Source organism: Polaromonas sp. UC242_47, from assembly GCF_044452385.1.
Lineage (GTDB): Bacteria > Pseudomonadota > Gammaproteobacteria > Burkholderiales > Burkholderiaceae_C > Polaromonas.
In genome coordinates this window covers 166,453-393,226 of sequence record NZ_JBIOAO010000001.1, presented here as the reverse complement: position 1 = coordinate 393,226, position 226,774 = coordinate 166,453, and the positions used below count along the sequence as shown (strand labels likewise).

Annotated in this window: 216 protein-coding genes, 1 pseudogene and 1 riboswitch (2 of these 218 running past the window's edge); of the genes and pseudogenes, 77 read left to right on the top strand and 140 right to left on the bottom strand. The window is 62.3% G+C overall.

The window, feature by feature from the left end:
* A protein-coding gene (locus ACHMXK_RS01925) for an ATP synthase subunit I (RefSeq protein ID WP_397437226.1) crosses the window boundary here: on the bottom strand, positions 1-471 show its 5' portion. It extends 39 nt beyond the left edge of the window; only the first 471 of its 510 coding nucleotides appear in the window; its start codon is at positions 469-471; its stop codon lies off the left edge, out of view.
* Between the two features lie 205 nt (positions 472-676).
* On the opposite strand from ACHMXK_RS01925, the gene ACHMXK_RS01920 reads away from it, so the two are divergent.
* The 7 genes from ACHMXK_RS01920 (at position 677) to ACHMXK_RS01890 (ending at position 6,536) form a co-directional block, all read left to right on the top strand.
* Complete coding sequence (locus ACHMXK_RS01920) at positions 677-1,123, top strand: DUF4149 domain-containing protein (RefSeq protein WP_397437224.1); 447 nt, start codon at positions 677-679, stop codon at positions 1,121-1,123.
* 19 nt (positions 1,124-1,142) lie between these two features.
* Positions 1,143-1,733, top strand: a complete 591-nt coding sequence (locus tag ACHMXK_RS01915; protein ID WP_397437222.1) for a DUF2062 domain-containing protein — start codon at positions 1,143-1,145, stop codon at positions 1,731-1,733.
* A gap of 51 nt (positions 1,734-1,784) precedes the next feature.
* Positions 1,785-2,690 carry a D-amino acid aminotransferase gene (locus ACHMXK_RS01910; RefSeq protein ID WP_397437220.1) on the top strand — a complete coding sequence of 302 codons (906 nt, stop codon included), beginning with the start codon at positions 1,785-1,787 and terminating at the stop codon, positions 2,688-2,690.
* Positions 2,687-2,980 carry a YbeD family protein gene (locus ACHMXK_RS01905; RefSeq protein ID WP_397437218.1) on the top strand — a complete coding sequence of 98 codons (294 nt, stop codon included), beginning with the start codon at positions 2,687-2,689 and terminating at the stop codon, positions 2,978-2,980. Before ACHMXK_RS01910 ends, ACHMXK_RS01905 begins: the two co-directional genes overlap by 4 nt.
* A gap of 22 nt (positions 2,981-3,002) precedes the next feature.
* Positions 3,003-3,731 (top strand): lipoyl(octanoyl) transferase LipB, encoded by a 729-nt coding sequence (gene lipB, locus ACHMXK_RS01900; RefSeq protein ID WP_397437216.1) that lies wholly within the window; start codon positions 3,003-3,005, stop codon positions 3,729-3,731.
* A 25-nt stretch (positions 3,732-3,756) separates the two neighbouring features.
* Complete coding sequence (gene lipA, locus ACHMXK_RS01895) at positions 3,757-4,752, top strand: lipoyl synthase (protein ID WP_397437214.1); 996 nt, start codon at positions 3,757-3,759, stop codon at positions 4,750-4,752.
* Positions 4,753-4,820: 68 nt separating this feature from the next.
* Complete coding sequence (locus ACHMXK_RS01890) at positions 4,821-6,536, top strand: hypothetical protein (protein ID WP_397437212.1); 1,716 nt, start codon at positions 4,821-4,823, stop codon at positions 6,534-6,536.
* 263 nt (positions 6,537-6,799) lie between these two features.
* Here ACHMXK_RS01890 and ACHMXK_RS01885 read toward each other — a convergent pair whose 3' ends face one another.
* The 6 genes from ACHMXK_RS01885 to ACHMXK_RS01860 all read right to left on the bottom strand — a co-directional run bounded on the left by ACHMXK_RS01885 (position 6,800) and on the right by ACHMXK_RS01860 (position 14,714).
* Positions 6,800-8,593: a hypothetical protein gene (locus tag ACHMXK_RS01885; RefSeq protein ID WP_397437210.1), complete on the bottom strand. Its 1,794-nt coding sequence runs from the start codon at positions 8,591-8,593 to the stop codon at positions 6,800-6,802.
* Positions 8,594-10,024: a sensor histidine kinase gene (locus ACHMXK_RS01880; RefSeq protein WP_397437208.1), complete on the bottom strand. Its 1,431-nt coding sequence runs from the start codon at positions 10,022-10,024 to the stop codon at positions 8,594-8,596.
* A complete protein-coding gene (locus ACHMXK_RS01875) occupies positions 10,006-11,142 on the bottom strand; it encodes an ATP-binding protein (RefSeq protein ID WP_397437206.1) in 1,137 nt (378 codons plus the stop codon). Before ACHMXK_RS01875 ends, ACHMXK_RS01880 begins: the two co-directional genes overlap by 19 nt.
* Positions 11,139-12,581 carry a DNA methyltransferase gene (locus ACHMXK_RS01870; protein ID WP_397437204.1) on the bottom strand — a complete coding sequence of 481 codons (1,443 nt, stop codon included), beginning with the start codon at positions 12,579-12,581 and terminating at the stop codon, positions 11,139-11,141. Before ACHMXK_RS01870 ends, ACHMXK_RS01875 begins: the two co-directional genes overlap by 4 nt.
* 208 nt (positions 12,582-12,789) lie before the next feature.
* Complete coding sequence (locus tag ACHMXK_RS01865; protein ID WP_397437202.1) at positions 12,790-13,854, bottom strand: TniQ family protein; 1,065 nt, start codon at positions 13,852-13,854, stop codon at positions 12,790-12,792.
* A complete protein-coding gene (locus ACHMXK_RS01860; RefSeq protein ID WP_397437200.1) occupies positions 13,812-14,714 on the bottom strand; it encodes a TniB family NTP-binding protein in 903 nt (300 codons plus the stop codon). Before ACHMXK_RS01860 ends, ACHMXK_RS01865 begins: the two co-directional genes overlap by 43 nt.
* Positions 14,715-14,843: 129 nt before the next feature.
* On the opposite strand from ACHMXK_RS01860, the gene ACHMXK_RS01855 reads away from it, so the two are divergent.
* Positions 14,844-15,143: a hypothetical protein gene (locus tag ACHMXK_RS01855; RefSeq protein WP_397437198.1), complete on the top strand. Its 300-nt coding sequence runs from the start codon at positions 14,844-14,846 to the stop codon at positions 15,141-15,143.
* Positions 15,144-15,648: 505 nt separating this feature from the next.
* Here the strand turns inward: ACHMXK_RS01855 and ACHMXK_RS01850 are convergent.
* The 3 genes from ACHMXK_RS01850 to ACHMXK_RS01840 all read right to left on the bottom strand — a co-directional run bounded on the left by ACHMXK_RS01850 (position 15,649) and on the right by ACHMXK_RS01840 (position 23,862).
* Positions 15,649-20,946: a sacsin N-terminal ATP-binding-like domain-containing protein gene (locus ACHMXK_RS01850; protein WP_397437196.1), complete on the bottom strand. Its 5,298-nt coding sequence runs from the start codon at positions 20,944-20,946 to the stop codon at positions 15,649-15,651.
* Positions 20,947-21,295: 349 nt separating this feature from the next.
* The gene (locus ACHMXK_RS01845; protein ID WP_397437194.1) at positions 21,296-23,203 is read right to left on the bottom strand and encodes a Mu transposase C-terminal domain-containing protein; all 1,908 of its coding nucleotides are present in this window, start codon (positions 23,201-23,203) and stop codon (positions 21,296-21,298) included.
* The gene (locus ACHMXK_RS01840) at positions 23,200-23,862 is read right to left on the bottom strand and encodes a TnsA endonuclease N-terminal domain-containing protein (protein ID WP_397437192.1); all 663 of its coding nucleotides are present in this window, start codon (positions 23,860-23,862) and stop codon (positions 23,200-23,202) included. The genes ACHMXK_RS01845 and ACHMXK_RS01840 overlap by 4 nt, the downstream gene beginning before the upstream one ends.
* 175 nt (positions 23,863-24,037) lie before the next feature.
* Here ACHMXK_RS01840 and ACHMXK_RS01835 point away from each other — a divergent pair, with 175 nt between their 5' ends.
* Both ACHMXK_RS01835 and ACHMXK_RS01830 read left to right on the top strand, forming a co-directional pair.
* The gene (locus tag ACHMXK_RS01835; protein WP_397437190.1) at positions 24,038-26,938 is read left to right on the top strand and encodes a DEAD/DEAH box helicase; all 2,901 of its coding nucleotides are present in this window, start codon (positions 24,038-24,040) and stop codon (positions 26,936-26,938) included.
* Between the two features lie 117 nt (positions 26,939-27,055).
* Positions 27,056-27,766 (top strand): helix-turn-helix domain-containing protein, encoded by a 711-nt coding sequence (locus ACHMXK_RS01830; protein ID WP_397437188.1) that lies wholly within the window; start codon positions 27,056-27,058, stop codon positions 27,764-27,766.
* A 6-nt stretch (positions 27,767-27,772) separates the two neighbouring features.
* Here ACHMXK_RS01830 and ACHMXK_RS01825 read toward each other — a convergent pair whose 3' ends face one another.
* Positions 27,773-29,104 carry a hypothetical protein gene (locus ACHMXK_RS01825; RefSeq protein ID WP_397437186.1) on the bottom strand — a complete coding sequence of 444 codons (1,332 nt, stop codon included), beginning with the start codon at positions 29,102-29,104 and terminating at the stop codon, positions 27,773-27,775.
* Positions 29,105-29,132: 28 nt separating this feature from the next.
* Positions 29,133-30,122 (bottom strand): Bug family tripartite tricarboxylate transporter substrate binding protein, encoded by a 990-nt coding sequence (locus ACHMXK_RS01820; protein WP_397442417.1) that lies wholly within the window; start codon positions 30,120-30,122, stop codon positions 29,133-29,135.
* Between the two features lie 153 nt (positions 30,123-30,275).
* On the opposite strand from ACHMXK_RS01820, the gene ACHMXK_RS01815 reads away from it, so the two are divergent.
* Together ACHMXK_RS01815 and ACHMXK_RS01810 are read left to right on the top strand one after the other, a co-directional pair.
* A complete protein-coding gene (locus tag ACHMXK_RS01815) occupies positions 30,276-31,199 on the top strand; it encodes a LysR substrate-binding domain-containing protein (protein ID WP_397437184.1) in 924 nt (307 codons plus the stop codon).
* Positions 31,200-31,290: 91 nt separating this feature from the next.
* Positions 31,291-32,160 carry a DMT family transporter gene (locus ACHMXK_RS01810; RefSeq protein WP_397437182.1) on the top strand — a complete coding sequence of 290 codons (870 nt, stop codon included), beginning with the start codon at positions 31,291-31,293 and terminating at the stop codon, positions 32,158-32,160.
* Between the two features lie 143 nt (positions 32,161-32,303).
* Here the strand turns inward: ACHMXK_RS01810 and ACHMXK_RS01805 are convergent, their stop codons facing one another.
* Positions 32,304-33,602, bottom strand: coding sequence for a hypothetical protein (locus ACHMXK_RS01805; protein ID WP_397437180.1), 1,299 nt, complete (start codon positions 33,600-33,602; stop codon positions 32,304-32,306).
* Here ACHMXK_RS01805 and ACHMXK_RS01800 point away from each other — a divergent pair.
* Positions 33,591-34,355 (top strand): hypothetical protein, encoded by a 765-nt coding sequence (locus ACHMXK_RS01800; RefSeq protein ID WP_397437178.1) that lies wholly within the window; start codon positions 33,591-33,593, stop codon positions 34,353-34,355. The two genes, ACHMXK_RS01805 and ACHMXK_RS01800, sit on opposite strands and share 12 nt — an antisense overlap.
* 191 nt (positions 34,356-34,546) lie before the next feature.
* On the opposite strand, the gene ACHMXK_RS01795 is transcribed toward ACHMXK_RS01800, so the two are convergent.
* Together ACHMXK_RS01795 and ACHMXK_RS01790 are read right to left on the bottom strand one after the other, a co-directional pair.
* Positions 34,547-35,920: a hypothetical protein gene (locus ACHMXK_RS01795; RefSeq protein WP_397437176.1), complete on the bottom strand. Its 1,374-nt coding sequence runs from the start codon at positions 35,918-35,920 to the stop codon at positions 34,547-34,549.
* A 1-nt stretch (position 35,921) separates the two neighbouring features.
* A complete protein-coding gene (locus tag ACHMXK_RS01790) occupies positions 35,922-36,047 on the bottom strand; it encodes a hypothetical protein (RefSeq protein ID WP_397437174.1) in 126 nt (41 codons plus the stop codon).
* 780 nt (positions 36,048-36,827) lie between these two features.
* Between ACHMXK_RS01790 and ACHMXK_RS01785 the strand changes: the two genes are divergently transcribed.
* Positions 36,828-37,871: an amidohydrolase family protein gene (locus tag ACHMXK_RS01785; protein WP_397437172.1), complete on the top strand. Its 1,044-nt coding sequence runs from the start codon at positions 36,828-36,830 to the stop codon at positions 37,869-37,871.
* A gap of 130 nt (positions 37,872-38,001) precedes the next feature.
* On the opposite strand, the gene ACHMXK_RS01780 is transcribed toward ACHMXK_RS01785, so the two are convergent.
* The 10 genes from ACHMXK_RS01780 to ACHMXK_RS01735 form a co-directional block, all read right to left on the bottom strand.
* Complete coding sequence (locus ACHMXK_RS01780) at positions 38,002-39,201, bottom strand: EAL and HDOD domain-containing protein (RefSeq protein ID WP_397437170.1); 1,200 nt, start codon at positions 39,199-39,201, stop codon at positions 38,002-38,004.
* 142 nt (positions 39,202-39,343) lie between these two features.
* Positions 39,344-40,669, bottom strand: coding sequence for a sensor histidine kinase (locus tag ACHMXK_RS01775; RefSeq protein ID WP_397437168.1), 1,326 nt, complete (start codon positions 40,667-40,669; stop codon positions 39,344-39,346).
* Positions 40,666-41,355, bottom strand: a complete 690-nt coding sequence (locus ACHMXK_RS01770) for a response regulator transcription factor (RefSeq protein WP_397437166.1) — start codon at positions 41,353-41,355, stop codon at positions 40,666-40,668. The genes ACHMXK_RS01775 and ACHMXK_RS01770 overlap by 4 nt, the downstream gene beginning before the upstream one ends.
* Positions 41,356-41,377: 22 nt before the next feature.
* A complete protein-coding gene (locus tag ACHMXK_RS01765; RefSeq protein ID WP_397437164.1) occupies positions 41,378-41,857 on the bottom strand; it encodes a DUF4260 domain-containing protein in 480 nt (159 codons plus the stop codon).
* A complete protein-coding gene (locus ACHMXK_RS01760; protein ID WP_397437162.1) occupies positions 41,850-42,311 on the bottom strand; it encodes a Spy/CpxP family protein refolding chaperone in 462 nt (153 codons plus the stop codon). Before ACHMXK_RS01760 ends, ACHMXK_RS01765 begins: the two co-directional genes overlap by 8 nt.
* A gap of 665 nt (positions 42,312-42,976) precedes the next feature.
* Positions 42,977-44,740 carry a phosphoenolpyruvate--protein phosphotransferase gene (ptsP, locus tag ACHMXK_RS01755; RefSeq protein ID WP_397437160.1) on the bottom strand — a complete coding sequence of 588 codons (1,764 nt, stop codon included), beginning with the start codon at positions 44,738-44,740 and terminating at the stop codon, positions 42,977-42,979.
* 227 nt (positions 44,741-44,967) lie between these two features.
* Positions 44,968-45,237, bottom strand: a complete 270-nt coding sequence (locus ACHMXK_RS01750) for an HPr family phosphocarrier protein (RefSeq protein WP_397437158.1) — start codon at positions 45,235-45,237, stop codon at positions 44,968-44,970.
* Positions 45,206-45,649 carry a PTS fructose transporter subunit IIA gene (locus ACHMXK_RS01745; RefSeq protein WP_318409794.1) on the bottom strand — a complete coding sequence of 148 codons (444 nt, stop codon included), beginning with the start codon at positions 45,647-45,649 and terminating at the stop codon, positions 45,206-45,208. Before ACHMXK_RS01745 ends, ACHMXK_RS01750 begins: the two co-directional genes overlap by 32 nt.
* The gene (locus ACHMXK_RS01740; RefSeq protein ID WP_397437156.1) at positions 45,646-46,992 is read right to left on the bottom strand and encodes an MFS transporter; all 1,347 of its coding nucleotides are present in this window, start codon (positions 46,990-46,992) and stop codon (positions 45,646-45,648) included. Before ACHMXK_RS01740 ends, ACHMXK_RS01745 begins: the two co-directional genes overlap by 4 nt.
* The gene (locus ACHMXK_RS01735; RefSeq protein WP_397437154.1) at positions 46,931-47,548 is read right to left on the bottom strand and encodes a hypothetical protein; all 618 of its coding nucleotides are present in this window, start codon (positions 47,546-47,548) and stop codon (positions 46,931-46,933) included. Before ACHMXK_RS01735 ends, ACHMXK_RS01740 begins: the two co-directional genes overlap by 62 nt.
* Positions 47,549-47,754: 206 nt before the next feature.
* Between ACHMXK_RS01735 and cynS the strand changes: the two genes are divergently transcribed.
* From cynS to ACHMXK_RS01715, 4 genes are all read left to right on the top strand, one after another.
* Positions 47,755-48,198 (top strand): cyanase, encoded by a 444-nt coding sequence (cynS, locus tag ACHMXK_RS01730; protein ID WP_397437152.1) that lies wholly within the window; start codon positions 47,755-47,757, stop codon positions 48,196-48,198.
* Between the two features lie 204 nt (positions 48,199-48,402).
* Positions 48,403-49,458, top strand: coding sequence for an amidohydrolase (locus ACHMXK_RS01725; RefSeq protein ID WP_397437150.1), 1,056 nt, complete (start codon positions 48,403-48,405; stop codon positions 49,456-49,458).
* A 43-nt stretch (positions 49,459-49,501) separates the two neighbouring features.
* Positions 49,502-50,239 (top strand): alpha/beta fold hydrolase, encoded by a 738-nt coding sequence (locus tag ACHMXK_RS01720; RefSeq protein ID WP_397437148.1) that lies wholly within the window; start codon positions 49,502-49,504, stop codon positions 50,237-50,239.
* Positions 50,236-50,736, top strand: coding sequence for a hypothetical protein (locus tag ACHMXK_RS01715; RefSeq protein WP_397437146.1), 501 nt, complete (start codon positions 50,236-50,238; stop codon positions 50,734-50,736). Before ACHMXK_RS01720 ends, ACHMXK_RS01715 begins: the two co-directional genes overlap by 4 nt.
* 97 nt (positions 50,737-50,833) lie before the next feature.
* Here ACHMXK_RS01715 and ACHMXK_RS01710 read toward each other — a convergent pair whose 3' ends face one another.
* From ACHMXK_RS01710 to ACHMXK_RS01695, 4 genes are all read right to left on the bottom strand, one after another.
* Entirely contained in the window at positions 50,834-52,081 is a 1,248-nt protein-coding gene (locus ACHMXK_RS01710; protein WP_397437144.1) for a dihydrolipoamide acetyltransferase family protein, read from the bottom strand.
* A gap of 80 nt (positions 52,082-52,161) precedes the next feature.
* Positions 52,162-53,172: an alpha-ketoacid dehydrogenase subunit beta gene (locus tag ACHMXK_RS01705; protein WP_397437142.1), complete on the bottom strand. Its 1,011-nt coding sequence runs from the start codon at positions 53,170-53,172 to the stop codon at positions 52,162-52,164.
* Entirely contained in the window at positions 53,163-54,413 is a 1,251-nt protein-coding gene (locus tag ACHMXK_RS01700) for a 3-methyl-2-oxobutanoate dehydrogenase (2-methylpropanoyl-transferring) subunit alpha (RefSeq protein WP_397437140.1), read from the bottom strand. The genes ACHMXK_RS01705 and ACHMXK_RS01700 overlap by 10 nt, the downstream gene beginning before the upstream one ends.
* A gap of 155 nt (positions 54,414-54,568) precedes the next feature.
* Positions 54,569-55,273: a DUF4197 domain-containing protein gene (locus ACHMXK_RS01695; protein ID WP_397437138.1), complete on the bottom strand. Its 705-nt coding sequence runs from the start codon at positions 55,271-55,273 to the stop codon at positions 54,569-54,571.
* Positions 55,274-55,289: 16 nt separating this feature from the next.
* On the opposite strand from ACHMXK_RS01695, the gene ACHMXK_RS01690 reads away from it, so the two are divergent.
* Positions 55,290-55,805 (top strand): TlpA disulfide reductase family protein, encoded by a 516-nt coding sequence (locus ACHMXK_RS01690; RefSeq protein WP_397437136.1) that lies wholly within the window; start codon positions 55,290-55,292, stop codon positions 55,803-55,805.
* Positions 55,806-56,066: 261 nt separating this feature from the next.
* Here ACHMXK_RS01690 and ACHMXK_RS01685 read toward each other — a convergent pair whose 3' ends face one another.
* Positions 56,067-56,519 (bottom strand): c-type cytochrome, encoded by a 453-nt coding sequence (locus tag ACHMXK_RS01685; protein WP_397437134.1) that lies wholly within the window; start codon positions 56,517-56,519, stop codon positions 56,067-56,069.
* Positions 56,520-56,713: 194 nt separating this feature from the next.
* Here ACHMXK_RS01685 and ACHMXK_RS01680 point away from each other — a divergent pair, with 194 nt between their 5' ends.
* Together ACHMXK_RS01680 and ACHMXK_RS01675 are read left to right on the top strand one after the other, a co-directional pair.
* On the top strand, positions 56,714-57,403 hold the full coding sequence (locus ACHMXK_RS01680) for a cytochrome b/b6 domain-containing protein (RefSeq protein WP_397437132.1): 690 nt from the start codon (positions 56,714-56,716) through the stop codon (positions 57,401-57,403).
* 68 nt (positions 57,404-57,471) lie between these two features.
* Complete coding sequence (locus tag ACHMXK_RS01675) at positions 57,472-57,978, top strand: GNAT family N-acetyltransferase (protein ID WP_397437130.1); 507 nt, start codon at positions 57,472-57,474, stop codon at positions 57,976-57,978.
* A gap of 153 nt (positions 57,979-58,131) precedes the next feature.
* Here ACHMXK_RS01675 and ACHMXK_RS01670 read toward each other — a convergent pair whose 3' ends face one another.
* The 21 genes from ACHMXK_RS01670 to ACHMXK_RS01570 all read right to left on the bottom strand — a co-directional run bounded on the left by ACHMXK_RS01670 (position 58,132) and on the right by ACHMXK_RS01570 (position 73,211).
* Positions 58,132-58,638 carry a peroxiredoxin gene (locus tag ACHMXK_RS01670; protein WP_397437128.1) on the bottom strand — a complete coding sequence of 169 codons (507 nt, stop codon included), beginning with the start codon at positions 58,636-58,638 and terminating at the stop codon, positions 58,132-58,134.
* A gap of 156 nt (positions 58,639-58,794) precedes the next feature.
* Entirely contained in the window at positions 58,795-59,064 is a 270-nt protein-coding gene (gene rpsQ, locus ACHMXK_RS01665) for a 30S ribosomal protein S17 (RefSeq protein WP_397437126.1), read from the bottom strand.
* A complete protein-coding gene (gene rpmC / locus ACHMXK_RS01660) occupies positions 59,064-59,267 on the bottom strand; it encodes a 50S ribosomal protein L29 (protein WP_397437124.1) in 204 nt (67 codons plus the stop codon). Before rpmC ends, rpsQ begins: the two co-directional genes overlap by 1 nt.
* A 16-nt stretch (positions 59,268-59,283) precedes the next feature.
* Positions 59,284-59,700, bottom strand: coding sequence for a 50S ribosomal protein L16 (gene rplP / locus ACHMXK_RS01655; protein WP_077593716.1), 417 nt, complete (start codon positions 59,698-59,700; stop codon positions 59,284-59,286).
* A gap of 24 nt (positions 59,701-59,724) precedes the next feature.
* Positions 59,725-60,642 (bottom strand): 30S ribosomal protein S3, encoded by a 918-nt coding sequence (rpsC, locus tag ACHMXK_RS01650; RefSeq protein WP_397437122.1) that lies wholly within the window; start codon positions 60,640-60,642, stop codon positions 59,725-59,727.
* 15 nt (positions 60,643-60,657) lie between these two features.
* Entirely contained in the window at positions 60,658-60,987 is a 330-nt protein-coding gene (rplV, locus tag ACHMXK_RS01645) for a 50S ribosomal protein L22 (protein WP_077593714.1), read from the bottom strand.
* 9 nt (positions 60,988-60,996) lie between these two features.
* Positions 60,997-61,275: a 30S ribosomal protein S19 gene (rpsS, locus tag ACHMXK_RS01640; RefSeq protein WP_007866503.1), complete on the bottom strand. Its 279-nt coding sequence runs from the start codon at positions 61,273-61,275 to the stop codon at positions 60,997-60,999.
* 9 nt (positions 61,276-61,284) lie between these two features.
* A complete protein-coding gene (rplB, locus tag ACHMXK_RS01635; protein WP_318409767.1) occupies positions 61,285-62,109 on the bottom strand; it encodes a 50S ribosomal protein L2 in 825 nt (274 codons plus the stop codon).
* 2 nt (positions 62,110-62,111) lie between these two features.
* On the bottom strand, positions 62,112-62,438 hold the full coding sequence (gene rplW, locus ACHMXK_RS01630; protein WP_318409766.1) for a 50S ribosomal protein L23: 327 nt from the start codon (positions 62,436-62,438) through the stop codon (positions 62,112-62,114).
* Positions 62,435-63,055, bottom strand: a complete 621-nt coding sequence (rplD, locus tag ACHMXK_RS01625; RefSeq protein ID WP_397437119.1) for a 50S ribosomal protein L4 — start codon at positions 63,053-63,055, stop codon at positions 62,435-62,437. The genes rplW and rplD overlap by 4 nt, the downstream gene beginning before the upstream one ends.
* Positions 63,055-63,738: a 50S ribosomal protein L3 gene (gene rplC / locus ACHMXK_RS01620; RefSeq protein WP_397437117.1), complete on the bottom strand. Its 684-nt coding sequence runs from the start codon at positions 63,736-63,738 to the stop codon at positions 63,055-63,057. Before rplC ends, rplD begins: the two co-directional genes overlap by 1 nt.
* A 202-nt stretch (positions 63,739-63,940) precedes the next feature.
* Positions 63,941-64,255: a 30S ribosomal protein S10 gene (rpsJ, locus tag ACHMXK_RS01615; RefSeq protein ID WP_007838118.1), complete on the bottom strand. Its 315-nt coding sequence runs from the start codon at positions 64,253-64,255 to the stop codon at positions 63,941-63,943.
* 25 nt (positions 64,256-64,280) lie between these two features.
* Positions 64,281-65,471, bottom strand: coding sequence for an elongation factor Tu (gene tuf, locus ACHMXK_RS01610; RefSeq protein ID WP_397437112.1), 1,191 nt, complete (start codon positions 65,469-65,471; stop codon positions 64,281-64,283).
* A 146-nt stretch (positions 65,472-65,617) separates the two neighbouring features.
* Positions 65,618-67,720, bottom strand: coding sequence for an elongation factor G (fusA, locus tag ACHMXK_RS01605; RefSeq protein ID WP_397437110.1), 2,103 nt, complete (start codon positions 67,718-67,720; stop codon positions 65,618-65,620).
* Between the two features lie 200 nt (positions 67,721-67,920).
* Positions 67,921-68,394, bottom strand: coding sequence for a 30S ribosomal protein S7 (rpsG, locus tag ACHMXK_RS01600; RefSeq protein ID WP_188710046.1), 474 nt, complete (start codon positions 68,392-68,394; stop codon positions 67,921-67,923).
* Between the two features lie 203 nt (positions 68,395-68,597).
* Entirely contained in the window at positions 68,598-68,975 is a 378-nt protein-coding gene (rpsL, locus tag ACHMXK_RS01595; RefSeq protein WP_293595927.1) for a 30S ribosomal protein S12, read from the bottom strand.
* 191 nt (positions 68,976-69,166) lie between these two features.
* Positions 69,167-70,366, bottom strand: coding sequence for a D-alanyl-D-alanine carboxypeptidase family protein (locus ACHMXK_RS01590; protein ID WP_397437108.1), 1,200 nt, complete (start codon positions 70,364-70,366; stop codon positions 69,167-69,169).
* Positions 70,367-70,425: 59 nt separating this feature from the next.
* Positions 70,426-71,046 (bottom strand): alpha/beta hydrolase, encoded by a 621-nt coding sequence (locus tag ACHMXK_RS01585; protein ID WP_397437106.1) that lies wholly within the window; start codon positions 71,044-71,046, stop codon positions 70,426-70,428.
* 118 nt (positions 71,047-71,164) lie between these two features.
* On the bottom strand, positions 71,165-71,530 hold the full coding sequence (locus ACHMXK_RS01580; protein ID WP_397437104.1) for a (2Fe-2S) ferredoxin domain-containing protein: 366 nt from the start codon (positions 71,528-71,530) through the stop codon (positions 71,165-71,167).
* Positions 71,531-71,539: 9 nt separating this feature from the next.
* Positions 71,540-72,607 (bottom strand): VanZ family protein, encoded by a 1,068-nt coding sequence (locus ACHMXK_RS01575; RefSeq protein ID WP_397442416.1) that lies wholly within the window; start codon positions 72,605-72,607, stop codon positions 71,540-71,542.
* A gap of 175 nt (positions 72,608-72,782) precedes the next feature.
* Positions 72,783-73,211 (bottom strand): CopD family protein, encoded by a 429-nt coding sequence (locus tag ACHMXK_RS01570; protein ID WP_397437102.1) that lies wholly within the window; start codon positions 73,209-73,211, stop codon positions 72,783-72,785.
* A gap of 280 nt (positions 73,212-73,491) precedes the next feature.
* Between ACHMXK_RS01570 and hemB the strand changes: the two genes are divergently transcribed.
* From hemB to ACHMXK_RS01555, 3 genes are all read left to right on the top strand, one after another.
* Positions 73,492-74,499 carry a porphobilinogen synthase gene (gene hemB / locus ACHMXK_RS01565; RefSeq protein WP_397437100.1) on the top strand — a complete coding sequence of 336 codons (1,008 nt, stop codon included), beginning with the start codon at positions 73,492-73,494 and terminating at the stop codon, positions 74,497-74,499.
* 107 nt (positions 74,500-74,606) lie between these two features.
* Complete coding sequence (locus tag ACHMXK_RS01560; RefSeq protein WP_397437098.1) at positions 74,607-75,722, top strand: magnesium transporter CorA family protein; 1,116 nt, start codon at positions 74,607-74,609, stop codon at positions 75,720-75,722.
* Between the two features lie 26 nt (positions 75,723-75,748).
* Positions 75,749-76,318, top strand: coding sequence for a DUF2799 domain-containing protein (locus tag ACHMXK_RS01555; protein ID WP_397437096.1), 570 nt, complete (start codon positions 75,749-75,751; stop codon positions 76,316-76,318).
* Positions 76,319-76,340: 22 nt separating this feature from the next.
* Here the strand turns inward: ACHMXK_RS01555 and ACHMXK_RS01550 are convergent, their stop codons facing one another.
* The 5 genes from ACHMXK_RS01550 to ACHMXK_RS01530 form a co-directional block, all read right to left on the bottom strand.
* Positions 76,341-76,994: a glutathione S-transferase family protein gene (locus ACHMXK_RS01550; protein ID WP_397437094.1), complete on the bottom strand. Its 654-nt coding sequence runs from the start codon at positions 76,992-76,994 to the stop codon at positions 76,341-76,343.
* Positions 76,995-77,029: 35 nt separating this feature from the next.
* The gene (locus ACHMXK_RS01545; RefSeq protein WP_397437092.1) at positions 77,030-77,878 is read right to left on the bottom strand and encodes an amidohydrolase family protein; all 849 of its coding nucleotides are present in this window, start codon (positions 77,876-77,878) and stop codon (positions 77,030-77,032) included.
* An 84-nt stretch (positions 77,879-77,962) separates the two neighbouring features.
* On the bottom strand, positions 77,963-79,048 hold the full coding sequence (locus ACHMXK_RS01540) for a hypothetical protein (RefSeq protein WP_397437090.1): 1,086 nt from the start codon (positions 79,046-79,048) through the stop codon (positions 77,963-77,965).
* 81 nt (positions 79,049-79,129) lie between these two features.
* The gene (locus ACHMXK_RS01535) at positions 79,130-79,819 is read right to left on the bottom strand and encodes a dienelactone hydrolase family protein (RefSeq protein WP_397437087.1); all 690 of its coding nucleotides are present in this window, start codon (positions 79,817-79,819) and stop codon (positions 79,130-79,132) included.
* 45 nt (positions 79,820-79,864) lie between these two features.
* The gene (locus ACHMXK_RS01530; RefSeq protein WP_397437085.1) at positions 79,865-80,470 is read right to left on the bottom strand and encodes a 2-hydroxychromene-2-carboxylate isomerase; all 606 of its coding nucleotides are present in this window, start codon (positions 80,468-80,470) and stop codon (positions 79,865-79,867) included.
* Between the two features lie 143 nt (positions 80,471-80,613).
* Here ACHMXK_RS01530 and ACHMXK_RS01525 point away from each other — a divergent pair, with 143 nt between their 5' ends.
* The 3 genes from ACHMXK_RS01525 to ACHMXK_RS01515 all read left to right on the top strand — a co-directional run bounded on the left by ACHMXK_RS01525 (position 80,614) and on the right by ACHMXK_RS01515 (position 82,930).
* Positions 80,614-81,360: an SDR family oxidoreductase gene (locus ACHMXK_RS01525; protein ID WP_397437083.1), complete on the top strand. Its 747-nt coding sequence runs from the start codon at positions 80,614-80,616 to the stop codon at positions 81,358-81,360.
* Entirely contained in the window at positions 81,360-81,992 is a 633-nt protein-coding gene (locus tag ACHMXK_RS01520; RefSeq protein ID WP_397437081.1) for a MarC family protein, read from the top strand. The genes ACHMXK_RS01525 and ACHMXK_RS01520 overlap by 1 nt, the downstream gene beginning before the upstream one ends.
* Before the next feature lie 161 nt (positions 81,993-82,153).
* Positions 82,154-82,930 carry a fumarylacetoacetate hydrolase family protein gene (locus tag ACHMXK_RS01515; RefSeq protein ID WP_397437079.1) on the top strand — a complete coding sequence of 259 codons (777 nt, stop codon included), beginning with the start codon at positions 82,154-82,156 and terminating at the stop codon, positions 82,928-82,930.
* Between the two features lie 34 nt (positions 82,931-82,964).
* Here ACHMXK_RS01515 and ACHMXK_RS01510 read toward each other — a convergent pair whose 3' ends face one another.
* The 7 genes from ACHMXK_RS01510 to hydA all read right to left on the bottom strand — a co-directional run bounded on the left by ACHMXK_RS01510 (position 82,965) and on the right by hydA (position 90,656).
* A complete protein-coding gene (locus ACHMXK_RS01510) occupies positions 82,965-83,942 on the bottom strand; it encodes a Bug family tripartite tricarboxylate transporter substrate binding protein (protein WP_397437077.1) in 978 nt (325 codons plus the stop codon).
* A gap of 26 nt (positions 83,943-83,968) precedes the next feature.
* Complete coding sequence (locus tag ACHMXK_RS01505; RefSeq protein ID WP_397437075.1) at positions 83,969-85,390, bottom strand: amidase; 1,422 nt, start codon at positions 85,388-85,390, stop codon at positions 83,969-83,971.
* 10 nt (positions 85,391-85,400) lie between these two features.
* Positions 85,401-86,693: a TRAP transporter large permease gene (locus ACHMXK_RS01500; RefSeq protein ID WP_397437073.1), complete on the bottom strand. Its 1,293-nt coding sequence runs from the start codon at positions 86,691-86,693 to the stop codon at positions 85,401-85,403.
* On the bottom strand, positions 86,690-87,343 hold the full coding sequence (locus ACHMXK_RS01495; RefSeq protein ID WP_397437071.1) for a TRAP transporter small permease subunit: 654 nt from the start codon (positions 87,341-87,343) through the stop codon (positions 86,690-86,692). The genes ACHMXK_RS01500 and ACHMXK_RS01495 overlap by 4 nt, the downstream gene beginning before the upstream one ends.
* Complete coding sequence (locus ACHMXK_RS01490; RefSeq protein WP_397437069.1) at positions 87,340-88,395, bottom strand: TRAP transporter substrate-binding protein; 1,056 nt, start codon at positions 88,393-88,395, stop codon at positions 87,340-87,342. The genes ACHMXK_RS01495 and ACHMXK_RS01490 overlap by 4 nt, the downstream gene beginning before the upstream one ends.
* 84 nt (positions 88,396-88,479) lie before the next feature.
* Positions 88,480-89,226 carry an aspartate/glutamate racemase family protein gene (locus tag ACHMXK_RS01485; RefSeq protein ID WP_397437066.1) on the bottom strand — a complete coding sequence of 249 codons (747 nt, stop codon included), beginning with the start codon at positions 89,224-89,226 and terminating at the stop codon, positions 88,480-88,482.
* Positions 89,223-90,656 (bottom strand): dihydropyrimidinase, encoded by a 1,434-nt coding sequence (gene hydA / locus ACHMXK_RS01480; RefSeq protein WP_397437064.1) that lies wholly within the window; start codon positions 90,654-90,656, stop codon positions 89,223-89,225. The genes ACHMXK_RS01485 and hydA overlap by 4 nt, the downstream gene beginning before the upstream one ends.
* Positions 90,657-90,955: 299 nt before the next feature.
* Between hydA and ACHMXK_RS01475 the strand changes: the two genes are divergently transcribed.
* Both ACHMXK_RS01475 and ACHMXK_RS01470 read left to right on the top strand, forming a co-directional pair.
* On the top strand, positions 90,956-91,681 hold the full coding sequence (locus ACHMXK_RS01475) for an aspartate/glutamate racemase family protein (RefSeq protein WP_397437062.1): 726 nt from the start codon (positions 90,956-90,958) through the stop codon (positions 91,679-91,681).
* A gap of 128 nt (positions 91,682-91,809) precedes the next feature.
* Positions 91,810-92,520: a GntR family transcriptional regulator gene (locus tag ACHMXK_RS01470; RefSeq protein WP_397437060.1), complete on the top strand. Its 711-nt coding sequence runs from the start codon at positions 91,810-91,812 to the stop codon at positions 92,518-92,520.
* A gap of 39 nt (positions 92,521-92,559) precedes the next feature.
* Here ACHMXK_RS01470 and ACHMXK_RS01465 read toward each other — a convergent pair whose 3' ends face one another.
* Genes ACHMXK_RS01465 through ACHMXK_RS01445 form a run of 5 tightly spaced genes read right to left on the bottom strand, consistent with a single transcriptional unit; the run spans position 92,560 to position 96,810 of the window.
* Positions 92,560-93,204 carry a Crp/Fnr family transcriptional regulator gene (locus tag ACHMXK_RS01465; protein WP_397437059.1) on the bottom strand — a complete coding sequence of 215 codons (645 nt, stop codon included), beginning with the start codon at positions 93,202-93,204 and terminating at the stop codon, positions 92,560-92,562.
* A complete protein-coding gene (locus tag ACHMXK_RS01460; RefSeq protein ID WP_397437057.1) occupies positions 93,183-93,878 on the bottom strand; it encodes an ABC-type transport auxiliary lipoprotein family protein in 696 nt (231 codons plus the stop codon). The genes ACHMXK_RS01465 and ACHMXK_RS01460 overlap by 22 nt, the downstream gene beginning before the upstream one ends.
* Positions 93,875-94,831: an MlaD family protein gene (locus ACHMXK_RS01455; RefSeq protein ID WP_397437055.1), complete on the bottom strand. Its 957-nt coding sequence runs from the start codon at positions 94,829-94,831 to the stop codon at positions 93,875-93,877. The genes ACHMXK_RS01460 and ACHMXK_RS01455 overlap by 4 nt, the downstream gene beginning before the upstream one ends.
* 18 nt (positions 94,832-94,849) lie before the next feature.
* Entirely contained in the window at positions 94,850-95,653 is an 804-nt protein-coding gene (locus ACHMXK_RS01450; protein WP_397437053.1) for an ABC transporter ATP-binding protein, read from the bottom strand.
* Entirely contained in the window at positions 95,650-96,810 is a 1,161-nt protein-coding gene (locus ACHMXK_RS01445; protein ID WP_397437051.1) for an MlaE family ABC transporter permease, read from the bottom strand. Before ACHMXK_RS01445 ends, ACHMXK_RS01450 begins: the two co-directional genes overlap by 4 nt.
* A gap of 452 nt (positions 96,811-97,262) precedes the next feature.
* Here ACHMXK_RS01445 and ACHMXK_RS01440 point away from each other — a divergent pair, with 452 nt between their 5' ends.
* Positions 97,263-98,795: a CoA-acylating methylmalonate-semialdehyde dehydrogenase gene (locus ACHMXK_RS01440; RefSeq protein WP_397442415.1), complete on the top strand. Its 1,533-nt coding sequence runs from the start codon at positions 97,263-97,265 to the stop codon at positions 98,793-98,795.
* Between the two features lie 212 nt (positions 98,796-99,007).
* On the top strand, positions 99,008-100,747 hold the full coding sequence (locus ACHMXK_RS01435; RefSeq protein WP_397437049.1) for a GMC family oxidoreductase: 1,740 nt from the start codon (positions 99,008-99,010) through the stop codon (positions 100,745-100,747).
* Between the two features lie 15 nt (positions 100,748-100,762).
* Here the strand turns inward: ACHMXK_RS01435 and ACHMXK_RS01430 are convergent, their stop codons facing one another.
* The 3 genes from ACHMXK_RS01430 to ACHMXK_RS01420 form a co-directional block, all read right to left on the bottom strand.
* Positions 100,763-101,584, bottom strand: a complete 822-nt coding sequence (locus ACHMXK_RS01430; protein WP_397437047.1) for a phosphate/phosphite/phosphonate ABC transporter substrate-binding protein — start codon at positions 101,582-101,584, stop codon at positions 100,763-100,765.
* Positions 101,585-101,790: 206 nt separating this feature from the next.
* Positions 101,791-102,249, bottom strand: coding sequence for a hypothetical protein (locus tag ACHMXK_RS01425; RefSeq protein WP_397442578.1), 459 nt, complete (start codon positions 102,247-102,249; stop codon positions 101,791-101,793).
* A 14-nt stretch (positions 102,250-102,263) separates the two neighbouring features.
* The gene (locus tag ACHMXK_RS01420) at positions 102,264-103,463 is read right to left on the bottom strand and encodes an ammonium transporter (protein ID WP_397442414.1); all 1,200 of its coding nucleotides are present in this window, start codon (positions 103,461-103,463) and stop codon (positions 102,264-102,266) included.
* Positions 103,464-104,041: 578 nt separating this feature from the next.
* On the opposite strand from ACHMXK_RS01420, the gene ACHMXK_RS01415 reads away from it, so the two are divergent.
* Positions 104,042-104,800 (top strand): sulfite exporter TauE/SafE family protein, encoded by a 759-nt coding sequence (locus tag ACHMXK_RS01415; RefSeq protein ID WP_397437045.1) that lies wholly within the window; start codon positions 104,042-104,044, stop codon positions 104,798-104,800.
* Between the two features lie 42 nt (positions 104,801-104,842).
* On the opposite strand, the gene mrdA is transcribed toward ACHMXK_RS01415, so the two are convergent.
* From mrdA to ACHMXK_RS01395, 4 genes are all read right to left on the bottom strand, one after another.
* Positions 104,843-106,951, bottom strand: a complete 2,109-nt coding sequence (gene mrdA / locus ACHMXK_RS01410; RefSeq protein WP_397437043.1) for a penicillin-binding protein 2 — start codon at positions 106,949-106,951, stop codon at positions 104,843-104,845.
* A gap of 181 nt (positions 106,952-107,132) precedes the next feature.
* Positions 107,133-107,651, bottom strand: coding sequence for a rod shape-determining protein MreD (mreD, locus tag ACHMXK_RS01405; protein WP_397437041.1), 519 nt, complete (start codon positions 107,649-107,651; stop codon positions 107,133-107,135).
* Complete coding sequence (gene mreC, locus ACHMXK_RS01400; protein WP_397437040.1) at positions 107,648-108,568, bottom strand: rod shape-determining protein MreC; 921 nt, start codon at positions 108,566-108,568, stop codon at positions 107,648-107,650. The genes mreD and mreC overlap by 4 nt, the downstream gene beginning before the upstream one ends.
* Positions 108,569-108,646: 78 nt before the next feature.
* Positions 108,647-109,690, bottom strand: coding sequence for a rod shape-determining protein (locus ACHMXK_RS01395; protein WP_397437038.1), 1,044 nt, complete (start codon positions 109,688-109,690; stop codon positions 108,647-108,649).
* 263 nt (positions 109,691-109,953) lie between these two features.
* Here ACHMXK_RS01395 and gatC point away from each other — a divergent pair, with 263 nt between their 5' ends.
* The 3 genes from gatC to gatB are packed head-to-tail and all read left to right on the top strand — an operon-like array spanning position 109,954 to position 113,274.
* Complete coding sequence (gene gatC, locus ACHMXK_RS01390; RefSeq protein WP_397437036.1) at positions 109,954-110,253, top strand: Asp-tRNA(Asn)/Glu-tRNA(Gln) amidotransferase subunit GatC; 300 nt, start codon at positions 109,954-109,956, stop codon at positions 110,251-110,253.
* Complete coding sequence (gatA, locus tag ACHMXK_RS01385) at positions 110,253-111,764, top strand: Asp-tRNA(Asn)/Glu-tRNA(Gln) amidotransferase subunit GatA (RefSeq protein ID WP_397437034.1); 1,512 nt, start codon at positions 110,253-110,255, stop codon at positions 111,762-111,764. The genes gatC and gatA overlap by 1 nt, the downstream gene beginning before the upstream one ends.
* Positions 111,765-111,774: 10 nt before the next feature.
* The gene (gatB, locus tag ACHMXK_RS01380; RefSeq protein WP_397437032.1) at positions 111,775-113,274 is read left to right on the top strand and encodes an Asp-tRNA(Asn)/Glu-tRNA(Gln) amidotransferase subunit GatB; all 1,500 of its coding nucleotides are present in this window, start codon (positions 111,775-111,777) and stop codon (positions 113,272-113,274) included.
* An 86-nt stretch (positions 113,275-113,360) separates the two neighbouring features.
* On the opposite strand, the gene ACHMXK_RS01375 is transcribed toward gatB, so the two are convergent.
* Together ACHMXK_RS01375 and pyrE are read right to left on the bottom strand one after the other, a co-directional pair.
* Positions 113,361-113,993, bottom strand: coding sequence for a DUF4124 domain-containing protein (locus ACHMXK_RS01375; protein WP_397437030.1), 633 nt, complete (start codon positions 113,991-113,993; stop codon positions 113,361-113,363).
* Positions 113,994-114,024: 31 nt separating this feature from the next.
* Positions 114,025-114,819, bottom strand: a complete 795-nt coding sequence (gene pyrE / locus ACHMXK_RS01370) for an orotate phosphoribosyltransferase (RefSeq protein ID WP_397437028.1) — start codon at positions 114,817-114,819, stop codon at positions 114,025-114,027.
* Between the two features lie 348 nt (positions 114,820-115,167).
* Between pyrE and ACHMXK_RS01365 the strand changes: the two genes are divergently transcribed.
* The 6 genes and pseudogenes from ACHMXK_RS01365 (at position 115,168) to ACHMXK_RS01340 (ending at position 120,802) form a co-directional block, all read left to right on the top strand.
* Positions 115,168-116,178 (top strand): Bug family tripartite tricarboxylate transporter substrate binding protein, encoded by a 1,011-nt coding sequence (locus ACHMXK_RS01365; protein ID WP_397437026.1) that lies wholly within the window; start codon positions 115,168-115,170, stop codon positions 116,176-116,178.
* 34 nt (positions 116,179-116,212) lie between these two features.
* Positions 116,213-116,803 (top strand): amino acid synthesis family protein, encoded by a 591-nt coding sequence (locus ACHMXK_RS01360; RefSeq protein ID WP_397437024.1) that lies wholly within the window; start codon positions 116,213-116,215, stop codon positions 116,801-116,803.
* Positions 116,804-116,822: 19 nt separating this feature from the next.
* Complete coding sequence (locus ACHMXK_RS01355) at positions 116,823-117,629, top strand: alpha/beta fold hydrolase (protein WP_397437022.1); 807 nt, start codon at positions 116,823-116,825, stop codon at positions 117,627-117,629.
* Positions 117,630-117,723: 94 nt separating this feature from the next.
* A pseudogene (locus ACHMXK_RS01350) lies at positions 117,724-119,189 on the top strand (NAD-dependent succinate-semialdehyde dehydrogenase).
* A 3-nt stretch (positions 119,190-119,192) separates the two neighbouring features.
* Positions 119,193-119,888 (top strand): GntR family transcriptional regulator, encoded by a 696-nt coding sequence (locus ACHMXK_RS01345; protein ID WP_397437020.1) that lies wholly within the window; start codon positions 119,193-119,195, stop codon positions 119,886-119,888.
* Between the two features lie 47 nt (positions 119,889-119,935).
* Complete coding sequence (locus ACHMXK_RS01340) at positions 119,936-120,802, top strand: exodeoxyribonuclease III (protein WP_397437017.1); 867 nt, start codon at positions 119,936-119,938, stop codon at positions 120,800-120,802.
* A 102-nt stretch (positions 120,803-120,904) separates the two neighbouring features.
* Here ACHMXK_RS01340 and dmeF read toward each other — a convergent pair whose 3' ends face one another.
* Positions 120,905-121,864, bottom strand: coding sequence for a CDF family Co(II)/Ni(II) efflux transporter DmeF (gene dmeF, locus ACHMXK_RS01335; RefSeq protein WP_397437015.1), 960 nt, complete (start codon positions 121,862-121,864; stop codon positions 120,905-120,907).
* A gap of 68 nt (positions 121,865-121,932) precedes the next feature.
* Between dmeF and ACHMXK_RS01330 the strand changes: the two genes are divergently transcribed.
* Positions 121,933-122,208 (top strand): metal/formaldehyde-sensitive transcriptional repressor, encoded by a 276-nt coding sequence (locus tag ACHMXK_RS01330; RefSeq protein ID WP_397437013.1) that lies wholly within the window; start codon positions 121,933-121,935, stop codon positions 122,206-122,208.
* Positions 122,209-122,353: 145 nt separating this feature from the next.
* Complete coding sequence (locus ACHMXK_RS01325; protein WP_397437011.1) at positions 122,354-122,794, top strand: CBS domain-containing protein; 441 nt, start codon at positions 122,354-122,356, stop codon at positions 122,792-122,794.
* Between the two features lie 17 nt (positions 122,795-122,811).
* Here the strand turns inward: ACHMXK_RS01325 and ACHMXK_RS01320 are convergent, their stop codons facing one another.
* From ACHMXK_RS01320 to ACHMXK_RS01285, 8 genes are all read right to left on the bottom strand, one after another.
* Positions 122,812-123,126, bottom strand: a complete 315-nt coding sequence (locus tag ACHMXK_RS01320; protein WP_397437009.1) for a hypothetical protein — start codon at positions 123,124-123,126, stop codon at positions 122,812-122,814.
* A 144-nt stretch (positions 123,127-123,270) separates the two neighbouring features.
* Positions 123,271-124,995: a methyl-accepting chemotaxis protein gene (locus ACHMXK_RS01315; RefSeq protein WP_397437007.1), complete on the bottom strand. Its 1,725-nt coding sequence runs from the start codon at positions 124,993-124,995 to the stop codon at positions 123,271-123,273.
* Between the two features lie 590 nt (positions 124,996-125,585).
* Positions 125,586-127,202 (bottom strand): MFS transporter, encoded by a 1,617-nt coding sequence (locus ACHMXK_RS01310; RefSeq protein ID WP_397437005.1) that lies wholly within the window; start codon positions 127,200-127,202, stop codon positions 125,586-125,588.
* A 73-nt stretch (positions 127,203-127,275) separates the two neighbouring features.
* Entirely contained in the window at positions 127,276-127,536 is a 261-nt protein-coding gene (locus ACHMXK_RS01305) for a GlsB/YeaQ/YmgE family stress response membrane protein (protein ID WP_397437003.1), read from the bottom strand.
* Between the two features lie 88 nt (positions 127,537-127,624).
* Positions 127,625-128,014 carry a response regulator gene (locus ACHMXK_RS01300; RefSeq protein WP_397437001.1) on the bottom strand — a complete coding sequence of 130 codons (390 nt, stop codon included), beginning with the start codon at positions 128,012-128,014 and terminating at the stop codon, positions 127,625-127,627.
* 19 nt (positions 128,015-128,033) lie between these two features.
* Positions 128,034-128,363 (bottom strand): Hpt domain-containing protein, encoded by a 330-nt coding sequence (locus ACHMXK_RS01295; protein ID WP_397436999.1) that lies wholly within the window; start codon positions 128,361-128,363, stop codon positions 128,034-128,036.
* Positions 128,360-129,553 (bottom strand): HPP family protein, encoded by a 1,194-nt coding sequence (locus tag ACHMXK_RS01290; RefSeq protein WP_397436997.1) that lies wholly within the window; start codon positions 129,551-129,553, stop codon positions 128,360-128,362. Before ACHMXK_RS01290 ends, ACHMXK_RS01295 begins: the two co-directional genes overlap by 4 nt.
* Positions 129,554-129,599: 46 nt before the next feature.
* The gene (locus ACHMXK_RS01285; RefSeq protein WP_397436995.1) at positions 129,600-130,418 is read right to left on the bottom strand and encodes a M48 family metallopeptidase; all 819 of its coding nucleotides are present in this window, start codon (positions 130,416-130,418) and stop codon (positions 129,600-129,602) included.
* A 58-nt stretch (positions 130,419-130,476) separates the two neighbouring features.
* Here ACHMXK_RS01285 and ACHMXK_RS01280 point away from each other — a divergent pair, with 58 nt between their 5' ends.
* From ACHMXK_RS01280 to ACHMXK_RS01265, 4 genes are all read left to right on the top strand, one after another.
* Positions 130,477-131,874 carry an AmpG family muropeptide MFS transporter gene (locus ACHMXK_RS01280; protein WP_397436993.1) on the top strand — a complete coding sequence of 466 codons (1,398 nt, stop codon included), beginning with the start codon at positions 130,477-130,479 and terminating at the stop codon, positions 131,872-131,874.
* Between the two features lie 244 nt (positions 131,875-132,118).
* Positions 132,119-132,829: a response regulator gene (locus ACHMXK_RS01275; protein ID WP_397442413.1), complete on the top strand. Its 711-nt coding sequence runs from the start codon at positions 132,119-132,121 to the stop codon at positions 132,827-132,829.
* 49 nt (positions 132,830-132,878) lie between these two features.
* Positions 132,879-134,084, top strand: a complete 1,206-nt coding sequence (locus ACHMXK_RS01270; protein WP_397436991.1) for an ATP-binding protein — start codon at positions 132,879-132,881, stop codon at positions 134,082-134,084.
* Between the two features lie 185 nt (positions 134,085-134,269).
* The gene (locus ACHMXK_RS01265; protein WP_397436989.1) at positions 134,270-134,881 is read left to right on the top strand and encodes a hypothetical protein; all 612 of its coding nucleotides are present in this window, start codon (positions 134,270-134,272) and stop codon (positions 134,879-134,881) included.
* On the opposite strand, the gene ACHMXK_RS01260 is transcribed toward ACHMXK_RS01265, so the two are convergent.
* Positions 134,878-135,057, bottom strand: coding sequence for a hypothetical protein (locus tag ACHMXK_RS01260; protein WP_397436987.1), 180 nt, complete (start codon positions 135,055-135,057; stop codon positions 134,878-134,880). The genes ACHMXK_RS01265 and ACHMXK_RS01260 overlap by 4 nt on opposite strands.
* 56 nt (positions 135,058-135,113) lie before the next feature.
* Here ACHMXK_RS01260 and ACHMXK_RS01255 point away from each other — a divergent pair, with 56 nt between their 5' ends.
* Both ACHMXK_RS01255 and ACHMXK_RS01250 read left to right on the top strand, forming a co-directional pair.
* Positions 135,114-138,509 carry a hypothetical protein gene (locus ACHMXK_RS01255; protein WP_397436985.1) on the top strand — a complete coding sequence of 1,132 codons (3,396 nt, stop codon included), beginning with the start codon at positions 135,114-135,116 and terminating at the stop codon, positions 138,507-138,509.
* A gap of 356 nt (positions 138,510-138,865) precedes the next feature.
* Positions 138,866-139,483 (top strand): carboxymuconolactone decarboxylase family protein, encoded by a 618-nt coding sequence (locus ACHMXK_RS01250; RefSeq protein ID WP_397436984.1) that lies wholly within the window; start codon positions 138,866-138,868, stop codon positions 139,481-139,483.
* A gap of 12 nt (positions 139,484-139,495) precedes the next feature.
* Here ACHMXK_RS01250 and waaF read toward each other — a convergent pair whose 3' ends face one another.
* The 7 genes from waaF to radA all read right to left on the bottom strand — a co-directional run bounded on the left by waaF (position 139,496) and on the right by radA (position 144,890).
* Entirely contained in the window at positions 139,496-140,515 is a 1,020-nt protein-coding gene (gene waaF / locus ACHMXK_RS01245; protein ID WP_397436982.1) for a lipopolysaccharide heptosyltransferase II, read from the bottom strand.
* Between the two features lie 39 nt (positions 140,516-140,554).
* A complete protein-coding gene (locus ACHMXK_RS01240; RefSeq protein WP_397436981.1) occupies positions 140,555-140,764 on the bottom strand; it encodes a zinc-finger domain-containing protein in 210 nt (69 codons plus the stop codon).
* Positions 140,765-140,766: 2 nt separating this feature from the next.
* A complete protein-coding gene (locus tag ACHMXK_RS01235) occupies positions 140,767-141,705 on the bottom strand; it encodes a branched-chain amino acid transaminase (RefSeq protein ID WP_397436979.1) in 939 nt (312 codons plus the stop codon).
* Positions 141,706-141,805: 100 nt separating this feature from the next.
* Positions 141,806-142,264 (bottom strand): glycerate kinase, encoded by a 459-nt coding sequence (locus ACHMXK_RS01230; RefSeq protein WP_397436977.1) that lies wholly within the window; start codon positions 142,262-142,264, stop codon positions 141,806-141,808.
* Positions 142,265-142,412: 148 nt separating this feature from the next.
* Positions 142,413-143,198 (bottom strand): metallophosphoesterase family protein, encoded by a 786-nt coding sequence (locus ACHMXK_RS01225; protein WP_397436975.1) that lies wholly within the window; start codon positions 143,196-143,198, stop codon positions 142,413-142,415.
* Between the two features lie 20 nt (positions 143,199-143,218).
* Positions 143,219-143,476, bottom strand: a complete 258-nt coding sequence (locus tag ACHMXK_RS01220) for a BCCT family transporter (RefSeq protein ID WP_397436973.1) — start codon at positions 143,474-143,476, stop codon at positions 143,219-143,221.
* Positions 143,477-143,513: 37 nt separating this feature from the next.
* Complete coding sequence (gene radA / locus ACHMXK_RS01215; protein ID WP_397436971.1) at positions 143,514-144,890, bottom strand: DNA repair protein RadA; 1,377 nt, start codon at positions 144,888-144,890, stop codon at positions 143,514-143,516.
* A gap of 115 nt (positions 144,891-145,005) precedes the next feature.
* On the opposite strand from radA, the gene hpaR reads away from it, so the two are divergent.
* The 15 genes from hpaR to ACHMXK_RS01140 all read left to right on the top strand — a co-directional run bounded on the left by hpaR (position 145,006) and on the right by ACHMXK_RS01140 (position 158,608).
* On the top strand, positions 145,006-145,443 hold the full coding sequence (hpaR, locus tag ACHMXK_RS01210; protein WP_397436969.1) for a homoprotocatechuate degradation operon regulator HpaR: 438 nt from the start codon (positions 145,006-145,008) through the stop codon (positions 145,441-145,443).
* Entirely contained in the window at positions 145,434-146,063 is a 630-nt protein-coding gene (locus tag ACHMXK_RS01205; RefSeq protein ID WP_397436967.1) for a fumarylacetoacetate hydrolase family protein, read from the top strand. The genes hpaR and ACHMXK_RS01205 overlap by 10 nt, the downstream gene beginning before the upstream one ends.
* On the top strand, positions 146,060-146,806 hold the full coding sequence (locus tag ACHMXK_RS01200) for a fumarylacetoacetate hydrolase family protein (protein ID WP_397436965.1): 747 nt from the start codon (positions 146,060-146,062) through the stop codon (positions 146,804-146,806). Before ACHMXK_RS01205 ends, ACHMXK_RS01200 begins: the two co-directional genes overlap by 4 nt.
* A gap of 2 nt (positions 146,807-146,808) precedes the next feature.
* Positions 146,809-148,266: a 5-carboxymethyl-2-hydroxymuconate semialdehyde dehydrogenase gene (hpaE, locus tag ACHMXK_RS01195; protein ID WP_397436963.1), complete on the top strand. Its 1,458-nt coding sequence runs from the start codon at positions 146,809-146,811 to the stop codon at positions 148,264-148,266.
* Between the two features lie 2 nt (positions 148,267-148,268).
* Positions 148,269-149,249, top strand: a complete 981-nt coding sequence (locus ACHMXK_RS01190) for a tripartite tricarboxylate transporter substrate binding protein (protein ID WP_397436961.1) — start codon at positions 148,269-148,271, stop codon at positions 149,247-149,249.
* Positions 149,250-149,286: 37 nt separating this feature from the next.
* The gene (hpaD, locus tag ACHMXK_RS01185; protein WP_397436958.1) at positions 149,287-150,168 is read left to right on the top strand and encodes a 3,4-dihydroxyphenylacetate 2,3-dioxygenase; all 882 of its coding nucleotides are present in this window, start codon (positions 149,287-149,289) and stop codon (positions 150,166-150,168) included.
* 1 nt (position 150,169) lies between these two features.
* On the top strand, positions 150,170-150,571 hold the full coding sequence (locus ACHMXK_RS01180) for a 5-carboxymethyl-2-hydroxymuconate Delta-isomerase (RefSeq protein WP_397436956.1): 402 nt from the start codon (positions 150,170-150,172) through the stop codon (positions 150,569-150,571).
* Between the two features lie 6 nt (positions 150,572-150,577).
* Complete coding sequence (hpaH, locus tag ACHMXK_RS01175; RefSeq protein ID WP_397436954.1) at positions 150,578-151,378, top strand: 2-oxo-hept-4-ene-1,7-dioate hydratase; 801 nt, start codon at positions 150,578-150,580, stop codon at positions 151,376-151,378.
* 9 nt (positions 151,379-151,387) lie between these two features.
* Positions 151,388-152,218, top strand: a complete 831-nt coding sequence (locus ACHMXK_RS01170; RefSeq protein ID WP_397436952.1) for an aldolase/citrate lyase family protein — start codon at positions 151,388-151,390, stop codon at positions 152,216-152,218.
* 4 nt (positions 152,219-152,222) lie between these two features.
* Positions 152,223-152,999 (top strand): SDR family NAD(P)-dependent oxidoreductase, encoded by a 777-nt coding sequence (locus ACHMXK_RS01165; RefSeq protein ID WP_397436950.1) that lies wholly within the window; start codon positions 152,223-152,225, stop codon positions 152,997-152,999.
* A gap of 10 nt (positions 153,000-153,009) precedes the next feature.
* Complete coding sequence (gene ilvD / locus ACHMXK_RS01160) at positions 153,010-154,758, top strand: dihydroxy-acid dehydratase (RefSeq protein ID WP_397436947.1); 1,749 nt, start codon at positions 153,010-153,012, stop codon at positions 154,756-154,758.
* Positions 154,759-154,798: 40 nt separating this feature from the next.
* A complete protein-coding gene (locus ACHMXK_RS01155) occupies positions 154,799-155,785 on the top strand; it encodes a Bug family tripartite tricarboxylate transporter substrate binding protein (RefSeq protein ID WP_397436945.1) in 987 nt (328 codons plus the stop codon).
* A gap of 116 nt (positions 155,786-155,901) precedes the next feature.
* Positions 155,902-156,678, top strand: a complete 777-nt coding sequence (locus ACHMXK_RS01150) for a class II aldolase/adducin family protein (protein WP_397436944.1) — start codon at positions 155,902-155,904, stop codon at positions 156,676-156,678.
* A 38-nt stretch (positions 156,679-156,716) separates the two neighbouring features.
* Positions 156,717-157,700: a 2-dehydropantoate 2-reductase gene (locus ACHMXK_RS01145; protein ID WP_397436941.1), complete on the top strand. Its 984-nt coding sequence runs from the start codon at positions 156,717-156,719 to the stop codon at positions 157,698-157,700.
* Positions 157,700-158,608, top strand: coding sequence for a DMT family transporter (locus tag ACHMXK_RS01140; protein WP_397436939.1), 909 nt, complete (start codon positions 157,700-157,702; stop codon positions 158,606-158,608). The genes ACHMXK_RS01145 and ACHMXK_RS01140 overlap by 1 nt, the downstream gene beginning before the upstream one ends.
* A gap of 13 nt (positions 158,609-158,621) precedes the next feature.
* Here ACHMXK_RS01140 and ACHMXK_RS01135 read toward each other — a convergent pair whose 3' ends face one another.
* The gene (locus ACHMXK_RS01135) at positions 158,622-158,951 is read right to left on the bottom strand and encodes a DMT family transporter (RefSeq protein ID WP_397436937.1); all 330 of its coding nucleotides are present in this window, start codon (positions 158,949-158,951) and stop codon (positions 158,622-158,624) included.
* 29 nt (positions 158,952-158,980) lie between these two features.
* Positions 158,981-160,075, bottom strand: a complete 1,095-nt coding sequence (gene alr / locus ACHMXK_RS01130; protein ID WP_397436935.1) for an alanine racemase — start codon at positions 160,073-160,075, stop codon at positions 158,981-158,983.
* 189 nt (positions 160,076-160,264) lie between these two features.
* Between alr and lplT the strand changes: the two genes are divergently transcribed.
* The 3 genes from lplT (at position 160,265) to ACHMXK_RS01115 (ending at position 163,160) form a co-directional block, all read left to right on the top strand.
* Positions 160,265-161,545: a lysophospholipid transporter LplT gene (gene lplT / locus ACHMXK_RS01125; RefSeq protein WP_397436933.1), complete on the top strand. Its 1,281-nt coding sequence runs from the start codon at positions 160,265-160,267 to the stop codon at positions 161,543-161,545.
* A 102-nt stretch (positions 161,546-161,647) separates the two neighbouring features.
* Positions 161,648-162,547 (top strand): DMT family transporter, encoded by a 900-nt coding sequence (locus ACHMXK_RS01120; RefSeq protein WP_397436930.1) that lies wholly within the window; start codon positions 161,648-161,650, stop codon positions 162,545-162,547.
* 127 nt (positions 162,548-162,674) lie between these two features.
* A complete protein-coding gene (locus ACHMXK_RS01115; protein WP_397436928.1) occupies positions 162,675-163,160 on the top strand; it encodes a glutathione peroxidase in 486 nt (161 codons plus the stop codon).
* A 79-nt stretch (positions 163,161-163,239) separates the two neighbouring features.
* Here the strand turns inward: ACHMXK_RS01115 and ACHMXK_RS01110 are convergent, their stop codons facing one another.
* The 10 genes from ACHMXK_RS01110 to ACHMXK_RS01065 form a co-directional block, all read right to left on the bottom strand.
* The gene (locus tag ACHMXK_RS01110; RefSeq protein ID WP_397436926.1) at positions 163,240-163,923 is read right to left on the bottom strand and encodes a helix-turn-helix transcriptional regulator; all 684 of its coding nucleotides are present in this window, start codon (positions 163,921-163,923) and stop codon (positions 163,240-163,242) included.
* A gap of 83 nt (positions 163,924-164,006) precedes the next feature.
* Positions 164,007-164,477, bottom strand: coding sequence for a GyrI-like domain-containing protein (locus ACHMXK_RS01105; protein ID WP_397436925.1), 471 nt, complete (start codon positions 164,475-164,477; stop codon positions 164,007-164,009).
* Between the two features lie 75 nt (positions 164,478-164,552).
* A complete protein-coding gene (gene glcF, locus ACHMXK_RS01100) occupies positions 164,553-165,773 on the bottom strand; it encodes a glycolate oxidase subunit GlcF (RefSeq protein WP_397436923.1) in 1,221 nt (406 codons plus the stop codon).
* A complete protein-coding gene (glcE, locus tag ACHMXK_RS01095; protein WP_397436921.1) occupies positions 165,773-166,873 on the bottom strand; it encodes a glycolate oxidase subunit GlcE in 1,101 nt (366 codons plus the stop codon). The genes glcF and glcE overlap by 1 nt, the downstream gene beginning before the upstream one ends.
* 75 nt (positions 166,874-166,948) lie before the next feature.
* Positions 166,949-167,860, bottom strand: a complete 912-nt coding sequence (locus tag ACHMXK_RS01090; RefSeq protein ID WP_397436919.1) for an SMP-30/gluconolactonase/LRE family protein — start codon at positions 167,858-167,860, stop codon at positions 166,949-166,951.
* 63 nt (positions 167,861-167,923) lie between these two features.
* Positions 167,924-170,908: a transglycosylase domain-containing protein gene (locus ACHMXK_RS01085; RefSeq protein WP_397436917.1), complete on the bottom strand. Its 2,985-nt coding sequence runs from the start codon at positions 170,906-170,908 to the stop codon at positions 167,924-167,926.
* 173 nt (positions 170,909-171,081) lie between these two features.
* Entirely contained in the window at positions 171,082-171,948 is an 867-nt protein-coding gene (locus ACHMXK_RS01080) for an aldose 1-epimerase (protein WP_397436915.1), read from the bottom strand.
* Between the two features lie 148 nt (positions 171,949-172,096).
* Positions 172,097-173,503 carry an ammonium transporter gene (gene amt / locus ACHMXK_RS01075; protein WP_397436913.1) on the bottom strand — a complete coding sequence of 469 codons (1,407 nt, stop codon included), beginning with the start codon at positions 173,501-173,503 and terminating at the stop codon, positions 172,097-172,099.
* Positions 173,504-173,531: 28 nt separating this feature from the next.
* Positions 173,532-173,870: a P-II family nitrogen regulator gene (gene glnK / locus ACHMXK_RS01070; RefSeq protein WP_318403651.1), complete on the bottom strand. Its 339-nt coding sequence runs from the start codon at positions 173,868-173,870 to the stop codon at positions 173,532-173,534.
* Positions 173,871-173,907: 37 nt separating this feature from the next.
* Positions 173,908-174,684 (bottom strand): TorF family putative porin, encoded by a 777-nt coding sequence (locus tag ACHMXK_RS01065; protein ID WP_397436911.1) that lies wholly within the window; start codon positions 174,682-174,684, stop codon positions 173,908-173,910.
* A 207-nt stretch (positions 174,685-174,891) separates the two neighbouring features.
* Here ACHMXK_RS01065 and ACHMXK_RS01060 point away from each other — a divergent pair, with 207 nt between their 5' ends.
* Positions 174,892-176,430 (top strand): YifB family Mg chelatase-like AAA ATPase, encoded by a 1,539-nt coding sequence (locus tag ACHMXK_RS01060; protein ID WP_397436909.1) that lies wholly within the window; start codon positions 174,892-174,894, stop codon positions 176,428-176,430.
* Positions 176,431-176,503: 73 nt separating this feature from the next.
* Here ACHMXK_RS01060 and ACHMXK_RS01055 read toward each other — a convergent pair whose 3' ends face one another.
* From ACHMXK_RS01055 to pyk, 5 genes are all read right to left on the bottom strand, one after another.
* The gene (locus ACHMXK_RS01055; RefSeq protein ID WP_397436907.1) at positions 176,504-177,319 is read right to left on the bottom strand and encodes a glycine zipper 2TM domain-containing protein; all 816 of its coding nucleotides are present in this window, start codon (positions 177,317-177,319) and stop codon (positions 176,504-176,506) included.
* A gap of 182 nt (positions 177,320-177,501) precedes the next feature.
* Complete coding sequence (gene metH / locus ACHMXK_RS01050; protein WP_397436905.1) at positions 177,502-180,285, bottom strand: methionine synthase; 2,784 nt, start codon at positions 180,283-180,285, stop codon at positions 177,502-177,504.
* Positions 180,286-180,325: 40 nt separating this feature from the next.
* Positions 180,326-180,418: riboswitch (S-adenosyl-L-homocysteine riboswitch) on the bottom strand.
* A gap of 68 nt (positions 180,419-180,486) precedes the next feature.
* Complete coding sequence (locus ACHMXK_RS01045; protein ID WP_397436903.1) at positions 180,487-181,395, bottom strand: phosphoribosylaminoimidazolesuccinocarboxamide synthase; 909 nt, start codon at positions 181,393-181,395, stop codon at positions 180,487-180,489.
* 93 nt (positions 181,396-181,488) lie between these two features.
* Complete coding sequence (gene fba, locus ACHMXK_RS01040) at positions 181,489-182,553, bottom strand: class II fructose-bisphosphate aldolase (RefSeq protein ID WP_397436901.1); 1,065 nt, start codon at positions 182,551-182,553, stop codon at positions 181,489-181,491.
* A gap of 204 nt (positions 182,554-182,757) precedes the next feature.
* A complete protein-coding gene (gene pyk / locus ACHMXK_RS01035) occupies positions 182,758-184,191 on the bottom strand; it encodes a pyruvate kinase (protein WP_397436899.1) in 1,434 nt (477 codons plus the stop codon).
* A gap of 270 nt (positions 184,192-184,461) precedes the next feature.
* Here pyk and ACHMXK_RS01030 point away from each other — a divergent pair, with 270 nt between their 5' ends.
* The gene (locus ACHMXK_RS01030; protein WP_397436897.1) at positions 184,462-185,556 is read left to right on the top strand and encodes a fatty acid desaturase; all 1,095 of its coding nucleotides are present in this window, start codon (positions 184,462-184,464) and stop codon (positions 185,554-185,556) included.
* A gap of 60 nt (positions 185,557-185,616) precedes the next feature.
* Here ACHMXK_RS01030 and ACHMXK_RS01025 read toward each other — a convergent pair whose 3' ends face one another.
* From ACHMXK_RS01025 to def, 5 genes are all read right to left on the bottom strand, one after another.
* Complete coding sequence (locus ACHMXK_RS01025; protein WP_397436895.1) at positions 185,617-186,810, bottom strand: phosphoglycerate kinase; 1,194 nt, start codon at positions 186,808-186,810, stop codon at positions 185,617-185,619.
* A gap of 180 nt (positions 186,811-186,990) precedes the next feature.
* Positions 186,991-187,326, bottom strand: coding sequence for an AzlD domain-containing protein (locus ACHMXK_RS01020; RefSeq protein ID WP_397436893.1), 336 nt, complete (start codon positions 187,324-187,326; stop codon positions 186,991-186,993).
* Positions 187,323-188,012 (bottom strand): AzlC family ABC transporter permease, encoded by a 690-nt coding sequence (locus ACHMXK_RS01015; protein ID WP_397442412.1) that lies wholly within the window; start codon positions 188,010-188,012, stop codon positions 187,323-187,325. The genes ACHMXK_RS01020 and ACHMXK_RS01015 overlap by 4 nt, the downstream gene beginning before the upstream one ends.
* A gap of 71 nt (positions 188,013-188,083) precedes the next feature.
* A complete protein-coding gene (gene fmt / locus ACHMXK_RS01010) occupies positions 188,084-189,049 on the bottom strand; it encodes a methionyl-tRNA formyltransferase (RefSeq protein ID WP_397436891.1) in 966 nt (321 codons plus the stop codon).
* A 171-nt stretch (positions 189,050-189,220) separates the two neighbouring features.
* The gene (gene def, locus ACHMXK_RS01005) at positions 189,221-189,733 is read right to left on the bottom strand and encodes a peptide deformylase (protein WP_397436889.1); all 513 of its coding nucleotides are present in this window, start codon (positions 189,731-189,733) and stop codon (positions 189,221-189,223) included.
* Positions 189,734-189,911: 178 nt separating this feature from the next.
* Here def and ACHMXK_RS01000 point away from each other — a divergent pair, with 178 nt between their 5' ends.
* From ACHMXK_RS01000 to ACHMXK_RS00990, 3 genes are read left to right on the top strand one after another with little or no spacing between them, the layout of a single operon-like run.
* Positions 189,912-191,132, top strand: a complete 1,221-nt coding sequence (locus ACHMXK_RS01000) for a LysM peptidoglycan-binding domain-containing protein (RefSeq protein WP_397442411.1) — start codon at positions 189,912-189,914, stop codon at positions 191,130-191,132.
* A 31-nt stretch (positions 191,133-191,163) separates the two neighbouring features.
* Positions 191,164-192,288 (top strand): DNA-processing protein DprA, encoded by a 1,125-nt coding sequence (gene dprA, locus ACHMXK_RS00995; RefSeq protein WP_397436887.1) that lies wholly within the window; start codon positions 191,164-191,166, stop codon positions 192,286-192,288.
* 45 nt (positions 192,289-192,333) lie between these two features.
* Positions 192,334-192,855, top strand: a complete 522-nt coding sequence (locus ACHMXK_RS00990) for a DUF494 domain-containing protein (protein ID WP_397436885.1) — start codon at positions 192,334-192,336, stop codon at positions 192,853-192,855.
* A 122-nt stretch (positions 192,856-192,977) separates the two neighbouring features.
* Here the strand turns inward: ACHMXK_RS00990 and ACHMXK_RS00985 are convergent, their stop codons facing one another.
* The 6 genes from ACHMXK_RS00985 to ACHMXK_RS00960 form a co-directional block, all read right to left on the bottom strand.
* Entirely contained in the window at positions 192,978-195,503 is a 2,526-nt protein-coding gene (locus ACHMXK_RS00985; protein WP_397436884.1) for a DUF1631 family protein, read from the bottom strand.
* Positions 195,504-195,530: 27 nt separating this feature from the next.
* Positions 195,531-196,487, bottom strand: a complete 957-nt coding sequence (secF, locus tag ACHMXK_RS00980; RefSeq protein ID WP_397436882.1) for a protein translocase subunit SecF — start codon at positions 196,485-196,487, stop codon at positions 195,531-195,533.
* A gap of 27 nt (positions 196,488-196,514) precedes the next feature.
* Complete coding sequence (gene secD, locus ACHMXK_RS00975; RefSeq protein ID WP_397436880.1) at positions 196,515-198,419, bottom strand: protein translocase subunit SecD; 1,905 nt, start codon at positions 198,417-198,419, stop codon at positions 196,515-196,517.
* A gap of 69 nt (positions 198,420-198,488) precedes the next feature.
* On the bottom strand, positions 198,489-198,821 hold the full coding sequence (gene yajC, locus ACHMXK_RS00970; protein WP_397436878.1) for a preprotein translocase subunit YajC: 333 nt from the start codon (positions 198,819-198,821) through the stop codon (positions 198,489-198,491).
* Between the two features lie 177 nt (positions 198,822-198,998).
* Positions 198,999-202,127, bottom strand: coding sequence for an indolepyruvate ferredoxin oxidoreductase family protein (locus ACHMXK_RS00965; RefSeq protein WP_397436876.1), 3,129 nt, complete (start codon positions 202,125-202,127; stop codon positions 198,999-199,001).
* Positions 202,105-202,581: a hypothetical protein gene (locus ACHMXK_RS00960; RefSeq protein WP_397436874.1), complete on the bottom strand. Its 477-nt coding sequence runs from the start codon at positions 202,579-202,581 to the stop codon at positions 202,105-202,107. The genes ACHMXK_RS00965 and ACHMXK_RS00960 overlap by 23 nt, the downstream gene beginning before the upstream one ends.
* A gap of 184 nt (positions 202,582-202,765) precedes the next feature.
* Here ACHMXK_RS00960 and ACHMXK_RS00955 point away from each other — a divergent pair, with 184 nt between their 5' ends.
* Positions 202,766-203,251, top strand: a complete 486-nt coding sequence (locus ACHMXK_RS00955) for an Lrp/AsnC family transcriptional regulator (RefSeq protein WP_318403674.1) — start codon at positions 202,766-202,768, stop codon at positions 203,249-203,251.
* Positions 203,252-203,390: 139 nt separating this feature from the next.
* Here the strand turns inward: ACHMXK_RS00955 and ACHMXK_RS00950 are convergent, their stop codons facing one another.
* The 10 genes from ACHMXK_RS00950 to ACHMXK_RS00905 form a co-directional block, all read right to left on the bottom strand.
* The gene (locus ACHMXK_RS00950; RefSeq protein ID WP_397436872.1) at positions 203,391-204,425 is read right to left on the bottom strand and encodes a CaiB/BaiF CoA transferase family protein; all 1,035 of its coding nucleotides are present in this window, start codon (positions 204,423-204,425) and stop codon (positions 203,391-203,393) included.
* Positions 204,422-205,963 (bottom strand): class I adenylate-forming enzyme family protein, encoded by a 1,542-nt coding sequence (locus ACHMXK_RS00945; protein ID WP_397436870.1) that lies wholly within the window; start codon positions 205,961-205,963, stop codon positions 204,422-204,424. Before ACHMXK_RS00945 ends, ACHMXK_RS00950 begins: the two co-directional genes overlap by 4 nt.
* 72 nt (positions 205,964-206,035) lie before the next feature.
* Positions 206,036-207,187 carry an acyl-CoA dehydrogenase family protein gene (locus ACHMXK_RS00940; protein WP_397436868.1) on the bottom strand — a complete coding sequence of 384 codons (1,152 nt, stop codon included), beginning with the start codon at positions 207,185-207,187 and terminating at the stop codon, positions 206,036-206,038.
* Between the two features lie 35 nt (positions 207,188-207,222).
* Positions 207,223-207,576 (bottom strand): enoyl-CoA hydratase-related protein, encoded by a 354-nt coding sequence (locus tag ACHMXK_RS00935; protein ID WP_397436866.1) that lies wholly within the window; start codon positions 207,574-207,576, stop codon positions 207,223-207,225.
* Entirely contained in the window at positions 207,527-208,015 is a 489-nt protein-coding gene (locus tag ACHMXK_RS00930; protein ID WP_397436864.1) for an enoyl-CoA hydratase/isomerase family protein, read from the bottom strand. The genes ACHMXK_RS00935 and ACHMXK_RS00930 overlap by 50 nt, the downstream gene beginning before the upstream one ends.
* Before the next feature lie 3 nt (positions 208,016-208,018).
* Positions 208,019-208,849, bottom strand: coding sequence for an SDR family NAD(P)-dependent oxidoreductase (locus ACHMXK_RS00925; protein WP_397436862.1), 831 nt, complete (start codon positions 208,847-208,849; stop codon positions 208,019-208,021).
* A gap of 34 nt (positions 208,850-208,883) precedes the next feature.
* Positions 208,884-209,303, bottom strand: a complete 420-nt coding sequence (locus ACHMXK_RS00920; protein WP_397436860.1) for a MaoC family dehydratase — start codon at positions 209,301-209,303, stop codon at positions 208,884-208,886.
* Positions 209,304-209,315: 12 nt separating this feature from the next.
* On the bottom strand, positions 209,316-209,756 hold the full coding sequence (locus ACHMXK_RS00915) for a MaoC family dehydratase N-terminal domain-containing protein (RefSeq protein WP_397436858.1): 441 nt from the start codon (positions 209,754-209,756) through the stop codon (positions 209,316-209,318).
* Positions 209,757-209,781: 25 nt separating this feature from the next.
* Positions 209,782-210,966 (bottom strand): lipid-transfer protein, encoded by a 1,185-nt coding sequence (locus ACHMXK_RS00910; RefSeq protein WP_397436856.1) that lies wholly within the window; start codon positions 210,964-210,966, stop codon positions 209,782-209,784.
* A 55-nt stretch (positions 210,967-211,021) separates the two neighbouring features.
* A complete protein-coding gene (locus ACHMXK_RS00905) occupies positions 211,022-212,581 on the bottom strand; it encodes a long-chain-fatty-acid--CoA ligase (protein ID WP_397436854.1) in 1,560 nt (519 codons plus the stop codon).
* Positions 212,582-212,721: 140 nt separating this feature from the next.
* Between ACHMXK_RS00905 and ACHMXK_RS00900 the strand changes: the two genes are divergently transcribed.
* A complete protein-coding gene (locus tag ACHMXK_RS00900; RefSeq protein WP_397442410.1) occupies positions 212,722-213,729 on the top strand; it encodes an AraC family transcriptional regulator in 1,008 nt (335 codons plus the stop codon).
* A 155-nt stretch (positions 213,730-213,884) separates the two neighbouring features.
* Here ACHMXK_RS00900 and ACHMXK_RS00895 read toward each other — a convergent pair whose 3' ends face one another.
* The 3 genes from ACHMXK_RS00895 to ACHMXK_RS00885 are packed head-to-tail and all read right to left on the bottom strand — an operon-like array spanning position 213,885 to position 219,838.
* Entirely contained in the window at positions 213,885-215,285 is a 1,401-nt protein-coding gene (locus ACHMXK_RS00895) for an efflux transporter outer membrane subunit (RefSeq protein WP_397436852.1), read from the bottom strand.
* Positions 215,286-215,316: 31 nt separating this feature from the next.
* Positions 215,317-218,562: an efflux RND transporter permease subunit gene (locus ACHMXK_RS00890; protein ID WP_397436850.1), complete on the bottom strand. Its 3,246-nt coding sequence runs from the start codon at positions 218,560-218,562 to the stop codon at positions 215,317-215,319.
* A gap of 55 nt (positions 218,563-218,617) precedes the next feature.
* A complete protein-coding gene (locus ACHMXK_RS00885; protein ID WP_397436848.1) occupies positions 218,618-219,838 on the bottom strand; it encodes an efflux RND transporter periplasmic adaptor subunit in 1,221 nt (406 codons plus the stop codon).
* 79 nt (positions 219,839-219,917) lie between these two features.
* On the opposite strand from ACHMXK_RS00885, the gene soxR reads away from it, so the two are divergent.
* Entirely contained in the window at positions 219,918-220,379 is a 462-nt protein-coding gene (soxR, locus tag ACHMXK_RS00880; RefSeq protein ID WP_397436846.1) for a redox-sensitive transcriptional activator SoxR, read from the top strand.
* A gap of 29 nt (positions 220,380-220,408) precedes the next feature.
* Here the strand turns inward: soxR and ACHMXK_RS00875 are convergent, their stop codons facing one another.
* Positions 220,409-221,275, bottom strand: coding sequence for an alpha/beta hydrolase (locus ACHMXK_RS00875; protein WP_397436844.1), 867 nt, complete (start codon positions 221,273-221,275; stop codon positions 220,409-220,411).
* Positions 221,276-221,447: 172 nt separating this feature from the next.
* On the opposite strand from ACHMXK_RS00875, the gene ACHMXK_RS00870 reads away from it, so the two are divergent.
* A complete protein-coding gene (locus ACHMXK_RS00870; RefSeq protein ID WP_397436843.1) occupies positions 221,448-222,485 on the top strand; it encodes a LysR substrate-binding domain-containing protein in 1,038 nt (345 codons plus the stop codon).
* A 26-nt stretch (positions 222,486-222,511) separates the two neighbouring features.
* Here ACHMXK_RS00870 and ACHMXK_RS00865 read toward each other — a convergent pair whose 3' ends face one another.
* A complete protein-coding gene (locus ACHMXK_RS00865) occupies positions 222,512-222,829 on the bottom strand; it encodes a hypothetical protein (RefSeq protein ID WP_397436841.1) in 318 nt (105 codons plus the stop codon).
* Positions 222,829-223,980 carry a murein transglycosylase A gene (locus ACHMXK_RS00860; RefSeq protein WP_397436839.1) on the bottom strand — a complete coding sequence of 384 codons (1,152 nt, stop codon included), beginning with the start codon at positions 223,978-223,980 and terminating at the stop codon, positions 222,829-222,831. Before ACHMXK_RS00860 ends, ACHMXK_RS00865 begins: the two co-directional genes overlap by 1 nt.
* Here ACHMXK_RS00860 and ACHMXK_RS00855 point away from each other — a divergent pair.
* Positions 223,979-224,137, top strand: a complete 159-nt coding sequence (locus tag ACHMXK_RS00855) for a hypothetical protein (RefSeq protein ID WP_397436837.1) — start codon at positions 223,979-223,981, stop codon at positions 224,135-224,137. The genes ACHMXK_RS00860 and ACHMXK_RS00855 overlap by 2 nt on opposite strands.
* Here ACHMXK_RS00855 and ACHMXK_RS00850 read toward each other — a convergent pair.
* Positions 224,132-224,758: a response regulator transcription factor gene (locus ACHMXK_RS00850; RefSeq protein ID WP_397436835.1), complete on the bottom strand. Its 627-nt coding sequence runs from the start codon at positions 224,756-224,758 to the stop codon at positions 224,132-224,134. The genes ACHMXK_RS00855 and ACHMXK_RS00850 overlap by 6 nt on opposite strands.
* 8 nt (positions 224,759-224,766) lie before the next feature.
* Positions 224,767-226,774, bottom strand: the 3' portion of a protein-coding gene (locus ACHMXK_RS00845; RefSeq protein WP_397436833.1) for a nitrogen regulation protein NR(II). The gene runs 62 nt beyond the window's last position; the window shows 2,008 of its 2,070 coding nt (coding positions 63-2,070); the start codon falls outside the window, past its right edge; its stop codon occupies positions 224,767-224,769.

The following is a 226,774-nucleotide window of genomic DNA, read 5'->3' as shown; positions in this document are numbered from 1 at the left end:
GAACAACACCCAAACCACCTTCATCGTCACCACGAAGCCGGCCACCAGGGCCAGCCAGCTTAGCGAAGCAATCAGCCTTGGCGCGGCGAACAACATCGCCACCGTCAAAACAATCTTGACTGCTTCCCAGAAAAAGAAACCTGCCATCGCGGCCCCGGCACTCCCTGCCGCCAAACCGCGCTTCATGCCGCGCGCCATCAGCGCCGCCGGAATCACCACAGCCAGCGCACCATAGAACGCCGACCAACCAGCACTTTGTTTTCCCGTCAGGGCAAAGGCGGCACACGCCACCAACACCCCAGCCACCAACTGCCACGCCAACACCTTCCAGGGAGACATCGCGGGACTTGCCTTGAGAAGCTTTTGAGCCTCTTCATGCGTGAGGGGCTTGAAATCCTCCCCCTCGGTCTCCAGCTGCTGTTTGGTATCCCAGTCATCTGACCGATCCACCGAATTTGCTATTTTTGGCATTACAAATTCCAGCCACGTTAAAAGGCAGTAGTTGGCAAAGCCCCTGATTATACGTAGAAACCCCCTGTCGTCCGATAAAAGCCCCGCAACTTGCTGCGGTGATATGTGGCTGCGGCGCAGCAAACACCAGTGACAATCGGCGCTACGCCTGCGGCGTGCCCCTCCCGTCCGACGCCTCACTGTCTATGTTTTTGAAAGAAACGCCATGTCTGCCTTGATGAAATTTCTGCACATTGCCTCCGCCATCGTGTGGCTGGGCGGCATCAGTTTCATGCTGTTTGCCCTGCGTCCGGCGGCCGCGGCCCAGTTGCCCCCGCCCCAGCGCCTGCCGCTGATCGCGCTGGTGCTGGAGAAATTTTTCAAACTGGTCTGGCCTGCCATCGGGCTGTTGCTGCTCACCGGCCTGGCCATGCTGCTGGCGGTGGGCATGAAGAATGCCCCCACAGGCTGGCACCTGATGCTGGGCATTGGCCTGCTGATGTTCGCCTTGTTCGGCCATCTTTATTTCGGGCCTTACCGCCGCCTGAAGCTGGCCGTGGCTGCCGCGGACTGGCCCGAAGGCGGGCGCCGTGTCGGGCAGATTGCCTCCCTGGCTATGCTCAACCTGGTGCTGGGGGCACTGGCCATCGCCGCCGTTTTGTTTCTCACCTGAGAGGCAAGCCGGCGCCCCCATGAATCAGCGCAAACAAGCACCCAAACGCCCGCCCAACAAGTCGCCCAAAGCCCACTGGTCGGACCGTTTCACCAACGGGATTAACCGCGAAACACTGGCCGCCCATCCCTGGCTCAAGCCGGTGGCGCATCACCTGCGGGAGCCCGGGCTCTGGCGCCTGCAACATGAGGCCGTGGCGCGCGGCGCGGCCATCGGCCTGTTCTGGGCCTTTGCACTACCGGTTGCCCAGACCCTGGTGGCCGCCGCGCACTGCGTCTGGTGGCGCGGCAACATCCCGGTCGCCGCAGCCGCCACACTGATCACCAACCCCTTCACCATCGGCTTCTGGCTCTGGCTGGCTTACAAGCTGGGCAGCCTGATCCTGGGCCTGTCATCCCACGATATGGCAGCGGGAGATGCAGCTTTCCAAGCCGCGACGGCCAGTGCCGGCTTCGACGCCATGGCCTGGCTGCAGCGATTTGGCTGGCCCGCGGTGTTGGGCATGGCGATTTTTGCGGTCGGCGGTGCGGCCATCGGTTATGTATCGGTCAAGCTGATCTGGCGCGCACGTATCTGGTTCAAGCGGCGTATCCAGCGCCACGGCAGGTAAATCAAGCCTGCGCGACAATAAGCATCCGCCCCCTAGACACCTCTCCCCCTCATGCCCTCCATCACGTCCAGCACAGCACTTCCTGCCACGCCCTGCTACCTGAACGGCGAATTCACCGCACTCAAGGACGCCAAGATCAGCGTCATGGACCGCGGCTTCATTTTTGGCGACGGTGTTTACGAAGTGGTGCCGGTGTACGCCGGACAAGCGTTTAGGTTTGCGCAACACATGGCGCGGCTGGACCGCAGCCTGGCCGAGTTGCGTATCCCCAACCCGCTGTCGCTCGATCAGTGGCGCGAGGTGACGCACAAGCTGGTGAATGACTACGCCTTGTCGCAACATACGTCGCCCGAAAAAATCGACCAGTTGATCTACATCCAGATCACGCGCGGCGTAGCCCTGCGCGACCACGTGATGCCGCCCGATCTGACACCCACGGTGTTTGCCATGACCAACACCATGAAACCACCCACACCAGCGCAGCGCATGCACGGTGTGGCCTGCGTCACCGCCGACGACTTTCGCTGGGAAAAAGCCCATATCAAAAGCACCAGCCTGCTGGGCGCGGTGTTTGCGCGCCAGATCAGCGCCGACGTGGATGCGGTGGAAACCGTGATGTTCCGGGACGGGATGTTGAGCGAAGCCGCCGCCTGCAACGTCTGGGTGGTGAAAAACGGCAAGGTGCTGGGCCCGCCCAAGGACCATCTGGTGCTGGAAGGCATACGTTACGGCCTGATCGAAGACATCTGCCGCGAAGCCGGCATCGGTTTCGAGTTGCGCCGCATCAGCCGCGCCGAAGTCTTCGGCGCCGACGAACTGCTGCTGTCCTCCGCCACCAAAGAGGTGCTGGCCATCACCTCGCTGGACGGCCAGCCCATAGGCAGCGGTCAACCCGGCCCCATCTGCGCCCGGCTGCACGCGGCCTACCAACGCGCCAAACAAGGACTCACCTCATGACGACCCCACCCACCACACCCGAAACACCGCGCCAGGAATCCCTGATCGAATACCCGTCGCAATTCCCCATCAAGGTCATGGGCCACAAGGTCGACGGCCTGGTCGCCGCCATCACGGCGGTGGCGCACCAGTTCGACCCGGCGTTTGACGCCGCCACCATCGAGCTGCGCGAAAGCAAGGGCGGCAACTACCTGGGCGTCACCATCACCGTGACGGCCACCAGCCGCGAGCAGCTCGACGAGTTGTACCGCACGCTGTCGACCCATCCCATGGTCAAAGTGGTTCTCTGAGGCCCTGAGCCCGACACCTTTCATGCAGATCGATGTGCGCCACCTGGGCCGGGTGGATTACCGGCCCACTTACGAAGCCATGCAGGCTTTCACGGCCACACGCGCGGCACTGGCCGCATCCAACCCCGAGACTACGAGCCAAATCGGCCTCCAGCCCAAGCAGGACGAACGCGATCAGCTATGGATTTGTGAGCACCATCCGGTTTACACGCAAGGATTGGCGGGTAAAAGCGACCATGTGCTGAACCCCGGCGACATCCCGGTGGTGCAAACCGACCGAGGCGGCCAGGTGACGTACCACGGGCCCGGACAGGTGGTGGCTTACCCGCTGATCGACCTCAAACGCGCGGGTTACTACGTCAAGGAATACGTTTACCGGATTGAAGAATCCGTCATCAAGACGCTGGCGCATTTTGGCGTGACCGGCCACCGCGTCACGGGCTCGCCCGGCATTTATGTGCGTATGGACGATCCGGCCTCACACGCCGCCCTCAGCGGCCCGCTGAACCCGCCAGACCCGTTTCGCGGCCTGGGCAAAATCGCCGCCCTGGGCATCAAGGTCAGCCGGCATTGCACCTACCACGGCGTGGCGTTCAATGTGGCCATGGACCTGGAACCCTTCTCGCGCATCAACCCTTGTGGTTACGCCGGGCTGACAACCACAGACCTTTCTACAATCGGCGTATCGGCAAGTTGGCAAGAGGCTGCGGATGTGCTGGGCCAAAAGCTCGTCACCTATCTGGCGCCTTGAAGCCGCACACATAAGAAAACACACCATGAGCACCACAGAAGTCGTTCGCGATATCCAGAGCACTGAAGACTACAACCCCCTGGCCAAACAAAAGGCGGCGGCCAAGCTGTCGCGCATTCCGGTCAAGGTGGTGCAGGGCGAAGTGCTGAAAAAACCCGACTGGATTCGCGTCAAGGCCGGCAGCCCCACCACCCGCTTTTACGAAATCAAGCAGATCCTGCGCGAGAACAAACTCAACACCGTGTGTGAAGAAGCCAGCTGCCCCAACATCGGTGAATGTTTCGGCAAGGGCACGGCGACCTTCATGATCATGGGCGACAAGTGCACACGCCGCTGCCCATTTTGCGACGTGGGCCACGGCCGGCCCGATCCGCTGGACGTGAACGAGCCGCTGAACCTGGCCAAAACCATTGCGGCCCTCAAGCTCAAATACGTGGTGATCACCAGCGTGGACCGCGACGATTTGCGCGACGGCGGCAGCGGCCATTTTGTGGAATGTATCCAGAAGATTCGCGAACTGTCGCCAGCTACCACGATTGAAATCCTGGTGCCCGACTTCCGCGGCCGTGACGACCGTGCGCTGGAAATCCTGAAGGCCGCGCCGCCCGACGTGATGAACCACAACCTGGAAACCACGGCACGCCTGTACAAGGAAGCGCGTCCCGGCAGCGATTACCAGTTCTCACTGAACCTGCTGAAAAAGTTCAAGGCCCTGCACCCCGATGTGCCGACCAAAAGCGGCATCATGGTCGGCCTGGGTGAGACCGACGAAGAAATTTTGCAGGTCATGCGCGACATGCGCGCGCACAACATCAACATGCTGACCATCGGCCAATACCTGGCGCCATCGACCAGCCACCTGCCGGTGCGCCGTTACGTACACCCCGACACCTTCAAGATGTTTGAGGCCGAAGCCTACAAAATGGGCTTCACCCACGCCGCTGTCGGCGCCATGGTGCGCAGCAGCTACCATGCTGACGAACAGGCCCATGCGGCCGGTGTGTCTGTCAACAATCAGTAGTTAATGAGACAAATTAGAAGTTAGTGAGACAAATCAACAAGCATGAAATGCAGTAGCGTTTCATTAACTTGAATAAAAACAACGATCTCTTAAGCATTTCGGCCCTACCAAAGGGCCAAACTGCGTGGCGAGTTGATTGGTTTGGCGACATTGCTTATCCGGATCGTTCTGTTCGGCGCAAGCAGCCTTCTGTATTTCTGCACCTGTCGCGAGTAACGACTGACCGCTTCCACGAAGATCCGGCAGTCCTACTCTCGCCGGACTCCACATCTCCAGCCAAATTCCAACGCCGCGTCTGGGTATCCGTCGGGACCTTGCCGATGTTGCGTGTTGGGGACATCTGGCGCAATGGCGAGCTTGAAGCTCGCCCAGACTACCAACTGGAGAGCTTCCCCGACCTCGAAATCAATAACGCCACCGTCACCTTGATCAAGGCTGGACTGAATCTTGATGACCAGGGTTTCCTGCTTCCCCTAGCGGAGCATCCATGGCACATCCAATGCACTCAGTCTTACTGTGTGACGGTCGACTTACCAGAAAACCGCCGCGTCATCATTCCATGTATGGAGTTGATTCGGTTCTACTTTGGATCTTCGAGCAACCTGATTTCCAAGCTCTTCCTGCCGCCGCTTGAACGAGACTCGCTGTATGAAAGTGCCACCTTTGACCGCCAAACAGCTCGCCTCAAACTTGAGCTTGCCGAAAAAGTGTCTGGCGCTTCGGCGGCCGACATCGGACGACTGCACATGGATCCGATTGCATGGCGAGCTGCAGCCCAGATCGGCGCCTCGGCACTCAAGGCATCAGTAGCCGGTCAATCGATCTATCCTCAGGCGTTCTTTCCCTTCGAGGGCAAGACCACCTTGCTTGCCGCAGGAAAATGGCTGTCATTTGCCGGCCAGGAAAAAACAACTTTCTTGGTTTACAACCTGCGGTCATGCTCACACCCTTTCCCGTTCAAGTCCATACGCTACGAAGTAAAGAACAGTCGCGCTCGATCGGTGATGCCAGGCGGTACGACGAGTGAGCTTCCATCCAGCCGCAAGCCGGTGGGCGCAAAGGATGCAGCGCATCAATCGCTGACCGACAAGGATGCATCCAACAGCCTCGCACCGAAGGTCCGCGCCATCCGCTTTGAACCACGATTTCCCGACCTGACGGATAAACCCATCTGGAAGAGCGTCGAACTTACAGGTTCGTCCAAGGCAGGGACGGGGATCAACGGTGCGCCAGTAGACCAGGTCGCGGTGGGAAACCCTGGCTCGGAGAGAAGAGTCAGACCGGTTGATCTGGCAGTGCTGATGTCGTCGGCCTCATGGGAGCCCAACTCCGTACCGGCCTTTCTTCGATCAACTGTGGAGGAAATACTTACGCTCAAAGGTTTCGATGTTGCCCTTCTCACAAAAAGTACAGACGATGGATGGACGGTACCCGTAACTGTGCTGGCTGACTCAGATGGTGAGATTGATCCCCGACTTTTCATCTCAGACGAGACTGGCCACTCTCGCCTGCGTAGGGCGAGTGTGTTTGCATTCAGTAATGGTGAGGAATACATTTGTGCTGCAGTAATTGAATCATCACCAATTCATATCAAGCTGTATCCGACCATTGGTCAAGACCCTGAGGAGGTCTGGCAAACATTGAAATGTGCTGCAGTGGATTTCGTGAGTCCACTTAGAGAAGAACCCGATGGGCTTGGTCTTGCACAGTTAATGCAATGGATTTTTGGGCTAGTAGCGCCTGAGATACCCACACTACCGCTGAAGCAGCCCAAACGACGCTAGTTTAGTTATTGCATTCCAGTGCCGTTGACCACTTGTACCGGTAATAGCTGACCATGCTTGCTCCTATTCATTGACCAGGCCTAAACGCTCATGGTTCCGTCAGAAATGACCACCTATCGCGGTTAGTTCTCTGCTGGGCATGTCCGAAGCTGAAGCAGAATGCGACCAGAAGCGGACGCTCGCCTAACGATCTTCAGGCCTGCCCAAAAGCAGTAGCAACTTAAACATGCTTATTAACGACGACTCACTAAAGACAATGTTGATTATTTAGGACGAGCAGAGAAATCGTGACCTCGTGAAGGCCTTGCAAGAACTTGCGCAAATCGCTGAATGAGGTCAGCGGCCACCGTCGAAGATAAACGCCCAATTCGTCGAAAGGGAAATTCAATTCTGACTAAATTTGCGGGGTTGCCAACAAATTCATGTTGGAAGTCACTTCCGGACGCAAATTTTTTAATACCCTCAAGATCATGAATATCTTCAAGATCCTTGTGTATTTTTTTATATCGCAGCAACTGCGAAGGTAAAAGTGCAAGTCCAGGAGGCATGTATTGCCCCCAACTCCAACGGCATACACCTTCAGGATTTGTCCAACTCAGATCCAAAACCTCCAAAGGTATAGGCGATATCCGCTGAAGATTTACAGCAAGCGATTGATTGGCTAGCGGAGAATCTTTAGGGAAATGGGAGATCGAAAAAAAAGTCTGCTCTAACTTTTCCTTTGAGCCTGTATGAACTTCCAGCGGAAGTAAAAGTCCAAGCTGGAGTTTACGCGTCCCTGTTGACCCTCTGAGCATAAGATCACAAGCGTTGGAAACCAGTACGTGATATGCAGTAACTGCATTATGTTGAACCTCAAAAATATCACCCGCGGCTAGCGGAGATAGTAAGGTGTTCACCACTCCTGCTGGCTCATGAAGTTCACTGCAGCGGAGATTTTCGATACCTTCGATGGATTCAAGCTCCTCATAAGTCACCAATCCAATTTGCTCATTGAGCCCCCTAAGTTCAAGGAGCTCCGCTGGAATTTTCATGCTGCCCATCACTCCAGCAAGTAGCGCCTCCCTTTGAGCGATTGAAATCATCCTAATCAGAGTCTCGATTTCAGATGCCCCCTCCCTGAAAGAAGTGGAAGAAACAGCATAAACCAACTCTTCAATACTAAGTTGTTGGAGCTTGCTAAACGCAGACTTTGTAGAGGTTGCGAGGGTGGCTTGCAGTTCGTCAGCAAGCGAACCATGTAAGGTGTAAGCACGAAGACGACTGAGAGCGTTAACAAAAGCCGCCTCAACAAGCGATCCTGGTAGCTCGTTTGTCCCGGATTTGGAAAGCCGATCTTTTGAAAGAACAAGCACTGGAAGTGCTGGTGCATCCTTTTCTTCAAATAGTTCTTTTGTGAACTTTCTACCTTCAAGGAGTTCTTTATCCTTCGTAAACTGAGAAGTAAAGGCCACCGCAAAAATCGGTACCGACTTCTCCTGCAACGAAATCTGCTGCGCCCACTGATTTAATACATCCTTGCCGGACAAAAGCGATGATTCACGTGAATTCTGCAGGTCTACTATCAAAAGCGCGTTGCCGCCACCGTTAGTGTGCGTGGACAAAATTTTTGAATGTTCAGCATTCCACCGAGCAAAGGACATCTCCTCCCAATTCCACCCCGTATGGTTCTTAAACGTTTCAATAAGCCCCGCACGTTCTTCTGGTTTTAGCGGCTGAGGCAGAACTGACAACATCTCGGTCAAAATTTTGACTGGATCATCCACTGCCGAATTCAGCTTGCTAGCAAATAAGTTGCAGATGGCTTCGATCACATCATCCACATTACGTTTCGTTAAAACTCCCTCGATTTCAGCGGCAAGTTTTCGAGCAGATTCGATAGCATTCAGTTTCCCAAGCGCTTTCTTTCGTTGCAGTGCTTCACTTTTTTCTAGCTCCTCAGCGACTACCAGAGCAAGCCTATCGACAGACATCTCCTCCGCCGTTGCGTTTTCATCATCAACCCAATACACGGATTTAATTGCAAGGCGCTCCATTAATGAAGGGAATGAACTCATTTAGCTGACCAGTTTTGGTTGTTGATGATCAGGGTGAGCGCCAGACAAGTCGATTTCGAACTCATACCTTCTACCGATTGAGTTTCTCTTTTCATTAAGCCAGATTGAGCATCGCTCCAATTCGAGAAAAGTCGCAATCAAATGCAAACCTAAACCAGACCCTTCTGATTTTGGCTTATCGGATACATAGGGATCAAATATGGAGGACTCAAAAGAGGGTTTGATACCCGGACCGGAATCGGACCACCTTAATCCTTGGCTAGTCAATGTGACATCAATTCTCCGAACCCCGGGATCAGGCAATGGCCCCTGGCGTAACCAATAGAGGCTGTTCTGAAAAAGATTCTCCATTATCTGGAGTAGTCTCGTGTGGCTGAACTTCACCACCAAGTCAGTAGTTTCCTGGGCCGCATGAAACCCAATATTGATGCCAGCTCGTTGAGCGGTCACTTCGCGTGCAGCTACAAACTCCGCCAAAAATTTATGTAAATCGATTTTTTCTTTGATTTGCCGCGATCCAGGCAACATAGGATCAATAGTGGCAATCATTTTTCCCAATTCACGTATGGCACCATTCAGACTACGCAGAGCTGAAGTCAGCTCTGGGGCTTTGATTTTCTTATTCACGGCAGTAACGATGCCAACACCATCGCGCAGCTGCCTCAAAAGTTCATGCAACTCATGAGTCAACGAACGAGCGGCCAACCCAACAGCGGCGGCATCAAGAAGGCGTGATGCATAGTCCACGTCGTCTTCACTAAGTTCGGCAAGCTGGAGCGATGCATGTGTTTGATTCTTAACAATTGAATCTATCTCGCGGATTACCCTGCTTACATTTGTTATGTGTGCTTCAACGACCTTCACCGACTTCCCAAAATCCTCCACAGGGCCAGGAGTCGAAGCACTTGCAGCGTGCGCGGCAGCCACCCTCGAAGCATCAAGTGCTTTGCTCGTCTGGGTTAATTCAGCCTGGAGTTGTGCAAAACTCTTTCCTGATTTCTCACTGGACAGTGAAACTGATTCAATCAATTGTTGGCGGCTGACTGGTTGATTGCCTTGGTCGCGCGATTTTATGTATTCATTGGCTGACTTTCGCACAGCTTCCAACAAACCATTCGCGTAGTCTCTTGCCTTCAAACCAAGAATCATCAAGCCTCGGAATTCGGAGTTTTCAACGAACCCTTCTCGATCTGACTTTTCTATGAGGCCTGGATTGTTTTCGTTATCAATTTCAAAATAACCAAGTACGTTCGCCGGCCGTAGCCCATAAAAAGAAGAACCCGAGGTAGTCCCTTCGGCTATGCGTAACCAATCGCGGTGCGCCCGTACTCGAAAACCATCCCGATAGATTGCAACTTGCGACATAGCCTGCAACGTTTCAGAAGAAATCTGAGCAGCCGTAAGCTTCTGTTTTACCGCCTCGTGGAACATAAAATAGTAGATGGTGGCCTTGAACGGCCCCGGATTGAGCCCCCCGGGAACCTACGATCAAAAGGAAAGGGTTGACCAGTCAGCTCGTCGTGAAACTTCAAGAACCAGGGGTTTTCAACAACGGAGGAAATACCCTTATCTTTAAGCTTTTTATCCTGCTGAAACCATTCAACTAGCGCAGGCCGCTCCTGATCACTGAGCATTTTTTCGAAGCGCTTAGCGTTTTCTTCCCCTCGTGCGCCGCGAAGTAGTGATGAAGCAATCGAGGCTTCTTGGGTCATCTTGTTGCCATCCCATGAGAAGGTGAATTTGGCAGATGCAAGATTAAGGACGCCATCATCCAGACTATGTAGTTCGTATTCGTGGCGGCCTGTATTCAATAAAATTTCGAAGCTATCAAAGGCTTTAAAAGGATTTACAAGCGATGAAAGATGCGGAATGAGGTGTTTTTCCACATACCCAAGATCAGACCATCGGCTCCTCTCGTGTAACCCTAGAACCTCGATGATGGTGCCTTTACTGTCTACAGGTTCTTCCGTGTCGATGTCGACTACAACCCGCACTTGATCAAGCGTCCGATCCTGAGTGAAGTCGCTCCATGAAAACATCACTCTTCGCCAGGAAGTCTCGCCCTCTACTGCGGTCTTCATTCGCAATACTTGCCCCAGCTTCATCGTTGCAAGACGGCCCAAACCTTTATCGCCTACTGGCGTACGCCCCTTCGTCGTCTTCTTTTTAGGCTTGGTCCCGTCAACTCGTTTGAGAGAAGAGCTAATTCGTAGCCACCCTTGCTGTACGGCTTCTTTTGAAAGCCCAGTTCCATAATCGCGAATCCGTACTCGCCCGATAACATGGGGAGAGCCCGTCTTGACACCATAAAGCAACTCATAGGCGGGATCACTATCAGTCAAAGCCCAATCAGGCTCAACAATGATCTCGCAGCGTTCCGAATCCGCGTCATACGCGTTTTTTGCTAACTCTAGCAACGCCTGCTCGACGTCAGTTACCAGTTCCTCCCCTAGTTGGACGACAACATGGGCAGAAATACTGAGATGAGGTAGTTGATCAGCGGCGACGAGAGGTACTTCGTCATCCGCCTTCTGGGATTCTTCGTTCATTGTGTAGCGCTATCCTTGCGAGCAAGCAAAATGGTTTCACTAGTCATTGTTGCCGCGAGGGCGTTACGTGCAGCCATCTTTTTAAAATGGATACCCCGCGAAATATCTCCGATAGTGTGCACTCCATGTGCTTCGAGCATCTCGATCATCATTGGCACCATTGGTGCCTCAAGACCACAAATTCGCCTATTTGCAATGGTCCAGGCATGTATGCCATTAGCCTTAGTTGCTTTGGCAATCCCATCAATAGATTTATCTAAATCGTAGAAAAATGAAGCGAATCGCTTTCGCCCATTTGTCTGGTTTTTTAGCAATCCAAGAAAATGGGATGCACTACGGTACCGGTCGCCTAGAGAATCTGCCTTTTCAGACGCACCCTTTAATTTCCCCCCAAGACTAGCGGAGTCTGTTGAGTGCGTGTTAGCTATAAGTGCGAGATCCACGCGCTCGTCTATGTCTTGAACATCTATCCATTGCAGGGGTAAGTACGAGAATTGCCCATAAGGAATTGTGGTGACGTTATCCCCGTACGGGGGCGAGGTCATTACTAAATCATATACAGCAGTGGCAGCGTCTGAATCGTTTAGGAGCGACTGGTTGTCACCCACCCTCATATCCAAAGTGCCGATATAGCGCCCTCTGTTTAGAAGATTTTTTGCAGTAAGACTTTGATGCTCATGCGCTATATGATCCTGAAAAATCTCGATCACCTTAATAAATTCAGCATAGACATCTGGTGTTTTAGCGTTTTCCTTTACCTCTTCGATATGCAACTTGTAAGTTGATTTCCTTGATTTACAAGTCGTACGAATCACACGGCACAGCGCCAACCAAAATAATCGCCGAGCCCACTTTGCAGGCTCGTTAGAAATATGATGACTTATTTTTTCCAACGCTGGGATAGCTTCGGGGTCGTGCCATTTGTCTCGACCTGAAAACTGACGAGCCGTATGCTTTTTCTTATCGCTTGAGATCGCAACAAGAAGATCCATTGATTTATCTTCAAAAGCATCAATGTAATAAGGCCCGGATTTCGCAAGACATGCGAGTCCAGCGAGTGGGTTAATGTCCACGCCGTGAAAATCCAAACCATGCCCCATGGCTTCGACAAGCACGGTTCCCGACCCAACAAAGGGATCCAACACGGTTCCGACATCAGGCTGGCTCTCTTGCACGCACTTCATGATCAGCCCTTGCAAGCTCGGAACCATCATGGCCGGATAGTGTAGAAGCGCGTGCGCTCCTTTACGCTGAGTGGCACGCTTAAATGACCAGAAGCTTGGATCGTTCTTGTCTTCCTTGGCATGAAGCGCGGCAATAAGAGAGTCTGTTTTACAGCCTTTGAGCATTTTTGGCTGGTCGCGCTGGGGGAGGTTAGCTTTGCGGACCTGGTTGAATATAGCCTTTTTCGACGCAAAACACCAGGTCTCAACGTACACATATGAGCTAGGCTGAGACGCTTTCGATGTTCAGCGTCATCGCACGCGGCATCGGCGACGCTGGCAAAAACGGCTAAACACCATCCCTTCGTTGAGCAACGTGAAAAATGCGATCACCCCGTCCTCTGAGGAGTGAATTCCATATGCCTATCGCAGAAAACTGCATGGCGGTTGTCCGGCCAACGCCATATGAGTTGTACTGGGCTCTTTAACCTCTCCGCCAGTCCGAAAATCCCGCCACAATCTGCGCGTAGAACTGTGGCTCCTCATCAAAATCCTTGAGAAGGTGGTTGTACCGCACGGCCTTACTGCGCCAAGCCCGAAAGAGCCGTGGCTCCAAGTCCACCATTAACCACGCCACCAACTGGACCAGGTGGTGCCGCTCCGCCAGCGGCCTGGCTTCAATCGAAACCCGTCCATGCGTCATCGGGATGTCCTCGATGCCCAACTGGGCACATAAATGTTCACGCAGCGTGACTGTCTGATACCTTGATGTCAGAAGGCCGGCCAGATGGTGCATTACGCGCAATACGTCGAGACCAATTGCCGCGACCTTACTTTCATCCGTATCCATCAACGGACTACACAGTTGTTCGAGCCAAGCCGTCGCCTGTGCGTCATACGAGACGACAGGCTCGCATAAGGCATCACAGAGATTGAATTGGCAGACATGGCACGCCGCCAGCGACTCGAATTCAAAGAGACCACCTCGTCCCATGTCCATACGATGGAATGCCACACTGGCACCGCACTGCGGACACCGGTCATGGCGCATGCATTGATGTTTGACGCAGATCGTATTGAACGCCAGACGCCAAGCCTTGCGAAAGTAAGGCTGCGGTCCATCTGCTAAGCATGCGCAACAGTACTGCAAGCCAAATCCTTCACGCTTGCGGTGGTACATCTTGAGCGTTTGGATCCAGGATAAAGCGCCGGATGCACTGAACCTCTGGTACAGCAGGCCCTCATAAACCCGAAGTGTGGTGCCATAGGCTGTTGCAATCGGTGTTCCTGTGCGCAGGCTCAATTCATCCACCAGCCACTGCGGCGCCAGCCGATCCACATCACGGTTCCAAACCTGTAAGCGATTACCAAAAATGAGGTTGCAGAAAGTTTGAACCTTCAAGCCATGACCATGTGCCAGACGCACCAGCCAGGATGAGAGCAGTTCATCGGGCAGGGGTTTGTACCGAATGGGCCACAGCGGTGACGTGAACCCTTTCATTGCCGTCAAAGCCGCTTGTGTTGCTTCCGTTTGGACGGCGGTACCCATCGCAAGGATCGGATCCGTTCCAAGGTAATTTCTTCCGCACTGCTTCGAATGGCATCCACGGCTAGTTCCTTGAACAGGTCGCACATATCACCCAGCGTGCCCTCGCTACGCGAGTGGATTTCTTGCATCTTGGCGGACTCTTTTAGATTCGATGGCGTCCTGAGCGGCGTACGCAGTTCCAGAGTAGCCAGCAATGCCCCGAACTGATTGTCAGACCGCCAGAGAGGTAGCTCCTCCGGCGTGAAACGGCTGGACATCTGCGGATCAGTATTGAAGGCGTTGTAAGCGTCCTCGATGCCCGCAGCCACAATCACGACCTTCGTCTCGTTGCCCAGACTCTTGAGTGCATTTCGGAATTCCTTCTGCCGATTCAGGCTACCTGCAATCAGGTGGTGGATCTCATCGACGATCAACATCTTCACGCCCAGCTGCTTAAACAACAGCTTGATTTGGGAGTTTTTCTCTTGCGCCGCCGCAGTAGGCTTGTACGGAGCCATCAAAGCATCAAGGATGCGCGAGTAAAACGCGGACACATCAGGCGTTGCCGGGGACTCAACCATGACCACCGGGCAGATCGTTGTCTCTCCCTCGGGATCGAGATCGGGTGGATGCAGCTCCAAAAAACGCTCCAAAATGGAGGTCTTGCCGTTAAACGACGGGGCGACCAGCAGCATGCTGGGCATCCGCGTGATGCGCGGATAGGTTAGCAAATCCCCCATTCGCGCCAGGATTTCTTTGGCGCGGGCGTAGCCTAGCCATGTTCCAGCGCGTATGGCTTGGATGCGTAGCTCATCCGGCTCGTTGATGAGCGCCTTGGCTGCCTCATTCAAGTGTGGGTAGTCTTTTGGATCGGCCATCATGCTGATTTTGGCGTAAATTGCTGTATCGAGGTCCAGACTTCCATATTTCGGGATTGGCGCGAAAATTGGCCACCAGAACCCTTGCTCTAAAAATTCATCTACGCGTAAAACTGCGATTCAGGAGGGACGATGACAGCAAGATGCTTTCAGACCGTCGAGGAGATGGCGGACTACCAGGCAGATCGCGAACTGCAAGAGGCGCTGCGCGTGCAGTCAATGTCGCCAGAGGAGCGCTTCCAGTGGCTTACAGAAAATTGGGGGCGGCTGCAAGATAGCGCCTCGGCGCTCTTCCCAGATTTACCTCAACGACCAAAAACGGCAAGGTGTTATGCATCCATGGAAGAGAAGAACAAATTTGATGAGGCGCGCGAACTCGAATTGGCTCTTCAAAGAAGCGCCATGATGAACAAACACCGTGAAAAGCGTTAGCGGCTAACGTAGGTGCGCATTCCGGTCGACTTGACCATCTGTGCCGGGAATTGGTGACCGAGCAATACGCAAGATTCTGGTGATGACCACTGAAACATCGAACCGACCCTGTAGGATGACGTCAATTGCAAGCCTGAGCCGAATTGGTACTATCGGCCAAATCCGGTCATCCGAGCGTGTGCATTAAGGGTTTGATCAAGACAGATCTGAGTCACTCGCGGTTTGCCGCTGGATGACGGCTCTCGTCCGGACCGGTCATCGCCGAGCGGCTGGATCGCTCACAGAGCCCGCACGCTCTTTCGCGAAGTCATCTTGGCTCATCACTCGGAGAAGGAGTTCCAACTGCTTCCTGCAGTTCAAGCCAGCGCCGCTGCCTTGCCGAGGCAATTCTCGGCCGAGATGACAACCACCTGGCCGCACTGGGACTGTCCCTGCGCGTACGCCAGTTCTTAGGTCAGCACTTGCTTAGCTCTCACGCCGCAAGGCGTCGACGGCCGCGCCGGGTCTAGCGCTGCTCAAAGCGGTACCGAACGGAGCCGCTTCGCACGACGCGAAACTGATCGCGCGTCTTGGTGCCGGCCGGGTTGGGCAGGGTCATCACCATCCAGCGGGTCGGATCGAACACGAACGGCACGTACAGGATGCGGTACCTGCGCTTTTGGTCCTCTCTTGCACTCCCGGCGACCTCGAGCTCTCGTGCCGTCAGCTCGAACTCGCCGCCGGCGTCGAGCGCCGACTTGACCTCGTAGAGGTATTCATGGCGCGCGGTCATTACCCGGAAGTCGTAGCCCAAGGAGTCGTCGCCCGCTGGGCCGCTGCAGAACTTTTCGCGGTTCGACGAGACCCAGCACTCGTCCGACATTTCCTTCGGATGGCGCCGGAAAAGCAGCTTCCACACCAACCACTCGCTCGCCATGCCCATGACCGTGCGGGTTGCGTCGGACGGCTGGTTGCGCCAGGTTCCGCCCCCGCCGCCTCCGCTTGATCCAGGCCGCGGTTTGCCTACTTCCTCCTGCTGAAGCAGGCGAGCGACGCGGCTACGGGTGAACCACTCGTCGCTTTGTGCGATGGCCGCGTCCGCGAGGTTCTCGAACTCCAGGATGAATCCGGGGCTTCCGGTGTCCAGCAAGCGTCCGGCGAAGGGGACGTTGCGGCGAGCCACCTCGGACTTCAGGCGGAGTTCGCGAGCCTCCTGCTCCTCGTGTTTCAAGTCCTCCGCCGTCAGGCCAAGGTCACTCAGGGACTCGGTGGTCGGCATGTTTTCCGGCCACCAGCCGGCGCGGCGCAGCAGCGCCGGCAAGGCGCCTGGCGCGATCACCTCAAAGTCCAGCAGGCCCGCCTGGTCCAGCTCGCGCACGAGCTGCTGGGCATCGGCCGCGCCAGCGCCGGTCGGTTGCTGAGTGCCGTTCTTCCTGCACCAGGCGCGCATTAGGTTCGTCAGTTCCGCGTGCCGCGCTGTCACCTGCTTCCGGTTGGCTGCTGCAACGACCTCCAGGACCTCAAGCTCAACGGCGGGGTCGTCGGCCCCGAGCATTGCCTCAACCGCCAGATCCGCGTGGGCGACGACGCGGGCTCGATCGAGCTCCTCCAGCTGCAGCGGCCACTGCGAGTCGAACTGGATGAATTCAAGCGTTCGCAGGATCACGTACTTGTCGAGCGGCGCAGCGGCCCGCCAGGCAGGCAGAAAGACTCGCCTCAGCCGTTCGCGTATCGAGGAGGCCAACTCGGCGAGGTATGCGCTGAACAGGCGGCGAAAGTCCGCCTCATCGTTCATCGGTGGGTAGCCGAGTTCGGCGAGCGTGCTGCCGAAGGCGGCGAAGTCCAGGTTGAGCCGCACGCGGATCGCCTTCTGGTCGTCGGTCTCGGCGACGACTTCGAGCAACTGGTCCACCACCTCCGCCGGGAGCTCGCCCGCAAGCCAGGCGCGGAGCTGCAGGGCGGGGCCGAACTGAGCGTGCCTCTCCCGAAGCCGCTCCACGGCCTCCCAGCCCTTGAGGAAGGCTACCGCCGGCAGGACCGCGTCGACCCGGCGCTGAACGCCGTCCTTGGTCGCAGCGAAGTGTTCACGCACGACGCCGGCGTCTCTGCCGATGGCGTTGGCCAGCATGTCTTCCGCCGGGCCCTCTGGGCCGCCGTCATAACCGTCGCGCTGAAGCCGCCCCAGCGCCCACTCTATGGTGTTGCGGCGGGATCCGAGCAGCTTGGTGATCGCCTGTGACGCCTCGAGCAGCAGGCGAAGGTCGATGGGGCCGGCGGTCTGCACGAGCAGCGTCGGTACGCGGACGTGAGGCACGGCGTGCGCGCGCTCCCTGGCCCGGACCGGTATCTCCTGGCCTGAGATCGTGAGGGCGAAGCTGCCGCACCTCCTAACGCGGATCGCTCGCAGCCGGCGGTCGAGCTCGTCCGCCGGAAGCGTTCGAGTCTCCAGGGGGTCGCCCAGGTGTTCGTGCGCAAGCACCGCCACGTCGCTCAGCCATGACAGATCGCCGGCCACCAGCAGGGGATCGGCGGGCGAGGCCGCGAACGGCAGCCCGTCCACGACGAGCTGCACGTCGCCGGAATCGGCGAGCCTCGGAGAGAAGCAGCCGGTCGCCTTGAGCAGCTCGCAGATAAGCGGGGCGTCGGTTTCGCCGACGTCCAACACCGCTTCCCCGGCGTCAGTCAGGGAACGAGCTGCGAAAGCCTGCGGTTCGGTGGTGACGTAGACGGCCGGCGAGTCCTCTTCGCACCCCGAAAGCAGCTCAAGGACGCCCACCCTGTCCACGACCAGTCGAAGCGACGCGGGAAGCGACGCGCGTTGTGCCGCGACGTCGGACCATGCGCGTCGGAGCTGGTCGCGCAGGTCGCGCCTTTCGGCGGCCGACAACTCCGGCAGCGCCCCGGCCAGGGACGCCAGCCGGCCCGGTGCACTGGCAGCGTCAGACCAGTTGCGAAGGCCAATCTTGGGGTCGAAAAGAATCGGAGGCAGCTCCTCGCGGGCGCCAGGCTCGGACTTGAATCGCGCGACGAACCGCGGAGGATGCTGCTTGGCCACGGTCGTGGACCAGCTGCCGCAGGGCCGGGCGAAGACGATATCGTCAGCGCGCGTGCTCGCGGGCCAGCGGCCGTGTCGCAGGAATATCTGCAGCGGAGTGGGAAGGGTAACGAATGGGTGCCCGCGCCAGTGGTGAACGCTGAACTGGAAGTGCGCGTCGCCGCGGGCCTTCAGGTAGGCGACCAGAAGGTTTGAAAGAAGCCCCCTCGCCGACTCCGGAAGCTGCTCGTGCTCAAGCTGCCCCGGCACCCTCCAAGCCTCGCCGTGCATTTTGTACTGGGTCTGCGGGAAGTACAGAGCGTGCTGGGAGGCGATCCCGGTCCAGTTCGCGTCGAACCCGTGCTTGGAATCTCCATACTGCAGAAGCGCGTTCCAGTATCCGCTTGGTGTGCCGGCGCGCCGCATCGTCGCGGGGATGGGTTCAAGTCCGTCTCCTACTCCCAGGATCCTCAGGAACTGCGTCCAGTCTTCGCGGCGGTCGTCGGCGCGCGCTCTGGGCCAACTGGAGAAGGCGACGAGGAGACGATCGCGCTGGGCCCTGCAGTCCGCGGACGCGGCGGCCGCCTCGTCGAAGTACTGCTCAAGCGTGCGACCGAGAGCGCTCCACGACGAGGACATCAGTGCCTCTCTGGCGGGCATCCAACCGCCCGAGCACGGCACCATCAGGTCGGCTGCGCGCACCGCGGCTTCGACGGCCTGATCCCCGTCGGCGAGCCACACGCGGAAGGCCCACGTCAAGGCCTCGTACCGCTGATTCTCCGTCGCGGACCCCAGCACGCCCTTCAAGGCCTCCAGCGCTTCGACGGGGTCGTAGTGCCGCAAGAGGCCGGCCTTCTCGAACTTCTGGACGACCTCTTCGGGGATTCCAACGCCTTGGTTCAGGAATCGAAACTTGCGCGCGATGGCTGAGGGCGGGTTGGGCGCGCCCTCGCCGCGCCTGCCGTGTGCGCTTGCCCTTCGTGCGAACACCGGAGGGGCGTCGCCCCGCGTGTCCGCGGTCGCGACGAGAAGCTTCTTCTCGTCGCTGAGGAGCACCTTCCTGCCCACCAATTCCGCGAGGCTGATACTGGAAGCGGCGAAGAGCGCGAGCGCGTCCGCGTAGAAGTCTCGCCACGCGGTCGCGCCGGGCTTGGTCTTCTTTGCGAGGTGTTCGGCCGTCGCCTCGACCCACCAGCCCAGCTGCGCTGCGCTCAGGTCGAGCGGCAGGCCGACGGCGGCGGCGAGCGCCCTGACCCGCGCGAGCTGCCCCTCCGAGACGCCGGAGAGGATGTCGGCCTCAGCGATCGATCGCAGACGCGTCGGCGATATCTGCTTGGTCCGGACGTCCGGCCAAGCGTAGAGCATCCGGAACGACGCCCAGTAGGCGCCTTCGCTGGACGCGGCGGGCCAGACGGCAGCGTCGGAGAGCGGTCGCCCGATCGACTGAAACGCGGCGACGATCGTTGCAATGCTCGCCCCCGACCAGGCGGCCATGTCAACGACAGCGCTCGGCGGTACGGCCAAGCCCTCATCGACGATCGCCAAACAAGCCTTAGCCGCGGTGTCGGCCGCGGCCTCGATCAGGAGTTGGTTCAGCGGCAGGTCGGCCTTGATGGTGCGCCGGTCGATGTCCGCGAAGAACGGCGCATCGATGTGGCCGGCCATCGGCGAGACCGCGTGGTCGTCCATCGGAAGAAAGTTGTACAGGCGCGGTGCGACTACCTTGTCCAGGCACACGGCGATCGAAACGACGGCGTCGCCCTTCCAGGCAAGCCAGCGCTTGAGCGGCGGCGCCGCCGGTATGCTCTTTTCGACCGCCGCAAGCACAGCGCCCTTCTGCAGCGTCTGCCTGACGACGAGGAACGCGCTTCCGTCGCTCAGCTTCACGCGTTGCATTCGAATGCTCGAAGACGGATCCCTCAAGAGCGGTTCCACCGCGCGGGAGAGCGTCGCCCTTTCAACCTCGACTCCGGCTCGAACGATCGAGATATCCAGCGACGCGAGACGATCAAGAAAGAGCTGAACTGGCGCCGCTGCGTTGGTCAGCGCGGCCACCTGCCTCTCCGCCAGTTCGACCTCGCGCGAGGAAGCCAATGGCAGGCAAACGACCGTCGCATACCCCAGCGCGGCAAGGCGGCGCACCTCGTCCGACTGTTCGCTAACGGCGACGGGGACGAGGTAGCGCGGAATGTCGGCGGCGACCTTGGCGGCTACCTCAGAAGAAGCGTCAAGCTCGCCCAAGAGCTCTGCGATCTCTTCCGTTGACGCGAACCGGAAGCAGTAGCCGTCGAACGCGGGCGCCGGCATTTGAGCGCCAGCGGAAAAAATGTGAACGTCGTTGGTGAGCGCCTCGACGCTTCTAAAGCCGAGGCCTTTATTTCCGATCCCTTCGCCGATTTCCTTATCGCTCGTTCCGATGTTGCGGATCGCCTCGAAGTTCGAGTGGGAGAAGGGGCGCCCCTTGTTGGCGACGAGCAGTACGCCTGTGTGGTCGCTGGCGACCACCAGGTGGATGGCGACTTCGCCCTTCTGGCCGACGGCGTGCGCGTCGTGGGCGTTTTGAAGGAGCTCGAAAAGGACGCGGTCGCCGTACTGCGTACCGATGATCTCGTTCAGGCTCTTCAGGCTCTCGTACACCTTCAGGCCGCGCCGCTGCCCGTCCAAGGCGTGCTCAAGCTGCGAGCGAGTGACGCTGCCGATGAGCTCCGCGGCCGAGGCGAGCTGCGTCGCAGCCGCAACCATCAACTTCTCGGCGCAGCCGTCGTCCATTTGCGTCACCGTTTCATCCATGCCTGGCCCCCTTGGTTTGAGCTGATTAGACAACACTCTGCGAGACGGAAAGCCAGATTTCGATGCTGCCGATGGGAATTGCAGCACGAGGAGAGCAGGCCGATTGCTTGCCCCTCGCCGGGCGAAACGACCGCTTGCTGCCGCACAACGAAAGTACCCCATTCGAAGGCCACTGGCCGCAATCGCTGCATGGCAGGCGCTCAAACGGGATCCGTTGGCCGGCTGGTTTGGTCCTAAGGGGAAGTTTTTTCTTCTCCGACGCTGACATACGGTGGTCATCGCCAGCATCACTGGTCAGTGACAGCCGGAATGATGGACAGCGATTTCCAGCGCCCTCACGTAGGCAGCATCATTCGTCATCCAATGGTTGTACCTTCTCTGGATCGTAGCCACGCACAGCCGATGGCGGTGCGCTAGAAGTAGGACGAGCGACGTTTGGCATGGCTTGCGCCTTGTCCCCTCGCTGCTTTTCGTGTTCGGTACGGCGTTGCTGTTCACGCCGTGCCGTTTTGGTTTTGGCTGCAGCGTCCGCCTCCAGAACGCGCTGCTCATTGATGATGGCAAAAACGGCCTTTTCGTTTTCTGCGGGGATGCCACGCTCACCTGCTTTTCGATGCCCTTCACGCAGCTCCCAGACGCTCACTGGCGGCAGGCTTGTATCCCGGTAAGGAATGGCGAAATAACGGCCCGCAATCTCGTCAAAGAAATACAGCTGACTGATGTCTCGCGGATCCCGGTGAAACCTGAATTTCCGCTTGTGCTTGGGAAATTCAGGGTGCGGTGTGTTGATCCAGGGCCGCAAGACATCATGGTAATAGTGGACGTCATCGATCACTACGCCGTATCCCTGGACAGTGCGCTCAACGTATGGCGTGAAGTTGATGCGTAGATTTTCCTCGTCCAACCGCCTTGCCGGCAAACCCCGACCGGGCTTGCCCTTGGTTCCGAGCAGTCCTTCCTTCCACTTTTGGATGGGCGGCATACCAATACCGTCATGCTTCTTGATGTGATACCTGGCAAAGAAGAGGATCAACCACTTCTCGATCTCCTCGAAGGTCATACATGCATTGCCTTCGGCGTCGTACTCGCCTTTTTCCTCAGGTCCGGAGAAGGTGGATCCCTTGACGGTCTTGAGACCTTGAGTAACGGTGCCCATCAGGCGTTCGATGTGCGCACCATACCGCGGGGTTTTGACGGGACGCAGATGCACGTCAATGTCGTACTCGCGGCAAGCCGCCTTGAGCATGTCGCCACGAAATTCACGGGCATTGTCCATATGCAGCGCCCCCATGACGCCCCAGAACGGCCACTCCACACTGGTCACGCCATGCCGTCGCACCCAAACTTCCTTGGGAAGGATGGCGTGCGCCATGCACATGCCGGCCGACATGGCAGAAGGCGCTTCCAAGGTCAGGTACATGCCCAAACACACCCGACTATTCACATCGATAGCCAGGGTAATCCAGGCGCGGTTAATCGGCTTGCGGTACTTGTCATCGACGATGATGACGGGTAGCAGGGTGTGATCCATCTGCACGATGGCCAGCGGCCAATCCGCATCGGGAATCACACCTTTGATCGGATCATGTCGGTCGTGCGCAACTGCAACGCCTTCGCGACGACTGATCCGCTCGCGACCTTCTGTTTGGGCCAGCCGCGACCGAATGGTATTGATGGCTGGCAGCGTCAAGCCGGCGTTGGAGCAGCGCCTCCGAATTTCCGACACGGTCTCGGCGATCGACGGCTTTTGAAGCGTGTCGTGAAAACTCTCCAAGGCATCCTTGATGATCGCTTCAACGTCAGGTGAAATCCTACTACCCGCCTTGCCACCTCGCAAGCTGGTTTGAGGTAGTAGGGAGGAAAGCATGCCGGTATTTCTGAAGGCGGCCACCCAGCGATAGATAGTGGCCCGACTCACGCCGGCTGTGGCTGCGATCTGGTCGGCCAGCGCTTGCGCATGCTGGTAGTAGATGCCAAGCAACGGGTCAATCAATCGGCGCCGGGTTTCTGCAATTTCCCACAGTTCGTCCGACACATCCAGCAACTCGGACTCCGCTTTTGGTGCACCTTGAGCCTCACCAATTACTTTGGGTGGGCCGAGATCACCGATCTTGAGCAGAACACGTTCACCAGACTCGACGTCCTTGGCCAAAACAAGATTGATGTCGGCAAGAGCCAGAATGACGTAGTCTCGTCCTTCATTTGAAACCGTGGCCCCTTTGGTGATCCACAGCTGCGTTTTTGCCTGAGCTTTCATTTGTGAACTCCAGCCATCCAGAGGGGGACGTCGTTCGTAAAGGGCTGATCAAGGTCAACGGCGACATGCTTGGTGAGGACCATGGACCAGATGACCGGTAGCCAATACAGTTTTTCATCGTCAGTCGGGGCCAGGATGTCCAGCAACGCGTGCGACGAGGTCTCGCCGGCCGAACGCTCCATGCAACCCAACACCTGCTGGATATCAGCAGCTGACGGGCTAACGTTGCGGTATTCGCGCAGAAACTTTAGATTGGCAAGACGTGGTATTCGGATTTGCGTCTGATCGACGACGGCGAACTCCCACCCCTTGTCTTCGGCAAACTGATGCGCGGCCGCGAATTTTGGCGCATATTTTTCTGCGTGACGCTCTAGATGGTCGGTATGCTTGACCTCCACCAGCAAAGGCTTGCGAACCGCATCAGAGTGGTGACCTGACCGATACCGGACCAGTACGTCGGGGACATACCCCTTGGGCACCCCGGCTACAGGTATCCGGACGGGCTGGACTTCGAATGCCTCGACGGTGTCGTCAAAGTCGAGAAGCAGTAGATAATCTTTTTCAAGCAACGACTCGAAGGCATCCATTTCTTCGTTCTTGCGGCTTGAGTAGCCGCCAGTGACGAACAGGTAATTCTTCGGAATTTTACGAACCGCCATGCAGGAGTCCTTGCCGCAGAGAAATCAAGACGAAGTAGTCTCACTAACTTCTGCATTTTGTCTCAATAACTTCTGAATTAAAAACTCAAAGAATGGCTAATTGTCTCAATCAGAGCGAAATCTTCACAGTGTCGGATCGCCCAGCCGGTGTGCTGGACCAGTTCCCACCCAGCCTTTGAGCGGAGACGGGCTGCGGCTGAACCTGGCCTCGCTGTCCGCGCAGTTCACCAAAGCCAGCTTCGAAACCGGCCTGGCGCTGTACCGCAGCCAGCAGGTGGAAGACTGCAGCATCAGCCGCGTCAACACCCGCGAATGGAGCCTGGCAGGCACGGTGCGTACCGGCGGCAAAACCGCGGCACGCCATGAGGTCACAGCCGAACTCGAAGCCTCGGCCGACGGCGACATCACGTTTTTCAGCGGCCGTTGCAACTGCGGTGTGAGCCGCAACTGCCGGCACAGCGCCGCGCTGGCCGTCAAGGCGGCCTACCAGTCGGCCAACACCGCTGTCCAAGACGACGCCCCCGCCCAGCCATCGCCTCGCCCCATCACCACCAGCGTCGGTGATCTTTTCAGCGTGCTGAGCAACGAACCCTTGGCGTACGTCCAGCCAGTCGCAGTACAAGATACGGCCACGGACATCACATCCAGCCAACGGTTTCCAAGCGGCCCTTCGCTAGACCTTTTTGGTGACCCGGCCCCGGTCATGCCACCACCCGAGCCGGCAGACATACCGACCGGCCCCGCGCCCGTTCCGCACCTGCATATCGAAGCCGTTCCGCCGGAAGGGGTCGAACAGCGCGGCCTGCTTTGCGCCACCCTGCGTTTCAACTACGGCGGCCTGTTTCACTACGCACTCAACGACCACAACCCGGTACGCATCGAAACCACTGTTGCCGGTGAGCAGACCTTGCTCTACCGCGACCTGCCCGCCGAACATGCCGCAGACCGCGCGTTACACAAACTCGGCCTGGCCGGCGATGCACGCGGCCAGTTCTTGCGGACCTTTATCTCCATGGCCCAGCAGCAGCCCTGGCTGCAGTGGCTGGACGACGATTTCGCGCTGTTTCGCGCCGCTGGGTTTGAGGTCAGCGTAGCGCCCGGACTGGCAAGCTGGATCGCGCGGGCCGACACGCTGGACGCACGCATGGAGGACGACGCGGGTGATCTCGCCGATCTCGGTGCTGCGGGCACCGGTGAGGCCCAGTGGTTTCGCCTTTCGCTGGGCATGAACATCAACGGCGAGCGCCGCAACATCCTGCCGCTGCTGCCCGAGTTGCTGGCGCAACTGGGCTTGGCCGCCAGCGGCGCGCCCGACAGCACGGGCCGGCCGCTGGTCACCCTGCAGTTGCCGGCTTACATCTACCTGCGCCAGCACGATGGCAGCTACTGGCGCCTGCCCTGCGAGCCGCTGCGGCCCTGGCTGCAGGCGCTGCTAGATATCCTGGCCGAACGTGGGCAGCACAAGGACGCCAGTAACGCCCTTCACGAAGGCAGCTTGCGCCTGTCGCGGCTGGAGGCCTTTCGCCTGGGCATCGCGCTGCATGAAACCGGCAGCGACAGCCCGGTCTGGCGAGGCGCACAAGACTTGCTCGACGCACTCGGGCCACTGGCCGGCAATGTGCCTCTGCCGGACATCCCCGCGCCCGCCGGACTGAAAGCAGAACTTCGCCCCTACCAATTGCAAGGCCTGCGCTGGCTGCAGTTCCTGCGTGCCCACGGTCTGGGGGGCATCCTGGCCGACGACATGGGCCTGGGCAAAACGCTGCAGACCCTGGCCCATATCCAGTGTGAAAAAGAAGCCGGCCGCCTGGACCGGCCGGCACTGATCCTGGCGCCGCTCAGCCTGATGGGCAACTGGCAGCGCGAGGCGACACGTTTCACGCCGGGCCTGCGCGTGATTGTGGTGCACGGGCAAAAACGCCACCGCGCCGCGGCACGCATGGGCGGCTGCGACATCGTGATTGCGCCCTACTCGCTGCTGCAGCGCGACCGGGCACACTGGCTGCAACAGGCTTGGCACCTCGTGGTGCTGGACGAGGCGCAACACATCAAGAATGCCAGCAGTCAGGCTGCACGTGTTGCGGCCGAACTGAACACGCGGCACCGGCTTTGCCTGTCGGGCACACCGATGGAAAACCACCTGGGCGAGTTGTGGAGCCTGTTCAGCTTTTTGATGCCGGGCTTTCTGGGCAGCGCCGCGCGCTTTCGGGCCTTGTACCGCACGCCGATTGAAAAACAGGCGGACAACGATCGCCTGGCCCAGCTGCGCCGCCGCATCACACCTTTTATGCTGCGGCGTACCAAACACGAGGTCGCGACCGACCTGCCGGACAAGCAGGAAGTGGTGGCCAGTATCGAGCTGGACGACGCCCAGGCTGATCTTTACGAGAGCATTCGCCTGTCGACCGAAAAAACCGTGCGTGATGCGCTGGCCAACAAGGGGCTGGGCTCCTCGCAGTTCGAAATCCTGGAGGCCCTGGTGCGGTTGCGCCAGGTTTGTTGCGACCCGCGCCTCCTGCCAACCTCGTCCACTTCATCGCCTGGCGATGCGCCGGGCTCGGCCAAACTCGACTGGTTGATGGAAACCTTGCCCCGCATGCTGGACGAAGGCCGGCGTGTGCTGCTGTTCTCGCAGTTCACCGGCATGCTGGCCTTGATTGAAGAGGCGCTGGCCGAACGCGGCATGCGCTGGGTCAAACTCACCGGGCAGTCGCAAAACCGCGACGCCATCATTGATCGTTTCACCTCGGGTGAGGTGCCGCTGTTCCTGATCAGCCTCAAGGCCGGCGGCACCGGCCTGAACCTGCCGCAAGCCGACACCGTGATCCACTATGACCCGTGGTGGAATCCGGCTGTGCAGGAACAGGCCACGGCGCGTGCCCACCGCATAGGCCAGACCCAGCCGGTGCTGGTTTACCGGCTGGTGGCACAGGGCACGATTGAGGAACGTATCCTCGCGCTGCAGGAACGCAAAGCCGCGCTCGCCGACGGCCTGTACAGCGATGCGACGGCGCGCGGCGACACCCTGCTCAGCGAAGACGACCTGGCCGCGTTGCTGGAACCGCTGGGCGCCTGAGAAGCAATAAGCCGGCGATGCAAAGCGTTGCGGACGTGATGCCCTTGCCGTGTGCGGCCCAAAGACCGGATAATTTCAAACTGCAAGGTTCCGTCAACCCGATTCACCGGACACCCCATGACACAGTCACCAGCCACCCTGTCGCTGCGCCACTACGGCGCGTCACACGGCAACCACACGCATGAACACTTTCAGGTCTTGCTGGGTCTGGGCGGTGTGCTGGAGCTTGAAGTGCAGGGTCGCGGTCAGCGCCTTGCGGCCGGCCAGGGCTGCGTGATCGCGCCGGGTGAGCGGCACGACTTTGCCTCCCGCCAAGGCAGCCGCTGCCTGGTGCTGGACACCACACAAGCCGACTGGGCGCATTGCGCGCCCGGCCCGGCAAGCAGCGCCACCGTTCTGACACTGGCGCGGTATCTTGAACAAGCCCTGCAGCAGCCAGGCAGCCTGGCGCAACACTGCGGGCCGGCCTTGCTGCTGGAGGCATGGCAGCCGACCTCCCAAGCCAAGGCGGCACCCGTTTCACCGTATGCCCGCACCCCACGTCCCATTGACTGGGCACAACTCGCCACCTGGACACAGCAGCGTCTGCATGAGCCGCTCAGCGTGGCGCAACTGGCGGCGCAGGTGTTCTTGAGCCCGACGCAGTTTGCCATGCGTTGCCGGCGCGAAACCGGCCTCAGCGTGATGCAATGGTTGCGCCAACAACGCCTGACACGCGCGCAGACACTGCGGGCCCAAGGCATGAAGCTGGCGGTGGTAGCCTTGCAATGCGGCTACCAGTCGCCCTCGGCGCTGACAGCCGCCATGCGACGGCAGTGGCTGGCCTGAAACCGGTCAGGTCGCCTGGACGCTTTCAACGGAAAGCGCGCCGTGCGGCTCGGAGTGTGTGATCGCAGAAACATCCAGCATATACATCTGCCGCGCTGACGCGTGCACAGAATCAATACACACCTGACGCCCGTCGCGGCTCCAGCGTGGATGCAGGTCGCAGCGATTTTCCTTGCTCAAACCCGGGTCGGCATAAAAGCTGCCCAGGTCATGGCGTGTGCCATGTTTCATGTCGAACAGAAACAGGATACGTTCGTGGGTCTGTACATCCGGGTAGGTATCGCTGAGCAGCCAGCGTTTGTTGATGGGTGAAAACGTCATGTGCCCGTTTTCAAGCAACACGTTTTTGCCCACCACCTGGACCTGGCCCTCAGCGCTGTCGTGGTACAGGTGGTAGTGAATGCTGCCCGCATGCGGCCCCCAGACAATGATGTGTTCATCGTCCTGCCACAAAGGATGGGAGATCTGGTACTCCGACTTTTCGTAGTCAAACGTGCCGACGGCCTTCGGATCAAAATTGTCAGCCAGCTGCGGCAGGGGATGGTCTGAACACTCCAGCAGACGCAAATCGCTACCATCAGGATTGACGGTGATGAGGCGGTGCAAAAAGCAGGTTTCATCCTTGACACGTTCGGTCCAGCGATGCAGCAACAACACCCGTGACGACGAGGGATTGATCTCGATGTGGCTGACCCAATGGATGGCCTTGTCCATGGACGGGCGCGGATGGAACTCACGCAAGTCCTGGTAACTCAGGATCAGGCGCGCTTCGCCGGTGGCCAGGTCCATGTGATGAATGCCGTCCTCGGCGGGCGCCAGTGGCAAACTGAACGGCCCACCGTGTTCGCTGTAGCCAATGGTCTGGTGCGTGATGTACAGGCGGCGGTAGTCCACACACAAGGCATAACGGCTGTCAGGCGCCACCACATAAACCGGCAGCGGCAGCCTGGTTTTTTCGCCGCTTGCCAGATCGCAGATGCTGGAGCCAAAGCCCGGGTAAAACGCATCCGCGTTGTCACTCCGGGTGTTGTAAATCACCTGTGGCGTCTGCCGGCCGTCCAGCCATTGCAACTGACTGCCCATTTGCCAGTTCCAGGCAGTTGTCGTGTCCAGGCTGTGGAATGTGTCGCCATCCTGCAAATCAAAATAACCCACCTCGGCCGCCAGCTCGGGCGTCAACACGGCGTCCATCACGGGGACTTGTTGCGCCAGCACATAACGACCACTGCGATCCCAGGTGCTCTTGTTGTAATAACCAAAAAAATGATGCTGCTTGCCCGAGCCCAAAAGGCGGCAAGGGCTGAAAACACTGGGCGAAGGGGTGGCGAAATGTGTCATGAGATGAAGAGGCGATGGCTGTACGGGTTTATTCGGCGCTGAGCTTGCCTTGCTGAATGACTTTTTCCCAGCGCGCTTTTTCGGCGGCAATGAACTTGTTCGCCGCCGGACGCGTGTTCGCCACGGGTGTCATGCCCAGGTCCAGCAGGCCTTTCTGAAACTCGGGTGTGGCCACCACCTTGCGGATGTCGGCATTGAGTTTGTCCGCCAGCGCGTCCGGCACATTCGCCCCCACCGCAACCGTGGTCCAGGACGTGGCCTGAAACGCCGGAATACCGGCTTCGATCGCGGTCGGCACCTCGGGCAGCGCCGCCGAGCGGGTCTTGCCGGTGACGGCCAGCGCCTTGAGTTTGCCGGCACGAATTTGCGACAGCGTGGTCGGTGGATTTTCAAACATCAGCTGGATCTGGCCACCCATCAGGTCGTTCAGCGCGGCCGAGCTGCCTTTGTAAGGCACATGGGTGATCGGTGCATCGGCGGTGAGTTTGAACAACTCGCCAATCATGTGTACCGAGGAGCCCACACCGGCGGAACCGAAATTGATGGTGTTCGGGTTTTTGCGCGCTTCTGCCACCAGTTGTTTCAGGTCGGCCGCAGCCAGCTTGGGTGTGGCCACCACCACATGCGGCATTTCGGCCAGCACGGTCACCACCTTCAGGTCGGTGCCGGGGTTGTAAGCCAGCTTGGGATAAATGCTGTAGGTGGCATGCAGGCCGATGGAGCCCAGCATCAGGGTGTAACCATCGGCCGGTGCGTCGACGACGGCCTTGCCGCCAATGTGGCCGCCGGCGCCAGGACGGTTTTCAACCACCACGGTTTGTTTGTAAAACTTGCCCAGTTGGTCCGCCAGCATACGCGCTTGCACGTCCGAGCTGCCGCCGGCCGTGAAAGGAACAATGATGCGAATCATCTTCTGCGGGTAGTCCTGCTGCGCCAGGGCTGGCGACAGGCTGGCCACGCCCAGGAGCGCTGCAAGCGCGGCAAATTGAATGCTGTTCAAGGGCAGGTAGCGCTTCATCATGGTGACCTCTGGGGAAGAAACAAGCGGGTGACAGGGAAATGAAAGTGCAGTTTAGGGGGATGACGTCATTCTGAAAAATTCTTTTATAGTGCACAGCTATACCAAAAAGATATACATGGCCATTCTTCCCATCTCCCCGCCAAATCCACCATGTCCCGCCTGCTGAACTTCCGCCAGATTGAAGCCTTTCGCGCCGTCATGCTGAGCGGCACCACCACGGCCGCGGCCGCCATGCTGCACACCACGCAGCCGTCCATCAGCCGCCTGCTGGCCCAGGTGCAAAGCGCCACACAACTCAAGCTGTTTGACATTCAAAAAGGTCGGCTGCGGCCCACGCAGGAAGCGCGGCAACTGTTTGACACCGTGCAACGCCACTTCCTGGGGCTGGAACGTATCGAGCAGGACGTGGCCGTGATGCGCAAGTCGGGCACCGGCACCTTGCGCATAGGTTGCACCCCGGCGCTGGGCTTGAGCGTGATGCCGAAAATTGTGCCGGCGTTTTCCGCGCTTTACCCCGACGTCCACATCAATCTGCAAACCATCAGCGCCCACCACCTGCGCGAGGGGCTGGTCCATGGGCTTTACGACCTGGTGCTCACCACCACACCGATCCACCACCCGGAGTTTTCCGGCAGCACGCTGCACCGCGCCAGCGCCGTGTGTGTCATGCATCCCGGCCACGCCCTGGCCGGACGCGCAGCCATCCATGTGCGCGACTTGCAGGACCAGACCTTGCTGACCCTGAACGCCGATGATGAAATCCACCTGCAGTTCCAGCGCTCCATGGAGCAACATGGCGTAGAGGCCAGCGCCACCGTGGAGACCAGTTACTCCGTGACGATCTGCACCCTGGCCGCCGAGGGCGCGGGCATAGGCATCGTCAACCCTTACGTCGCCTCGGTGTTTACCCACGCCTTGCGTATCCTGCCGCTCAAACCCCGCCTGCCGGTGGAAGTCTGCATGGCGTTTTCCAGCCAGTCCGCGCCGTCGGCCATGACCGAGCAGTTCGCGGCGCTGCTGAAAACTTATTTCCAGACCCTGGCACGCCAGCCGGTGAAAAAATCACCGCCTTGACGCGGGCGCAACACCACCAGACCGTTGTTGCGCGACAGCACACCATGGTCACGCGACGATGCGGCACACCCAAAGCTCTATGCTTGGCGTCATGCAAGCCAATTTATATGCGCTGGGCGCCATCGCCTTGTGGGCCTCCCTCGCTTCACTCGGGGTGTCGCTCCAACATGTCCCGCCGTTTCTGCTGACGGGCATCGCCCTGGTGCTCGGCAGCCTGCTGGCCTGGCCGCATGTACTCCAAGACCCCCGGCAATGGCGAATGGCGGGCAGCACTCTGTGCCTGGGCGTTTTCACCCTGTTTGGCTTTCACTTTCTGCTGTTTATCGGCCTGCGTATCGCGCCCGCGGTCGAGGTCAACCTGGTCAACTACCTCTGGCCCTTGTTCATCGTGGTGCTGGCGCCGCTGTACCTGCCCGGCGTCAAGCTGCGCACGGTGCATGTGCTCGCCGCCTTGCTGGGTTTTACCGGTGCGGCAATGGCCATTCTGGGTGGCCGCGACAGCCTTGCGCAAACCGGCACCGGCCCGGCCTGGGGTGCAGGCTGGGGTTACCTGCTGGCCCTGGGTTCTGCGGCGATCTGGGCCAATTATTCGCTGCAGACCAAACGCATGGCGCTGGCCGGCCGCAGTTTTCCCGGCGCGGCGATTGGCTTGTTCGGCCTGGTGTCCGGCCTCTTGTCATTGTTGTGCCACTGGGCGCTGGAGCCGGCGGTCAGCCTGAGCGGGCGCGACTGGCTGCTGCTGGCGCTGATGGGGCTGGGGCCGCTGGGCGCGGCGTTTTTTCTCTGGGACAAGGCACTCAAACTGGGGGATGCACGGCAGATCGGCATCCTGAGCTACCTCACACCGCTGGGCTCTACCGTGCTGCTGATGCTGGTCAGCGGCCGCGCCTGGACCTGGAGCATCGCTGTCGCAGCCTTCATGATCGTGAGCGCTGCGGTATTGGGAACGCGCGCGGACTAAATCAGCGCCAGGCGTTGCTTGCCCACCGGTATCCGGGCGTTCTCAAGCGAAAGCCCCCGGTTGACCCTTGACGAATCTGGTGATGCCGCTGGTCATGTCAAAACGCAAATCACCGGACAACAATTGAATTTCTGTCTGATGCCTCATCGCTCCAGACATGTATACCCGCCTTGTGGCGTATCGACATATTCCCCATCGTTCCCAAAAGATATGCCTCCGAAACAGGCTGCCCATCTGTATTGCCCGCCGCTTTTTTGACGGATGGTCTCCGTCGCACCCGAATCAAGATTATTTGAATGGGTAAAAAACTGTCCCTTGGAGCCGCTGCCACATGTCCTCTTTGAATACATGAGATCGCCACAATAAAGAATGAAAATCTTCGCGCCGCAGTTGTTGGTCAATACGCCGTTATGGTCAGACACACAGCCTGCGGCGTCTTTCCCGGGATTCCTCTTGGTGGAACCTGCTTGGGTGCCGGTCGTACCACCACCCGCAGAACCAGCCCTGCCGCCTGACCCGCCAGCGACGTTCGTCGAAGCATTGGCATCATGATTCGCAACGGGCGGCGCGACGCAACGATTGCCGTCAAGCATGTTCGGTGACGGGCAAACGATGGTTGGCGCTACACATTGGCCTTTGCTTTTGACCTGGCCCGGCGGACATTTCGGCTCTATGCATGCAATGCTCCCGTTGCGCAACTGGGCGGGCTGGTTGCAATAGAGATCCGGGTCCGCAAACGCCGGGTTTGCGCCGCTAGCCGCAGCCCCTTGGCCCACACGTTGTGCAGCAGCAGGATTGGCCTCGCCATTGCGGTTGCGAAGATCGTCCAGCCCTGGCGTATGCTGCTCGTTCTTGATGCAAATGGAAGTAGGCGGGATGGCGACGTAAGTGCCGTTGGCATGCCGTGCGGGTGACGAGCCCGGCGGGCATGTCGGCTGCGATGGTGACATGGTGACAACCGGCGTTTGATAACCTGCAAAGGCCTTCCCGGCCTGCTTGTTGGCATCGGTCGAAGCCTGTCCGGATGGCAAGGCCTGCGGCATCAGGCGGTTCGTCGCCAACGGCGTGCTGTCATTGGCGGTATCGCGCGGGGGCGTCCCGGACGGACGATAGGCATTGTCACCATACCCGACCTGGGGCCGGCCGGTCGTCGGTGGCGGTGTGTAGAGCTGGGGCCGTGCCGCCAGTCCGCCACCGGCCTGAATGCCGGCGCGGTTCGGATCCGCTATGGAGCCAGCCACGCCTGGAGGCAAGCCAGCGCGGGCAAGTGAATTCTGCTGCTGCTGCTGTTGCTGCTGTTGCTGCTGCTGTTGCTGCTGTTGTTGTTGTTGCTGTTGTTGTTGCTGTGCTTGCTGCACCTGCTGTGGTTGTTGTGCTTGCTGAGGTTGTTGTTGTGGTTGTGATCTCCCCAGACTCTGCTGCTGCAACTGTTGACGCTGCATGGCCAATTGCCGTTCTTTTTCAGCATCACGCTCTTGGGCAGCTCGGAGCTTTTCAGCCTGGCGTTCTTTTTCTGCTTCACGTGCTTGTGTCACACGCTGCTGTTGTTGACGTTCTTTTTCGGCCTCACGTTCCTGTACCGCGCGCTGTTTTTCTGCCAGCCGTTCTTTTTCGGCTTCCCGCGCTTGTATCACGCGCTGCTGTTGACGATCTTTCTCTGCTTCACGCTCCTGCACCACACGCTGCTGCTGTTGCAGACGCTGCCTTTCTGCTTCGTGCTGTTGTTCAGCGCGCTGACGCTGCGCTTCTGCCAGCTTGTCAACACGCTCGCGCGCCTGCTCGGCCTGGCGCGCTCTCTCCGCATCACGCTGTTGCTCGGCACGATGTTGTTGGCTCTGCTTTTCTGCTTCACGCTGCTGCTCGGCACGCTGGCGCTGCGCATCCGCCTGCTTGTCGGCGCGTTCACGCAATTGCTCGGCTTGACGCGCCCTCTCTGCATCACGCTGCTGCTCGGCACGCTGACGTTGCATCTCGGCCTGGCGTTCCTTCTCGGCCTCACGCTGCCTCTCGGCGCGCTCGCGTTGCAGCTCGGCCTGGCGCTCCCTCTCGGCCTCACGCTGCTGTTCCGCTCGCTGCTGCATCTGCTGCATCTGTTGCTGCTGCATCTGTTGTTGCCGCGCATTGCTGGAGTTTCCATACTGGGCAAAAACCAGTGTGGAAAACAGGCAGCCGGCCACAACGGAAGCAAGGCGTGAAACGGACATTTTCTGATCCTGCATGGTGTTGACTAGGGTTAACCGTGAATTCCAGGCCTGGATAGCTGCATCGTCCAGGCATTTTTTCCCCGGGAACCTGCAGTCACTCACAGTTGAAAAGCACGCGGCTGGTTTTTAGTGTGTCTTGTGTCCCGGACCTGTTTTAACGATCGTGTGCCGTGCTCGCGATCCTATTTTTTGCAATACGTTGTATCCAGGGCTTTCACGACATAGGCACTGTCGGTTGCGGCCAAATCGCCTTTGGCCCTGATCAGTCTCAGTTGATTGCAGTAGGCATTCATGCGTCCGTCAATCGCTCCGAAGACCATTTTCAAAGGATTCGATGTCGTCAAATTGTGGTACGCGATGCGAAGCTTCGCCGAATCTTCCTCAGCTTTTTCAAGTTCGCCGATCAGGCTTGTCTGCCGTTGCAGCCAGGCAAATGCAATCGGCGATGGCATCTTCGCCGCATCAAAAACATCGAATTCGACAGTCATGGCATCGACGCTGCCAGTTGCGATGGCTTTATCGAGCACATCCAGCGCCAGTCGCTGCCTGGAGTCGGTATCCGTCACCTCAGGCAAGGCCTCATTGGCAAGAATTTTTCTGGCGGCTGCGACGCAACTTCTCGCCTCTTTCTTGTCGCATGAAGCAAGCAAGGCGGAAAACTGAGGCGCAGCATCGGCGGCCGGACCTGTTGCGGCGGCCGCAGTGCCGGGACGCGTGTTATCTGTCGGCATCAGGGCTGGCGCCGCGATCAACGCGGTAACCCTTTGCCCTTCGTTCATGGTGCAGTCCTCCAGACCCCCGGCGGGCAATGCGCATTTGCCGGCCCCATGCATGGCCAGGCCACGCATCGGCCCGGAATATTCCACCACCCACGCGATGGATTTGCCGTCTGCCGCCAGCACCGGACGCTTGATCGCGGCAGAGACAAAATCAAAGGGTTCGCGCAGCGGGCCTTCGATGACAATCCCCTGGCGGAACAGGGTCAGCACGCCCCGCTTGTCGCTGATTTGAAGGCGATCGAAAGTTTCGCGGTGACTCAGTTCGGGGATGGCGCCATTTTTGTCCTTGACCAGACCTTGCTTCGTACATACGCCTGCCAGCAATATCCAGCCGTCAAACTTGCCGTTGCATCCATTGGGACGATTTGACAGGGGCCTCAGGTCGCCGGACGCCAACGCCTTGACGCCATTGACGAAATATTCCGCATTGACCTCGCCATCACGCCCTGTACGAAAGTCAAAACCATTTCTTTCGTCCTCGAGCCACTCTCCTTCGGACATGACACCGTTGGCCCAGCGATAGGTACCCGACCCCTGACGTTTGCCATTGACCCACTCACCTTCGTAACTGTCCCCGTTGGGGAATTTCTGCAGCCCCTTGCCATTCGGCTGGCCATTTCTGGACTCACCGTCGTAACCCGCTACGCCGCCCTTGCTGGGAAGCGGGCTCTCGCCGCGTCCCTGCATTTTTTCATTGGGTTGTGCGGCGGCGAACGCACAGGCAAATACAAGGCCACTGATAAAAATCCACCTTGCCTGCTTGATCATTTTTTTCATTTCATTTCATTTCTTCAACAGAAACCAGAACCGCCCCAATGCGTCGGAACACGGCCGGTCTTTTTAGGGTGTATCGATAATCCATGCCCGACTCAGCCGACATAAAACCGGGTTTACCGGCAAGCATGATGGTGTGGGCTTTGGTTGGCGCCGCTCATGTCCATCAGCGGAGCCATGGATGGCTTGGGCCGAGACCAAAACCAGTTTGCCGCGCAACCCTGCCCGAGGGAAACCAGTGGCCAGGCAGGCGTCGATGGCTTTTTTTGCGGCGCCATCGCCAGTGGGTTTGTGCTGTTTTCTGCCGCGATGAGTTTGTCCACAAGGCATCCGACGAGTTGTATCAATTTGTGATTCTTACCCAGAAAACATGCAAGGGCAAGCGCCGAATGGAGGGTGTCAGATCAACACCTGTTTTGCCGGAAACAGGATGTCGACTAAAAAAACAGTCTCAAAAATAGCCGTTTTTCATGCATGAAAGCGTCTGCAGGCCAATGGATACGGGCGCAACCAGCTATTAACGTTGTAGCAACCAAGACCCCGGCAGAAATGTCAAGGCAGCGCCGCCGGATCTTCCCTGATCAGCGCGGCTGCGGTGACCACCGGAGCGGCCAGCGATGCCTATCGCCAGCAAACCCAATGAACCGGCGTAGGAGTGCATGGCGCGGTAGGCTGCGCTGTGTTTCGCCAGTCCCGGGGATGATTGGCCGAATTTTTAAACCTTTTATGCCCATGCCCCTTGATCGACAGGCGCAGACAGCTATGTTTTTCATAGCAAAACACCTTGTCATTGGGGCTGGCTTTAGCACCAGTTGGCCATGCCATGAAACACGGCCACGACCCACAGGCAAAAAATAATTACCATCAGGGCACATTGATCAACGAGCCGGCCAGCCCCGGAGGACATCACATGGATCGCCGCAAATTCCTACACTACAGTGCCGGCGCTGCGTCTGCGCTGGCAAGCCTGATTTCTCCATCCACCACCCTGGCACAGCCGGCCGGTCTCCCGTCGCGCACCGCCGCCATGGAAGGCTGGCGGCGGCGTTTGCAGACTATCCTCGACAAAGGCCGACTGCCCATCATCGACATGGAGGCAACCTATGTGGACGGCACCACCAACATCGGGCAGATGGTGGCCTGGATGGACGAACTGGACGTGGCACAGATCGCCTTTGCCCCCGCCTTTTCACCGGACTCGGAGCCTTCGCTGGAGCTGCACCGCAAATACCCCGGCTACTTCATCCCTACCACCAGCAGCGGTGAGTTTCCCCGGTGGTGGAACAACCCGGACGCATTCGTGAGCCGCGTCGCAGCAGACCTGAAAACGGGCAACTATTTCACCATGGGTGAGCACGAGTTTCGCCATTACCCGTCTCCCGAGCAGGTTGCGGCCAGAAACAATGCACGCGACATCACGATTGCACTGGACAGCCCTGCCGGCCAGGCCCTGTTCCAGCTGAGCGAGGACACCGGCATGGCCTTCCAGATTCACTACGAAATTGAAGACAGCTTGCTGCCCGTGCTGGAGGCCATGCTGGCGCGCCACCCCAAGGCGCTCGTCATCTGGTGTCACCTGGGCATGATCCGCTACCCGGATCGCAGCAAAGCCTACGGCCCCGACTACGTCGCGTCGCTCATCACACGCTTTCCAGGACTGCACTTTGACCTGGCGGTGCCGCGCCCGGAGAACATCTACCGCCCCTCGGGCGCGCAGGATTCCACGCTTTACCGCTACGGCCGGCTGGCTGAGGGCTGGCAAGCCCTGCTGGAAAAATTTCCCGACCGCTTTGTGGCAGCCAGCGACTACCGCCCACCGGTGGAGAAAAACTACCCTGCGGCCATGGCTCGCCAACGAAAGCTGATCCTGGAATCCCTGGGCGAAACTGCCCGCCACAAGATTGCCTATGCCAACGCCTGGCGGCTGGTGACGGGACAGGCCTGGGAGGCCTAAAGCAGCGCCGCTGGATCTTCGCTGGCCAGCACCTGCGCGGCCCAGCTTTTATCATTGGCACGGCAGTGCTCGGTGCACGCGCGCGCCAAGTTGACAACATCAACCCTTCAGGCTTGATGAGTCAGCAACGCTAAAGCTTGATGTTTTGCGCCCACACCAGCGCCGACAAGTGCGCCTGGTTCACGTGGCTGACCGTCATCGACAAGGCCTTCGCCAGATCGGCCGTGCGCCCGTCTTCCCACTCGCAGGCTTCGGCCAGCGCCAGCACCGGGCCGTACACACCGTCACGAGAACGCAGCGCTTGCTCGACCGACTCCGGCAACATCAGCTGACTCAGCACCTTTTGTATCGGGATGCCCAGCAGGCGGTCCAGAAACGAAAACATGCCAACAACAAACAGGTTTTCCGCTTCGCGCCGGGAAAGGAAACCCTGACCCAGCAGTTCGGCAAAGCGTCCGCGGATCATGGCCGCCTGCATCAGTGCGGGAGAAAAACCGGTGGTGTGGGTTCTGGCCAGCAACAGCAGCAGCCAGCGAAACAGGGGTGCATAACCCAGCATGGACACCGCATGGCGCGGCGATTCGATGCGAACCTCCAGACCAAAACCTGCGGAGTTGATGTAACGCAGCAATTTGTAGGACAGCGTGACGTCACTTTTCAGGACTTTTTCCACGTGGCGTATGTCGGCATCGCCCTGCACCATTTGCATCAGTTGCAAAATCTGTTGCGCTTGCGGACCCAGTTGCTCCTGCGGTTTGATCGCACGTGGCGCCACACAGAGCTTCTCGAAAAATCCGGAAGCCCCCAGCGCAGCGCAAGACTCGAACACCTGCCAGTCGGGGATTTTTTCCACGACCGCCGACAAGGACGGCGACCGCAGGCGGGCATAACCCAGCAGGGCCACCAGGTCGGGATGGTCAAAATCGATCAACACATGGGTCAGCGAGGAAAGCCGTCCCTCGTTGGCCTTCAAAAAGACCAGGTTCGCACCACGCAGCGCCAAACCAAAACCCCGCTCGCGCAAGGAGGCGGCCAACTTCAGGTCGTCCGCATTGGCCAGATCACCCGGCGTCAGGATCCATACCGTGGTTTCGGGCAACAGGCCTGCCAGCGTTTCCGCGGACAGCGCTGCCGGGCTCGCATCCACAAACAGCAGGCCTGAGGTGATGTCGCGAACCCCCGCTGCCACCAGGGCCTGCAGATGGATTTCCGCCTCAACAGGAGTACCGCTGTCCTCTCCGTCCGGCTGCCAGGCCAGCTTGTAGCCGATGGCATGTTGTTTGGGGTCGAGCAGAGGGACTCGGAAAAGATGGCTGGTTTCGGGAATCAATCTTTAGCGCCTAAAGCCAGGTTGTGAGAACAAGGGATACCCGTCTTTAATCAACAGCACAAAAGCAGGCTTGCCAATGGCGACTATAGATAGAGCGGAAAAAGCTGATCCCTCAAGAACGAGCGCAATTATCCTTCTCTTTTCAGGATTCAAAATGAAACAAAATCCGCACGCCCAAACCGGGTTCGGCATTGCGCACCTCCAGCGGCGAGCCATGCGCCTGGGCCACCAGCCGGCATAAATACATGCCCAGGCCGACGCCGCCCGTGGCGCGCTGGCGTGCGTTGTCGGTGCGGTAAAAAGGCTCGGTCAACCGCGTGAGTTGTGCGGCGTCCACACCCGGACCAAAATCCCGCACCTCCAGCAGCACCCCGCCGGCCTCCTGCTGCAGGGTGATGCGCGGCGGCTGCTCCGCCCCGGCGCTGTAACGCAAGGCGTTGTCGAGCAGGTTGCGCACCAGCAGGCGCAGGCGTGTGCGGTCCAGCGCCAGCAGCGGCAGCTCGGGCGCCAGTGCCAGCACCACGGCGCTGGCCGCCGGCATCTCGGCCACCGTCTCACGCACCAGCGCTGCCAGGTCCACCGGCTCGCGTTGCAGGGCGGCGTGCGGACTGGCCAGGCGCTCACTCTCCAGCAGATCACTGATCAGGTCGCGCATCTCGCCCAGGTCGCGCAGCAAGGCGGCTCGTTCACGTGCGCCGTCAACGGTGGCCGGCAGCAGTTCGGCATTGAGTCGCGCGCGCGTAAGGGGTGAGCGCAACTCGTGGCTCAGGGCCAACAACAAGGCGCGTTTGGCGTCCAGCATGCCTTCGATGTCGTGTGCCATGGTGTTGATGCGTTGGGCCAACTCGCCCAATTCGTCGCGTCGGCGCAGCGGAATCGGCGCATCAAACACGCCCCGGCCAAAACGTTCGGCGCCAGCGCGTATGTCGTCCAGCGGCCTGAGCAGCCGGCGCACATAGGTGTAAGCGGCTGCGATCAGGGCCAGCAACAGCGCCAGCGTGAGCCAACCGATGCCGCCGGGCGCGCGCTGCCAGGGCAAGGTGCCCAGGCCGAAGGTCACACTGTGGCCGTCGGCCGTGCGGCGCGTGCGCCAGTCCACCCCGCGCGATTCATGCCCGTCGCTCTTGTCGTCGAGCCAGCCGCGCCGCGTCCGTTCGGCGTGGGAATCCCAGTTCACGGTCGGCCCACTGATACGCACCGAAATCGGCAGCCGCGCCACCAGCGCCTGCGCACGGGCAATGTCCGGCGGACTCCCAATTTCGGCGGCGAGGCGGTCCATATAGTCGCTGACGATGGGCCGCGCCGCGTCACGCCAGCCTGTGGAAAAAGCCCGCTGCATGCCGCCCAGAAACACCGCTGCCATGGCCAGCGCCAGCAGCACAAACACGGCGATCAACCGCAGCCGCAAGGAATGCCGCCAGCGGTGGCGCCAGCGAGGTGCAGGGACGGGATGGGGTGCGGCGTTCATCGCGCTTCGGCTTGGCCCACGGCCAGCGTATAACCCGCGTTGCGCAGCGTCTTGATACAGTCCAGCGGCTCCAGCTTCTTGCGCAAGCGGCTGACCACGATGTCCACCGCACGCGTGTACAGATCGGCCTCGTGGCCACGCAGATGGTTCAGGATGTCGTCGCGGCTGAAGACCTTGCCGGGCTCTGCCGCAAGCAAGGCCAGCAGCTCGAACTCGGTGCCGGTCAACTCGACACGCTGGCCCTGGCACAACACTTCACGCGTCTGCAAATCAATGGCCAGGCCCTGAAATACCCGCTGCGCGCCTGGCGTCGCGGCAGGCCGGGCGCGCTGGCGCCGCAAAATCGTCTGCAGACGTGCCACCAGCTCGCGTGGCTCAAAAGGTTTGGGCAGGTAGTCGTCGGCGCCCAGTTCCAGGCCGACCACGCGGTCCATCACATCGCCACGCGCGGTCAGCATCACGATAGGGATGTCGCTGCTTTTGCGGATCTCGCGGCACAAGGCAAAACCGTCCATCTCCGGCAACATGACGTCCAGGATGGCCGCGTCGTAGGACGTGGCACGCAGCAGGGCCAGGCCCTGGCCGGGACGCACAGCACTGTCGAGCACCAGGCCAAAACGCGCCAGGTAAGTCGCCAGCGGTGCGGCCAGGTGTTCGTCGTCGTCGATCAGCAAAATGCGGGGCATGGGGACATCATAAGAGCGGCGCTCACCAGGGATCGGCACGCCCCAGGCGGCCCAGATGTGTGGCGCCAAATCCGCTGGCGTACTTGAGCCCATAACCCAGCGCGCGGTCAACACCGATGTGTACACACCAGACCAGCCCCAGGGCCAGCAACACCGGCATCGCGCCCAACACGCCCCATGCCAGCAGTGCCAGCGCACCGACATAGGAATGCGCCGCGTTGTAGCTGATGGCCCCCACGCGCGGCCCGGCCAGGTAAGCCAGAAAGGACAAGTCCGGCAGCAGGACCAACCAGGCAAAGAAACCCCAACCCGCACCAAACTGCGCATAAGCCGCCAGCGCCAACGCAACAACAGCCAGGCCTTCCAGCCGCAACACGCCGCGGACCGTGCCGCCCGCGCTGCCCGGCAGCAGCGGGCTCTGGACCTGGCCGCGCGTGCCCTCGCTCTCGGCCAGGCGAACGACCCGCCCGCCGGCCACACCAAAAGCCAGCGCCTTAACCACGGTGACCCCAGCGCCGGCCACGCTCCATGAAGTCGCGCACTTTTTGCTGCTGCTCGGGCCGCAGGTTGTCAAAGAAATCCGCGGCGGCGGCAATCACCTCCGGGCTGCCGGACTGCAAGGCCGCGGTTTTTTCAGTGATGAGTTTGTTGGCGCCGGCCTGGTCCAGCTTGTTGCCTGCGAACAAGCCACGAAGCGCGGTGCGCGGATCGTCCGCACCCCGCAAGGCCGCACGCTGGGCCTGCAACTTGTCGGCCAACACAGCCAGTTTTTGTTTCTGCGCCGCGTCCAGGTCCAGCCGGGAACCGATTTTTTCAACGATACGGGCGCGGGCTTCCGGCGAAGCATCCGCCGCATGCCAGCCCCCCGGGCCGCGCTGCGAACACGCGCCCAGACTGCCAACAATCAGCGCCCCGCCAAACAGGCCGAGCAGGGTTCTTTTGATGAAGCGTTTCATGGTCAAGCCTTGCGAAAGAGTGGATGAGGCTTGCATGGTGCTCGCGTAGTCGCGACACATGTTTTCAGGGCGGTTGCGGCGTGTTTCGCTTTGTTTCGATGGTCAAGGCGTTAAGCATCACGCTGCTTTGCGGCTTGCCTTGGGCAGTAGGTTGGACTCCCCACTCCCACCCCTAACCCCTCCCTCGCCCCGCTGGGCGATGGAGGGGGACTTCATTTGGCCAAGTGTGCTGCGCCCGCGTGCATGAATGACGGTCTCATAGGGTTCGGCAGGACGAGCTTCGCTCGTCCTGCCTCCCCGCATTGATTTCTCTCCCCACCCCCTTCTGTATGCGCCGAGGAGCGCAGGACCAGTCGGATCAGGGCGAGCGATTGTTTGAGCCGAAGGCGAGTTCGAGCTCGACCCCGACTGGACCGAGCACCGCAGGTTGCCCGTAGCGAAGCGAAGGGACGCAGACAGCGGGGTCGCCTTTTCTTTGCTTACTTATCTTTTGGCGAAGCAAAAGAAAGTAAGTCGGCCGCCGGGCCGAGACCCGGCCAGCAGGCAGACCACAAAAACAGGAATCAAAGGCGGCGGGAACGACCCTGGCCCGAGATGATGAATAAAACTAGGCTCCAGCCCTTACGCCACGGACGCAAGCAGCTACTACTTCTATAGCAAGTAGACTACAGAAGAGCCGCCGGTTCTTCACTGGCCAGCACATCCTGCGCCCAGCTCTGCAGCTTGCCCGCATCGGCGCGCAACACCTGTTGTTTGACCGCCAGGATTTGCGAAGGGTGCATGGAAAAACTGCGCAGGCCCAGGCCCAGCAACAAGCGCGTCATACCGATGTCACCGGCCATTTCGCCGCACACGCTGACACCTTTGCCCTGGGCATTGCACTCGGCAATGGTGTCGGCAATCAGGCGCAAGACAGCGGGGTGGCAGGGGTCGTACAGGTGCGCGACCGATTCATCGGCGCGGTCTATGGCCAGCGTGTACTGGATCAAGTCGTTGGTGCCTATCGACAGGAAGTCGAAGTATTTGAGAAACAGCTTGAGGGTCAACGCCGCCGCCGGAATTTCTATCATCGCGCCCAGTTGCACCGGCCCGTAAGCCACACCCTTGTTGTCCAGTTCGGCGCGCGCATGGTCGAGCAGCGACAAAGTCTGGCGGATCTCGCTGCCGTGGGCCAGCATGGGCACCAGCAGGTTGACGGGGCCGTGCACCGCCGCGCGCAAGATCGCACGCAGCTGCGTCAAGAACATGGGCGGGTCGGCCAGGCTCCAGCGGATGGCGCGCAGCCCCAGCGCCGGGTTCAGTTGCCCGTCCTGGGTCCGGCCGGCCAGTTTGTCCAGCGGTTTGTCCGAGCCGATGTCCACGGTGCGAATCGTCACCGGCAGGCCGTGCATGCCCTCCACTGCCTTGCGGTAGGCCAGGTATTGCTCCTGCTCGTCGGGCAAACGGCCGACCCGGCCCATGAACAAAAATTCGCTGCGGAACAGGCCGACACCGGCCGCGCCCACGTTGACGGCGCCCGCGGTGTCGTCAGGCATTTCAATGTTGGCCAGCAGTTCCACCTTCTGGCCGTCCAGCGTCAGCGCCGGCGTGTGTTTGAGCCGGTTCAGGCGCTGGCGCTCCAGCTCGCCCTGGCGCTGCTTGAAGCCGTATTCGGCCAGGATGATGGGTGAGGGATCGACAATCAGCACACCGGCGTCACCGTCGATGATGACCCAGTCGTCCTGCTCGATCAGCTGGCTGGCGCTGCGCGCACCGACCACGGCCGGAATGTCCAGGCTGCGTGCCACGATGGCGGTGTGCGAAGTTTTGCCGCCCACGTCGGTTGCAAAACCAACAAACAGGCTTTGCTTGAACTGCAACATGTCGGCCGGCGAAATATCGTGGGCCACCAGCACCAGCGGCACGTCCATGGTGTCGTCCAGCAGCAGGTCTTGCTGGCGCGGCTTGCGGCCGACACCCACATGGGCGGCGTGCGACACCGGCGAAGCCACGCCTTTCATAAAACCCAGCAGACGTTCGACCACCTGCTCCAGATCGGCCTTGCGCTCGCGCAGGTACTCGTCTTCCATGTCGTCAAACTGGCGCGCGATGATTTCGTACTGCGTGGTCAGCGCCCATTCGGCGTTGTAAAGCCGCTCGGTGATCCAGTGTTTGACGCCATCGCTGAGCTGGTCGTCCGCCAGCAGCATCAGGTGTACATCGAGCAACGCGGACAGTTCATGCGGCGCGTCTTTGGGCAAATCCCGCTGCACCCGGGCGATCTCTTCGGCCACGGCGTCGCGGGCCACCCGCACACGCTGGATTTCTTCAGCGATTTTGGACGGGTCGATGAAATAATGCGCCACATCGGCCCGGCTGGACGCCACCAGCACGGCACGCCCGATAGCGATGCCGCGCGAGACGGCCAGACCATGTACGGAAAAAGTCACGACGCATCCTCCACGCTGAGCCGCGATGTGCAGCGCGTCCGGCCATGCCAGTCCGAGCCGCGGAGCCGGCTTCGCCGGGCCGCAGGCGGGGCGGCCCCCTCGGGGCTGGTGCCTGCGGCTCCGAACCTGCTTGAGCAGGTTTGGACAGGCATCAGAAGCGAAGCCTCTGGCGAGCGGCGGCCTGCAAGGTGCAGGAAGCTACGCGAAGCGAGCGACCGTGGGGGCATTTACTCCCCCTCTCCAAACTTGTCGTGAATCAGCGCCAATAACCCGTCCATGGCTTTTTGCTCGTCGGGGCCGTCGGCTTCGATCTCGACCAGGCTGCCCAGGCCGGCGGCCAGCATCATCACACCCATGATGCTTTTGGCGTTGACGCGGCGCTCGCCCTTGGACATCCAGATTTCGCAGGGAAAGCTGCCGGCCAGCTTGGTGAGCTTGGCCGAGGCGCGGGCATGCAGGCCCAGTTTATTGTTGATGGTCGTGCTGGTCTTTATCATGGTGTCGAGGTGCCTGATTCTGTGGAGCGGTGATCGCCACCTGCATCACGCCCTGTGTTCCGCCCGTTACCGCGCGGGCCACCAGCGCATCCAGTGGCTCGTGCCGGTAGGATACCGTGCGCAGCAGCATGGGCAGGTTGACGCCGGTGATCAGCTTGGAGCGCACACCGTCCACCAGCTTTTGCGCGACGTTGCAGGGCGTGGCGCCAAACACGTCGGCCAGCACCAGCGCATGCGAGGTGCCAAGCTGGCGCAAGACGATACGCGCCTGCGCCAGGGTTTCTTCCGGCGGCATGTTGGGCTGAACGTCCAGCGCGACCACGCCCGCCGGGTTGTCGGGAAACACATGCAGCACACATTGCCGCAGGGCCGAAGCCAGCGGCGCATGGGCGATGATGAGAATGCCGTTCATTGCCGGGAATTATCGGCTCTCATGCAAAGGAAATAGGTGTATGAGGCTATACAACAACACAAAAACACCCCCATGGCGGCCTGGAAGCTGGCGACTTCCGTCAGGCCCGCGGCACTGAACACATCAATCAGCAGGCCAATACTCCACTGCATCACAAACACGCCGGCAAAAATAACCAGGTTGTAGGCCGACATGGCGCGCCCGGCCAGCGCGGCCGGAAACGCCATGCTGACCGCCGGCTGGGCCAGGCCCATGGTGCTGCAACTCACACAAAACAGCGCCCAGCCGACCCAGCCCGTGGAGGAACCGCCCAGGATGTTGAAGGCCAGCACCAGCAGGCTGAGCGGCACGCCCCGGGTGATCATCCGGTTCGCGCTCCAGCCATGTCTGACCAGCCAGGGGTTGACCATGCCCCAGGTCCAGAAGGTCACCAGCATGGTGGCGTTGATGCAGAACAGGCCGGTGGCCGACTCCAGTGGCGTGTAACCCGCCACCTTGACCATCCAGGGGCCGGCCCACAAGGTCTGCACGGCGACCAGCCCGCCCTGGTTGAAAAAAGCCAGCGGCGACATTCTTCGGAAATACGGGTTGCGCCAGACGTCCGCATAACCGGCGGCCACTGGCGCATCGGTGAGCGTAGAAGCGAAATTTTCCGACGGGCCGCCCCTAGGAAAATTAGCCCCCTCGGGGGGCAGCGCAGTACGCGTAGCGACAAGCGTGGGGGCCACCTTCCAGGGGGGCACCAGCCAGGCGATGGCCGCCATGGCCAGCACAATCATCCCCGCGAGAATCCAGAACAAGGGGCGCCAGCCGGTCAGCGGCATCAGCCACTGCACAGGCAGGGTCGAGGCCAGCATGCCCAGCGAAGCCGTCATCAGCATCCAGGAGTTGGCACGCAGCAAGGTGGCGGCGTCAAACCAGCGGCGGTAACCCGTCAGCGGCGCCATCAGGCAGGCGCTCACCCCCATGCCCAACAACACACGCGAGGCCAGCAGCCAGGCGAAACTGCTCGCCATCGAAAAGGCCGCACAACCGACCAGCGCCAGCGTCAGAAAACTCAGGATCACGCGTTTCGGCCCATACCGGTCCAGCCAGGCGCCCAGCGGCAATTGGGTGGCCGCAAAACCCAGGAAATATCCGCCCGCCAGCAGGCCCAGGTCGCGCGCATGCAGGGAAAACTCCTGCGTCAGCACCGGCGACAAGGTGGCCGTGATGGCGCGCACCAGGGCTGAGCAGAAATAGGCGGCCGCAAAGGCCAGGAACACAATGGCGCCGGCTTTTTTACTCAGATATTCTGTTGGCGCCAGCGTAGCGGCAGGCAAAGTCTGGGAGACCTGCGTCATGGCGCGGCCTGCAACTGGAGGCTGGAGAAAAGGTCTCCGCCACTTCGGGCGACACCTGGCTGGCATACAGCACCACCTGAAACACTTGCGCCCCCTGGACAAAATAAACCGCCTGCCCGCTCACGGCGCTGCCGTCGGCACGGCGCCCCTGCGCCTTGACCAGCACGGCCTGCAGTCCGGGCGCCAGACCTGGCGCCTTGAACGGCAAGACCTGCGTGGCGCCGGCACCGCTGCCCACCGGCCCGGCCTTCATGTTGGCCAGCGTCAGGCTTTGCCACTGGGCCAACGCGGCGCCGGTGTGGGCGGCATCACCCATGTCGGCCACCGCCACGGCAAAGGTCGCGCCGCCGGCATCGCAGCCCAGCATGGACAACTGGGCCGTCTGGCCGCCCAGCGGCACGGTTTTTTGCGCCTTGTCGGGCTTGCAGGGCAGCAACAGGCTGAGCCGGGTGTTCTCGGGCCGCACCTCGCGCCAGTTGAAAGTGGGGCTGCAGGCGGCCAGGGCCAACAAGGCGGCGAGCAAGGTCGAAAAAAGGGTCAAAGTCAGTCGAGGCATCCGGGGGCTACAAGGCGAGGCAATTGATAAGTATGCACGGCACTTTACAGGGATTTCTGCACCGACCGGAGGCTTGAACCGCTGCCAGCCCGTGATTCGCACCGGGATGGCGCAGCCCACACCCGACCGGCCGCACCAGCCTGGGCATGCCGCTTGCTAAAGGTTAGCCGCAGCACATCGCTGGTTTCTTAACCCCAGGAGCACCCATGAACCGCAACGACATCACCGAAAAAATCATCACCGCCAAAGTCAGCAAAGGCATCACCTGGGAGTCGGTCGCCAAAAAAGTCGGCCTCAGCAAGGAATGGGTCACCGCCGGCTGCCTGGGCCAGATGACGTTTGACGAGAAGCAGGCCAAGGTCATTGGCAGAATTTTCGGCCTGAACGCCGAAGAACAGAAATGGCTGCAGGTCGTGCCCTACAAGGGCTCGCTGCCGACCCCGGTGCCGACCGACCCGCTGATCTACCGCTGGTACGAAATCGTCAGCATCTACGGCACCACCATCAAGGAATTGATCCACGAAGAGTTTGGCGACGGCATCATGAGCGCGATTGATTTTTCGATGGATATCGTGCGCCAGCCGGATCCCAAGGGCGATCGGGTGAATGTGGTGTTGTCGGGTAAGTTTTTGCCGTACAAGCAGTACTGAGCTCCCGGCAAATGGTCATTGCAGGCCTGACCCGCCATCCACGTCGGTCTCGGATGTACGAATGCAGGCGCATCCCAAACAGCCAAACTCTACGACGTGGCCAGAACCCAGAGTCCGCCACATCCTCTGAAATGGCGAATTTGACAAGCCGGGCAGATGGGGGCATACACAAGGCATAAACACACCGCCAGAAAGCCCCCGCCCATGATGAACCGACGCCGCTTGATCCAGGCCATGTCTGCATTGCCCTTTGGCGCCAGCCTTCCCGGGCTGGGCCACGCCCAGGCCATCGCCGGCTTACCGGCCCTGAAAGCCGGCTACGCGCAACGCCTGAAGAAAATCCTGGCCGCGGGTGAACTTCCGTATATCGACATGGAAAGCTCCTGCAATTCCACCAAGGTCGACATCGATTTTGTGGCCAAAAACATGGACAGACTCAACATCGGGCTGATGGCGCTGTCCGCGGATATCGGCCACGGCGAGTTCAAGAAGGGCGTGCGTTATGACAACCTGTCCGAAAAACTGCTCGCCAGCTACCCGGACCGTTTTATCCCCATCGGCAATGGCGGCCAGCCCCCGGCCCTGACGGAGGCGCCGGACGAGTTTCTTGACGCACAGGAGGCTGCCATCGCCAAGCAGCAAATCATGTGCCTGGGCGAGTTTGAATTTCGCCATTACCCCTCGCCCCGGCAGGCCAAACGCGGTGCGGGGAACGACCGGGATGTCCGCGTCCCGATCGACGGCCCGGCCGGGCACCGCGTCTTCGGCCTCAGCGAAAAAACCGGTGCCGCCTTCCAGCTCCACTATGAAATTGAAGACGAATTGCTGGTGCCGCTTGAGAAAATGCTGGCGCAATACCCCAAGGCCAAAGTGATCTGGTGCCACCTGGCCCAGATTCGTTATATCGAACGGACCTCACGCTACACGCCCGCGTATGTTGATGGCCTGATCAAGCGCTTTCCGAACCTGTATTTCGACACGGCGTTTGGCGACTCGGCGTCGGTTTATCCTCTCAGCAACCAGCGGCACGCACGTATCTGGGCCAGCGATGGCGGGTTGGTCAGCGAATGGCGCGATCTGCTGGCAGCACACCCCAGGCGCTTCCTGTCGGCCCTGGACCTGGGCGGCGACCGCATGGACCGCATGGTCTCCTATGATCAGAAGCATCGGTATTTTCTCAAATGCCTGCCGGCGGACATCCAGCACCAGGTGGCCTACCGGAACGCGTGGTCGCTGTTGTTTAATGAAGAATTTGCCTGAGCCGCACCATCAGCGGTCTGGCCTGACGCAAGGAGGTGATGTGATGAAACACAATTTTGTTCTGGTGCATGGTGCATGGCATGGCGGCTGGTGCTGGCGGCGTGTGGCGCAGGCGCTGCAACTGGATCACCACAAGGTTTACGCCGTCACGCTGACCGGCCTGGGCGAGCGTGCCCACCTGTTGTCGCCCGCCATCACACTGGACACCCACATCGACGACGTGATCAGCACCATCGAGGTGGAAGAGCTGAACGAGGTGATTCTGGTCGTGCATTCCTACGCCGGCATGATAGGCACCGCCGTGGCCGACCGCCTGGGCAAACACCTGAAACACCTGGTGTACGTTGACGCCGTGGTGCCCAAACCCGGCGAAAGCTGGAGCAGCACCCAGTCCGCGGCGACGCAGCAGCAACGCCTGTCGGCGGCCCAGGCTTCGACCCGTTTCAGCTTTCCGCCGCCCGACCCGGTGGTGTTCGGCCTGCATGAGGCGGACCACGCCTGGGTCAAGCGCCGCCAGACGCCGCACCCCGGCAACACCTACCAGGCGCCGCTGAATTTTGATGTGCAACGTGTTGCCGCCATTCCGCGCACCTTTGTGAGTTGCACGCAACCCGCGCTGGCCACCATAGACCCCAGCCGCCTGCGCGCGAAAGACCCGAAATTCTGGAACGGCGCCTGGTTGCCGAAGTCCCACTTTGTCGAACTCCCCACCGGCCACGATCCCATGATCAGCGAAGCCCACGCGCTGACAACCATCCTGCTGGACTGCGCCAACGCATGAAACCCCTGCACAACCGACGCCAGTTTTCCCGCGCCCTCGCCGGCGGGCTGCTGCTGCCCGCGCTGAGCTTGCCCGCCACCGTACACGCCAAAGACACGGCCCTGCCGGTGCCAACCTCGCTGCCCGCGGCTGCTCAGGCCGCCGCCGCCAAGGGCGAAGTGATGGTGCTGCTGGTCAGCCTGCCCGGCTGCCCGTATTGCGAACTGGTCAGGCGCAACTACCTGCTGCCCGGCCGCCAACAAACCGGCCTGCAAGCCTGGCAACTCAACATCGCCGATCGCACGACACCGCTGCTGGGCTTCGACGGCAAAACCACCAGCGCCGCTGCGCAGATCAGCGCCTGGAAAGCCGGCTTCACGCCCACGGTGTTGTTTCTCGGCCCGCAAGGCCAGGAGGTCGCCGAACGCCTGGTCGGTGTGGCGTCGCCGGATTTTTACGGCGCCTACCTGGACGACAGGCTGGCGCAGGCGCGCAAGGCCGTGGTTGCGCTCAAGTAAGGCGCCGTCCAGGCAATCGCTACGTTTTTAATAGCTACTTTCGTCCGTCCTGTTTGGGCTAGAGGCCTATTTTATCGAGAACTAACAGCCAAATAACTTATTCCACAAACAGCGTGGCCGGGCATTCCAGGTAAGCACGCACCGCCTGCACGAAGCGGGCGGCATCGATGCCATCGACCACGCGGTGATCGAACGAGGACGACAGGTTCATCATCTGCCGCGCCACCACCGCGCCGCCGCGCAACACCGGCCGCTCCACGATGCGGTTGATACCGACGATGGCCACTTCGGGCGCATTGATCACCGGCGTGGAGACGATGCCGCCCAACGCACCCAGGCTGGTCATCGTGAGGGTTGATCCTGTGAGTTCGCCCCGCGTGACCTGGCCGGTACGTGCGGCCTGGGCCAGGCGCTCTACTTCCGCCGCGCTGGACCACAGGTCGTGCGCCTCGGCATGGCGCAGTACCGGCACCATCAGGCCAGCCTCGGTCTGGGTGGCGATGCCCAGATGTACCGCGCCGTAGCGCGTCACCACGCCGGCCTCGTCGTCGAAACGCGCGTTGATCTGCGGAAACTCGCGCACGGCCAGCACCAGGGCGCGCAGCAGCAGCGGCAACAAGCTCAGGTGGCCGCGCTGCGCGCCCCACTTCGCATTGAGCCGCGCCCGCAGTGCCTCCAGTTCGGTGACATCGACTTCTTCCACATAGGTGAAATGCGGGATGCGGCGTTTGGACTCCTGCATCTTCTGCGCGATGCGGCGGCGCAGGCCTATCACCGGGATGCGTTCTTCATCGTCACGCGGCGCAAGACCGGAGGCGGCCGAGGCGCCCCATCCATGTACCGAGCCATGCGCCGCCACATGGGCATCCAAGTCGGCCTGCAGGATGCGGCCACCCGCACCGCTGGCGACGACCTGCTGCAAATCGACACCCAGTTCCCAGGCGCGCCGGCGCAAGGCGGGCGAGGCAATGGGCTTGTCGCTGGACGGCGGCGTTGGGGCGGCCACGCGTGATGCTGTCGGTACGGGTGCTGTCGCCATGACCGGGGCAGTCGCCTGTGACACTGTCGAAGCGCTTGCGGGCAACTCGCTGGTGGCGTCCGCTCCCGCCACCTCAAGGCGAATCAGCTCCGCCCCCACCGCCAGCACCTGCCCCACCTCACCACCCAGGACCAGCACGGTGCCGACCACGGGTGAGGGAATCTCGACCGTCGCCTTGTCGGTCATCACGTCGGCCAAGACCTGGTCCTCGGCCACGATGTCGCCGGGCTTCACGCGCCAGGCCACCAACTCCACCTCGGCAATACCTTCACCGAGGTCCGGCACCTTGATCACGTGGATGCTCATGCCATGCCTCCCGCCGGGCCGCCCCAAGGGAGGCGCGCCCCCTCGGGGGGCAGCGAACGAATGTGAGCGTGGGGGCTCATTCATGCCTCCAGCACACGTTTGAAGGCGGCCGCCACACGCGCCGGTCCCGGAAAATACGCCCACTCCTGCGCATGCGGATAAGGCGTGTCCCAACCGGTCACACGCTCGATTGGCGCTTCGAGGTGGTAAAAACAATGCTCCTGCACCAGCGCCACCAGTTCGGCGCCAAAGCCGCTGCTGCGTGTGGCCTCGTGCACCACCACGCAGCGGCCGGTCTTTTTCACCGAGGCGACGACGGCCTGCAGGTCCAGCGGCCAGAGGCTGCGCAGATCGATGATCTCGGCGTCTATGCCGCTCTCGTTGGCCGCCGCCTGCGACACAAAAACCATGGTGCCATAGGTGAGTACCGTCAACGCGGCGCCGGGGCGAAACACGGCCGCCGACGCCAGCGGCACGCTGTAATAACCTTCGGGCACTTCGCCCAGCGCATGGCCGCTCCAGGGCACGGCCGGCTTGTCATGGTGGCCGTCGAAGGGGCCGTTGTACAGACGCTTGGGCTCCAGAAAAATCACCGGGTCGTCGTTCTCTATACAACTGATCAACAGTCCCTTGGCGTCATAGGGGTTGGACGGCATCACCGTGCGAATCCCGCAGACATGGGTGAACAAAACCTCCGGACTCTGGCTGTGTGTCTGCCCGCCAAAGATGCCGCCGCCGCAAGGCATACGTATGGTCATGGGGGCCGTGAAGTCGCCGGCCGAGCGGTAACGCAGCCGCGCCGCCTCGGAGACGATCTGGTCGTAGGCCGGGTAGAAATAGTCGGCGAACTGGACCTCCACCACCGGGCGCAAACCATAGGCCGCCATGCCTATGGCCGCACCGACGATGCCGCCTTCGGAGATGGGTGCATCAAACACACGCGAAGAACCGTACTTCGCCTGCAGGCCCTCGGTACAGCGGAACACACCGCCGAAATAACCCACGTCCTGGCCGAAGATGACCACGTTGTCGTCGCGCGCCAGCATCACGTCCATGGCTGAACGCAGGGCCTGGATCATGGTCATTTGCATGGTGACAGCTTCAGGAGTTGCTCGCGCTGCTGCTGCAAATGCGCCGGCATGTCCTGGTAGACATCCTCGAACATGGCCGCGGCGCTGGCCATGTGGCCGGCGGCCAGCGAGCCATAACGTTCGGCCTCCTTGAACGCGGCGCTGACCTGGGCCTCCAGCTCTTTCTGCGTGGCGTCGTGCTCATCCTCTGACCAGGCGCCTATGCGTATCAAATGGGTTTTCAGGCGATCTATCGGGTCGCCCAGCGGAAAACGTGCCCAGTCGTCGGCCGGCCGGTAACGCGAAGGGTCGTCCGAGGTCGAATGTGCGCCTGCGCGGTAAGTCACCCATTCGATCAGGGTCGGCCCCAGGTTGCTGCGCGCGCGTTCTGCCGCCCACAAGGAGGCAGCATGGACCGCGAGAAAGTCGTTGCCGTCCACCCGCAGCGAGGCGATGCCGCAACCGACACCACGCGCCGCGAAGGTGGTGGCCTCACCGCCGGCAATCGCCTGGAAGGTCGAGATCGCCCACTGGTTGTTGACCACATTGAGAATCACCGGCGCGCGGTAGACATGGGCAAAGGTCAGCGCGGTATGAAAGTCCGATTCGGCGGTGGCGCCGTCGCCTATCCAGGCCGAGGCGATTTTTGTGTCGCCCTTGATTGCCGAAGCCATGGCCCAGCCCACGGCCTGGATGAACTGCGTGGCGAGGTTGCCCGAAATCGTGAAAAAACCGGCGCGTTTGTAGGAGTACATCACCGGCAGCTGCCGCCCCTTCATCGGATCGCGCTCATTGGACATCAGCTGGCAGATCATCTCCACCATGTCGATGTCGTCACGCGCCAGCAGCAGGCCTTGCTGGCGGTAGGTGGGGAAACACATGTCGCCGGGCTGCAAGGCCAGCGCCTGCGCCGAGGCAATCGCCTCCTCGCCCAGGCATTGCATGTAGAAGGAAATCTTTTTTTGGCGCTGGGCAATCAGCATGCGGGCGTCGTAGACACGCGTTTTCATCATGGCGCGCAAACCGCGTCGCAGCAGTTGCGCATCAACCTGCGGCGCCCAGGGCCCGATGGCGCCGCCTTCTTCGTCGAGCACCCGCACCAGGCTGTAGGCCAGGTCGGCGGTAGCGGCGGGCGTGGCTTCCACCGGCGGGCGCCGCACCGCGCCGGCCGGCGACAGATGCAGGTAGGAAAAATCGGTCTCATGGCCGGGCCGGGCCGAGGGCTCGGGCACATGCAGATGGAGAGCTGGGGGTTGGTTCATCCACGTCACCTGAAGCACATCCTAGCCCTGTGCCGCTCAGGGCGCAAACCAGGCGCCTCAACCTCAGCGCGCCATCAGCTCACTTTTTGATAGCTGCTAGCGTCCGACCCGCCTGGGCAGAGCGCCGATTTAGCTCACAACCTGGCCAAACCAGGCTACTTCATGGCCCCAAACACCTTCTGGAGAATCGCGCTGCCGGTGCCGACCGGATCTTGCCGAATCTTCTTTTCTTCGTCGCCGATGATCACGTAAAGCCCGTCCAGCGTTTTGCCGGTGACATATTGCTGGATGTTGGCATCTTCCTTTTTCACCAGGCCGAAACCCGCGGCCTTGCCGGCGAACTCGTTGTACTTGTTGGCCAGGCCCACTTTTTCCGTGGCTTGGGTAACCACGGGCAGGAATTTCACGCCCAGCGGGGCACGGGTTTTTTCGGCGAAAAAGTTGGTGACCGAGTTCTCGCCGCCCTGCAGGATGTTTTTGGCGTCGGTGACGTTCATGGCTTTCACGGCGCCCACCAGCAAGTCCTTGCCCATGGGCACGGCGGCTTCGGCGGCGCGGTTGATGGAGGTGACCAGCTCGTCAATGCGTTTGCCCTGGCCGAAGTTTTTCAGCAGCTTGGCCGCATCTTCCAGGTAACCGGGCAAAGGAATGCGAACTTTTGGGTTGCCGAGGAATCCATCAGTCTTGCCCAGCAGGGACACAGCCGCCAAAGCGCCTTTTTCGAGGGCGGTTTTCAGGCCGCTGCTGGCATCGGCGTTGCTCAGGTCGCTCAGCGACAGCGCATATGCCTGCTGGTAAGTGGCCAATACCAGGGCGCCCAACGCACTGAGACCGGCCTGGTTAAAATTTCGACGTTGCATGATGAGGTCCTTTCTGATGAAACCAATTTCCGCCTGGTCAGTATGCCGCATGGCGCTGGCCAGTGCCATGGTCGTGGCGGGGCTGCTGAGCCTGTCCGGCTGCAGTGACAGCCAGGCGGCGCCCGAGTCGACCTTTGTGCTGCTCAACGGCAGCAAGCAGACCACCGCCGACATGAAAGGCAAAGTCACGCTGGTCAACTTCTGGGCCACCAGTTGTGTCACCTGCGTGGCCGAAATGCCCAGGATCATTTCCACCTACGACAAATACAAGGAACGCGGTTACGACACCCTGGCCGTGGCCATGAGTTACGACCCGCCCAGTTATGTCGTCAATTACGCCGAAACGCGCAAGTTGCCCTTCAAGGTGGCGATAGACAACACCGGCGCCGTGGCCAAGGCCTGGGGCGATGTGCAACTCACACCCACGACCTACCTGGTCAACAAACGCGGCGAGATCGTCAAACGTTATGTGGGCGAGCCGGATTTTGCGGCCCTGCACCAGTTGATCGAAAAGCTGTTGGCCGAGACGTAGGCCCCCACGCTTGTCGCTTCGCGTACTGCGCTGCCCCCCGAGGGGGCCGCCCGCCTGCGGCCCGGCAAAGCCGGTTCCGCGGCCCCTGCTTGATTGAATACGACGTGCCTCGTAAGTGATGAAAAAAGGCCGGCCCCGCAAGGGGCCGGCCTTTTCTTTTGCCTGGTTCAGCTCAAGCCGCAGGGCCGGCTCTGCCGGACTGCAGGCGGGCGGCCCCCTCGGGGGGCAGGGAGCTACACGCAGTGAGCGACCGTGGGGGCTCTACTTGTTCCGGAACGCGTCGTGGCAGGACTTGCAGGTGTCGGCGGTGGCGGCAAATGCGGTCTTCAGTGCGTCGAGGTTGCCGGTTTTAGTGGCGGTCGCCAGCTTGGTGGTTTCGGCCACCAGCTTTTCGTGGCCGTCCTTGAACTTGGCCTGTTCGGTCCAGATTTCAGGCTTGGCCTTGGTCGTGCCCTTGTCGGTGCCGGCACCAAAACCTACCCATGGCAGTTTGGCCATGTCGGCGACCACTTCGGCATTCTCTGCGGCCATTTTGGCGTCGAAAGGGATGCGGCCGTTGGCCATGGCACCCAGGCGGCCAAAATGCTGGCCCATGACAAACAGCGCACTCTGGCGGTATTTGACGGCGTCCTCGGCCTTGGCAAACTGGGCGGAAGCCGGGGCGGCGAAGGCGACCAGGGTGGCTGCCGCAGCGATACAGGCAAAAGCTTTCATGTAATTTCCTCGTGGTTTATTGAGTTATGGTGCAAGGCAACGCGGCAGGCCGATGCCACACAGCTGGAGTTCAGCCAAGGGCCGGAAGTTCCGCCGGAACTTATGCGCTACGGGAAAGCACCAAGAGGCCACGCGAGGTCGGCGACACGCGCCGCCCTGCTATAAAACACCCCATCATCAACGAGAAAGCGCGCATGCAAAATAACAATCAAAGCTTGAACAAGGTTCGGGTCTGGGACCTGCCCACGCGGATGTTCCACTGGGCCCTGGCCGCCGCCGTGATCGGCCTGGCCATCAGCGGCACCGTGGGCGGCAGCGCCATGGTCTGGCATTTCCGTTTTGGTTATTCGGTGCTGGCCTTGTTGTTGTTTCGCCTCGTCTGGGGCGTGGTCGGTGGCCGCTGGTCGCGGTTCTCGGCCTTTATCTATTCGCCGCGCAGCATGCTGAATTACCTGAAGGGCCGCGGCCAGGCCGAACACTCGGCCGGCCACAGCCCGATTGGCGCGGGCTCGGTGTTTGCGATGCTGGGGATTCTGCTGGCCCAGGTCGGCACCGGTTTGCTCAGCGACGACGAGATTGCGTTTGCCGGCCCGCTCACCAGTTTTGTCTCCAACACCGCGGTCAGCGTGGCGACCGATTACCACAAGAACATCGGCAAGTGGCTGCTGCTGGCACTGGTGCTGCTGCACCTCGCCGCCATCGTTTTTTACCTCTGGCGCAAACACAATCTGGTTCACGCCATGTTGCACGGCGACAAGGAACTGGTGACCGCCGTGCCCGCCTCGCGTGACGACGCGGCCTCGCGCCTGGCCGCGCTGGGGGTCTTCGGCTTGTGCGCCGCCGCGACTTATTGGGTCAGCAGCCTGGCGGCGCCGGCCTTCTAAGGCCTGCCCGACGCCCCCCGGCCAGGGCGGCTGAAAAGTCGATACACTTGATTCGACCTCACCGCCTCATGCCAGACCCCTCTTCCCCCACGCCCCGGACCCAGTTCATCACGCCCGCCACGCCGGAGCAGCTGGCCGCGACGCGCCTGATCTTCCAGGAATACGCCGGGCAGCTGGGTTTCGATCTGGACTTCCAGAACTTCGACGCGGAGCTGGCCGACCTGCCCGGTGTTTACGACGCGCCCCAGGGCTGCCTGCTGCTGGCCCTGGTGGACGGCGAGATCGCCGGCTGCTGCGCCATGCGGCCGCTGGAGACCGTGGACTATCCCAACGCCTGCGAGATGAAACGCCTGTATGTGCGCCAGGGCTTTCGCCGCTCCGGCCTGGGACGGCAACTGGCCGAAGCCGTGCTGGACGCGGCGCGTATCGCCGGTTACCACAGCGTGTTGCTGGACACCCTCAGCGACATGGAGGCCGCGCGAGTGTTGTACGAAGACCTGGGCTTCAAGGAAATCCCGCCCTACTACCATAACCCGATAGCGGGCGCTCACTACCTGAAGGTGGATTTGGATTAAAACCAGGCACTAGCCCACATCCTGCGGGCGTAGACAGCTATATTATTCATAGCGATTTCGGCATCAAACCGCTCTTCACCGAGGGGATAAAAAAAGCCGCTGCTCTTGCGAACAGCGGCTTTTTGCTGGGCGGCCCGCGCTGCGGGCCGGCCCTCAGGCCTTGGCCTGGGCCAGCAAGGTGGCAGCGTCGCTGACTTCAAATTTGCCCGGGCCTTCGATGTTCAGGGCGGCAACCTTGCCATCCTTGATCAGCATCGAATAACGGTTGCTGCGCAAGCCCATGCCCTTGGCGGTCAGGTCCAGCGTCAGGCCGGTGGCCTTGGCGAAGTCGGCGCTGCCGTCGGCCAGCATACGCACTTTGCCGTTGGTCTTCTGGTCACGCGCCCAGGCGCCCATGACAAACGCGTCATTGACACTGACGCACCAGATTTCATCCACGCCGGCGGCTTTGAGTTCGGCGGCTTTCTCGACATAACCGGGCACATGTTTGGCCGAGCAGGTCGGCGTGAACGCGCCTGGCAGCGCAAACAGCGCAATGGTTTTGCCGGCCGTGGCCTTGGCCACATCCACCGGGTTGGGGCCAATGCTGCAGCCATTGCCTTCGACTTCCGAAAATTCCATCAGCGTGGTTGCGGGAAGGGTGTCGCCTACTTTGATCATGGGGTGCTCCTTAAGAATATAAAACGGGAATGTGACGCGGGGTCCGCCCGCCATTTTCAACGATTCGGCCCGGCCCTTCAAAAACCCGGGACAAAAAACAAAAACGGCCCACACTGTGGGCCGTTTTTGATGACTGAGGTCAAAGTCCGGGAAGACTTAAACGATGACAGCCTTTTCCAGCAACTTGGTCACAACCCAGTTCTTGGTCTTGGAAATCGGGCGGCTCTCGGTGATCTCGATCAGATCGCCGGTCTTGTACTCGCCCTTTTCGTCATGAGCGTGGTACTTGCTCGACAAGGACACAATTTTGCCGTACAGCTCGTGTTTCACACGACGCTCAACCAGCACCGTCACCGTTTTGGCGCGTTTGTCGCTGACCACACGGCCAACCAAAGTGCGCTTGAGGGATTTTTTAGCTTCCGTCATTATTTCGCTCCTTGCTTGACGATGGTCTCGGCCAAAATGGTTTTGGCACGAGCGATGTCACGGCGCGCAGAACGCAGCGTGGCGGTGTTGGTGAGTTGTTGCGTGGCTTTTTGCATACGCAGGCCAAAGTGGGCTTTTTGCAGCTCTTTGACTTCGGTTTGCAGGCCGGCAACGTCTTTTTTGCGCAGTTCAGTAGTTTTCATTGCTTCATTCTCCTGATTACTGGCCAATCATGCGGCTGACAAACGTGGTGCGCAGCGGCAGCTTGGCAGATGCCAGGCGGAACGCTTCGCGGGCCAGTTCTTCAGGCACACCGACGATTTCAAAGACGATTTTGCCGGGCTGGATTTCAGCCACGTAGTACTCTGGATTACCTTTACCGTTACCCATACGCACTTCAGCAGGCTTTTGGGAAATTGGCTTGTCCGGGAAGACACGGATCCAGATACGGCCGCCACGTTTGACGTGACGGGAAATCGCACGACGTGCGGCTTCAATTTGACGAGCCGTCAGACGGCCACGGTCAGTGCATTTGAGACCGAAGTCACCGAACGCCACGGAGTTACCCCGTGTGGCGATACCGGTGTTACGGCCTTTTTGCTCTTTGCGATATTTTCTGCGAGCGGGTTGCAGCATTTGTATTCTCCGTTATTAGACCGATTACTCGGTCTTGGCACCGTCAGCTGCTGCAGCTGGCGCGGCTTTGCGGACGCGCTTAACGGTGGTTTTCGGGGCGTCGCTACCAGGGGTAGCTTCGGCCGGCTTGTCGCTGCCATCGGCAGGGGCCGTGTTCACACCACCGACCGGGCCGCGCGCAGGGCGAGCAGCACCGCGAGGGGCGGAAGGACGGTCCGTGCGGTCACCAGGGCGGGCATCGCGGCGTGGGCCACGTGGCTTGCGCTCTTCGTCGGACGGAGCGGCATCCAGGCGTGCGCCAGGAGAGTCGCCACGACCCAGGTTGTCGCCTTTGTAGACCCAGACCTTGACGCCGATCACACCGTAGGTGGTCTTGGCTTCGGAGGTACCGTAGTCGATGTCGGCGCGCAGGGTGTGGAGGGGCACGCGACCTTCGCGGTACCACTCGCAACGAGCGATTTCAATGCCATTCAGACGGCCGGACGACATGATCTTGATGCCCAGGGCACCCAGACGCATGGCGTTTTGCATGGCGCGCTTCATCGCACGGCGGAACATGATGCGTTTCTCAAGCTGTTGGGTGATGCTGTCTGCGATCAGCTTGGCATCAATTTCAGGCTTGCGAACTTCTTCGATGTTCACGGCGACAGGCACGCCCAGCTGGCGGCTCAGTTCTTTTTTCAGCGCTTCGATGTCTTCGCCTTTTTTGCCGATCACAACACCCGGACGTGCCGAGAAAATCGTGATACGGGCATTCTTGGCAGGACGCTCGATCAGAACGCGCGAAACCGCGGCGTTCTTCAGCTTGGCTTTCAGGTACTCGCGAACCTTGATGTCTTCGGCCAACATGCCGGCGAAATCACGGTTGCTTGCGTACCAGCGGCTCGCCCAGTTGCGGCTAACAGCAAGGCGGAACCCGGTTGGGTTGATTTTTTGTCCCATATCCTGTCTGCCTTCTTAATTGCCGACCACAACGTACACATGGCACGTGGGCTTGCTGATACGGTTGCCGCGGCCTTTGGCGCGCGCGGAGAAACGCTTGAGCGTTGTACCTTGCTCGACGTAAATGGTTTTCACCTTCAACTCGTCGATATCGGCACCATCGTTGTGTTCAGCGTTGGCGATAGCGGACTCAACCACCTTCTTGATGATTCCAGCAGCTTTTTTCTGCGTGAAATTCAGGATGTTGAGCGCTTGATCCACTTTTTTACCGCGGATCAGGTCAGCGACCAGACGGCCTTTGTCGACCGACAGACGAACGCCCCGGAGGGTTGCACGTGTTTCCATGGTCTTTCCTTACTTTCTCACAACTTTTTTGTCAGCCGGGTGACCTTTGAAAGTCCGGGTGAGTGCGAACTCGCCCAACTTGTGGCCAACCATTTGATCGGTGATGTAGACCGGCACGTGCTGCTTGCCGTTATGCACGGCGATGGTCAAGCCGATGAACTCGGGCAGGATCATGGAGCGACGCGACCAGGTTTTGATCGGCTTTTTGTCTTTGTTGGTAACAGCTTTATCAGCCTTGGCTACCAGGTGGTGGTCGACAAAGGGACCTTTTTTGAGTGAACGTGTCATTTCCTGGCCTTACTTCTTGCGACGCGAAACAATCATCACTTGCGTGCGCTTGTTGTTGCGGGTGCGGTAGCCTTTGGTCAGGTTACCCCATGGATCGACAGGATGGCGACCTTCGCCGGTCTTGCCTTCGCCGCCACCGTGTGGGTGATCGACCGGGTTCATGACCACACCGCGAACGGTTGGACGAATACCCATCCAGCGCTTCACACCGGCCTTGCCGAGACGGCGCAGGCTGTGTTCTTCGTTGGCAACTTCACCAATGGTGGCGCGGCATTCGATGTGGATCTTGCGAACCTCACCGGAGCGCATACGCACCTGGGCGTAGATGCCTTCACGAGCCAGCAGCGTCGCAGAGGTACCAGCCGAACGTGCAATTTGCGCGCCCTTGCCGATTTGCATCTCGATGCAGTGGATTGTGGAACCCACAGGGATGTTGCGGATAGGCAGGGTGTTACCGACACGGATCGGGGCTTCAGCACCGCTCACCAGCGTGGCGCCAACTTCAAGGCCGCGGGGGGCGATGATGTAAGCACGCTCGCCGTCGGCATAGCAGATCAGCGCAATGTGGGCCGTGCGGTTGGGGTCGTACTCGATAGTTTCGACCTTGGCCGGAATGGCGTCTTTGTTGCGCTTGAAGTCAACCACGCGGTAGTGGTGCTTGTGACCACCGCCCTTGTGGCGAACCGTGATGTGACCGTTGTTGTTACGGCCGGATTTCTGGAATTGTGGCTCCAGCAACGGCGCGTAAGGCTCACCCTTGTGCAGGTGGTCACGCGAAATCTTCACCATCCCGCGCATGCCGGGTGATGTGGGTTTCATTTTAATGACAGCCATGATTACGCAGCCTCCCCACCGATGTTCAACTCTTGACCAGGTTTCAGCGTCACATAGGCTTTACGGATGTTGTCCCGACGGCCAGTGGATTTGCCAAAACGCTTGGTTTTGCCTTTTTGGTTGAGTACAGCAACGGCCTTGACGTCCACCTTGAACATCAATTCCACTGCGGCCTTGATTTCAGGCTTGGTCGCGTCCTGCAGCACCTTGAACAGCACGGTGTTGGTCTTTTCAGCAACCATGGTGGCCTTTTCAGACACGATGGGAGCGACCAGCACCTGCATCAGGCGGCCTTCGTCAAATTTTGGTTTGGTGTTCACGGCGCTCATGCGAACATCTCCTTGAGTTTGTCCATGGCAGCCTTGGTCACCAGAACCTTCTTGTAGTGAACCAGCGACACCGGATCGGCGTAACGGGGCTCAACCACCAGAATGTTGATCAGGTTGCGGGAAGCCAGGTACAGGTTTTCGTCGACTTCGTCAGCGATCACCAGCACCGATTTGAGATTCATGGCCTTGAACTTGTCGGCCAGGACTTTCGTCTTGGGCGAGTCCACGGTCAGCGAATCAACCACAGCCAGGCGGCCTTCACGGGCCAGCTGGGAGAAGATCGAAGCCATACCGGCGCGATACATCTTCTTGTTGATTTTCTGCGTGAAGTTCTCGTCAGGCATGTTCGGGAAAATACGACCGCCGCCACGCCACAGCGGGGAGGATGTCATACCGGCACGAGCGCGGCCAGTGCCTTTTTGCTTGAACGGCTTTTTCGTCGAGTGATTGACCTGTTCACGGTCTTTCTGGGCACGGGTGCCTTGACGGGCGTTGGCCTGGAAGGCCACGACCACCTGATGAATCAGGCTTTCGTTGTATTCGCGACCAAACACGGTATCCGGCACATCCACTTTGGACGAAGCCAGGCCTTGGTCATTCAGGAGTTCGACCTGCATCAGTTCGCTCCTTTTTCAGCGGCGATTGGTTTGGCCTTGATGGCGGCGCGAACCGTCACAAAACCACCTTTGGAACCAGGCACAGCGCCACGGATCATCAGCAGTTGACGGGCTTCGTCAATGCGAACGATGTCGAGGTTTTGCGTGGTCTTGGTGACGTCACCGAGGTGGCCCGTCATGCGTTTACCAGGAAACACACGACCGGGATCCTGCGCCATACCGATGGAGCCGGGAACGTTGTGCGAACGGCTGTTACCGTGCGACGCGCGCTGCGAGCTCATCTTGTGACGCTTGATGGTACCGGCGTAGCCTTTACCGATGGAAGTGCCCTGCACGTCCACCTTTTGGCCAACCACAAACACAGCAGCGGCAGGCACAACCGTGCCCGCAGCGTATTGGCCTGCGACGTCTGCCGTCACGCGGAATTCTTTCAGGATTTCGCCAGCTTCAACGCCTGCTTTCGCAAGGTGGCCAGCCGCCGGCTTGGTGATGCGCGACGCTTTGCGCGCACCAAATGCCACTTGAAGGGCATCGTAGCCGTCGTTTGCTTGGGTTTTCACCTGGGTCACGCGGTTGTTAGACACATCGACCACTGTGACAGGAACTGTGTCCCCATCATCAGTGAACAGACGCATCATGCCCACCTTGCGACCCAGCAACCCGAGGGAGTTGCTCAGACTCATAGTTTTCTCCGTAACTTCCACCGCTACGACTTCAATTGGTCGCAGACGTTTTGATGTGAAAGACTGTTAATAAAACCGCCCCAGCCATGCGTAGCACGATCAGGACAGCCCAAGAGTATAGCCCAGGCTGCCAAAAATGGCAAACCTGGGCCAGAACCCATGTTTTGAAGGGTTTCGGCTCGCGCCAAAACCCCGGTTTTGCTTACTGCAGCTTGATTTCCACGTCGACGCCGGCGGGCAGATCGAGCTTCATCAACGCATCCACGGTTTTGTCCGTAGGGTCAACGATGTCCATCAGACGCTGGTGCGTGCGGATTTCCAGCTGGTCGCGGCTCGTCTTGTTGACGTGGGGCGAACGCAGGATGTCAAAACGCTTCATGCGGGTTGGCAGGGGCACGGGGCCCTTGACAATCGCGCCGGTGCGCTTGGCGGTGTCGACAATTTCAGCGGCCGACTGGTCGATCAACTTGTAGTCGAAAGCTTTCAGGCGGATGCGGATTTTTTGCTTGGTGGCCATGGTAATTCCTTAGTTGACTGCGGAATTACGCAATGATCTTGGCAACAACACCAGCGCCGACGGTCTTGCCGCCTTCACGGATGGCGAAACGCAGACCTTCTTCCATGGCGATCGGGTTGATCAGCTTGACGGTGATCGACACGTTGTCGCCTGGCATGACCATCTCTTTGCCTTCTGGCAACTCGATCGCACCGGTCACGTCCGTGGTACGGAAGTAGAACTGGGGACGGTAGTTGTTGAAGAAAGGCGTGTGACGGCCGCCCTCATCCTTGGACAAGACATAGATCTCGCCAGTGAAGTGGGTGTGTGGCTTGATCGAACCTGGCTTGCACAACACTTGGCCGCGCTGCACGTCTTCACGCTTGGTGCCGCGCAGCAAGATACCGACGTTGTCGCCGGCCTGACCCTGGTCCAGCAGCTTGCGGAACATTTCCACGCCGGTGCAGATGGTTTTTTGCGTATCGGCAATACCGACGATCTCGAGTTCTTCGCCGACCTTGATGATGCCGCGCTCGACACGACCGGTCACCACGGTGCCGCGGCCGGAGATGGAGAACACGTCTTCCACAGGCATCAGGAAAGCACCGTCCACGGCGCGTTCTGGCAGGGGAATGTAGCTGTCCAGTGCGTCGGCCAGCTTCATGATGGCTTCTTCGCCCAGGGGACCCTTGTCGCCTTCCATGGCGAGCTTGGCGCTGCCGTGGATGATGGGGGTGGCGTCGCCAGGGAAATCGTATTTGTCGAGCAGCTCGCGCACTTCCATTTCAACGAGTTCGAGCAGTTCGGCGTCGTCCACCATGTCGCACTTGTTCAGGAACACGATGATGTAAGGAACACCCACCTGACGGGCCAGCAGGATGTGCTCGCGGGTCTGGGGCATGGGGCCGTCAGCGGCCGAGCAAACCAGGATCGCGCCGTCCATCTGGGCAGCGCCGGTGATCATGTTTTTCACATAATCGGCGTGGCCTGGGCAGTCAACGTGAGCGTAGTGGCGGTTCGCCGTTTCGTATTCGACGTGGGCGGTATTGATGGTGATACCGCGGGCTTTTTCTTCCGGTGCCGCATCGATCTGGTCGTAGCCTTTGGCTTCCCCGCCGAACTTCAGTGCCAGCACGGTCGTGATCGCTGCCGTCAGGGTTGTCTTGCCGTGGTCAACGTGACCAATCGTGCCGACGTTGACGTGCGGCTTGGTCCGCTCAAATTTGCCTTTTGCCATTTTTAACTCCAGAGAAAGAACATACCCGTGTACGGTTTAACGTCTGCACTGTGTTGCTGATTCGCTTCGCACGGGTACAAAGCGGCACACAATCGCAGACAAGGAATGGTGAAGCCGGTCTCTTGCGAAACCGGCTTCTTTTTTACTTACTTGGCGCGCGCAGCCATGATGGCTTCCGACACGTTACGTGGGGCTTCCGAGTAGTGCTTGAACTCCATCGAGTAGGTGGCACGACCTTGCGTTGCGGAACGCAGCGTGGTCGAGTAACCGAACATTTCGGACAAGGGCACTTCGGCCTTGATGGCTTTGCCGCCACCAATCATGTCTTCCATGCCCTGCACCATGCCGCGGCGTGAGGACAAATCGCCCATCACGTTGCCGGCGTAGTCTTCAGGCGTTTCCACCTCGACGGACATCATGGGCTCCAGAATCACCGGGCCGGCCTTGCGGCAGCCTTCTTTGAAACCAAAGATCGCAGCCATCTTGAAGGCCATTTCGTTCGAGTCCACATCGTGGTACGAACCGAAATGCAGCGTGACCTTGACGTCCACCACCGGGTAACCGGCCAGCACGCCCGAAGTCACAGCCTCGTGGATGCCCTTTTCCACCGCAGGGATGTATTCGCGAGGAACCACACCGCCCTTGATGGCGTCGATGAACTCAATGCCCTTGCCCGGCTCATTCGGCTCAATCTTGAGCACCACGTGACCGTACTGACCCTTACCGCCGGACTGACGCACAAACTTGCCTTCGGCATCTTCGATGGTCTTGCGGATGGTTTCGCGGTAAGCCACTTGCGGCTTGCCAACGTTGGCTTCCACACCGAACTCGCGCTTCATGCGGTCGACAATAATTTCCAGGTGCAACTCGCCCATACCGGCAATGATGGTCTGGCCCGACTCTTCGTCGGTCTTGACGCGGAACGATGGATCTTCGGCGGCCAGACGCTGCAGTGCGATACCCATTTTTTCCTGGTCAGCCTTGGTCTTGGGTTCCACAGCCTGTGCAATCACGGGCTCGGGGAACACCATGCGCTCCAGCATGATGATGGAATCAGGATCGCACAAGGTCTCACCCGTGGTCACATCCTTCAAACCGACGCAGGCAGCGATGTCACCGGCAACGATTTCGCTGACTTCCAGGCGCTCGTTGGCGTGCATCTGCACGATACGGCCGATACGCTCTTTCTTGCCCTTGATCGGGTTATAAACGGTGTCGCCTTTTTTCAGCACGCCGGAATAAACACGCACGAAGGTGAGCTGGCCCACAAACGGGTCGGTCATCAGCTTGAATGCCAGTGCCGAGAATTTTTCCGTGTCGTCGGCATTGCGGGTCACAGGCGCTTCGTCTTCATCCGTACCTTTGACAGGCGGAATATCGATAGGCGCTGGCATGAAGTCAATCACGGCATCCAGCATACGCTGCACGCCCTTGTTCTTGAACGCCGAGCCGCAATACATCGGCTGGATTTCGCTGGCGATGGTACGGGTACGAATGCCGAACTTGATCTCTTCTTCGCTCAGATCACCCTCTTCGAGGTATTTGTTCATGAGCTCTTCGTTGGCTTCGGCAGCAGCCTCGACCATCTTTTCGCGCCATTCCTTGGCCAACTCCAGCAGTTCTGCTGGAATCTCGTGGTACTCAAACTTCATGCCTTGCGAAGCTTCATCCCAGATGATGGCTTTCATCATGATCAGATCGACCACGCCAGTGAAGTGCTCTTCAGCACCGATAGGGATCACCATAGGCACAGGATTGGCCTTCAGGCGCAGTTTCATGCCCTCGACCACTTTGAAGAAGTTGGCGCCGGTGCGGTCCATCTTGTTGACAAAGGCCAGACGTGGCACTTTGTACTTGTTGGCCTGACGCCAGACGGTCTCGGACTGGGGCTGAACGCCACCCACTGCGCAGTAAACCATGCAGGCGCCATCCAGCACGCGCATGGAACGCTCGACTTCAATCGTGAAGTCAACGTGGCCAGGGGTGTCAATGATGTTGATGCGGTGCTCGGGATAGGACTTGTCCATGCCCTTCCAGAAACAGGTGGTCGCAGCGGAAGTGATCGTGATGCCACGCTCCTGCTCCTGCTCCATCCAGTCCATGGTGGCAGCGCCGTCATGCACTTCACCAATCTTGTGGCTGACGCCGGTGTAAAAAAGGATCCGCTCGGTGGTGGTGGTTTTGCCAGCGTCAATGTGCGCGGAAATACCAATGTTGCGGTAGTTTTTAATGGGGGTAGCGCGGGACATAAATTACTTTCAGTTCGGTGTTACGAACAAAGACTCGTTGCCAAGATATCTCTCTGGTTTTTCTACGCGTCTGCCGGCTGGGCGCTTTTGGCACCGAGCCGGCAGAAGTTGGGGTTGAACCGCCAGGAATCAAGGTTTGAACACCTTGCAGACCGGCCGGCAACCCGTCAAATCAACGCAGTCAACACTGCAATCGATGATTAGAAGCGGAAGTGGCTGAACGCCTTGTTGGCTTCGGCCATGCGGTGAACTTCGTCACGCTTTTTCATGGCGCCGCCACGACCTTCGGTCGCTTCCATCAGCTCATTGGCCAAACGCAGGGACATGGACTTCTCGCCACGCTTTTTGGCGGCTTCTTTCAACCAGCGCATGGCCAAAGCCATACGACGGACGGGACGCACCTCAACCGGCACCTGGTAGTTGGCACCACCGACGCGACGGGATTTCACTTCAACCATGGGCTTGATGTTGCCGATGGCCATGTGGAAAGCTTCTAGCGGGTCTTTGCCTGGGTTCTTTTTCTCGATAAAGTCGAGCGCGCCATAAATGATGCGCTCTGCGACGGCTTTTTTGCCGCCTTGCATGATCACGTTCATAAATTTGGCAAGGTCAACATTGCCGTATTTAGGATCAGGAAGAATTTCACGTTTAGGGACTTCGCGACGACGTGGCATTTTTTCACCTCTTTGCTTCAGTTGGCACTGCTTCTGGCAGCACCGCGAGAGTTAGCAAACCCTCACTTACTCGACCGGCACAACTATTTGCACTTGGGTCACTTCGCTCAACACATCTGCCCGATGGGTCAAGCACCTGTTTTTTTTGAAGATGTCATGACGACTACTTCTGGCGCGGGCCATACAACCCGAGCCGGCACGGCTTATTTGGCCTTTGGCTTCTTCGCACCGTACTTGGAACGCGACTGCTTGCGGTCTTTCACGCCTTGCAAATCGAGCGATCCACGAACGATGTGGTAACGCACACCGGGCAAATCCTTGACACGACCGCCGCGAACCAGCACAACGCTGTGTTCCTGCAGGTTGTGGCCTTCGCCGCCGATGTAGGAAATGATTTCAAATCCGTTGGTCAGGCGCACTTTGGCGACTTTACGCAGAGCGGAGTTTGGCTTCTTGGGGGTGGTGGTGTACACACGGGTGCACACACCGCGCCGCTGGGGCGAGTTCTGCATGGCAGGACTCTTGGACTTGATCTTTTCGACCTCGCGCCCCTGACGCACTAGCTGATTAATGGTTGGCATGTAAAAACGTCCCTAAACGTCTGATATCTGACTTGACTAAATACGTGAATATTTACGTGAAAACGTGAATCTCCCCGGAAATTCCGGAAAAGCTCTCGAGTGTAGCAGTTCGGGGGCCGACCTGCAAATCTGACCGATAGGTGGCAGCCCCCAAACCAGCCCGCCCGGCCCGCAGGCCGTACACGACGGGCTTATTTGATCCAGAGCCGGACCGCGTCCCAGGCGCGACCCAGGATGCCGGCCTCTTCGACCGCTTCCAGCGCCACCAGCGGCACATCGACCACGGACTGGCCGCCGCCCAGGGTGACTTTCAGCGTGCCCAGGGCCTGGCCCTTGGCAAAAGGTGCAACCAGCGGGTCCGGCCGGGCGACCTGGGTCTGGACCTTGGCGGAGCTGCCGGCCGCAACGGCGATCACGATGGCCTGTGGACGACCCAGCTTGACGGTGCTGGACTTGCCTTTCCAGACACTGGGCGAAGCCACGGCCTGCCCGGCGTCAAACAGCTTGACGGCCTCGAAGGCGGTGTAACCCCAATTCAGCAATTTTTGCGATTCGTTGGCGCGGGCGCTGTCGCTGGCAGTGCCCAGCACAATCACCAGCAGGCGCCGGCCACCCGGGGCATTCGCGGCACCGAGGTTGGGGAATTCGCGCTGGGCGGTGGCGATCATGCAATAACCGGCGGCGGCCGTGTGACCGGTTTTCAGGCCGTCCACCGTGGGATCACGAAACAGCAAAGTGTTGCGATTGGTATCGTTGGCCGCAGGTGTGCCCGGGTAACGGTACTTCTTGATCGCGGAAAACCCCATGTAATCGGGGAAATCCTGCATCAGGCGGGTGGACAGAATGCTCAGGTCGCGTGCCGTGGTGGTGTGGCCGGGTTCGGTCAGACCTTCGGGGTTTTTGTAACTTGTGGACTTCATGCCCAGCGCCTTGGCCTGCTCGTTCATGAGCCTGACAAAGTTTTCGGCGGTGCCGCCCACACCTTCGGCCAGCGCCATGGTGGCGTCGTTGCCCGACTGAACAATCATGCCCTTGATCAGGTCTTCCACGGGCACCTGCATCTTGGGGTCGATGAACATGCGCGAACCCGGCATCTTCCAGGCGCGCTCACTGACGCCAAAAGTCTGCTTGAGGGTGATTTTCTTGGATTTGAGGGCGTCAAACACCAGGTATTCGGTCATCAGCTTGGTCAGCGAGGCCGGCTCGACCGGGGTGTCAATGTCCTTGGCGGCCAGGATCTGGTTGGCCGTGATGTCCAGCAACAGATAAGAGCGGGCAGCCACTTCGGGCGGCTGCGGCACCTGGGCATGCGCCGCGGGCGAAACGGCAACAAAGGACACAAGGGCCAGCGAAGCGGCCAGGCCGCGGAAAGCTGTCAAAAAACGATGCATGGGAGAGTAGAACCTGGAAGTGGAAAAGCGAAAAAACAGGGAGAAAAGAGCAAAAAAAGTCATCTCAGGTGGCGCACCACCAGTGTTTTCAGCAAGGGCAATTGTCCATGAAAGAAATGACTGCCCCCCGGGACAACCGTAACAGGCAGTGCCACCGGGCGCGCCCAGTCCAGCACCGCCTGCAAGGGCACGGTGTCGTCCTGCTCGCCGTGGATCACCAGCGTCTGCTCGTGCGCGGCCTCGGGGATGGTCGCCACCGTGAAACGGCTGGCGGCGGTGCCGACCAGCACCAGCCGCTCAATCGGGCGCGTGGCCGACAAACGCGTGAACACGTGCGAGGTCACAAAGGCGCCAAAGGAAAAACCGGCCAGCGCCAGCGCGCCTTCGGGCGCCACCTGCTGCACCACGGCCAACATGTCGTCGATTTCGCCGCGGCCCTCGTCATGCACACCGCCGCTGGCGCCGACACCGCGGAAGTTGAAACGCACGGCGGTCCAGCCGCTTTGGGTAAACGCACGTGCCAGGGTCTGCACCACCTTGTTGTCCAGGGTGCCGCCGAACAGCGGATGCGGGTGGGCGATCACGGCGACGCCGCGCGAGGGGCCGGCGGGGGCATCCAGCGCCATCTCGATGGCACCGGCCGGGCCGGGAAAACTGCTTCTTTCAGTCTGGGCGTTCAAGGGGCAACCTTTGCTGGGTGAGAAACGCTACAAAAACAATAGCTGCTTGCGCCCGGCCACAGAGGGCCAGAGGCATAAAACATGCTGATCTTTCGACCTGGGCCGGACAGACGCGGAATCAGCGTCCCAGGTGCGGGGGCACCAGCAGGCGCTCGACCACCTGGCCGTTTTTTAGGTGCGATTCGACAATTTCATCAATATCGTGGCTGTCCACATAGGTGTACCAGACCGCCTCGGGATAGACCACGGCCACCGGCCCGGCCGCACAGCGGTCCAGACAACCGGCCTTGTTGACCCGCACCTGACCAGGACCGGCCAGGCCGGCGGCCTTGACCTGTGCCTTGCAGCGGTCAAACCCTTCCTGGGCGCGGTGGTTGGCGCAACTGTCTTCCGCGCTGTCGCGCTGGTTCAGGCAAAAAAAGATGTGCCGCTTGTAATAGGAGGCGTCCGGTGGGCTCACGTCTGCAATATGGCTTGGGGTCATGGCCGGATTTTACTTTTCAGGGGATAAGGGCGTCGGGCGAGAGGACAAGTACACCAGCCCATAAACCAGCACGGCATACGGCCACAACCAGCCCAGCCACTGCACCAGACCGTTGAAACGGACAAAACGCCCCTGCTCCCAGATTTGCAGGGTCTCGGCAAAATACGGGCCGGCCGGCGCCTGGTTCAGCAAGGCCAGGTGCACACACAAGGCCACCAGCAGCAGCGCGGCGCTGACCCGTCGCGGCAAGGGCAGCAGCAGCAAGGCCAGCGCAGCACCCAGCCCCACGCCCACCTGCACCGGCAAGTCCAGCCAGGCCCAGGCATGTTCGGGCCCATAACTGAGGGCGGCGGACAAGGCCGTCAGCCCCAGGCCGACCGCCAGCGTCAAAACCAGAAACACCGCGCGCTGCGCCCAGGTGCGCAACACGCAATAACCCAGCAAGCAGGGAATCAGCGCGCCCAGCGCCACACACAAGACCTCGGCGCCGGGCACCAGCGGCTGCAGCTCGATATCGCGCACCGGCAGCCATTCCAGAAACGGGGTGTCGGCCAATGCCTCGGCCAGCGCAAACTCCAGCCGTTCAATCACCTGGCCCAGCCCCAGCGGCACGGCAGCCGGAAACAGCAGCGCCACCGGCCACAAGGCCAGCAGCACCAGCGCACCCCGGGATTCCCCGACAAACCAGCGCGAACGCATACGGCGCCAGCGATCAAGCGCGCCGGCTTTCTCCATCAGCCAGGCGCTGCAGGCGCCCAGCCAGGCACCGGCTGTATTCAGCGCGAAGTCCACATTGGAGGGCACCCGCGACGGCAGGTAACTTTGCAGGGTTTCCATGGTCAGCGACAAGGCCCCGGCGCTCAGCACCGCCACGCTGATGGCCCAGCGGATGCGGCCGCTGCGTGCCGACAGGGCCAGCAAAAAACCCAGGGGCGCGTAACCGGCGAGGTTGATGCCCACGTCAAAACCGGTCCAGTAACGCGGCAAAGGCGCGGTCAGAAAGGTCAGCGGCGAGATGCCCTGGTTGCGCCAGTCGGCAAAAGGATACAGGCTGGCATAAACAATCAGGCAGACCATGGCCAGCGCCAGCGGCCAGCTGGCAGTTCGCTCACCCCTGACATCCTCACGATGCTGCGCATCGTGTCCTTCTGCCTCCCCTTGCAGGGGACGACGCAAGTCATCCGGCGAAGCCGGCCTGACCGCGTCTGCTGGTGAATTCGGGTTTGGCACTTCGCGTTTTGTGCTTGCCGGCTCAGAACGGCTTGACCACCACCAGGATGACCGCGGCCAGCAAAAGGACCACCGGCACTTCATTGAACCAGCGCAGCCAGACATGGCTGCGGGTATTGCGCTTGGCGACAAATTTGGCCAGCAGGCGGCCGCAGGCATGGTGGTAACCCAGGGCCAGCACCACCACGGCGAGTTTGGCATGCATCCAGCCGTTGCCGGGACCACGCCCTATGCCGTAACCCAGAAACAGCCAGAGGCCAAACACCAGCGCCGGCACCGCCAGCAGGGTGGTGAAGCGCAGGAGCTTGCGCGCCATCAGGATCAGGCGCGCCTCTTCGGCGACACTTTCCGGCGGCACCATGGCCAGGTTCACAAAAATACGCGGCAGATACAACAAGCCAGCAAACCAGCTGGCGACAAAAACAATGTGAAGTGATTTGACCCAAAGCATGGGGCGAGTGTAGCCCGCGGGCTCGCCGGGACCGGCCAGCACCGCAAACCCCTGCAGACCGCTTGCCGGCGGCGGCTTGTCACACCCGACGGGCTTGGCTAGAATTACGAGGTGTTGTTACCTTTTGGTGGCAGCATCCCGCTTTTCCTCCCTGAGCGGGTGCCTTTAGGTGTCACAGCAAAAAGGCTTCCAGGCCCGGCTGACCTTGCGTCATCCGGGCATTTTTTTGTCCGCGCGGCGTCGCACCCCCGCAAATCAGGGGCCATGGCAAAATTTGCCCATGACGACTGCTTATGCCCCTTACCCCGCCGGCCGGCCCCGCCGCCTGCGTCGCGACAGCTTCACACGCAACCTGGTGCGTGAAAATGCCCTGAGCCCGCACGACCTGATTTACCCGGTGTTTGTCACCGAAGGCCAGCAGCGCCGCGAGGCCGTGTCCTCCATGCCCGGCGTGGAGCGCCTGAGCCTGGACTTGTTGCTGCCGGTGGCCGAAGAGTGTGTGCAGCTGGGCATCCCCGTCATGGCGCTGTTCCCGGTGATTGATGCCTCGCTCAAGACCTACGACGGCAAGGAAGCGCTGAACCCCGACGGCCTGGTGCCGCGTGTGGTGCGCGAGCTGAAAAAACGTTTCCCCGAACTCGGCGTGATGACCGACGTGGCGCTGGACCCGTTCACCAGCCACGGCCAGGACGGCCTGCCGGACGACAACGGTTACATCCTGAATGAGGAAACGATTGAGATGCTGGTCGGCCAGGCGCTGACTCAGGCCGAAGCCGGCGTCGACATCGTGGCACCCAGCGACATGATGGACGGCCGCATAGGCGCGATCCGCCAGGCCCTGGAGTCGCGCAAGCTGATCCACACCCGCATCATGGCCTACAGCGCCAAATACGCCAGCGCGTTTTACGGCCCCTTCCGCGATGCCGTGGGTTCCGCCGCCAACCTCGGCAAGGCGGACAAAAAAACCTACCAGATGGACCCGGGCAACAGCGACGAAGCCTTGCATGAAGTCGCCCTGGACATCGCCGAAGGCGCGGACATGGTGATGGTCAAACCCGGCATGCCTTATCTGGACGTGGTGCGCCGCGTGAAAGACGAGTTCGGCGTGCCGACCTTTGCCTACCAGGTCAGCGGCGAATACGCCATGCTCAAGGCGGCGGCGCAAAACGGCTGGCTGGACCACGACGCGGTGATGCTGGAAAGCCTGCTGGCCTTCAAACGCGCCGGCGCCGATGGGGTCTTGACCTACTTTGCGATTGACGCCGCCAAAAAGCTGCGCCAGGCCTGAGCCGGCTTCACGGCGGCCACCTATCGCTATTAAAATAGTAGCTGCTTGCGCCCGCACTGTCTGGGCGGGGGCCCGATTTGACACTTAACCCAGGGGCAAAAACCGCCATGCGTGTTTTCAACATCAGTGCCGCCAGCCAGGGCGTGAGCGAATCCGCGGAGCTGCCGGCCGAGCTGCCGGCTCAGGGTTTTGTCTGGATCGCCTGCGCGCGCCGCGAGTTCGAGGTGGCGCAGGCGCAAATCCAGGCCAGCCTGCAAACCCTGTGTGGCACACAACTGGTGGACCTGCATGTCGCCGACCTGCTGAACAACCAGTTGCCCTCGCATTACGACTACACCTCGCAATACGACATCCTGGTGTTTCGCCGGCTGGCCGCCGGCCAGACCGAAACCGACCTCAACCAGCCCGGCGAGCCGCTGCACCAGCGCATGAAACGCAGCGGGCCGCCCGTGCTCAAACGCATAGACACCAGCCCCGTGGGTTTTGCGGTGTTTGACCGGGTCTTGCTGACAGTGCACCCGACCGACTGCGCCGTGCGCGACGCCTATGCCCAGAAGCTGCTCAACGCCACCAGCACCGAAGCGCGCGGCAGCGGCGTCAAGCTGCCGGCCAGCCCGGCCGACCTGATGTTGCGCATCGTCAACCACATGGTGGACGGCTACCTGGAATTACGACGCGAACTCACACGCCAGCTGGACCACTGGCAGTCCGAGCTGCTCAAACCCGGCACCCGGTTTACCAACTGGAACTCGGTGCTGGACGCGCGGCTGGCCATGCACCACCTGGATGAAATCTGCGAGGACCAGCGCTCGGCCGTGCAGGACTGGATCGATTCGATCGAGACCTGGCCCGAAGGCGAAACACCCGCCCTCAAACGTGAACGCGAGCTGCTCAAAGTCCGCTCGCGCGACGTGCTGGAACACATAGAACGTGTGGTCCACCATGTGCGGCGCATGGAGCAAAACGCCGAAACCGCGGTGCAAATGCATTTCAACGCGCAAAGCAACCGCACCAACGACATCATGCGCACGCTGACCGCGCTGACGGCGGTGTTTTTGCCGTTGAATCTGATCACCGGTTTTTTCGGCATGAATTTCGAATTCATGCCCATGATCCACACCTCGCATGGCTTCTGGTGGACGGTCGGTTTCATGCTGCTGCTGGCGGCCGTGGTGGTCGCCGTGTTCTGGCGCAAACGTTATCTGGCCCGCACCGGCCGCTAGTCTTAACTCCTGCTGAAAGCCTGTTGATGAGCTGGTCCTCACGTTACCTGTTGTTGCTGCTGCTCCCGGCCCTGCTGGCCGCTTGCGAAAGTTTGAGCCCCGCCGAATGCGCCACCGCGGACTGGGGCCGCCTGGGTCTGCAGGACGGCAGCCGGGGCCGATCGGATCGCAGCGCCGACTATTACGAATCCTGCAGCAAAGCCGGCCTGCGGGTCGACGTGGCCACCTACCGCGCCGGCCGCGACCAGGGCCTGCAAGCTTATTGCCGCTTGGACAACGCCATCACCGAAGGCCTGGCCGGCCGCAACTACGGAAACGTGTGCCCGGCGCCTATCGACGCCAACTTCCGGCTGTTTCATGACGCCGCCTACCGTCAGCAGGACACCCGCAAAACCCTGGTGCGCCTGCAACGCGAGCAGGAAAACATGCAGTCCGAGTTGCGCGACCCCAAAACCTCCGACGATCGCCGGAGATTTCTGCGTGAACAACTCTCGCGTTCGGACCGGCGCATGGACGAGGCCCGCGACGACATGCGTGCCGCCGAAAACCGGCTGGACCGCATGGCCCGCGATTTACGTCGGCAAGCCCCTTACTGAGAACGCACTCGCGGCGCAGCGCCTAGACAAACGGCGGCGCCGAGGCCTCGACCGCAAACACACGCTGCACAGCGGGCCGCGCCAAGACGCGCTGCAAATAGGGCCCGAGCTGTGGCCGTGTGCGTGCCGCGGGTGACTGGAAGTTGCGTGTCCAGCGGCACAACATGAACACATAAGGATCAAGCGCGCTGTAGGCCTGGCCCATGAACCAGGGGCCGCCATGCCGCGCCAGTTCGGCATCCAGTTGATCGAGCAAGCTACCCACCCTGGCTTCGGCCTGCGCCTTGACTTCGGCCGCAGCGGCGGCGTTGCCAGGCGCCACGCAACGTTCGGGATAAAAGTAGGTGATCAGCGCGGCCTGCAAGGTGTTGGTCAGCCACATCAGCCACTTGTAGAAATGTGCACGTTCCGCCGTGCCCAGCGGTGGCACCAGGGCCGCGTCGGCATGGGTATCGCACAGATGCAGACAGATCGCGGCGGTTTCGTACAAGACCAGCTCACCATCGGTCAGCACCGGGATGAGGCCGTTGGGATTCAGCCGCAAATAAGCCGGCGTTTTGTGCGCGTCCTGTGTGCGGTCCACCAGCACACGCTGGTAGGGGATGCCCAGTTCTTCGAGCAGGATGTGCGGTGCCATCGAGGCGGTGCTGGGGTAGTAATGCAGCTGGATCGTCACAACAGTTTGTCCTTGAAAATAAAAAACCACGCGGCTTATTTCACACCGAACAACGAGGCCGCGTTGTCCCAGGCAATCTTGCGCGCCACCGCGGGCGGCAAGTCGCCCAGCCAGGCGCGGTAACCCTGCATCAGTTCGTCGTAATACAGCCAGCGCTGGTTGACCCAGGTGTCGGAGCCAATCATGAAACGATCGGGGTACTTGAGCAGCAGCGTGCGCCACTCAGTACATAACTTGCCCGTGTCACAGGTGAGCCCAGGCCGGTAAGACAACTCCCCCATCAGCGTCGGGTAACGGGCCAACAGCTGATCAACACGCGCCACCGGCACACCGCTGATGCCGGTGTGGGCCCAGATCAGCCGCGCCTGGGGCGCATGCGCCATCAGCAGATCGATGGCCACGTCATCCACATGCGCGAGGATGGCCAGCTTGTTTTTCTCGGCGAACTGCATCAGCTTTTTGGCAACCGGGCCATTCGCATTGGCGCTGTCGTAAAGATGAAACTCCCCGATACCCTTGTACGGCCCGGCCTGGGCGCCGCTCACACCGCGCGCAAACTCGGCCTGCACCATCTCGTAAATCGTGTCGTCGCGAAACCAGTTGTCGTAGTCGGCGCGGTTGCGATAGAGCCGGATAAACGGCACCACCGTCACCCCCGCCTGACGCGTCAGCGGACTGGCCGCCAGCGCCTGGGTGCCGTCGTTGGGCCGCGAGTTGGCGACGATGGCCTGGACGCCGTTGCGCTGCATACGCGCCAGCACGTCGGCCGGCGTGTGTGGTCCGGTGCGGCCGTCCCAGGCCTCCTGGTTGTAATGCAGGTGGGCATCAAACAGCGGGCCGGTGTAATCGGCGGCGCTTGCCGGCAGCGATGCATTCGCTACCAAAACAATAGCTACCTGCGCCCACCGACAAAGGGCCAGAGGCCAAAAAAGCTTGAAAAATCGACTGGCCATCATGCTTGGATCGCCTCAGTAAATTTGGACCGGCAAGCCCACCAGCGCGTGATTGATCGTCGTCTGCGAATAAATCTCGTAGCTGGTGCCCCCCGGGAAGCCGAGGACCGTCATGTAGGTGGGGTTGCCCCCGCCGCCCCCGATGTTGTAGCCACCCCCATTGGGTGGGCTACCAATGTTGCGCCCGAAGACCCGGGGCGCAACACCTCCGGCGTTTTGCATCTGGCCCGTGGCCATGATTCTTGCCGCCAGTATGTTGCCGGTGGTGTTGGGCGCCATATTCGGCACGCCTGCTGGCGAAACGTGGGCGCAGTACATGCTGCCTGCGTGCTCGGCCATGCTGAAGGCACACCCGGTGAACTGCGTGGTGACCATGATGTGCGCGCCACTGAGTTCGATGCCGGTCAGGTTGTTGAAGTTGGTGGTGGCAATGTCGTGCGGAGCCACGGGAATCAAGGGTGGCACATAACGCGGGTCCGTCCAGTGAAAAGCCGTCACGCTTTCCACCTGGATCGGCCGGGCATGCGCGGGAAAGATGCCACCAGCGACGGCAAAAACAAAACGATCGTATTGCGGGTCGTAAAAAAACTGGCAGGCCTGTATGTTTTGAGCAGCGAGTAGGTTGTACGCACCCGAGCCCCTGACCAAGACTTTGTTCATCCTCAGAAATGCCAGCGGATTGTTGCTCAGCGCAGCCAAGGCCAAGTCAGTGCCCGCATGGCCGCCATTCACCTGGTCCAGCACACAGCATGCCTTGTGGATATAGCTGGCGAGCCGCAGGCCCACCGTCGCAAGGCTGATCTGGCCAATCTGGGATTGGGGAAAGTTGAAGTTCGCATCAAAATACTTGATCGCAGACCACAGCAGGAACAGTGCGCGCGCCATGTCCCGGCGCGGATCCTCGAAGACATGTTTGCCCAGCGACAAGCTGGTCGACAACGCCGGATAGCCGGCCGACAGGGCGCCGAGCGGATAGGCGGCCGTCAGAAAGGCCTGGACCAACTGGTCGGCCGCGGCCCTTTCGGGGGCCGAGACCACGAGCGTATTCTGAAGACAGGCTTGCGCGTCACCGATGCGCTTCACCGACGTTTTTTTGACCATGTCTTGTTCATCCCCCCATGAATTTGGTCATGTGCCGTCCTCGGCCAGCGCGCCGCTGCGCAAGGCAACGGGAGCAAGGCGTCAGCCCAGATGCAGAGCGAAAAAATCCAGCGTGCGCTGTTTCGCGAGCTTGGCGGCGGCTTCGTTGTAGGCGCCGCGCTGGTCGCAGTTGAAGCCGTGGTTCGCCGCGTAGACAAACACCTGCACGCCTGGCTGGGCTTTCTTGAAGGCTTCTATGGTGTCCAGCGGAATCCAGTGGTCCTGGTCGCCGAAGTGCACCATCACCGGGCAGGCGGGTTTGCGCGCAGGTTCGTCCCCCACGGTCATGCCACCACCGTAATACGGCGCGGCCGCGGAGAGACCGGACAAGGTGCAGGCGGCACGCCAGCTCAGCAGGCCACCCCAGCAATAACCGACGATGCCGACCTTGCCGCCGCTGCTTTGCGCCGCGTGGTTGATGGCGGCCTGGATATCCTGCAACACGCCCGGCGGCGGCAGGGCTTCGACCTTGGTTTTCAGTGCGAAGCCGGCGTTCATGTCGGCCTCGGTGTAACCCATGTCCACCCCGGCTTGCACGCGATGAAACGTGGCCGGCGCCACCGCGAGGTAACCGGCGGCCGCATAACCGTCGGCCACCGCGCGTATGTGTGAATTGACGCCGAAAATTTCCTGCACCACCACCACGGCGCCTCGGGGCTTGCCGGCCGGTTCGGCCACGTAGGCCGGGAAAACAACGCCGTCTGCGGCTGTGAGGTCTATGAATTTACCCATGATGTTTGATCTCCTGGTTCCGTTTGAAATAAGGGCGTGTTGAATTTACGCCGCCCCGAGTTTTCGCGCCACAAAATCCAGCCTGTCCTGGCCCCAGAAAATCTCGCCGTCGATCACATAACTGGGGGCGCCAAACACGCCCGCGTCTATCGCCTCCTGAGTGTTGGCCTCGTAACGCTGCTGCACCGCGGGGCTGTGCGACTGCGCCAGCCGCGCGGCGTCCAGGCCGCCTTCCTCCAGCAGCGCCGCCAGCACCTTGTCGTCGGCGATGTTGCGCTGCTGCGCCCAGACCGCCGCAAACACCGCGCCGGCAAGACGCATGGCCGCGGCAGGGCCGTCATGCAGGTCCACCGCAATGATCAGGCGTGAGGCATCGTCGCCAGCCACCGGGAAATACGTGGGCTGGATGTTCATCGGGGTCTTCAGATGTTCGCTGTAACGCCGCAATTCCAGCAGGCGGTAGGCCTGGCGCTGCGGCGCCCGTTTGGCCAGCGGCAAGCCGCCGGAGATCGGGAACACCTGGCCACCCAGATCGACCGGCAAGATACGCACGGCCGCGCCGGCGGCCTGGGCTATCTCGACCAAACGCTGGTGGCCCAGGTAGGCCCATGGGCTTTGCGGGGCGAAGTAATAACTGATGGTCGCGCTCAAGGGTGTCTCCTGTTCGGCGCAGGCGCCGATTGATGTACATTGATTTGTTACTTTAATCCGGAAGCCCGTTGCGGCATTCGGCTGCTTTGCTTGTAGCCCACCCGGTTGTAACCGGGATGGCCTTTTTTTGCTGGAGACTGGTTTTGTCCAAGCTTGTTTTGATCACCGGGGGTTCGCGCGGCATAGGCGCGGCCACGGCCTTGCTGGCGGCGCGCCAGGGTTATGCGGTTGCTGTCAATTACAGCGCCAACTCCCTGGCCGCCGACGAAGTTGTGCGCCAGATTCGCCAGAGCGGCGGTAACGCCATCACCGTGCAGGCCGACGTGGCCGTCGAAGCCCAGGTGCTGGCGATGTTTGAAAAAATCGATGCCAAATTCGGTCGCCTGAGCGCGCTGGTCAACAACGCCGGCGTGGTGGACCGGACCGAACGCGTCGATGGCATGAGTGTGGCGCGCCTCAAACGCATGTTCGACATCAACGTGATCGGCACCATGGTCTGCGCACGCGAAGCCGTCAAACGCATGAGCACACGTTACGGCGGCACGGGCGGCGCGATTGTCAATGTCTCCAGCGTGGCCGCCAGGCTGGGCTCACCCGCGCAGTATGTGGATTACGCGGCGGCCAAAGGTGCGGTGGACGTGTTCACCGTGGGACTGGCCAAGGAAGTGGCGGGCGAAGGCATACGCGTCAACGCCGTGCGCCCCGGCATCATAGACACCGAGATTCACGCCTCGGGCGGCCTGCCCGACCGCGCACATGACCTGGCACCCCAGATCCCGATGTTGCGGCCCGGCACGGCCGAAGAAGTGGCGCAAAGCATTGTCTGGCTGCTGGGGCCGGAATCGAGCTACACGACCGGCGCTCTGCTGGACATCACGGGCGGCCGCTGATGGATTTCAAACCTCTGGTCACCCTGCTGGCCATCGTCAACCCGCTGGCCATCGTGCCGTTTTTCATCCATTACACGCGCGGCTTTTCCCTGGAGCAGCGGCGGCGCACCATCATCACCGCCTCCTTCAGCGCCTTTGTGGTGATTGCCACCAGCGCCCTGCTCGGCCTGCGTATTCTGGAATTTTTCAATATTTCGCTGGCCAGCTTCCAGGTGGGCGGCGGCATGTTGCTGCTGATCAGTTCCATGAACATGCTCAACGCCCAGCCCGCCGAAGCCAAAATCCAGACCAATGAACTGGAGGACGGTGCGGAAAAAGCCGCCATGGGCGCCAGCATCGCCGTGGTGCCGCTGACCATTCCCCTGCTCACTGGGCCAGCCACCATGTCTACCGTGGTGATTTACGCCGAAAAGGCTCAGAACATTTTCCAGCTCGGCCTGCTGGTCGGTTACGGCGTGGTGATAGGCCTGGCCACGGCGCTGTGCTTTGCACTGGCCGACCCGATTGCACGCGTGCTGGGCAAAACCGGCATCAATGTCATGACCCGGCTGATGGGTCTGATCCTGGCGGCGCTGGCGATCGAGGTGATGACAGGCGGGCTGCTCAAACTTTTTCCCGTGCTAGGCCGCTGACCGGCATCGGCGTGGTGATGCGCCAGGCCCGCAACGGTGGCGCATCAATCCCATTGTGTGGGCCAGGGTCATGACAACCCTGACGCAAAAAAGGCTTGTTCGCGCCCAGGCCGGCATCGAAAATCGAAGCCCACCCAACGGCTCAAAAAGGATTTCCCGCCATGACAGCAAGCGCTCTCCAGTCGACCATCGAGGCACTGGTTCAGGCCCGTCTTCAGCAGCGCCCCGTCGATCACGCCCCCGCCCTCCAGCACGTGACCAGCGAGGCACTGGCTTATGCGGTGCAGCGCGGTGTGGCTGATCGTCTGCAGTGGTTCAAGCAACACACAGCGCGTCACTGGAAATCCGGCGGCCCTTCACGCGAAGCCGTGCCTACCCATGCGCCGCTGCCGCCCGACGGCATCTGGCGCAGTCCGGCGAGCAGCACCTGGCCGTTTGCCATGCGCGGCATCGAGGCCGAGATCGCCTTGCGCCTGGCGGTGGACGTGGATGCGGAACGTGCCGCAAGACTGGACCGTGACAGCGCCTGCCGCCTGGTGGACGCCATGACGGTGTCCATCGAGGTTGTGGATTCGCGCTGGGTGCAGGGCCTGGAAGCACCGGCGCTGCTCAAGCTGGCCGACCTGCAGTCGCATGGCGCGCTGGTGCTGGGCGACTGGCTGCCGTTTGATGCGGCGCATGACTGGTCGACGCAGGTCTGCCGGGTAAACATCGGCGATGCGCCGGCCCAGGTCTTTCGCGGCGCACATTCCATGGGTGACCCGGCCTATGTGTTGTCCGCCTGGCTGCGCCACGCCACGCGTGATGGCCAGGTGCTGCCGGCCGGCAGCGTGGTGACCACCGGCACCTGGTGCGGCATCCTGCATGCACAAGCGGGTGACACGGTGGTGGCCAGCTTCGACGACATCGGCGAAGCGCGCGTGGCCTTCGCCGCCTGAGGCACGCGCGCCGCACCGGCGTCGCGATCAGCCTTTAACCGTTCACCGTGACGTTGGCTTCCTTGGCCACCTTGGCCCATTTGCTCAGCTCGGACTGCACCAGCTGCGCATATTTCTCCATCGAGCCGCCGCCATCTTCAACGCCCAAGGTATCGAACTTCTCCTGCACATCGGCCATGGCCAGCACGGTGTTGACGTCCTGGTTCATTTTGCGGGCGATGGCCGGCGGCAGTTGGCCCGGGCCGGAAATGCCGTACCAGTTCATGGTTTCGAACTTGTCGAACCCTTGCTCCTGCATGGTGGGCACGTTGGGGTAGGCCTTGACCCGTTTGCCACGTGTTTGGGCAATCGCGATCACACGGCCGCTGCTCACATGCGGCGTGGCAGCAGCCATGGTCTCGAAGCTGTAATGGATTTGCCCGCCAATCAGGTCGGTCAGCAAGGGGGCACTGCCTTTGTAGGGCACGTGCAAGGCATCGACCTTGGCGCGCAGCTTGAACAACTCCAGTGCGAAATGCTGGGCCGTGCCCGGGCCGGCAGAACCGAAGGTGATCTTGCCCGGCTGTGCCTTGCACAAGGCCACGATGTCTTTCACGGTTTTGGCGTTCTGCGTGGGCGCGGCGATCAGCAGATTGGGCGTCAGGCCCAGCAAGGCCACGGGCACGAAGTCGCGCACGGGGTTGTAACGCAGCTTGGGCATCACGGCCGGCGCCAGCGCGTGGCTGTTGATGGTGCTCAGCAGCAGCGTGCTGCCATCGCTGGGCTGTTGCGCCACATATTCGGCGGCCAGCGTGCTGGAGGCGCCGGCCTTGTTTTCGATGAGCACCGGCTGGTTCCACAACACACTGAGTTTTTGCGCAACCACGCGGGCCAACGCGTCGGCGCCGCCGCCAGGCGGGAAGCCGACCACGAGGCGGATCGGGCCGCTGGGCCAGCTCTGAGCGAACAGCCTGGGGGCGCCCAACACGGCCGCGCTGGCGCCCGCGGTCTGGATGAAATGACGTCTTTGCATGATGATTTTTCGGAATTAAATTTGGTTTAGTTGTTGACAGTTAGCACGGGCCAACGCCCGGCCCAGGGGGCAACCGCTTCGTAGGCGGCGCCGAGGTCCAGCAACAACGCGTCCGCCCCGTAGGCGCCTATGAGTTGCATGCCGATCGGCAATCCTTCACGCGAGGGCTGGCAAGGCAGCGCCAGGCCGGGCAAGCCGGCGGCGTTGACCCAGCCGGTGTAGATGGCGTGGCCGCGCGGCCCCACCTCCTGGCCGTCGATGTGGGTGGGGTAAGCCTGTTCCGCCGCCCAGGGCAAAGCGGCAACGGCCGGCATCACAATGACATCCACCCCGGTGAACAAGGCCGCAACATCGCGCCGCAACTGCGCGACATGTGTCAGGATTTGCCAGAGCCTGGCAGCGGGCAGGCGCCGACCGCTCTCGGCCATGTCGCGGTATTTCTGCGAGGCCTGCGCTTCCCATGCCGGGTTGGCTTCAAATATCCGGGCCAGGCCGATCTGGCCGACCTGGGGCCAGGCCTCGCTGAAAAAGTCCAGGTCCAGGGGCAGCGCGCCGACGTCGACGTGGTGGCCCAAGGCGGCGATCTGGCCCACCGCTCGGCCCACACTGGCCGCCACTTGCGGGTCCAGCGGGGCCTTGCCCAGGCGCTCCACGTAAAGAATACGCAGCGGACCCGTCCGTTGTGGCTGCGCCGCGGCATGTGCCGCCGCCAGGGAAGAACGGTCCACGGCCGCAGGGCCGCGCATGAACTCAAACAACAGCCGGGCATCAGCCACGCTGCGTGCGAGCGGGCCTATCACTTCAAAGTCCAGCAACAGGCTGGGCAACACGTGTTCACGCGGCACGGCGCTCAGTGTCGGTTTGAGACCCACCAGGCCGGTATGTGCGGCCGGCCGGCGTATCGAGCCACCACCGTCCTGACCAATCGCCAGCGGCGCGATGCCGCTGGCCACCGCAGCCACGGCACCACCGCTGGAGCCGCCCGGCGTGAGCCGCACATCCCAGGGATTGCGGGTGACCCCAAACAGCGGATTGGCTGTGTATCCCTCCAGCGCAAACTCGGGCACATTGGTCTTGCCGATGATGAGGGCGCCGGCCGCACACGCGCGCGCCACCGCCAACTCGTCGTGCTGGCTCTGGTAGGACCGCAGCCCCGGCGTGCCCCAGGTTGTGGGCAGGTCGGCGGTGAACAGGCTGTCCTTGACCGTCAGCGGGATGCCGTCGAGCGCGGACAAAGCCTGACCGCTGGCATACCGCGCCGTGGCGGCTTGGGCCTCCGCCAGGAAATAGGCGTCGCGCCGCGCCACCACCGCATTCAGTTGCGGGTTCACGGCTTCCAGCCGCGCCAGGCAGGCCTGCGCCACCGCCAAGGGGGTCAGCGAGCGCTCCCGGTAGCGGCGCTGCAGGTCCACGGCCGACAGGCGCCAGAGTTCAGTAGATTCCGTCATGGCATGGACCTCACATATGTCCCGGCAGCCAGGTCACGATTTGCGGCACCAGCATGATCAGCAAGGTGAACAAAATCATGATGGCCGCATACGGCAGCGCGCCCCAGATCGCGTCTTCAATACCCCCCTTGTCGGGCCGGATGCCATGCACCACGAACAGGTTCATGCCCACAGGCGGCGTGATCAGCCCCAGTTCACACATCAGCACGATGAAGATGCCGAACCAGATCGGGTCCACGCCCAATGCCGTGGCGATGGGGAAGGTGATCGGGATGGTCGCCACCTGCATCGACAACACGTCCATGAACATGCCCAGGATCAGGTAGAAAACAATCAGCGCCAGGATCAGGCCGGTGGCCGACAAGCCGAGGCCCGCCACCCATTTGGTCATCATCTCGGCCACACCGGTCAGGCTGATGGTCAGGTTGAGGATGAAGGCCGCCACCATGATCAGCAAAATCATGCCGCTGACCCGCGCCGAGGAGATGAAGCAGGTGCGCAGCAACTCCTTGTTCAGCTTGCCCGACTGCCAGACGAAGAACAGCGCGGTCAGCACGCCCAGCGCAGCGCTTTCGGTGGTGGTAGCGATGCCGAAGTACAAGCTGCCCATGACGATGCCGAAGACCACGGCCGGCGGCACCAGGTAGCGCAACACGCGGATGCGCTCGGCCAGCGGCACTTTTTCCTCGCGCATCACCTTGCCGCTGAACACCGACGACAGGGCGATCCACGCCATGAAACACAGCGTCAGCAGAATGCCGGGAATGATGCCGGCGATGAACAACTTGCCGATGGAGGTGTTGGTCAAGGAGCCGTAGACGATCATGTTGACGCTGGGCGGGATCAAAATGCCCAGGGTGCCGCCGGCTGCCAGCGAACCGAGCGAGGCGCGCATCGGGTAGCCGCGTTTTTGCAGCGACGGCAGGGCCACCGTGCCCACGGTGGCGGCGGTGGCCACCGAGGAGCCCGAGGTCGCGGCAAACAGCGCGCAGCTGCCGATGTTGGTGTGCAGTAGCCCGCCCGGCAACCGGCCCAGCCAGGCCGACAGCGCGATGTACATGCGGTCGGCAATGCCCGAACGCAGCAGCAGCTCGCCCAGCAGGATGAACAGCGGAATGCAGGTCAGCAGGTTCTCGTTCTGCACGCCCCAGACCACCGGCGCGATGGTGTCCATGAAAGGGATGCCGTAGGCGGCGATGCCGCCCACGATGCCCACCAGCGCCATGGACACGGCGATGGGCAGGCCGAGCAGCATCATGGCCAGCATGACCACAAAAGCAAGGGAAATGATGCCGACGTTCATGAGGGGACTCCCGTTGTGGCCTGGCGCTGCGTCAAGTCGTCCAGTTCTTCTTTCAACTCCTCCTTGGCACTCTTGGGGCTGAAGTCCTTCAGCAAGGTGTTGATCTGCCCGCCCAGCAGCAGGCGGCTGGCGCGAATCGCGTAGCCGCTGGCAACCAGCGCGAAGGTGACCAGGCCCACATACCAGATGGTTTGCGGCCAGATCAGCGGCGTCGCCCAGGGCGTCTGCGCCGTGCTGCCGTACTCCAGCGTGTCGGCCAGCACCTTGAAGGCCACGTAGACGATGAACAGGCCGAACAAGGCCAGCGAGGCAATGGACAGCCAGTTCAGCAACGCCTGCCCGCGCCGCGAAAAACGCTCGTGGAAGACGTCAACGCGGATGTGGCAGCGGCCCATCAGCGCCAGGCTGAAGGCGATGGTCGACCCCACCGCCAGCGCATAGCCGCCCAGCTCGTCCGCCCCTTGCAGCGAGAAATTGAACAGCTTGCGGCAGATGGTCTCGGTGGAGACGACAACGGCAAACGCGATGAAGATGCCGCCGAACACCATGGCCAGCACGGTTTCGATGCGATCTTTCAGCGAGGTCGCTGCGCTCGCGGGCGCCGCCGGAGTCAGCGGCACGGACGGGTCAAAGGGGGCCGCCGGGCTCATTTGACCCCCACAATCGGGCCGACGGTGGCCTTCCATTTCTGCGAGCAGGTCGGGTTGGTCTTGTCGCAGACCTCAGCCCAGAGCGGCAGCGACACCTTGCTGACGGCACCGCGGATCAGGTCACGATCGCCCTGCGAGACCGCCACGTTTTTCAGCTTGAACTTCTTGCCGGTGGTACAGGGGTCCTTGCCGGCATTGCAGTTCAGCGCATCCTGGAACAGTTCTTCCGAATAGGTCCAGATATCGTCGCCCAGGGTGTCAAAGGCGGCCTGCAGCTTGACCTGCTGGTCCGGCTTGAGCTGCTTCCAGGCCTTGAGCGTGATGGCGTAACCATTCAGCGCCATCTGGAAGCCGATGGCCAGCTGGTGCGTCGTCACTTCGGGCCAGCCGGCCGAGTTGGCCGAGCTCGGGCCGGTGATGGCGCAGTCGACCACACCCAGCGACAAGGACTGGTGGGTTTCCGGGAAGGACAGCGGCACGGGCGTGCCGCCCAGCATTTCAATGAACTTGGCCAGGTTCTGGTCATAGACCCGGACCTTCAGCCCCTTCACATCGGCCAGTTTTTCGATAGGCTTGGAGCACATGAGAATTTGCGGGCCGAAGGGCCAGACGCCCAGCAGCTTGACGTTGAACTGCTTTTGCAGCCGTTCGTCGACGGCCTGGAAGTAGGCCTTGCCCACCTTGCGACTGGTGACGTAATCGGGGCTGGCGCCCACCAGGTCGAGACCCAGCAGCGTCGGCTCGTCGCGCGAGTTCTGCGAGACACGCAATGACACAAAGTCGAACAACCCGGTCTTCATCACGCGCAACTGCTCGGTGTCCTTGATGCCCAGCGTGTCGATCGGTTTGTAGTCCACGTCGATCGGCAGCCCGGTGCGCGCCGCGAAGTTCTCGAAGAAGGGCTGCTCCTTGTTCTTCTGGATCAGGCCGGTGGCCAGCGGCTGGCCGATGGCCTTGAACTTGAGTCTGTCCTGGGCATAAGCGGGCAAGGCCAGGGTCGCGGCAAGGCCGGCCACGACGGCAAAAGTCTTGAAGCAGGAAGGGTATGACATGACAAACTCCAGTCGGTTGAAAAGTGCAGGTGGATGGAAAGGGTGGCGGGAATAAGTTCGTGGCGTTGACGGGACGAATCAGGTTTAAGCGCTGCGGTCCAGCAGCCGCGCGATGGCGGGCGGCAAACCGCGATTCGGCTTGATCGGAGGCGGTGCAAAACTGCCGCGCAGCGCCGTACCGGGCTGCAGCGCGACCAGGGTCTCGGCGTGGCGCACGGCGCTGGAGACGCCGTCCACCACGGGCACCGGCAACTGGCCCCGAAGCGAACGTGCCAGTCCGGCCAGCGGTGCGCCGGCCAGCACAATGACGTCGGCACCGTCTTCGTCGACCGCACGTTCGGCCAGCGCCTTCAAGGCCTGGGCATGCTCGTCCTGCACCTGGCCAATGCTGGCCAGCGGCCGGTCCAGCGCGCGTATGCTGGCCAGGCGCGAACCCAGACCATAAGACTCGACCACCTCGCGGTACCAGGCCTGGATACGTTGCGAAATCGCGATGATGGAAATGCGGTTTCCCAACAGGCAGGCACTGGCCAGCGCCGCCTCGGTCAGCCCGGTCACCGGCAGCGGCAAGGCTTCGCGCAGGCCGGTGAGCCCGGGGTCGCCAAAGGCCGCCACCACCACCGCGTCAAACCGCTGATGGTGTTCCGCGGCCAACTGGGCTGCGGCGTAAGCGCCTATCAAGGCCTCGAAACGTGTTTCGATATAGGCCACGCCAAAGGGTGCGGTCAACACCTCGATCTCCGTGCCGGCCGACGCGCTGCGTTGCGCTTCGCTGCGGATCAACTCGGACACGCTGTCCGAGATATTCGGGTTGATGAGCAAAAGTTTCATGCGGACCTTTCGGATCGACGCGGCAGCAGCGAGGGCGCGCCACAGGCCAGGAACAGGCCACGACCCGCGCGGCCGTGGAATTCACGACCGTCCCACACCACCTCGCCGCGCGACAAGGTGAGGCCGGGCCAGGCCTTCAAGCGCATGCCTTCGTAAGGTGTGTGGTCCACCGCGTGGTGCAGCTGTGTGTTGTGCAGGACAAACTCGCGTTCGTCCCAGATCACCAGGTCGGCATCGGCCCCGATGGAAATGCTGCCCTTGCGCGGATGCAGGCCGTAGGCCTTGGCCGGGTTGGTCGCGGTCAGCTCCACAAATTTTTCGAGCGTGATACGCCCGCCCAGCACCCCTTCCGAATACAGCAGCGCCATACGTGTCTCGATACCAGCCAGGCCGTTCGGAATGTGGCGAAAAGAAGCTTCTTCGCCACCGGGCTTCTTGCCTTCGCTGCCGTCGTAGTTGAACGGTGCGTGGTCGGAAGAAAACAAGGTGAACAAGCCGTCACTCAGGCCGTTCCAGATCACCTCCTGGTTGGCCTTGTCGCGCGGCGGCGGGCTGCAGACACAACGCGCGCCGTGGTAGCTGTCATCCAGCCCCAAATCCTCGGCCGTCAGGAACAGGTATTGCGGACAGGTTTCGGCAAACACCTGCAGCCCCAGACCGCGCGCCTGGCGTATCTGCTCCACCGCTTCACGGCCGGAGACATGCACGATCAGGATGGGCACATCCACCAGTTGCGACAAGGCGATGACGCGATGGGTCGCTTCCCGCTCCACCAGCATGGGCCGGGCATGGGCATGAAAACGCGGCGCGGTGCGGCCGGCGGCTTCCAGCCGTTTGGTCAACCACTCGATGCAATCGGCATTTTCCGCATGCACCATGGCCATGGCGCCGTGCTGGCGCGCCACGTCCAGCACGTCGAGAATCTGGCCGTCATCCAGCTTCAAGTCGTCGTAGGTCATGTAAATCTTGAACGAGGTGTAACCCTCGGCGATCAGCGCCGGCAGTTCCACGTTCAGGACTTCCGGCGTCGGGTCACTGACGATCAGGTGAAAGGCGTAGTCGACATGTGCGCGGCCCTGGGCTCGCTGGTGGTAGTCGGCCAGCGCGGCGCGCAGCGACTGGCCTTTTTCTTGTGCGGCGAAGGGGATCACGGTGGTCGTGCCGCCACAAGCCGCCGCACGGGTGCCGGTGTCAAAGTCATCGGCCATACGCAGGGGCGGCGGCATGGGCTGGTCCAGGTGGCAATGCGCGTCCACGCCGCCGGGCGTGACCACGCGGCCGGCCGCGTCGATTTCCTTTGCACCGCGGCCCAGCGCCGTCCCCAGTTGAACAATGCGCCCGTCGCTCACACCGATGTCGGCGTTGTAGCTGTCGCTGGCGGTGGCCACGCGCGCATTCCGGATGACAAGATCAAACGCTGCCGGGCTCATACAGCGACCTCTTGCGCACCATCTTGGCGAATCAGTGTCATCTTTAGTGCAAACATTGTTGTCAACAATTCATTTGCGTTTTGTTTTTGGTGCGTCGTCATAGTCATATCAAGAATAGGATGCTCTTTGCAAATTCCGGGCCCGCTTGTTTCGCCAGCCTCCGGTGTGATGCTTAATATCAGCCGACAACAAAATGTCAACAATAGTGTTTACACTTATGCAGACAAAATTTCAGAAGTCCGCGCCCCCTGGGGCGTCCATGCCTTATTCTTGTGAGCCACGTTCATCAGGAGCCCGCCATGATCCAGCCCGTCCGCCTGGGTGTGTTGACACCTTCTTCCAATACCGCCCTGGAGCCGCTGACCAGTGCCATCGTTGCCGGCTTGCCTGGCGTGAGTGCGCACTTCTCGCGCTTCAAGGTGACGGAGATTTCCCTGCAGGCCCAGGCCCTGGGGCAGTTTGACGACAGCAAAATCCTGGCGGCCGCCGAATTGCTGGCCGATGCCAAGGTCGACGTGATTGGCTGGAGCGGGACCTCCTCCGGCTGGCTGGGCTTCGAGGCCGACCAGCGCCTGTGTGAACGTATTCGTGAGCGCACCGGCATCCCGGCCACCACCGCCGTGCTGGCGCTCAACGAGTTGCTGGCGCTGCGCGGCATCACCCGGCTGGCCCTGGTCACGCCCTACACGGCGGACGTGCAACAACGCATCGTCGACAACTACCGCACCCTGGGCATAGACATCGTGGCCGAACGCCACCTGGGCATTTGCGTCAACCATGACTTTGCGCTGGTCACGCCGGACACCTTGCGCACCCTGATGGGCGAGGTCGCCATCGCGCGTCCGCAGGCCATCACCACGTTTTGCACCAACCTGCACGCGGCGGGGCTGAGCGACGCCGTGGAAGCCGACCTGGGCATCCCGCTGCTGGACACCGTAAGCACCACGGTCTGGGGCATGTTGCGCGCCGCCGGGGTGGACCCGGCGGGCGTGCGCGGCTGGGGCCAGTTGTACGGCTGGCGCTGAATCACACCATGCTGAGCAAGCCCCTTGGTAAGATGACGCTGCCCCGCGTGGCCAGGGACACGCGTGCCGAACCGCTGGCAGTTGTGCCGGCTTGTGTCGACCCATCGCCCCACCTTCACCCGTCCACCATGACCCGCACTGCGCGAAAAACGCCCCCCGAGGTTCGCCTTGAGCGTGAAACGGCGAACGACGACATCTACGAACGCATTTACGGCGCCATCGTCGAACACCGGCTGCACCCGGGCACCAAGCTGGGCGAGGACCGCCTGGCCACTATCTTCGGCGTGAGCCGGGCACGGGTGCGCGAAGTGCTGGCACGCCTGGCGCATGAACAAATCGTCGACCTGTACCCGCAGCGTGGCGCCTTTGTCGCCAAACCTTCGCCCGAACAAGCCATCGATGTGTTCGAGGCGCGCCGCCTGATCGAGCCCGCGCTGCTGCGCCGCCTGATCCACACCTTGACCTCCGAAAAAGTGGCGCGCCTGCGCCAGCACCAGGAGCTTGAACTGGACGCCAGGCGGCGCGACGACAAACGTGCGGTGGTGCGCCTGTCCGGCGAGTTTCACCAGTTGCTGGGGGTGCTGGCCGGCAACGCGGCCCTGGCGCGCAGCATCCGCGAGTTGTCGACACTGACCTGCCTGATCATCATCCTGTACGACGCGCCCACCGCCGCCAGCTGCCGCGCGGACGAACACGGCAACATCATCGATGCGATTGCGAAACGCGACAGCGCACGCGCCGAACAACTGATCCTGGAACACCTGAACCACATCGAAAGCAGCCTCAAACTCGACAGCTCGACCGAAGAGGTGGATCTGGAAGCCGTGTTCGCGTCCTGAGGCCGGGCGTGCCGCGCGACAAAAACAGCGCGCTGCGCTTCAGGGCTGTTGCAGCAACCTCACCAGCTGGTTGCTGGTGTTGCGCAGGCGCTGGGCCAGCAGCTGCGTGATCTTGACCACCAGCTTGGCGCCCACACCGGGGTGGCGGCGTATCAGTTGCCCGATCGCGGCGCGGCCCAACACCGCGGCCTCCACGGTATCAATCGCCGTGCAACTGGCGTAACGCACATCACTGTCGAACATGGACATCTCGCCCAGGGAGGTGCCTTCGATGACCACCCCCAGCCGCGAACTGTGGTCCTGCGTCACGGGATCATGCGCACGCGGCGGTGTGGCCTTGCTCACATCGACGGTGCCACTGAGCAGCAGCAGCATCCAGTCGCTTTTGTCGCCCTCGCGGATCAAGACCTGGCCGGGCTGGGCCCGGATCAACAACATGGCTTCACCCAGGGTGTCGAGTTCTTCCGGCGTGAAGTCTTCCAGCAGGGGCGCATGCTGCAACACGCCCGGACCGCGCCCGGACATGTGCTGGCAGCAGCCCAGCAGTTCCAGCCCGGCCTGGCGCAGCTCTTCTTCCAGCTGCGTGGCCGCGGCGCGCGCGGCCTGGTCACGAGCGTCCTCCCGCGGCGTATTCCCACCCTGGGACGGCGTGGCGCCAGGGTTCAGGGAACCTGCTGCAGCCATGTGGCTATCTCCTCAATCGCGGCGTCGCTCGCGGCGGTCAACGCCCGCACGCCACCGGCCGCGTCGCTGCTGGGCGCCGGGCGCTGCACCGTGATGTTGCGCTGGGCCAGCAGTTTTTCCCCACCGGCGCTGTACTCCACCAACGTGGCGCGCAGCCGGACCAGGCCGACGCTGCTGCCAGGCGTGTCGAACAGCTGGCTGAATTCTTCCAGCTCCAGTTGCAGCATCCGGGGCAACACGTCCTGGCTGGTACGGCGATTCAGGGCCGGCCCCTCGCCGGCGGTGAGCACGGCGCGGTTGCGGCTGAGTGCCTCGCGCAGGCGCTGGCGCAGCAGTTGCGCCGGCGGCATGCTCCAGCGTGCCTGCGAATAAGGCCGCAGTTGCTGCGCATCGGTATAGGCCAGCCGGTACAAGACCGCCTGGTTGTCCAGTGCCCCGCCTGGCGTTCCCACGTCGGCCAGCGCCAGCGGCGGCAGTGGGGCCTGCCGCGTCGTGGGCGGCGTGATCAAGGGGCCGGGGCCAAAGTCGTACATGGCGGCGCGCACCGGCTTGTCGGGCAAGGCCGAACAGGCGCCCAGCAGCAGCGCAGCCAACAACATCAAGCCAAATCGACCTCCAGCCCTTATGGGACGAGCGCAAGCAGCTACGCTATTCATAGCAGATGTGAGACTCATGGTTTTCCTCCGGGAGCGGTGAAGCCGGCCTCGCCCGGGCCGGGCGTGGGCGGGCCATTGCCAAAAATCAGCGACTGCGGGTTGTCGTCCACCGCGTTGACGGTGCGCCTGAGCTGGCGCATGGCGCGGGCGGTTTCCTCCGCCACCTCGCCCAGGCGCGGCAAGGTCGCCGCGCTAAAGGTTTCCACCGTGGCGGCCAGCGCCGCACCGCCTTCGCTGACCTTGTCGAGGGGGCCACCCTTGGCGTTGAGGCGATCCGCCGTGGCGGTCACCGCGGTGGCGGTTTGGGACACATCGTTGGCGGCGGTTTTCAGCGACTTCATGGTGCTGCTGGCTTCCTGGCTGAGCTGGGGCAAGGACGCCACCACCGGCTCCAGCTTCAGGGCCAGCTTGTTGAGGCTGTCGGCGGCCTGGCCAAACTGCTGGACCGTGGCCATCAAGGCCTGCTGGTTGTTGTCGGCCAACAGCTTGTTGAGCTGGGTGCCGGCCGCTTGGACCTGACCCAGGATCACCTCGGCCTTGTCCAGCATCTGGTCCAGCTGGCCGGGACTCAGGGGGATCCGCGGCGGGTCGTCGTCGTTGGGTACCAGCGGCGCCGCGGTCGCAGGGCCATCGTCTTCGAGCTGGATAAAACCCAGCCCGGTAACCCCTTGCGAGCTGACGCTGGCCACCGTGGTTTTGGTCAGCGGCGTGCCTTCATCGACCGAGATACGCACCAGCACATTGCCCTTGATCTTGTGGTCAAAACCAATGAACTCGACCTTGCCGACCGGCACGCCGCGAAAACGCACCTGTGCCTGCGGCTGCAGGCCGGAAAGGGTTTCGCGGGTGGACATTTCAAACAGGTGGCGCGTGCCGCTGTCGCGGGTCAGCCAGACGGCCAGCACCGCCAGCAGGGCAGCCACCGCCAGCACAAAAGCGCCGGCGGCCATGGCATGGGCTTTGTTTTCCATTTCGGGACTCCTGAAAATCTAGACCGTAAAAGGATATTCACGCAGCAGCTCCATCGCCCGCTGGCCGCGTTCACCCAGGAAAAAATGGCGAATAAAAGGATGCGGAAAAGCAATCACGTCTTTGGGTGGGCCGCTGACAATGACTTTCTGCTCGGCCAACACGGCAATGCGTGTGCTCAACTCAAACAAGGTGTCCAGGTCGTGGGTGACCATCACCACCGTGAGCGCCATGTCGCGGTGCAGCGAGCGCAGCAAGGCGCAAAAACTGTCGGAGCTGTCCGGGTCCAGCCCGGCGGTCGGCTCGTCCAGCAGCAGCAGCGGCGGGTCCATGATCAGGGCGCGCGCCAGCGACACCCGTTTGACCATGCCGCCGGATAAATCGCTGGGCATCTTGCCGGCATGTTCGGGCGCCAGCCCAACCATCTGCAGCTTGACCATGGCGGCTTCATAAATCAGCGCGCTGGGCAAGGTCTTGAGTTCACGCAAGGGAAAGGCAATGTTCTCCAGCACCGTGAAGGCCGAGAACAAGGCCCCCTGCTGGAACAACATGCCGACCCGGCTGGCCGCACCCTTTTTGCCGAGTTCGGCCGCCGGTTTGCCCAGCACCATGATCTCGCCCTGCGCCGGATGTTCCAGCCCCAGGATTTGGCGCAGCAACACGGTTTTGCCGGTGCCCGAACCGCCGACCAGCGACAAAAATTCGCCGGCCTGGATGCGCAAGTCCAGGTCCTTGTGAATGACGGCTTGTTTGTCGCCATTGGTGAACACCGTGGAGAGCCCGCGGATGTCGACGATGGCCTCATCAAGAGGCTGGTGGCTCATATACCGATACCTTTGAACAATACAGCGAACAAGGCATCGACCAGAATCACCACCGTGATCGAGGTGACCACCGAGGCCGTGGTGCCCTGGCCCAGGCTTTCGGTGTTGGGTTTGACACGCAGGCCGAAATGGCAGCCTATCAACGCAATCAGCACGCCAAAAACCACCGACTTGGCGGTGGCCAGCGTGAGGTTGGTGGCATCCACCGCGGCGGGCAGGCTGTTGATGAAAAAAGAGGGCGTGACGCCCATCGCCAGGTCGGCGGCCAGCATGCCGCCCAACAGGGCGGCCAGCGTGGTCCAGACGCTGATCAGCGGCATCACCATCGCCAGCGCCAGCGCCCGTGGCATGACCAGCCGGTAGCTGTGGGCAATGCCCATGACACGCATGGCGTCGAGTTCCTCGGTCACCCGCATCACGCCAATCTGCGCGGTGATGGCCGAGCCGGAACGCCCGGCAATCAGGATGGCGGCCAGCACCGGCCCGAGTTCGCGAATCAGCGAAATACCCAGGATGTTGACGATGAAGGCGTCGGCGCCAAACTGCTTGAGCTGCTGCGAGATCAGGTAGGCCAACACCACACCGATCAAAAAGCCGACCAGGGCGGTGATAGGCAAGGCGGTGGCACCTATGTGGTACAGATGGCCCGACAGGTCGCGCCACGGCCCTTCGCGTGGATTTTTGGCGAGCTTGACCAGGTTCAGCATCAGGCGGCCTATCAGCGCGAGCAGGTCCACCCCATGGTCAACCAGCTGCAGCAAGTCTTCGCCCAGCTTTAAAAAAGCCTGCTTGAAACCCACGGCCGGGAGCGCAGGCCGCTCCACGCTGAACTGCGCCACACGGTCCAGCACGGCGCGTTGCGCCGGTGAAACTTCAAGCTGTTTGGGCCACTGCTGGCCCCAGTGGTTCCACAACACCTGGGCGCCCAGGTGGTCCAGCAGGATGATGCCGCGCAAATCCCACGCTCCAGCAACGCCGCCCGAGCCGGCGCTGCGCAGCGCCTGCAAACGCGTGGTCAAGGCCGCCCACACCGGCCGGGCCGTCAGCTCGGCCGCGGTCCATCGGCCCAGAGCCACGTAACACGCGCCTTGCGGCGTGTCGTGCTGGTCGATATGCGGCGCCGATTCGCTTGCGGTGGCGGCCTCCGGTGATGGCATGTGTTTAATCGTGCAACTACTTGGGATGATTCGGCACAAGGGGCAGCGGCCCACATGCAGATGCGCATGGGTCGCCGGTCTGAATGCATGGTAATGCAGCCAGCGTCGTCACGGCTACCGGCATTTGGCTGTAAAGCGCCCTCGCCCTGTCCTACAGCGGGGTGATGCCAGCAGGCGAATACGACAGAAAACCAAAACGCTATCAAACCCATAGCTGCTTGCACCCATCGCATATGGGCTAGAGACCAATTTAATGCAACAAAACATGTGCCAGCGCCGCCATGCGACCACTTGTCAGCCCCGTGGCAGCTTGTACGTCTTTAATTAGCAGGCTGCGCACATACGGCGGCGTGTCCGGGGAGACCCGTCGCCCTGTGGGGAAACCCGCCGGGTACACCCTGCCGCAATCCGGTAATCTTGGCACTCACCCTTGGAGTCTGACAATGAATGATATGAGCCGCCCTCCCCTGAGCCCCGCCGTGCAGGCGATTGGCCATGCGATCAACGGGCGCGTCGTGGCCGGCAGTTCCGGCCGCGCGCAAGACGTCTTCAACCCCGCGACCGGCGCCATCACCGGCCGTGTGGCACTGGCCAACGCCACCGAGGTGGCTACCGCCGTGGCCGCCGCCCAAGCTGCCTTCCCGGCCTGGGCCGACACCCCGCCGCTGCGCCGCGCCCGCGTGATGTTCAAGTTCCTGGAACTGCTCAATCTGCACAAGGACAAGCTCGCCCAGCTGATCACCGCCGAACACGGCAAGGTGTTCACCGACGCCCAGGGCGAGGTGTCGCGCGGCATAGATATCGTGGAATTTGCCTGCGGCATTCCGCAACTGCTCAAGGGCGACTTCACCGACCAGGTCAGCACTGGCATCGACAACTGGACCTTGCGCCAGCCTTTGGGCGTGGTCGCTGGCATCACCCCCTTCAACTTCCCGGTGATGGTGCCGATGTGGATGTTCCCGGTCGCAATTGCCGCCGGCAACTGTTTCATCCTTAAGCCCAGCCCGATCGACCCCAGCCCCAGCCTGCTGATCGCCGAACTGCTCCAGCAAGCCGGCCTGCCCGACGGCGTCTTCAACGTGGTGCAGGGCGACAAGGAAGCCGTCGACGCCTTGCTGGTGCATCCCGACGTCAAGGCGATTTCCTTTGTCGGCTCGACACCGATTGCCAACTACATCTACGAAACCGGCGCACGCCACGGCAAACGCGTGCAAGCCCTGGGCGGCGCGAAGAACCACATGGTGGTCATGCCCGATGCCGACCTGGAGCAGGCGGTCGATGCGCTGATAGGCGCGGGTTACGGCTCGGCCGGCGAACGCTGCATGGCGATTTCGGTCGCGGTGCTGGTCGGCAATGTGGCGGACAAATTGATTCCCATGCTGCAGGCCCGCGCCCAAACCCTGGTCATCAAAAATGGCGTGAACCTGGACGCCGAGATGGGCCCCATCGTCACCGCGGCGGCGCACCAGCGCATCACCGGCTACATAGCCCAAGGCGTGGCAGAAGGCGCCAAGCTGCTGGTCGATGGCCGCAACTTCAAGGGCAGCCAGGCCGGCGCCGGCTGTGAACAAGGTTTCTGGATGGGCGGCACCTTGTTCGACCACGTGACGCCCGAGATGCGTATCTACAAGGAAGAAATTTTCGGCCCGGTGTTGGGCTGTGTGCGGGTCAAGGATTTTGCCGAAGCGGTAGACCTGATCAACGCCCACGAGTTCGGCAACGGCGTGAGCTGCTTCACGCGTGACGGCCATGTGGCGCGCGAATTTTCACGCCGCATCCAGGTCGGCATGGTCGGCATCAACGTGCCGATTCCTGTGCCCATGGCCTGGCATGGTTTTGGCGGCTGGAAGAAAAGCCTGTTCGGCGACATGCATGCCTACGGCGAGGAAGGTGTGCGGTTTTACACCAAGCAAAAATCCATCATGCAGCGCTGGCCGGAAAGTATTGGCAAAGGCGCCGAGTTTGTGATGCCGACGGCGAAGTGAATGGCCCCCACGCTCCCCACTTCGTGTGGTTCGCTGCCCCCCGAGGGGGCTGTGCTTGCTCGGGGCGGCCCTTCTCGGCGCACGATTCCCCCGAAGCGGCCTTCGGCCGCCTCCCCCCAGGGCGCCACCTGCGGCCCGGCATAACCGGTTCCGCGCTGGCACTGGCACGCCCTCTTTAAAAACAGCACAAGAAAAATACGAGACAACAAAGCATGAATGACAACGTCTTTGACTACATCATTGTCGGCGGCGGCACCGCTGGCTGCCTGCTGGCCAACCGCCTGAGTGCCGACGCTTCCAAACGTATCTTGCTGATTGAAGCCGGCCGCAAGGACGACTACCACTGGATCCACATCCCGGTCGGTTACCTGTATTGCATAGGCAACCCGCGCACCGACTGGCTTTACAGCACCGAACCCGATGCCGGCCTGAACGGCCGCAGCCTGCTCTATCCGCGCGGCAAAACGCTGGGCGGCTGCTCCAGCATCAACGGCATGATTTACATGCGCGGCCAGGCCCGCGACTACGACCAGTGGGCGCAACTCACCGGCGACGACGACTGGCGCTGGGACGAGGTCTTGCCGGCGTTTCGCCAACACGAAGATCATTACAAACTCGACATCCCCAAAGGCCAGACGGAGGCGAATGTCAACGAGAACTTCCGGCGCCTGCACGGCCACAAAAGCCAGCATGCGGGCGCCCAGGGCATGGCACGCAAAATGGGCGGCGAATGGCGTATTGAAAAGCAGCGCCTGCGCTGGGACATCCTCGACGCGTTTGCCGCGGCGGCGCAACAGGCCGGCATTCCGGCCACCGAGGACTTCAACGGCGGCGACAACGAAGGGGTCGGTTATTTCGAAGTGAACCAGAAGGCCGGCTGGCGCTGGAACACGGCCAAGGCCTTTTTACGGCCCACCTGTTTCGGCCGTCCCAACTTCGAGATGTGGACCAGCGCCCAGGTCAGCAAACTCATCATCGAACGCCAGGACGATGGCAGCCAGCGCTGCACCGGTGTCGAGGTCTGGACCGGCGACGAAAAAGTCAACGCCACGGTGACCCACGAGGCCGGCTTCATCGGCGAAGTGATCCTCAGCGCCGGCAGCATAGGTTCGCCGCAAATCCTGCAGCTCTCGGGCATAGGTCCGGCGGCGCTGCTGCAGCAACACGGCATTGCGGTGATTCAGGACCTGCCCGGCGTGGGCGCCAACCTGCAGGACCACCTGCAGATTCGTTCGGTCTACAAGGTCAGCCAAGCCTCGGCGAAAAACTTCACGCTGAACACCCTGGCCGCATCGCTGTGGGGCAAGGCGAAGATAGGCCTGGAATATGCGTTCAAACAAACCGGCCCCATGAGCATGGCGCCATCGCAACTGGGGGCGTTCACGCGCAGCTCACCCGATCAGCCCTACCCCAACATCGAGTACCACGTGCAGCCGCTGTCGCTGGATGCGTTTGGCCAGCCACTGCACAGCTTCAACGCCTTCACGGCCAGCGTCTGCAACCTCAATCCGACCAGCCGGGGTTCGGTGCAGATCAAGTCCGGCCGCTTTGAAGACGCGCCGGCGATCGCCCCCAACTACCTGAGCACGCCGCAAGACCGGCAGGTCGCCGCCGACTCCCTGCGTGTCACGCGCCGCATCGTCAGCCAGAGCGCGCTGGCCGGCTACCAGCCCGAAGAGTTTCGGCCCGGAGTTCAGTTTCAAACTGACGAGGAACTGGCGCGGCTGGCCGGCGACATTGCCACCACCATCTTCCACCCCGTGGGCACCACCAAAATGGGCCCGGCGCATGACCCGATGGCGGTGGTGGATTCGCACCTGCGGGTGCGGGGGATTGCGGGACTGCGTGTGGTGGATGCCGGCGTGATGCCGCTGATCACCAGCGGCAACACCAACTCACCGACCCTGATGATTGCGGAAAAAGCCGCCGAGTGGATACGCGGCGGGGTTTAGCCTGGCCGCTTCAAACTACACCTTGAGCCACTTCAACAAATCGCGCATGCGTGACTCGGAACTGGTGTCGAATTGCTCGACACCGATGCGTTGCAACACCTCCTTGCCGACCTCGTTGTTGGGCATGGCCAGCAGTTCGGCCTGGATGGCCTTGATCTGCTCGGGCTTGATCCGTTGGTGCGCGACCAGCGGAAAGTAGGGCTGGGCCACACTTTTGTGCAAGATGCGGTTGCCTTCTTTTTCCCATTTTTTGGCGACGCCTGAATACGAGGCTACGCCGCCCACATCCGCAAACTTGTTGCTGAGATAAAAGCCGACGGCGGCCTGCTCACGCACAAACTGCACGTTTTCCTTCTCAATGAGAATGCCCTTGTCCCGGAGCTCGGCTGCACAAAAACGCGACATGTAGGCGATTTTTTCAGGTAGCGCGATGCGTTTGCCCTTGATGTCGTCGAGCGACTTCAAGGTAGAACCCTTGGGCACAATGATCAGGCATTGGCCGTCGGGCTGGGTGCTCGCGATATAGCTGTAGCCATAGTCGCGCATCCCGCGTGCGGGGTAGTCGCTGGGCCTGGCCATCACGAAGTCAAAACGGCCGGTCTGCATGCCGTCTTCCAGTTGCTTGAATTCGCGCGCGAAAACCACACTGACCTTGGCCTTCGCGGCCCGGCCAATAATTTCAGCCAGCCCCTGGTATTTGGTCATCACCTGGGCGTGGTCCAGGCCACCCGACGTGCCTTCGCTGATGCCCAGCACCAGTTGCCGCGCCTGGGCGTGTAGCGGGCCGGCCCAAATACCTGCCAGGGCCAGCGCCAATGTGATCAACGTCCGTTTCATAAGTCCTCTTCCATGATGCAAGGGCGCTATGCTAGCGCCCGCACAGCCCCCGGCCACAAACAATTTGTTACCTATTGCTACAACAGCGAACAACTTATCAGTGACGGCGACAAGGAAGGACTGGGGAATGTTGGGCTTCAGCGCGGGCGTGCGCCTGGAGTACGCAGGTTACGGAATGTACGAACCATGGGAAGGCGCACCCACGGTCAGCGCAGGCCTTTCACATAACGTGGCGCATTGGGATCGCGGCGCTCACGCTTACGCTGGGCTTCGCTGTCGCCAAAAAGGGCACCAAAGCTTGATTCGATAAACCCCGACGCGGGATAAATCTCTTCCTCGGTATTCACAGAACGCGCACTCTGCGCGTCCGCCAGCGGCGGCGCCGATGCGGCGGAGGTACGCGCCTTGACGGCATCCGCCATCACTTGCGCCAGCGGTACCCGGTATTTCGCGTCCGGGACGGCCATGATGTCTTCCAGCCTGTCGGCCCAGACACCCAGATCGACATGTCCGTCCTCGGCCGCTTTCTCACGCGCGAAGCGAACAATTTCGGCGGCGTATGCCGCGTTGCTGGCCAGCCATTCGGTGTCGGTCACACGCCCGGTCTTGCGGCGCAGCAACACGTGCAGATGAGCAGCAATGGCAATTTTTTCGGTGGAGGACATGGCATGCCCTTCCATCAGGTGCCCATGCGCTCGGCATGCTGGGCGATGTCCAGGCCGTCGGACTCCGAGGCTTCGCTGACACGCAGGCTGACAAACAGCGAAGTGAGCCACAACACCAGCGCGGTCATAAGCAGGCTATACAACAGCACGGCCCCAACACCAATGGCCTGAGTCCACACACTGCCCTCCACGCCTGAAATGGTTTTGCTGGCAAACACGCCGGTCAGCAAGGAGCCCACAATGCCGCCCACGCCATGCACGCCAAACACATCCAGGGAGTCATCGGCCTGCAGCAAGCGCTTGAGTCCGGTGGCGCCCCAATAACAGGCCATACCGGCCACCAGACCGATCACCAGCGCCGCGCGGGGCGACACAAAACCCGCTGCCGGCGTGATGGCCACCAGCCCGGCGACCAGGCCGGAACACAGGCCGAGCAAGGTAGGACGGCCACGCACCAGCCACTCGGCGACCATCCACGACAAGGCGCCGGCCGCGGCAGCGATATGTGTGACCACCATCGCCAGGCCGGCACGCCCATCCGCAGCCACCGCAGAACCCGCATTAAACCCAAACCAGCCCACCCACAACAGGCCGGCGCCGGCCATGGTCAAACCGAGGTTGAATGGCGTAAACGCCTCACGGCCATAACCGGTGCGTGGCCCAAGCGCATAAGCACAGACCAACCCGGCCACACCGGCATTGATATGCACCACAGAACCGCCCGCAAAATCCAGCGCACCCAACTGGGCCAGCCAGCCATTGGGCTCCCAGACCCAATGGGCGATCGGGGCATACACCAACAGCGTCCACAGACTGATGAAACACAACATCGCGGAAAAACGCATACGTTCGACAAAAGCGCCGACCACCAGGGCCGCCGTGATGATGGCAAACGTGAGCTGGAACATCGCATACACAGCCTCGGGAATGTTGGGCGCAATATGGCTGACCGCCACCTTCTGCGTGTCCTTGATGTAGTCCAGTCCGGCAAACCAGAGCCGCTCGGTGCCGCCCAGGTAATGGCCCCAAGCGCCGCTGCCGGGCGTGAAGGCCAGGGAATAACCGACAGCAAACCAAAGCAGGCTGACCACTGCACAAATCGCCACCACGCAAGCCATGCTGTTCAGCACATTTTTCTTGCGCACCATGCCGCCATAAAACAGGGCAATGCCCGGCAAGGTCATCAAAAGCACCAAGGCGGTCGAGGTCATCATCCAGGCCGTATCCGCCGCGTTGAGGGTGTCGGCCCCGACCAGGCCGGGCCGGGTCAGGGGAGCAGCCGGCGTTGCAGGCCCGGCCGGTAGCGCGACCGCCGGCGCGGGCACCGTGACAGCGGCCTCATCGGCCACCCCTGGCCCAGCTTGTGGCTGCGCGCCGGCCTGACAGGCGGCAAAACACAGCCAAAGACCCACACCCCATGTGACAACGCGCCTGGTATGCATAGTGATTCCCGTTTTTGTGCGGCAGAACTCAACAAGAACCACAACAGGCATAAGTCATGCCAGCCCGTTCCGACGATGTATTTACCAGAACGAGGGAAAATCCCGATGCACAAACCGGGTGCACAGCCTACATTGGTGGACCTGCAGACGAGCCCCCGGGCTCGCAGAGGGCCGAGGAGACAAACACAAGCAACTAGAACAATATCGGCATCCAACGAGATGTTTTTTTATAAAGCGCCGGCAAGCCCGGCGCTTTTTTTTTTGCCCCTGTATCCCCGGACAGCACCAAGCGCTGCGCGCCCAGCCGGTGCCCATCGGCCCCGAGCCGGGCCGATGCGACAATCGTCCCCATGGAATTGATGATCGTGACGGTTGCCTCGCTGCTGGCGGGTTTTGTGGACGCCATTGTGGGGGGCGGCGGGTTGATTCTGGTGCCGGCCCTGTTCGCGGTTTTCCCCACCACCCATCCAGCCACCCTGTTCGGCGTCAACAAGGGTGCATCAATCTGGGGCACAGCGGTCGCCACCGCCCAGTACGCCCGCCGTGTGGACATGCGCTGGGCTGCCCTGCTGCCGGCAGCGCTAGCGGGCTTTGCCGGCTCGCTGGGCGGGGCCTGGCTGGTGACCGTCATCGATCCGGGCTTTTTGCGCAAGGCCCTGCCATTTATCCTGCTCGCGGTCTTGCTCTACACCCTGGTGAAAAAGGAGCTGGGACGCCACCACACCCCACGTTTCAGCGGCCACGCCGAAACCGCCGCGGCCTGCTGTATCGGCCTGGTGCTGGGCTTTTACGACGGTTTTTTCGGGCCCGGCACCGGTAGTTTTTTTGTCTTCCTGTTTGTGCGCTGGCTGGGTTACGACTTTTTGAATGCCTCGGCTTCGGCCAAACTGCTCAACACGGCCACCAACCTGGCCGCGTTGGCACTGTTCGCCTACAAGGGCCATGTCTGGTGGCATTTTGCGCTGACCATGGCTGTTGCCAATGTCGTGGGTAGCCTGCTGGGCACACGGCTGGCGCTCAAACACGGCGCGGGTTTTGTGCGCATCGTGTTTATCGGTGTGGTCAGCCTGCTGATCCTGAAAACCGGCTTTGATGCGTTTCTGAAATAGCGGGAAACGGAAAAGGCCGCCAGGGACCGTCCGGAACGCGCCTTAGTTGGCGTCCGTGTTGAGCGGCGCTGCCTGCGGCTTGCTGACGGCTGGGTCGCGGACCTGGGCCTTGGCCGGGTTGACGGGTTTCAGCGGGTTTTCCGCCTTGGCCGGCTGAACTGCGCTCGCCGCATCGGCCTTGGTCTGTGCCGTTGCGCCGCCGCTGCCCGCCACCAGTTGCGCCATCATGTCGGCCACCTGGCGCGGCTTGCCTATGGGGGCTGCGCCCAAGCCTTGTTGCACCGCCGCCAGGTCATCCTCGCTGGGGTACTGGCCCATCAGCACGTAATCAAACACCCGCCGAGCCATCGGTGCGGCCGCGCCGACACCCCAGCCGGCGTTTTCCACGATCACCGCCAGCGCGACCCTGGGCTTGTCCGCAGGCGCGAACGCCATATAGACCGCGTGGTCACGCTGGTGCTCTTCCATTCTGGCCTTGTTATATTTTTCTTTCTGGCCCATGCTCACCGCCTGCGCCGTGCCGGTTTTACCGCCGCTGACATAGCCGGCGCCGGCAAACACCCGGGCGGCGGTGCCCCCCTGCGCCACGCCGACCAGCGCCTTGCGCACAATGGCCACGTTCTCGGGCTTGTAGCCCAGATCAACGGGCTGATCGGCGGGCAGCGGATGCAGCTGGCCGGTCACGGTGTCCTGCGTCGCCATCACCAGCCTGGGCTTGTGTTTGATGCCGTTGTTGGCCAGCGCGGCGGTCGCCTGCGCCAGCTGCAGCATGGTGAAGCTGTTGTAGCCCTGACCAATGCCCAGCGAGATGGTTTCCCCGGCGAACCATTTCTGCTGCTCGGGGCGTTTGAAATAGCTGCGTTTCCAGGCCTGGTTGGGCAGCACACCGCGTACCTCGCCATTGATGTCGATGCCGGTGATCTGTCCAAAACCCAGTGGCGCCATGAAGTCGTGTATGGTTTCCACGCCCAGTTCGTTGGCCAGCGAATAGAAGTACACATTGCTGGACTCGACGATGGCGCGGTTCATGTCCATGACGCCGCCGCGCTCGCCCGCGGGACTGCCAAAGCGGCGACCGCCGAACATATAAAAGAGGGGGTCGTTGATCAGCGTGGTGGCCGAACGGGTGCCGGTCTGCAGGGCGGCCATGGCCATGAAGGGCTTGTAGGTCGAGCCCGGCGGATAAGTACCGCGCAGCGCCCGGTTCAGCAGCGGCTTGTCGATGGATTCATTCAGGGCCTGCCAGCTCTCCTGATCGATGCCGTCCACGAACAGGTTGGGGTCAAAGGTCGGCTTGCTGACAAAGGCCAGCACCTCGCCGGTTTGCGGGTCCATCGCCACCAGCGCGCCGCGCCGCGTGCCAAACAGGTCTTCCACCAGCTTTTGCAGGCCTATGTCCAGCGACAGCCTGACGGTATTGCCGGGTGTGGCCGGGTTGCTGGCCAGCCTGCGCACGGCACGCCCGCCCGCCGAGGTTTCCATCTGCTCGACGCCGGTGGTGCCGTGTAGCTGCTGCTCGAAGGCCTGCTCCACCCCAAGTTTGCCGATGTAGTCGGTGCCGCGGTAGTTGCCCTCTTCGCTGTTGTCTTCGATGCGCTCTTTTTCGGCCTGGTTGATACGCCCGATGTAACCCACCACATGGCTTGCCAACTCGCCGTACGGGTAGTTGCGAAACAGCCGTGCCTTGATGTCGACACCGGGAAAGCGAAAACGTTGCGCGGCGAAACGCGCCACCTCTTCGTCGCTCAGGCGTGTGCGTATAGGCAGCGACTCAAAACTTTTGGACTCTTCACGCAGCTTTTTGAAACGGCGTTTGTCACGCGGCTGGATCTCCACCAGCTGTCCCAGCGCTTCGATGGTTTCCTCCAGGTCGCGCACCTTGGACGGTGTGATTTCCAGCGTGTAGGCGGAATAATTGGTCGCCAGCACTACCCCGTTGCGGTCCAGGATCAGGCCGCGATTGGGAACAATCGGAACCACCGCGGTGCGGTTGCTTTCAGCCTGCCCATTGAGATCATCATGGCGGATCACCTGCAGGTAAATCAGCCGGGAGGCCACCAGGATGAAGGCGAACAGCACCACCAGGCTGGCGGCCAGCACACGCATGCGAAAGCGCGAAAGATCGGCTTCGACATTGCGCAGTTCAGTCATGGCCGTCCGACTCTACCAAGCGCCGAAAAGTGCCCACAATGACTTCTGCTCCCAAACAAAAGGCGATGCGACACGAACCGCTTCAAGCCAGCCTGAGCCGCGGAACCGGCTTTGCCGGGCCGCAGGCGGGCGGCCCCCTCGGGGGGCAGGGAGTTACACGAAGTGAACGACCGTGGGGGCGTCATAACGGCCGGTTTTGATCCGGATTCGGCGCCCGGCGCTGAGGCGCCAGCAGCATCACGCTGACCACCGGCCACAACAGGGCTTCGCCCATGGGCGCCAGCAACAGCGTCCAGCCCGGGAAAATACCGCCGCCTATCATCCGGATGAGAATTTCCACACCGTGCGCCGCTGCGAACAACGGCAGCACCTGCAGCGCCTGCGACGGCACGGTAAACCACAACAGACGGCGGTGAATCATGGTGGCGCAAAAACTCAAGGCGGTATAAGCCAGCGCGTGTTGCCCCAACAAGGCCGACTGGTGCACATCCATGCCCAGGCCGAACATGAAGGCCAGGCCTATGCCCACACGTTGCGGCTGGTGCACATTCCAGAACACCAGCACCAGCGCCAGAAAGTCCGGCATCCAGGGCACGCGTCCCAGGGGCAACATGTCCAGCAACAAGGCCACGATCAGGCTGGTCCAGATAAACACCGGGTTGGCCGGCAACAGCAGCTGCTGGCCTGAACGCATGATCACTTGTTGCCTCCTTTTTTCAGCGGGGCGGGGGCGGGGCTGTCGACCGGCCGCGGCGGAATTTGTGCCGCGCCCGGTTTGATCACCATGACGTGGAGCGCACTCGCGACCAGCGCTTGCGGCGTGCAATAAATTCGGGCAAACGCCGATTCGGCGCGACGCTCGATGCGGTCAATTTTAGCGACTGGCAGGCCAGGCGGATACACGCCGTCCACGCCGCTGGTGGTCAACAGGTCGCCCTGCTGCACGTCCGAATTGCTGCCCATGAAACGCAGCTCCAGGCCGCCGCCGGACACCGTCGGTTCGCCGTACGCCACGCTGCGCGCGCCGGTGCGGGTATTGAGCACCGGGATGGCCAGTTCGCGATCTATCACCAGCGTCACCTCGCTGACCAGCGGGTGCACACGGGTGACCTGACCCAACACACCGGCCTCGTCCACCACCGGCGAGGCCAGTTCAACGCCATGCGCCTGGCCTTTGTCGATGATGATTTTGCGGGTGTAGGGATCGGGCGCGTCGTACAAGACCTCGGCCGCCAGGCCGTCAATGGCCTTTTGTTCACGCAGGTCCAGCAGCTTGCGCAGGCGTGTGTTTTCCAGCGCCAGATGTTCGACCTGGCCGGCCCGCAGCGATTGCAGGGCGAGCTTTTTCCGGGCCTCTTCTTCGCTGATTTTGGCCTGGCTGAGCGCGGTGAAATAGCCACTGCTGTTTTGCACCGCGCGCACCGGCTGCAAGGCCAGCCACTGCACCGGGTAAAGCACCACCGCCATGGCGGCGCGTATCGGCTGGGCGACACGAAAACGCATGTCGGCCACCATCAAAAACAGCGCCAGCGCGCTGAAAACCATCAGTTTGGACAAGGCCGACGGCCCCTGCCTGAAAAAGGGGGGCGGCGTTCTGTCTAGGGTTCCTAAGGGCATGGTGTGCTGTCAAACTTGCCGCCGGCGCCGGCACTGTGGAGGAGAACAGTGCCTGCCGTCATGCGCGCCCGGCGTGTCTTATTCCGAGGTGAAAATCGAACCCAGGCGGTCCATGCGTTCCAGCGCGATGCCGCAACCGCGCACCACACAGGTCAGCGGGTCTTCCGCCACCAACACCGGCAGGCCGGTTTCTTCAGCCAGCAGGCGGTCCAGGTCGCGCAGCAAGGCGCCGCCACCGGTCAGCATCATGCCGCGGTCGGCAATGTCGGCGCCCAGTTCGGGCGGCGTGTGTTCCAGCGCGGTTTTCACGGCGCTGACGATGTTGTTCAGCGGGTCGGTCAGGGCTTCCAGGATTTCGTTGCTGGAAATCGTGAAGCTGCGCGGCACACCTTCGGACAGGTTGCGGCCCTTGACTTCCATCTCCTTGACCTCGGAGCCGGGAAAGGCCGAACCGATGTTTTTCTTGATGGCTTCGGCCGTCGGCTCACCAATCAACATGCCGTAGTTGCGGCGGATGTAGCTGATGATGGCTTCGTCAAAACGGTCGCCGCCGACACGCACGCTGCCTTTGTAAACCATGCCGCCCAGCGAGATCACGCCGACCTCGGTGGTGCCGCCGCCTATGTCGACGACCATGGAGCCGCTGGCCTCGGACACCGGCAAACCGGCGCCAATCGCGGCAGCCATGGGTTCTTCGATCAGGTAGACGTCGCTGGCGCCGGCGCCCAGGGCGCTTTCACGGATGGCGCGGCGCTCGACCTGGGTCGAGCCGCAGGGCACACAGATGATGATGCGCGGGCTGGGCTTGAAGAAGCTGCGCGGGTGCACCATTTTGATGAACTGCTTGAGCATTTGCTCGGTCACAGTGAAGTCGGCGATCACGCCGTCTTTCATGGGCCGGATGGCTTCTATGTTGCCGGGCACCTTGCCCAACATGGCCTTGGCTTCATGGCCCACGGCCTGTATGCTTTTTTTGCCTTGTGGCCCGCCTTCGTGGCGGATGGCGACAACCGAGGGTTCGTCCAGCACAATGCCGCGGTCGCGGACAAAAATCAGGGTGTTGGCCGTACCGAGGTCGATGGCCAGGTCGGTGGAAAAGTACCGACGAAATGTTTCAAACATGGTTGGAATCCGGTTCTGGTTTTGGGCATGGAACAAACTTCGTTGCTCCATCGCCTTTTATGATTGATCAGCGAAAGGTCACAAATGGGATGAGAAAATGGGCTAACACCTTGATTCCAGAGCGTAAATAACGCCTAAAGCGTGCATCCAACCCTGATTTCACACCAAAGGCGGGATAATAACGCATCCCCTGTGAATCACAGGCTGGCATCTGGCTCATTATTTCACCTTTACACCTGGTTTCAGCTGCAGTTTTACCCTCTATGGCATTGACATCTCAAGACATCACACGCGTCGCCAACCTGGCGAGGCTTGAGCTGCGTCCCGACGAAACCGAGCACACACTCGGACAGCTCAACGGATTTTTCGCCCTGGTGGCACAAATGGACGCGGTCAACACCGACGGCGTGGAGCCCCTGGCCCACCCTGCGGCCGTGCTCGGCCAGGTCGCCTTGCGCCTGCGCGAGGACATCGTCAGCGAACCGAATCAGCGCGACATCAGCCAGATCAGCGCACCCGCCGTCGAACGCGGCCTGTTTCTCGTGCCCAAGGTGATCGAATAATGAGCAACAACACCGATCTGCACGAGCTCGGCGTCGCGCAACTGGCCGCCAAACTGGCCGCCCGCGAGGTCTCCAGCGTCGAAGTGACGCAACATTTCCTCACACGTATCGCGCAGCAGGACAGCCTGGGCGCTTTCCTGGCGACCAACACTGAGGTCTCGCTGGCGCAGGCCCAAGCCGCCGATGTGCGTCTGGCCGCCGGCGAACACACGCCTTTGCTGGGTGTGCCGTTGGCGCACAAGGACGTGTTTGTCACGCGCGATTTCGTGACCACCGCCGGCTCGAAAATGCTGGAGAACTACCGCAGCCCGTTTGATGCCACCGTGGTCAGCAAACTCGGCGTGGCGGCTGGCGGCGCCGGCATGGTGACCCTGGGCAAACTCAATTGCGACGAGTTCGCCATGGGTTCCGGCAACGACAACAGCGCCTACAAGCCGGTGCAAAACCCCTGGGACTTGAGCCGCATTCCCGGCGGCTCCTCGGGTGGTTCGGCCGCTGCCGTGGCCGCGCGCCTGGTGCCTGCCGCGACCGGCACCGACACCGGCGGTTCGATCCGCCAGCCCGCGTCGCTGACCGGCATCACCGGCATCAAGCCGACTTATGGCCGCTGCTCGCGTTACGGCATGGTGGCGTTTGCCTCCAGCCTGGACCAGGCCGGCCCGATGGCGCGCAGCGCCCTGGACTGCGCGCTGCTGCTGTCCAGCATGGCCGGCCCGGACCTGGACCGCGACTCGACCTCGCTGGACCTGCCAGCCGTCGATTACGCTAGCGATTTGATAGCTGCCAGTGCCCAACGGACGGGGGCTACACCCCTGAAAGGCTTGAGAATTGGGCTGCCAGCGCAGTTTTTTGGCGCCGGCTGCTCGGCCGACGTGCTTAAAGCCGTGCGTGGCGCACTCGCCGAATTTGAAAAACTAGGCGCCACCCTGGTCGATGTGAACCTGCCGCTGACCGAGTTGTCGATCCCGGTGTATTACGTGATTGCGCCGGCCGAGGCCAGCAGCAACCTGAGCCGTTTTGACGGCGTGCGTTACGGGCACCGGGCGGCGAATTACACCGACCTCAACGACATGTACAAAAAGTCGCGTTCCGAAGGTTTTGGCGACGAGGTCACACGCCGCATCATGATTGGCACCTATGTCTTGTCGCACGGTTATTACGACGCGTATTACCTGAAGGCGCAGAAAATCCGCCGCCTGATCGCCGAGGATTTCCAGAAAGCCTTTGCGCAGTGCGACATCATTGCCGGCCCGGTGTCGCCCACCGTGGCCTGGAAAATCGGCGAAAAATCCGATGACCCGGTGGCCAACTACCTGGCCGACATCTACACCTTGTCCAGCAGCCTGGCAGGCCTGCCCGGCATGAGTGTGCCGGCCGGTTTTGGCGAACACAACATGCCGGTTGGCCTGCAGCTGATAGGCAACTATTTCAAGGAAGCGCAGTTGCTGGGCGCGGCGCACCAGTTCCAGTTGGCCACCGACTGGCATCAGCGCAAGCCCCAAGACATTTGAGTGATTTGAAATGAGCCAGACCCAAACTACCGCGAACCCCTTTGCCGACCTGCAGGTCGGCCGGCCCACCGGGCCCCTCGTGCAGGGCTACGAAGTCATCATCGGCTTCGAAACCCACACCCAGCTGACCACGCACTCGAAAATTTTCAGCCGCGCCTCCACGGCTTTTGGCGCCGAGCCCAACACCCAGGCCTCGGCGGTGGACTTCGCCCTGCCCGGCGCCTTGCCGGTGATGAACAAAGGTGCGGTGCAACGCGCCATCGAGTTCGGCCTGGCCGTCAATGCCCACATTGCCGAAAGCAGCGTGTTTGCGCGCAAGAATTATTTCTACCCCGATCTGCCCAAGGGTTACCAGATCAGCCAGTTCGAGATTCCCGTGGTGCAAGGTGGCTCGGTGGAGTTTTTCCTGGGTGACGAGAAAAAATCGGTGCGCCTGGTGCGTGCCCATTTGGAAGAAGACGCCGGCAAATCGCTGCATGAAGATTTCATCGGCATGAGCGGCATCGATTTGAACCGCGCCGGCACGCCGCTGCTGGAAATCGTCACCGAGCCCGACATGCGCTCCTCGGCCGAGGCCGTGGCCTACGCCAAAGAGCTGCACAAGATCGTGACCTGGATTGGCATTTGCGACGGCAACATGCAGGAAGGCAGTTTCCGCTGCGACGCCAACGTCTCGGTGCGCAAACCCGGCGCCGAACTCGGCACACGCCGCGAGATCAAGAATTTGAACAGCTTCAAGTTCATGCAGCAGGCCATGGACTATGAAATTCGCTGGCAGATCGAACAGCTCGAAGACGGCCACACGGTCCAGCAGGCCACCGTGCTGTTTGACCCGGACACCGGCGAAACCCGTTCCATGCGCACCAAGGAAGACGCGGCCGACTACCGTTATTTCCCGGACCCGGATCTGCCGCCGCTGGTGATTGGGCGCGACTGGGTGGAGCGCACACGCTCCGAGATGGCCGAGCTGCCACGCGTGATGGCCGAGCGTTTTGTGAGCAGCTTCGGCTTGAGCGATTACGACGCCGGCCAGTTGACCCAGAGCAAGGCGGTGGCCGCGTATTTTGAAGCCGTCAACCAGGCTTGCAGCCAGGCCAAACTGGCCAGCAACTGGGTGATGGGTGAGTTGTCGCGCCGCCTGAATGCCGAAGACAAAACCATTGAACAGTCCAGAGTCAGTGCGCTACAGCTGGGGCAATTGATCACTCGCATTTCCGACGGCACCGTGTCCAACAACGCTGCGCGCCAGGTGTTTGACGCGCTCTGGAACGGTGAAGGCAGCGATGTGGATGCCCTCATCGAAGCCAAGGGTTTGAAACAGATGAGCGATAGCGGCGAGCTGGAAAAAATCATCGACGAGGTCTTGGCTGCCAATGCCAAAAACGTCGAAGAGTTCCGTGCCGGCAAGGAAAAAGCCTTCAACGCCCTGGTCGGCCAGGCCATGAAAGCCACCAAAGGCAAGGCCAACCCGGCGCAGGTCAATGAGCTGCTGAAGAAAAAGCTGGGTTAAACAGGAAGGGCTGCAAGCTCGCTACTGAAAACATAGCTGCTTGCGTCCGTGCATCAAGGGCTACGGCCCTTTTTCTATTAAGAAAATCAGTTCTTGGTGCTCACCGGCAGCGGCGGGGCCTTGGCCGGCACCGCCACACCCATGGCCCAGAGCTGCTTGAGCTTGACCAGCTCTTCTTCAAACCGCATGTTCACGCGTTTTTTCTCGGCGTCCTGGTCGGCGATAAAACGTTTTTGCACCGCCACGCTGCTCTCGTTTTCTTCGACCCGGCGTTTCAGCGAGCCCGGCGCCTTGGCCGGGTCGGACTTGTAAAACTCCAGGTCGATGTCTATGGCCTTGCGCTGCTCGGCCAGCTCGGACGTGCGTTTGCTGGCGGCCTTGATGACCTCGTCGATCTGACCTAAGGCTTCGGCGCGTTCCTTGTCGTGCACCGGCCGGCTTGGGTAACGCAGCAACAAGGCGCGGTCGCGGCGTTTTTCCTCGGCCTCGCGGGCGCGCACTTCGGCCGCCAGTTTGTCCTTTTCATCCTGCACGGCGCGCTCCTGCGCGGTCAGCGACGGGCCGACCTCACGCTTGAGCAGGCCGGAGCGTGACAACTCGCGCTGCGTGCGGTCCATACATTCGGCAATCGGCCGGTCTGCCGTGACCTTGCGGCCCGCCCCATCGACGCAGCTGTAAATGCCCTGCGCACTGGCGGCCTGGCTCAGGACGGCGGCCAACAGCGCAGCGCCTGCGCCCGTTCTGGTTTGCCTAGGTGCTTGTATCGCCAAGAGAAATTCCTTCATCGACGCCGTAACGCTGCCGGTACGCCAGCACACGCTGGTAATGGGCCTGAAGCGACTGGCCGGGGTTTGACTCGGACCCGCCTGGCGGGGTTTTGTCGGCTTGAGCCAGATACTGCAGCAAGTCGGTCAAACGGGCAATCGCGAAAACCTGCAATCCCAAGGCCTTTGTGACAAACTGCACAGCGCTGTGATCGACGTCCACGCCGTTCTCCGTGGCTTTTTCCTGACGGTCCAGCGCAATCGCCACGGCGTGGGGTATGGCCCCCGCCGCGCGGATGATGGCAATCGACTCGCGCGCCGCCGTGCCGGCCGACATCACGTCGTCGATGATCAACACCCGCCCCTGCACCGGTGCACCCACCAGTGTCCCGCCTTCGCCGTGGTCCTTGGCTTCCTTGCGGTTGTAGGCAAAAGGCACATTGCGGCCCAACCGCGCCAGTTCCACCGCGACCGCTGCCGCCAGCGGAATGCCCTTGTAGGCCGGGCCAAAAATCATGTCGAACTGCAGGCCGCTGGTTTTTTCTTGCTGCAACAGACCGCGCGCATAAAACTGCGCCAGCCGGCCCAGCTTGGCACCATCGTCGAACAAACCGGCGTTGAAAAAATAGGGGCTCAGCCGCCCGGCCTTGGTTTTGAATTCGCCAAAACGCAAGACCCCCGATTCGACGGCAAACTGCACAAATTCCAGCGCCAGCGCGCTGTCATGTGTGTTTGCCGCGTTGTGGTTTTCCTGCCCTGGCGTTGCCGTTGGGGTGCTCATTGAAGATGTCCTTGTTTAAATTAGCCAGCCCGGCCTTCAGCGGCATCCACTTTGCCACCCGCAAGGGCCTTGTAGACCGGCTTGTGCCGTCCATGCTGGATTGTATTGGCCGGTCCCGGCCAGCGCAGCCCCGGCGCCGTGGCGCGGGCCGGTCAGCGCCACCTTGAACAAGCTGTTTTCGCACATGTCGGGCCTGCGAGTGGTGAGGGTCCCGATCCGCCCTGACGACCGCCGGACAAGTTAAAAAAGGGTTTTCCCTAGGTTTGAGTCGTCTTTTATTCCAGATAATTGGTATACCAACATACAAGAATACAATTTAACCCTCTGCTCCCTACAGACAAACCACCCATGCCTACCTCCTCCTTGCCCAATCTCCTCCCCCAAGGTCTCCTGTCGCGCGCAGGCCGTCTGGCCGCCATTTGTGGCCTGCTGCTGGGCGCGGGCGGCGTATTTGCCGCCTACCCGGACAAACCCATCACGCTGGTGGTCCCGTTTGCACCGGGTGGCAGCTCCGACATCGTGGCGCGTAACCTGGCGCCCATGCTTGGTGAACGTCTGGGCCAACCCGTCATCATCGACAACGTGTCCGGTGCCGGCGGCCTGCTCGGCACGCAGCGCGCGGTGCGCGCCGCGCCGGACGGCTACACCATTCTTTTGGGTTCGGGCTCTGAAATCCTGATCAACAAGCTCATCAACCCGGCGCTCGCCTACGACGGCATCAAGGACCTCGCGCCCACGGTTTTTGTCGGCACCGGCCCCATGGTGCTGGTTGGCAAACCCGGCCTGCCTGCGGCCAATGTCGCCGAGTTGCTGGCGCTGGCACGCGCCAAACCCGGCACGCTGAGTTATGCCTCGGCGGGCAACGGCACACCCATGCATGTCGCCGGCGAGTTGCTGAAGATGCGCGCCAACATCTTCATGACACACATCCCCTACCGCGGCGCCGCACCCGCGCTGGTGGACCTGATAGGCGGCCAGATCGACCTGGGCGTCTCGACACTCAGCGCCGCCCAGGCCTACATCAAGTCCGGAAAAATCAAGGCCTATGCCGTGACCAGCGCCAAACCCTCGGAACTCGCACCGGACATCCCGGCGCTGGGCATGGCGCGCGGGCTGGAAGGGTTTGACCTGGGCGTCTGGTTCGGCCTGTTCATGCCGGCCAAAACCCCGCCCGAGATCCTGCAAAAAGTCCAAGCCGCCGCACAACAGGTGCTGGCCGATCCGGCCATACGCAAAAAACTGGCCGAACAAGGCATCAGCGCTTCCGGCGCATCGGCCGACGAGTTGCGCAAGTTCATGGCGACCGAGGTTGAAAAATATCGCGCCGTTGTCAAGGCCGCGAAGATCACCGCCCAATAAAACGCCTCCATTTTCATTCCCGAAAGAATTAGCCATGCACAACAGCGGCATCCGCAAAATCGTCACCTATTGCGAAGAAACCCTGATCGAGGGCCAGAAACAGGCCGCCACCCCGCTGAGGATGTTTGGCGCCGCCGCCGTGCTCAGGAACCCCTGGGCCGGCCACGGTTTTGTGGAAGACCTCAAGCCGGAAATCATGGCCATCGCCCCCGTCCTCGGCAAGCTGCTGACGGACACCATCCTCGGCATGACCGGCTCCGGCGCCGTCATCGAGGCCTATGGCAAGGCGGCGATTGTCGGCACCAGCGGCGAGGTGGAACACGCCTCGGCCCTGATCCACACCCTGCATTTCGGCAACTTCTACCGCAAGGCCGTGGGCGCCAAAAGTTATCTGAGTTTTACCAACGTGCGTGGCGGCCCCAACTGCTCCATCGCCATCCCCATGATGCACAAGGATGACGAGGGCATGCGCTCGCATTACCTGACCTTGCAGTTCGCCATCAACGATGCGCCGGCCCCCGATGAAATCGTGGTGGCGCTCGGTGCCTCCATAGGCGGCCGGCCGCACCACCGTATCGGTGACCGCTACAAGGACCTGGAGGCGCTGGGCAGCAATGAGGCCTGAGCAGATACCTGTCAAAGGCGTGGCAAACGGGACGGCCTACAGCGTGTATGGCGCCGGTGAGCCGCTGGTGTTGATCCATGGGGTCGGCATGGCGCAGGACGCCTGGACACCGCAGATCAGCGCGCTGGCCCGGGAGCACCAGGTCATCGTCTACGACATGCTGGGTCACGGCGGCAGCCGCATCCCGGACGAAGGCGTGACGCTCGCCGACTATGCCGCGCAACTGGCCGGACTGCTGGACCACCTCGGCCTGCCGGCCGCCAATGTGGTGGGCCACTCCATGGGCGCGCTGGTGGCGCTGGAGTTTGCGCTGACTTACCCGGCACGCACGTTACGTGTCGCCGCGCTGAATGCGGTGTTCATGCGTACGCCCGAGCAACAGGCCGCCGTGCTGGCGCGTGCCGCGGCCCTGCAGGACATCGGTGTGCAGGCCACGGTGGACTCGACCATCGCACGCTGGTTCGGCGATCCGGTGCCGCCGGCCCTGCAGGCCTCTGCCAGCCTGGTGTCCGGCATCCTCGCACGCGTGCATCCACTGGGTTACGCACGCACCTACCTGCTGTTTGCCAGCTGCGACCGGGTCCATGCCGATCGCCTGGCGACCCTGGCCATGCCGGCCCTGTTCATGACCGGCGAGTTCGACCCGAATTCGAGCCCGGCGATGTCGCAAGCCATGGCAGAACGGACGCCCGTGTCCACGCTGGACATCGTGCCGGGGGCAAGGCACATGATGAACCTGACCGATCCGCAACGCATCAACCAGGGCCTGCAGCAATTCCTGGCGCAGCCCCTGACCATGCCCGCCGCCAGCCACCTCGCGGCCTGAACCACCGCCAGCGCACACGGAAGCCGGGCCAGGACCATCCCGGTCCGGCTCCGCCGTGCCTGAACGCCACCGAAACACCTTCACGAAAGACCGCATGCGCACGACCCTCCTGACCCACGAAGAACTGCTGGCGACCCGCTGTTATATCGACGGCCAATGGCTGGCCGGCGCACAACATTTCGACGTTATCAACCCCGCGACCGGAGCCGTGGTCTCCCGCGTTCCCCTGCTGGGCGCGGCCGAAACCCGGCTGGCGATTGAGGCGGCCCACCAGGCCGGTGTCTCCTGGAAGGCCTTGCCGGCCAAGGAGCGCTCGCGGCTGTTGCGGCGCTGGTTTGACCTGGTGCTTGCCCATACCGAGGTGCTGGCGCACATCCTGACCGCAGAAATGGGCAAACCGCTGGCCGAGGCCAGGGGCGAAATCGCTTACGGCGCGTCGTATATCGAATGGTTTGCCGAAGAAGCCAAGCGTGTTTACGGCGACGTGATTCCCTCGCCGCAGGCCGACAAGCGTTTTGTCGTGCTCAAACAGCCGGTCGGTGTGGTGGCGGCCATCACCCCCTGGAATTTCCCCAATGCCATGCTGGCACGCAAGCTGGCGCCGGCGCTCGCGGCCGGCTGCACCGTGGTGGCCAAACCGGCCGAGCAGACCCCGCTGTCGGCGCTGGCACTCGCCAGACTCGCCGAACTGGCGGGCATTCCGCGCGGCGTGATCAACATCGTGACGGGTGACCCCAAAACCATAGGCGGCGAAATGACCCGCAACCCGCTGGTGCGCAAGCTGACCTTCACCGGCTCCACCGGCATCGGCAAGTTGCTGATCAAACAATGCGCCGACACCGTCAAACGCGTCAGCATGGAACTGGGCGGCAACGCGCCCTTTATCGTGTTTGACGACGCCGACATCGACGCGGCCGTGCGCGGCGCCATGGATTCGAAATTTCGCAATGCCGGCCAGACCTGTGTCTGCGCGAACCGGATTTACGTGCAGGAGGGTGTGTACGAGGCCTTCGCCGACAAACTCGCCGCAGCGGTCGCCCGCCTGCAGGTCGGCAACGGCATGGACCCCGGGGTGACCCAGGGCCCCTTGATAGACGCGAGAGCCGTGACCAAGGTCCAGGCGCATATCGCCGATGCGCTGGCGCAAGGCGCGACGCTGGCGGCCGGTGGTGCGCCGCATGCGCTGGGCGGTTTCTTTTTCCAACCCACGGTGCTGCGCGACGTCACGCCGGCCATGCTGATCGCGCGCGAAGAAACCTTTGGCCCGGTGGCCCCGCTGCTGCGTTTCAGGGATGAGGCCGATGTGATTGCCCAGGCCAACGCCTCCGAAGCCGGCTTGGCCGCCTACTTTTCACGGCCAACATTGCGCGGGTCTGGCGCGTGGCCGAAGCCCTGGAAACTGGTATGGTGGGCATCAACACCGGCCTGATGTCATCCGAAGCCGTGCCTTTTGGTGGCATCAAACAATCCGGTTATGGCCGCGAAGGCTCCGACTACGGCATGGATGACTACCTGGATGTGAAATACTTCTGCCTCGGTGATCTCGATCAGGACCAATAAACAGTGCCCGCCCCCCAAACCAGTTCCATCAGCTCCATCAAAGTCGACCGCAGCATCAAGACCCTGAGGGAACTCACGCTTGAAAACATGCGGGCTGCGATTTTCAGCGGCCATTTCAAGCCGGGGGAGCGCCTGGTCGAGCGCAAGCTCTGCGAGCAGCTGGACGTCAGCCGCTCCGTCGTGCGCGAAGTGCTCAGGCACCTGGAAACCGAGGGACTGGTCGAGTCGATTCCGCACCAGGGTCCGGTGGTTGCCAGCCTGGATGCCGACCGGGCCGCGCAAATCTACGAATTACGTGCGCTGCTGGAAGGCCATGCCGCGCGCCTGTGCGCGGAAAAGGCCAGCGATGCAACGATTCAGCGCCTGGGCGAACTGAACGAGCAGATCCAAGCCGCCTTTAGTGACGACGATTTTCACGAGGTCATGGTGCGGACCTCGGCCTTCTACGAAGCCATGTTTGTCGGCAGCGGCCTGACCATGGCCTGGGATATCGTGCAGTCCCTCAATGCGCGTATCAACCGCCTGCGCGCCATGACCATCAGCTCCAGCGGACGCAAGGCCGAAGCGGCGGCGGAGATGGCGCGCATCGTGCAGGCCCTGCACCAACGCGACCCGCAGGCCGCCCAGGAAGCGTCCGAGGCGCATGTGCGGCGCGTGGCTGAAATCGCGGCGCAACGCCTGGCCGACGCCGCCCGATAAACAGCGGCTGCGTCCTATACTTGGCGGCCCAAGCCATGGAGAACCCCTTGTTTAAATTGACCAGCCTGAACCTCAACGGCATACGCTCCGCCACCAGCAAAGGCCTGGAAGACTGGCTCGCGCAGACCCAGCCGGATTGTCTGTGTGTGCAGGAACTGAAGGCGCAAGCCGCCGACGTCAGCGGCAAGTTTGAGGAGATGGCCGGCCTCAAGGGCCACTTCCACTTTGCCGAGAAAAAGGGTTACTCGGGTGTGGGCGTCTACACCAAACACGAACCCAGCGATGTCATCGTCGGATACGGCTCTTCCGAGTTTGATGCCGAAGGCCGTTTTGTGGAGCTGCGTTTTGACCGGCCCGGCCGGAAAAAACTGCCCAAACTCTCCATCATCAGCGCCTACTTCCCGAGCGGCTCCTCGGGCGAGGAGCGCCAGGCCGCCAAGTTCCGTTTCCTGGCCGAGTTTTATCCCCACCTGCTGGCGTTGAAGAAGGAGCGCGACTTCGTGCTCTGCGGCGACATCAACATCGCGCACCAGGAAATCGACCTGAAAAACTTCAAGGGCAACAAAAAGAACAGCGGCTTTTTACCCGAGGAGCGTGCCTGGATGACCGAGTTGCTGCGTGATGCCGAGCTGGCCAATGAAGCGGCCGACGCGTTGACGCAAGGCAACAGCCCGTTGCTGCGCGGCGGCGGCATGGTTGACGTGTATCGCAAGCTGCAGCCCACCACCACCGACGACGCCTACACCTGGTGGAGCAACCGCGGCCAGGCCTATGCCAAAAACGTGGGCTGGCGGCTGGACTACCACCTGGCCACGCCGGCCTTGGCGGCGCTGGCCAAAACCGAAACCATTTACAAGACCCAGCGTTTCTCCGACCACGCGCCCATCACCGTGGACTACGACCTGGCGCTGTAGGCGCTGGCCGCCTCCGGCGTCGCTACCAAAAACGTAGCTATCTGCGCCCGTATCTCAAGGGCTACAGCCACTTTTTTCTTAAATTTGGAGCTGTAGCCAGGCTCAGGCCAGGGCGGCGCCGCAAGCGGTGGGCAGCCGGTTCACCTCCACTGAAATATGCACCAGCTCTTCATGGACGCGCAGCTGTTGCTTGAAATAGTCGGGCGCCACGTCTTGCGTCGTGGCCAGGGACACGATGCAGGCGTATTTGCCTTTGCCGACGCGCCAGACATGCAAATCACACACCGTGGCCGGGATAGGGCTGGCATCGATCACGGCCTGAATTTCGGCGACGACGGGCGCGTCCATGTCGGCATCCAGCAGCACACGCCCTGAATCACGCATCAGGCCGTAAGCCCACACCGCCACCAGCCCGGCGCCGACCATGCCCATCACCGGGTCCAGCCAGCTCGCGCCCCACCACTTGCCCCCGATCAGCGCAAAAATCGCCAACACCGAGGTTGCGGCGTCGGCCACCACGTGGATGTAGGCTGAGCGCAAATTCAGGTCCTCGTGATGTCCATGTCCCTCGTGGCCATGACCGTGATGCTGATGGCCATGGTCATGCCCGCCCCGCAGCAGCCAGGCGCAAACGAGGTTGACCATTAGCCCGACCCCACCGATGGCCATGGCCTGGTCGTAGTGAATGGCGCTTGGCGAAATCAGGCGTTCGACGGACTGATACAACATCAGCCCGGCGACCAGCACCAGCAAAATGGCACTGGTGTAACCGCCCAGGACCTCGATTTTCCAGGTCCCGAACGCAAAGCGCGTGTCCCGCGCCAGCCGGCGAGCGGCGACATAAGCGGCCACGGACAGGCCCAAGGCCAAGGCGTGTGAACTCATGTGCCAGCCATCGGCCAGCAGGGCCATGGAGTTGAAGGTCCAGCCGCCCACGATTTCCACGACCATCATGACGCTTGTCAGGATCACCACCCACAAGGTGTTCCGCTCGGCCAGCGGATTGCCTTCGTCAAAAACATGGGTGTGTTGCCAGCCTTTGGCCGCGTATGAAGAGCTCATGAGGTGTCCCTTGCATGGGTAAAAATATACTGTACCCCAGTATATTAACAAGCACGTAAAATCACCCCATGGCTCACACAATCCAGGGGAAAAAACAGTTGCTGACGCGGGTTCGCCGCATCAAGGGGCAGGCCGAAGGGCTGGAGCGCGCGCTCAACGCCGAAACCGAGTGTCTGGCCATCCTGCAACAGATTGCCGCGATCCGCGGCGCGGTCAACGGGCTGATGGCGGAAGTCCTGGAGGGGCACATCCGGACCCACCTGGGCGCGCATGACATTTCGGAAACACAGCGGGACAACGATATGGAAGCGGTGGTGGCCGCGCTGCGTTCCTACCTGAAGTAAGGCTGGCCAGCCCAAGCTTTCAGAGCGCTTTTGCCGTACGATGTCTCATGGCGGTTTGCGCGTCAAGGGTGTGGGTCGGCCCGTCCGCCGAGGCCTAAGACATCACCAACCGCGCTTTGTTGTTCCAGCAACGGAGGGAAGCATCATGACAAGCGTGGTAGACATCCTCAAGACAAAAGCCGACCTGGCCGTTCACACCATCGCGCCTGGCGCCTCGGTGTTCGCGGCGGTCCAGTTGATGACCGAGAAAAACATCGGTGCGCTGGTGGTCGTGGAACATGGGCAGGTCATAGGCATCGTGTCTGAACGCGACGTGGCGCGCAAGGTGGTCCTGATGGCCCGTTCGCCCAAGGACACACCGGTGCACGACGTCATGACAACCCTGGTCATGGGGGTGCCGCCACAGCGCACCAGCGAGGAATGTATGGCGCTGATGACCGAACACCGCCTGCGTCATCTGCCGGTGATGGACGCCGGCCGGCTGACCGGCCTGGTGTCTATCGGGGATCTGGTCAAGGACATACTCTCCGAACAGAAGTTCATCATCGAGCAACTCGAACATTACATCGCCGGACAACGCGGCTGATCTGAGTCGGCGCCCGTTCAAGGCCCCTTCATACGTTCGGCCTCCATGGCCGCCTGACGCTCCTCGCTGGCTTCGATGGGGTCCATGGCTTCGTCGACGGAAGCCGCCGCACGTTCTGCCGCCGCTCTGGTTTCTTCAGCGGTCAGGTCGAGTTCGTCGTCCTCTTCCTCACCCGGCGGCTCCAGCATGTCGTGCAGCATGGCCGCCAGCTCGGGCGTGTCCCAGGGCTCGCCGTGCTGCTTTTTTTTCTTGATGTAGTGCCGGACTTCCGAGTCCTGCTCCGCGGTCAGGGGAAGTCCACGAAAAGTGTTTTGAGGGTCGATGTCGGGCATGATGTCCTCCCGGTTTCGTCTTGCGCTAAACGTCGCCAGGGCTGGGTTTAAAGACGTGAAATAACATGTCCTTATCCTAGTCCTATTTGCACGCCAGCGGGAGGCCTAGGCGTTCACCGCGCCTAGGTCGACCTTCCATTTTTCTTAAAACTCTTCCCAGCCTGGGGCGCCTGAAGCAGACGCCACGGCCAGCCGCCTGGCAGGCAAGGCGGCGCTGCTGACGCTGCGCTTGGGCGCAGCAATCGCGGGCTTGGCGGCAGGTGGCTGGGCCAGCACCGCACCCGACAGGCTCGCGCCGTCCCGCTGTTGATCGTCGTCCAGTTTGAAGACGCTGACGGCTTGCGACAAACCGCTGGCTTGTTCCTGCAAGGAAGCCGCCGCAGCAGCCGCTTCTTCAACCAGCGCGGCATTCTGCTGGGTCACCTGGTCCATCTGGGCAATGGCCTGGTTGATCTGTTCGATGCCCGAAGTCTGCTCCTGGCTGGCCGTCGTGATCTCGCCCATGATGTCGGTCACCCGTTTGACGCTGTCGACAATCTCGTCCATGGTTTTGCCGGCTTCGCTGACCTGTTTGCCGCCTTCTTCCACCTTGTTGACCGAGTCGTCGATCAGGACCTTGATTTCTTTGGCGGCGGCCGCGCTGCGCTGCGCCAGGTTGCGCACTTCGGCGGCGACCACGGCAAAACCTCGCCCTTGTTCACCGGCGCGGGCAGCCTCTACCGCCGCGTTCAAGGCCAGGATGTTGGTCTGGAAGGCAATCCCGTCGATCACCCCGATGATGTCGACAATCTTGCGCGACGAGGCATTGATCGCCCCCATGGTGTCCACCACCTGGGAGACCACGTGGCCGCCGCGTACGGCGACGCTGGAGGCAGACACCGCCAGCTGATTCGCTTGGCGCGCGTTGTCGGCGTTTTGTTTGACCGTGGAGGTCAACTCTTCCATCGACGCAGCAGTCTCCTCCAGGGAACTGGCTTGTTCTTCGGTGCGCGAGGACAAATCCTGGTTGCCGGAGGCTATCTGGCTGGAGGCGGTGGCGATGGTGTCCACCCCGGTCCTGACCTGGCTCACGCTTTGGACCAGGGAGGCATTCATCTCTTTCAGCGCGCTCAGCAACTGGCCGATTTCATCCTCCGAGTTCACCCGGATTTGGTGCCTCAGGTCGCCGGAAGCCACGGTACGCGCCGCCTCCACTGCGTGACTCAAAGGCCGGGTGATGCTGCGCGACAGCAGCCAGGCCAGCAGGCCACCGGCGACCAGCGCAATCACACCCAGCACCGACACCAGAATTTCGGCGTTAGTCACCACGGCTTCGGACTCCGTGGTGGTGGCTGCCAGGCGCGCTTTCTGACGTGTGACCACAGACAGCACCGCCTGGACATAAGCGTCCGTCGCCGGTGTCAATTGCTTGTTGATGATGTCTTCCAGATCGGTACGCGACATGCCATGGTCGGGATCGGAGCGGCGTTTGACGAGGTCCCGGCGGACCGTGTTGTAGGCATCGCGCTTGGCGGCAACCACGGCCAGCGCAGCCTTGTTCTCCTCGTTGTTGCCGGCCAGGCTGTCCAGTTCCGCGTTCAGCTTGCTGTTGATGGCACTTTGTTTGTCGAGTTCGGCCAGGAAATACGTTTCATCGTCGACCGTGGTGCTTTTGACCAGGGCGATGGTTCGCACCGCGTTGCTGGAGATGCCGCCCAACCACTGTTGCGACAAACTCTCGGCGTACGCCATTCTTTGCATCAACTGCACCGCGCGCCCCACGTCCTGCAAGCGCATCAGACCCACGGCGGAAATCACCGCCATCAAAGCCAGGATCAGGGCAAAGGACATGCCCAGACGGGTGCCAATCTTCAAATTTTTAATCTTCATCAGGGGTACTCGTAAGGTTTCAGGAAGTGGTATTGCGGAGTCAGGAAGGCGCCCTGCCGGATCGGCAGCGCACCATGGAAAGCGGCACACGCCGAGGCGCCCGGCGTGTCGTTAAACATCAGAAGGTGTTGGTCCAGGCGTCCTGCGCAGGCAGGTCCCGGGTGTCCGGCGCCGCACCAGTGCGAGACGCCATGACCAGCCGGCTCACTCGCGGGAACGAGGCGCGGTCACGGTGACGGGTGGAGGGAGTGTTGTCGCGTACATGGCTACTTCTTTAACAAGGGAAGACCTGTGCACGACCGGGTGCGAATACACCCGAGTGAATCACCGACTTGCCGAAGCATAGGCCTTGGCTTATATATCGGCACTTCATGGATTTAAATGAATAGGAAATTGATTAATTTGATGTAACAGTCAAATTTATCAATTGATCTAGATCAGTTGCTCGCGCGCTTGCCCAGGACACTGATCGCGCCCCAATAGCTATCAAAACAATAGCTTCTTACGCCCATCCGTATTTGGCTACGACCACTTTTTCCATAAATCTCCTGGCATGGAGGCGAAGCTGCCTACCAGAAAAAAAAAAGCCGCTAGACCTCCAGCACGCAACGTGTCACCAGTGGCGGCGTCTCGTCCAGATGAAACGCCAGCTTGCGATCGCGCAGTGCCACGTCGCCCGCCGTCACGCGGTCAAAACGACGCAGGTGTTCGGTCCACGACTCGTCGGTGATCTGCTCGATATAACGTCCGGGGTTGGAGATGTCGCGCAGCAGCTCCCAGGCCAAGGCGCCCTGGCGCAGGCGGCTGCGCCGGCTTTCCAGCATCAGGGCGCGAAAGTCCGCCGCCTTGGCCGGGTCGATCTGGTAGGTCACCGTCACCCGGACCTGACCCGTCGAGGGCGGTGCGGCGGCGCTGGGCACCTTGAACTCGCGGGAGGGCGTCAGGTCTTCTTCGATGCTGCGGTCCCGCAGCAACCAGTGCGCGGTAAAAATGGCCAAGGTGCCGGTCAAGGCCGCCGCCAGCATGCTGGTGGGCACACTGGTCATCGTGGCCAGTTGCCCCCAGACCGCTGCACCGCTGGCGCTGGCCCCCATGATGGCCATCTGGAAAATCGACATGCCGCGCGCGCGCACCCAGTCGGGCAGCGCCACCTGGGCCGACACGCTCAGGGTGTTGGCCGTGGTCAGCCAGGCCGCACCGGCCAGTGCCATGGCCGGCGCGGCGATGTAGACATGGGGTGCCAGCGCCACCACGGCCGTGGCCGCCGACTGCAGCACCACGCCGCCCAGCACCAGGGCATCCCGCGACAAACCCCGGCGCAAACGCGGCAACACAAAGGCCACGGCAATCGCGCCCGCCCCCATGGAGGCCAGCAGCAAGGTGAAGGTGCCGGCGTCGCCTTGCAGACCGTGCGCCACCAGCGGCAACAAAGCCAGCAAAGCGGTGGAGTGAAAGAAAAACAGCGCCACCCGCAGCAATACCGCACGCAGGCGCGCGGACTGGCGCACAAACTGCACACCCACACGCATGGCGCTGACCAGGCGCTCGCGCCCCAGCGGATTCGGCACATGTTCACGGCGCCAGCGCATGATCACAAAGCCGGAGATCAGCGACAAGACCGCGTTCAGCACAAACACATAAGCACTGCCGGCGCTGGCAATCAGCGCGCCGGCCACCAGCGGGCCGATGATGCGCGAGGCATTCATGGCCACGCCGTTGAGCGCCAGCGCGGCGGGCAGTTGCGGCCGCGGCACCAGCTCCGGCACGATGGCGGCAAACACCGGCCAGCGCATCGCCAGCCCCACGCCATTGGCAAAAGTCAGCGCCAGCAGCAGCGGCGCGGTCATGGTGCCCCAGAGAATGGTGGCGCACAGCAACAGCGCCACGGCGGCGACCCAGAACTGGGTGATGATGAAATAACGCCGCCGGTCCAGGATGTCGGCCAGCGCGCCGCTGGGCAGGCCCAGCAAAAACACCGGCAGGGTGGAGGCGGACTGGACCAGCGCGACCCAGATCGGCGAGGTGGTGAGCGAAGTCATCAGCCAGGCGGCCGCCACATCGTTCATCCACATGCAGATGTTGGCCACCATCCAGGTCCCCCACAACATGCGGAAAACCGGCGCGCGCAGCGGCGCCCAGGCAGACAGCAAAACGGGTTCGGGAGCAGGGGAAGAGGGAGCGGCGCCGGGCAGGCTGTGATCTGGCATGCCCCTATTGTCCCTAAAGATGCCCGTCGCCGTCAGGCCGGCCCACGTACAAGCTGCGGGCCGCGTCAAAAAATCAGTCCGCGCCGCCCTTGCGCTTGACCAGGCTGTACACAAACAGCAACACGATGGCGCCGACCACCGAGGCGATCCAGCCCGCGGCTTGCCCCTCGTGGTACCAGCCCATCGCCAGGCCGAGGTAACGCGCGGCGAAAGCGCCGGCCACGCCCAGCACCGTGGTCATGACCAGGCCGAGTTTGTCGTCGCCGGGCTTGAGGGCGCGGGCGATCAGGCCCACGATGAAACCAACAATCAGGGTTGTGAGCAGGGACAACATGGACACCTCTTGAGGATGGGGTTGAAGAGCCGGGCCAAGCGGAATCGGCCCGGACCACCGCATGATAGCCCCGCGCCTTCAATCTCCCTTATGCGCCCTGTTGCGCCCAGATCCGGGTGATCTGCTCCGACAAGGTCATCGGGTCAAACGGTTTGTGGATCACGTCCAGCGCACCCAGCGCCAGATACTGCGCAATTTCCGCCGCCTGCACTTTCGCGGTCATGAAAATCACGGGCGTCTGGGCCGTGGCCGGCAGGTTGCGCAAGGCCTGCAAGGTGCTGGGGCCGTCCATGCCCGGCATCATGACGTCCAGCAGCAGCAGGTCGATATCGGCGACGGACGCGGCGGCCAGCGCCTCGCGGCCGGAGGCACAGGCGATCACGGTAAAACCGCCCACCGCTTCCAGTGCCATCTGGGCCACGGTACGGATATCCGGTTCGTCTTCCACATACAGGATGCGGGTGAGGGGCTGGGGCATGCAAACGTCCTTTGATGATTCAGGGGATAGGCAGGCTGGCCTGCAACGCGGCGACGGCCCGCACGATGTCGGGGCGCTGCGCCGGTATCAGGGCCGCGCCGGCCTGTTCCAACAACAGCTCCAGCGCTCTGGCGGCCAGGCTCAGCTCGCGGAACCCCAGGGTGCCGGCGGTGCCGGCCAGCGTGTGTGCCTGGCGCTCCAGATCGGCCAGCGGTGGCGCACTGGGGCCGCCCGCGTCCACGGCTTGCCACAGCGCCTCAAGTTGCGCCAGTTTGTCCGGCAAGGCGCGCCGGTAATCCGCGCGCTGCTGATCCAGAAATTGCTGAAACGCTTCTTGTGGCGTGCTCATGACGCCGGCTCCGCTGGCGGTGTGGGCGGCTCGAACAAGGCCGCCACCATGTCGGACTGGGTGATGATGCCGACCAGCCGGCCGTCCGTCCCGATGATGGGCAGGTGGTGGTGGCCGGTCCCGCCAAACAGCGGCACCAGGTCCACCAGGTAACGCTGCATACCGGCCACCCGCACCTGGCGCGTCATGATCTGTCCCACCACCGCGGGTTGGCCGGAAGGACCGACCTCGCTCAGCAATTTGCGTAGTTTGGTGTCCATGCCGGGGTAAGCGTCGAGGTCGGCCGCACGCATGAAGTCGGCCAGGGTGACGATACCGACAATGCGGAAGTCGGCGTCCACCACCGGCAAGGCCTTGATGCGACGCTCCCGCAACAAGGCCCAGGCCTGCGCCAGCGGTGTGCTGTGGCTCACTGTCACCAGTTCCCGCGACATGATGTCCGCGCAACGCACGCCGGCCAGCTTGCGCTGGTAAGCCTGCCACTTCATCTGCTCCAGCAAGGCCTTCAGGTCGTCGCGGCTGACGTCCAGCACCTGGTTGTAGCGGGCCAGCACCGCGTCCAGATCGGCATCGGCGGCATTGGCCTGAGGGGCGGCGTCTTTTTCCGCCGGCACCGGCAGTTGCCGGTGCGGATAAGGCCGGCGCGTGGCGTTGTTGTAGGCCATGCCGGCGGAGGCCAGCAGCACGGAATTGAGCAACACCGGGAACAAGGCAAACGAGGGATCGGTGATGCCGCCCAGCACCATCATCAGGGCCGAGGCGCCGCCCGGCGGGTGCAGGCAGCGCAAGGCCAGCATCAAGGCAATCGCCGAACCCACGGCCACCGCGGCCGCCAGCTCGGGCGGTCCCAGCCAGCGGGCGCAGGCAATCCCCACCAGCGCCGACAAGGTGTTGCCGGCGACCACGGACCAGGGCTGGGCCAGCGGGCTGGCCGGCACGCCAAACACCAGCACCGCGCTGGCGCCCATGGGCGCCACCAGCCAGGGCAGGCTGGCGATCGCCGTGCCGCCGGCGAAATGGCACAACAGGCCGGTCAGCAAAATACCGAGAAAAGCCCCCACCACAATGCGCCAGCGCTCGCGGGCGTTGATGCGGGTGCGGGCCGGGCGCAGCGACTGCAGCCACACGGCGGCAGCCGCAAGCGGCTTGCCGCCGCTGTCGGGCTCGGCGTTGTTGGAGGGGGAAGACATGGTCAGCTGCGCAGCTTAACCGACGTGGAGCGGCGACCGGCGCCCATCAGTTTTTACGTGCGCGTTCGTACAGCGGCAACACCTTGGGCATATTGCGCTCCATGTCGGCAATCCGCGTCGCCCCGGCCGGGTGGGTGCTCAGCCACTGCGGCGGCGCGCCTTTGTTGGCGGCGGCCATTTTTTGCCACAAGGTGATGCCGGCGCGGGGGTCAAAGCCGGCGCGTGCGCCCAGCTCCAGCCCGACCAGATCGGCCTCGGACTCGTCTTCGCGGCCAAAACTCAGGTTCAGCAGTTGCACGCCGTAACTCGCCACCGTCTGGCCCAGGTCGCCCAGGCCCAGCAGTTGCGACAACAGGCTGGCACCGATGTTGGTGGCGGCCGATTTGCCCATGCGTTCACGCGCATGTTCACGCAGGGCGTGGGCCATTTCGTGGCCCATGATCATCGCCACCTCGTCGTCGTTGAGCTGCAACTGCTCCAGGATGCCGGTGTAAAAAGCGATTTTTCCGCCTGGCATGCAAAACGCATTGATTTGTTTGCTGTCGATGAGGTTGACCTCCCACTGCCAGTCCTTGGCACGCGGGTTCCAGGCGGTGGCCTGCGGAATGATGCGTTGCGCAATACGGCGCAGCCGCTGCAGTTGCGCACTGCTGGCCGGCGCCAGGGCTTTCTGGCTGGCCGCTTCTTGCAGCATCTTGGCATATTGCTGTTTCGCGGCTTGCTCGATCTGATCGGCCGGCACCAGCTTGGTGAAGCCGGAGTTGCCGCCCACCTCCACACCTTCACGTTGGGCCATCGCCGGGGCGCTGCCCAGCAGCAAAGCCGCGGCCAGTGCCGCCAGGGTCAGGTTCGAAGCAAATTTCATGACATCTCCAAAGTACAAGGGCATCTTTTAAGCTGGGGGCACAGCGTATTATTCCCGCATGCGCGACACCCTATCCGAAGAACCTCAGGCCGGACACCGGCCCTTGCCACCCACCGGGGTGCCGGCTTCCGCCCATCCCACCGCTGCCCCCGACCGTCCCAGCTGGAGCGCAACCTTGCAGGTCTACCTGGAAGCACCGACCTTGCGCATGTTGCTGCTGGGTTTTTCCGCAGGCCTGCCCTTGTTGCTGGTCTTCGGCACCTTGAGTTTCTGGCTGCGCGAAGCCGGCATAGACCGCACCACCATTGGTTACCTGAGTTGGGTCGGGCTGGCTTATGGTTTCAAGTGGGTCTGGGCACCGCTGGTGGACCGCATGCCCCTCCCCATCCTCACGCGCCTGCTCGGGCGCAGGCGCAGCTGGCTGTTGTTGTCGCAGACGGTCATCATGGCGGCCCTGATCGGCATGGCGCTGACCGACCCGCGGCTGGCCTTGCTGCCGGTGGTCTGGTGCGCGCTGGCCGTGGCTTTTGCCTCGGCCACGCAGGACATTGCGCTGGACGCCTTCCGCATCGAATCGGCCGACGTGCGGCGCCAGGCAGCACTGGCAGCGGCCTACCAGACCGGCTACCGGATTGCGATGATCTGGTCCGGCGCCGGCGTGTTGTGGATTGCCGCACGTGCCGAAGTGGCCAGCGGCGGCGCCTACCAGCATGGCGCCTGGCAAATCGCCTACTTCGCCATGGCGGCCTCGATGTTGTTGGGCATGGTGACGGTTTTGTGTTCGCCCGAGCCGGCCCCGCGCGAGATGCCACGGGCACGCAACGCCGCCGAATGGCTCAAGGGCGCGCTGGTCGATCCCTTTGCCGATTTTTTGCGCCGTTACGGCAAACAGGCGCTGCTGATCCTGGCGCTGATCGCGGTGTACCGCATCAGCGACGTGGTGATGGGCATCATGGCCAACCCCTTTTACGTCGACATGGGTTACACCAAGGACGAGGTCGCCGCCGTCACCAAAATCTACGGCGTGATCATGACCCTGGTCGGCGCCTTTGTCGGCGGCGCGCTGGCCATGCGTTTCGGCGTGATGAAGGTGTTGATGTTGGGCGCCGTGCTCAGCGCCGGCAGCAACCTGCTGTTTGCCTGGCTGGGCTCGCGCGGCCACGATGTGCAGGCGCTGATTTTTGTGATTTCCGCCGACAACCTGTCCAGCGGCATCGCGTCGGCGGCCTTCATCGCCTACCTGTCCAGCCTGACCAACGTCAATTATTCGGCGACGCAATACGCCTTGTTCAGCTCCATGATGCTGCTGCTGCCGAAATTTCTGGCCGGTTATTCAGGCAGTTATGTGGACAGCTTCGGCTACAGCCACTTTTTTACCGTCACCGCCTTGCTGGGCCTGCCGGTGTTGTTGCTGGTCTGGCTGGCTTCTCGCATGAAATCGCCTTCCAGCCCTTGATACACGGACGCAAGCAGCTACTAAAAACATAGCAGCCAACAACCGCGCCGGCACATCTCGCAGGAATCGTTTACCTAACTTTACAGGCGCTTCAACGCGACTTGTCGCGGCAGGCGCAGCATGGGCGCTTGACGAAGGAGTTCCCATGAGCGATGTTCACGGCGGCGCAAGCACCACCAGCCCATTCACAGCAGCCAGTGGCTACACTGGCCAGCAGCCCTCCAACCGTCCTGCGAGCCAGACCATGACACAGCAACTTTTGATGATCGAGGACGACACCCGACTGGCGACCATGGTGGGGGAGTACCTGCGCCAGTCCGGTTATGGCTTCACCCACGCGGTCGACGGCGGCAAGGGCCTGGAGGCGCTGGAGGCCTGCAAACCCGATCTGGTGATTCTCGACCTGATGTTGCCCGACATGGACGGCCTGGAAGTCTGCCGGCGCATCAAGGGCCTGGGCGGCGAAGCCGGCCGCACGGCGGTATTGATGTTGACAGCCAAAGGTGACCCGATGGACCGCATCGTCGGCCTGGAAATCGGCGCCGACGACTACCTGCCCAAACCGTTTGAGCCGCGCGAGCTGCTGGCCCGGATTCGCGCCGTGTTGCGCCGCGGCGGCGACACCGTCAGCACCGCCGGCAGCCAGAAAACCATGCGTTTCGGCTCACTCGAGATTGACCGCGATGCCCGCACCGTGTCGGTGTCCGGCAAGGTCTGCGAACTGACCTCTTACCAGTTCGACCTGCTGGTGGCCCTGGCCGAGCGCGCCGGCCGCGTGCTCTCCAGAGACCAGATCATGGAAGCCGTGCGCGGCCGCGAGCTGGAAGCCTTTGACCGCTCCATCGACGTTCACATGGGCCGCATCCGCAGCGCCATCGAGCTCGATGCCAAGGACCCCAAACGGATTCTGACGGTGCGTGGTGTGGGCTACGTTTTCGCCAAGCAGCAGGACTGAGCGCATCCAACGCCCTGCCTTTCTTCTTTTCCTTTTTTAGATTTTTCTTATGTGGCCCCGATTTACTTCGCACCTCTATGTGCGCATCTGGCTGGCCGTGGTCGCCACCGTGGTGGTGCTGGCTTTTCTGGTCGGTGCCGCATGGCAGTTCAGCGCTGACCCACCGCAGTTGCCGATACGTGAAGTCCTGGTTCACAACAGCGCCGGGGAGGTCATCGGCCGGGCCCAGACCCCGCCCAACCGCAAGCCGGGCGAGGGCCTGGAGTTTGATGTGGTGACCAGCGACGGCCAGACCCTGAACCTGGTGCTGCCACGCCCCAAACGCCCGCCCGGCAATTCCTGGACGCGCGCGCCCTTCGGTTTTGGCTGGATGCTCGGGGTGGTCGCCCTGGCCGTGGCCCTGGGAACCTACCCCATCGTGCGCCGCCTGACCCAGCGGCTGGAGGGCCTGCAGCGCGGCGTGGAGCGCTGGGGCGACGGCGATTTGTCGGCCCGCGTGGCGGTGCAGGGCAGCGACGAGGTGGCTTTCCTGGCCGAACGTTTCAACCATGCCGCCGAACGTATTGAAACCCTGATGGAGTCGCAAAAGTCCTTGCTGGTGGCGCACAAGTCGCTACTGGCCAATGCTTCGCACGAGTTGCGTTCACCGCTGGCGCGTATCCGCATGGGCCTGGAGTTGATGGGCGACGGGGCCGGCTCCTCACAGCGCGCTGAAATCTCGCGCAGCATCAGCGAGCTGGACCAGTTGATCGACGAAATTTTGCTGGCCAGCCGGCTGGACACCCGGCAAGCCGATGCCGAACCTTTTGAAGCGCTGGACCTGACCGGCCTGGCCGCGGAAGAATGCGCGCGCGTACAAGCCGAGCTGGACACCACGCCCCAGACCCACAGCCTGACGGTGCAGGGTTCGGCGCGCCTGTTGCGCCGGCTGATTCGCAACCTGCTGGAAAACGCCAGGCGTTACGGCACCGGCGAGATCAACCTGGAACTGGCACTGGCCGACAAAGGCGCTGGGCAACACGCGGTGATCCGGGTCAACGACCGCGGGCCTGGCGTTCCGCCGGACCAGCGCGAGCGTATTTTTGAGCCCTTTTACCGGCTACCGGGCGCCAGCGAACGCGAAGGCGGTGTGGGCCTGGGCCTGGCGCTGGTCAAATCCATCACCGCACGCCACGGCGGCACGGTGCGCTGCGAAGCCCGACCAGGCGGTGGCGCCTCGTTCGTCGTGGAACTGCCGGTGACGACCGCCGCCTGAACCTGCTGGCCTGCGGCACAAACGCTGCCGTGCCGCGTTTGCCAGCTTGGCTTGAGCTTCTTTTGCACGCAAAATATACGATTTCTTTCATCCCATCCTGGGAGAAGGTCTTGTATGTCGCCTACCGCCGCAAGCACGCGCTTCCTGTCGCCGCCACCTGCGCCTGATCTGCGGATGCTGCCGCTATGAGCCTGCCTCTGGCCACCCTCAGGCGCCAGTCGAAAACCGTCTGGCTGCAAGACCGTTTCAGCACCCTGCCCAGTAGCCGTGGGCCCGCGCTGGTATTTGGCCGGGCCGACGAGGCTGATGCCTATTTGGGGTTTTGGAAAACCGAGGCCGCCGCCCTGGCGACCCTGCGTTATGCCTTGTACCGCTGCGACCATTCACCGGCGGTGTTTGCGTTCTCGGACCAACAGGTGATTCAAGCCCTGTCGGCCAAACTGGCACATGGCGCGCTGCTGTTGACCGAGAGCCATGCGCCCCCGACCGGCGGCGGCTGGCCGCAGGTGCCCACCGTTGTGGCGGCCACGCCGGATTCCACCACGCTGATCAATCTGAACACCCTGCCCGACAAACCGCCGGTCCCGCCTTTGTTGCCCTTGCTGGAAGAGTTGCAAATCGAAAGCGCGGAAGTGTTGCCAGAAATTGAACAGACGCTGGAACAAATCGACCTGACCATGGGCAACATTGACCTGGCGGCCGTCTCGCTGGCGCCCACACCCTCGAAAGTGCCGCTGATCGAAACCGCCATGACCGATGCCAGCCATTCGGTGACCCAAACGCTGGACGAGCTCTAGACACCCACCATGCAGTTTGTCAGCAAAGCCGCCACGGCCATCAGCACCGGCGCGGCGCAGGTGGTGGAATCCGTGGCCACCGCCTCCAACACCTTGCAGACGGAACTGGGTGCGGGCATCTCCGAAGCCCACAACGCGATCAGCACCGTGGGGCAGCAGCTCAGCACGGTGGCCACACAAGTCACACAACTGAGTCCCCCCACTCAACCCGTCAGCGCTGGTCGCGCCGCTGGTGGCCGCGCTGACCAGCCTGCAAACCGACCTGGGCGGCGTGGTGAACGCGCTGGCCGCCATGGGTCCGCGGCTGGCCACAGCCGGCCAAAACCTGACCGGTGTGGCCAGCGACATCCAGAACGCCGTGTCGGTCGCCACCGGGCTGCCGGGCCGACTGGCCGCGATCCGGCCCGATGTCTCTGCCATCCCCTCGCGGCTGGCGGCCATCGCCCAGAGTGCGCAAGACCTGAACGGCCGCGCGCTGAGCCTGCAACCGCGCCTGACGCAGTTCGCCGCCACGCTGGGTCCTTTGCAGCAACATCTGGCCACTCGGCCCGCCGACCTCGTCGGCGCGCAAGCCGCCGTGCAAAACGCACTGTCCGGCATCAATACCGACATTGCGACTGTCCGGCAGGAAGTGGGCGCCGCGGCCAGCAACGCCCAGGCGGAAGTCGAGGCCACGGCACAAAGTGTCACGAGCTTGCTCGACGGCATCCAGGCGCAAATCGATGCGGTGGTGGCCGATGTAACCGGCGTGTTTGATACAACGATGGGCCGGGTCGACGCGGCGATTGCGGCACTGGACACGGAAGTCAGCGGGCTGACAGAGCAGATCGGCGGCTTCAAAAATCGCAGCCATGACATCGCGCTGGCGGTGGCCACGCCGGTGTTGTTGGTGGAGGCCTCCATGGACGCGGTGGCCGCACAGATCGAAGCGGTCGGGCAGGTGATCGATGGCATCCTGGCCAGCATCGAAGCGCAGATCAGCCGGCTCGAACGCGTGATTGACACCCTGAAACAAACCATGGACAGCGCCGTGGCCGGTGTCGACAACACCTTGAGCAGCCTGAAAGAAACGCTGGGCGAGGTGATCACCGAGATCGACGAACTCAAGGCCACGCTCGAAGCCCTGCCGGAGCGTTTCCAGCCCGTCGAAGCACAGATCGACGAGGCCCAACAAACCATAGAAACCATCCAGCAACGCATCCGCGATTTCATGGCACGCGCCGACAGCACCCTGGCCCAGGCCAGCCGCGAAATGGACCAGGCGGATGCCCTGTGCGACAACGCAATTGCCATCTGCAGCAAATACATCACGCGCTCGCTGGCCATGGCCGGCGCACGTACCTTGTTCCTGGGTGTCAAAGCCATGATCCCGGGCATACGCGTGACAATTGCCGGCGCGCGCAGCACAGTCAAGACCGCGGGAAACACGGCCATCACCCTGCTGGACCAGGCCATCGCCGTCGTCGAACAGTTGCGGGTTGTGCTCAAGCAGGTCATTGCACAGGTGCGCCAGGCGATCGCCAAGGTGGTCGCGGTGCTGGACCAGGTCCGTGCCGCCCTGGTACAGGCCCAGGAACGCATGACACAGGTGTCCACCGACCTGCACACCGCCGCGGATCAGGTGAAAGCCCAACCCGACAAGCTGGTCGCGCAAGTGCGCCAGGCGCGTGACGATTTTCTGGCGGCGACGCAGCCACGTGAAAAAGTCAATGCCGTACACGCCCAGGTGCTGGGCTTGAAAGGCCGCTTTGTGGCACCCGTGCGTTTGCAGGTGGAAGGCGCCGAAGCGCGGGTGGTGCAAGCCATCAGCGAGGTGCAGGCCAGCCTGCAGCCGCCCGTGGACCAGCTCAAGGAAAAAATCCAGGCGCTGCGCAGCCACATGGCTGCGCTGAAGGAACAACTGGCCCAGCCGCCGGCCAAACTGATGGCCTTGCTGGACAGCCTCAAGGAACAGTTAAATAGCCAGGTCGGCGAGACGCGGCAAGTGTTGGACCAGGTGTTGGCGCAGGGCTATGTACTGATCACCCAAGCGCAGCAGGCTGTGGCCTCGGCGGCTAATGAAGGCGCTGCCGCCAGCCAGACCCTGTCCGGCCTGCAGGACAGTTTTACCCAGGCCAGCGGCGAGGCTCGCAGTTTGATCACCCAAGGACAAGCGGCGGCGCGTGAGGCCAGCGGCAACGTGGCGGACCTGGGCGGTCAATTGGACAAATTCCAGTCCGATGTCAAAGCCGCACTGCAACGCGTGCAGGCCGATGTGCAGAGCGCGGCCGATGACACCGCCGCCTTGCGCGAAAAATTCGACGCAGCCGGCGATACCGCCGGTCGTCAGCCGGCCGCCACCTCGGCCCTGATGGCGGCGCTGCTCAGCGCGGTCCAGCCTTTGCAGCAAGCGCTGACCTCGACGCGTGATGAGGCGCAAGCGCAAGGCGAACAGGCCCAGCAGGCCAGCGCCGGCCCGCAGGAGCAACTCGCGGCGGCCAGCCAGGCTTTCGCCACCTTGTTGCAGGACGCCCTGGCCGCCGTGGCGCCACCCGCCGATGCCGCCAGGGAGGAGCAGCAAAAAATGGATGAACGACTGGCCGCTGTCGCGGCCAAGGTGGATGCGCTGCGGGCACAGGTCCAGGCAGCGTCCCGGGAAATGGCGGAACGTACGGCGCAAGCCAGAAGCCAGGTCGAGCAACACCGCGACAAGGGCCAGGCCCTGATCGACGAGGCCATGGCCAAAGTCGAAGCCGCCAAGGCACAAACCGAAGTGGCACGCGCCGATGTGGTCAGCGCCGAGGCCATGGTGGACGCGGAGGTGGTCAAACAGGGTGGCGAAGCGCTGCCGCGCAAGGCGGCACCTGCGCCTGCTGCGGCACCCGCCGCGGCCCCAGTCGCTGCCGCCGGCGCCGCAGGTGAACCTGCCAGCAATACCGGAAGTACCGATGCCGCACCAAGCCAGGCGGCCGGCCCTGCCAGCCCGGCAAGCGACGCGGCGACACCAACAGACGCCCCCCAAGAAGGCGCGCCAGGCACCGGCACCACCCCGGAGGATCAGTTCGCCACTGCGCCGCAAGAAGCTGGCGCAGACACACCAGCCTCAGCGGCCAACAGCACCGGCGCAAGGTCCGACAGCGAAGCGCCAACGGCCAAGACACCAAGCGGCGAGCCTGCGGACAAGCTGGCCGCGCCGGATGAGCCCCCGGCCCAGCCCCCGCCTGACGCTGCTGCCGCCAAGAAACCACCCGAGCTGCCTGCAGCCGACACGGCGGCCACAGCGGAGATACCGCCCTCACAGCCTGCCGACGGCGCGATCCCGGCGGGCACGAGGCCGCCAGAAATTCCGGACCAGCCGGCCCCTCCGACACCACCCGAAAAACTTGCCGGCCACAACCACGCCACCCCGACCGATCAGGCTGCAGCGGTCCACCCCCCGGACCCGACCCGCTTGCGGCCACCCCAGCCCCAGAAAGACGCGCTTGACCAGCTATCTGCGGCCAAGCCAGGCACGAACCTGCCCCAGTCGGGACTGGAGGAATTACTCAAAAAAGTACCCGCGCCGGCCGATGCGGCCAAAGCCGGTAGCAAAGCCAGCAGCTTTCTGGACGGATTAAAAGATGCGGTAGCTGACGTACCCAAACCCTGAGTCGTGAAAAAAGTCCGGTTTTCACACCTTCTTCATTCGAAAAACGACAGCCCTCCTCCAATTGGGGGAGGGTCAAAACAAGGGCCGCCCCCTAAAGTCGTCAGGTTGCTGTGACAACACCTGTGATAGGAACAAAGGCAGAAAAAAGGCGAGCACAACAAGTCGAACAACAGACTGACGCCGTCCCCCATACAAAAACATCCCTAAAAAGGACTTCTACAAGCCACCGCGAGGTGGCTTTTTTTTTGCCCGCCGGCCATGCGCCGCGTTACCATCCCAGGCCTCGATCCAGCGACAATCCGGCCTGGCGCCATCGGGTCTTGGCCAAAGACCCAACCGACTGCAGGAGTTTTACCGTGACCCCCAACCATCAAGCAACACCTGTCAGCCAGGGCTTTTCCCAAACGCCGCAAGAGCGGCTTCCGATGCTGTCCGGCGATGCCATGTCCGCCGCGCAACGCGCCGTGGCGGACGCCTTGCTCGCCGGCCCGCGCAAGGCCGTCATGGGCCCGTTTATTCCGCTGCTGCGCAGCCCGGAGCTGATGGACCGGGTGGGCAAGGTGGGTGAATACCTGCGTTTTGACAGCGTGCTGGAGACCCGCATCCGCGAACTCGCGATGTGCCTGGTGGCACGCCATGTGTCCAACCAGTTCGAATGGCTGATGCATGCGCCGCTGGCGCTCAAGGCCGGTGTGGCGCAGTCCTGCCTGGACGCGATTGCGGCCGGCCAATACCCGCAGACGACCGTCGCCGATGAAGCCGCGGCCGTGGCGCTGGTGACGGAGCTGCTGCAACACCACGGGGTGTGTGATGCGTCTTATGCCGCCGCCCTGGACCAGTTCGGTGAACAGGGGGTGGTCGAACTCACCACCCTGGTCGGTTATTTTGCGATGGTGTGCTGGGTCATGAATGTGGCGCGTACACCCACCCAAGCCCCAACCGGCTTTGACGCGCTGCAGGCCTTTCCGGCCTGAGGCGTCGGATTGCTACAAGGCGGCCACTACCTGCGCCGCGCTGATGTCGTTCAGGCAGCGGGTGTGGCCCAGCGGGCATTCGCGCGCAAAACAGGGCGCGCAGTCCAGTGGCGGCTGGTAGGACACATCGTTTTTCAGCCACAAGACCGTGGCCTGGGTGTTCAGCGGCGGGGTGTGCAAGGGGCTGGACGACCCGAAAATCGCCACCTGCGGCACCCCAAAAGCTGCGGCCACATGCATCAAGCCCGAGTCATTGCTGACCACGTGTTGGGCCGCGGCAATCGCACAAAGCGCCTGCACCAGCGTGGTTTTCCCGGCGAAATTCAGGCACTTGCCGGCCTGGACGGCATTGACCGGCGCGGCGATTTCCTCACACAACGCCGCCTCTTTGCCTGAGCCCAGCAAAACCACAGGCACCGCCAGATGTTTCGCCAGTTCTGCAAAATGGGCCGCGGGCCAGCGTTTGGCCGGACCGTATTCGGCGCCGGGCGCAAACACCACATAAGCGCCGCGTTGCAAACCCAGTTCGGCCAGCGCCTGCGTTATCTCGGCCGCTGGCATCTGCAACTCGGGCCGGTCGGTGTCCAGGTTGGCCTCGCCACTGAGCGCCGAATAAAACGCCACCATGGGCGGGCGTTTGCCTTTGGCCGGATTTTTGAGGCGGTGGGTCAGCAGACCGACCCGTGCTTCACCCAGGTAACCCACACGTTTGGGAATACCGGCCAGCAAGGGCAACAAGGCACTTTTCAGCGAGTTGGGCAACACGTAGGCGGTATCGAACTGGCCGGCGATACGTTGGGCCAGCAGGCGACGCGCCTTCAGTTGCAGGCCGCCGTGGGCAAACGGGAATTCGATAACCTCATGCACCTGCGGCATCGCGCGGTACACCGGCGCCACCCAGGGCAAAGCGCCCACCGTGAGTTGCTCCCCGCGCGCATGCAGGCGCCGCAGCAGCGGCTCGGTCATGACCGCGTCGCCTATCCACTGGGGCGCAACGATTAAAGAACGCGCCGTGGCCGAAGGATGACTCATAGACCGCAGCGCATGACACGCCGTGAAAAGCCTGGGGACTTAATGTCCACCACCGACGTGTTCACCCGCCTTCAACTTGTAAAGCGTTCCGCAATACGGGCATTTGGCTTCGCCGGTACGTGCCACGTCCAGGTAGACCTTGGGGTGGCTGTTCCAGACGGCCATCTCGGCCTTGGGGCTGGGGCAATAAACGCCGCCTTGCGGATTGAGGTCAGCAGCCAGCAGTTCAACAGAGAAAGATGTACTCATGATTAGACTTTGCTGAGCCAGTGGGCGTATTTAGGATTGCGACCGTTGACGATGTCAAAAAATGCGGCCTGGATTTTTTCTGTGATGGGGCCACGCGAGCCGATGCCGATTTCAACCCGGTCCAGTTCGCGAATCGGCGTGACTTCGGCGGCAGTGCCGGTGAAGAAGGCTTCGTCGGCGATGTAGACCTCGTCGCGTGTGATGCGTTTTTGCACCAGCTCCAGGCCCAGATCCTTGCAGATGTGCAGGATGGTGTTGCGTGTGATGCCGTTCAGGGCACCGGCCGACAGGTCGGGCGTGTAGACCACGCCGTCCTTGACCACAAACACGTTTTCGCCGGCGCCTTCGCTGACAAAACCCGAGGCGTCGAGCAGCAGGGCTTCGTCGTAACCGTCGTCCAGCGCTTCCATGTTGGCCAGGATGGAGTTGCTGTAATTGCTGACCGCTTTGGCCTGCGTCATGGTGATGTTGACGTGGTGGCGGGTGTAGCTGGAAGTTTTGACGCGGATGCCGCGTTTCATGCCGTCTTCACCGAGGTAAGCGCCCCAGGCCCAGGCCGCGACCATCAGGTGAATCGTGTTGCCCTTGGGCGACACACCCAGTTTTTCCGAACCGATCCAGGCCAAAGGACGCAGGTAGCAGCTCTCCAGCTTGTTTTCGCGCACCACGGCCTTTTGGGCTTCGTTGACTTCTTCCTGGCTGAAAGGAAGTTTCATGCGCAGGATCTTGGCGCTGTTGAACAGGCGGGTGGTGTGGTCTTCGAGGCGAAAAATCGCCGTGCCGTCCACGGTGTTGTAGGCGCGAACACCTTCAAACACGCCGCAGCCGTAATGCAGGGTGTGGCTCAGCACGTGAATCTTGGCGTCACGCCAATCCACCATCTGGCCATCCATCCAGATTTTGCCGTCGCGGTCTGCCATGGAGGGAGCTACTGGGGACATGATGCGAATCCTCTGTTGATGTCTGTGGGTATCTGTTGCGAAACCAGGGCGGCGGGCCGCAAAACCTGCCGGCCCCAGGGCCGCCCCCGAAAGTTTGATTTTACGGGGCCGATGGCGGCGCTGCCGTGGCCGCGCTGGAATCAGGCGCGGCAAGGGCCTCCGGCTCTGCGGGTGCCGGGCGGGAAAGCGTATGGTGACTCAGTTTGCCGCCTACAAAGGTGGCGGTCACCGACGATTCCGAGTTGTCGGTCCAGCGGTAGATCTCGGGCTGCTCATCCTTGGGCGACAGCAGTTCACCCAGCGCACGTGTCATGGCAACCACATGCAGCAAGGTGAGCCCGGGCCGGAGTTTGGCGTTGAGCATGACGGCGCTGTCGACATAACCGATAGGCCGGTTGGCGGCGCGTTTGAGCACCTGCAGCATGCGGGTGAAATGCAGCAGTATCCACATCACCACGCCGCCAGCCGCCGCGGCGACCCCGGCCCAGCCAAAACTGCGGTAAGCCAGCACCACCACGGCGACACCGGCGATCGGAACAAGAATTTTCTGAAAGTTCATGGCGCTATTTTCGCAGCCAGCGGCCGGCTCCCGGCTGCGGGGAATGCGTAGCCAAGCCCGGCGCAGGGGGAAATCGGCGTTTTATAAGCATTTTTGGCCTCCAGCCCATACGCAACGGGCGCAAGAAGCTATTATTTTTATAGCAAAACTATCCTGCACTACGCAGCGCAAACCCGGTCGCCAGCGCATGCGCCCAGTCGGGGCGCTGGTTGCGGGCCGCCACACGGGCCTGGGCCAGGTGCTCATAGGGCACGGCACGCAGATCGACCTGCCAGCCCTGGCGGGTGTGTTCCAGCACCGCATAACGGGCATGCGACGCCCCGTTTTCAATGACATGCGGGTAAGGATGGTCGTCGTCGTAGGCCGGCAAACCGACACTGCCCGGGTTGACGATCAACACCTCGCCCGACTGCACCATGCGCGGCACATGGGTATGGCCGCACAAGACCACCGGAGGATGCGTGGCACTGCCCAGCCGCGCGGCCACCTCGTCCGCTGTAGCGGCGCGCACGCCGGGGCCCGCGCCCTGGGCAAAGCCGGGCACCACGGTTTCCAGCCAGTACTGCAGGTCGCTGTCGGGCGTGCCGTGGCACAGCCAGATGTCGCGGTTCAGTTCCAGGCTGACGGGCAGCGCTTTCAGCCACGCCACATGGGCCGGCGAGACCTGGCTGGCGGCATAACCGTCGCTGTCCAGCGGATCGAGTTGCGCGGCGGGCGGCTCCAGCAGGGCCAGCAGCTGACGCTCGTGGTTGCCCCTGATGGTGGGAAAGCCCTGCGCCATCAGCAGATCGGCGGTTTCCGCCACCTGCAGCGGGCCACTCAAGCTATCGCCCAGGTTCACCGTCTGGTCCACCCCCTGGCGCGCGATATCGGCCAGCACGGCTTGCAGCGCCAGCAGGTTACCGTGAATGTCGGAGATGACGGCGATTTTCATGGGCGACTCCGTGCCGGTACTTATTCCTTGATGAATTCGCGCATTTTCTTGCGCAGGTCTTTGTCGCGGCGCTGCTCGGCATGCCAGTCCTGGCTGATGGCCCGGGTGACCGAAATGGCCATCAGCACCAGCCCCAGCACCACCCAGAGGTAAAACCAGCCGAAGTTACGCGTGATGCTGGCCAGCAGCAGGCTGAGCACACTGTCCAGGCTGTCCGGCGAGAGCAGGCCCCAGAGCACCACCATGGCAATCATGCCGGCTGACATCACGCGTTGCATGCACCGCTCCTGGGTAAGGTATGAGGATGACAAAAATTCAACTCAGGCTGCGCACCAACTCCATGGCTTGTTCGATGCGCTCCACCGAGTGAATGGTAAGCCCTTCAAAAGCCTTGTCATTCTTTTTCGGCGCGTTGGCCTTGGGCACCACCGCCACGCTGAAACCCAGCTTGGCGGCTTCCCGCAGCCGCTCCTGGCCGCGCGGCGCGGGCCGCACCTCACCGGCCAGCCCGACCTCGCCAAAGGCGATGAAACCTTTGGGCAGCGGCTTGCCACGCAGGCTGGAAGTGATCGCCAACATCACGGCCAGGTCGGCCGCCGGCTCGCTGATACGCACACCACCCACGGCGTTGACAAACACGTCCTGATCCATACAAGCCACACCGGCGTGGCGGTGCAACACCGCCAGCAACATGGCCAGGCGATCGCGGTCCAGGCCCACGCTGAGCCGGCGTGGACTTGGGCCGCCACTGTCGACCAGCGCCTGGATTTCGACCAGCATGGGGCGTGTACCTTCCAAGGTGACCATCACGCAGCTGCCGGGCACAGGCTCAGAGTGTTGGCTCAAAAAGATGGCACTGGGGTTGCTCACCCCTTTCAGGCCTTTTTCGGTCATGGCAAACACACCGATTTCGTTGACCGCACCAAAACGGTTTTTGATGGCGCGCACCAGGCGGAAGCTCGAGTGGGTGTCGCCTTCAAAGTACAGAACCGTATCGACCATGTGCTCCAGCACACGCGGGCCGGCCAGCGCACCTTCCTTGGTCACATGGCCAACCAGCACGATACACACGCCGCTGGACTTGGCGGCCCGTGTCAGGTGCGCCGCACATTCACGCACCTGCGCCACCGAGCCGGGGGCCGAGGTCAGTTGGTCGGAATAAACCGTCTGGATCGAATCGATCACCGCCACCGCCGGCCGCGTGGCGTCCAAGGTGGCGAGGATTTTTTCGAGCTGGATTTCCGCCAGCACCTTGACCTGCGAGCCGTCCAGCCCGAGCCGGCGCGATCGCAGCGCGACCTGGGCGCCGCTTTCCTCACCGGTGACATACAAGGTGTTCAGGCCGCCGCGCTGCAGCGAATCCAGCGCCTGCAGCAACAGCGTGGATTTGCCTATGCCCGGGTCGCCGCCTATCAACACCACGCCGCCTTCGACAATGCCGCCGCCCAACACGCGGTCCAGCTCCTCTTGTCCGGTGGGGGTGCGCGCCATATCGGTCGCCTCAATGTCGGCCAGCGTGGTGACTTCCGAAGCTTTGGCCAGCGAGGCAAAGCGGTTTTTCACGGGCGAGACCGTCTCGGCGATGGATTCGATCAGCGTGTTCCAGGCCTCGCAATGCGGGCATTTGCCCAGCCATTTGGGGTTGGTGCCGCCGCATTCGGTGCAGGTGTAAATCGTCTTGTCTTTGGCCATGCGGGATATTACTGTAATTATTCACAGTACGGGTTAATCCCTGTCTGATCCGGCCTGATTCGTCTTGGCAAAATTCGCCATTCATTTAATATATTAAATAATTTCAACAAGCACCATGGCCACTCCTTTTATTCACCGCAACCTGCCCCGCCTGCTGCTGCAGGCGCGCGAGTCGGTCATGGCCTACACCCGGCCGCGCCTGCGCGAACACGCCTTGAGCGACCAGCAGTGGCGTGTCTTGCGGGTACTGGGCGAACACGGTGTGGTTGAAACCGGCCGGGTCGCGCGTGAGGCTTTTATCCTCGGCCCCAGCCTGACCGGGGTGTTGACCCGCATGGAGCGCGACGGCCTGATACGCCGCGCACGTGATCCGCTGGACCAGCGCCGCACCGTGGTTGAAGCCACGGACAAAGGCCTGCAGCTGGTCGCCACCTTGTCGCAAACCATAGAAGCACATTACGCATGGATGGAAAACACCTTGGGCAAACAAAAACTGGCGCAGCTGTATGAGCTGCTCGACAAAGTGATTGAACTGGAGCAGCCATGCACGTGATGCCCCAAGGAACGGTGTACGGCACGCTGTTGAATTTCCGCGGCGAAGTTGCTGCCCTGGCCGCGCTGATGGACCAGCCGCCCTACAAGGCAGCGCCCCAAGCGCCGGTCCTGTATGTGAAACCAGCCAACACCTGGAGCGCACACGGCACGACCATCCCAGTGCCGGCGCGTGTGCCCGAGGTCGAAATAGGCGCCACCATCGCGATGGTGATGGGTCAAGCCGGCGCGGTCGCGGCCTATGTGTTGCTGAACGATCTCTCCATTCCGCACGCCAGCTTTTTCCGGCCACCGGTCAAGTTCAAATGCCTGGACGGTTTTCTCGGCATTGGCAACCGCCAGGTGACACCCGCGGAAGTGGGTGAGCCTGCACAGTTCACGCTAGAGGTGCGTATCAACGGCGTGCTCAAACAAAGTGTCCATTTTGGCAACCTGGTGCGCAACGCATCACAACTGTTGGCGGATGTGAGCGAGTTTATGACCTTGCACCCCGGCGATGTGTTGATGCTGGGTTGCGATGTGGGCCGGCCGCTGGCCAAAGTCGGTGACCGCATTGACATCAGTGCGCCTGGTTTTGGCACGCTGAGCAACACCCTGGTTGCGGAAGAGGTGAAATCATGAAACACGCACGGGTGATTTACGACGGTGCGGTACAAGATGCCACGGAACGCGATGGCCGGCTGTTGCTGAAAGACGGCCGCCTTGTCACCGAAGAGGCCGTGATCTGGCTGCCGCCGCTGGCCCCCACACCGCGCCCGCGCACCATCCTCGCGCTGGGACTGAACTACGCCGACCACGCGAAAGAGCTTGAATTCAAGGCGCCCGAAGAACCGCTGGTTTTCATCAAGGGCGAAAGCACGCTGACCGGACACCGGCAACTCACGCAGCGCCCGGCCGAGGTGCAGTTCATGCATTACGAATGTGAACTCACGGTGGTCATCGGCAAAACCGCGAAGAAGGTCAAGCGTGATGACGCCTATGACTTTGTCGCCGGTTACACCATCGCCAATGACTACGCGATTCGCGACTACCTGGAGAACTGGTACCGCCCCAACCTGCGGGTGAAAAACCGCGACACCTGCACGCCGCTAGGCCCCTGGCTCGTCGATGCCGCCGACGTGACCAACCCGATGGCGCTGGCCCTGCAAACCACCGTCAACGGCAAGATCACCCAGGCCGGCAACACGCGCGACATGATTTTTGATGTGCCGTTTTTGATTGAATATTTCAGCAGCTTCATGACCCTGCAGCCCGGCGATCTGATTCTGACCGGCACACCCGACGGCGTGGTCGACTGCCGGCCCGGCGACGTGATTGTCACCAGCATAGACCGCCTGGGCGCCTTGACCAACACCATTGAATGATTATGAAAATAGATCACCTCATCAACGGCAAATCGGTTGCCGGCCAGAACTACTTTGAAACCATCAACCCGGCCACGCAAGAGGTGTTGGCCGAGGTCGCCTCGGGCGGCGAAGCGGAAGTCAACGCCGCCGTCGCGGCTGCCAAGGAAGCGTTTCCAAAATGGGCGGGCCTGCCCGCGCCGCAACGCGCCAAGCTGGTGCGCAAACTCGGCGACCTGATCGCCGCGCATGTGCCCGAAATCGCACAAATGGAAACCCGGGACTGCGGCCAGGTGATTGCCCAAACCGGCAAACAGCTGATCCCGCGCGCCGCCGACAATTTTTATTACTTCGCGGAGATGTGCACCCGGGTGGATGGCCACACCTACCCGACCGAAACCCACCTGAACTACACGCTGTACCACCCCACCGGTGTCTGTGCCTTGATCAGCCCGTGGAACGTGCCTTTCATGACCGCGACCTGGAAGGTCGCGCCCTGCCTGGCTTTTGGCAACACCGCCGTGCTCAAGATGAGCGAGTTGTCACCGATGACGGCCGCACGCCTGGGGGAACTCGCGCTGGAAGCCGGCATTCCACCCGGCGTGTTGAACCTGGTCCATGGTTATGGCAAGGAGGCCGGCGAACCGCTGTGCCGCCACCCCGATGTGCGTGCGATTTCCTTCACCGGATCGACGGCCACCGGCAACCGCATCGTGCAGGCGGCCGGCCTGAAAAAATTCAGCATGGAGCTGGGCGGCAAATCGCCGTTTGTGATTTTTGAGGACGCGAACCTGGAACGTGCCCTCGACGCCGCGCTGTTCATGATTTTTTCCAACAACGGCGAACGTTGCACCGCCGGCAGCCGCATCCTGGTGCAGCAATCGATTTACGCCGACTTCGTCGCCAAGTTTGTGGAGCGCGCAAAACGTATCAAGGTCGGCGATCCGCTGGACGAAAGCACCACCATAGGCCCCATGATTTCGCAGGCGCATCTGGCCAAGGTGCGCAGCTATATCGATCTCGGCCCGAAGGAAGGTGCGACCTTGTTGTGCGGCGGCCTGGGCACACCGGACTTGCCCGACCATGTGAAAAAAGGCAACTACGTCTTGCCCACCGTGTTTGCCGACGTGGCCAATCACATGCGGATTGCCCAGGAAGAAATCTTCGGGCCGGTCGCTTGCATCATTCCGTTCAAGGACGAGGCCGAAGCGATCCGCCTGGCCAACGACACGCAATACGGCCTGTCGAGTTATGTCTGGACCGAAAACATAGGCCGCGCGCACCGCGTTGCCGCCGCGGTCGAAGCCGGCATGTGTTTTGTCAACAGCCAGAACGTGCGTGATCTGCGCCAGCCTTTCGGCGGCACCAAGGGTTCTGGCACCGGGCGCGAAGGCGGCACCTGGAGCTACGAGGTTTTTTGCGAGCCGAAAAACGTGGCAGTTTCGCTGGGCTCACATCACATTCCGCACTGGGGGGTTTAACCGTGGCTATCCATCATCTACATCGTCGCGCTTTCTTGCAAACCTCGGGCGCTGCCGCCCTCGCCGCACTGCCGGCCTTCAGCCACGCGCAAGCCTGGCCGGGTAAGCCGCTCAAAATTGTCGTGCCTTTCACCCCCGGCGGCACCACCGACTTTGTCTCGCGCCTGGTCGGTGTGGAACTGGGCAAGTTGCTGGGCCAGCCGGTGATTGTGGAAAACAAGCCCGGCGCCGGCACCGTGATCGGTGTGGATGCGGTTGCCAAATCACCCGCCGACGGCTACACGCTGGTGTGTGTGGCCAACAGTTTCACGGCCAACCAGACCCTGCTGAAAAACCTGCCTTACGACACGCTGAAAGACCTCAAACCCGTGGCCTTGATGGGCATGTCGGAACATGTGCTGGCCACACATCCGGGCAGCGGCATCAAGAACCTCAACGACTTGCGCAATGTCGCCAAGGCCAAACCGGGCACCCTGAGTTTTGCCTCCTTCGGCAACGGCACCTCGGCCCACCTCTCGGGTGAAATGCTCAAGACCCAGATGGGTCTGGACATCGTGCATGTGCCTTACAAAGGCCAGGGACCGGCGCTGACCGATTTGTTAGGCGGCCAGGTCACCGTGATGTTCGGCAACTGGCCCGAATTTCGCAGCCACATCGAAAGCGGCAAGCTGGTCGCCGTGGGCATGGCGACCGCCCAACGTTCGGTGTATGCACCGACCATCCCAACCCTGGCCGAGCAGGGTGTGCCCATCGAGTCGAATTCCTGGAATGGTTTGCTGGCCCCCGCCGGCACGCCGGACGCGGTGGTGCGGCGCATAAACGCCGAGGTGAATCGCGCGCTGGCGACCTCGGCCGTGACCGACGCCTTCAACAAAGGCGGGATTGCCTCGCTGTCGGGCTCGCCGGAACAATTCGCCGCCTTCATCCAGAGTGAAATCGCCAAATACGCGCAGGTGATTCGCCGCGCCAACATCACGACCTGAGGCGTAAGCCGTCCAACCGTCAACGCTGGAGCCACACATGGGCACCCTCGCACTCGCCGCCAAAATCACACATGTCCCGTCGATGTACCTGTCGGAGTTTCCCGGGCCCAACTTCGGCTGCCGCGACGCCGCCATCAACGGCCACAAGGAAATCGACAGGCGCTGCCGCGCGCTGGGTGTGGACACCATCGTGGTGTTCGACGTGCACTGGCTGGTCAACAGCGAATACCACATCAACTGCGCGCCCAAGTTTGAAGGCACGTACACCAGCAACGAGCTGCCGCACTTCATCAAGAACCTGCCCTACGCCTATCCCGGCAACCCTGAACTGGGCCACCTGATCGCCGACGTGGCCAACGACATGGGGGTGAAAAGCCGGGCGCATTCGGACACCACGCTGGAGCTGGAATACGGCACGCTGGTGCCCATGCGTTACATGAACAGCGACCAGCACTACAAGGTGGTCTGTGTCAGCGCCTGGTGCGACTGGCACGACCTGGAAGAGTCTGCCCGTTTCGGCCTGGCCGTGCGCAAGGCCATCGAGGACAAATACGACGGCACGGTGGCGGTGTTTGCCAGCGGCTCGCTCTCGCATCACTTTGCCGACAACGGGCGCGCCCCCGACTTCATGCACAAGGTCTACGACCCCTTTCTCGAACAGGTCGACCAGCGCGTGGTGGAGCTATGGAAAGCCGGCGACTGGACAACCTTTATCGGCATGTTGCCCATGTACGCCGAAAAATGCTGGGGCGAAGGTGACATGCACGACACCGCCATGTTGCTGGGTCTGCTGGGCTGGAAGGACTACACGGCGCCGGCGGAAGTCATCACGCCTTATTTCGGCAGCTCGGGCACCGGCCAGATCAACGCGATTTTCCCGGTGATGCCGCTGACCGAACCGTCCGCCACGAAAGCCTGACATGCCACATCTGAAAATCGAATACACAGCCAACATCTACGCCCGGGCCGACATGGGCAGCTTGTGCAAGGCGCTGAACCAGGTGCTGCTGGAAGTCAGGGACGAAAAGGGTCAGGCAGCCTTCCCCGTGGGGGGGATTCGTGTGTTGGCCTACCCCGCGCCTTACCACTCGGTGGCCGACGGCAAACAGGACTACGCCTTTGTCTACCTGAACCTGCGGATTGCCACAGGACGCAGCGACGCTACCAAAAAGATAGCTGGCGATGCTCTACTGGCAAGGACAAAAGCTCATTTTGAATCACTATTTTCAAACACGCTGATGGGCATCACCCTGCAGATCGACGAAGGTGTGCAGGTCTACGACGCCAAACACAGCAACCTGCATCCACTGTTCAGCAAATAAAACACCATGCTGCCTCAAGACCTCATCACCCAACTCGCCGCCGAACTGCAACACAGCGAAACATCGCGTGTGCAGGTCGAACATTTCTCCAAACGGTATCCGGCCATGACGGTGGAAGACGGCTACGCCATCTCGCGCGCCTGGGTGCAGATGAAAATCGCCGAAGGCCGCCAGGTGCGCGGCCACAAGATCGGCCTGACCTCGCGCGCCATGCAGCTGTCCAGCCAGATCGACGAGCCGGATTACGGCACCTTGCTGGACGACATGTTTTTTGAACCCGGTGACATTCCGGCCTCGCGTTTTATCGCGCCGCGTGTCGAGGTGGAGCTGGCCTTTGTGCTCAAACGCAAGCTGGAAGGCACCCACATCACAGTAGCCGATGTGCTGGAAGCGACGGACTACGTCCAACCGGCCATCGAAATCATAGACGCACGTATCGAGCAGTTCGACCGCCACAGCAAAACCATGCGCAAGGTGCAGGACACCATCAGCGACAACGCCGCCAACGCCGGCATTGTGCTCGGCGGTCGCAAGGTCTTGCCGCGCGAGGTGGACCTGCCTTGGGTCGGTGCCATCCTGCGCCAGAATGGCGTGGTCGAAGAAACCGGCCTGGCCGCCGGTGTACAGGGTCACCCGGCCATAGGCGTAGCCTGGCTGGCGATGAAACTCGCACCCTGGGGCGAATGCCTGGAGGCCGGCGAGGTGGTGCTGGCCGGCTCCTTCACCCGGCCGGCTCTCGCCAAAGCCGGCGATGTGTTCGACGCCGACTATGGTCCGCTGGGCCGTTTTGAATTTTCCTTTGTTTAGAGAAGCGACATGCAAACACCGACCAATACATTCAAGCAGGCGATCGCCAACAAACAAACACAGATCGGCCTGTGGGTCAGCCTGGCCGATCCCTACAGCACCGAAATTTGCGCCGGCGCCGGTTTCGACTGGCTGCTGATCGACGGCGAACACGCGCCCAACGATGTACGCAGCATCCTGGCGCAGTTGCAAGTGGTTGCGGCGTATCCTTCGCATCCGATCGCCCGTGTGCCCATGGGCCACGGCCATGTGGGTGAGGCCTTGATCAAACAATACCTGGACATAGGCGTGCAGACCTTGCTGGTGCCCATGGTCGACACCGCCGAACAAGCCGCCGCGCTGGTGCGCGCCACGCGTTACCCGCAGTTTGATGCCCAGGGCAAATCGACCGGCGGCATTCGCGGCATGGCCGGCGCCCGCGCCTCGCGCTGGGGCCGTTACCCGGCCTATGCCCATGAAGCCAATGCACAAGTCTGTCTGCTGGTGCAGGCCGAGACCCAGACCGCACTCGACAACCTGGACGCGATTGCCGCCACCGACGGTGTCGACGGCGTGTTTATCGGCCCGGCCGATTTGTCGGCCTCGCTGGGCCATGTCGGCAACCCCGGCCACCCCGACGTGCAGGCGGCGATTGAAAAAGCGATCCAGCGCATCGTCCAGGCCGGCAAGGCCGCCGGCATCCTGACCACCGACGAGGCGCTGGCCCGCCACTACATGGCCCTGGGCGCCAGCTTTGTCGCCGTGGGCCTGGACACCAACCTGCTGGTGCGCCACACCAGTGCGCTGGCCGCACGGTTCAAAACCGGTCTCACGGTGGCGCCCGCTGGCAAAACCTACTGACACCGTGAGCACTGCTACCCCCGTCTGCCTGATCACCGGCTCTGCCACCGGCATAGGTGCGGCCTGCGCGCGTCTGTTCGCGCGCCAGGGCTGGTCTGTGGCGCTGAGCTACCTGGACGAACAGACCCGGGCCGAAGCGCAGGCCGTCGCCGAGGACTGCGAGGCCGCCGGTGGACAGGCCTGGCTGCAAACCCTGGACGTGCGTGATGACGCCGCCTGCCAAGGTTATGTGCAGGCCGTGCTGGCACGGTTTGGCCGCATCGATGCCCTCATCAATTGCGCGGGCACCACGCGTTTTATCGCACACACCGACCTGGCTGCGCTGGACGCGGACGAGTTTCACCGCACCTACGAGGTCAATGTGGTGGGCGCCTACCAGATGGTGCGTGCCTGCGCAGACGCACTCAAGGCCGGCGGGCAAGGCGCGGTGGTGAATATCTCGTCGATAGGCGGCGTGTTGGGCCGTGGTTCGTCCATGGCTTATGCCGCGTCCAAGGGCGCACTCAACACCCTCACCTTGTCGCTGGCCCGTTCGCTGGCACCGCAAGTGCGTGTCAACGCGATTGCGCCCGGTTTTGTCGATGGCGGCCTGCCCGGCCGCGTGCTGGACGAAGCCCACTACGCCCAGGTGCTGGCGGCCCAAACCGCCGCCTCGGTTCTCAAACGCGTGTCGCAGCCCGACGAGGTGGCGGCGCTCGCCTGGTATTTAAGTGCACAAGCGCCTGGCATGACAGGCGCCGTGCTGATGATGGACAACGGCCTGCATTTGAACGCAGGATAAAAAGAATCCCATGAGCAACCACGACAACAACGACCCGCCCACGCCGCCGCGCAAATTCCGTTCCGCCACGATTTACGAAGGCACGGTGCGCGCCACCACACGCAGCTTTTTGTATGCGCTGGGCCAGGACGACGACGAAATCGCGCGCCCGCACATCGGTGTCTTCCACACCGGCGGCGAAATGAGCCCCTGCAACCTGAACCTGCGCGAGCAGGCGCAACACGCCAAGACCGGGATTTACGCCCATGGTGGCATGCCGCACGAATGTCCGGTGGTCTCGGTCTCCGACGGCCTGACCATGGCGCATTCGGGCATGCGTTTTTCACTGATCTCGCGCGAGCTGATTGCCGACAGTGTGGAAGCCTCGACCCGTGGCCACCAGTGGGACGGCATTTTCGGCATAGGTGCTTGTGACAAAAACCTGCCCGGCCTGATGATGGGCATGGTGCGTTGCAATGTGCCCAGCGTGTTTGTACACGGCGGCTCGGCGCTGCCGGGCCAGGCACCGGGTGTCGATGGCCGCGACCTGAATGTGGTCGACACCTACGAAACCATAGGCAAGGTGCTGGCCGGCGACGCAACGCCGGACGAACTCGACGCCATGAGTCACGCCTGCCTGCCGACGGCTGGCGCCTGCGCCGGCCAGTTCACCGCCAACACCATGGGCATGGTGTCCGAAGCGATTGGCCTGGCGCCCATAGGCTCCAGCATGGTGCCCGCCGTTTTCAGCGAACGCGCGCCGCTGATGCGCCGCGCCGCCAAAACCTTGATGAAAGCCGTGATGGGCGAGGCCCCGTTGCCGCGCGACATCGTCACGCGCCACGCGCTGGAAAACGCCTGCGCCGTGGTCTCGGCCACCGGTGGTTCGACCAATGCCGCGTTGCACATTCCGGCGATTGCGCATGAAGCCGGCATCAAGTTCCATCTCGACGACGTGGCCGAGGTGTTTGCCCGCACGCCGTTGATCGCCGACCTGCGCCCTGGCGGCAAATACCTGGCGCGTGATTTGTATTACGTGGGCGGCGCCGGTGTGGTGATGCGTGAATTGCTGCAACGCGGCTACCTGCATGGCGACTGTTTGACCTTTAGCGGCCGCACCCTGGCGCAAGAACTGGAAGGCGCGGCCGCCCCCGACGGTCGTGTGGTGCGCGACCTGGCGCATGCCTTGTCGCTCGACGGTGGCCTGGCCGTGCTCAAGGGCAATTTGTGCCCGGACGGTGCGCTGCTAAAAACCGCCGGCCTGGCCACCCTGGTGCACCGCGGCCCGGCCCGTGTGTTTGATTCGGAAGAAGAGGCCCAAAGCGCGGTGCAACAACGCCGCTACGAAAGCGGCGACGTGATCGTGATCCGCAACGAAGGCCCCAAGGGCAGCCCCGGCATGCGCGAGATGTTGGGCATCACCGCCCTGCTGTACGGCCAGGGCATGGGCGACAAGGTGGCGCTGCTGACCGACGGCCGTTTTTCGGGTGCGACACGCGGCCTGTGTATCGGTTATGCCGGGCCGGAAGCCGCCGACGGCGGCCCGATCGCCGCGCTGCGTGACGGCGACATGGTCAGCATCGATGCCCGCGCTGGTGCACGCAGTATTTCCGTGGAACTCAGTGATGAACAAATCCGGGAAAGATTGGCCGCGACTGGTGTAACCCCGGCTGTGCACCGGGGCGGTTTGCTGGAAAAATATGCGCTGACAGTCAGGCCCAGCCACCAGGGCGCGGTCACCCACTCGGGTGGCGTGATCTGGTTGCGCGACCAAGCCTGATCTTCAACTTCTTATTTCACTATCAACAGGAGACAAATCCATGAACATGTCACGTCGTCAAGTCATTCAATCCGCCGGCGCTTCCGCGCTGCTGGCCAGCATCGGCCAGGCCGCCTGGGCCCAGGCGCTGGAAAACCTCAAGATCATCACCGGCTTCGCCGCCGGCGGCACCTCCGACACCTTGTGCCGCCGCATGGGCACCAAGCTGGCGCCCGATTACGCCAAAACCGCCGTGATCGAGAACCGCACCGGTGCCGGTGGCCAGATCGCCATTCAGTATGTGAAGAGCGCCGCGCCGGACGGCATGACGCTGCTGCAGACGCCCACGTCCATGCTCACCATCTACCCGCACATCTACAAGAAGCTGCCGTATGAGCCGCTGGTGGACCTGGCGCCCGTGACCCTGGCCTGCGTCTTCGACTTCGGTCTGGCCGTGGGTCCGGCCGTGCCGCTCAGCGTGAAAACCGTGCCCGAGTTCCTGGCCTGGGCCAAGGCCAATCCGCTGGGCGCCAACTTTGGCTCGCCGGCCGCCGGCTCCACCCCCCACTTCATTGGAGCCCTGCTCGGCAAAAGCGCCGGTGTCGACCTGAAACACGCGGCCTACCGCGGCACACAGCCGGCCATGCTGGACCTGCTGGGCGGCAACATCTCGGCCGTGTCCGGCCCGATCGGCGACCTCACGCAACACCTGCCCACCGGCAAGGTCCGCATCCTGGGCGTGTCCGGCGCCAAACGCAGCCGCTTCGCCCCCGACGTGCACACCTACACCGAGCAAGGCCTGAAGGACATGATCCACAGCGAATGGTTTGCCTTCCTGATGCCGGCCAAAACCCCGACCGAGGTGGTGAACCGCATGAACGCTGCCCTGAAAGTGGCGCTGGCGCAAAAAGACGTGATCGATGGCCTGGCCGGTTTTGGCCTGGAAGCCATTTCGTCCACACCGGCCGAGCTGACCGACCTGATCAAGAAAGACACGGCCAAGTGGGGCCCCATCGTCAAGTCGGTGGGTTTCACGGCTGAGGCGTAATTAAGAGCCCCCACGCTGGTCGCTGCGCGTACTGCGCTGCCCCCCGAGGGGGCGCGACCGGCTTGGGGCGGCCCGGCGCCGGTCTCCGTCCTTGTTTGATATTTCGTGAGCACACCATGAACGCAGTTTTGAAATCACCGCCAGCCAGCATGCATCCCGACGAGTGGAAGGAGCGACTACAACTGGCCGCCTGCTACCGCGTCTTTGCGATGCTGGGCTGGACCGAGATGATTTACAACCACATCACGGTGCGGCTGCCGGACAGCGTCACGGGGGGCGCGAAACAATTCCTGATCAACCCCTTTGGCCTGCATTATTCGGAAGTCACGGCCAGCAACCTGCTCAAGATCGACCTGTTGGGCAACAAGCTGGATGACAACCCCTGGCCGGTGAACCCGGCCGGTTTCACCGTGCATGCCGCCATCCATGACGGCCTGCCCGGCGCCCATTGTGTGATGCACACCCACACCACGGCCGGCGTGGCCGTGGCTTGCACGCAAGGCGGGCTGGCGCAGAACAATTTTTATTCGGCGCAATTGCATGACTTGGTGGCCTACCACGACTTCGAAGGCATCACCATCCATGCCGACGAGGCGCCGCGCCTGCTGAAAAACATAGGCGACAAACCGGTGGTGATTCTGCGCAACCACGGCCTGCTGGCCTGGGCCTCAACCCTGCCGCTGGCTTTTGTGCGGCTCTGGACCTTGCAACGCGCTTGCGAGATCCAGATGGCGCAGGCGGCGATGGGACCGGCGATAACCGTGTCCGAAGCCGTGGCACGCAAGACCACGCACGACTCCTTCCAGTTCGACGCCCAGTTCGGCGCCGGCCAGGACGTGTTTGATGCCCTGGTGCGGCAGGTGGACCGGATTGATGACAGCTATAAAAACTAGAGCGCCTTGCGCCCATTCAGCAAGGGCTGGAGCCCATTTTGACCATTAAAAAAGTTTGTATTTACGGTGCCGGTGCGATAGGCGGCTGGATGGGCGTGAAACTCGCACAAGCCGGTTGCGATCTCAGCGTGGTGGCACGCGGCGCCACGCTGGCGGCCTTGCAAGAACACGGCCTGCGCCTGCAACGCGGCGAGGACATCACAACCGTGGCCGTGCGCGCCAGTGCCGATCCGGCCGCGCTGGGTGTGCAGGACCTGGTCATCGTTGCCGTCAAGGCGCCGGCCATGGCCGACGTGGCCAAAGCCATCGCGCCGCTGATTGGCCCCGACACCCTGGTGCTGACCGCCATGAACGGTGTGCCCTGGTGGTTTTTTGAAGGTTTCGGCGCGCAGTACGCCGGCACCCGGCTCAAGGCGGTGGACCCGGAGGGTGCGATTGCGCGCGCCATTCCGGCCAAACACATCATTGGCTGTGTGGTGCATGCCAGTTGCTCGCTGAACAGCCCGGGTTTTGTGAAAAACCACTTCGGCAACAAACTCATCATCGGCGAACCCTCGGGCGAAAAAACCGCGCGCGTGCTGGCCCTGGTGGCGCTGCTGGAACAAGCCGGCCACGAGGTCGTGTTGTCCGAGCAAATCCAGAAAGACGCCTGGTACAAACTCTGGGGCAACATGACGGTGAACCCGATCAGTGCCTTCACCGGCGCCACCACCGACCTGATCATGGGTGATGAGCTGGTGCGTGGTTTCATCTCCAAAGTGATGCTGGAAGCCAAGGAAATCGGCGCCCGTATCGGCATCCCGATTGACCAGCAGCCGGAAGACCGGCACGCGGTCACGCTCAAGCTAGGCGCCTTCAAAACGTCCATGTTGCAAGACGTGGAAGCCGGCAAAGGCATTGAACTGGATGCCCTGGTCACGGTGGTGAAAGAACTGGGCGAGCTGACCCAGGTGCCCACGCCGTTTACCGATGCCCTGCTGGGCCTGAGCCGCTTGCACGCGCGCGTGCACGGTTTGTATTGATGGCACCCAGCGCCGGCAAAGCCATCAGCGGCACGGCCTTCGCGACGCTGCTGCTGATCGCGCTGATGATGGGCGCCAACCACGTGGCGGCGCGTCTGGCCTTCAACAACGGTGTGGATGTGGTCACGGCCGTGGCGTTTCGCAGTGTGGTCACCGCGCTGGCCGTGGCGGCGCTGCTGACCATCCAGGGCGTGTCCATCCGTTTCAGCCCACGCAACAAACGTATCCTGCCGGTCATCGGCCTGCTGATCGCGGTGCAAAGCCTGTGCCTGTATTCCGCGGTGGCGCGGCTGCCGGTGGCGCTGGCCTTGCTGGCCTTCAACACCTACCCGATCTGGACCGCGCTGTGGGACTGGATTTTGTACCGCCGCGCCCCCGAACGCGCCATGCTGATCGCCATGCCGGTGATCCTGATCGGGCTGGCGCTGGCGCTGGACGTGTTGGGTGCGGCCTCAGGCCTGGGCGCTGCCGGCCAATGGGGCCGCATAGGCACGGGCGTGGCATTTGCGCTGGCCGCGGCAGCCACCTTCGGCGTGGCGCTGGTCTTGACCCAACACGAAGCCGGCGATGTGGATGGCCGCGTGCGCACCCTGACCACCATGAGCACCGTGGGTCTTTTTGCACTGGTCGGTGTGGCCGTGCAAGGCGGCTTTCACCTGCCGCAGGCGGCGGTGGGCTGGTGGGGTCTGCTGGCGCTGACCTTTTTGTACGGCACCGCCTTCACCATCATGTTCACCGTCTTGCCCCGACTCGGGGTGGCGGGCAACTCGGCCATCATGAATGTGGAGCCGGTGTTTGCGCTGGTGCTGGCCTGGCTGATCCTGGGCCAGGCGATTGCGCCCGTGCAGGTGGCCGGGGCCTTGCTGGTGGTGGGTGCGGTGATGGTGCTGGGCTTGAGAAAGCGCTGAGCGCTGATCCCCGTCAATGCGCGACGGATTTTGAAAAGACGTTGAGCACCACCACCCCCGCAACGATCAGGCCCAGGCCGGCAATCGCCGGGCCGTCCAGCGACTGCCCAAACACCAACCAGCCTATCAACGCAATCAGCGCGACTCCCGCGCCGGACCAGATCGCATACACCACACCAATCGGCAAGGTGCGCAGGGTAATGGACAGGCAATAAAACGCCAGACCGTAACCCAGCACCACAATCACCGAAGGCCACAAACGTGTGAATTCGTTGGACGCCTTGAGTGCGGACGTGGCGATCACTTCCGCCACAATCGCCAGGGACAAAATGAACCACTGCATGTGATGTTCTTTCGTTCGCTCGGCTTGGATCAGTCCACCACCACCGGCACCCGCGGCGCCAGTGCACACATCAACTCGTAACCCACGGTGCCGGCGGCCTGCGCCACTTCATCAATCGACAACACCGTGCCGCGGGCCGAACGGCCCCACAAGGTCACCTCGCTGCCGATGCCGGCTTCGGGCACCGGTGTCAGGTCCACCGTGAGCATGTCCATGCTGACGCGCGCCACCAGGCGGGTGCGCACCCCGTTGACCAGAATCGGCGTGCCTGTTGTGCAATGCCGGGGATAACCGTCGGCATAACCGCAAGCCACCACCCCGATGCGTAACGGTCCGTCGGCGGTGAAGCTGGAGCCATAACCCACGGTGTCGCCAGCCGCCAGTTGCTGGATGCCTATGATTTTGGAGGCCAGGGTCATGGTCGGCAACAAGCCCCAGTCGGTGGCGCTTTTTTCAGGGTAGTCGGGCGCGCTGCCGTAGACCACAATGCCGGGCCGCACCCAGTCGGACTTTTCGCCGATCAGCGCGCCGTGGCGCAGGATGGCGGCACTGTTGCTGAGCGTGCGCTCGCCGGGCAAGTCGTGCGTGACGGCCTCGAAAGCCCGCAACTGCTCGCTGATGCCTTTGGGGCCATCGGCATCGCTGAAATGGGTCATCAGCGAAATTTCATCGACCTGCGGCAAGGCGTTCAAGCGTGTCCAGGCGGCGCGATAACGTTGCGGCGAGAAACCCAGGCGGTTCATGCCGCTGTTCATTTTCAGGAACACGCGGTGCGGCAACTGGGTTTTGTGGGTGGCCAGCATATCGATCTGCTCGTCGCAATGCACCGTGTGCCACAGGCCCAGGCGCGAACACAGCTCCAGATCGCGCAGTTCAAAACAGCCTTCCAGCAACAGGATGGGACCGCGCCAGTCGAGGGCGCGCAGGCGCTGCGCCTCGGCCAGGTCCAGCAGCGCAAAACCATCGGCGCTGCGCAAACCGTCAAAGGCCCGCTCGATGCCATGGCCATAGGCGTTGGCCTTGACCACCGCCCAGACCCGGGCATCGGGCGTGGCGGCGCGCACACGCGCGAGGTTGTGGCTAAGCGCTGCGGGGTGAACAGTGGCAAGAATGGGACGGGGCATGGCAGGCTAGGAGATCGGGACAACAACAAAAGGGACAAGCCAACACGGGGAAGCGCCAGCCTGTCAAGGTCAATTTCTCGATTCTGCCAGCTTGGCGCGTGCTATAAACCCTCATCGTCAGGAGACATTCACTTTATCTTGTGGCACCAGACCGTCTGGTGCATACGCAATGGTGATCAAAACAGATTAATGAAGCGCGGTTTTTACACCATCATGGCGGCCCAGTTTTTCAGCTCGCTGGCTGACAATGCGCTGTTCGTCGCCGCCGTCGAGTTGCTCAGGACCAGTGGCGCGCCCAAGTGGCAGCCGGCTGCGCTGGTGCCTATGTTTGCGCTGTTTTATGTGGTGCTGGCGCCGTTTGTCGGGGCTTTTGCCGACGCGCAACCCAAGGGCAAGGTCATGTTCATCAGCAACGCCATCAAGGTGGTGGGCTGTCTGATGATGTTGTTCGGCACCCACCCGCTGATGGCCTACGCCATTGTTGGCCTGGGCGCCGCTGCGTATTCGCCCGCCAAATACGGCATCCTCACCGAACTGCTGCCGGCCTCGCAACTGGTCAAGGCCAATGGCTGGATCGAGGGCCTGACGATTGCCTCCATCATCCTGGGCGTTTTGCTGGGCGGCCAACTGGTCGGCCATTCGGTGTCGAACTTGCTGCTGTCCTTTGACTTCCCCGTCATCAATACCGGCATAGACACACCACCCGAAGCGGCCATTGCCGCGCTGATCGTGCTCTACGTGATCGCCGCCTGGTTCAATTTGCGCATCCCGCTCACCGGCGTTGAGATGCGCGCCATGCCGCGCAACAAGCTGGAGTTGCTGCCCGACTTCTGGAACTGCAATGCGGCGCTGTGGCGCGACAAGCTGGGCCAGATTTCGCTGGCCACCACCACCTTGTTCTGGGGGGTGTCCGGCAACCTGCGTTACATCGTGCTGGCCTGGAGTGCCGCCGCCCTGGGTTACAGCACCACGCAGGCGTCCAGCCTGGTCGGCGTGGTGGCGATTGGCACGGCCATAGGCGCGATCCTGGCCTCCATGCGTATGCGGCTGGAACACGCCCCCAGCGTGATGCCGCTCGGCATTGCCATGGGTATTCTGGTGATCTTGATGAACTTCATCACCAACGTCTGGGTCGCCGCACCCTTTCTGATTTTGCTGGGTGGCCTGGGTGGCTTTCTGGTGGTACCCATGAACGCGCTGCTGCAACACCGCGGCCACAACCTGATGGGCGCGGGCCGCTCCATCGCGGTACAAAACTTCAACGAGCAGTCCTGCATCCTGGCGCTGGGCGCGGGTTACAGCCTGTCCACCGGCATGGGCCTGTCGGCCTTTGGCGCGATCACCACCTTTGGCGTGGTGGTGGCGGGCTTTATGTGGCTGATCCAGCGCTGGCACAAAAGCAACTGCATCAAGTACAAAGAGCAGGTGGACCACCTGCTGACCATCGCCCGCAGCGACAAATCACACTGATGCGGACAGGGGACAGGCCGTGAACGACCGGGGCACCGGCACGCGCCGCGAAGGGCCGCCCCGAGCAAGCGACGGCCCCTCGGGGGCAGGGAGTTACACGCAGTGAACAACCGTGGGGCCTTACTAGCCGCAGCGGCCCTGGTTTGCAACGCCTTTGTCTGGGGCGTGTCCTGGTGGCCGTTTCGTGAACTGCAGTCGCTGGGCCTGCACCCCCTGTGGTCCACCGCGCTGATCTACTTTTTTTCACTGGCCTGCGTGTTCTGCGTCTGGCCCCGCGCCTGGCGCGGTTTCGCGCAACATCCGCAACTGTGGCTGCTGGCGGTGGCGGCCGGCCTGACCAATGTCGGCTTCAACTGGGCCGTCACGGTGGGCGACGTGGTGCGTGTGGTGTTGCTGTTTTACCTGATGCCGGCCTGGTCGGTGCTGCTGGCCTGGGCCGTGCTGGGGGAGCAACCGACACGTGCATCGTTGCTGCGGCTGCTGCTGGCCATGGTCGGCGTGTTGATTGTGCTGAAATCGCCTCACTCGCCCTGGCCCGTGCCGCAGGGCACGGCGGACTGGCTGGCCCTGATGGGTGGCCTGTGTTTTGCCGCCACCAATGTCTTGTTGCGCAAACTGGCGTACACCCCCAGCCCCTCACGCATGATGGCGATGTTTGGCGGCGGCGCCATCATGGCGAGCAGCACGGCCTTGCTGGGCATGGCCTGGCAACACGTGCCGGCGCCGGCCTGGACCACTGACTGGCTGGCCGTGGCCCTGGGCCTGAGTCTGGCTTTCCTGGTCAGCAACATGGCGCTGCAATATGGCGCGGCACGGCTGGCCGCAAGCACGACCGCGATTGTGATGTTGACCGAAATCCTGTTCGCCAGCCTGTCCGCCGCCTTTCTGGGCGCAGCCGCGTTCAGCCCCCGCATCCTGCTGGGCGGCAGCCTGATCGTGCTGGCGGCGGTGCTCGCCGCCATGGCGCCGGCCCCAGCCGCCTTGCCTGGCGACAAGGCATAGCCCCCACGTTCGCTCACGTCGTGAAGCTCTCTGCCCCCCAGGAGGCTCATTTCCCCTGGGGCGGCCCTGCGGAAAATTGCTTTTGCTGGTCGCTGCGTTAAAGTGAGGTTTCACATCAGGAGCACCCATGAGCAGCATCTATGACTTCGACGCCCAGCAGATCAACGGCCAGAACATCTCGCTCTCGGAATTCAAGGGCAAGGTCATGCTGATCGTGAACACCGCCAGCAAATGCGGCTTCACGCCGCAGTTTGGCGGGCTGGAAGAACTGCACAAAACCTACGCCGGCAAGGGCCTGGCCGTGCTGGGATTTCCGTGCAACCAGTTCGGCTCGCAAGACCCGGGCAGCGACGGGGAAATTTCGGAGTTTTGCCAGATCAACTACGGCGTGAGTTTTCCGATGATGGGCAAGATCGATGTCAACGGCCCGGCCGCGCACCCGCTGTACAAATGGCTGTCGTCCGAAGCGCCCGGCCTGCTGGGCAGCAAGGCCATCAAGTGGAACTTCACCAAGTTCCTGGTTGGCAAGGACGGCCAGGTGATACGGCGTTATGCACCGACCGACAAACCGGCCGACCTGGCGAAAGACGTGGAAGCCGCACTCGCCGCTTGATTGATAGCCAAATCGGCCTCCGGCCCTTTCTACACGGGCGTCAACAGCTCCTTCTTTAATAGCAAGCAAGACAGCAATATCAGGCGGCTTCGCTGAGCTGGCGCGAAAAATCCGCCAGTGTTTTGCCGGCCTCCTGCTGAAACCCGGCCTCCAGCACCGTCAATGACTGGATGCGGTCCACACGAAAGCTGCGAAAGTCGCGCCGTGTTTCGCACCAGGCGGACAGGGTCCAGACCTTGCCCCAGAAAAAGCAACCCAGCGGGCGAATCGTGCGCTGGCTGGTTTTGCCCAGCGGGTCGCAATAATCCAGCCGCACCTTGCGCTGGGCCTGCACCGCTTCACGCAACTGCTGCAGGCGCTGCTGGTGGGCCGTATCCAGCGTGATCAGCGGCGCGTAAACCGCCAGGCTTTCCGCGGCCGCACGTGCGCCCATCGGCAACACCGACAAGATTTTCCCCGGCGCATCATCGGCCGCGCGTGACAGCCCGGCGTCCAGTCCAATTTGTGCCAGGCGCACCGACGCCACCAGTGCCGCGGCTTCCTCTTGGGTGAACATCAGCGGCGGCAGCTCAAAACCCGCGCCTAAGCGGTAACCGACACCGGCCTCGCCCTCGATAGGCACGCCCTGGTGTTGCAGCTCGGCGATGTCGCGATACACCGTACGTGCCGACACCGCCAGCCGCCCGGCCAGATAAGCGGCCGTGCTGAGCCGGCGCCCGCGTATGAGCTGGACCAACTGGAACAGGCGATCAGCGCAGCGCATGCAATTTTCGGGTGTTTTAGGGCGCTAGCCCATGCTGCATGGGCGCAAGCAGCTATTAAAAATAGAGCATTCCAAGGTTTGGCTTAAGCCTGAACACCGATGTGAATAGCCACTTTGTCGGCCCCATGATAAGCCTCGAAATCGGTGGCGTAGCTGCGCGCGATCTCGGGATGGTCCTGGAAAAATTGCCAGATCCCGCCCCAGGTGTCTATCACCGCCTGCGGCATGGCGCCTTGGGCCATGAAGACCAAATAGTCCCCGGCCTGGATGCTCACGTTGTGCCAGGGCGCAGACGCCGCGGGCGCCGCGACCGCCACGCCGGCCGTCACGTCGTAAGCGCCGCTGTGATCGGACGCGTAGGCGGAATACACGCCGTACATACCCGCGTCCGGCAGGCGGCCGGGGATTTTCCCGGCCAGCCCCTCCGCAAAAATACGGCCCCACAAGGCGCCGAGTTTGGCCGTGCCGGGGTCTTGCTCGGCCCGGTTGGTGGTGCGCACCATGAGGCCCGTCACCGGAAAAGACGTGGCAAGGGTGTGGCGGGTGGGCTGCATCAAGAACTCCTGTGAAGAATGGAAGCACTGGATGCTAAACCGGGGCTGCTGACAACGGGGTGTCAGCAGGCACGCTCAGCCCAGCGCCTCGTCCAACAGCTCGACCCAGTGCCGCACCGGTGTGGCCGTACCACTTTGCAAATGGGTGATGCAGCCGATGTTGGCCGAGGCAATCAGGGCGGGTTTCATCTCGTTCAGATTCTCCAGTTTGCGGTCGCGCAACTGGGTGGCGATGCCAGGGTTGAGCACCGAATAAGTCCCGGCCGAGCCGCAGCACAAATGCGCCTCGCAACGGGCAACCTTGATCTGAAAACCCAGCGCGCCCAGGTGCTGCTCCACACCGCCACGCAGTTGCTGGCCGTGTTGCAAGGTGCAAGGCGGGTGAAAGGCGATCTGGCCGGCTTGGGCCTTCACACGCGTACGCAAGGCCTCCACCAGTTCGGGCAACAACTCGCTGAGGTCACGTGTCAGTGCACTGATACGCGCCGCTTTGGCCGCGTAGGCCGGCTCATCTTTCAGGTGGTAGCCGTACTCCTTGACCGTGACGCCGCAGCCCGAGGCGTTCATCACGATGGCCTCGGCGCCGGCTTCAAGATGCGGCCACCAGGCGTCGATGTTGGCCCGCATCTCGGCTTTGCCGCCGTCCTGGTCGTTCAGGTGAAACTTGACGGCACCGCAGCAACCGGCCTTGGGCGCCAGCACGGTCTGGATGCCGGCGGCGTCCAGCACACGCGCCGTGGCGGTGTTGATGTTGGGCATCATGGCCGGCTGCACACAACCGGCCAGCAGCAACATCTTGCGTGTGTGTTCACGCTGCGGCCAGACGCCGGCCGGCTGCCGCGCCGGCACCTTGGCTTGCAGCGAATCTGGCAACAGGCCACGCACGGTCTGGCCCAGTTTCATGGCCGGCGCAAACAGCGGCGAAGGCAGGCCTTCTTTCAGTGCCCAACGCAAGGCGTTTTCACCCGCCGGGCGCGGCACCCGTTCATCGACCAGCTTGCGGCCGATGTCGACCAGATGCCCGTATTGCACGCCGCTGGGACAGGTGGTTTCGCAGTTGCGACAGGTCAGGCAGCGGTCCAGATGCATCTGCGTTTTGCGTGTCGGCTTCTCGCCCTCCAGCACCTGTTTGATCAGGTAGATGCGACCGCGCGGGCCATCGAGTTCGTCACCCAGCAACTGGTAGGTCGGGCAGGTGGCGGTGCAAAAACCACAATGCACACACTTGCGCAAAATCGCCTCGGCGGCCTGGCCGTCGGCGGTGTTTTTGAATTCGGGGGCGAGGTGGGTTTGCATCAGAAATCCGGGTACATACGGCCGCGGTTGAAGATGCCGGCGGGGTCAAACTGGCGCTTGAGTTCGCGGTGGATTCGGTCCAGCGGCGATTTCAAGGCATCAAATCGCTCCTCAGCCCTTTCTGCATGTGCGCCACCAGCTATAAAAAGCGTAGCGCTTCCACCGACACGTGCAGCCGCCTCGCGCAAGCGCGGGGCGTCCTCCGCGGCCGCGTGGACCCAGCGCAAACCGCCGTGCCACTCGATCAGCGGCGGCTCCGGCAAGTCCAGCACAGTCGCTGTTTGTGGCACGGACAGGCGCCACAGGTCACGCGTCGTACCACCTGCCTGAAACCAGGGCAGTTGCTGGTCGCGGCACAAGCTCCAGTCAGTTGCGGCGGCGCTGTTGTCCTGGCGTTCACCACCCAAGGTCTTGCAGGCGGCCTCCACGGCGGCGACGGCGCCACGCAAACGCAGAGTCAGCGTGGGCCCACCCGCGTCCACCAGCCAGCAACTGGCGTTGAGCGGCAGCGGCTGGTCGCCCCAACGGTTGAGCTGTGCCAGCGCTTCAGCCTGGTCCATCTGGAACTTCAGCGTGGCCTCGGCCGGGGCCACGGGCAGCACCTTGAGGCTGACTTCGGTGATCAGGCCCAGCGTGCCCAAGGCACCACACATCAGACGCGACACGTCATAACCGGCCACGTTTTTCATGACCTGCCCGCCAAAGCTCAGCAACTCGCCCCGGCCGTTGAGCAGGGTCAGCCCCAGCACATAGTCACGCACGGCGCCCACGCTGGCGCGTGCCGGGCCGCTCAAGCCCGCCGCGACCATGCCACCCACGGTGGCGCCGCCGGCAAAATGCGGCGGCTCAAAGGGCAGGCACTGGCCACGTTCGGCCAACACGGCTTCCAGCTCGGCCAGCGGTGTGCCAGCACGCGTGGTCACCACCAGTTCACTCGGCTCGTAACTGATGATGCCGGTCAGCGGCCGGGTGTCCAGCAAGTCGCCGTCCGTGGCTTCGCCGTAAAAGTCCTTGCTGCCTCCGCCGCGAATACGCAAGGCGGTGCCGGCGGCGGCGGCCGCGTGTACCTGGGCTGTGATCAATTGAAGCGCTGAATCCATGGCGCTGATGGTAAAGGCGCGCCGGCCGGCGCAGTTTGATTTTTTTGAACGGCGGCTGTTCGGTTTTTGATGAGCTTAGTCAGCGAAAAAATTCACCGGCAGTCCCGGCACCGTCACCCGCATGGAAAACACCGCGCCCGACAGCGGCATCGCGGCCAGTTCGGCGGCCGGTCGGCCATGGCGGGCCGTCGTCAGATACAGGGTTTGCAAATCGTCCCCACCGAAACACACCATGGTCGGGCACACCACAGGCGTGGGAATCTCGGCCAGCACCTCGCCGCCGGGTGAGAGCTTGAGCACGCGCTGTCCTTCAAACATGGCCACGTAATAATTGCCTTCGCTATCCACCGCCGCCCCATCGGGCCGGCCGCCATAACCCGGCATGCCGGCCTGCCAGCCCGGCGGCTTGGCCGGGAATTGGCAGAACACGCGGCCGTGTTGCAGCTGATTGCCCGCAGCATCCCAGTCCCAGGCGCGTATGACATGGGCGGTGGTGTCGGACCAGTACAAGGTTCGGCTGTCGGGCGACCAGGCCAGGCCGTTGCCCACGGTGGCGTCGCCGGTTTTTTCCTCCAGCCTGGGCGGCTGGCCGCTGCCGTCCAAACAATACAGGGCCGCCTGGCGCGCATCACGCGGCTCGTAAATCGTGCTGGCCCAGAAACGGCCCAGCGGGTCACACTTGCCGTCGTTGAAACGGGTGGTGGCGGGATCATGCGCCGCAGCCACCCATTTTTCCAGCGCGCCGCCCCAGTTTCGCGCGCGGTAAATACCGTCGCGCAACGCAATGACCAAACCGCCGCTGCGCGCTGGCGCGATACAACCCGGCTCGGCGGGCATGGCCCAGCTTTCTACCGTGCCCATGAACACGTTGCAGCGATGAATCTGCCGGCCGGGAATATCCACCCAATACAGCGCCTGCTCATGCGGGTGCCAGAAAGGGGACTCGCCCAGTTCGCAGGCTTGGGCCACCAGGGTTTGCCAGGTCATGAATGAATTACCTTCTTGTTGGATTCGGGCGTGTGAAACGCCCCATGCGCCGGCCGTCGCCCTTCAATGCGCACAAGCGCCGGTCGTCGCGGGACTCCCGGCACTGGCCAGGATCAAGGGCATGAGTTTAGGCGCCAGCACCTTGAGCAATTGCACCGGCAAGCCGCTGGTGAAATCGTAGCCGGCGGCCTGCCCGCCCGGCACGTAGGCAATGATGGTGCCGAAAAACCGCTCGTCGATGTTGAACACAAAGGTCGCCGAACGATTCACCACGCGCGATTCAATCAGGCGGCCACCTGGGCCATAGGTATCAAAGCGCTGATCGCCGGTGCCGGTCTTGCCGCCGACGGAAAAAACGCGGCCGTCAGGCCGCACAAACGCCTGCTTCACACGTTGAGCGGTGCCGCCCGCCACCACCAGCCGAAGTGCGCCACGCACGGCTTGCGCCACTTCCGGCGCCAGTACCCGCTCGGCCTTGGCAGGCTGGTTTTGCAGCAGGGTTTCATAAGGCGTGGCGGCAGCAAAATGCAGCGACTGGATCCGTGTGGTGGGTTTGTGCAGCCCGTCGTTGACCAGAATCCCCATCAACTCTGCCAGCGCGGCCGGACGGTCGGCCGAGGCGCCGAGCGCGGTCCCGTAAGACGGGACCAGCGAGTTGAAGGGGTAACCCATCTGCGCCCATTGCCGGTGGATTTCCAGGAAGCCTTCGCTTTCGAGCAAACCCAGAATCCGCTGGTCTTGCGCATGTTTGCGATGGACGGAAAAAAGCCAGGCATACACCGCCTGCCGCTGGGCACTGCTGGCCAGCACCACTTGCGCCTGGGTCGCCCCCGGGTGTTGGCGCAGATAAGCCACCAGCCACAACTCCAGCGGATGCACGCCCGCGAGGTAGCCGCGATCGGCCAGCGACATCTGCGCCGGTGCGTATTGCACATACAGTCTGGCCAGTCTGGCTTCGTCCGGATCCACGCCGTCCGGCAGATTACCTTTCACAAAATCCTTGAACTGCGCCAGCGTGGCCTCAGGCGCAATGCTGCGGGACATGGCCGCCAGCCGCGACACCGTGGGGCGCCGGTTCTCCAGCAGCAGGGCTTGCATCTCCTGCGCGGTTTTGCCCTGGTATTTGGCCAGGAAACGGCGCATGAAGACCTGGCCTTCACGGTCGGCGAAACGGCTCAGGTAGGCGGCGCGGCGCGGGTCGCTCGCATCCTGCAGCAACTTGGCCGAGGAGCCGGGTGTCAGAAACATGTAGTGGTGCACGATGTCGCGCATCAGGCGGATAAACACCAGATTCACCGAGTTGCGCAGGCCGTCACGCACCGACATCACCCGACCCGCATCGTCGCGGTTGAAGTTGCTGAAATGATGCAGGCCGCCGCCTGTGAAAAAACCTTCACCCGTGCTGGCGGAATAACGCCGCTCCAGCGCCGCCTCCAGCATGGGGCTCAGGCCGGGGTCTTTGGACGCGAGAAAATAATCCACCGCCCAACGTGTCAGCACGTCCTGCCGGTCCACTTCCAGCGTGCGCAACTGTTTCTTGTCCAGCACCGACAGGCGCTGGTGCAAATTGGCCATGATGTCGAGATAAGTCACCAGCGTACGCAGCTTGGCCGTCGATCCCAGGTCGAGCTTGGTGCCTTCGTTGATGTTCAGCGGCTGGTCGAAGTTGTCGGTTTGCACCCGCAGGTAATTGGCCTGGGCACCACGTTCGTACAAGGTGACGCTGTACACCACCTTGGCCGGATCACCGCGCTCCAGCAACTGCTTGGCGGACAAGCCGGCGGCCTTGGCGCTGGCCGGATTGCGCAAGTCCCGCAACAGGTCGGTCACGGCGGTCTGCACCGGCGCGTTCAGCGTGCTGGCCACGCTGAGGTCCAGACGGTCCAGGTCATACAGGCGGCTGCCGCCCAACAGACCGGCCAGATGGGTGCGCACCGCATTGGCCGCCTTCTGCGTGACAAAGGAAACCGCAGGCGCCGGCACCCGGCTCACACGCCGGTGCAGCGGGGCCTTGAGGGCCGCATCACGCAGCGCGGGCGGAATCACCCCGGCACTGCCCAGCAGGCGCAGATGGCTGTCGGTGAGTTGCGTCAGCTCAGCCTCGTTGGCATCCAGGTAATACGAAGGCCGACGTTGTGAAATCAAGAGGCTGAGCAACTGCTTGAACTGTTGCGCCGGCTCGCTGAGGTCGGCATCACCGGCATCCATGTCCACGTTTTGCAGCAAGCGGTTGGCTTCCTTGATGTCGCCGCCGTACCAGACCCACAAACCGTCCCCCAGGCCATGCACCTCGCCATAACCGGCCTTGGCGGACAGCGGCATGGTGTTCAGGTAACTCAGCACCAGCTGGCGCCGCACCGCGCTGGTATCTTCCCCCTGCTGGTAGGCGCGCAAGGCGGCCGACACCATTTGCTGAAATTTTTCCCGGATCGAGGAGGTGCGGCCCTCGGATGAATGGCGGTATTTTTCGATCTGGGTCGCCAGGGTGCTGCCGCCGGGCGAGCGGCTCTCGCCCGTGAGTGTGGTTTTGGCCTTGGTCAAGACCGCACTGGCCAACCTGTCCCACTCCACCGCCGGGTTGCGTTTGGGATGATCGGGATCCAGCAGTTCGCGGTTCTCGATGAACAGCAGGCTTTGCACCAGAATTGGTGCGATGTCCTCAAAGTTCTCGTACACCCGCCGCGGATAACGTTCCTGGAACAGGCGGTCCTTGTGACAATCCACAATGCCCAGGCCGCTCTGGATTTTTTCAGGGTAGGGGGCGAAATAACCGGCATCCACGATCTCTGTCATGCCCTTGGACATGCGCGCCTGCTGGACAATCGCGAACTCCCGGCTCTGGAGCTTGTCGAGAAACACCGGCAACTCGGCATACCCCAGCCTGTCGTCATACGGGGCATTCGGCGGAAAACGTATCGCCGGACTCGGCCCCGGACCCAGTGCGTAATTGGCCTTGCCGGCCAGCCGGGAAAAAAAATACGCCTGGTAACTCGATGTGCGTATCTCCTGGACCACCAGCAAGCCCAGGACGAGCAGCAGGAGCAGCACGGAAGATGCCAAGATGATCTTGAAGCGCCGAGAAAAGGAAGTTCGCATGGCGTGCATACCCCTCATCCTGAGTTTTTTGGGTCCTCGGGCTGCGCCAACCGTGCCGCGCAAGCCATGCTTCACTATATGGACAAATCAGGAAAAACTGCAAGCCACCGTCGGCCCCTGCCGGCTTATGGCACACGCTCCACCTGCAGACTCATGTGTGCACTCATGGACTCGCCCGGCGCCAGCACCTGGATGCCCAGCGCATCGGCGTTACCGGCACCGGCCTGCATCAGGTTGACGGCGTTGTTGACATGGCTGACCGGCTCGATCGCCACAAAGTCGCGCGTGTTGTTGGTAAACACCACCAGGCGGCGCAGGCTGGACGTGATACGGGTAGAGAGCAGCTCGTCGCGCAAATGCGCCACACCGGTCCAGCCGTCAAAACAGTGGTCCACATCGAGGGCGGCGCAGTCCAGGTCGAGTCCGCTCGAAGGCTGGCGATGGGTGGGCAGCTTTTCGCCACTCATCTCCCAGCGCCCGGTGGCTTCAAATACCAGGTGGCTGCCAGGACGTTTGACAAAATAGGGGTGCCAGCCCAGACCGGCCGGGGCCGGTGTGGCCGACTGGTTGGTCATGCTGAGCGTGAGCTCCAGGGTGTTGCCGTGGAGCCTGAAGGTTTGCGAGGCATCAAAAGCAAAAGGCCAGGACGCGTCGGCCCGGTGTTCGCAGGCCAGCATCAGCAGCTCGTCGTTTTGCTCCAGCACCTGCCAGGGCCGCTGCCAACCCAGGCCGTGGATGGCATGCGGTTCCGGCCCGTTGTTTTGCACCAGGGGATGGCTGGTGCCCTGCCATTTCAGGGTGGCATGACCAACACGGTTGGAAAAAGGCACCAGCGGGTAACTGCCGGCCAGACGCACGGACAACAACTCGTTCGCGGGGGTGGAACGCAGAACCGGGATATCGCCCAGCCACAGGCCGCTGATACAAGCGCCCAGATCGGGCTTGATGTCACAACGCAGACTGGCGCTGGACAAGGTGATGGACTCGGTCATGGCGGGCTCCTTTTGCTGTCACGATTGTGCATCGGTGTGCCCAAAAAAAATGGCCCGCCAAACCGAAGTCCGTGCGGGCCCAACATCCAAAGGAGACTCTCGCTAGTCATTCCCGCCGTGGCTGCAGCGCAGCCACGGCCTGTCTGCTTTAACGGCTGTAAGCGGTTTCGCCGTGTGACGTGATGTCCAGGCCTTCACGCTCGGCTTCTTCGCTCACACGCAGGCCAATCAGCAGATCCGCGACCTTGTAGGACAGGAAAGCCACCACGCCAGACCACGCCACGGTGAGCAACACACTCTTGACCTGCACCCAGACCTGGTGGCCCATGGCGAAGTCGGCAGGCTGTGTGCCGCCCAGGCTGGGCGACGCGAACACACCCGTCAGGATGGCGCCTATGATGCCGCCGACACCGTGCACGCCGAACACGTCAAACGCATCGTCGGCACCCAGCATTTTCTTCAGGCCACCCACGCCCCACAGGCACACAAGGCCGGCCACCAGGCCCAGCACGATGGAGCCCATCGGGCCGACAAAACCGGCCGCTGGCGTCACGGCCACCAGACCGGCAACAGCACCGGAAGCCGCACCCAGCATGGACGCCTTGCCTTTGTGCAGCGCTTCGCCGCCTATCCAGGACAAGGTTGCGGCGCTGGTGGCCAGGATGGTGTTGATGAACGCCAGACCGGCCACGCCGTTGGCCGCGCCCGCCGAGCCGGCATTGAAGCCGAACCAGCCCACCCACAGCAGGGAGGCACCAACCATGGTCAAGGTCAGGCTGTGCGGCGTCAGGGCCTCCTTGCCAAAGCCGATACGTTTGCCCAGCATGTAAGCCCCCACCAGACCGGCCACACCGGCGTTGATGTGCACCACGGTGCCACCGGCAAAGTCCAGTGCGCCGTCTTTACCGAGCAGACCGCCGCCCCACACCATGTGGGCCATCGGGATGTAGCTGAAGGTGAACCAGAACACGGAAAACAGCAACACGGCGGAGAAGCGCATACGTTCGGCAAAGGAGCCGACGATCAGCGCCACCGTGATGGCCGCGAAGGTGGACTGGAAGGCCACAAACACGTATTCCGGAATGGTCGGCAAGGCACCCGACAAGGTGTCTGCGGCAATACCTTTGAGGAAAAGTTTGTCGAAGCCGGCGAAGAAAGTGCCTTCACCACCAAACGCCAGGCTGTAGCCGTAGATCGCCCACAACAAGGTGATGAGCGCGAAGATCACAAAGACCTGCACCAGCACCGATAACATGTTTTTGGAGCGCGACAGGCCGCCGTAAAACAGCGCCAGTCCGGGGATGACCATCAGGATGACCAACATGGTGGAGGTCAACATCCAGGCGGTATCGCCGCTATCGAGCTTGGGTGTTGGCGCAGGGGCCACGACCACAGCCGCAGGGGCTACCACCACGGTGGCGGGCGCCACCACCACAGCCGCCGGCGCCACCGCGGCCGCCTCTGTGGCGGCAGGTGCCGGCGTTTGCGCCAGCACGGCTGCGCCCAAGGTCAGCAAACTCAAACCCAGGGCAAGCGAAGCAAGTATTTTTTTCATGGCAATGTTCTCTTTTTAGGGTTGAGCCTTACAGGGCTTCCTTGCCGGTTTCACCGGTGCGGATGCGCACGACTTGTTCCAGGTTGTAGACAAAGACCTTGCCGTCGCCGATCTTGCCGGTGCGGGCGGCGCCCTCGATGGCTTCGATGACACGGTCAACCAGCTCGTCGGACACCGCCGCCTCGATCTTGACCTTGGGCAAAAAGTCGACGACGTATTCCGCGCCCCGGTAGAGCTCGGTGTGGCCTTTCTGGCGGCCGAAGCCTTTAACTTCGGTCACGGTGATGCCTTGCACGCCAATACCGGACAGCGCTTCGCGCACTTCGTCCAGCTTGAACGGTTTGATGATGGCGGTGACGAGTTTCATGTGTTCTCCTTTGCCCCAGCGTTTATGCCGGCTTGTTTCAGAAAGTTTTCTTGACCGAGAGGACCAGGCCATCTTTGGCCAGGTCACGCGTGCCCGAACCGGGCAAGGTGTAAGGCGCGGAACCCAGGCCGCTGGTGCCCACCACCGCTAGGCTCAGCACCAGGCCGTCGATGTCCTTGTTGACGGCCACCGAGTAGTCGGTATACGAGTTGCCGTTCTTGATTTTTTGCGCGCCGACGTGTGGCACGATGGACCAGCCCGAGCCCAGGTCAAAGTTGGCGCTGAGGTCAAGGTAGCCGCTGTTTTTGCTGTTGACCGTGCCAAACAAATTGGTGGTGGCGTGCGAATACTTGGCCGTGAACACCCCGTAGGTGAGGGCGCCGTACAACTCAAAGGTGTTGGGATTCACCAGGCCAGGCGTATTGCTCAGGTTGTTGCCGGCATACCAGTAATAGAGGCCACCAACGTCATAACCCAGGCCTTCGGCCAGGGTGCCTTTGTAACCCCCGTAGAGATCCACTTCCGCCGGGCCTTTGGTGGTGTTGGGGTTGGCTGTTGTGTCTTTCAGCCAGGTGATGGTCGTGGCCCAGGTCCCGAGATAAAAACCGCTGCTGTGGGCGTAGTCAATGCCGGCCGACAAAGCGGGCTTCTTGCCGCTTTGCGAAATACCGCGGTAACGGTAGTCCGTGGTGGCGCCTATGTTGTAGGACAACGTGGACTCCGGCACGGGCGCCGGCGCGGCGGTCTGGGCAAATGCCGAACCTGCCAGGGTCAGAACCATCACCAGCATTGATTTTTGAGCGGTCAATTTCATTAAAAACTCCATTGATAGTTAAAAGTAGGAACTGCAGCCAGCTTCAATTAGCATGGAGCGTGCCAAAGCTCCGCAGCGTCAAAGTTGTGCGTCTTCTCTTGCAGAGGCGGCCGCGTGACAAGATGTAGGGCAGAAAAAGAGGTTCGCACCAAGTCAGTGCCAAGTCGGGTGCGCATTCGTGGTGCGCCAGCAGGGAGAAAACGGACAATGAGCTTATCTTTAGTGCAAAGCCGTGCTTTGCTGGGCCTGCAGGCCCATCCGGTGTGTGTTGAAGTGCACCTGGCCAACGGTTTGCCCAGCCTCACCCTGGTCGGGCTGGCGGAGACCGAGGTCAAGGAAGCGCGTGAACGTGTGCGTTCGGCGATTCAAAACACCGGGCTGGAATTTCCCAGCAACAAGCGCATCACGGTCAACCTGGCTCCGGCGGACTTACCCAAAGACTCTGGCCGGTTTGACCTGGCGATCGCCCTGGGCATCCTGGCCGCCAGTGGTCAGATCGATACCAGCAAACTGGCCGGTTACGAATTCGCCGGCGAGTTGTCGCTGGGCGGCGATTTGCGCCCCATACGCGGCGCGCTGGCCATGAGCCTGGCGCTGGCGAGCGCTGACGCCGGCCAGGCCAAACCCAAACTTGTGCTGCCCGAAGGCAGTGCCCAGGAAGCCGCGTTGGTGCCGGGAACCGAGGTCTACCGCGCCCACCACCTGCTCGACGTGGTCAGGCAATTCCTGCCGGGCGATGCGCCACCCGAAGCCATGGACGGCTGGGTCCGGCTGCATGCCAGCGCGCAACACCAGGACATGCCCTACCCCGACCTGGCAGACGTCAAAGGCCAGGCAGCCGCCAAACGGGCGCTGGAAATCGCCGCGGCCGGCGGCCACAGCCTGCTGATGGTTGGTGCGCCTGGCTCCGGCAAATCCATGCTGGCCCAGCGTTTTGCCGGCCTGCTGCCGGCCATGAGCACCGAAGAAGCCCTGCAAAGCGCGGCGATTGCCTCGCTGGGCGGACGCTTCTCAATGGACCGCTGGGCCCAGCGCCCGACCTGCTCCCCGCACCATACAGCTAGCGCGGTGGCCCTGGTCGGTGGCGGCTCGCCCCCCCGGCCTGGCGAAATTTCGCTGGCGCACCATGGCGTGTTGTTTTTGGATGAATTGCCGGAATTTCCACGGGCTGCGCTGGAGGCTTTGCGTGAGCCACTGGAGTCAGGCAGCATCACGATTTCGCGCGCGGCCCAACGGGCGGAGTTCCCCGCGCGTTTTCAGCTGGTCGCCGCCATGAACCCCTGCCCCTGTGGTTACCTGGGCTCCAGTTTGCGCGCCTGCCGCTGTTCGCCGGACCAGGTCTCGCGTTACCAGGGCAAACTCAGCGGCCCGCTGCTGGACCGCATTGATCTGCATGTGGAAGTCGGCGCACTGGGCGCCGATGAATTGCTGGGCGCGGCGCCGGGCGAAAGCACGGCCAGCATCAGGCAGCGGACGGTGCTGGCCCGCGAACGCGCCATGACGCGCCAAGGCAGCAGCAACCAGGCGCTGCAGGGAAAAGCCATTGACACGCAGTGCCAGCTGGACGCTGCCGCCGCAAAGTTTTTGAACATCGCCGCAGCCCGCCTGGGCTGGTCGGGCCGCGGGATTCACCGCTGCCTGAAGGTGGCCAGAACCATCGCCGACCTGGCCGGCGACGCCAGCGTGCAGGTCGGCCATGTGGCCGAGGCGGTGCAATACCGCCGCGTGCTCAAGGCGGCGCACTGAGCGACGGAACAAACGCGCCTCTTTCGGCCGACACCGTACGCAAAAAGCGCCAGCTACCGGACGGTCGCAACAGTTATCGGTTCAGCTCATCCGAGCGCGCAGGCTGTACGCTGGCGGGGGCGGCCACGGGTTTCGGGCCGTAGCTGACGCCGTCATTGCCGCGCAGCGTAGAACCCTGCACCGTCACCTGGCTGCCTATGCTGGGGGGTTGCGCCACTTCCACCATGCGGCGCGAGCCGTCGTCCATGTGCACACCGACCTGGTACACCGTCTCTTTGCGGACATGGCCTTCAATCGCATTGCCGGCAAAACCACCGCCCACCGCGCCCAGAATGGTGGCGGCGGTCCGACCTCCGCCGTGGCCGACCTGGTTGCCCAGAACCGCCCCCAGCACGCCGCCAGCCACCGTTCCCACACCGACACCGGCCGGTTTGCTCGAACGTTCGACCGGCGTCACCGATTCAACCCTGCCGCACACCGCACACACCGGCGCGGCCGCCACCACAGGCGCGGGGGCGGGGTAAGGCGCGGGCGACACGCCGGAATAGCTGGGTGCCGGCGCCGGTACTGGCTTGGGTGCGGGTTTGACCACTTTTTTGATCGGTGCCGGTGCAGGCTTGGCGGGTGCCGCCGCCGGCTTTTCGGCCAGGTCGTCAGCGGCATTGGCAGCAGCAGCCGGTGCGGCCGGCGGCGGCGCCACGATGGTCGGGGCCGGCGTCACAGCCGCCACGGTGGCCACCGGAGGGGTCTGCGCACGCTGGTTGTAAATCATGGTGCCACCCATGCCCAACACCGCCACACTGAGAACGGCCACAGCCGCCCACAGGGGTTTGTTGGCGGACGATGCCGGTTGCTGGCCCGGCTGAAGATTTTCCGTGGAGGTGTTCATGGTCGACCTTTCGTGAAACGTGAATCGCAGTGCCCGGAAAGGGCCCCTTACCTGAACGTGCGAAACAGCCAAAAGGTACACGGCGCCCGCCTGCCGCGCGTGTTTTTTTGTAAAAACAGGGGATGTCGCCCCCAACGGGAGGGGAAAATCCCGCCCCTCGTGACAACCGTCACGCAGCCGGGCTACAAATTGGGCGCCAGCAAACGTTGCAGGTCTTCGGCCTTCTCACCGCGCCGCTTGGCCAGGTCCTGCAACTGGTCGTCGCCAATCTTGCCAACGTTGAAATACACGCTTTGCGGGTGGCTCAGGTAAAAACCGCTGACGCTGGCCGCCGGGGTCATGGCCAGGCTTTCCGTCAGCGCCATGCCGATGTCCGCCGCCTGCAGCAGCTCGAACATGTCTTTCTTGACGCTGTGGTCCGGACAAGCCGGGTAACCCGGCGCCGGACGTATGCCCTGGTATTTTTCGGCAATCATGTCCTCGGGACTCAAGGCTTCGTCGGCGGCATAACCCCACAAGTCCTGCCGCACGCGTTTGTGCATGGCCTCGGCAAAAGCTTCGGCCAGGCGGTCGGCCAGGGCCTTGAGCATGATGGACGAGTAGTCGTCGTTGTCGTCGTTGAAGTATTTTTCCTTCTTCTCGGCGCCCAGACCGGCGGTCACGGCAAACACACCGATGTAGTCCTGGATTTGTGAGCCTTTCAGGCCTGCAGCCCCCGCTCCTTGTGCGCGAGCAGCTATCACTTCAGGAGCGAGCTGCTTGGGCGCCACAAAGTCTGCCAGGCAGCGGCTGGGCCGCATCACGCCGTCGAGCGCGGTTTTTTCGGCTTGCTGGCGCAGACCGTACCAGGTCATGGCGACTTCGCTGCGCGACTCATCGGTATAAATCTCGATGTCGTCACCCACGCTGTTGGCCGGGTACAGCCCCATCACCCCGCTGGCCGTGAGCCAGCGGCCTTCGATCAGGCGTTTGAGCATGCGCTGGGCATCGGCATAGACCCGCACGGCCTCGGTGCCCACCACCTCGTCTTTCAGAATCGCCGGGAAAGGGCCGGCCAGGTCCCAGGTCTGGAAAAACGGGCCCCAGTCGATGTAGTTGGCCAGCTCCGCCAGATCGAAATTCTTGAACACGCGCCGGCCAATAAATTTGGGCACAGGCGGCGTGTAGTGGGCCCAGTCGATCGGCGTCTTGTTCGCACGCGCCTTGGCCAAAGGCCACATCGGGATTTGTTTTTTGTTGGCGTGTTGCGTGCGCACCTTGTCGTAGTCGCTGTTGAGCTCGTCGATGTATTTGGCGGCCTGGTCAGAGAGCAGACTTTGCGCCACACTGACGCTGCGCGAAGCGTCGGGCACGTAAACCACCGGGCCTTCGTAATGCGGCGAAATTTTGACGGCGGTGTGGACTCGGCTGGTGGTGGCGCCACCAATCATCAGCGGGATTTTCTTGATGCGGAAATGGTCGTCCTTCTGCATCTCGCCGGCCACGTATTGCATTTCTTCCAGGCTGGGCGTGATCAGGCCGGACAGGCCCACGATGTCGGCGCCTTCGATCTTGGCGCGTGCCAGGATTTCATGGCAAGGCACCATCACCCCCATGTTGACCACGTCGAAGTTGTTGCATTGCAACACCACGGTAACGATGTTTTTGCCGATGTCATGCACGTCGCCCTTGACCGTGGCGATGATGATTTTGCCCTTGGTCTTGACGTCGCCGCCGGCGGCTTCGAGCAGCAGTTTTTCGGCTTCGATATAAGGCAGCAAATGCGCCACCGCCTGTTTCATCACGCGTGCGCTTTTCACCACCTGCGGCAAAAACATCTTGCCCTGGCCGAACAAATCGCCGACCACGTTCATGCCGTCCATCAACGGGCCTTCGATCACATGCAGCGGCCGGCCGCCTTCGGCCTTGATGGCCTGCCAGACCTCTTCGGTGTCGGGCACGATGTGTTCGTTCATGCCGTGCACCAGGGCGTGTGACAAGCGCTGGCGCACCGGCAGGGCGCGCCACTCGTTTTTCTTCGTGTCGTCCTTGGCGCCGCTTTTGGCGGTTTCGGCGACTTCGATCAGGCGTTCGCTGGGCGAAAGTTCGGGCTCGCCCGGTTTGTAGACGGGCTGGCGATTCAGCACCACGTCTTCGACACGTTCGCGCAAGGTCGGCTCCAGGTCGTCATACACGCCGACCATGCCGGCGTTGACAATGCCCATGTCCATGCCGGCCTGGATCGCGTGGTACAGGAAGACCGTGTGGATGGCTTCACGCACCGGGTCGTTGCCGCGAAAGCTGAAACTCACGTTGGACACGCCACCGGAGACCTTGGCGCCCGGCAGGTTGGCCTTGATCCAGCGTGTGGCGTTGATGAAGTCCACCGCGTAGTTGTTGTGTTCTTCAATCCCCGTGGCAATCGCAAAAATGTTGGGGTCGAAGATGATGTCTTCGGGCGGAAAGTCCAGCTCGTCGACCAGCACGCGGTAAGCGCGTTCGCAGATTTCGATCTTGCGTGCGTAGGTGTCGGCCTGACCCTGTTCGTCAAAAGCCATCACCACCGCCGCCGCGCCGTAACGCTTGAGCAGCTTGGCCTGCTGCTTGAAGGACTCCAAGCCCTCTTTCATCGAGATCGAGTTGACAATGCCCTTGCCCTGGATGCAGCGCAGGCCGGCTTCGATCACACTCCACTTGGAGCTGTCGATCATGATGGGCACACGTGCGATGTCGGGCTCGCTGGCGATCAGGTTCAGGAAACGCACCATGGCGGCCTGGCTGTCCAGCATGGCCTCGTCCATGTTGATGTCGATGATTTGCGCGCCGTTTTCGACTTGCTGGCGCGCCACGACCAGCGCCTGCTCGTATTCGCCGTTGAGAATCATGCGGGCAAAAGCCTTGGAGCCCGTCACGTTGGTGCGCTCGCCAATGTTGACGAACAGGGTGCCGGCGCCAATGTTTACCGGCTCCAGGCCGGACAGTTTCATCGGGGGGACTTGAATTTCAGACATCACTCACCTTAGGAATCAAAGGTGAGCGCCGTTGCAAAGGCAGGCCGCGGCGGCCTGCTGTCACTCAAGCCTGACGAAACCGGGTTTCGCTGCAACGCTCCTTGAGTTGGATGTATTTTAAACGCTCCCCGATTCGCTTGCGCAAATCGGTGGCCATTTCAGTGAAATTTAGGCGGCTCAGGCCGTCAGTCGCGCCAGCGCTTCCTGGTATTTGGCTGCGGTTTTTTCGACCACGTCCTGCGGCACGCGCGGCGCGGGCGGGGTTTTGTCCCAGGGTTTGCCATTGACCAGGGTCTGCTCCAGCCAGTCACGCACAAACTGCTTGTCGTAACTGGGCGGGTTCTGCCCGGCGGCAAAGGCCTGCTCGTAACCTTCAATCGGCCAATAACGCGAGGAGTCGGGTGTCAACACCTCGTCCATCAGGGTCAAGGTGCCGTTTTCATCCAGGCCGAACTCGAACTTGGTGTCGGCAATGATGATGCCTTTGGTCAGCGCAAACGCCGCTGCGGCTTCATAAATCCGGATGCTGAGGTCGCGGATTTGTGCGGCCAGCTCCGGCCCCACCACCTTGACCATTTGCTCGTAGCTGATGTTTTCGTCGTGTTCACCCACGGCCGCCTTGGCGGCCGGCGTGAAGATAGTCGCCGGCAGTTTCGAGGCGTTTTTCAGGCCGGGCGGCAGGGCCACGCCGCAAACCGCCTGGCTCTCCTGGTACTCCTTCCAGCCGCTGCCGGCCAGGTAACCGCGCACCACGGCCTCGACCGGAATCGGCTTGAGGCGTTTGACCAGCATGGAGCGGTCTTTCACCTGCGGGATTTCAGCCGGTGTCACCACACTTTCAGGCGCCTCGCCGGTCAGGTGGTTGGGGCAGAGATTGCCCAGCTTGTCGAACCAGAACAGCGCCATCTGCGTCAGCAGCGCGCCCTTGCCGGGAATCGGCTCGCCGAGGATCACGTCAAAAGCGCTCAGGCGGTCGCTGGCGACCATCAGCAGCCGGTCTGTGCCCACGGCATAGTTGTCGCGGACTTTGCCGCGCGCCAGCAAGGGCAGGGAAGTAAGGGCCGAAGTGTGGAGTGCGGTGGTCATGGGTGCTTGCCAAAGTAAAAAAGCCCGCTGGTATCAGCGAGCTTTTTATTATCGCCCGTTCGAAAACCGGCGCGGGATTTTGTCGTTTTTTACTTAATTCACGACCTGGACCAGCTCGCCCTTGGCGTATTTGGCGGCGACAACGCTGAGCGACTCGCCCTTGATTTTGCTGGCCTGGCCTTCACAGCCGAACTCGATGTAACGCTGCTTGCAAATCGCCTTGGCGGCGGCCGTGGCGGGTTTGAGCCACTCGCGCGGGTCAAACTTGGCTGGATTTTCGGCCATGAATTTGCGCGCGGCGGCCGTCATCGCCAGGCGGATGTCGGTGTCGATGTTGATCTTGCGCACGCCAAACTTGATGGCTTTCTGGATCTCTTCGACCGGCACGCCGTAGGTTTCCTTCATGTCGCCGCCGTACTGGCGAATGATGGCCAGCAGGTCTTGCGGCACGCTGGACGAACCGTGCATGACCAGATGGGTGTTGGGGATGCGGCGGTGGATTTCCTTGACACGTTCAATCGCCAGGATGTCGCCTGTGGGCTTGCGCGTGAACTTGTAGGCGCCGTGGCTGGTGCCGATGGCAATCGCCAGGGCGTCGAGCTGGGTGCGTTTGACAAAGTCGGCGGCCTGCTCGGGGTCGGTCAGCAGCTGGTCGTGCGTCATCACGGCGTCGGTGCCGTGGCCGTCTTCCTTGTCGCCCTGCATGGTTTCCAGGCTGCCCAGGCAGCCGAGTTCGCCTTCGACCGAGACGCCGGTGGCGTGCGCCATGTCCACCACCTTGCGCGTGACCTCGACGTTGTAGTCGTAGTCGGCAATGGTCTTGCCGTCGGCCATCAAGGAGCCGTCCATCATCACCGAGCTGAAGCCCAGGTTGATGGCGCCCTGGCAAACATCGGGGCTCTGGCCGTGGTCCTGGTGCATGACCACAGGAATATGCGGGTAGCTCTCGACCGCGGCCTGGATCAGGTGTTTGAGAAACGCTTCGCCAGCGTATTTGCGGGCGCCGGCGCTGGCCTGCATGATGACGGGGGCATTGACCTCGTCAGCGGCCTGCATGATGGCCTGGACTTGCTCCAGGTTGTTGACGTTGAAAGCCGGAATGCCGTAGGTGTGAACTGCCGCATGGTCCAGCAGCTCGCGCATGGAAACGAGTGCCATAAATATATTCCCGGAAAGAGGGTAACTGGGTGGTAACTCCCCCCATTTTACCCGCTGTGCACCAGGCGGCCAGCAGTGCCCCCACACACCCGGGGCTTAAGCACCTGACCCTGCAGGCCGGCGCAGACCCGCAGGGTCAGCACCAGTTGCTCCTGATTTAATAGCTTTTTGTGCTTGTCACGACTGGTCTAGAGCCCGATTTGACTAGGCAACCCGGCAGATTTTCAGCATATTGGTGCCGCCAGGCGCACCCATGGGTTCGCCGCAGGTGATGGCGTACACGTCGCCGCTTTGCACGATGTTGCGGCGCAGCAGGTGGCCTTCGGCCTGGTCCAGCGCGGTGTCGCGATCGGCGCTGGTGTCCATCAGCAGCGGACGCACGTTGCGGTACAGCGCCATCCTGCGCTGGGTCGCCAGGTTGGGCGTCAGCGCGTAAATCGGCATACGGATGTCGTGGCGGCTCATCCACAGCGGTGTGGCGCCGCTGTCGGTCAGGGCCACGATGGCCTTGGCGCCCAGGTGGTGGGCCGTGAACAAGGCACCCATGGCAATCGACTGGTCGATGCGGGTGAAGGTTTTGCCGCTGAAGTCGGCGTCCAGCGCCGCGTATTCGGCTTTTTCGGCTTCCAGGCAGATGCTGGCCATTTCTTCAATGGTTTCCAGCGGGTATTTGCCAGCCGCGGTTTCGGCACTCAGCATCACGGCGTCGGTGCCGTCGAGCACGGCGTTGGCTACGTCGCTGACTTCGGCGCGTGTCGGCACCGGGTTCAACACCATGCTTTCCATCATTTGGGTCGCGGTGATGACCAGTTTGTCATACGCGCGGGCCAGCTTGATCATGCGTTTTTGCAGCGCCGGCACGGCGGCATGGCCCACTTCCACGGCCAGATCACCGCGCGCGACCATGATGCCGTCGCTGACCTGCAGGATTTCTTCGAGCTTGGGGATGGCCTCGGCGCGTTCGATCTTGGCGATCAGGCCGGGCTTGTGTTTGTAGGGTGCGGCGGCCACGTTGCAGAGCTGGCGCGCCATTTCCATATCGGTGGCGTTCTGGGGGAAACTCACCGCCACGTAATCGGCCTGGAAACTCATGGCGGTCTTGATGTCCTCCATGTCCTTGCCGGTCAGCGCCGGCGCGGTCAGCCCGCCGCCTTTTTTGTTGATGCCCTTGTTGTTGGACAAGATGCCGCCGACCTTGACGGTGGTGATCACCTCTTCGCCACGCACGGCATCCACCGTCAGCACAATCAGGCCGTCGTTGAGCAGCAAGACGTCGCCGGCACGCACGTCGCGCGGCAGTTCCTTGTAGTCCAGCCCGACACCCTTGAGGTCGCCGGGTTCCTGGCGCGAGGCGTCCAGCACAAACTTGGCGCCGGCCACCAGCATGACCTTGCCTTCGGCAAATTTGCCGACGCGGATTTTCGGACCCTGCAGGTCGGCCATGATGGCGACTTCGCGGCCGGCGCGCTGGGCGGCTTCGCGCACCATGACGGCCCGGTCGATGTGGTCCTGGGCCGTGCCGTGGCTGAAGTTCAGGCGAACCACGGTGACGCCGGCACGTATCATTTTTTCGAGCAGCGCGGGATCGCTGGAAGCGGGGCCAAGGGTGGCAACAATTTTCGTGGCACTGCTGTGCATGTCTGTCTCCTGTAATTTAGTTTCTGATTCTCACACGGAAAAGTTACAAACCGGTTACCGATCCCCCCTGTCCTCGCTCAACTTCCGCCGCTGCAGTGCCTCTGCCTTGATCTTGGTCAGATGGTGCGCGCCGCTCGGCCTCTAGGATCACAGGGTCAGCTTGCATCACAGGGTCAGCTTGCGACCCCACGCGGCGCCGCCCCGGTTTCGCCAGGCCACTCCCCCACCTCTTCCACGCTTTCGTCCATGATGCCTCCGCCTGAACACCCCGTGCCCGATTCTGCCGCCCCCCAGCCGCTGCCGACAAACGCCGCTTTGCCGCATCGCAAGGTCATACGCGCTTGGCTGCTGCCCTTGGCACAACGCAGCAGCTGGCGCGCCCTGGTCTTGCTCGCTGTCGACTACATGCTGCTGACGGCCTTGCTGGCCGGCGTGGTGGGCCTGGAGCCGGTCTGGCTAAAGCTCTTGTGCGGGCTGGCCGCCGGTTTTGTGATTGGCCGGCTGTTTGTGATTGGCCACGACGGCTGCCACCACAGCCTCACGCCACACCGCCGCCTCAACCGCTGGCTGGGCCGCATCGCCTTTTTGCCCTCGCTGACCGCCTACAGCCTGTGGGACGTGGGCCACAACGCGGTGCACCACGGCTTCACCAACCTCAAAGGTGTGGATTTTGTCTGGGCGCCGCTCACACAAGCGGAGTTTCGGGCTTTGTCGCCTTTGGGCCGCCTGATGCAGCGAATCTATCGCAGCGGCTGGGGCCCTGGCGTGTATTACCTGGTCGAGATCTGGTGGAAAAAGATGATGTTTCCGCGTGCCTCCAGCCTGGGCAACACCCGGCGCGCCATCTTCACCTGGGACTGCCTGCTGGTGACGGCGTTTGCCGCGCTGTGGATTGCTGGGCTGATAGCAGCAGCCTGGCTGACCTACCAGTCCGCGCTGCTTTTGCTGCTGCTGGGCTTTGTCGTGCCGCTGTTTTTCTGGTTCCACATGATGGGTTTTGTGATTTACGGTCACCACACCCACGTCAAGGTGTGCTGGCACGACGACCGCGCCGCCTGGCAACGCGCCCAGCCTTTTGTCTCGACAACCGTGCACCTGACCTTTCCCTGGCAGATAGGTACGCTGGTGCATCACATCATGGAGCACACCGCCCACCACGTGGACATGAGCATCCCGCTTTACCAACTCAAGGCCGCGCAAGCCAGGCTGGAAGAACTGCTGCCTGGCCGCATCGTGGTCCAGCGTTTTTCCTGGCGCTGGTATTTCGACACGGCACGTGCCTGCAAGTTGTATGACTTCAGGCGCCGCTGCTGGACCGACTTTGCCGGCCGCGCCACCAGTCCGCCGGCCCGCGCCGTTTTATAAGAAAAACAGGGCTCTAGCCCTCATGGGACGGGCGCAAACAGCTATCGAAACAATAGCGTTTTAGCTTTCTGCCCGGCGCTGCAAAATTTCGAAGGCCGGCAGGGTTTTGCCTTCCAGCACTTCCAGGAAAGCGCCGCCACCGGTGGAGATATAACCCACGTCTTTTTCAATGCCGTATTTGGCAATCGCAGCCAGGGTGTCGCCGCCGCCGGCGATGCTGAAAGCGCTGCTGGCGGCAATCGCTTCGGCAATGGTTTTGGTGCCGCCTTCAAAAGCGTCGAACTCGAACACACCGACCGGTCCGTTCCAGACAATGGTGCCGGCCGCCATCAATTGGGCTGCGAGTTTTTTCGCCGTGTCGGGGCCGATGTCCAGGATCAGGTCGTCGTCCGCCACCTCGGCCGCGGCTTTCACCGTGGCGACCGCATCGGCCGCGAAGGTTTTGGCGGTGACCACGTCGCTGGGAATCGGCACCTCGGCGCCGCGTGCCTTCATGGCCGCCATCACGGCTTTGGCTTCCTCCAGCAATTCACGCTCGGCCAGGCTTTTGCCAATCGGCAGGCCGTTGGCCAGCATGAAGGTGTTGGCGATGCCACCACCGACAATCAACTGGTCCACCTTGCCGGCCAGCGCCTTGAGGATGGTCAGTTTGGTCGAGACCTTGCTGCCGGCCACAATGGCGACCAGCGGGCGTTTGGGATTGGCCAGGGCTTTGGAGATGGCATCCATTTCGGCCGCCAGCAAGGGGCCGGCGCAGGCCGTGGGGACAAACTGCGCGATGCCGTAGGTCGAGGCTTCGGCGCGGTGGGCCGTGCCAAAGGCGTCGTGCACAAAAATATCGCACAACGCGGCCATTTTGCGGGCCAGGCCTTCATCATTCTTTTTCTCACCGGGATTGATACGGCAGTTTTCCAGCAGCACCAGTTGGCCCGGTGCCACATCCACACCGTCCACCCAGCCCGACAACAGCGGCACCTCGCGCTGCATCAACTCGCCCAGGCGTTGCGCCACGGGGGCCAAAGAGTCCTCAGGCTTGAACTGGCCTTCGGTCGGGCGGCCCAGGTGCGAGGTCACCATCACGGCCGCGCCGGCGTCCAGCGCCATCTGGATGCAGGGAATCGAGGCGCGGATACGCGTGTCTTCGGTGATGCGGCCGCTGTCATCTTGCGGCACGTTCAGGTCGGCACGGATAAACACACGCCGGCCTTGGACAAGGCCTTGGGCGCAGAGGTCGGAGAAACGGATGAATTTCATGAAAACTCGCAGTGAAAGGTTCGGGCCAACACGCCCAAAATCATCAAATTGTAGGTGCGCCACCCAGAGGGTGTTCTTACTGCCAGCAGGGGCCGCGGAACCGGCTTCGCCGGGCCGCAGGCGCAGCAGCCCCCGCGGGGGCAGGGAGTTACACGCAGTGAGCGACCGTGGGGGCCACATTCACCAGCCCAGTCCGATGTGCAAAGGCAGATACACCGCCATGCCGGCCACGATGGTGCCCAGCACACCTTTGCGCCAGAAAAACCAGGCGGCGCCGGCCAGCGCGGCAAAGATCCGGGCGTCCTGCCAGGTGTCGATCAACTGGCCCTGGGTCATGACAATCTCCGGAATGATGACGCCGGACAAGGCCGCAATCGGCGCGTAATGCAGGCCGCGTTGGGCCCAATGCGGCAGGCTCCAGGGCTTGCTGGAGATGAAGAAAAACGAGCGGGCGATCACGGTGACCACGGTCAGGCCGAGAATGGTGAGCACGGTCCAGGCATCCGTCCCGTTCATGTCGCACCGCCGGTTTCTGCCACGGGGGCTTTGGGTTTTTCGAGCAGCAGGCACACCGCCACGGCGGCGGCAATGGCCACCACGATGTTGAGTTTGAGCGGCAAGGCGAACACCGCCACCGCGGCCGCACCGGCCACACCGGCAGAAACCAGGCGCAAACGTGTGCTGGCCAGCGAACACATGATGCCGACCAGCGCCAGGATGCCGGCAAAACCCAGGCCCCGATGTGTCGGCACTGTATTGGCCAGGGCCGTGCCTAGCAAACTCGCGCCTACCCAGCTGAGCCAGTTGACGCCACAGTTGCCGGCCAGGTAAGCCTCCTGGGCGCGCAGCAGCGGCAAGTCATCCGGCGCCGCCGGCTTCGGATAACGCTGGGTGAACAGAACATAACTGAGGTCGGCCGTGAGGTAACCACTGAGCAGGCGCCGCCACAGGGGCTGGTGCATCAAATAAGGCCGCAGGTGGGCGCTGAACACCACAAAACGCAAGTTGACACAAAACGCCGTGGCCAGAATCACCCACATGGGGGCGCCCGCCATCATCAGCGGCACGGCCGCCAGCTGCGAACTGCCGGCAAACACCATCACCCCCATCAGCACGGCTTCAAACACACTCATGCCGGACTTGACCATGGCCACCCCGGTCATCAAACCCCAGGCGGCAATGCCCGGCGCTACCGACAACATCTCGCGCGCACCCCGGCGGAACTCCGGGTGCCTGAACAACAAAGCGGTCAAAACAGGTGTCCTCTGCTTGTTTATTTGGAAAAAACCATGCCTGCTGTCAGTACAAAACCGCGCAAAAACTCCGAAGCCTCCAGGGCTTTGCCGCCCGGCTTTTGCAGGCGGGTGACACGCAACACACCATCGATCGCGGCAATGTCCACGCCGTCCGCGCTGGCGGCCAGCACCTGGCCCGGCACGGCGCCATAGGGCCGCACACCGCCCGGCAAGGAGGTGGCCATCCAGAACTTGATGGTTTCCCCCGCCAGCAGGCTGGCCGCGCCCGGAAAAGGATTAAAAGCGCGTATGCGCCGCGTGATCACTTCGGCGCTTTGGGTCCAGTCAATCGCCGCTTCGTGTTTTTCAATCTTGTGGGCATAACTGATGCCCTGCTCGGGTTGTCGCACCGGGCTGAGGCCACCACAAGCCGCCAGCTCCAGCGCCTCGACCACCAGGCGGCCGCCTAACGCGGCCAGTTTGTCGTGCAGGCTGCCGGTGGTATCGGTAGGTGCGATGGGCATTTTTTCGACCAGCAACATGTCACCGGTGTCCAGGCCGGCGTCCATTTGCATCAGGGTGATGCCGGTTTCGCTGTCCCCGGCTTCGATGGCGCGGTGAATAGGCGCCGCACCACGCCAGCGCGGCAACACGGAGGCATGGATGTTGAAACACCCCAAGCGCGGCAGGTCCAGCACCCATTGCGGCAAGATCAGGCCGTAAGCCGCGACCACCATGGCGTCGGCCTGCGCGGCCTCCAGCGCCAGACGTGCCGCTGCCGCGTCTTCCGGGTATTTGCCGTCTAGCCGCAGGCTGCGCGGCTGGGCCACAGGGATGTTTTTTTCCAGCGCAAACTGCTTGACGCTGGACGCCTGCAATTTCATGCCGCGGCCGGCCGGCCGGTCCGGCTGGGTCAAGACCAGGGGGATATCAAAACCGGCGGCATGGAGTTGCTCCAAAGCCACACGGGCAAATTCGGGCGTACCCGCAAAAATAACACGCATGGTCTTATTTTCGCTGATGGCCAAGGCCTAAGGCCGCGTGAAAGAAATTCCCCGGCGAGCTTTCCCTTCCCCAACCAGCCAGGGCCGCGGATCTGGCTTTGCCAGTCCGCAGGCGCAGCTGCCCCCTAGGGGGCAGCGAGCTACACGAAGTGAGCGAGCGTGGGGGCTAATTTAAACCCGCTCTTCGTCCTTCTTCTGCTTGAGCATTTTGGTCTTGATGCGGTTGCGCTTGAGCGGCGACAGGTATTCGACAAACACCTTGCCCATCAAGTGGTCCATCTCGTGCTGGACACAAACCGCCAGCAGGCCTTCGGCGCTGTGGGTTTGCAACTGGCCATCCAGGTCCAGCGCCTGCACCTTGACGGCGCTGGCACGTTCCACGCCGTCATAAATGCCGGGCACCGAGAGGCAACCTTCGTCATTGATTTGTGTTTCGGTACTGGACCAGACAATTTCGGGATTGATCAGGACCAGCGGCTGGTCGCGCTCTTCGCTGACGTCAATCACCACCACCCGCTCGTGCACGTCCACCTGGCTGGCGGCCAGGCCTATGCCTTGGGCGTCGTACATGGTTTCCAGCATGTCATCGACCAGGCGGCGGATGCGGGCATCCACAGCCACCACCGGCTTGGCGACGGTATGTAAACGCTGGTCAGGGTATCGAAGAATGGTCAGTATGGTCATGGTGGCGGGCAATCAGATGTCGCTATTTTCGCTAATTTTCAGCATTCGCGCAGCGGCCAAACCGCATATTCGTTGCCTAATCAAGGGCTTAAGTACAGAATCGCTAGTGATTTATCACGTTACAAACACGGCGCACGGCCCCATGGCCAAAGGCCATGCCAGCCCCAAGGGCCTCAAGATGCAAACTATTTTTGGTGGGTTCAGTCAAGTTTCAATAGCCGCCGCCCTGCTGCTCAGCACGGCGGGTTTGCAGGCGCAAAATTTCCCGGTCACCGCCGGCCAGAAGGCCACGGCCAACCAGGTCGCCCAAACCGGTGTACCGCTGGCGGACCTGACCCCCAATGCGCCCGATGAATACACCGTCAAAAGCGGTGACACCTTGTGGGCCATTTCGGGCGTGTTTCTGACAAGCCCCTGGCGCTGGCCCGAGTTGTGGGGCATGAACCTGCAGGACATCCGCAACCCGCACCGGATTTACCCCGGCCAGCAGCTGTATCTGGACAAGTCCAATGGGCGCGCCACCTTGCGCACCCGCCAGTCCGCCTCTGCCGACGGCCAGCCCGGCGGCACGGTGCGGGTGTCGCCGCGCACCCGTTTTGAGTCGCTGGCGGACGCGGCCGTTCCGACCTTGTCGCCACAAACCATTGAGCCCTTCCTGGCCGAAGCCCTGATCGTCGACGAAAGCGCGTTTGCCATGGCACCCCGCATCGTCGCCACCCAGGAAGGCCGGGTCTTGCTGAGCCGCGGCGACCGCGCTTATGCACGCGGCGTCTACAGCAGCAAAGAGGGCGGCAAACCCCTGAGCGACGCCAAAGGAGAGCCGCTGGACTACCGTGTTTTCCGCAATGCCACACCGCTGAAAGACCCGTCCACCGGGGAAATCCTCGGTTACGAAGCCCAGTTTGTCGGCAAGGCCGAGCTGGTTCGCGGCGAATCCACGGCCAACGTGACCGGCAAGGATGGCAAGGTCAGCAGTGAAACCGTGCCGGCCACCATCAACATCGTTTCGTCCAAGGAAGAAATGCGTGTGGGTGACCGGCTGGCGCCGGAACCGCCGCGCGAACTGGTCAGTTACGTGCCGCGGGCACCGGCCACCCAGATCGAAGGGCAAATTGTCTCGCTTTACGGCAGCGCCGTGCGTTATGCCTCCGGCAACCAGGTGGTGACCATCAACCGTGGCAGCCGGGACGGCCTGGAACGTGGCCACGTGATGGCGATTTTGCACAGCGGCGAGCGGGTCACCGACCGCACCGACTCGGCCCGGACCCAGATCAGGCTGCCGAACGAGCGTAATGGTTTGCTGATTGTTTTCCGCACCTATGAAAAGTTGTCTTACGCCCTGGTCCTGCAAGTCAGTGACGGCGTGAAAGTGGGCGACCGCTTCACCAACCCCAACTGAGATCAAGCGCAGAGGCCAGCCCCGCCCGCCCGTGGACGCCACCGAACTTCGCGCCTGGCTGCGCCTCACGCTGACGCCGGGTCTCGGCAACACCGGCATACGCAAGCTGCTTGTCGCGTTTGGGTCAGCGCCCGCCATCTTTGAGCAATCCGCCAGCACCTTGCGCCAGTTCGGCTCCGAGCGGCTGGCGGATACGCTCCAGGCCACACCCGACACCCTGGCCCAGCAGTTGCAAACCACCTTGGACTGGCTGCAAGAAGCAGACAACCGGCGTGTGGTGACACTGGGCGACCCCGCTTACCCGGCCGCCCTGCTGGACATTGAAGACCCGCCTTCCATGCTTTATATGCTCGGCGCCCTTGATGGACGGACGCAAGCAGCTATTGAAAACAGAGCGCTCTGCCTCGCCATGGTCGGCAGTCGCAACCCGACACCCCCAGGCGAGGCCAACGCCAGGCAATTTGCCAAGGTGTTTGGCGAAGCCGGTCTGTGTGTGGTTTCCGGCATGGCGCTCGGCGTGGACGGCGCGGCGCATGACGGCGCCCTGCTGGGCGGCGGCATCACCTTGGCGGTGGTCGGCACCGGCCTGGACCGGGTCTATCCGAAACAACATTTGGACCTAGCCCACCGCATTGCCCAGCAAGGCCTGATCATCAGCGAATTCCCGCTGGGCACGCCCCCGCTGACCGCCAACTTCCCCAAACGCAACCGCATCATTTCCGGCCTGGCGCAAGGCACGCTGGTGGTCGAAGCCGCGCTGAAATCGGGCTCGCTGATCACCGCCCGCCTGGCCGCCGAACAGGGCAAAGAGGTTTTTGCCATTCCCGGCTCCATCCACTCCCCGCAGTCACGCGGTTGCCATGCACTGATCAAACAAGGCGCCAAACTGGTGGAATCGGCGCAGGATGTGCTGGAAGAACTGAAATTGCCGCATGCCGCGGCGGACCCGCCCGACAGCGGCACGGATGCTGACGCGCCGCCAACCGAACACCCGCTGCTGTCGGCCATGGGCTTCGATCCGGTCAGCCTGGACGCCTTGCAGGCCCGCACCGGCTTGGCCACGGCCGAGTTGCAGGCCCAGTTGCTGGCGCTTGAAATGGCCGACGCCATCGCCAGGCTGCCGGGCGGACTGTTTCAGCGCATGGCCCTGGGCTAAGGCGGGATTCAGCGGGCTAAACCTTAACTGCGTTATATTGGACGCATGTTTGAAGTGTTGGTGTACGTTTACGAAAATTATTGGCAAGGTGATGCCTGCCCCGAGCTGCATCAGTTGAGCCGCAAGCTCACCGCAGTCGGGTTTGAAGCGGAAGAAATCCAGGCCGCACTGGTCTGGCTCAACGGCCTGAACATCGCCGCCCAGAACACCCAGGCGAGCCGGCCGGCCGCGGAAACCGCCACCAGCCCCGACCTGCCGCCGGCCATTGCCCCGGCTGGTTTCCTGCCGCAATCCGCTGGCAGCCTGCGTGTTTATTCGGTGGCCGAACAGGAACACCTGGGGGCGCCAGCCCTGGGGTTTGTCAGTTTCTTGGAGTCCTCTGGCGTGTTGCCACCACACATGCGGGAAATTGTGATGGACCGCGCCATGGCGGCGCCGGGCGAACCGCTGGCACTGGATGACCTGAAAATCATCGTGCTGATGGTGTACTGGAGTTTTGGCGAAGAGCCCGACGCCCTGGTCCTGGACGAACTCTGCGACGACGCCGAGTTCCGTGTCGCGCACTGATAAGAGCCCCCACGCTCCCCACTTCGTGTGGTTCGCTGCCCCCCCCGAGGGGGCGCTGCGCCTGCGGCCCGGCGAAGCCGGTTCCGCGGCCCCGGCTGGTGAAGAGGTAGCCCTCAAACGGATTAACCCAGCAGGCGCTCCGGGTTCGCGTCCAGCTTGGCCAAGGCATCGCGCGTGGCGCGCACCGTGAGGGCTTCTTCTTCCGTCGGCACCAGCAAGCCGGCTTGCAAATAAGCCGCCAGCCGGCGCGCCTGAATCAGGAAATTGCGGCCATCGGAGGACGCAAACAGATGTAATTGCCCACGATCGCTGCGCCAGGAGAACTGCACGTGGCTGACCTGGCCGTTGTGGTCCAGGCTGAACCAGGCGCCGACCTGCAGCTCCTGCGCCCAGCTGCGCATGGCTTCGCTGGGCCGGCTGCCGCCATCGGCGATGACCTCGATATCGGCCGCATCGATCCCTATCATCATGACGAGGTTTTCAGTGTCCAGCGGCAGGTCGCCGACATCCTCGTCGGACAGGTAGTCCTCCAGATTCGCCAGCCGCTTGGCCATTTCGTCGATACGCTCCAACGAAATCGCATCGGTTTTGGACATGAAGGCATCGGCCAGGGTGTCGCTGATGATCTTCAGGTGCTGGTCCTGCACCGACGTGCTCATGCCCAGCATGGACATGCCCAGACGCAGCAGTTGCAACAGCTTGGGCAGGTCGGCAATCACCCGCGCCCTGTCCGTGCGGTTGGGCTTGGCACTGGCCGCCCACACCAGATCTGCGGCAGCCTGCTTGAGCGTGATGGTGTCTTTGTGCTGGGGCCCGTTTTTCATGGCGGCGAGCGCCAGCACTTCGGCCCAGACCTTGAACAGGAACTCACGGATTTCCTCGCGCACCGGCATGTCATTGAGCATGTTGCGCATCTCAATGGTGTACTGGATGGCCATGGTTTCTTTTTGCTCAAGCTGCTGGGCCACACTCACCACACGGGCGGCACTGCCTTGCTCCGAAAGAAACTTCGAGAGGAATTTCTGGAATTCGTCATGCACCAGCTGGAACACCCGCCGGCCGGTTTCCGGGTATTGCTCAATCACCTGGACAATCCGCTTGATTTCAATTTCCAGCGCACCACCAGCAACCGTCGCGTCAAACCCCAGCACACTGGAACCCATGCGATCTATCAGCCGGCGTGCTGGATGCTGCAAGGAGCCAAAAAACTCGGGCTCGGAAATTGCCACACGCAAGACCGGCATCTGCAACCGGGCAAACCAGACCCGCACGGCCGGTGGAATGCGGTCTTCCGCCAGAATGCTCTGGAACATCAGCGCCACAATTTCAATGGTGGCTTTTTCACTGGAGGTAGAGGCCGCTTGTTTCAGCTCCGCGGTGCGCTGGCGTATGGCGCTCGCGGCCTGTTCGACATGGGCCGTGCTATACACCCGATGGGAGCTATCCAGCAGCGTGCCTTCGAAGCCGTGGCCGCTGTCGCCAACCCCCGGGAGGGCCTGAGCCAGTACCTGCGCCAGTTGTGGCGAAGGCCGGTTGGTGTGGGTGTGGTCGAAGTCAACCGCGTGGTCCGACAACAGGCGTTTGAGATGGCCCATGACGCCCTGGGCGCGCATGCGCACCCGCGCCAGGGGTGAGGTCCCGGTTTGCATGCGGGTCTCGTCGTTGATGTCATGGCGTGCGGCGGCCGAGTCGGTGTGCCCGGCATCGCGACCTGTCGGTCCGCCACCGGCAGAACCGCTGCCACCACCCGTACCCTTGCCGCCCGAGCCACCACCGGCGCCATTGCCACCAAAAAAGCCCCCGAAACCTCGGCCGCTGCGACCGTCGCCGGAGGCACCTGAGCCGCCCGAACCGGATCCGTTGCCATATCCGGCGCCGCCCATCCCCCCGGTGCCCAAACCACCAGCACCGTGACGGGCTTCACCCTCAGTGGCCGCGCGGCCGTTCGACGGTGCGCCTGCCGGCTTGGGCGGAGTGCCGGGCCGCGCCGCATTGACAGCAGAAGGTGTGCGTTTGACCAGGGCTCGCAAGTCAATGTCCACCATGACGTTTTCCTTGATCAGGAAAGCGTTGGCCGCGTGATAGGCCTCCAGCAGGTGTCCGGTCAGGCGCTGCTGAATCAGATCCTGCACCGTGAGCCACAACTCGCGCGACAGGGGCGCCAGCGTCCATTGCTCCACAAGGTGCTGAGACAAAATTTCGGGGCGGAAAATATCGTCCTTGGCCAGTTCGGCCACCTCTTCCAGGCTCTGGATGCGCAGACGCAAATCATTAAGCTCCCAGCTGGCGCTGTCGAGCAGGCGCAGGGCCAGGCGCGAGGCCAGGATCTTGTTCTCCATCACCTCGTTGCCCATCAGCTCGAACTTCCCGCTGTCCAGCGCCGCAGGCGTGCTGGCCGTGGTCGGCAGCAGCGTTTTTTGCCAGGCGGCGACGGTGGCGTTGACCCAGACCACCGCATTGTCCTGAAAGGACAAGAAGCCATCACGACGATCTTGCATGTCGCGTGCGCTACCGCCCTGCTCCATCAAGGTCGCGAGCTTGAGCTTGATGTCGGCGGCCAACCCGGGCAGGATGCGCGCAGCCTGGCCTACAAATAGTTGGCGCGCTTGCCTTGCAAGAAGAAGTTCTCTTTTGTTGTTTGCAGCCACAGCCGTGAGGGGTTGTTTCCGGCCAGCTTACACCATGGCGCCAGCGTTGGGATCGTTAGGATCCTCGTCCTTCTTGTTCGACGAAGGTTTGATCAGGTCTTCACGCTTGATGCCCAGCCACATCGCCAGGGCTGCGGCCACAAACACCGAGGAGTAAATGCCGAAACAGATGCCGATGGTCAAAGCCAGTGAAAAGTAGAACAAGGTCGGTCCGCCAAACAGCAGCATAGACAGCACCATCACCTGGGTCGAACCGTGGGTGATGATGGTTCGGCTGATGGTGGAAGTGATCGCGTTGTCGATGATCTGTGTGGTGTTCATCTTGCGGTAACGCCGGAAATTCTCGCGAATCCGGTCAAAAATCACCACCGATTCATTCACCGAATAACCCAGCACGGCCAGCACGGCGGCCAGCACCGAGAGCGAAAACTCCCACTGAAAATAGGCAAAAAATCCGAGAATAATCACCACGTCATGCAAGTTGGCGATGATGGCCGCGACCGCATATTTCCACTCGAAGCGAAGCGCCAGGTAAATCATGATGCCAATCACCACCATGGCCAGCGCCTTCAGCCCGTCGTGTGCCAGTTCCTCCCCCACCTGAGGGCCGACAAACTCGGTCCGCCGCAACACGATCTGTGGATCCGTGGCCTTGAGCGCCGTCATCACCTTCTCGCTCTGCTGGGCCGTGGTCACGCCTTTTTGCGCCGGCAGGCGGATCATCACATCACGCGCTGTCCCGAAATTCTGCACCTGCACATCCGTGAAGCCCAGGCTGGACACCGTGCCGCGCACTTTTTCCACATCGGCCGGTTGTGAATAACTCACCTCCATCACCGTGCCGCCGGTGAACTCCACCGACAAATGCAGGCCGCGTGAGAACAGGAAAAACACGGCCAGTGCAAAGGTCGTGAATGAAATCACATTAAAAATCAGGGCATGCCGCATGAACGGAATGTCCTTGCGGATTTTGAAAAATTCCATGACGTCCTCTACTCGTTGTTCTGTTGTCTAGTGCGTCGATGCGCTGGACTTGCCGGTGTTGGCAGGCACACCCGCGTCAGCCGCCGGCCGCCACACGGTTCCGATGGACACGGTCTTGAGTTTTTTCTGCCGGCCGTACCAGAGATTGACCAGGCCGCGCGAGAAAAACACCGCAGAGAACATGCTGGTCAAGATGCCGATGACGTGCACCACCGCAAAACCGCGCACCGGCCCGGAGCCGAAAGCCAGCAAGGCCAGGCCCACAATCAGCGTCGAGATATTCGAGTCCAGGATGGTCGCCCAGGCGCGTTCGTAACCGCTGTGGATCGCGGCCTGCGCCGAAGCGCCGCTACGCAGTTCTTCGCGCACCCGCTCATTGATCAGCACATTGGAGTCGATCGCCATGCCCAAGGCCAGCGCCATGGCCGCCATGCCCGGCAAGGTCAAAGTCGCCTGCAGCATGGACAACACCGCCACCAGCAGCATCAGGTTCACCGCCAGCGCCAGCCCGGAGAACATGCCGAACAACATGTAATACGCCACCATGAAAACCACGATCACCAGGAAGCCCCAGGCCACGCTGTGGAAACCCTTGGAAATGTTGTCTGCGCCCAGGGTCGGGCCAATGGTGCGTTCTTCAATGATTTCCATGGGTGCGGCCAGCGAGCCGGCACGCAGCAACAAGGCCAGGTCATTGGCTTCCGTCACACTCATGGAGCCGGAAATCTGGAAGCGGTTGCCGAGTTCGCTTTGAATCACAGGCGCGGTCAACACCTCGCCCTTGCCCTTTTCAAACAGCAAAATGGCCATGCGTTTCTTGACGTTTTCGCGGCTGGTATCGCGCATGATGCGCCCGCCCTTGGCGTCCACGGTCAAGTCGACCTTGGGCTGCTGGCTTTGCGAGTCAAAACCCGGCTGGGCATCGGTCAGGCTGTCGCCGGTCAGGATCACCTGTTTTTTGACAATCACGGGCCGGCCGTCACGCTCCAGAAATCGCTCCGAGCCGAAAGGCACGCTGCCCGAGCCGTTTTCCGCCGCGCGGCCTTCCGCGCTTTCGTCCACCAGGCGCATCTCCAGCGTGGCCGTGCGACCCAGAATGTCCTTGGCCTTGGCTGTGTCCTGCACACCGGGCAGTTGCACCACGATACGGTCCAGACCCTGCTGCTGGATCACCGGCTCGGCCACGCCCAGCTCGTTGATCCGGTTGTGCAGGGTCACCATGTTCTGCTTGAGTGCCTGCTCCTGCACCAGACGCGCGGCCTCGGGCTTGACGCGGGCGCTCAGCTTGTAGTCGGTCCCGTCGGGGCCGTCCACCAGTTGCAACTCGGGGAACTGGTCCTGGAAAATTTTCTTGGCGGCGTCCAGCGTGCCGGCGTCGCGGAATCTGACCTCGATCGCCTGACCGTTGCGGTTGATGCCACTGTGACGAATGTTCTTTTCACGCAGCACGACGCGGACGTCACCTGCCAGCGATTCCGCTTTTTTCGTCAAGGCCGCCTGCATGTCCACCTGCAGCATGAAATGCACGCCGCCGCGCAAATCCAGGCCCAGGTACATGGGCCGGGCGTTCAGCGCAGTCAGCCACGCGGGGGAACGCGACAGCAGGTTGAGGGCGACGATGTACGAAGGCGACGTCGGGTCAGGTGTCAGCGCTTTTTCAATCGCGTCCTTGGCCTTGAGCTGGGTGTCGGTGTCGCCAAAACGCGCTTTGACCGAGGCGCCGTCCAGGCTGACGAGGTCGGCCACGATATTGGCCTCCTTGAGCGCCTGCTCAACCCGTGCCACGGTGGTCGTATCAACCTTGACACTGGACTTGGCGCTGGAGACCTGTACCGCAGGCGCCTCACCAAAGAAGTTGGGCAGCGTGTAAAGAGCGGCAATCAATAAGGCGACGACGATGATCGCGTACTTCCAGACCGGATAACGATTCATGAGCGTACTGTTCCTGGGAAACTGAGGGACGGGAGGGACCGGCCTGAGCCGGTTCGGCGAAAAAGCCGTTTACTTGATGCTGCCTTTGGGCAAGACTTGAACGATGGCGCTGCGCTGCAGCTGGACTTCAACGCCATTGGCGACTTCCACGGCCAGGTAGGCTTCGCCCATTTTCGTGACCTTGCCGAGCAGACCACCGGCGGTGACCACTTCGTCACCCTTGGCCAGCGCGTCAATCATGGCGCGGTGTTCTTTCTGCTTTTTCATCTGTGGACGGATCATCACAAAATAAAGCACCACAAACATCAACACCAACGGCAACATGCTGGTCAATGAGGACATCATGCCGCCCTCGGCAGCGGCGACAGGGGCAGTTTGAGCAAACGCGGAAGAAATAAACACGGCAGACTCCACAACAAAAAATAGGGCGCCCCCGACGCACGGCCGGGGGTGCAGAGAGCCTGATTGTATGCGGCAGAGGGCGAATCGAAAGTTGTAACCCACGCGTTTTCAGGGCTGTTCCGGCCGGCATCCGCCCCGATACCGCCCAAATCTGCGTTTTTGCAACCGGCCCGTACTTCAGGCCGCCATCTGGCGCAGGCCGGACGCCGGCTGACGAAACGCCGCCATGGCCTCGTCCCAGGACTGCTGAGCCTGCGCCACATGGCGCGCCTTGACATGCCCATAACCCCGGATGAGCTCGGGAATGCGGGCAATGTCGACGGCGGCGGCGTGGTTGCCGGCGTCCAGGGTTTGCAGCACTTCCTCGATGCTGGCCTCATAACGGGTGATCAGCGCGCGTTCCATCTTGCGTTCTTCGGTCCGGCCAAACGGATCCAGCGCGGTGCCGCGCAAGCCTTTGAGTTTGGCCAAAACCTTGAAACCCGACAACATCCAGGGGCCGAATTTCTGCTTTTGCAGCTCGCCTCGCTCGTTTTTTTTCGCCAGCAACGGCGGCGCCAAGTGGTAATTGAGCTTGAAGTCGCCTTCAAACATGGCGTTCACCTTGTCATGGAAGCTGCGATCGGTGTGCAAGCGCGCGACTTCGTATTCGTCCTTGTAGGCCATCAGTTTGAACAGGTACCTGGCCACATTCTGGGTCAGCAGGGTCTTGCCCAACGCCGATTCGGCCTGCTGCACCCGGTTCACCAAACTTTCGTAACGTTTGGCATAGGCCGCGTTCTGGTAGTCCGTCAGGAAGGCCACACGCCGCGCCACCAGCTCAGCCACGCCCTGGCGTGGGGCCGGCATGGCGATGACTTGCGCGGAGACAAACAGTTTTTCCACCGAGGCCAGGTCGTGGGCGGCGCGCCGGCCCCATTCGAAGGCCGTCTTGTTGTTCTCCACCGCCACGGCATTGAGTTCAATGGCGCGCATCAGCGAATCGCGCGCCAGCGGAATCCAGCCTTTTTGCCAGGCGTAACCCAGCATCATCGGGTTGGTGTAAATGCTGTCACCCATCAGTTTCGTCGATGCGGCGTCGGCATCAAAGGCGCCCACACCGGCCAGGCCCACGGCCTTGACAATTTCCGCGGCACAGGCATCGGCCGGGTTTTGCCAGTTGGCGTTGTGTACAAAAGCCGCGGTGGGTGTGCTGTGGGTGTTGAGTGCCACATGGGTGCGGCCCTCACGCATACGTAACACGGTTTCCTTGCCGGCCGCCACGATGGGGTCGCAGCCCATGATCAGGTCGGCCCCGGCCATGCCGACGCGGGTGGTGCGGATGTCGTCCTGGCTGTTGCCTATCAGCACATGGCTCCAGGTCGCGCCGCCTTTTTGCGCCAGTCCGCCGGCATCCTGCGTGACGATGCCCTTGCCTTCAATATGCCCGGCCATGCCCAGCAACTGGCCGATGGTGATGACACCGGTGCCGCCTACGCCGGCCACCACAATGCCCCAGACCTGACCGTTGACGCCCTGGATCGCAGGAATCTGCGGCTCCAGCAAGGCGCCCAGTTCAAACGGCGACGTCGCCTTGCCTTTGGCTTTTTTCTTGAGCTGGCCGCCTTCGACGGTGACAAAACTCGGGCAAAAACCCTTGAGGCAAGACATGTCCTTGTTGCAGGTCGACTGGTTGATCTGGCGTTTGCGGCCAAATTCGGTTTCCAGCGGTTCGACGCTCAGGCAGTTGGACTGCACGCCGCAGTCGCCGCAGCCTTCGCAGACCAGCTCGTTGATAACCACACGTTTGGCCGGATCCACCATGCTGCCGCGTTTGCGGCGCCGGCGTTTTTCAGTCGCGCAGGTCTGGTCATAAATGATGACGGTGGTGCCCTTGATCTCGCGGAACTGCCGCTGGATGGCGTCGAGTTCGTCGCGGTGGTGCACCGTCACGCCCTCCACCAGAGTGACTCCCTGGTATTTTTCCGGTTCGTCGGTGACCACGACAATCTTGACCGCGCCTTCGGCCCGCATGGCCTGGGCGATCTGCACCACCGACAGGCCTTCGGGCCGTTCGCCCACCGGCTGGCCACCGGTCATGGCGACCGCGTCGTTGTACAGGATTTTGTAGGTGATGTTCACGCCCGCAATAATCGACTGGCGCACCGCCAGCGAACCGCTGTGGAAATAGGTGCCGTCACCCAGATTCGCAAACATGTGCTGGTCGGTGGTGAAGGGCTGCTGGCCGACCCAGGGCACACCTTCGCCGCCCATCTGGGTGAAACCCATGGTGGAGCGGTCCATCCACAAGGCCATGAAATGGCAACCGATGCCGGCCATGGCGCGCGAACCTTCGGGCACCTTAGTCGAGGTGTTGTGCGGACAGCCGGAACAAAACCAGGGCTGGCGGTCGGCCTGGATTTCCAGCACCTGCAAGGAACGCTCCTTGGCTTCCAGGATCGCCAACTGCGTATCGATACGTGCCGTCATGTCGCTGTCCAGGCCCAGCTTTTTGACCCGCTGCGCGATCGCCTTGGCAATCAGCGCCGGCGACAGATCGGCGTTGGCACGCAGCAAGGTATTGGCCGTCGGATTCGGCATCGACCATTCGCCGCCGCTGAAATCGCCATCGACCTCATTAAATTTGCCGTAGATGTTCGGGCGCACGTCGGCGCGCCAGTTGTACAACTCTTCCTTGAGCTGGTATTCGATGATCTGGCGTTTTTCCTCGACCACCAGGATCTCGCGCAGGCCGGTGGCGAATTCGCGTGTGCCCTGTGCTTCCAGCGGCCAGACCACACCGACCTTGTGCAGGCGAATGCCCAACTGGCGGCAGGCGTTATCGTCCAGACCCAGGTCGATCAAAGCCTGGCGGGTATCGTTGTAGGCCTTGCCGCTGGCGATGATGCCCAGGCGGTCGTGCGGACCTTCGATCACGTTGTAGTTCAGGCGGTTGGCGCGGATATAGGCCAGCGCGGCGTACCACTTGTAATCAAACAGGCGCGCTTCCTGCTCCAGCGCGGCATCAGGCCAACGGATATGCACACCGCCGGCCGGCATCTGGAAGTCGGTCGGAATTTTGATCTGCACACGTTCGGGATCGATCATGGCCGTGGCGCTGGATTCGACAATCTCCTGGATGGTTTTCATGCTGGCCCAGACGCCGGAGAAGCGGCTCATGGCAAACGCATGAATGCCCAGGTCCAGGATTTCCTGCACGTTGGCGGGGAAAAACACCGGCAGGCCGCAGGCCTTGAAGATATGGTCGCTCTGGTGCGCAGCGGTGGAGCTTTTGGCCACATGGTCATCGCCGGCCACGGCAATCACGCCGCCCCCAGGGGGTGGTGCCCGCCATGTTGGCGTGTTTGAAAACGTCGGAACAACGGTCCACCCCCGGCCCCTTGCCGTACCAGATGCCAAACACACCGTCGAACTTGTTGGTGCCGGGCGGCGAAAAACCCAGTTGCTGCGTGCCCCAGAGGGCGGTGGCGGCGAGTTCTTCGTTCACCCCGGGCTGGAACACGATGTTCTGCGCCTTGAGGTAACTCGACGCTTTCCACAAAGCCTGGTCATAACCCCCCAACGGCGAGCCACGGTAACCACTGATAAAGCCGGCGGTGTTTTTACCGACCATGGCGTCGCGCTGGCGCTGCAACATGGGCAGCTTGACCAGGGCCTGCACCCCGCTCATGAAAGCCTGACCGTAATCGAGGCTGTATTTGTCGTCGAGCGTGACGCTCTCTAGCGACTTGCGAATGTGTTCAGGCAGCGGGGCGTTCATATTGTTTTGTCTCCAGTCGTGGGCAATAAGCGCCTTGTGGGCGGGGGGCTTGCAAACAGGCGCGCCGGATAGGCAGGCGCCTCTAGGCTCTGGCAAAGTGTAGGCGTGATGGACAGATAAGTCTTTGCTTTTTATGCCTTGATTAGCCGGCCCAAAGAAAGAATCTTGCTTAAAATTAGCCTATATGGAAACGCTGGACAAGTTTGACATCGCCATTCTGAATGAATTGCAAAACAACGGACGCCTGAGCAATGCCGAGCTCAGCACCCGCGTCGGCCTGAGCGCCGCGCCCTGCTGGCGGCGCGTGCGGGCGCTGGAAGACAACGGCTATATCAAGGGTTACCGCGCAGAGATAGACCGCCACAAGATCGGCCTGGGCGTGTTGGCTTTTGTCCGCCTGGACGCCGAACGCAATACCGGCGACGCGACCCGCGTGCTGGAAGAAGCCATACGCAAACTGCCCGAAATCGTGGCCTGCCACTACATCAGCGGCACCGGCACCTTCGAGCTGCAAGTGGTGGCGCAAGACCTGGACAGTTTTTCGCGCTTTGCGCTGCGCAGCCTGATCAACCTGCCGAATGTGAAAGACCTGCACACCAGTTTTTCCCTGGGCGAGGTCAAGGCCAGCAGCCTGCTGCCGCTGGGCCACCTCTCGGGCAAAACGGCTTAACATCGGCCGCCGGTGCCGGGTTTAGGCATCAAATCGGCCTCCAGCCCTTGATTCATGGACGCAATTAGCTCCTGTTTTGATAGCGATTGCGCGCCCGACGCTTGGCGTAAGAGCCACCCTGCGCTACAGGCCTCTCACATCAACCCGGTAAAAGCGGCAGAAAACGCGGCGCGCCCGCTACCGTCACAGCGCCATTCGCAGCCACGCTGTAAATGCCACGCGCCGCATTGTGCGGATGGGCCGCGGCCTCCGCGATGCCCAACACCGGGGCGAAACACACATCGCTGCCTTCCAGCAGCGCACACCAGTGCTCACGCGACTGGCTGGCAAACAGTGCGGTGAAGCGGGTTTTCAGCGCCGGCCACGCGGCCTTGTCGTATTGCCTGGCCGGGTCCACATCGCTCAAGCCCAGCTTGTCCAGCAGCAACACGTAGAACTGCGGCTCCAGCGCGCCCAGCGTGATGAAACCACCATCAGCGCAGGCATACACATCGTAGAAAGGCGAATCGTGGAACGGGCTGGGCTGCGGCCCGTCAATCTGCCCGCTGCTGCGCACCCACTGCGCGATGCCGCCCAGCATGGCCAGCACATCCACGATGGCAGCGTCCACCACGCGGCCACGGCCGCTGCTGCGCGCTTCCAGCAATGCGCAGGCCATGCCAAACGCCAGACCCAGCGCGCCGCCGGCATCCCCCACCACGGTAGGCGGCACGATGGGTCGTTCGCCGCGGTGTGCCGACAGCGACAGCAGCCCGGTCAGCGCCACATAGTTCAAATCGTGCCCGGCCGCCTGGCCCAGCGGCCCGCTTTGCCCCCAGCCCGTCATGCGGCCATAAACCAGCTTGGGGTTGCGCGCGCCGCAGTCGGCGGGCCCCAGGCCCAGCCGCTCCATCACGCCGGGGCGGTTGCCTTCAATCAATGCGTCGGCACCGGCCACAAGCATCATCGCCTCGGCAACCGCAGCGGCCTGCTTGAGGTCCAGCAGCACAACGGTCTTGCCGCGGCGCAGCGGGTTGTCGCCCTCACCGCCCAGTTTTTCGGTCACGGCGCCCTTTTGCGGCCGCGCAATCACGGTCACCTCCGCCCCCATGTCGGCCAGCATGCGGCCGGCCAGCGGACCGGGACCTATGCCTTCAAACTCGACGATGCGAATACCTGTCAGCGGCGGCCTCATGCGGCACCATAACGCTCGACCAGGCGGAACTTCTGCACCTTCCCGGTCGCGGTGCGCGGCAGTGGCTCGGTCTGCAGCAGGATCGTCTTGGGAACCTTGAAACCGGCCAGATGTTGTCGGCACAGCGCCTCGATCTCGCCAGCCTGCAGGGTCTGGCCAGCCCTGACCACAACCACCGCCGTCACACCCTCCCCCCATTTGGGATGGGGCAGACCGATCACCGCACACTCGGCCACACCGGGGTGCAGCAGGATACGTTCCTCAACCTCGCCGGCATGCACGTTCTGCCCGCCTGTCACGATCAAGTCCTTGATGCGGCCATTGATGTACAGATACCCCTCGGCATCCAAGTGCCCGAGATCGCCGGTATGGACCCAGCCCTGCTTGAAGGTCTCGGCCGTCTTCGCCGGGTTGTCGTGGTACATCGTGACCGTGCCCGGACTGCGCCCGATGATCTCGCCGGTCGCCAGAGCCGGCACGTCCTGGCCGTCCAGGCCGATGACACGAACCTCGGCGTAAAGAATAGCGCGCCCTATCGAGTTGGGGCGGCGAGCGCGGTCCTCCGGGGTACTGACGACCAGCGGGCCGGTCTCCTGCATGCCGTAATACTCGTACAGATGCGGGCAAAGCCGGGCCGTGGCGGCCTCGCGGATAGGCGCCGGCAGCAGCGAGCCGGCAAAAACCAGGCCACGCAGCGAAGACAGATCGACGTCAGGCAGTACGGGAGAGGCCAGCAACATCGCGGCCATGGTCGGTACCAGATTGGTGATGGTGACGCGCTCGTTGTGAATCAGGCGCAAGGTCGCATCGGGCTCGAAGTTCGCCAACACGTTGCGGATGCCGTACATCACCGAACAGCCCGCCCAGGCAAAACCAACGCGGCCGTACATCGGAAACACGCTCAGCACGACGTCGCGGCGCGACAGGTCCATGGCCTCGAACATCGGACCCAGCGTGGCGTTGTTGTACTGGCTGATCTGGTAACACTTGGGCACACCCGTGGTGCCCGAAGTGAGGTTGAAGTAGTAGGGGTCGGCCTCTTCCACCTCCACGTCGGGCTCGGTACATGCCGACTGCGCCAGCAAACTTTCGTAGTCATGCTCAGAACCCGCAGGCCCGTCGCCAAACGAGACCCGGTGCTCAACTCCGGGTAACTCACCTTCGACCAACCGCATCACCTCGCCAAAGCGGCGCTCAGCCAGCAAGGCCTTCGCGCCGATCTCGCGCATCAGCACAATCATCTCCGCAGGCGTGAGCCGGTAATTCAGCGGGATGCCGACCAGGCCGGCCTTGGCCAGCGCAAAATAGATTTCAACAATCTCCACCCGGTTGCTGCTGAGAAAGGCAACCACGTCGCCCTTGCGCAGGCCCAGGCCACTCAGACCGTGGGCGAGCCGGTTGCAGCGTTCGTTGGTCTGCCGGAAGCTGAAGCGGCGCTGCGTACTGCTGCAGTAGAACGCCTCGCGGTCGGCGTAACGCACGGCCGCTGTGGCCAGTATGTCGCCGACCACCATTTTTCCCAGAGCGCGTTGTGTCATGGATGTCTCCTTGGTTTTTGTCATCGATGTCTCCTCTCGCCGCCGCCGTGCAAGCGCGAACGGCGACCTGCCTCAAGCGAACAGCTTGCGCGAGATCAGATCTTTCATGATCTCAGTGGTGCCACCGTAGATACGCTGCACGCGCGCGTCGGCATACAGCCGCGCGATAGGGTATTCCGTCATGTAGCCGTAGCCGCCAAAAAGCTGCAGGCACTCGTCGACCACCTTGCACTGCTGCTCGGTACACCACCACTTGGCCATGTAGGCGGCCTCGGGGTCGAGCTTGCCATCCAGCAGGCGCTGGATGCAGTCGTTGACAAAGCTGCGTACCACATGCGCCAGCGTCGCGCACTCGGCGAGTTTGAAGCGCGTGTTCTGGAAATCGGCCAGTGACTGGCCAAACGCCTTGCGCTCGCGGGTGTAGGCCAGCGTGAGTTCGACCGCGCGCTCTATCACCGCCGCCGCGGGCACGCACAGAAACATGCGTTCGTAGGGCAACTGGCTCATCAACTGGATGAAACCTTCGCCTTCCTTTTCGCCAAGCAACTGGTCGGCCGGAACGCGTACATTGTCGAAAAAGAGTTCAGCTGTATCCGAAGCATGCTGGCCGAGCTTTTCGAGCCGCCGCCCGACCCGAAAACCGGGCAGCTTCTCAGTCTCCAACACGATCAGCGAGACGCCACGGCTGCCGCTCTCGCCAGTGCGCACCGCCACCACCAGCAGGTTGGCGGTAAAGCCGTTGGTAATGAAGGTTTTTGCTCCGTCGACCACGTAGCTGTCGCCGTCGCGCCTGGCCCTGGTACGCAATGCCTTCAGGTCGGAGCCGCAGCCCGGCTCTGTGAGTGCGATGCCTGCCACGATCTCGCCGCTGGCCATCTTCGGTAGCCAACGCCGCTTTTGCGCCTCGGTGCCGTAGTCGAGAATGTAGTGTGCGGCGAGGTTGTGCACGCCGGTGTTGGCGGGGATTTCGGCCTTGGCGAGTTCATCCTGCACCACCAGCTGATAAGCCAGGGTGGCGCCGGCACCGCCATAGGCCTCGTCGAGTTCGGGCAGCAGGAAACCCAGCTGCCCGAACGGGCGCCAGACCTCGCGTGGGATGTAGCCCTGGCGACGCCAGCCTTCGAGCTGCGGCGTGAGCTCAGCGGCGACGTAGCGGCGCACCTGTTCTCGAAAGGCGTCGATGTCTTCGTTCATCCAGGGCTGGCGTAGCAGTTGGGGAAACATGGGTTTCTTTCAATTTATTTCGTGTTCATTCCGGCTCAGCCGTGCGGCGCGCGGGCGAGGAAACGCGTACAGGCAGCGTTGAAAGTCTCGCCACCCACATGCACACGTTGCGAGGCGCACTCCTGGTCGAGTTGCCGGGCCAGCTCGTTGGTCGAGGCCGCGTCCAGCATGCGCCGGGTGTCGCGCGCAGCGGCGGTCGAAGCGCGGGCCAGGCGTTGCGCGATTTCCTGTGCTTGACAGGGTAGATCGGCGTCATCGACGCAGCGCCAGATCAGACCCCATTGTTCGGCTTGTGCGGCGTCTATGCGTTCACCCAGCAGCGCCATGCCGCGCGCGCGGCTACGGCCTAGCAGCCGGGGCAAGGCCCAGGTCGCGCCCAGGTCGGGCACGGCGCCTTAGTGTCGTCACCTGGGGCACCAGAAAATAAGCCGACCGTGCCGCGAGCACGATATCGGCCGCCAGCGCAAGGCCCACGGCACCGCCCACACAAGGTCCGTTCACCGCTGAGACCACCGGCACCGGGCATTCGGCAATGGCCAGCACCAGCGGGTTACCCTCTTCCTGCATGGCCGTGCCAATCGCCGCGCTTGCATGGGCCGGGCCACCGGCCAGCACTTCGCCGAACCATCCGATGTCACCGCCGCCCGAGAAGGCTCGGCCCGCACCGGTCAGCACGATGGCACGAACGCGGTCGTCAGTCACACAGGCGCGCATTTGGGCCAGAAGAGCCGTCATCAACGCAGGCCCAAGCGCATTGAGCGTCTCGGGGCGGTTGAGCGTCAGGGTCGCCACGCCGTCGCGCAACACGCTTTGCACAAGGCTTGTCATCGCTCAGAGCCCGGTCAAGCCGCCGCTGCACATCAGCGTCTGTCCGCTCACATAGTCGGACTCGGGAATACACAGCAGGTACACCGCACCGGCGGCCTCGTCGGGCGTGCCGCCACGGCCGAGTGGAATGGACTTTTCCATCATCGCCATCAAATCGGGATTCACGCCCACCTTGATTTCTCGGCCTTCGATGTTGGCCGTGGATCCCTCGGCCGCGCTGCCGGTCAGCCGAGTCTTGATCAGGCCGTAGGCAACGCAATTGACGGTGACGTTCATGCGGCCCCACTCCTTGGCCATCGTCTGCGTCATGCCGACGATGCCGGCCTTGGCGGCGGCGTAGTTGGCCTGACCGGGGTTGCCGAACAAGCCGGCCATCGACGAGATGTTGACCACCTTGCGCACCACGCGCTGGCCGGCCTCGGCTTCCGCCTTGGTGAGGGCGCGGATCGCCGGCTGCGCGGCGCGCAGGATGCGAAACGGCGCCGTCAGGTGGCAGTCGAGCATCGCGTACCACTGCTCGTCGCTCATCTTCTGGATCACGTTGTCCCAGGTGTAGCCGGCGTTGTTGACGATGATGTCCAGGCCCTTGTATTCGCTGACGGCGGTGCCAATGAAGCGTTCGGCGAAGTCCGGCGCAGTGACGCTGCCGACACAGGCCACGGCCTGACCGCCGGCCTCGCGGATGGCCTGCACGGCCTCCTGTGCCGGTTCGGCGTCAAGGTCGTTGACGACGATGCGCGCGCCTTCGCTGGCCAGCTTGAGCGCGATGGCGCGGCCTATGCCGCGACCCGAGCCGGTGATGAGGGCGACCTTGCCTTCGAGTTTGCGTGTCATGGTGTGGTTCTCCTGAAAAAGTTTCTGAAAAGGCTTAAGGCAATGCGACAAGGGCTTCGCCGACGATCTTGGCTTGTCCGAATTGATTGGCGCTTTGCAGCTCAATGCGCACGCAGCGCTCGCCGTTGTGCTCGAGCTTCTCGACCACGCGGCCGCTGCAGCGCATCGCGTTGCCCAGATGCGTGATGCCCTGAAAGCGGGCGTCGAAGCGGCGCAGCCGGCTTTGCGGCGCCCAGCCGGTAAGCAGCCGGCCGAGCCAGGCCATGCCCAGCATGCCTTGTGCGAAGACATCCGGCATGCCGGCGCGGCGTGCCACGTCGGTGTCGATGTGGATCGGGTTGTGGTCGCCAGAGGCGCCGGCAAACAGGGCCAGCGTCGTGCGGTCCACGGGCGGCAGTTGCAGCGCCGGCAGTTCGTCGCCGACTTTTACGGTGTCAAAGGTGGGTGTGGTCATGGTGGTGTCCGATCAGTTGCGGCAGACGATGACCGTGCGCAGCTCGGCCACCAGCTCATCGCGCTGGTTGGTGGCGCGCGCAGTCTTCACGACGAACTCGAGCGCACCATTCTTCTTTTCATAGATGTCGCTGATGGCGGAGCGCACCGTCACCGTGTCGCCCACGCAGGCCGGCTTGTGGTAGCTGAAGCTCTGCTCGCCGTGCAGCAGTTTGGCAATGGGAATTTGCAGGTCCGCCATCAGCCCCTCGGAGGCGCCCGAGTCGAGCTCGGCCGCGAACAGGAAGGTCGGCGGCGCCGGCAGGTCCGGGTAGCCGGCGTCGCGAGCGGCGGCAGCGTCGGTGTAGATGGGATCGGTCTCGCCGATCGCCTTGGCAAAGTACTGTAGCCGGCTGCGCTCGATCGGCAGCACCGATGCGGGCAGTTCGTGGCCTATCCATTTCTTGTCGATCATGAGGTTTCCTTTAGGGTCTGTGAGTTCACACGCGTTCGTAAAGGGTCACGACGCAGGCACCGCCGAGACCCAGGTTGTGCTGCAGCGCCAGCCGCGCACCTTCGACCTGGCGCTTGTCGGCCGTGCCGCGCAACTGGTGCGTCAGTTCGTAGCACTGCGCCAGGCCGGTGGCACCCAGCGGATGGCCCTTGCTCAGCAGGCCGCCCGACGGGTTGGTGACGTACTTGCCGCCGTAGGTGTTGTCGCCGTCGACGACGAACTTCTCCGCCCCGCCCACCGGGCACAGGCCCAGTCCCTCGTAGGTGATCAGCTCGTTGTGGGCGAAGCAGTCGTGCAGCTCGACCACGTCGATATCCTGCGGACCGATGCCGGCGGCCTCAAACACCTGCCGCGCAGCGTTGCGCGTCATGCTGAAGCCGACCACCTCGCGCATGTCGCGCGCCTCGAAGGCCGCGGGGACGTCGGTGGTCATGGCTTGGGCGCGGATGCGCACGCTCATGTCCAGTCCATGCTTCTTTGCAAAGGCCTCAGAGCAGACGATGGCCGCAGCCGATCCGCAAGTCGGCGGGCAGGCCATCAGCTTGGTCATCACGCCGGGCCAAAGCATGGGCGAGACCATCACGTCTTCTTCGGTCACCACGGCGCGGAACAGCGCCAGCGGGTTGTTGGCGGCATGGCGGCTGGCCTTGGCACGGATCTTCGCGAAGGTCTCGACCTTGGTGCCAAACTCTTTCATGTGCGCCAGGCCCGCGCCGCCGAAGTAGCGCAGCGCGAACGGAACCTCGATCGGGCCGACCAGCTCCACGGCGACTTCCTCGAAGCGCTCGAAGGGACTGGGCCGGTCGTCGAACTTCGAGCCAAGCGCGCCCGGACTCATCTGCTCGAAACCGAGCGCCAGCACGCAGTCGGCGGCGCCGCTGGCCACCGCCTGGCGGGCCAGGAACAGCGCCGTCGAGCCGGTGGAGCAGTTGTTGTTGACGTTGACAACGGGGATACCGATCATGCCGACCTCGTAGACCGCGCGCTGGCCGCAGGTGGAGTCGCCGTAGACATAGCCGACATAGGCCTGCTGCACCAGCTCGTAGCCGATGCCGGCATCGGCCAGCGCCTGGCGGGTGGCCTTGGCGGCCATTTGCGGATAAGGCTCGTTGGCCCCGGGTTTAGTGAAGGGGATCATGCCGACCCCGGCAACGTAGACGTCTTGACTCATGGAGGACTCCTGAAGATTCAAAGGGATGGAAAGAAAAAGAAAGAAAGGCGTCGGCTCACGCCACCGCGCGCTCGCGGCCCTGCCAGAAGGGCTCACGCAACTTGGTTTTCAGCACCTTGCCGGCGCCAGATAACGGCAGCACATCACGGAATTCCACGCTGCGCGGGCACTTGTAGCCGGCGATCAGCGACTTGCAATGGGCAATCAGCGCGTCGGCACTCACGGTCTCGCCCGGCTTGCAGACCACCACCGCATGTACCGTCTCGCCCCACTCTTCGCTCGGGATGCCGATCACGGCGCAAGCGGAAACCGCCGGATGCTGGGCAACCGCGTTCTCGGTCTCGGCCGAATAAATGTTCTCGCCGCCGCTGATGATCATGTCCTTCAGTCGATCAGCGATGAAGATGAAGCCGTCGTCGTCCATCCAGGCACCGTCGCCGGTGTGCATCCAGCCGTCGCGCACAGCCTGTGCCGTCAACTCGGGCTTGTTCCAGTAGCCCTGCATCACGTTGGGGCCGCGCACCACGACCTCGCCCACCGTGCCGCGCGGCACTTCGCAGCCCTGCGCATCGACGATGCTGACTTCGGTGCAAAAGCTGGCCCGGCCGGCGGAGCGCAGCTTACCGAGCTTGCGGCCTTCGGCCGTGTGGTAGTAGGCTGGGTTGACGGTCGCCAGCGGCGACAGCTCGGTCATGCCGTAGGCCTGCACGAAGCCGACGCCAGGCAGCGCGGCCATCGCACGCTCAAGCACGGCCTCGGACATCGGCGAGGCGCCGTAGGCGATGGTCTGCAGCGCGCCCAGGTCGCGCGGTTTCTTCATCGCCGGGTGGTCGACCAGCATCTGGATCATGGTCGGCACCAGCAGCAGATGGGTGACGCGGTCGCGTTCCAGGGTGTCGAGCACCAATTCAGGGTTGAAGGCCGGGATGATGGCGTGCGTGTTGCCCTCGATCCAGTGCGGCACCGCGAGCCCCATGTCGGCCAGGTGGAACATAGGCGCGGCATGCAGATAGGTGCCACCTGGCGTCGCCAGCCCCTCGGCGCGTATAGCCAGACCCGAGCTGCACAGGTTGGTGTGACTCAGCATCACGCCCTTGGGAAAGCCGGTGGTGCCGCCGGTATAGAAGATGCCGGCCAGGTCCTCGCCGCGGCGCACCACGTCGGGCACCGGTTCGGTTTCTGCCAGCAGCGCTTCGTAGCCGTGCATGCCGGCCGGCGCATCACCGTCGCCGCAATAGACCACTTCGCGCAAGCTGCTCGAATCGCGGCGAAACTGCTCGACCAGGGGGCGAAAGGTCTCGTCGACCAGCAGGATGGACGAGCCCGAGTCGTTCAGCGAGTACAGGATCTCGGCCGCCGACCAGCGGATGTTGCAGGGGTTCAGCACGCCACCGCCCCAAGGTACCGCCATCTGGTATTCGAGGTAGCGGTCGGAGTTGAGCGATAGCATCGCAACGCGATCGCCGGTTTGCATGCTGAGCTTCTGCAGGGCGCCGGCCAGGCGTGCCACGCGATCGACCAACTGGCGGAAGGTGCGCTGGCGGTTGCCGAAACGCACCGCGATGCGCTCGGGGTGTTGCTGCACCGCGCGGTGCAAGGCTTGAGTCAGGTACATACTTGTGTCTCCATCTGGCCCGGGAATCCACGGGTCTATTGCTTATGTTGCTCATGGTAGAAATGAGCGACCAAGCCCACAATGGCACATTGCGTCGATCACATGGCAAAAGACCTCAATCCACAACTCCCCGCCTCTTGATGCTGCAGCCCCCAGTCACGATCCCGATCGCCTTCGTGCAAGGCATGTTGTCCGGGGTGCAAGCCCGCGGCCAGGCTTGTGAGCCCTTCCTGGCCGACGCGGGCATACCCCCGGAACTGCTGCAGCAAGCGCACGCCCGCGTGACTACGGCCCAGTATGTGGCGCTGTTTCGGCTGTTGATGGATCGTCTCGACGACGAAGGTCTGGGCTTCCTGTCACGGCCCCTCAAGCGGGGCAGCTTTGCGCTGGTCGCCAGCTCGGCGGTGGGCGCCGCCACCCTGGAAGTGGCGACACGCCGCGTCGCACACACCTTTCGCCTGCTGCAGGACGACGTGGTGCTGGAGCCGGTGCGCGACGGCGCGCTGGCCGGCCTGACCCTGCGCTTCACCGATCCGTCGGTTGAGCGGCCGGCCTTTCTGCACGAACTGCTGCTGCGCGTTTTCTGGCGACTGCTGGCGTGGCTGGCGGGCGGCCAATTGCCCGCCGCACGCTTCGACTTCGCGTTCGAGAGCCCGCCCCATGCAGGCAGCTACGGCAAGATCTTTCCGGCGCCGTTGCACTTCGAATGCCGCCAGTCGGCGTTCTGGTTCGACGCGGCGCGGCTGCAGGACCCGGTGCGCCGGGACCAGGTCGCGTTGCGCGCCTTCCTGGCCGACGCGCAGACCCATGTGATCGTGCCGCGGCGCAACGACGACCTGGTCAGCACGCGGGCGCGCAGCCATCTGCAACAGACGCAGCCCGCGTGGCCCGACCTTACCGCCACGGCCGACGCACTGCACATGTCAACCTCGACGCTGCAAAGGCACCTGGCCGCAGAGGGAACGTCATTCCAGTCGCTGAAAGACGAACTGCGCCGCGACATGGCAATCGTGCGACTGAACACCAGTACGGTGCCGCTGGCCGCGCTGGCCGACGAACTGGGATTTGCCGACAGCGCAGCCTTCCAGCGCGCGTTCAAGGGCTGGACCGGCAGCGCCCCCGGGGCCTACCGTCGCGGCGGGGCGTGAGCCAGCAAAGCCTTTCAAGCGCCATTTTTATGAAAAAAGTGTCTGTAGCCAAATTTACACGGGCGCAACCAGCTATAAATTAAGTAGCAGATTGCGCCTCACCTGTTTTGATACCGGATGCAAAACAGGCTCACGATGACACCGTTTGCAGGAACTCAGGCCCAGCCGCCACCCAGCGCGCGTATCAGTCCAACCGTCGCCAGGTACTGCGCGGCTTTCACCTGCAAGGCCTGGCGGCGGTTGCGCAACTCGCTGCGCTGCGCGTCCAGCAGTTCAAGCTGGCTGACAAAACCATTGCGGTAACGCGAATCGGATAACAAGGTGGCGCGGCTGCTGGAGGCGACGGAACGCGACTGCGCTTCAGCCTGCTCGGCCAGCAGGCGCAAGGCCGAGAGCTGGTCTTCCACGTCACGGAAAGCGACCAGCACCTGCTCGCGGTAGTTGGCCAGGGCAATGCTGAGGTCTGCATTGGCACCTTGCACACCGGCCTCGCGGCGGCCACCGTCGAAGATGGGCAGCGACAGCAAGGCGCCCACGCCCCAGGCTTGCGTGGAGAGCTTGAACAGGTCCCTGATCTCGGGTGCGGCATAGCCGCCGTTGGCCGTCAATGAAAAGGTCGGAAACCAGGCGGCCTTGGCCACCCCGATCCGCGCCTGCGCGGCTTGCATGGTGTTCTGTGCGGCGGATATGTCCGGCCTGCGTGTCAGCACCGTGCTGGGCACGCCTGCGGGAATCACCGGCAGGGCCGTCGCCCATTCGGCGGGTGCCACCTGGAAGCTGGAGGCGGCTTGCCCGACCAGCACGGCCAAGGCGTGTTCCAGCACGGCACGGCGCTGGTCCAGCGCCAGGGCTTCGGATTCGGTAGACGCCACTTCCGAGCGCACGCGGGCCACGTCCAACTCGGCCACATCACCTTCCTTGAAACGCACCTCCGTCAGGCGCAAGGTGTTGCGATAAGCCTGCAAGGTGTCACGCACCAGGCTACGTTCAGCGTCGATAGCGCGCAAGCCCAGGTAGGTTTGCGCCACATCGGCCTGCACCAGCAGTTGTGCGCTGCGCAGCAAAGCCTCGCGTGATGCAGCATCAAGCGACGCCGCATTCGACGCGCCGGAGAGCTTGCCGAACAGGTCCACCTCATACGACAGGTTGGCCCCCGCGCTCACCACGGTTTGTGCGACGTTGTTTGTTGTTGAATTTTTCTGCCGTGTCGCACCTGCGCCAATGCCGATTTGCGGAAAGCGGTTGGCATCCGTCTGGCCGGCGAGGGCGCGGGCCTGCGCCAGCCGGCCCGCAGCGACCTGCACGCTGTTGTTGTTGCGGCTGGCTTGTTCGACCAGTTGATCCAGCACCGGGTCGGCAAACACCGTCCACCACAGGCCTTGCGCCTCGGAGACCACAGAGCTTGCGGCCACGGCGCCTGCATTTTCCTTGAATGCGGCTGGCGTGGCCGGCAGACTGGCCGAATCAACAACCGCGCTGGTGGCGCAGCCGGCGAGCAGCATGGCCAGCACCAGCGGTACCAGCGCGCTGCGCAATTTTGAAGTTGGCTTGTTCATGATGAACTCCTTGTTGTTTTTGTTCAGTGATTTATTCATGCAGACCGAGTGGTGCAGCGGGTTGCGGCTGGGCACCGGCACCGGCACCTGCGCCGTGGGCGCTGGCAAAAGCTTCCAGGTGCGGCACCTCACCGTGCAGCTTGAGCGGGCGGTTGCCCGCCATGCGGCGCAGCGCGACATAAAACACCGGCGTGAGGAAGAGGCCAAAGGCCGTCACACCAATCATCCCGGCGAAGACCGCCACCCCCATGGCCGAACGCATCTCGGCACCCGCGCCGGTGGACAACACCAGCGGCAACACACCCATGACAAAAGCCAGCGAGGTCATCAGTATGGGGCGCAGGCGCAGACGGCTGGCTTCGATCGCGGCCTGCACCGGCGTGCGACCGGCAAACTCCAGCTCACGCGCAAACTCCACGATCAGGATGGCGTTTTTCGCCGACAGCCCGACCAGCACCATCAGACCAATCTGGGTGAAGACGTTGTTGTCACCGCCCGTGATCCAGACGCCGGTCATCGCGGCCAGCAGGCCCATGGGCACAATCAGGATGATGGCAATCGGCAGGGTCAGGCTTTCATACTGCGCGGCCAGCACCAGGAAGACCAACAGGATGGCCAGCGGAAACACCAGCACCGCAGAGTTGCCGGCCAGGATTTCCTGGTAGGTCAGCTCGGTCCACTCATAACTGATGCCTTTGGGCAGGGTTTCTGCCGCGATACGTTCGATCGCGTCCTGCGCCTGGCCCGAGGAATAACCCGGCGCCGGGCCGCCGCTGATATCGGCCGAGAGGTAACCGTTGTAACGCATGGCACGCTCCGGACCAAAACTCGAATTCACCTTCATCAACGCCGACAGCGGCACCATCTCGCCGGTGGTCGAACGCACCTTGAGCAAGCCCACGTCCTCCGCCCGCGCACGGTAGGCCGCATCGGCCTGCACCCGCACGCTGTAGGTGCGGCCAAACTTGTTGAAGTCGTTCGCATACAGGCTGCCGAGGTAGATCTGCATCGTGTCAAAAATATCGGTCACCGGCACATTCAGCTGGCGCGCCTTGGTTCGGTCAATGTCTGCGTACAGCTGAGGCACGTTGACCTGCCAGCTGGTGAAGACGCCGGTGATCTCAGGCGCCTGAGAGACCTTGTCCATGAAGGCTTTCACGGCCACGTCCATGGCGTCGTACCCCAGCGAGGCGCGGTCCTCCAGCTGCAGCTTGAAGCCGCCCGTGGTGCCCAGGCCCTCTACCGGCGGCGGCGGGAACATCACGATGAAGGCATCCTGGATGCTGCCAAACGCCTGATTCAACTGCCCCGCCACCGCGCCGCCGCTCTGGTCGGCACGTTTGCGTTCCGCAAAAGGTTTGAGCGTGGCAAACACAATGCCGGAGTTGGAGCTGTTGGTAAAACCGTTGATCGACAGGCCGGGGAAGGCAATCGCGTCTTCCACATTCGGGTTCTTTTTCATGAGCTCGCCCATGCGCTGGATCACGTCTTCGGTGCGGTCCAGGGTGGCGCCATCGGGCAGCTGGGCAAACCCGATCAGGTATTGCTTGTCCTGCGCCGGCACAAAACCGCTGGGTACCAGTTTGAAGACACCGACTGTCGCGGCCACCAGCACCAGGTAAACCGCCAGCATCAAGGTCTTGCGCGAGATCGCCCCTTTGACACCCGTGCTGTAGGCCGTGGACGCACGGCCGAACAGGCGATTGAAGCCAGCGAAGAAACGGCCAAACACCTTGTCCATGCCACGCGTCAGTGCATCCTTGGGTGCATCGTGGCCCTTGAGCAGCAGTGCCGCGAGGGCCGGCGACAAGGTCAGCGAATTGATCGCGGAGATCACGGTGGAAATCGCAATCGTCACCGCGAACTGCTTGTAGAACTGCCCGGTCAAGCCGCTGATAAAAGCCAGCGGCACAAACACGGCGACCAGCACCAGCGCAATCGCGATGATGGGGCCGGACACCTCGCGCATGGCGCGGTAAGTGGCTTCACGCGGCGTGAGCCCGGCCTCGATGTTGCGTTCCACGTTTTCGACCACCACGATGGCGTCGTCCACCACAATGCCTATCGCCAGCACCAGCCCGAACAGGCTGAGTGCGTTGATCGAAAAACCCAGCAGATGCAGCACGGCAAAGGTGCCGACCACCGACACCGGCACCGCCAGCAGCGGAATGATGGAGGCGCGCCAGGTTTGCAAAAACAGGATCACCACCAGCACCACCAGCGCGACGGCTTCCAGCAAGGTGTGGATCACCGACTGGATGGAGGCACGCACAAACTGTGTCGGGTCGTAGGCAATGCGGTACTCCACACCTTCGGGCATGTTCTTCGCCAGTTCGTCCATGGTCTTGCGCACCTCGGCCGAGATCTCCAGCGAGTTGGAGCCATGCGCCTGGAACACACCCATGCCTACCGCGGGTTTGTTGTTGAGCAGCGAACGCAAGGCATAGTCGGCCGCGCCCAGCTCCAGCCGCGCAATGTCGCGCAGCCGCGTCACGGCGCCGTCGGCACCGGTCTTGACGATGATGTCGCCGAACTCTTCCTCGTTTTGCAGGCGCCCTTGCGCATTGATGGAAAGCTGCATGTCCACACCGTCCAGCCCCGGTGAGGCGCCTATCACGCCGGCCGCGGCCTGCACGTTCTGTCCGCGAATAGCGGCCACCACGTCGCTGGCCGAGAGGCCGCGCTGCGCCACCTTCTGCGGGTCCAGCCAGACCCGCATCGAATAGTCGCCACCACCGAAAATCTGCACCTGGCCGACGCCCTGGATACGCGCCAGCCTGTCCTTGACGTTGAGCACCGCGTAGTTGCGCAGGTAGTCGATGTCGTAACGGTCGTTCGGCGACACCAGGTGCACCACCATGGTGATGTTGGGCGCACTCTTGACCGTGGTCACACCCAGCCGGCGCACCTCCTCGGGCAGGCGCGGCTCGGCTTGCGAGACACGGTTTTGCACCATCTGCTGCGCCTTGTCGGGGTCGGTGCCCAGCTTGAAGGTCACGGTCAGTGTCATCACGCCGTCGGTGGTGGCCTGGCTGCCCATGTACAACATGCCTTCAACACCGTTGATGGATTCCTCCAGCGGCGTGGCCACGGTCTCGGCAATCACCTTGGGGTTGGCGCCCGGGTACTGGGCGCGCACCACCACCGACGGCGGCGCGACTTCCGGGTACTCGGACACCGGCAGGCCGCGCAAGGCTACCAGGCCGGCGATCAACATCAGCAGCGACAACACGCCGGCAAAAATCGGCCGGTCAATAAAAAATTTGGAAAGATTCATGGCTACTTCTCTTGCTTGTTCTTGTTCAGGTGAAACGGGGGGCAAGACCCCGCGTTCAGGATTTCGCGGCGATCTGTAGCGGTTTGCTCAACTCGGCCTTGGCCGACATCTCGACCGGCTGCGGCGCCACCAGCGCACCGGGACGAATACGCTGCAGGCCATTGACCACAATGCGTTCATTGGCCGCCAGACCGCTTTTCACAACACGCAGGCCATTGACCGACGCACCCAGCGTGACCTCGCGATACGCCGCCTTGTTGTCGGCGCCCACCACCAGCACAAACTTTTTGTTCTGGTCGGTGCCGACGGCGCGTTCATTGATCAGCAGCGCGTTGCCCTGGGTCGCCTGACCCATGCGGATACGCGCAAACTGACCGGGCATCAACTGGCCGTCCTGGTTGTCGAACACGGCACGCGCGCGCACCGTGCCACTTTTGGCATCAACCTGGTTGTCGACCAGTTGCAGCCGGCCCACAAACGGGGTGTCGCTGTTGGCCGCGGTGCCCATCTGCACCGGGATCAGTTCCAGCTTGCGCGAGCCTGTGGCATTCACTTCTTTCAAGGCCCTGGCCACCACCTGCTCATCGGCATCAAAGCTGGCGTAAATCGGGCTCACCGACACCAGGGTGGTTAACACCGGCGCCCCCGGGCCGGCCGCCACCAGGTTGCCCACCGTCACTTCCAGCTTGCCCACACGGCCGGACACCGGCGCACGAAGCTGCGTGTAACCCAGGCTGAGTTGCGCGGTTTGCAGGGCGGCTTGCGCGGCGCGCAGATTGGCAGCGGCTTCGCGCTGGCCATTCACACGTTCGTCAAACTCGCGTTTGGAAATCGCCTGCTCGTTCCACAGGCGTTGCGAGCGTTCATGTTCACCCTGGGCCTGCGCCACACGGGCCTGTGCGGCAGCCACCTGGGCGTCGGCACGCTCCACATCGGCGGCATAAGGCGCCGGATCAATCGTCAGCAGCAACTCGCCTTTTTTGACCAGCACACCTTCGCGGAAATGCACGGCCTGAATCGTGCCGGCCACACGTGAACGGATGTCGACGCGCTCCACGGCTTCGAGCCGGCCCGAGAACTCGTCCCAGGCCGCCACATCACTTTGCACCACCGTCGCAACGGACACGGGTGTCGCCGGCGCTTGGTCCGGTGCGCTGGGTTGGGCACGGATGTTGGACGTCCCCAGCACGGCGACAGCGACACCGGTCACGGCCAGCCCCGCCACCGCAAGGGCCAGAAGAAGGCGTTTGTAGCCCTTGGATTGAATCGACTGCATTTGAATTCCCTCTAAAAATTATTTGAAAACCAAAAACGGTTACTCTAAGACCTCAACTTAACCTGAGGTCAAGCGTTAAATGACAACCCCAAAGACAAACGGTTATTGCTGCGAACTCAGCGTGGGCGAAGTCGCCGAACGCAGTGGTGTCGCGGTGTCCACCATCCACTTCTATGAGGCCAAAGGACTGATCAAGGGCTGGCGCAACCCAGGCAACCAGCGCCGCTATGCGCGTGATGTGTTGCGCCGCGTGGCGGTGATCAAGATCGCTCAACGCACCGGCATTCCCCTGGCGTCCATCCACGAAGCCTTGACGACCTTGCCCGAAGGCCGCACGCCCACCGCTACCGATTGGCGCAAACTGTCCGCGCGCTGGAAGGCCGAACTCGACGACCGCATCACCCGGCTGACCCAGCTGCGTGACGAACTGAGCAGCTGTATTGGTTGCGGCTGCCTGTCCATCAAGGACTGTCCACTGCGCAATCCCGCGGACGAACTTTCGGCACAAGGTCCGGGGCCGCGGCTGCTGCACCCGGACTGACGCCCGACGACAAAACTTCATCACCCCGCCTAGCGCGCAGCAGCCAGCGCCGCTGATTCGGCGCTGGCAAAAAAATCACGGACTTGTTGCTGCACGGCCGCAGCCCAGGCCACGTCTGCGCCGGCGGTTGACTGGTAGCTGCAGGGCCAGCCGGTCTGCTCGGACAAAACCGCGGTTTGCACCGCCAGGCCGGCGGCACGCAGGCGCGCGGCATACGCCAGCGTTTCGTCGCGCAGCGGATCATCCTGGGCGGTGAGCAACAAGGTGGGCGGCAGCCCTGCCAGGCGCCAGGCCGCGCCGGGCGTGGCATAGGGGTGGGCGGCGTCTTCCAGGCGCGTCAGGTAACGCTGCCAGCCATCGGCCCAGACACAACCCACCGGGCCGGCGGCGGCCTCGCGCAAGGACGGCGTTCCCAGGCAGGGGTCCAGCATCGGCGACAGCAAGATCTGACCGGCCAGTACCGCTTGCTGGCGGTCACGCGCCATCAGCGTCACCGCAGCGGCGAGGTTGCCGCCGGCCTCTTCGCCGGCGACAAACAGGCGGGCACCCTGGCCGGCCAGTTTCTGACGGGACTTCCAGGCCCAGAGAAGGGCGGCATAAGCGGTGTCCACCGCTTGGGGAAAGGGGTGGGCCGGTGCCAGCGGGTAGTCCAGCGACACCACCACCGCACCGGCCCCGGCCAGCAGGCCGGCCACGCAGGCGCCGCTGTCCAGCGAGCCGCTGGTGAACGCCCCGCCATGGAAATGCAGCACCAGCGGGGAGGCCGGCGCCGTGCCGCGACGGCCGTACAAACGCACGTCCAGCGTTTTTTCAAACGTGATCTGGATCTGCTTTTCCACGCCGGGTGGCGGGGCTTTTGGGACGCCGGGACGGGAATGCGGCTGGCTTGTCATCATCGGGAACCGCGAGCGGGCTTTTGTTGTTGCAATGACGCAGAAGATAGGTGTTATCGGTCACGCAATAAAGAGGCAATTTATATACACTTTGTTTCACCGGTGAAACAATCACCCCGGAATTCCTGGCTGTTCCCGACTATTCTTCACAACCCCCGGTCAAAAGGATTTAAGGATGGACAAGTTTTCTGCCATGCAGGCCTTTGTGCGCGTCGTGGAGGCCGGCACATTCACCAAGGCCGCCGACTCCATAGGCCTGCCCAAGGCCACGGTGACGCGGCTGATCCAGACGCTGGAAAAAGAGCTGGACACCAAGCTGCTCAACCGCACCACACGCAAGGTCACGGTGACCGCCGATGGCGCGGCGTATTACGAACGCGCCGGCCGCCTGCTCGGCGACATGGAAGAGCTGGAGTCCAGCATGTCACGCGCCAAGGCCAGCCCGCGCGGCCGGCTCAAGGTCGACATTCCGGGCTCGCTGGGCATGGCGGTGATCATTCCCGCCCTGCCGGATTTTTACGCGCGTTACCCCGACATCCAGATTGAGCTGGGTGTGAGCGACCGGCCGGTGGACATCATTGGCGACAACGTGGACTGCGTGGTGCGCGGCGGCGAGCTGCAGGACCAGTCGCTGGTGGCGCGACGGATTGGCGAGTTCAACCTCATCTCTTGCGCGGCACCCGCCTACCTGAAGCGCCACGGCACACCGCAACACCCGGACGAGTTGTCGCAAGGCCACACCCTGGTGCGTTATATCTCGCCGCGCACCGGCCGGCTGTTTCCGATCGAGTTGTGCCGCGACGGCGAAGAAGTGGAAGTGCATGGCCGGCATCTGCTGGCCGTCAATGACTCCAACGCCGGTGTGGCCGCCGCACTGGCCGGGCTGGGCATCATCCACACCTTGACCTTGCTGGTGCAGGACCACATCAGCAGCGGCCGGCTGGAGCCGCTGTTCACCGGCTGGTGTTCGGAGCCGGCGCCCATCCACGTGGTGTACCCGCCGAACCGCCACCTGAGCAACAAGGTGCGGGTGTTTGTCGACTGGATCGCCGAGCTGTTTGCCAAAAACGACCTGATCCAGCGCAAAAGCACACTCCCGTCGGCGCGGGTCATGCCTCTGGCGCCAGCCGCCGCACTCCCCGTGTTCAGCGACCTGGTTGCCGCCCAAACTCTCAAGCCTTTCAGGCCTGAAGCCCAATCACCACGGGTGTAAGCAGCTACTTATTTAATAGCGACTGGCTAGTCCTGCACGCAGCGCGCGTTCAGCGGCAGCAGTGGATAACTGAGCTGCGCCTCGCGCCCCTGCGCACCCAGGCCAAATTCGGCCCGCAGGCGCGGACTGCTGTAAACCGTTTGTTGCGGGCCCTGGCCGCCCGCGTCGCGAAACAAGACCTCGCTGCCGCCAGTCCCGTCGAGCAAGGCGCTGTCGTCGACAAAACGCACCTGGAAGCTGATGCCATGTTCGCAGCGGTAAGACTGCGCGCCGGACAATGAGCCGACACCGGTGCAAGCCGTCAGTGCAGCCAGCATCCCCAGCGGCCAAAAGATGCGGGGCATCATTTGGGCCACAACACCCACAGGCGCAAAGGCTGGCTCACGCGGCTGGCCAACAGGCCCGCCTCGGGGCCGGTGCCGGCAAAATAGTCGGCGCGCACGGCACCCACAATGGCACTGCCGGTGTCTTGCGCGATCACCAGCTTTTGCAGGTCGGCCGCCGCGCCGCGCGAGGCCAGCCAGACCGGCGTGCCGTAGGGAATGCTGTCCTTGTCCACCGCAATCGAGCGGCCCGGCGTCAGTGCCACCCCTTGCGCACCACGCGGGCCGTAACCCGCGTCCTGCTCGCTCAAGGCTTCTTCACGGAAAAAAATGTAGCGCGGGTTGCTCCAGAGCAGTTGCGGCACACGTTGCGGATTTTGCGCGGCCCAGACTTTGGTGGACTCGGTCCAGGGCGGGCTCATGCGGCCCTGGCCCTGCTCGCTGAGCCACTGGGTGATGCTGCGAAAAGGCTGTTCGTTGGAGCCGGCGAAAGCCACACGCACCGTGCGTTTTGCGCCATTGGCTTCGGTGATCTCCAGCCGGCCCGAGCCCTGGATGTGCAGCGACATGGCATCAATCGGGTCGGCCAGCCAGGCGATTTCGCGGCCGCGCAAGGCGGCCTGCGCCTCGGGCAAGGTGTCGATTTCCTGGCGTGTGTACCAAGGCTTGCGGCTGGCCAGCCCGGCCGGCGGCTGGTACAGCGGCACGGCGTAGCTGCTGCCGGGCTGGCGGCTGGCCTTGAGCACGGGTTCGTAATAACTGGTCAGCAAGCCGTCGGCCACGCCTTGCAGCGTTTCGACGCGGTAGGGCTGCAGCCGGCTCATCATCCAGGCGCGTTGTTCGTCATTGCTGGCGATGCTCAGGCGCCGCACCTCGCCGCACAAGGGCGCAAACACCGGGCCGGGCCGCTCGCAACTTTTGATCCAGGCGTTCCAGGCTTCAAACAAGGCATCGCCCTCAAGCCCCGGCAACTCGGCCCAGGACACCGGCACCCAGCGGCTTTTGCCCTGCAAACGCACACCGGCCTGGCTCGCGCCGGCGTCCGGCCGCGCCGGCTCGGCGCTGCCGGTTGGCGGCGGCGGTAAAGGCAGGGGTGCGGTGGCGCAGGCCACCAGCACCAGGGCGACGGCGATAATGGCAGCGGTTTGTGTTATCCGGGAAAAAACAGTCATGGCCTTACTTTTACTCGAAGCCCTGGGGGCCTTGTTGATTTTTGTCTTCATCATCTGGTGGACGATGTTCTCGGGCCGGAAAAATGGCGAACTCAAGGGCGATGCCCACCCCCCAGCGCCACCTGCGAAGCCGGAAAAACCCGGCGATTCGCTATAAATTACGCAGCAAATTAGCCAGTTCCACCGCGGACTTCACGCTCATTTTCTCGAATACCCGGGCGCGGTGAACCTCTACCGTGCGCACGCTGATGTCGAGCTGGTCGGCCACCAGCTTGTTCGGCAGGCCTTCCACCACCAGGCGCATCACGTCGCGCTCCCTGTCCGTCAGGCCTTCCAGGCGCGCGCGCAGGCTGGTGTTTTCGCTGCGCTGGGCCAGGGCCGCGGCCGACTGCGCCAGCGCCTGCTCGACACGGTCCACCAACACGTTGTCTGAAAAAGGCTTTTCGCAAAAATCAAACGCCCCGCGTTTGACCGTGTCCACCGCGGTCGGCACATCGGCATGGCCAGTCAGAAAAATCACCGGCAAGGTCGGCAGCAGGCCATAGGCAATCAGCTTTTCGAACATGGTCATGCCGCTCATGCCACCCATACGCACATCAAGCAACACGCAGGACGGGGAACGGACCTCAAACTGCCCGGAAATCCGCGCGTCAAAGGCCTCGGCGCTGTCAAAGGATTCACTCGGCAGACGCCGCGAACGCAGCAGCCAAGCCAGCGCCTCGCGCACACTGGCATCGTCATCCACGATATACACCGTGGCGTTTTGTATCGGTTCCATGCAAGCTCCTAAGCTGGCGACGCGGCGGCGGTCGCCACCGGCAATGTAAATGTAAAAACAGTCCCATGGGGCAACACCGGCTCGAAACCGAGGAAACCACCGTGTTGCTCGATCACCGTGCGACACAAGCTCAGGCCCAGGCCCATGCCTTCGGCCTTGGTCGTGAAAAACGGCGTGAACAACTGCTGCGCCACCTTCTCGGAAATACCTTCCCCCTGATCAATGACGGCAAACTCCACCCAGCGGCTGCGGGCATTGGAGGCCGCCGGCCGCACACGCAAGGTCAGCACTTTTCCAGAACGCCGACTTTTGTCCAGCCCCTGCATGGCCTGCATGCCATTACGCGCCAGGTTCAGCAACACCTGCTCGACCATGGTGCGGTCGCACAAGACCGGCCCGCAGGTCTGGTCCACCTGCATCACCACCCGCACCCCGAGTTTGCGCGCCTGCAGGCTGACCAGCGGCATCACCGCATCCAGCAGCAGGCGAGGGGGAATCGGCTCGCGCACCTGTTCGCGCCGGCGCACAAAATCATGCACACTTTTGATGACCTTGCCGGCACGTTCGGCCTGCTCGGCGATGCGGCGCATGGCCAGTTGCAGGTCTTCGCGGTCATGCGACTGCTGGCCGTCGGTCACCGCGTTTTGCAGCAAATTCAGGGAGCCGGTGGCGTAGCTGGAAATCGCCGCCAGCGGCTGGTTCAGCTCGTGGCTCATCAGCGACGCCATCTCGCCGACCGTGGCCAGCCTGGCCGTGGCCTGCAAGCGGTCCTGGCTGGTACGCGACAACTCCTCGATGCGGCGCTGCTCGCTGACGTCCAGAATGGCGCTCATCCAGCCGGTCTGTTTGCCGACCGCATTGATCAGCGGCGCCTCGATGATCAGCACCGGAAAACGCGACCCGTCGGGGCGCATGAACACCGACTCGAAACCCTCGCGCGGCAAGGTCGCGCCGACCTCCAGCCGGCTCGCCTGGCGTTGCTGGTATTCCTCCACCTGCTCCAGCGGCCAGTAGGGCTGGGGCATGCCGCGGTTGAGCAGCTCGCCGGCCTCCAGCCCCACCATCTCGCAAAAGGCCGGGTTCACATAGGTCACGCGCCCCTGCAGGTCCCGGGCCCGCATGCCGGTCACCAGCGAGTCTTCCATGGCTTTGCGAAACGCCAGCGCGTCGGCCAGGTCGTGTTCGACCTTCAAACGCCGTCGCATGTCTCGGCCCAGCAGCGCCAGCACGGCCAGCAGCGCGACCGACATGGCCATGACCAGGGCGGTCAACAAATTGGGAAACAGCGCGGGGGTGCCGAGGTGGCTTTCCACCCTGAGCACCACGGTGTTGCCGGGCAAATCCAGCAGTTGCTGGGCGACATAGGCCCGGCTGCCACGTGTCGGGTTGCCGTACATGGCCAGGCGCGTGCCGTCGGCCTCGGTGAAGGACAGGCCCTGGCCACGCGCCAGTTGTTTGCCGACCAGCTCGGACAAGATGTCCGGCAGAGAATAAGTCGCCACCAGGTAACCGGCCAGCCGGCCCGTCGACAGCAGCGGCAGGCACATGTCTATCACCTCCATGCCCAGCCCGTCGGATTGCGGCAGGAAGTAGCTGCTCGAATACGCCGGGCCGTTGAAACGGCGCGCCGCCGCGCAGGCAAACCCGACGTCGGTCTGTGTGCCGTCGCGGCCCAGGCGCTCAAACACCGAGGGGCGATAAGGCGACTCGGCAAAAGACACGGTCCCCAGCGCCAGGTCGCGCCATTCGAGACGCATGATTTCGCGGTGTTCGTGCAGCAGTTCGGTCGCCGGAATACGCCACGCGTCCGGCCCCGGGTTGTTCGACTGCAGCGCCTGAAAACTCTGGATGTTGCGTGTCAGCGCGGCCTGGATATCGATGGCGGTCTGCACCGCGTCCTGTTCCAGCCGGCTTTGCACCTGGCTCGACTCATAACGCCCGGCCAGCCAGACCAGGGTCGACAACAGGCCTATCAGCAGCGCCACCAGCACCACCCACAGCGCCCAGCGCCGGCTC

Coding starts and splice junctions, on each gene's coding strand:
- ACHMXK_RS01455 (WP_397437055.1), bottom strand. CDS start 94,831: ATGGAAAACAAAGCCCATGCCATGGCCGCCGGCGCTTTTGTGCTGGCG.
- fmt (WP_397436891.1), bottom strand. CDS start 189,049: ATGCGTGTTATTTTTGCGGGTACGCCCGAATTTGCCCGTGTGGCTTTG.
- ACHMXK_RS01325 (WP_397437011.1), top strand. CDS start 122,354: ATGACAAGCGTGGTAGACATCCTCAAGACAAAAGCCGACCTGGCCGTT.
- hpaD (WP_397436958.1), top strand. CDS start 149,287: ATGGGCACCCTCGCACTCGCCGCCAAAATCACACATGTCCCGTCGATG.
- ACHMXK_RS01470 (WP_397437060.1), top strand. CDS start 91,810: ATGACCCGCACTGCGCGAAAAACGCCCCCCGAGGTTCGCCTTGAGCGT.
- ACHMXK_RS00960 (WP_397436874.1), bottom strand. CDS start 202,581: ATGAACGCCCCGCTGCCTGAACACATTCGCAAGTCGCTAGAGAGCGTC.
- ACHMXK_RS01440 (WP_397442415.1), top strand. CDS start 97,263: ATGAGCCGCCCTCCCCTGAGCCCCGCCGTGCAGGCGATTGGCCATGCG.
- ACHMXK_RS01315 (WP_397437007.1), bottom strand. CDS start 124,995: ATGAAGATTAAAAATTTGAAGATTGGCACCCGTCTGGGCATGTCCTTT.
- ACHMXK_RS01725 (WP_397437150.1), top strand. CDS start 48,403: ATGATGAACCGACGCCGCTTGATCCAGGCCATGTCTGCATTGCCCTTT.
- gatB (WP_397437032.1), top strand. CDS start 111,775: ATGAGCCAGACCCAAACTACCGCGAACCCCTTTGCCGACCTGCAGGTC.
- ACHMXK_RS01105 (WP_397436925.1), bottom strand. CDS start 164,477: ATGCAGCCCACCCGCCACACCCTTGCCACGTCTTTTCCGGTGACGGGC.
- ACHMXK_RS01750 (WP_397437158.1), bottom strand. CDS start 45,237: ATGATAAAGACCAGCACGACCATCAACAATAAACTGGGCCTGCATGCC.
- def (WP_397436889.1), bottom strand. CDS start 189,733: ATGACCATACTGACCATTCTTCGATACCCTGACCAGCGTTTACATACC.
- lipA (WP_397437214.1), top strand. CDS start 3,757: ATGAGCACCACAGAAGTCGTTCGCGATATCCAGAGCACTGAAGACTAC.
- soxR (WP_397436846.1), top strand. CDS start 219,918: ATGACAACCCCAAAGACAAACGGTTATTGCTGCGAACTCAGCGTGGGC.
- ACHMXK_RS01910 (WP_397437220.1), top strand. CDS start 1,785: ATGCCCTCCATCACGTCCAGCACAGCACTTCCTGCCACGCCCTGCTAC.
- ACHMXK_RS01830 (WP_397437188.1), top strand. CDS start 27,056: ATGACACAGTCACCAGCCACCCTGTCGCTGCGCCACTACGGCGCGTCA.
- ACHMXK_RS01515 (WP_397437079.1), top strand. CDS start 82,154: ATGACAGCAAGCGCTCTCCAGTCGACCATCGAGGCACTGGTTCAGGCC.
- ACHMXK_RS01785 (WP_397437172.1), top strand. CDS start 36,828: ATGGATCGCCGCAAATTCCTACACTACAGTGCCGGCGCTGCGTCTGCG.
- ACHMXK_RS01490 (WP_397437069.1), bottom strand. CDS start 88,395: ATGTCATACCCTTCCTGCTTCAAGACTTTTGCCGTCGTGGCCGGCCTT.
- ACHMXK_RS01710 (WP_397437144.1), bottom strand. CDS start 52,081: ATGAGCATCCACGTGATCAAGGTGCCGGACCTCGGTGAAGGTATTGCC.
- ACHMXK_RS00910 (WP_397436856.1), bottom strand. CDS start 210,966: ATGAGTCAAGACGTCTACGTTGCCGGGGTCGGCATGATCCCCTTCACT.
- ACHMXK_RS01080 (WP_397436915.1), bottom strand. CDS start 171,948: ATGACCGAGTCCATCACCTTGTCCAGCGCCAGTCTGCGTTGTGACATC.
- ACHMXK_RS01025 (WP_397436895.1), bottom strand. CDS start 186,810: ATGAAATTCATCCGTTTCTCCGACCTCTGCGCCCAAGGCCTTGTCCAA.
- ACHMXK_RS01290 (WP_397436997.1), bottom strand. CDS start 129,553: ATGTCTTCCCCCTCCAACAACGCCGAGCCCGACAGCGGCGGCAAGCCG.
- ACHMXK_RS00855 (WP_397436837.1), top strand. CDS start 223,979: ATGGCCTTACTTTTACTCGAAGCCCTGGGGGCCTTGTTGATTTTTGTC.
- lipB (WP_397437216.1), top strand. CDS start 3,003: ATGCAGATCGATGTGCGCCACCTGGGCCGGGTGGATTACCGGCCCACT.
- ACHMXK_RS01815 (WP_397437184.1), top strand. CDS start 30,276: ATGTCCCGCCTGCTGAACTTCCGCCAGATTGAAGCCTTTCGCGCCGTC.
- ACHMXK_RS01170 (WP_397436952.1), top strand. CDS start 151,388: ATGCAAACACCGACCAATACATTCAAGCAGGCGATCGCCAACAAACAA.
- ACHMXK_RS01220 (WP_397436973.1), bottom strand. CDS start 143,476: ATGCAACGCGTGATGTCAGCCGGCATGATTGCCATGGTGGTGCTCTGG.
- ACHMXK_RS01435 (WP_397437049.1), top strand. CDS start 99,008: ATGAATGACAACGTCTTTGACTACATCATTGTCGGCGGCGGCACCGCT.
- ACHMXK_RS01570 (WP_397437102.1), bottom strand. CDS start 73,211: ATGCTTTGGGTCAAATCACTTCACATTGTTTTTGTCGCCAGCTGGTTT.
- ACHMXK_RS01880 (WP_397437208.1), bottom strand. CDS start 10,024: ATGTTCCACGAGGCGGTAAAACAGAAGCTTACGGCTGCTCAGATTTCT.
- hydA (WP_397437064.1), bottom strand. CDS start 90,656: ATGAGCCCGGCAGCGTTTGATCTTGTCATCCGGAATGCGCGCGTGGCC.
- ACHMXK_RS00920 (WP_397436860.1), bottom strand. CDS start 209,303: ATGACCACACCCACCTTTGACACCGTAAAAGTCGGCGACGAACTGCCG.
- ACHMXK_RS01885 (WP_397437210.1), bottom strand. CDS start 8,593: ATGAGTTCATTCCCTTCATTAATGGAGCGCCTTGCAATTAAATCCGTG.
- ACHMXK_RS00875 (WP_397436844.1), bottom strand. CDS start 221,275: ATGATGACAAGCCAGCCGCATTCCCGTCCCGGCGTCCCAAAAGCCCCG.
- ACHMXK_RS01200 (WP_397436965.1), top strand. CDS start 146,060: ATGAAACACGCACGGGTGATTTACGACGGTGCGGTACAAGATGCCACG.
- ACHMXK_RS01790 (WP_397437174.1), bottom strand. CDS start 36,047: ATGCTTGCCGGTAAACCCGGTTTTATGTCGGCTGAGTCGGGCATGGAT.
- ACHMXK_RS01820 (WP_397442417.1), bottom strand. CDS start 30,122: ATGAAGCGCTACCTGCCCTTGAACAGCATTCAATTTGCCGCGCTTGCA.
- mrdA (WP_397437043.1), bottom strand. CDS start 106,951: ATGACTGAACTGCGCAATGTCGAAGCCGATCTTTCGCGCTTTCGCATG.
- ACHMXK_RS01430 (WP_397437047.1), bottom strand. CDS start 101,584: ATGAAACGGACGTTGATCACATTGGCGCTGGCCCTGGCAGGTATTTGG.
- ACHMXK_RS01450 (WP_397437053.1), bottom strand. CDS start 95,653: ATGAGCCACCAGCCTCTTGATGAGGCCATCGTCGACATCCGCGGGCTC.
- ACHMXK_RS01495 (WP_397437071.1), bottom strand. CDS start 87,343: ATGAGCCCGGCGGCCCCCTTTGACCCGTCCGTGCCGCTGACTCCGGCG.
- ACHMXK_RS01705 (WP_397437142.1), bottom strand. CDS start 53,172: ATGCAAATGACCATGATCCAGGCCCTGCGTTCAGCCATGGACGTGATG.
- ACHMXK_RS01805 (WP_397437180.1), bottom strand. CDS start 33,602: ATGCAGCGTCAACAGTTGCAGCAGCAGAGTCTGGGGAGATCACAACCA.
- ACHMXK_RS01700 (WP_397437140.1), bottom strand. CDS start 54,413: ATGAACCAACCCCCAGCTCTCCATCTGCATGTGCCCGAGCCCTCGGCC.
- waaF (WP_397436982.1), bottom strand. CDS start 140,515: ATGAGTCATCCTTCGGCCACGGCGCGTTCTTTAATCGTTGCGCCCCAG.
- fba (WP_397436901.1), bottom strand. CDS start 182,553: ATGGCACTCGTTTCCATGCGCGAGCTGCTGGACCATGCGGCAGTTCAC.
- glcF (WP_397436923.1), bottom strand. CDS start 165,773: ATGCAAACCCACCTCGCCCCCGAATTCAAAAACACCGCCGACGGCCAG.
- ACHMXK_RS00930 (WP_397436864.1), bottom strand. CDS start 208,015: ATGACAAGCCTTGTGCAAAGCGTGTTGCGCGACGGCGTGGCGACCCTG.
- lplT (WP_397436933.1), top strand. CDS start 160,265: ATGAAGCGCGGTTTTTACACCATCATGGCGGCCCAGTTTTTCAGCTCG.
- ACHMXK_RS01150 (WP_397436944.1), top strand. CDS start 155,902: ATGAACGCAGTTTTGAAATCACCGCCAGCCAGCATGCATCCCGACGAG.
- ACHMXK_RS01305 (WP_397437003.1), bottom strand. CDS start 127,536: ATGTTGTCCCTGCTCACAACCCTGATTGTTGGTTTCATCGTGGGCCTG.
- ACHMXK_RS01560 (WP_397437098.1), top strand. CDS start 74,607: ATGCGTGTTTTCAACATCAGTGCCGCCAGCCAGGGCGTGAGCGAATCC.
- ACHMXK_RS01180 (WP_397436956.1), top strand. CDS start 150,170: ATGCCACATCTGAAAATCGAATACACAGCCAACATCTACGCCCGGGCC.
- rplD (WP_397437119.1), bottom strand. CDS start 63,055: ATGCAGGTCGAACTCCTGAATGACCAAGGCCTGGCTTCGTCCAAAGTG.
- ACHMXK_RS01555 (WP_397437096.1), top strand. CDS start 75,749: ATGAGCTGGTCCTCACGTTACCTGTTGTTGCTGCTGCTCCCGGCCCTG.
- ACHMXK_RS01240 (WP_397436981.1), bottom strand. CDS start 140,764: ATGAGTACATCTTTCTCTGTTGAACTGCTGGCTGCTGACCTCAATCCG.
- ACHMXK_RS01000 (WP_397442411.1), top strand. CDS start 189,912: ATGCAAACTATTTTTGGTGGGTTCAGTCAAGTTTCAATAGCCGCCGCC.
- ACHMXK_RS01475 (WP_397437062.1), top strand. CDS start 90,956: ATGATCCAGCCCGTCCGCCTGGGTGTGTTGACACCTTCTTCCAATACC.
- rpsJ (WP_007838118.1), bottom strand. CDS start 64,255: ATGGCCACCAAGCAAAAAATCCGCATCCGCCTGAAAGCTTTCGACTAC.
- rpsG (WP_188710046.1), bottom strand. CDS start 68,394: ATGCCACGTCGTCGCGAAGTCCCTAAACGTGAAATTCTTCCTGATCCT.
- ACHMXK_RS01465 (WP_397437059.1), bottom strand. CDS start 93,204: ATGGCTGCAGCAGGTTCCCTGAACCCTGGCGCCACGCCGTCCCAGGGT.
- ACHMXK_RS01865 (WP_397437202.1), bottom strand. CDS start 13,854: ATGGGTACCGCCGTCCAAACGGAAGCAACACAAGCGGCTTTGACGGCA.
- fusA (WP_397437110.1), bottom strand. CDS start 67,720: ATGTCCCGCGCTACCCCCATTAAAAACTACCGCAACATTGGTATTTCC.
- ACHMXK_RS01580 (WP_397437104.1), bottom strand. CDS start 71,530: ATGACCCCAAGCCATATTGCAGACGTGAGCCCACCGGACGCCTCCTAT.
- ilvD (WP_397436947.1), top strand. CDS start 153,010: ATGAGCAACCACGACAACAACGACCCGCCCACGCCGCCGCGCAAATTC.
- ACHMXK_RS01845 (WP_397437194.1), bottom strand. CDS start 23,203: ATGAAAGCTCAGGCAAAAACGCAGCTGTGGATCACCAAAGGGGCCACG.
- ACHMXK_RS01270 (WP_397436991.1), top strand. CDS start 132,879: ATGTGGCCCCGATTTACTTCGCACCTCTATGTGCGCATCTGGCTGGCC.
- ACHMXK_RS01110 (WP_397436926.1), bottom strand. CDS start 163,923: ATGCGCTGCGCTGATCGCCTGTTCCAGTTGGTCCAGCTCATACGCGGG.
- gatC (WP_397437036.1), top strand. CDS start 109,954: ATGGCATTGACATCTCAAGACATCACACGCGTCGCCAACCTGGCGAGG.
- ACHMXK_RS01575 (WP_397442416.1), bottom strand. CDS start 72,607: ATGGTCTGCCTGATTGTTTATGCCAGCCTGTATCCTTTTGCCGACTGG.
- ACHMXK_RS00940 (WP_397436868.1), bottom strand. CDS start 207,187: ATGTTTCCCCAACTGCTACGCCAGCCCTGGATGAACGAAGACATCGAC.
- ACHMXK_RS01090 (WP_397436919.1), bottom strand. CDS start 167,860: ATGACCTGGCAAACCCTGGTGGCCCAAGCCTGCGAACTGGGCGAGTCC.
- ACHMXK_RS01020 (WP_397436893.1), bottom strand. CDS start 187,326: ATGAACGGGACGGATGCCTGGACCGTGCTCACCATTCTCGGCCTGACC.
- ACHMXK_RS01850 (WP_397437196.1), bottom strand. CDS start 20,946: ATGGATGAAACGGTGACGCAAATGGACGACGGCTGCGCCGAGAAGTTG.
- tuf (WP_397437112.1), bottom strand. CDS start 65,471: ATGGCAAAAGGCAAATTTGAGCGGACCAAGCCGCACGTCAACGTCGGC.
- hemB (WP_397437100.1), top strand. CDS start 73,492: ATGACGACTGCTTATGCCCCTTACCCCGCCGGCCGGCCCCGCCGCCTG.
- ACHMXK_RS01360 (WP_397437024.1), top strand. CDS start 116,213: ATGCACAACAGCGGCATCCGCAAAATCGTCACCTATTGCGAAGAAACC.
- ACHMXK_RS00870 (WP_397436843.1), top strand. CDS start 221,448: ATGGACAAGTTTTCTGCCATGCAGGCCTTTGTGCGCGTCGTGGAGGCC.
- ACHMXK_RS01840 (WP_397437192.1), bottom strand. CDS start 23,862: ATGGCGGTTCGTAAAATTCCGAAGAATTACCTGTTCGTCACTGGCGGC.
- ACHMXK_RS01065 (WP_397436911.1), bottom strand. CDS start 174,684: ATGAAATTGACCGCTCAAAAATCAATGCTGGTGATGGTTCTGACCCTG.
- ACHMXK_RS01510 (WP_397437077.1), bottom strand. CDS start 83,942: ATGCAAAGACGTCATTTCATCCAGACCGCGGGCGCCAGCGCGGCCGTG.
- amt (WP_397436913.1), bottom strand. CDS start 173,503: ATGAAAAAAATACTTGCTTCGCTTGCCCTGGGTTTGAGTTTGCTGACC.
- ACHMXK_RS01680 (WP_397437132.1), top strand. CDS start 56,714: ATGCAAAATAACAATCAAAGCTTGAACAAGGTTCGGGTCTGGGACCTG.
- alr (WP_397436935.1), bottom strand. CDS start 160,075: ATGCCCCGTCCCATTCTTGCCACTGTTCACCCCGCAGCGCTTAGCCAC.
- ACHMXK_RS01135 (WP_397436937.1), bottom strand. CDS start 158,951: ATGCAGTGGTTCATTTTGTCCCTGGCGATTGTGGCGGAAGTGATCGCC.
- ACHMXK_RS00905 (WP_397436854.1), bottom strand. CDS start 212,581: ATGTACCTGACTCAAGCCTTGCACCGCGCGGTGCAGCAACACCCCGAG.
- ACHMXK_RS00945 (WP_397436870.1), bottom strand. CDS start 205,963: ATGACACAACGCGCTCTGGGAAAAATGGTGGTCGGCGACATACTGGCC.
- ACHMXK_RS01265 (WP_397436989.1), top strand. CDS start 134,270: ATGAGCCTGCCTCTGGCCACCCTCAGGCGCCAGTCGAAAACCGTCTGG.
- ACHMXK_RS01675 (WP_397437130.1), top strand. CDS start 57,472: ATGCCAGACCCCTCTTCCCCCACGCCCCGGACCCAGTTCATCACGCCC.
- rplC (WP_397437117.1), bottom strand. CDS start 63,738: ATGAGTCTGAGCAACTCCCTCGGGTTGCTGGGTCGCAAGGTGGGCATG.
- rplW (WP_318409766.1), bottom strand. CDS start 62,438: ATGAGCGCCGTGAACACCAAACCAAAATTTGACGAAGGCCGCCTGATG.
- ACHMXK_RS01760 (WP_397437162.1), bottom strand. CDS start 42,311: ATGAAACGCTTCATCAAAAGAACCCTGCTCGGCCTGTTTGGCGGGGCG.
- ACHMXK_RS00890 (WP_397436850.1), bottom strand. CDS start 218,562: ATGAATCTTTCCAAATTTTTTATTGACCGGCCGATTTTTGCCGGCGTG.
- ACHMXK_RS00915 (WP_397436858.1), bottom strand. CDS start 209,756: ATGATCGACAAGAAATGGATAGGCCACGAACTGCCCGCATCGGTGCTG.
- ACHMXK_RS01015 (WP_397442412.1), bottom strand. CDS start 188,012: ATGTTGTCGGTAGCGCCGGGCATTGCCGCCTGGGGTTTGATGACCGGG.
- ACHMXK_RS01810 (WP_397437182.1), top strand. CDS start 31,291: ATGCAAGCCAATTTATATGCGCTGGGCGCCATCGCCTTGTGGGCCTCC.
- ACHMXK_RS01415 (WP_397437045.1), top strand. CDS start 104,042: ATGGAATTGATGATCGTGACGGTTGCCTCGCTGCTGGCGGGTTTTGTG.
- ACHMXK_RS01485 (WP_397437066.1), bottom strand. CDS start 89,226: ATGAAACTTTTGCTCATCAACCCGAATATCTCGGACAGCGTGTCCGAG.
- ACHMXK_RS00950 (WP_397436872.1), bottom strand. CDS start 204,425: ATGAGGCCGCCGCTGACAGGTATTCGCATCGTCGAGTTTGAAGGCATA.
- ACHMXK_RS01280 (WP_397436993.1), top strand. CDS start 130,477: ATGCGCGACACCCTATCCGAAGAACCTCAGGCCGGACACCGGCCCTTG.
- ACHMXK_RS01875 (WP_397437206.1), bottom strand. CDS start 11,142: ATGAACGAAGAATCCCAGAAGGCGGATGACGAAGTACCTCTCGTCGCC.
- ACHMXK_RS01230 (WP_397436977.1), bottom strand. CDS start 142,264: ATGAACTTTCAGAAAATTCTTGTTCCGATCGCCGGTGTCGCCGTGGTG.
- hpaH (WP_397436954.1), top strand. CDS start 150,578: ATGCTGCCTCAAGACCTCATCACCCAACTCGCCGCCGAACTGCAACAC.
- ACHMXK_RS00860 (WP_397436839.1), bottom strand. CDS start 223,980: ATGACTGTTTTTTCCCGGATAACACAAACCGCTGCCATTATCGCCGTC.
- secD (WP_397436880.1), bottom strand. CDS start 198,419: ATGAATCGTTATCCGGTCTGGAAGTACGCGATCATCGTCGTCGCCTTA.
- gatA (WP_397437034.1), top strand. CDS start 110,253: ATGAGCAACAACACCGATCTGCACGAGCTCGGCGTCGCGCAACTGGCC.
- ACHMXK_RS01285 (WP_397436995.1), bottom strand. CDS start 130,418: ATGAAATTTGCTTCGAACCTGACCCTGGCGGCACTGGCCGCGGCTTTG.
- ACHMXK_RS01060 (WP_397436909.1), top strand. CDS start 174,892: ATGAGCTTATCTTTAGTGCAAAGCCGTGCTTTGCTGGGCCTGCAGGCC.
- ACHMXK_RS01205 (WP_397436967.1), top strand. CDS start 145,434: ATGCACGTGATGCCCCAAGGAACGGTGTACGGCACGCTGTTGAATTTC.
- rplP (WP_077593716.1), bottom strand. CDS start 59,700: ATGCTGCAACCCGCTCGCAGAAAATATCGCAAAGAGCAAAAAGGCCGT.
- ACHMXK_RS01140 (WP_397436939.1), top strand. CDS start 157,700: ATGGCACCCAGCGCCGGCAAAGCCATCAGCGGCACGGCCTTCGCGACG.
- glnK (WP_318403651.1), bottom strand. CDS start 173,870: ATGAAACTCGTCACCGCCATCATCAAACCGTTCAAGCTGGACGAAGTG.
- ACHMXK_RS01920 (WP_397437224.1), top strand. CDS start 677: ATGTCTGCCTTGATGAAATTTCTGCACATTGCCTCCGCCATCGTGTGG.
- ACHMXK_RS00895 (WP_397436852.1), bottom strand. CDS start 215,285: ATGAACAAGCCAACTTCAAAATTGCGCAGCGCGCTGGTACCGCTGGTG.
- ACHMXK_RS00900 (WP_397442410.1), top strand. CDS start 212,722: ATGCTGCAGCCCCCAGTCACGATCCCGATCGCCTTCGTGCAAGGCATG.
- ACHMXK_RS01590 (WP_397437108.1), bottom strand. CDS start 70,366: ATGCATCGTTTTTTGACAGCTTTCCGCGGCCTGGCCGCTTCGCTGGCC.
- hpaR (WP_397436969.1), top strand. CDS start 145,006: ATGGCCACTCCTTTTATTCACCGCAACCTGCCCCGCCTGCTGCTGCAG.
- ACHMXK_RS00925 (WP_397436862.1), bottom strand. CDS start 208,849: ATGACACGCAAACTCGAAGGCAAGGTCGCCCTCATCACCGGCTCGGGT.
- ACHMXK_RS01770 (WP_397437166.1), bottom strand. CDS start 41,355: ATGCCCCGCATTTTGCTGATCGACGACGACGAACACCTGGCCGCACCG.
- metH (WP_397436905.1), bottom strand. CDS start 180,285: ATGAAACTGTCCGGCCTGGAGCCGGTAAACATTGGCGCCGGCACCCTG.
- mreC (WP_397437040.1), bottom strand. CDS start 108,568: ATGCCCTTAGGAACCCTAGACAGAACGCCGCCCCCCTTTTTCAGGCAG.
- ACHMXK_RS01425 (WP_397442578.1), bottom strand. CDS start 102,249: ATGTCCTCCACCGAAAAAATTGCCATTGCTGCTCATCTGCACGTGTTG.
- rpsS (WP_007866503.1), bottom strand. CDS start 61,275: ATGACACGTTCACTCAAAAAAGGTCCCTTTGTCGACCACCACCTGGTA.
- ACHMXK_RS01045 (WP_397436903.1), bottom strand. CDS start 181,395: ATGACCACCGCACTCCACACTTCGGCCCTTACTTCCCTGCCCTTGCTG.
- ACHMXK_RS01860 (WP_397437200.1), bottom strand. CDS start 14,714: ATGATGGCCGATCCAAAAGACTACCCACACTTGAATGAGGCAGCCAAG.
- ACHMXK_RS01540 (WP_397437090.1), bottom strand. CDS start 79,048: ATGGTCAAAAAAACGTCGGTGAAGCGCATCGGTGACGCGCAAGCCTGT.
- rplV (WP_077593714.1), bottom strand. CDS start 60,987: ATGGAAACACGTGCAACCCTCCGGGGCGTTCGTCTGTCGGTCGACAAA.
- ACHMXK_RS01795 (WP_397437176.1), bottom strand. CDS start 35,920: ATGAAAAAAATGATCAAGCAGGCAAGGTGGATTTTTATCAGTGGCCTT.
- ACHMXK_RS01320 (WP_397437009.1), bottom strand. CDS start 123,126: ATGCCCGACATCGACCCTCAAAACACTTTTCGTGGACTTCCCCTGACC.
- ACHMXK_RS01505 (WP_397437075.1), bottom strand. CDS start 85,390: ATGACGGAATCTACTGAACTCTGGCGCCTGTCGGCCGTGGACCTGCAG.
- ACHMXK_RS01115 (WP_397436928.1), top strand. CDS start 162,675: ATGAGCAGCATCTATGACTTCGACGCCCAGCAGATCAACGGCCAGAAC.
- ACHMXK_RS01905 (WP_397437218.1), top strand. CDS start 2,687: ATGACGACCCCACCCACCACACCCGAAACACCGCGCCAGGAATCCCTG.
- ACHMXK_RS01500 (WP_397437073.1), bottom strand. CDS start 86,693: ATGAACGTCGGCATCATTTCCCTTGCTTTTGTGGTCATGCTGGCCATG.
- ACHMXK_RS00955 (WP_318403674.1), top strand. CDS start 202,766: ATGGAAACGCTGGACAAGTTTGACATCGCCATTCTGAATGAATTGCAA.
- ACHMXK_RS01735 (WP_397437154.1), bottom strand. CDS start 47,548: ATGCCTCGACTGACTTTGACCCTTTTTTCGACCTTGCTCGCCGCCTTG.
- ACHMXK_RS01685 (WP_397437134.1), bottom strand. CDS start 56,519: ATGAAAGCTTTTGCCTGTATCGCTGCGGCAGCCACCCTGGTCGCCTTC.
- hpaE (WP_397436963.1), top strand. CDS start 146,809: ATGAAAATAGATCACCTCATCAACGGCAAATCGGTTGCCGGCCAGAAC.
- cynS (WP_397437152.1), top strand. CDS start 47,755: ATGAACCGCAACGACATCACCGAAAAAATCATCACCGCCAAAGTCAGC.
- ACHMXK_RS01295 (WP_397436999.1), bottom strand. CDS start 128,363: ATGAGCACGCCACAAGAAGCGTTTCAGCAATTTCTGGATCAGCAGCGC.
- rpsL (WP_293595927.1), bottom strand. CDS start 68,975: ATGCCAACCATTAATCAGCTAGTGCGTCAGGGGCGCGAGGTCGAAAAG.
- pyk (WP_397436899.1), bottom strand. CDS start 184,191: ATGCACAGCAGTGCCACGAAAATTGTTGCCACCCTTGGCCCCGCTTCC.
- ACHMXK_RS01740 (WP_397437156.1), bottom strand. CDS start 46,992: ATGACGCAGGTCTCCCAGACTTTGCCTGCCGCTACGCTGGCGCCAACA.
- radA (WP_397436971.1), bottom strand. CDS start 144,890: ATGGCCAAAGACAAGACGATTTACACCTGCACCGAATGCGGCGGCACC.
- ACHMXK_RS01310 (WP_397437005.1), bottom strand. CDS start 127,202: ATGCCAGATCACAGCCTGCCCGGCGCCGCTCCCTCTTCCCCTGCTCCC.
- ACHMXK_RS01745 (WP_318409794.1), bottom strand. CDS start 45,649: ATGAACGGCATTCTCATCATCGCCCATGCGCCGCTGGCTTCGGCCCTG.
- ACHMXK_RS00850 (WP_397436835.1), bottom strand. CDS start 224,758: ATGGAACCGATACAAAACGCCACGGTGTATATCGTGGATGACGATGCC.
- dmeF (WP_397437015.1), bottom strand. CDS start 121,864: ATGAGCTCTTCATACGCGGCCAAAGGCTGGCAACACACCCATGTTTTT.
- ACHMXK_RS01460 (WP_397437057.1), bottom strand. CDS start 93,878: ATGAGTCTCACATCTGCTATGAATAGCGTAGCTGCTTGCGCTCGTCCC.
- rpsQ (WP_397437126.1), bottom strand. CDS start 59,064: ATGACGGAAGCTAAAAAATCCCTCAAGCGCACTTTGGTTGGCCGTGTG.
- ACHMXK_RS01855 (WP_397437198.1), top strand. CDS start 14,844: ATGACAGCAAGATGCTTTCAGACCGTCGAGGAGATGGCGGACTACCAG.
- ACHMXK_RS01775 (WP_397437168.1), bottom strand. CDS start 40,669: ATGAACGCCGCACCCCATCCCGTCCCTGCACCTCGCTGGCGCCACCGC.
- ACHMXK_RS01720 (WP_397437148.1), top strand. CDS start 49,502: ATGAAACACAATTTTGTTCTGGTGCATGGTGCATGGCATGGCGGCTGG.
- ACHMXK_RS00990 (WP_397436885.1), top strand. CDS start 192,334: ATGTTTGAAGTGTTGGTGTACGTTTACGAAAATTATTGGCAAGGTGAT.
- ACHMXK_RS00885 (WP_397436848.1), bottom strand. CDS start 219,838: ATGCAGTCGATTCAATCCAAGGGCTACAAACGCCTTCTTCTGGCCCTT.
- ACHMXK_RS01300 (WP_397437001.1), bottom strand. CDS start 128,014: ATGCCCCAGCCCCTCACCCGCATCCTGTATGTGGAAGACGAACCGGAT.
- ACHMXK_RS01445 (WP_397437051.1), bottom strand. CDS start 96,810: ATGCCATCACCGGAGGCCGCCACCGCAAGCGAATCGGCGCCGCATATC.
- ACHMXK_RS01275 (WP_397442413.1), top strand. CDS start 132,119: ATGACACAGCAACTTTTGATGATCGAGGACGACACCCGACTGGCGACC.
- secF (WP_397436882.1), bottom strand. CDS start 196,487: ATGGAATTTTTCAAAATCCGCAAGGACATTCCGTTCATGCGGCATGCC.
- rpmC (WP_397437124.1), bottom strand. CDS start 59,267: ATGAAAACTACTGAACTGCGCAAAAAAGACGTTGCCGGCCTGCAAACC.
- ACHMXK_RS01395 (WP_397437038.1), bottom strand. CDS start 109,690: ATGTTTGAAACATTTCGTCGGTACTTTTCCACCGACCTGGCCATCGAC.
- ACHMXK_RS01365 (WP_397437026.1), top strand. CDS start 115,168: ATGCCTACCTCCTCCTTGCCCAATCTCCTCCCCCAAGGTCTCCTGTCG.
- ACHMXK_RS01155 (WP_397436945.1), top strand. CDS start 154,799: ATGAACATGTCACGTCGTCAAGTCATTCAATCCGCCGGCGCTTCCGCG.
- ACHMXK_RS01825 (WP_397437186.1), bottom strand. CDS start 29,104: ATGACACATTTCGCCACCCCTTCGCCCAGTGTTTTCAGCCCTTGCCGC.
- rplB (WP_318409767.1), bottom strand. CDS start 62,109: ATGGCTGTCATTAAAATGAAACCCACATCACCCGGCATGCGCGGGATG.
- rpsC (WP_397437122.1), bottom strand. CDS start 60,642: ATGGGACAAAAAATCAACCCAACCGGGTTCCGCCTTGCTGTTAGCCGC.
- ACHMXK_RS01535 (WP_397437087.1), bottom strand. CDS start 79,819: ATGGGTAAATTCATAGACCTCACAGCCGCAGACGGCGTTGTTTTCCCG.
- ACHMXK_RS01670 (WP_397437128.1), bottom strand. CDS start 58,638: ATGATCAAAGTAGGCGACACCCTTCCCGCAACCACGCTGATGGAATTT.
- ACHMXK_RS01420 (WP_397442414.1), bottom strand. CDS start 103,463: ATGATGACCTCGACCGCCTTGGTGCTTTTGATGACCTTGCCGGGCATT.
- ACHMXK_RS00865 (WP_397436841.1), bottom strand. CDS start 222,829: ATGCCCCGCATCTTTTGGCCGCTGGGGATGCTGGCTGCACTGACGGCT.
- ACHMXK_RS01715 (WP_397437146.1), top strand. CDS start 50,236: ATGAAACCCCTGCACAACCGACGCCAGTTTTCCCGCGCCCTCGCCGGC.
- ACHMXK_RS01690 (WP_397437136.1), top strand. CDS start 55,290: ATGAAACCAATTTCCGCCTGGTCAGTATGCCGCATGGCGCTGGCCAGT.
- ACHMXK_RS01055 (WP_397436907.1), bottom strand. CDS start 177,319: ATGAACACCTCCACGGAAAATCTTCAGCCGGGCCAGCAACCGGCATCG.
- ACHMXK_RS01235 (WP_397436979.1), bottom strand. CDS start 141,705: ATGTCCCCAGTAGCTCCCTCCATGGCAGACCGCGACGGCAAAATCTGG.
- pyrE (WP_397437028.1), bottom strand. CDS start 114,819: ATGAGCACCCCAACGGCAACGCCAGGGCAGGAAAACCACAACGCGGCA.
- glcE (WP_397436921.1), bottom strand. CDS start 166,873: ATGGATTCAGCGCTTCAATTGATCACAGCCCAGGTACACGCGGCCGCC.
- ACHMXK_RS01330 (WP_397437013.1), top strand. CDS start 121,933: ATGGCTCACACAATCCAGGGGAAAAAACAGTTGCTGACGCGGGTTCGC.
- ACHMXK_RS01695 (WP_397437138.1), bottom strand. CDS start 55,273: ATGCAACGTCGAAATTTTAACCAGGCCGGTCTCAGTGCGTTGGGCGCC.
- ACHMXK_RS01225 (WP_397436975.1), bottom strand. CDS start 143,198: ATGAAAATCGCCGTCATCTCCGACATTCACGGTAACCTGCTGGCGCTG.
- ACHMXK_RS01915 (WP_397437222.1), top strand. CDS start 1,143: ATGAATCAGCGCAAACAAGCACCCAAACGCCCGCCCAACAAGTCGCCC.
- ACHMXK_RS01520 (WP_397437081.1), top strand. CDS start 81,360: ATGGATTTCAAACCTCTGGTCACCCTGCTGGCCATCGTCAACCCGCTG.